Here is a 219,669-nt window from a genome sequence, read left to right as displayed (position 1 = left end):
CGCGCCGAGGCACCCAAGGGCAACTCCCGCGGTCGGGCGCGCGAGCGCCAGGCGAAGCGGTCGTACGGACACCAGACCGGTGCCGGCTCCCGGAAGGGCAAGGCCGGCGCACGGCAGAACAAGAAACAGGACTGGGAATCCAGGATTCGCGCACAGCGCAATCATCTGCGCGAACTCCGCGACGAGGGCGACCTCGACCGCTCCACCTACCGCGACCTCTACGACAAGGCCGGTGGCGGCGAGTTCGACTCCGTCGCGGACCTGCAGCGCTACATCGACGACAACTACGGTGAACAATAATGGCGACAGGACCACGATACACGGTGCCGATGCGGCGTCGCCGCGAGGCCCGGACAGATTACCATCAGCGGTTGCGCCTGTTGAAATCCGGCAAGCCACGCCTTGTCGCTCGAAAGAGCAACAAGCAAGTCAGGGCGCAGCTGGTCTCGACTGGGCCGGAGGGCGACCGGACGCTGGCGGCCGCGGAATCCACTGACCTCGCGGAGTACGGTTGGGAAGCGCCGACGGGCAACATGCCCGCCGCGTACCTGACCGGACTGCTCGCGGGCCTGCGGGCCATCGAGGCCGGCGTGGAGGAAGCGGTACTGGACATCGGACTGAACTCCCCGACGCCGGGGAGCAAAGTCTTCGCAATACAGGAAGGCGCAATCGACGCCGGGCTCGAAATCCCGCACAACGACTCGGTGCTGGCGGAGTGGCCGCGCACGCGCGGCGAGCACATCGCCGAGTACGCCGAGGGGCTCGACGACGGGCTCTACAGCGGCGATTTCGACGCCACGGACCTTCCCGCGCACTTCGACGACATGCGGGAGACACTACTTGAAGGTGACATCGAACTATGAGTGCTGACAACGGATGGGAACCGCAGACGCGGCTCGGCAAGAAGGTCGCCGACGGCGACATCGAGACGATGCAGGAGGCGCTGAACGCCGGGCTGCCGCTGAAGGAACCCGAACTGGTAGACCAGCTCGTCCCCGACCTGGAGGACGAAGTGCTGGACATCAACATGGTCCAGCGCATGACCGACTCCGGCCGGCGGGTGAAGTTCCGCTGCGTCGTCGTCGTCGGCAACCGCGACGGCCTCGTCGGCTACGCCGAGGGCCGCGACGACCAGGTCGGCGGTGCGATTCAGAAGGCAATCGAGATCGGCAAGCTCAATCTCATCGACGTCTCGCGCGGCTGCGGGTCGTGGGAGTGTGGCTGTGGCCGTCCGCACACGGTCGCGCTGCGCACCACGGGCAAGGCCGGCAGCGTCGAGGTTGAGCTCCAGCCCGCCCCCCGCGGGCTGGGCCTGGCGGGCGGGGAGACCGTCCGCAAGGTGCTCGAACTCGCCGGTATCGAGGACATCTGGACCCGCTCGTCGGGCAACACGCGCACGACGGTCAACTTCGCGAAGGCTACCTTCAACGCGCTTCGCAACACGGCCGAGGCGCGCGTCCCCCAGCGGACCTTCGAGAAGCGAGAGGTGATCGAGTGATGCGCGCGCTCGTCCAGATTCGCGGCAACGTCAACATGAACGGGGACATCGAGGACACGCTGGCGATGCTCAACGTCGAGCGCGTCAACCACGCGACGCTGGTCCCCGAGACTGACACCTACAACGGCATGGTCACGAAGGTAAACGACTACGTCGCCCACGGCCAGCCGAGCCAGGAGACCGTCGAACTCCTGCTCGAATCCCGCGGCGAACCTGCCGAGGGAGACGCCGACGTCGACGACGAGTGGGTCGCAGAGAACACGGAGTACGACGACGTCGCGTCGCTGGCGGCGGCGCTTGTCGACGAGGAGACGACGCTGCAGGCGCAGGGTCTCTCCCCGACGCTGCGCCTTCACCCGCCGCGTGGCGGCCACGACGGTATCAAGCAGCCGGCCCGCGCCGGCGGCCAGCTGGGCAAGCACACCACCGAGCAGATCGACGACCTCCTGGAGGCGATGCGATAATGACGAACAAGAAAAAGCGACAGCGTGGCTCGCGCACGCACGGCGGCGGCTCCCACAAGAACCGCCGCGGTGCCGGCCACCGCGGTGGCCGCGGGAACGCGGGCCGCGACAAACACGAGTTCCACAACTACGAGCCGCTGGGCAAGCACGGCTTCACCCGTCCCGACAAGGTCAAGGACGACGTCGTCACCGTCGACGTGCAGAAACTCGACGAGGACGCCGCGCTCCTGGCCGCGGAGGGCGTCGCCGAGGAGACCGACGGCGGCTACGCCGTCGACGCCCGCGACGTCGCCGAGGACGGCTACGACGCCGACGCGGTGAAGGTGCTGGGCACCGGACAGGTGCGCAACGAGCTGTCGGTGACCGCAGACGCTTTCTCGGGCAGTGCCCGCGGGAAGCTGGAGGAGGCGGGCGGCTCCGCCACCCTCTCCGAGCGCGCCGAGGAAATCGACGAAGCTACGGACGACGAGACAGACGAGGAATAGTATGAGCTGGAAGGACACCGCCGAACCGGTACTCACCCGGATGCCGGCAGTCCGTCGGCCGGAGGGGCACGTCCCCTTCAAGCGGAAGCTGACGTGGACTGCGGGTATTCTGGTGCTGTACTTCTTCCTGACGAACGTGTTCCTGTTCGGCCTCGAAGGCCAGGGAACCGAGGTTTTCGGACAGTTCCGGTCGATTCTCGCCGGCGGGCAGGGAACCATCCTGCAGCTGGGTATCGGTCCCATCGTCACGGCGAGCATCGTCCTCCAGCTCCTCGGCGGTGCTGACCTGCTCGGACTCGACACGCAGAACAACCCCCGCGACCAGGTGCTCTACCAGGGGCTGCAGAAGTTCCTGGTCATCGTGATGATCGTGCTGACCGGGCTCCCGATGGTCTTCGCCGGGAACTTCCTGCCCGCGAGCGACGCGGTCGCGCAGTCGCTGGGCATCGGCGAGGTCGGTGTCCAGTGGCTGATGTTCGCGCAGATATTCGTCGGTGGCGTCCTCATCCTGTTCATGGACGAGGTCGTCAGTAAGTGGGGTGTCGGCTCCGGTATCGGCCTGTTCATCATCGCCGGGGTCTCACAGCGACTGCTCGGCGGCGTTCTGACGGTGCCGGGCCTGACGGGGCCCACCGACGGGACCGCCGGCATCATCCCGACCTGGATCGGTATCGTCACCGGGTCGGTCCAGATTCCCCCGATACTGACGCCGGCCGGTATCGAACAGCTCCTCTTTGGGAGCGGCTTCATCATCCCGGTTCTCACGACGCTGGCCATCTTCGGGGTGGTCGTCTACGCGGAGAGCGTCCGCGTCGAGATTCCGCTGTCGAACGCCCGTGTCAAGGGCGCTCGCGGTCGCTTCCCGGTGAAGCTCATCTACGCCAGCGTCCTGCCGATGATTCTCGTCCGGGCGCTGCAGGCCAACGTTCAGTTCCTCGGCCGTATCCTGCACGCACAGATCGGTGCCGAGGCGATGCCCGACTGGCTGGGCGTCTACGGCTCGTCCGGGAACCCGACCGGCGGGCTGTTCTACTTCCTCGCTCCCATACAGACGCCGATCTACCAGATTACCGACCCGCTGTGGAAACTCTCCATCCGTGCGGGGGTGGACCTCTTCATCATGATAGTCGGCGGGGCTATCTTCGCCATCTTCTGGGTCGAGACGACGGACATGGGTCCGAACGCGACCGCCCAGCAGATTCACAACTCCGGGATGCAGATTCCCGGCTTCCGACAGAACGTCCGCTCCATCGAGCGGGTGCTAGAGCAGTACATCCCCCAGGTGACCGTCATCGGCGGCGCGCTCGTCGGGCTGCTCGCGGTCATGGCAAACATGCTGGGCACCATCGGCGGCGTCTCCGGCACTGGCCTGCTCCTGACGGTGTCTATCACCTACAAGATCTACGAGGAGATCGCCGAGGAGCAGCTGATGGAGATGCATCCGATGATGCGCCAGATGTTCGGCTAGCACCCTTTTCCCGCTCGAGACCGCTGTCTTGACTCCACAAACGTGGACGGTGTCGACCCGAGGAGTACCGGGCGCTGGCCAGGATACGTACCCGTCACGGGTGGCTCGGAACGCACCGTCGTGGTGTCATCCGAAGGCACTCGCTAGTCGCGGAAGACTCCACAGAAAGTCATAGCTTTCCCCTGGTCCACGGCGCAGCTTGCTCATCTCTCGCAGGAGAGACACTCAAATCGAGAGCATCCACTCGACCCAGCCGGCGTATGGACACATCGAAAACAGATATCCTAACCGACAATTCTTAGTTCCTGTTTGTTCCAATCCAGACCATGAGCGACGAGACGGGCTCGTCACACGTCTCACACTGGGAACGGTGGACCGACGCGCAGGGCCCCTTTTATCGGTCGTGTGCGGTGCTTCACTTCGATAGCCTCACCGAACGGCGGGATGGGGACGAGAACGGGACAGAGACACCGGCAATCGAAGTCACGACCGGGATTGTTCGCCTCCTGTTGCGGAATCTGCCGACACTGGTACTCGCTGTTCTCGCGGTGTACATCCCGACCTCGTTGCTCAGCACTGTCGCCGCTGGTCGGATGTCGCTTCCCAGTCCGGGACTGACGTTCGAGACGATTCTACTGGGCATCGCGGGCGTCGGCCTCGGCAGTCTGTGGCTCTACCTGCTGTATCGGATTGTCTCGGCATCGCTTGATGGGACCTCCGTCTACCGAAGTATCGTGTTCTTCGCAACTGCCGTCCCGCTCGCGGGTGGCACGGCGTATGCGCTGTACGTCGCACGAACTGGGGGTTCACCCGCACTCACGGTGCAAGCCGGGTTCTTCCTGTTCATCCTCGTCGCTGGCCACCTCACCTACGACGGCCTCGTCCTTCGAACAGAGAATCTGTTCACGAGGTTAGCGTCGGACGGGATAGTCGAGGACGGCGAGTACGACGAATTCCACGACGACCTCCAGAGCACGCTCGGTGATACGCTATCGATTGGACCGGTATCGATGCCACGCTCGGCCGCGTTCGCACTCGCAGTCTCACTCGTCCCACTGGCACTGCCGATCGTCGTGCTCCCGTGGAATCTGTGGGCAAAACTCGGATTTATTCCGTACTCGGTGCTCACACTGCTGATCGTGGCTCTGGTCTACGACGTGTTTCTTCTGGTGTACAAGTTCATGCAACTTCTGCGGAGTGACATACTCGTGTATCGACCGTTCCATCCGGACGAACACGGCGGATTTCGCGACCTCGGTCGGTTCGCCTCGCGCGTCAACCTCATCCTCGTCGTTACGGGCGGCTACGTCGCCTACCGCTTTTACACCGAGGGCATCTATTACTACGGAGCGGAGGGGTTCGCGTCTTCCCTGGGCCTTCTCACCTGGGCAATCTCCTATCTGGGTCCGGTGGTCGCCTACCTCTGTTTCGTGGCATTCTGGCTCTACCACTCCTTCTGGCGACTCCACGTAAAGATGGAAGAGGGCCGGAAGAAGCGACTGGAGGAACTCCAGCAACGGGAACGGACCGACATGGAATCCCAGTCCCGAGCATTCTCTGACCACACTGTCGACGCCGCGCCGTGGGAATCACTGCAATCGGCTCCGAACTGGCCGATCAAGCGACAGAGTCTCGTCGGCATTCTCCTCCTGGACGCGACGCCGCTTCTCGTCACCTTCCTACTGTAAGATTCGCTGCGGTGATGCCGATTCCGAGCCACTCGTCGCCTCTGGAGAGGACGGTGCTAGTGCTCGAGTTCAGGGAAGGTGGATGTCGCTACCATCACGTCGACGGTTTCCTCAACGGAAGCGCTGTCAGCATCGGCGTCGTGAAATTCACAGTCTGACTGGCTCGTCCACTGGACATCGGTCGGGGCGAATTCGGAACTGCAGACCCGAATATGTTATTTCGTGGATAGTTCTTCGACACCAAGGTAACGCCAACTATTCTGAAACGGTACGAACCCTCATTGCAGTTGTTTCCTTTGTTCTAAACTGGGATACGTGACGCCAGCGCAGGAGTCAAAATTGGAGGAGTTGAAACCAGGTCTGGAGGCACTCCCTCCAATCGAACGGTCAGTGGAAAACGGTGTGCTCCGTGAGACACGGGCCTTTCGCGGTGTCACTCTCGACCAGGCCCTGACCTACCTCGAGAACCTCGGTGGCGAACGCACTGGGCGGACGGATATCGAGGGAGATGGGTGGAAAGCTCATCTCTCGGCTACGAAGGTTCCAGTTGGCCCCTCGTACCGGCTTACCGAGGTGACGATAACGTGGGTCGGTGACGAAGCGATTCTCGAATCGGTTATTTTCCGGTTTCGGCTCAAGACGTTCCGGGCACCCGGATGATGTTTGACATCCACTCTCTGCACCGACTCCAGGGACGTTTTTATTCTGTTGGCAGTGCTTGCTGGGCGGTGCAGCCGGAAATCGGTCAGGTGCCCCGCCGTGGAACGTCCTGCGAGTGTCCGGTTCAGTGACGGACCTTTTTACTGTGCGACGGCAGTGTCAGCGACCCGGTCTTCGGACGCGTTCGGTTCGCGTCACCGTGGCCTCTCCGTCGAGATAGAGGCGTAGCGACGCCGTGTCGTGGTTGAATTCGACGAGGTACGTATCGGGGTCGGTGTCGACGCGCTCGGAGGTCCACCGGTCGTCGTAGAGGTAGTCGTGAAACTCCCACAGTCCGGTTCCGATGACGTTGATACCGTGCTCCCAGTGGAACGCGACCGACGCAGGGTGGTAGGCCACTGTCAACGGCAACGGCAAACTCAGAAACCGGAGGCACTCCTCGCATTCGCTGACCGTGCCGAAGGCGACCGGAATCGAACCGTGCATGGCGACGTCGTCCGTGCTGAACACGTCCGTCTCCATGCGGCCAGTACAGTCCGGACAGACGCCCTGTCGGACCTTGAGGAAATCCCCGGCCTGGTCCCACGCGATAGCGTCTATGAGCTCGCTCCCCTGGCGTGACCGTACCTGTGCGGGTGTGACACGGTACGAGAGGGCAGGGTGGGAACACTCCGCACACCGAATCACGAAGTACTGGTCCTCGACTGCCGCCCTGAGTGCTGGTTCACCGCAGTGCAGACACCGACCGGCCGTTTCGATACCGCCGACCGCACCCGGCGGACGGTAGTTCTCGGCGAGGATGAACCGAACCATCTGCTCGCCGGCGTGTGTAAACGCGTAGCCGCTCTCGTGTTTCCTGAGAAACGTCCCGGTGAGTTCGCCGAGATGGTACGAGAGTTTCGACGTGTTGTCGACGTCGACCTGCTCGTAGATGTCCGAGAAGGAGAGGTTGGCCACGCCCGTTTCGAGGTTGTCGTGCTGTCCGCGTGCGACCGCACGGAGGATGTCGAGTCGTATGTCGTCGGACAGGAGCCGGAATACCTCCGCTGCTGTCCGGTCGGAACCCATACACAGTGACACACCGCGAGCGTATTGAAAGTAGGGCCGCGAGACGGCGTCGACGACGGGTCGGAACAGTCTCCAGACTCCGGTACCGACACAAGATACTTGTCAACGGGTGCGAATCGCCGGCCATGGACCGTGGAGTCGCGAGTTGGGTGGCTCTCCTGCTGGTCGGCATCTTGCTCATCGTCACTGCGCCGCCCGACCCGCAGTACTCGGTCAGCGTCTACGGACCGACGGACCCCCCAGGGGGTGAGCAGGTCGTCGCCTTCGAGAACCTGTCCGAGGAGGACCGCGACCTGTTCCTGGAGACGTTCGACGACGCGAAGCGCTTTGCGGACCCACCGAACGTACAGGACGTCTACGTCGGCTACGAGGGGGAGACCTACCAGATGGCAGCGGCCGTCCACGAGGGTCCCGTGCTCAGTTTGCTCATGCCGGCCTTTGGCGCTGTCCTGATTCTGGCAGGCGGTCTCGTCGCCGCGTATCGTTACCTGTCCCGGAGCTGACTACGCTTCACAGACCGCGTGGTGTCGGCTCCCGTTGCTGTGGATTCCCCGGCGTTTGCGGCCAGACCTCGTCTATGTCCCCGACGAACCGAACTACGACGACTTGTTTTCTGTGGCGGTGGGTGTGGACGAGGGGCGACCTGGGACTCGTCGGTCGGGACTGTGATACAGACTCGAACGGGGTAGTGGGCCAGGTTTCGACGCTCGAACGGGAGTCTGACGGGCGAGAATCGACTCGCAATCACCAGTACCCGGGAGAGTCGGTAGACCCGGGAGATGCGCGCCTCTCGCACGGCACTCGCGAGCGTGCAGCGTGAGCCAAAGTGACAAGACGACATTTCCTGCACGCTCGTGGCCGTGGATCCCGTACCGGCCTGCAAGACGCAGAGTAACGGGACCACGTTATCATACTAATTGAAGACGTATAGTCCTACTGTCGAAATACCCGTCTCAGCCCGTTGACTCCCCGCGTTGTCCGCGCGGATGGTGCCGCCGAGCCGTCGACCTTGGTCAGACGTGGCGCTGCCCGAAGTCAGTCGGTCGCAGTTGCACTCCGCGTCGCTGCCGGGCTGCAAAAGACCAATCAGGGCGGGGTCCGGCGGGGGGCAAATCGCCGGACGGGGAGGGCAACCGGTTGGCAGGGGGATGACGGGCGGCGGTGTCCGCCCGCACTCGACTATTGAGGCTGGTCGTACAACAATCCCCCCTCGCGGTTGCAGACCTGGCAACCCACGACAAGATACTTATACGGTAATGGAAATTCACGTGGAAGACTCGGAGCTACTGTTCGGTCCCGTTGCAGCACCGCCCGCGCTGGACCACCTAGACGCTTCGTGCGGCGTGTTCCCGCTCCCGACTGGGTACTGCGGCGTGTCGAGACGGTCCAGACCCGGACGACGACGGTGGTTCTCGCGGTGTCGCCTCCCCGGGACACCTGTGGGTCACTCACCTGCTGGCTCGACGCGTTCCTCGCGTTCGTCGAACGGGGGCCGGAGGGCGACGGTGTGACTGGTGTGGCGGGCGTGGGTCTCGGCCCAGCGCCGGGCGGGGCGTTCGGAGAGGAAGCGGTCCCCGGCGGGGCAGGCCCGACACTCCGTGACCCACGGGGTCACGCCGTCGGGGAAGTGGCCGGTGTGGCGGCGATGGTCGAGCGCGAACTGTTCGAGCGCCTGGTTCCCGACCTGTAGCTCGTCGAGTTCGTAGGCGAGGTCCCACGTGCGGCCACATCGCGAGCAGGTGACTGTCGGGGTGTCGTCGATGTCGCCGTCCGTATCCCGCGGTGACTCGTCGTGGTCTGACACACGGACACGTACTCGCTCGGAGCATATCAATCTGGGTCGAACGGGGCGGCGACGTGGGACGGGAGTCGCACTGGAAAGAGGTTTGTGTCGGCGCCGTCCATCGTGGGTATGGTCGAGAACGTCATCTGGCCGGCTTTTCTCGACGCCGACTGCTCGCGCAGCGAGGGCCGGCGCGTCGCAGAGGAACTCGCCGTCCCGGAGCCGACAGTCGACGAGATAGCGAAGGCGGTCCAGCAGGTGGGGTACGACGCGGTCATCGAGCGGGACAAGACCTACCCCCGGGAGTACGACCCGCGCGGGCGCGTCCTCGTGAAGGGTGCCGACGACGCGACCAAGACGGACCTGCTCGGTGCCGTGGCCGCCTACATCGACGCGCTCCGGGCATGAAACGCCTCGGGGAGGCCGTCCGGACGGCACAGGGCGTGCTCGTCGTTCGCAGTCCCGACGAGACGACGCCCGACATCGGGACCGAGGTCGTCGACGAGTCGCTGGCGACAGTCGGGCGGGTAGTCGACGTGTTCGGGCCAGTCGAGCGCCCCTACCTGGCGGTGTCGCTGGCGCAGGACGTCCGCCCGGCCCTGCTCGTCGGCTCGCCGGTCTACACCCGCGAGTGAGCGGGTTCCGGACACGGCAGCCGCCTACGGCGGGTCGAAACTCTCAACAGGCTTTGCGTCGAGGTGAGTGACATGGAACAGCGCCATCGAGCGGTCGCCGCCTGTGGCGGTATCGTCTTCATCTTCCTCGCGGTGCAGGTGGGTGCGCTGGCGCTCGTCGAGCCGTTCAAAGAGCAGGGCCACCAGTTCGTCCAGGACACGAGCGACCCGACCAACAGCCTCCTCTACATCGGGGCCATCCTCGTCGCGACGGCGGTCATGCTGGCTGCGTTTCGCTACGGCGTCGACGGCATCATCCGCTTTTTCATCGTCTTCTCCGGCGCGTACATCGCCTGGTACGTCTTCCAGGTGCTGTTTCCCCCACTGGAGGTCGGTGGCCTCGGCACGGTCAACGTCCTCGCCTACGTCGGCGCACTGCTCATCTTCGTCGGCCTCTACGCCTACCCCGAGTGGTACGTCATCGACGCCACCGGCGTCGTGATGGGCATCGGCGCGGCCGGCCTCTTCGGCATCAACTTCGGCATCCTGCCGGCGCTCGTGCTCCTCACCGTCCTCGCCGTCTACGACGCCATCAGCGTCTACGGCACCGAACACATGCTCGACCTGGCCTCCGGCGTGATGGACCTCCGCGTCCCCGTGGTGCTCGTCGTCCCGCTCTCGCTGTCGTACTCCTTTCTCGACGCCGAGACGCCCGAGGCCGTCGCCGAAGCGGACGAGGGGGAGGAACAAGACGCGGACGCCGCGACGGTCGCGGACGGGGCCGGCGACGCCGACGGTCACGACACGCCCGCAGACGACGCCGATACTGCGGAGCCATCGGCCGACGGCGACGACGAGGCCGGCGAGCGACCCGGACTCGCCGAACGGGACGCGCTCTTTATCGGCCTCGGCGACGCCGTGATTCCGACCGTCCTCGTCGCCAGCGCGGGCTTTTTTGTCAGGGACGCCCCCTCGCTCGCGCTGCCCGGACTGACGATTCCGCTCCCGGCCGGCACGGCGATGGTCGGGACGATTGCCGGACTGGTCGTCCTGCTGTGGATGGTGCTGAAGGGGCGCGCACACGCGGGGCTCCCGCTGTTGAACGGCGGCGCAATCAGCGGCTACCTCCTCGGCGCGCTCGCGAGCGGGATTCCGCTGGTCGAGGCGCTCGGACTGTCCAACTTCCTCTAGCGCCCGGTCAGTGCCTCGCTGGCGGCCGAAATCTTGATTTCCTCTCCCAGGTCGGCCTCGACGGCCCGCTCGTAGAGCATGTACGCCGCGGCGACCGTCTCGATTCCCGTGCCGCCGCTGTCGAACAGCGTGATTTCCTCGTCGCTCGTGCGCCCCGTGGCCGACCCGGCGATTATCTCGCCGAGTTCGGCGTGGACGTGGTCCTCGTCGATCGCGCCCGCCTCGACGGCCTGGATGTACGCGCCGGCGTCCTGCTCGATGCGCGCGCGGAGGTCGGGGACGTACGTCGACCGGGCCACCGTCGTCGCGTCGACCTCCCTACGATTCGGGGCGTACTGGCCCATTGCGGTGACGTGGGTGCCCGGTTCCAGCAGGTCGCCGTCGAAGACGGGTTCGCCCGCAGTCGTCGCCGTGATGACGACGTCCGCCCCCTCGATGGCTGCCGCGGCCGAGTCGACGGCCGTTACAGCGGCGTCGAGGGTCTGGTCCATCTCCCCGGCGAAGGACTCCCGCGACTCCGCTGTCGGCGAGAACACTTCGACGGTGTCGAGGTCGCGAACCGTCGCCGTCGCGCGCAACTGGCCGCGGGCCTGTGACCCGCTGCCGATGAGCGCGAGGTCCGTCGCGTCCGCGCGGGCGAGCGCGTCGACGGCCACCGCGCCGGCGGCTCCGGTTTTGAACGGGTTCATGCTCGCGCCGTCGAGCAGCGCGATGGGCTCGCCGCTCTCGGCGTCGAACAGCGGGAGGAAGAAGTGCGCGTCACGCGCGCCGAACCCGGCGGCGTAGTTGTACCCCCCCATCGCGCCCGTCTCCGGGAGAATGGCGAAGTAGCCCGTCAGAAAGCCCGGCGGGTCGGCACTGTCGAGTCGGGTCCGTGGTTCGGCGGGTGCGCCCTCGCCGCGCTGGCGGTACCCCTCGCGGACGACGTCAACGTAGTCTGCCGGGCCGGCGAGGCCGGCGAGTTCGTCACTCTGCAGGAACAGGACATCGGCTGGCATAGATGCCAGTAGACGGAGTCGGGATATAGGAACTGGGAAAGCGGTCAGTCGGCCGTGCTGGTGTGGCCGGTCTGTCGCTGGGTCGTCGTGGTCGGTTCCGGTTCCTCGGCGACGGGGGCTCTGACGAACAGTGCGTGCGCGACGAGAGGGAGTGCGGCGAGTGCGCCAGCGGGGACAGCCATCGACACGCCGAATCCGACGGCCGAGAGCAGTGCTGCGATTCCACCCATGGTCACTGGAATCAGCCCGAGAATGTAGTCGTAGTAATCCATCATGGTCTATAATAATATGGTGGGTACTGTGGTATAAGTGTTTTTCATAGCCATTGAGTAATATCCAGCGTAGCAATACGAGTACAACGAGAATTTAGCGTGAAACGCTCCCATAACTTATAGAGATTATTGTAGCCAGGAGAGTCGCTCTCCTGTCTATTCTCGGACACCACTGCAGGCGCGTTCGCGACGAGCCCGCCACGAGGGGACGGACACACTCGCGTGAGAGACTCCCATCATCGTTCGCACAACGCGGCTGTTTTCTCTCCTGATAACTGAGGTTAGCAACTCCCGAATACAGGTGCTGCCGGTGTGCACCTTGTTATCAATGCAGATAATTGCAGGGGAGTACTTATTTAGTGGTGTGGAATAACGTGGCATAGAGGACACAGCGGCCGACCAGAGATTCCAATGAGCACGAACGCAACCGACGACGGCGACGCTGAGACTGCCGAAGAACGCGCGCGGTACGCCGAGTTGACCATCGGCGACGAGGAGTTCGTCATCTACGACCGCGAGAACCACCAGGCGTGGCTCCAGTCCGACGCCGCCGTCACAGCCGAACGACACCGGTAGCGCCGACCCACCGCTCCCTTCTTCCTGCCGTCACTCGGGACTGTACGCTGCTGCCAGAAGCACCCGCCACCCGACGAGCAGGACGCCGCCGACCGCAAGCGAGACCAGCATGAACGTCCAGGCGGTGTCGCCGCGGAACAGTTCCGTCGCGCGGAGACCGTGACCCGCCAGCGCGCCCAGCACCCAGGCCGGCAGCGTCGCGGTCAGCGCGGTCCTCGGCGACGAGATTGCCTCCGCGCTGTAGAGGCCGGTGACCGCGGCGGCGAGCAGCCACGCAAGCAGGAACGGGGCGACGCCCTCCGCGATGATGCTGGGATTCGCGAACGGCTGGTACCCGTGACTCTTCTCACCGATGGTGAAGAAGACGGTCAGCGCGGCCGCGTCCCCGACGGCCAGCCACGCGGACAGCGAGGTCAGTTCGACCCGCGACCGCAGGGAGGTGGTGGTGCTCATACCGCGACTTCGGACTCCCGCGACTTGGATTGCTCGCTCTCGACGCGCTTCACCCCGACGACGGTGTACCCGAACCCCCGCTCGACGACGGACGCTCGCAACCCCGTTCTCGCGATATCATCCGCGAGCGCGTCCGGACTGTAGAACGCGGAGTCGAACCCGACCGCGCGTTCGGCCAGGACCAGCCCCCGCCCCCGGAGCGTCGTCGGGTCGAACTCCCTGACGACCAGCACCCCGCCGGGCCGCAGGACGCGCGCGGCCTCTTCCAGGACCCCGTGCTGGTCGCCCATGTGGTGCAACGCGTCGGTCACCAGCACCGCGTCGACGCTCCCGGTCGAAAGCGGCAGTCGCGCGCCGTCGCCCTGCACCGGTTGCAGGTCGTGCCGGCGCGCCTGCCGCAGCATTCCCTGCGCCGGGTCGACGACAAGCCGCCACGCGGCGTCGAGTTCCCGCACCGCCCGCCCCGGCCCGCCGCCGACGTCGACGACCCGCTCCAGCGGCCGCTCGGCCCGGGTTAGCCCCGCGTCGAGTTTCGCCCGGTCCGCCCCGGGCATGAAGAAGTCGTACAGCCGCGCGAACCGGTCGAACGGGGCGACGTCGCCTGCGTGCATGCCCCGAGTTGGTCCCCCGCTGCCTAAACGCCTGCGCAGCACACATACCCCTCCGGCCCCTGGGGGGGACATGGACTTCGCGGTGCTCGGCTGGCCGGCCGACGGCCCGACGCTCCGGCTCGACTACGAGCAGTTCAGCTACGCCGGCAAGTTCGTCATGTCCCGGACCGGCAAGTCCGTCGCCCGCGAGGACGGCGACGTCGTCGGGGCTGTGGCCTTCGACCCCGACCGGACCGACCCCGACACGCTCCGCCTGCGGTACGTCACGGTCCGCCACGACCGCCGCGGGGAGGGAATCGGCCCGCGACTGCTCCGGTTCACCGCCGAGCGCGCGCTCGACCGTGGCTTCGAACGCGTCTGTATCGCCGTCAACAACCCCTTCGCCTACGAGGCCGCCTACCGCGCTGGCTTCGGGTTCACCGGCGAGACGACCGGCCTGGCGGAACTGGTCTGTGCCTTCGGCGCTGACCGCGACCCGGCGACGTACCGGGAGGGACTCGACCGCTACCGCGAGCGGGACCTCTCGGCGGCCGAACGGGCGTTTCTCGACGAGCGGACGGACGCGCCCCCCCCACCGGTCGTCGACGACCCCGCCTAGACCGCGCGGGTCTCGAAGAGCCGTGCCCCGCAGTCGGTACAGGAGACGGCCGCCACCTCGTACGTCGAGCAACAGGACTCCACGGTCTCCGCCCCGAACTCCGGGACGCCGCCGCACTCGGGACAGGTGTCGATGAACAGCCGCATCCCGCTCAGTAGCTGGCTCCGCCCCGGCAGTGACAGTCGGTCCCAGTCCGAGTACCACCGCGCCAGCACGTTCGCCGCGCCCAGGTCCGCGAGGAAGGCCCCGCGGGACTCCCACTTGCCGACGGGCTGGTCGTCGACGAAGGCCCGGAAGGCCGCCCCGTACTCCTCGTAGCTGACCTCCCCCTCCTCGGTGTCCAGCATCCGGAGCAACTGCTCGCGGTCGGCGTCCTCCGCTTCCAGGCGCTGTATCTCCTCGTCCCACTCCTCGCGGAAGCCGTCGGTCAGACAGAGGTCCGTCCCGTCGGCACACTCCTCCAGGGCGCCGATGCTCGTGAGCACCTGCTCGGGGTCGACCTCGGCCTGTCCCGGCTCCGGCATCTCCTCCGGCTCTTTGCCGAACAACTGCAGCAGCCACTCCGGGAAGTACCGCTTGGTCAGGGTCGGCGTCCCCGGCACGAGATAGCCCCGCAGGTATATCGCGGCCAGGCTGAGGCCGAAGACGACCAGGCCCGCGCCGACCCCGGCGGCCGGCGAACTCGCTGTCGCGACTCCCACCCCGACGACGACGCTCACCGCCCCTGCGATGAGCGTGTTCACGACGGTACACGGCATACACCGGTTCTCGCCGACGTACTCGGGTTGTTTGAGCTCCGTCAGAATACCCCCTGTCGTTGTCATGTGAGACGTATTGGACGTACACTCTGTTCAACGTTTCTCCCCGGCGCGCAGAGTCGGGGGATTCAAACGGCGCTCTGTCCTACCGTGTGGCAATGGGAAACGCGGACTTACGTGACCTGGCGGTCATCAGGGACGTCTCCTTCGACGACGTGGCCGGCTCCGTCGTGGCCGTCGACGCGCACAACTGGCTCTACCGGTATCTCACGACGACCGTGAAGTGGACCAGCGACGACGTCTACACCACCGCCGACGGCACGGAGGTCGCCAACCTCGTCGGCGTCGTCCAGGGGCTGCCGAAGTTCTTCGAACACGACCTCACTCCCGTCTTCGTCTTCGACGGCGCGGTCACCGACCTGAAGGACGACGAGGTGCAGTCCCGCCGGCAGCAACGCGAGAAGTACGAGGACCAGCTGGCGGAGGCCCGCGAGCGGGACGACGCAATCGCCGTCGCGCGGCTGGAGTCGCGAACCCAGCGCCTGACGGACACCATCGTCGACACGACCCGGGAACTGCTGGCCCTGCTGGACGTCCCCATCGTCGACGCCCCGGCAGAGGGGGAGGCCCAGGCCGCCAGGATGGCCCGGCGGGGACAGGTCGACTACGTCGGCACGGAGGACTACGACGCCCTCCTCTTCGGCGCGCCGCTGACCCTGCGACAGCTCACGAGTTCCGGCGACCCCGAACTGATGGACTTCGACGCCACGCTGGCCGAACACGACCTGACGTGGGAACAGCTCGTCGACGTCGCCATCCTCTGTGGGACGGACTTCAACGAGGGCATCTCCGGCGTCGGTCCCAAGACCGCCGTCACACTGGTCCGCGAACACGGCGACCTCTGGGGCGTCTTCGAGGCGGAGGGCTACCACGTCGACGACGCGGACCGCATCCGTCAGCTCTTTCTGGACCCGGCGGTCGTCGACTGCGAGTTCGACACGGACCTGAACCCGGACGTCGCGGCGGCCCGCGAGTACGTCACGGAGACGTGGGAGGTCGACCCCGACGAAGTTGCGCGTGGCTTCGAGCGCATCGAGTCCTCACTGGTCCAGACGGGGCTGGACGACTGGGCTTGACGCCACTGCTGGTCGCTGGGGAAAAAACTGAGAAGTTCGCCGACTATCCTTCGACCTGGTCGCGCAGCTCCGCGGCGCGGTCCTGGATGCGCTCGATTTGCTCCTGCGCCTGGTCTTCGGCCTGCTCGCGGAGTTCTTCGAGCTGTTCCTCGGTGTCGTCGAGGAACTCGAGCGTCTGGCTCTCCAGGTCCTCGTGGGCGTCGTAGAGCATGTCCATCTGCTCGCTGAGCGCGTCGAGGTACGCCGCCGACATGTCCTCGTACTCTTCGAGGCCGTTTTCGGCCATCTCCTGGGCGTCGGCCTGGGCATCCTCGACGGCCGCGAACTGCTCGTCCATCGCTTCGCGAATCTGCTCGACCCCGGCTTCGGACCCGGGCACCATCGACTCGATGGTTTCGAGGTAGCTCTCCATCGCGGACCGAGTCACGTCGACGCTGCGCTGCTGGGCCTCACTCTGGCCCTCGATACCGCTCATCATGGCCTGATTGAGGCGTTTCTGGAACTCGATGGACTGCTCCATCGCCCGCTGGCTCTGCTCGAGTGTTCGTCGCTGCAGTTCGAAGACCGTACTGATCGGATTGTCCTGGCTCATGGCTGTGACCTCCGTACACTCCCCTTGTCACTGCCCAATTATATCAATCCCATTGACTTGTATTTCCCACGAGGGAACGTCGTCCGTCGCTCTCAGCGGGGACGAGCGGGGCCAGGGCCGCCCGTCCGAGCCCGGGCGTCAGACTTCTTCGCGGAGCGTCGCGCTCTCGTCGTCGGCGACTTTGAAGGCGTCGACGCGTTCGTAGGTCTCCTCGCCCATCTCGCTGAGCCGCTGTGCGCGGCGGGCCACTTCGTCCATCGCGTCGGCCTGCTCGTCGATGCCGCTGGATATCTGCTGGATGGACGCCGTCATCTCCTCGGTGAGGCCGGCGGCGTCGTCGATGACCGCGCTGACCTCCTCGGCGTTGTCGGCCTGTGACTCGACGGCCGAGGATATCTCGGTCACGCCCTCGCTGGTCTGCTCGATGCGGTCGTGGATGCGCTCCAGCCGGTCGACCACGTCCTCGACGGCCTCCGCGCCGTCCTCCACCTCGTCGTTGGCGTCGCGGATGCTCTCGACCAGGTCGGCCGTCTGGCTCTGCACGCTCTGGATGATGTCGGCGATTTCGTCCGCGGACTCCTGGGACTCCTCGGCGAGGGACTTGACCTCGTTGGCGACGACGGCGAAACCCTCCCCGGCCTCGTCAGCGCGCGCGGCCTCGATGTTGGCGTTGAGCGCGAGCATGTTCGTCTGCTCGGCGATGTCCGCGATGATGTCGATGATGTCGCTGACCTCGTCCATGCTCTCCTCCAGCGAGTCGATGCGCTGTGCGACCGTCGAGGTGGAGTCGGTCGCCTGTCTGATGCGGCCGACCGCGCGGTCGACGTCCTCGACGCCGTTCTCGGCCAGCTGGGCGGCCTCCTCCGACTGGGCGTCTATCTGCTGAACCGAGGCCGTTATCTCCTCGATGGACGCCGAGAGGTCGTCGACGCTGCCGCTCGCGCGCTGGGTCTCCTCGGCCAGGTCGTCGGCCCCGTGTGCCAGTTCCGACGAGGAGGCGTCTATCTGGTCGATAGCCGCCGTGACCTCCTCCGCCGACGCCGACAGCGATGTACCGGTGTCGTCGAGTTCGTCGGCGTTCTCGGTCACCTCCGTGATTATCTCGCGGATGTTGGCGACGGCACGGCCGAGGTTGTCGTTCATCTCCGTGAACTCGTCGTAGACCTCCATCACCTCGTCGTAGTCGGCGTCGGGTTCGGGCACCCGCGGGTCGATGGTCAGGTCTCCCGTCGCCAGCCGGTGGAGTTTGTCCTGCAGGTCGTCGAGTACCTCCTCCTGGTAGGTCTCCATCGCCTGCTTCTTGCGGCGCTGGCGACGGCGCTCGGTCACGTCCTTCTCGACGAGCATCGCGCCGGCGAGCGCGCCGTCGTCGTCGTACAGCAGCGTCACCGTCCGCTCGACGGGCGTCACCGCCCCGCCGACGCGTATCTCCGCTTCCCGTTCCGGGATGTCCTCACCCCGCTCTATCGCCTCGCCCACGATATCGCCGGCTTCGTCGAGGAGCGCGTCCGCCTCGCGCCCGACGGCCTCCGTCTCCGTCGTGTCGTAGAGGTCGAGCGCCTGGCTGTTGGCGTGGGTGACGACCCCGTCGGTGTCCACCACCACCGTCGGCTCCTTCAGGCCGTTCAGGATGCTCCGGACGAGCGCCTGCGCCTCGTCCGACCGCCGGTCCGTCCCGGTGCTGTCCGCCGGTTCCTGGCTACCCTCACCCGAGGCAGCACGTTGGGCAAGTAAGGACCACATACATAGACCTCTCCAAGTGGGCGGCAAAAACGTGTCCCGCCAAATCTCAGCGGTGAGAATCCGGGGAGACCGCACAAGTTCGTGCGTATCGGTGGCTTTTACGCCTCGGCCCGGGAACTCCCGTACGTATGAGCGAGGACTTCCGCACCGAGCAAGACAGCCTCGGCGAGATGCAGGTACCTGCCGACGCCTACTGGGGGGCACAGACACAGCGCGCCATCGAGAACTTCCCGATAAGCGACGTCACGTTCGGCCGCCGCTTCGTGCGCGCGCTCGGCGTCGTCAAGAAGGGGGCCGCACAGGCCAACCGCGACCTCGGCCTGGTCGACGAGGACAAGGCCGAGGTTATCATCGAGGCCGCCGACGAGGTCATCGCCGGCGAGCACGACGACCAGTTCCCGGTCGACGTGTTCCAGACCGGGTCGGGCACGTCCTCTAACATGAACGCCAACGAGGTCATCTCGAACCGCGCGACCGAACTCTACGGCGGCGAGATCGGCACGCGCGAGATCCACCCGAACGACCACGTCAACTACGGCCAGTCCAGCAACGACGTCATCCCGACGGCGATGCACGTCGCCAGCGCCGAGGCCGCCGAGAAGGACCTCCGACCTGCACTGGAGACGCTCGCGGCGTCGCTCGAAGCCAAAGAGGAGGAGTTCGACGACGTCGTCAAGACCGGCCGCACCCACCTCCAGGACGCCACGCCCATCACGCTGGGCCAGGAGTTCTCCGGCTACCGGACGCAGGTCGAGAAGGGCATCGAGCGCCTCGACGCCGTCCGCGCGCACCTGCGAGAACTCGCCCTCGGCGGCACCGCCGTCGGGACCGGCCTCAACACCCATCCCGAGTTCCCCGCGAAGGCCGCGGAGTACATGAGCGAGGAGACGGGCATCGAGTTCCGCGAGGCCGACAACCACTTCGAGGCCCAGGCCGCCCACGACGCGATGAGCGAGGCCCACGGCGCGTTGCGGACGATTGCCGGCAGCCTCAACAAGATTGCCAACGACCTCCGCCTGCTCGCCTCCGGCCCGCGCAACGGCCTGGGCGAAATCGACCAGCCGGAGAACCAGCCCGGCAGTTCCATCATGCCCGGCAAGATCAACCCCGTCGTCGCCGAGGCCGTCAACCAGGTCCACAAGCAGGTCGTCGGCAACGACGCGGCCGTCTCCGCCGGCGCAGCGGAGGGCCAAATCGACCTGAACCTCTACAAGCCGGTGCTGGCGCACAACTTCCTGCAGTCGGCGAAACTGCTGAGCAACGCCAGCGAGGTGTTCGCCGAGAAGTTCGTCGACAAACTGGAGGCCGACCGCGACCACTGCGCCGACCGCGTCGAGCAGTCGATGGCCCTGGCGACGGCGCTGAACCCCGCCATCGGCTACGACAAGGCCAGCAAGGTCGCCAAGAAGGCGATGGCGGAGGGCAAGACCATCCGCGAGGTCGTCGTCGCGGAGGGCTACCTCAGCGAGGACGAGGCCGACGAGGTGCTTGACCCGGCGAAGATGACCGAGCGCGTCATCCTCGGCGACGACTGACGAAACACCTCTCAGCTCCCGTTCAGGTTTCTGACGCGCACGACCGGCGGTTACGTGCCGAATACTGCCGTTTCGCTTCGTCTGGCATCTGTTCCCGCGTTTTCTCGCTGTCGTAGCTCACTGCCGCCCTCGCCGCCTGAGCGACCTATATCCGCCACGAGGGCCTGGTACTGGCAATGGAAACGTCGACAGGGACCGAACAGCCTCGTCCGACCGCGCGGGAGGACGGACCGGCGCTGGTGGACCCGCGCGCCCCGCGGTTCGGCCAGTCGCTGACCGCGCTCGCACTCGTCGCTGCCATCGCATTTCAACTTCCGGTGTTCGTCTACGCCGTCGCCGTCGTCCTGACGGCAGCCGTCGTCTCCGGGTGGCGAATCGACCTCTACGCCACGCTCTGGCGACACGGTGCGATGCGCGTACTCGACCCGCCAGCGGAGCGCGAACCGGCCGCGCCGCATCGCTTCGCTCGCGTTCTGGGCGCGGCGTTCACCGCCGCGGCCACCGTCGCATTCGTCACCGGATTCCCGCTGGCGGGGTACGCGCTGGCCGCCACCGTCGCGGCGCTGGCTGGCCTCGCGGCCTCGACCGGCTTCTGTCTCGGCTGTCGGATGTACCGCCAGGTGCAGTTCGTCCAGCGCCTCGGCATCGTCTGAGCGTCGGCATCGGCGGCGAATCGGTCGAGCGTCAGAACCCGCGACGAATCGGCCGAGCGTCAGAACCCGCGACGAATCGGCCGGGGGACGTGCACGTCGTCCAGCCGGTCCAGCTTCTCGGCGGCGTGCAGCGTGAAGTAGGGGTCCCTGAGGTGCTCCCGACCGACGATTGCGAGGTCCGCGCGGCCGTTGCTGACCACCGCGTCGGCGTGTTCGGGTGTGGTGATGCCGCCGACAGCGCCCACGGCCACGTCCCCCTCCGTCTCCGCGCCGATTCGCTCCGCGTACGGCACCTGGTAGCCCGGTCCCGTCCGCGGGAGTCGCTGGTCGGGGTGGAGCCCGCCCCCGCTCACGTCCACGAGGTCGACGCCCCGCTCGGCCGCGCGGTCGGCGAAGCGGACGGACTGGGCGACGGTCCAGGACTCCCGGTCCGCGAGCCAGTCCGTCGCCGAGATGCGGACGAACAGCGGCTTTTCGGCGGGCCAGACCTCGTCCACCGCATCGATGACCTCCAGCGGGAACCGTGTCCGGTTCTCGAAGCTCCCGCCGTACTCGTCGTCGCGGTCGTTGGTCACCGGCGAGAGGAACTGGTGGAGCAGATAGCCGTGTGCGGCGTGGACCTCGACAATCTCGAAGCCGGCCGCGTCCGCCCGCCGGGCGGCGTCGACGAAGGCATCGACCACGCCCTCCATGTCCTCCTCGGTCATCGCGCGGGTCGCCGGCGGCTCCTCGTCGTAGGGGTAGGGCTCGGCCGACGGGGCGATGGTCTCCCAGCCGCCCGCGCCGGGCTGGAGCGGCTCGGAGCCGTCGGCGGGCCGGGTCTTCGAGGCCTTCCGGCCGGCGTGGGCCAGTTGAATGCCCGGGAGACTGCCCTGGTCGCGGACGAAGGCGGCGATGTCTGCCAGCGCGTCGGCGTGGTCGTCGCTCCAGAGGCCGAGGTCCTGCGGCGAGATGCGGCCGCGGGGCTCGACGGCGGTGGCCTCGGCCATCACGATGCCGGCACCGCCGACGGCGCGGCTGTTGAGATGCTGGACGTGCCAGTCCGTCGCGAGTCCGTCCTCGGCCTCGCAGGCGTACTGACACATTGGGGAAACCATCACGCGGTTCGGTACCGCCGCGTCGGCGAGCGATAGCGACGTGAACAGGTCGGCTGTCATCGGGGGCAGTTTGCCCTACAGCCTGAAGGCTCCGGTGTTCTCGGCGAACCGTCCGGTTGCCGCGCCGTCAGACGTGCTGGTCGAGGAAGTCGACGACCTGCGTGTAGGCCTCGATGCGGTTCTCCAGTTTCGAGAGGCCGTGGCCCTCGTCCTCGAAGATAATCTTCTCGACGGGGACGCCCTGCTCGCGGGCCTGTTCGACTATCTGCTCGGCCTCGCCGACCGGGACGCGCGGGTCGTTCTCGCCGTGAATGACAAAGAGCGGGGCCTGAATCTGCTCGATACTGTTGATTGGGCTGATGGATTCGAGGAACTCGCGGTCCTCTTCCAGGGACCCGTACTCCGCCTCCCGGAGCTTGCGGCGCCACTCGCCGGTGTTCTCCAGGAAGGTCACGAAGTTGGCGATGCCCACGCTGTCGACGCCAGCGGCCCAGCGGTCGGGGTACTCCGTCAGCGCGGCCAGGACCATGAACCCGCCGTAGGACCCGCCCTTGGCGACGATGCGGTCGGGGTCGACGGCGTCGTGGTTCGCCAGCCAGTCCAGCGCCGCCTCGATGTCCCTCACCGAGTCCATCCGGTTCTCCACGTCGTCGAGGTGGGTGTACTCCTTCCCGTAGCCCGTCGACCCGCGGACGTTCGGCTCGAAGACGGCGTAGCCCCGCGAGAGGAAGTACTGGACGAGGCCGCTGAAGGAGGGGCGGCGCTGGCTCTCCGGGCCGCCGTGGATGTCCACGATGACCGGGAGGTTCTCATCGCCGGCCTCCGGCACCGAGAAGAAGGCGGGAATCTCCCGCCCGTCGAAGGTCTCGTAGTGGACGAGGTCGGGTTCGACGAACGTCTCCGGCGGGATGCCGGCCGTCGAGGCGTAGGTCCACCGCTGGACGGCCTCGCCCGCGGCTGTCCCGTCTGCGGCCGCGCGCAAATCCGCCACGTCCGCGACGTAGACGTTCGTGTTGACGTCCCGGCCGGAGGTCGAGAAGGCGATGCGCTCGCCGTCGGGACCGAAACTGACGCCGCCCGCGACGTCGCCGGGCAGTTCGGGAACGGCGAACTCCTCGACGGTCCCGGGACCGGTCACCTCCCCGAGCGCGAGCTCCGTGTACCCCTCGACGTTGCGGGAGTACGCGAGCAGACCGTCCTCCTCGTCGACAGCCACGCCGTCGATGTTCCACCCGTCGCCGTCGCGGACGACCTCGATATCGCCCGCCTCGGCGTCCATGTGGACGAGTTCGAGCGTGTCCGAGCGCTCGTCGGTCACGAGATAGAGGTCGCCCGACGGGCCCCACTGGACGCTGGTGTAGCGGACGCTGCCCTCGTGGGGCGTGAGGTGGGTCAGGTCGCCGCTCTCGATGTCCAGCACGTACACGTCCTGGTCGAAACTGGAGTACGCCTCCGTGACGATGAGTCGGTCGTCGTCGGGGCTCCATCCGCCGACGGAGAGCCAGCCGTCCCCTTCGAGGATCAGTTCGGCGTCGTCGCCGGTGGCCGAGCGGTCCTGAACGTAGACGTCGAAGACGGCCTCGTCGCGGCGGTTGGAGGCGAAGGCGAACTGTTCGCCGTCGTGGCTCCACCCGCCCCAGCGGTGCTTGGCGTCGGGCATCGCCGTCAGGTCGGTCACCGTCCCGTCGGCGTCCAGGCGGTGGAGTTGCAGCCGCTCGTTGCCGCCGTCGTCCATGCCGAAGACGAGTTCGGGCCGCTCGGGCGAGTAGGCGGCGAACGAAACCGGTTCGTCGTAGAAGGTGCGCTGCCGGGGCCAGCCGCCCGGTTCGTCGACCGTCCAGAGCTGCGGGACGCCGGTGGTGTCCAGCAGGAAGGCGAACTCGCCGCCGGGACCCAGCGTCGCCCCGTAGGCGCTCCGGACCGTCAGATAGCGTTCGAGGTCGTACACGGACGCCCGGAGGCGGGCAGCGAACGTAAATCGTTGGGTGGGCGCGAGCACCGGGTGCGGGCCCCGGGGATTTTTGATACCTCCATCCGTCGCCCCGCGTATGCGCGTCGCCCTCGTCGCTATGGAGACGAGTCACCACCGCGACAGCGAGGGCAACGAGCGGTTCCAGCGTCTCGCGGACGGCCTGGCCGACGCCGGACACGAGGTCACCGTCTTCTGCTCGCAGTGGTGGGAGGGCGAAGGCGAGGTGTTCAAGCCCGAGGACATCCGGTACCACGCCGTCACGCTCTCGGACTCCGTCGGGTCGTTCTGCCTCCGTCTCCCCATCCTGCTCGCTCGCTACGGGCCGGACGTCATCCACGCGCGGCCGTCGCCGCCACAGCAGGTCATTGCCGCCTCCGTCGGCGGCACACTGGCACGCTCGCCGCTGGCCGTGGAGTGGTTCGGTGACGAGGGACTCGGCGACTCGCGGATGACCCGCGCCGTCGCGCGGGAGCCACAACTGGTCATCACCCCCTCGGAGATGGTCCGGACGACCGTTCGAGAGTACGGCGCGGACGACGAGAGCACCCGCATCATCCCCGAGAGCATCGACTTCTCGCTCGTGGAGTCCGTCGACCCCGCCGAGGAGGTGGACGTGGTGTACGCCCACCCGCTGGACGAGAGCGCGAACATCGAGAGCCTCTTTCTCGGCCTCGCGGAACTGCGCGACCGGGACTGGAGCGCGACTATCATCGGCGACGGCCCCCAGCGGGAGTCCTACGAGCGCCAGGCGTCGGACCTGCGCATCGACGACCGTGTGAGTTTCGTCGGGGCCTGCGACCGCGAGCGCCGCCTGGAACTGTATCGCGGGGCCCACGCCTTCGTCCAGACCGCCTACCGCGAGTACTTCCCCACCGAATTGCTGTGGGCGCTCGCCTCTGGCTGTGTCGGCCTCGTCGAGTACCAGGCCCAGTCCAGCGCCCACGAACTCATCGAGAACTATCCCCGGAGCTTCCGGGTCACGAACCCCCAGCAACTTGCCGACGCCATCGTCGACGCCGGCGACTACGAACACCTGACAGTCGACGACACCTGGCAGTCCTACGACCACGACGTGGTGCTCGGCCGGTATCTGGACACGTACGAGGAACTGGTGTCCGACTTCGGGTTCCTGTAGTCAGACGACCTGTGGCTGGAAGGTCACGGCGTTCTCGCGGATGGCCGCCAGGTACCGCTCAGTCCAGGTCAGGACGGCGTCGGCGTCGGTGACCGCCAGCGCGTGGAGGTTCCCCTCCCGGTAGCCCGCCAGCGCGACGCTGTCCCCGACGTAGCCGACACCGACCGGCAGGCTGCTCTCCGAGAGCCGGACTGTCAGGCCCGGTTCGTCGAGGAGGTCGGTCAGCGTCCCCACGCTCCCGTTGGTCAGCAGCGTCTTCTGGCTCGTCTCCGTGATGACCTCCGCCTCGGCCGGGCCGTCCCTCCCGGAGTCCGGGAGCTGTCGCTCGACTATCTCGCGGTAGGCCGGGTTCCAGTGCGGTGCCAGCAGCGTGAACCCGCTGGCCCCGTCGAGGTGTCCGACGAACGCGTTGAGCGGGGCGGAGGGGGTCTGCTCGTCGGCGACGACGACGTCGGCGTCCGACAGGTCCTCGATATCGAACCCGAACAGGTCGAAGGGGACGCAGTCGACGAAGTCGGCCAGCCCGTCCAGCGACTGCACGGTCCCGAGCAACCCGTCGAGGGCATCGAGTACCATCTCGCCGACCGGGGTGGCGTAGTACGACCGGTCGAGGGTCACGCCGACCCAGCCCCTGTCTTCGAGTTTGTTGAGGTTCCGCTGGACCGTCGAGTGGGGCACGTCGAGCCGCTCGACGAGCGTCCGCGCGTCGGCCTGCCTGTCCTGCAGTTCCGAGAGGAGTTGCACGCGCACCTGGGACCCTGCCAGAAACTGCAGCGTCTCCATCGCGTCACTGTGCTGCTTTGCTTGCTCTCCCATGTTGTTACCCTCCCGTTCCCCGAGTAGCTCCCTAAAGTACACCACTAATTATGCCAATTGCTGGTTTCTTCCACGTTCTCGGCGGAAAACTAGAGTCTTAGAACGCTGGAAGATATCCCTACGAATGCCGATATTACTTAAAGGGGCCGGGTGGCGACCGGTGGAACGGTGTTTCTGCGGCCCCATCGGCCAGACAGCGAACTGACACTAGACAGTTAGCCTCGATTCGCGGTTCGTTTCGGAAGTGACGGCAGGGTGGTGCCGTCGGGCGGACCGGGTTGAAGCGCTGGTCCCCGGCTACTGGTCCCGGCCGGGGACGACCGCAAGGGTAGACGGAGCCACTCCAGCGGACCGGAACATGGCATACTGTGAATCTGCCGGGTTGCCCAGTCGGGTGGTGGGTACCGAACTCCGCAGGTCTGCGTAGTGACTGTTCTGTGGGTGAGCCGTTCATCGCCCGTCCGACTGCGAGCCGTCGGAAAGCGGGCAGGAACGGCTACTCCGGGGTCGATATTGAGCGTAACGGGTAGCAATCTCTCGCTCGCTGGGACCGTTTCACCCCCTGGAACCGTCTCGCTCACTCCGCGTCGAATTTCGCGGGGTTGTCCGCAGCGCGAACCACGTCGACGGCTGCGGCGTTCGCCGCCACGTCGTGGACGCGGACGATGTCGGCCCCGTGTTCGGCCGCTACGGCCGTCGCGGCGACGGTCGGCTCCAGTCGCTCCCCCGCGTCGCGGTCGACCAGGCCGAACATCGACTTGTGGGAGTGACCGACCAGGACCGGACAGCCCAGGCCCTGGAACTCCTCCAGCCGACCCAGCAGTTCGAAGCTCTCCGCCGCCGACTTGCCGAACCCGAGCCCTGGGTCGACGATTATCTGCGAGCGGTCGAGGCCGGCCTTCTCCGCGAGCAGGACACGCTCGGTGAGTGCCTCGACCACGTCCTCGACGACGTCGTCGTAGTGGACCTCCCGCTCGGGGTCGACCGGCGTGTCGATAGAGTGCATCACGACGACCGGGACGCCGTACTCGGCGGCGACGAGGCGCATCTCGGGGTCGGCCAGTCCCGACACGTCGTTGAGGATGTCCGCGCCGGCGTCCAGCGCCGCCCGCGCCACCTCGGCCTTGCGGGTGTCGATGGAGATCGCAACGTCGAGGTCCGCAAGTCGCTCGACGACCGGGACGACGCGCGCTTTCTCCTCCTCGACTGGCACTGGCTCCGCCCCCGGCCGCGTGGACTCGCCGCCGACGTCGACGATGTCCGCGCCCGCCGCGACCATCTCCTCCGCGCGCTCGACGGCGTCCGCCTCGGCCTCGTACTCGCCGCCGTCGTGGAAGCTGTCGGGCGTGACGTTCAGGATGCCCATGATTGCGGTACCGTCCTCCCAGGGGTAGCCGTGGGTCTCCGGCCGGACGCCGATGCCGAGAGTCTCCTGCAGTTCGCGGCCGAAGGACGCGAGGCCGTAGGGTTGCCCCGAGAGTTTGTCTACGAGTCGCTTGAACTGCGCCAGCGTCGCCATCATCACGACGTCGAGGTTCTCCAGGTCCTGGTCGTTCAGCCCGGAGATGGCACACTCCCCGCCCAGCGACAGCAGTTCTTCCTTGAGGTACTGGGCCTGTCGTGGCTGGACGCGGGTCTTCACGACGCGGTGGACGCCCTTGCCGCGCATCCGCCAGGCACCCGCCTCCGTGACGTGTGCGCCCTCGATGACGGCGCGGGATTCGGGGATGGAGTCGACGCGTTTCGGGACGGCGGTGCGCGCCCACCGTGTGCGGGCCTCGCCGACGGTGTACAGCGACCCGGTGACGAGCACGAAGTCGTCCTCGCCGGCGGCGTCGAGCGCGATGTCGAGCGCCCCGGCCACGTCCGAGCGCGTCTCGACGTCCGCGTCGGTCTCGGTCTCGAACGCGCGCGCGACGACCGTCTCGTCCTCGGCCCTGTCGTTGTCAGGTTCGCAGGCGACGACGTGGGCGGCCTCGGACAGGGCTGCCGCGATGCCGCGGTGGTCCTTGTCCGCCATCGACCCCACGACGACGTGCAGGTCGTCGTAGTCGAACTCGCCGAGCGTCTCCGCGAGGCGTTCACAGCCCCGCGGGTTGTGCGCGCCGTCGAGAACGACCCGCGGATTCTCGGCCATGCACTCGAACCGGCCCGGCCAGTGGGCGTTGCGCAGGCCCCGCGCCAGCGTCTCCGCGTCCACGTCCGCGACCTGCCGGGCGAGAACCGCCGCGATGCCGGCGTTGGTCGCCTGGTGCGCGCCGAGCAGGGGCAGTCGCGTCGCGAGGTCCACACCGTCGCCGGTGATGGTGACCGCGCCCTCCAGCCCCTCGCGGCCGTCGTAGGAGACGGTCACGTCGCCGCCGTCGCCGACGGTCACCGTCTCGCCCACCTCGTCGGCGATGACAGACCGGGCTTCGCCCGTCGCGCCGACGACCAGCGGGTGGTCGGCCGGGCCGATGCCGGCCTTGTCGCGGGCAATCTCCTCGACGGTGTCGCCGAGGACGTCGGTGTGTTCCAGGGCGACGCTGGTGATAGCGCCGGCCACCGGGTCCACGACGCTGGTGGCGTCGTAGCGGCCGCCGATGCCGACTTCGAGGACGGCCACGTCGACGTCCTGTCTGCCGAACTCCCAGAGCGCGAGCACGGTCAGTGTCTCGAAGAAGGTGGGAGCCTCGCCGTCGGCGGCGCGGTCGGTGACGTAGCCGCGGATGTCCGAGACGAACTCGCAGAGGCCGTCCTCGGAGAGTTTGCGGCCGTCGACTGTGACGCGCTCACGGACGTCGTCAAGATGCGGGGAGGTGTAGAGGCCGACCGACAGTCCCGCCTCGCGGAGCGTCGACTCGACCATCCGGGCGGTCGACCCCTTGCCGTTGGTGCCGGCGACCTGGATGCAGTCCAGGTCCTCGTGGGGGTTCCCGAGATGCTCCAGGAGGGCCGCCGTCGCGTCGGTCCCCGGGCGGGGCGCGAACCGGCGCAGGTCGAAGAGGAAGTTTGCCGCCTCGTGGAACTTCATGCCTGTTGGAATCGGGTCGCCGTGCTTTATACCATCGGTTGGTGGTGACCGCCCGTGTCGCCGTCACAGCGTCCGCTGCTCGACCTCGGGGTCGATGCCCGCCGCCGCGAGGTCCTCGCGGATGCGCTCGCGCAGCGGGGTCGGCACTGTCGCCCGCCCCACGGGGACCGCCGTCTCGCTGTGGTCCTCCGGCGGGACTTTCCAGTAGACGACGCAGTCGCTGGGCAGGTAGTACTCGATGCTGTAGCGGTCGGACGCCCCGCTGTAGTGGACGCGGGCGGCCGACCCCTCTGTCCCCCAGCCCTCCTGCTCGCCGAGGGCCGACAGTTCGGTTTCGGTGTGGTCGCCCATGGTCGCACCCTGTCGCTGCGCGTTCCTACCGGTTTCGGTCCAGCGCGGGACGCTACCGGACGCGGACGCTCCCGACCATTCCGCTTCCCTCGTGGGGGATGCAGTAGTACTCGTAGGTCCCCGACCGCTCGAAGGTGTGACTGTACCGTTCGCCGGCCGCGACCAGCCCGCCCTGCATATCGTTTCGCGCCGCCCGCTCGGTGTCGAAGCCGCCGCTGGCGAAGAAGTCGGCACTCGCCGGAATCGCGTCGGCGGACGCCGTCACGGTGTGGCCCACGTCGCTCTCGTTGACCCACTCGACGGTGGCCCCGGCGTCGACCGTGACCCGCTCGGGGTCGAACGAGAGGTCGTCCGTCATCCGGACCGTCGTCGGTCCACTGTCGCCCTGACAACCGGCGACTGCGCCCGCGAGTGCGACACCGGCCACGCGCAGGAACGCCCGGCGTGTCCCTCCCGTCATCGTCACAGCGCCACGAACAGGTCGGTCACGTACATGACGGCGAGACCGGCGAGGAAGGCGAGCATGTTCGTCGCGCTCGCCAGCCTGCCGTTGCCCTCGCGGACCAGCCCCGCGATTTCCCAGGAGACCTGGAGAATCGCGCCGACGCCGATTGCCAGGAACACGGCCCCGAGCGTCGGCGAGTACGCCAGGCTGCCGATCCACCCGCCGAGGATGACAGGGGCACCGGCGAGGACGCCGAGTGCCGCGAAGTGCCCGAGTGCGGGCCGCTCACCGCGTGCGACCGGCGCGACGACGGCGGGGCCCTCGGTCACGTTGTGCAGCATGAATCCGACGACGAGGAACGCGCCCAGCGAGACGCGCCCGAGGGCGAATGAACTCCCGATCGCCAGCCCCTCTGCGAGGTTGTGCAGGCCGATGCCGAGCGCGACGAGGTAGGCTATCCAGAGCCCGCTGCTTGCACGACTGTCCCCGCTCGCTGCTCGTCCCTGCCGCCACGCGCTCACCGACTGGACGAGCAGCAGCGACCCCAGCACGCCGAGGACGACGAGCGCAGTGCCCTCGAAGGCACTCGGGACCTGCTCGGCGAGTTCCAGCGCCTCGAACCCGGCGTCGACGGCGAGGAAGCCCAGCACCCCCACGGCGAACAGGAGGATGGCGTGCAGCCAGCGGTCGCTCATCGACCTGATGGCGGGGAACCACAGCATCCCGAGCGCGACGGGGATGACGCCCACGAACAGGCCGACCAGCGCGAGCGTCCAGAGCAGGTCGAGCGTCAGCCCGGGCGTCTCGCTCGGCGCGACGATGGCGTGGTGGAAGGTTGCCCCGTCGGAGAGGACGAGCACGGCTTCCAGGTCCCAGCCGGGGTTCCAGTGGTAGGGCAGGACGACGCGGGCGCTCTCCATCGGGGCGAGCGTCCGGTCACCGCCGGCTCCCCGCACCTCGAAGTTCCAGTACGCCTCGTCGACGAGCACCTGCGAAATCGTAACCGAGTCCGGCCCGTTGTTCGTGGCGTGTAACACCACTGTCTCGTCGTCCGGTATCGTCGTGTGAGTAATCGACACGTCCGGGAGCGGCTGGCCGCCGGTCTCCGGCAGCGGCGAGCCGACGACGAAGACGCCGAGGACGACCGCGAGCAGGACCAGCGGGAGCAGGAGACTCACCCACCGGGGGAGTCCGAACGGACGCGCGTCCGTCTCCCGGACGACGCCGCCGTCGGTCTCCGATTCGTCGCTCACTCAGACCACCTCGAAGAAGCTCATCCAGCCGAGTTCGGCGAACTCGGACTGGTGGGCGTGGAACATGTACAGCCCAGGCTGGTGGTCCGAGTAGTCCAGTTCGACGATGCCGCGCTGTGCCTGGCACTGCATCACCGTGTCGATGGTCTGATGGGTCGGCGTCAGCGTCGTGCCGTGGTCGTAGTAGTCGAAGAACTGCGAGTGGGTGTGGAAGGAGTTGACGAGGTCGAACTCCGTCGCGTTGACGAGGTACACGCGCTGTCGGCGGGTCTTGTCGATCTGGATTGGCCGCTTCGTCTCGCCTGGCTTCCAGTTGCCCTTCCCGTCCGTCTCCCCGACACCGTAGGCGAACGCGCGCGTGTTCGCGGCGTACACCTCGTTGCCGCCGTCGAAGTTGGTGTCGAAGGAGTTCATCACCATCACCATCTCGTCGACGGCGTCGTTCTCGTCGTACTCGTGGTTGCGCGTCTTCGCCTCGGCGACCATGTCCTCGACCAGCGCGTCGGTAATCTGGCTCGGGTGGTCGTTCGTGTAGTCCGCGGGATTCTCCCGGACGCGTTCGGGGTCCGGGTCGACGATTATCGCGCCGTACAGGCCCCGGTGGAGGTGTTCCTTCAGCGGCAGCGAGTGACAGTGATAGAAGTGAACGCCCGCAGGCTGTGCTATCCACTCGTAGGTGAAGGGGTCCTCCCCCGCGTCGATGACGCCCGGCCCGTTCTGTGGAATCCCGTCCATCGCGGGGTTGACGTTCTTGACGTGGGGGTGAATCGTGTGCCCGTGCCGGCCGAAGTTCTCGAATCTCACCCGGATGAGGTCGCCCTCGACGGCGCGGATGGTCGGGCCCGGAACCTGCCCGTTGTAGGCCCACGCCGAGAACTCCACGCCCGGCGCGATGGTGATTGGGACGTCGACCGCGGTGAACTCGAACTCGCGGACAGTGCGGCCGTCCTCCTCGTAGACGTCCTGCGGGACGGCGTCCTGTCCGTTTCTGCCGGTGTTGAACGCCCGCAGGAACTCGTGTGGGTCGAAGTCCCGGTCGCGATACTCGTCGACGGCCCCGAAGTTCCCGTGGTGGTCCTCGTCGTCCTCGTGTCCCGCGGAGGCGCTGCCCCGCGTACTGCCCAGGCCGAGCGCCGCGCTCCCGGCCACGCCCAGACTGCCCAGCACCGTCCGGCGGCTGACGCTCTGTTCGCCCACCAGCCTGTCGGTGAGCCGTTCTTCCAGCCGAGCCGTGACCGCGCCGGCCCGCTCGTAGCCTAGCGACGGCATCGTCGCTCGCTCCCGTTCGTATGGTGTGTCATGGGCTGGCAAATGTTGGGCTCACGTAAAAGTTTGACGAGTCTAAAAATCAGATGTGGGTATTGAAATACAGTGGTGTCCGACACGCCGCTCTGATGGCGTCGTGCTATCTCGGTCCCCCGTTCCCGCCCGGGAATGTCTCGAAAAGAGTCCGCTCAGGGCGTCGATACGGTGATGTCGCCGTTCCGTCCCGTCGCGGAGACGTTTCGCACCAGCGAGTCGGGACCGAAGACGACCACGGAGGTCCGGTCGGTCGGCGCAGCGAGCGTCGCCGAGCGGTCGCTGTCGTTCAGCGCCCAGACGCCGCCCGTCTCGGTGCCACGCTGGGCCAGCGACTCGCGGTAGGCTGTCTGGAACTCCGTCTGGTTGGCGGCGTCGTCCCAGCGGAGCACCCAGGCGTAGGCCGTCTCGCCTTCACCGTCGGCCGGCCGGAGGAAGTGGAGGCTGTCGTTGCCCCACCCGGCCGCCGCCGTCGCCGCTCGCTGTTCACCGACGGCGCTCTCCAGGGCCGTGCGGACGAACGCCTCGCCCATCCGGTCCCGTCCCGCGGCGACCCGCGCCTCGCCAGTCTCGACGGTCACCGCCAGCGGTGCCGGGGGTTCCACGTCGGGCGCGAGTTGGTGGAGGACCTGCTCGCTCGTCTGGGGCGGGTCCGCGTAGACCGCATCCAGGTCGGCCGGCGACTCCGCCCGCCAGTCCATGTACGCGTCGCCGTTGACGTACTTGCCGTTCTCGTACTTCGCGATGTGGCCGTCCGGGAGCGCGGCCTGGACGCCCGTGTACATCTCGGAGTTGGTCGCGCTCGTGTTGGCGTACGCGGCGAGGTAGGCGTTCGTCGTGACGACGGCACCGCCCTCGACGACCGACCGGAGGACGTAGCGTTTGTCGGTCAGCGAGATGCCGCCGATGTTCTTCGAGAGCCGTTCCTGGCGCCCGGTCCGGAGTTGCAGGTAGTGGGTGAACTCGTGGGCGACCAGCAGGAGTTCGTCCACCGTCGAGGCGTTCGCGCCGACGTACAGCACGATGGAACCGAAGCCGGTGACGTAGCCGTTCTTCTGGCGCGTGACGGACTCGGTGACGTTGACCGACCCCGAGGTCATCCCCGCCAGCCGGTAGAAGTCCCGATTCCGCTCGACGGCGACGCCACTGGACTGGTTCTCGAAGCCAGCGATGCTGTTGAACACCTGGACGACGCGCGGGCGCTCGACGTCCGTCCCCTGGAGGGACTGCACGCGGTCGAACACCCGGTTCGGGTCGACCGACAGCGAGCCGTTGGTGACGTTGATGGCCCGTCTCTGCGACTCGGCCGAGCCGTTCGTTCCCGTCTCGCCGGGGTCGTCCGTGGGCGTCGACTGCTCCGGCGTCGGTGGTGACTCGCCCGGTGTCGCCGTCGCCTGGGGCGACTGCGCTATCGGCGCGCCACAGCCCGCCAGGACGACGGCGAGTGCGAGCAGTCCCGCGACGGCGGCCGAGCGCTCGCCGTGCATCGTCAGGCAGCCAGACCGGTCGTCTGGTTCACTTCGACGGCGCCGCTGGCGGCGTCGGGGAGCGTGATGTCGACGTCAGTGTAGTGGAACCGCTCGTCGTAGGTGCTGACCGTCGTGAGTTGCTGTCCCTGCGCCGTTATCTGCTGTCGGATGTCGCCCGCGGCGCGCAGCACCTGGTTCGACTCGGTGCCGACCCAGATGGTGGTGTTCACGCTCTGGAGCGTCACCGAGGTACCGTTGAAGCCGTAGAAGTCCGACAGCGCCTCCTCGTCGACGTCGAGTTCGAGGCGGTAGGCCCGCTCGCCGTCGACGGTCTGTGCGCCGACCAGGTCGACGGAGGAGTTCTCCAGCATCACGCGGTGCGCGCCGAGTTCGTCGTTCCGGTTGAACTGCTCCTCGATGCCACTGGAGACGTCGACCTGTATCCACTCGGAGTTGTACTGCTGGACGAACTGCTGCCCGCGCTGGTAGAGGGTCCCGTCCACGATGTACGTGTTCGTCGTCAGCGTCTGGACACCGGCGTCGATAGTCTGCTCCGACATGAGGCGCTGGTTCGCCCGGTCGACGCTGGTGTTCAGTTCCAGGGAGACGTTCTGCTGGCTGTTCGGCGCCTGCACAGTCTGGGTGAGCGACCCCGTGAACCGGTAGCTCTCGACGCTGTTCATCGCGTCGACGGCCGGTCCGACAACCTCCGCGGCGCTCACGTCGACCGACTCCGCGGTCGCCGTCCCGGTCCCGCCGTCGCCGCCGTCAGCGCCGTCGGCCGGCGTCTCCGTCGCTGTCGCCGTCGGCGTGGCCGTCGCGTCGTCCCCACCGCCGAGGCCGGCACACCCGGACAGCGCGACGAGTGCGACGAGGAATACTGTCAGCACGTGTCGGCGCTCGATTCGACTTCCGAGTCGTCGGAGGCCCTTCATACACTCCACCCTGTGGACTGCCGATACATATACTACCCAGACTCGTCACCGGGTCTGCAACCGAGACAAAGATTGAAGTAGACGGTGTTGGGGTGGCCCCTCGTCACTCGGGTAGCCCGACGTTGCCGACACTAATCGTGCCGGAACCACCGAACCGCTCGCTACACTCCCGCTTCGAGCTTCCGCCACTAATCGTGGCGGAAACACCGGCTCCCGGTGAACACCATCGCCATGTCGTGCTCGTCGGCGGCCTCGACGACCATGTCGTCGTTCTTCGACCCGCCGGGCTGGATGACCGCCTCGATGCCGGCCTCAGCGGCCTTCTCGATGCCGTCCGGGAACGGGAAGAAGGCGTCCGAGGCCATGACCGCGCCCTCGGCGTCCTTGCCCTCGGCGTGTTCCTCGGCCTTCATCCCGGCGAGGTGGACGGCGTCGACGCGGGAGACCTGCCCCATGCCGATGCCGACCGTCTCCGTGCCCTTCGCGAACAGGATAGCGTTGGACTTGACGTGTTTGATGGTCTGCCAGGCAAAGAGCATCGACTCGATTTGCTCGTCGGTGGGTTCGCGCTCCGTGACGACTTCGAGGTCCTCAGCGGTGACGGTCTGGAGGTCCCGCTCCTGGACGAGGCGGCCGCCGACCAGCGGCTTCTCGGTGAGCGGGTCCGTCCTGTCTCCCAGTTCTCCAACATTGAGTACGCGCAGGTTCTCCTTCTCGAAGAGGACGTCCAGCGCCTCGTCGGTGTAGCCCGGCGCGACGACGACTTCCTTGAACGAGTCGATAATCTGCTCTGCGGTCTCGGCGTCGCACTCGCGGTTGAGCGCGACGATGCCGCCGAAGGCACTCATCGGGTCGGTCGACAGCGCGCGGTCGTAGGCCTCCGCGATGGAGTCGGCCGTCGCACAGCCCGCGGGGTTGGTGTGCTTGATGACCGCCGCGGCCGGTTCGTCGAACTCCTTGATGAGGTTCAAGGCGCCGTCGGCGTCGTTGTAGTTGTTGTAGGACAGCCCCTTCGCGCCCTCGTTGAGCTGTGGCGCGTGGACGACGCTGGCCTCGTCGACGGTGTAGTCGGCGTAGAGCGCGGCGTCCTGGTGGGGGTTCTCGCCGTAGCGCAGGTCGGCGGTCCGGTCGTGGCTGGCGACCCGGCGTGCCGGGAAGTCGCCGCCCGTATCGCCCTCGACGTGGACGACGTTCGCGCCCTCGTCGACGGTCACCCGGTCCTCGGCGAACCACTGGATTGCGCGCGGGTAGGCCTTGAACTCGCCCTGATAGAGCACGCGGTCCTGGAGGTCTTCCTCGGTGTCGCCCTCGTAGACCGGAATCGGCTCCTGCGTGACGATGGGGCCGCCGTCGACCTGCGCCTCGACGACGTTGCCATCCTCGTCGGTCGCGTCGGTGACGACGTGGACCGTACACCCCGTGACCGAGACGCCGGCGTCGAGCGCGTCGTTCCAGGCGTCCATGCCGGGGAACGCGGGCAGGATCGCGGGGTGGACGTTCAGCGTCGTCGGCATCTCGTCGAGGAAGGTGTCGGAGAGGATGCGCATGTAGCCGTCGAGCGCGACGAGGTCGAAGTCGTAGTCGGCGAGCGCGTCGACCACGCGGCGCTCGTGTTCCCTCCGGGACTCGTCGTCGCCCTGGACGACGGTCTCCGTCGGGATACCGCGCTTCTGTGCCTTCTCGACGACCGGTGCGTCCTCGGAGTTCGTGAGGATGACGGCGAACTCGGCACCGCCCGGTGCCCGGTCGGCGACGTTCAGCAGGTTGCGGCCCCGGTTCGAGGCCATGCCGGCGACGTTCATGTGCGAGTACCGGCCCGGCGGGCGCAAAGGCGTTGCGAATCGCCGGTCCTATCCGCCACCGACCGGCATCCGCAGCGCGTAGAGAATCGCCGCGAGACCGACCAGCGTGGCGATGTCCCGGACGAAGATGAGTCCCACGAGCAGCGGCTCGACGTCGGCGAGCAGCAGCGTCGGGACGAGCAGGACGAAGGGCAGTCCGACCGTCAGGATGAACCCGACCGCGATGTAGAACATCGGGCGGCTCTGGTTCCTGCGGTACCCCCGGTAGGCCTGGTAGGCGATGAGCAGGCCGACCAGCGCCGTGACCAGGTTGATGCTCTGGGAGACCAGGCGTGCCCACGACGGGACGTCCGGCGGGGAGAGTTGGAGCGGTAGCATCGTTACATTCCCTCGATGAGGTCGGTGAACCGGTCGGCGGCGTCGCGTTCCCGGGTCACCTCCAGTGTCAGTTCGCCGTTTCTGAGTTCGATGGTGACCCGTTCCAGCCGCGGAGTGAACACCTTGTGGTGGTGGCCCCCGGTCGGGTCCGGTCGGGTCTGTTCCTCGATGAGGTCACAGTCCCGCAGTTCCTCCAGCCGGCGGTAGATGGTGGGTTCCGAGACGCCGCATCGTTCGCTCAGTGTGTTCGCGTCCATCGGTTCGACACTCGTTGCTGTGAGGATTGTCCTGACCGTCGCGTCCTCGAGGAGTCCGGCGATGTCCTCGATGTCGCAATCCTCACTCACGATGACGGTTGTTCCGGTGGCGGTAATAAAATGGTACCGCAGCTTCAGCGGGTGAAACCCGCATCGGGGCCAAGCTTGTTACGCCCCCGCTCGAACAGTCGCTATGACCGACGACCAGCGCGACCCCGTCGAGGACGCGCTCGGGGACCGCTACGACCTCTACGACGTCGCGACGTGGGACGTCAGGTCCCGCCTCGACGTGTTCGCCGTCCGGCTGACGGCCGCGCTCCGCACCGCCCGGACCTGGCTGCTCGTCGTCACCGCTGGCGTCCTCTTTCTCGCACAGCTCGCCATCGGTGGCCTGCTCGTCGTCGAACAGCCCATCCTCGGCGGTCTCGCGCTCGTCTCCATCGTCCCGGCGCTGGCACTGACTGGCTACTTCTGGTACGGTGATCCGACGAGACGGGAGCCGGTCGAACTGCTCGCTATCACCTTCCTCCTCAGTCTGCTCTTTGCCAGTTTCGCGGCTATCGTCAACAGCCTGTTCGCCCCGGCCTTCGAACTCTTCGGCATCGTCGGGCTCGCGCTCTTTTTCTTCGTCGTCGTTGCGCCGGTCGAGGAGACGGTCAAGTGGCTGGCCGTGCGCGTCCACGCCTACAAGACCGACTCGTTCGACACCGTGGTCGACGGCGTTGTCTACGGGGCCGTCGCCGGCCTCGGCTTCGCCGCCATCGAGAACCTGGTTTACATCCTCAACATCTACCTCACGACGGCCGAGGCTGGCATCGCTACCCCGCTCGCCCCTGCGGTAGACGTGGCCTACCTCCGCGCGTTCGTCGGGCCGGGCCACGTCATCTACTCGGCGTTCGCCGGCTACTACCTCGGCCTCGCCAAGTTCAACCCCGAGAACCGCGGCCCCATCGTCGTCAAGGGGCTGGTCATCGCTGCCTTCATCCACGCTACCTACAACTCGCTGGTGACCGTCCTCCCGCTCACGCAGATGGGTTTCGTCGCCTTCGTCGTCGTCTACGACGGCCTCTGGCTGCTCGTCCTCTACCGGAAGATAGCCAGGTATCGCTCGCTCTACGAGGAGGCCCGGACCAGCGGTCCCGGCCGGACAGGCGGCCCCGAGACCGCACCGCCACGGTCCGAGTTCGAATCCGAGACCGACGACGGGCGGGAGGCCGAACGCGACGAAGCGCCGCCGGAGCGGCCCCGGCGGGACTGGGAGTCGGGGCCGTCCGTCGAGGAGCGGACCGGGGAGGAGGGCCGCGAGGGGAGGTGAGACCGGGAAAGCGGCAGCCTTTTTCTGGAGAGTCGAGGAGGTACTGGCATGACCGACCGCGCCGCCGTCCAGGCCGTCTCGCCGCTCGACGGCCGCTACGCACGCTACACCGAACCGCTGGTCCCCTACGCCAGCGAGCAGGCGCTCATGCGGGCCCGCGTCCGCGTCGAGGTGGAGTACCTGCTCGCGCTCGCGGACCTCGACGCCACGCCGCTGTCGATAGACGCCGACCAGCGCGCCCACCTGCGTTCGCTGTACGAGGTCTTCGACGCAGACGACGCCGACGTCGTCAAACAGCTCGAAACGGAGGGATACGCCGGGTACTCGGCCACCAACCACGACGTGAAGGCCGTCGAGTACTTCGTCCGCGAGGGCCTGCCGGCGGACCTCGACGCCGCCCAGTGGATTCACTTCGGGCTGACCAGCGAGGACGTGAACAACCTCGCACACCGCCTGCTCGTCAAGCCCGCCGTCGAGGAGGTGCTGGTCCCCGAACTCCGCGAGGTCCGGGACACCCTCGCCGGGATGGCCCGCGAGTACCGCGACCTGCCGATGCTCGCCCGCACCCACGGCCAGCCAGCGACGCCGACCACCTTCGGCAAGGAGATGGCCGTCTACGCCTCCCGCCTCGGTCGCTCGCTCGCACGCATCGACGCGGCCGCTGCCGACCTCTCGGGCAAACTCGCCGGCGCGAGCGGGACCTACGCCGCCCACCACGCCGCCTACCCCGACGTGGACTGGCCGGCCTTTTCGGAGTCGTTCGTCACCGGCCTCGGTCTGGAGCACGAACCGCTGACGACGCAGGTCAACCCCTGCGACGACCTGGCCGCGGTCTTCGACGCCGTCCGCGGCGCGAACAACGTCCTGCTGGACCTGGACCTCGACACCTGGCTGTACGTCTCCGACCGCTACCTCGGCCAGGAGGCCGTCGAGGGCGAGACCGGGTCGTCGACGATGCCCCACAAGGTCAACCCGATAGACTTCGAGAACAGCGAGGGCAACCTCTCGAAGGCCAACTCCGATCTGGTCTTCCTCGGCGACTACGTCACCACGTCACGCCTCCAGCGGGACCTCTCGGACTCGACGGTCAAGCGCAACGTCGGGGCCGCCTTCTCCCACTGTCTCATCGGCTACAGCAAGTGCCAGAACGGCCTCGCGAAGGTCGTCCCCAACGAACACGTCATGCGGGAGGAACTGGAGAAGACGCCCGAAATCATCGGCGAGGCCGTCCAGACCATCCTCCGCCGGGAGGGCCACACCGACGCCTACGAGCGGGTCAAGGCACTCACCCGCGGCCGCGACGTGACCATCGAGGACTTCCACGACCTCTTCGCGGACCTCGACGTGCCCGCCGACGTGCGCGAGGAACTCCAGGCGCTGACGCCCGCCGGCTACACCGGCGTCGCCGACGAACTGGTTGACGGACTCTCGGAGTGACAGCATGGACCTCGCCCGCCTCGAAGCCCTCTGTCTCCTCTACGTGGGGTCGCTGTTCTCGGCCTGTGGCGTCCTGCTCTCCTGGTCGACGGGGACCCTGACCTGGCTGATAATCTTCAGCACCGGCCCGGTTTTCGTCGTCATCGCCATCTACTGGCTGTACAATCCGAACGTCCGTTCGACGACTCCGACGGAGTTCGGCCTTCGCCAGTACACGATTCTCGCACTGGCAGCTATCGCCACGGTCGTCGTGGCCGGATTGTTGTTCCTGGAGTTCGCCTGACCGCTCCCCAGCCCCGCTCAGTCGGCCGTCAGCCCGGCAGCGACCGACCGAATCACGAGGTCCCGGGTCTCGCCGTACAGGTCTTCGCCGATGTCCTCCTGGTGGAGCGTCAGGAACGACACCGACCGAATTGCGCTGGCGACGAGTCGCGGACTCGGCCCCGTGACTTCGCCGGCCTCGTACCACGCCTCGACGTACGGCAGCATGTACCCCAGCGACTCCTCGCGGTCCCGTGCCAGTTCCTCCTCGGTGTGGTAGTCCCTGAGCATCTCCATCTCGTCGGGTTCGACCAGCAGCCGGCGCACCAGCGGATTCGTCTCTATCTCGTCCATCAGCGCCGTCAGGAACTCGACGATTGCGGTCTCGGGGTCGTCCTCCTCCTCCAGCGGCGCGATGAGGCGGGGCAGCATCTCCTCGCCCTCCCGTTCCAGAATCTCGACGTAGAGGTCGGTCTTGGAGTCGAAGAACTGGTAGAAGGTGCCGTTGGCGATGCCGACTGGTTCCGTCAGCTCTCCGATGGTGGTCTTCTTGAGCCCGTAGCGGGCGAACAGCTCCCGTCCCTCGGCGACGAGCCGTTCGCGGATGCGCTCGCGCTCGGCCTCGCTGAATCCGCCGCTCATCGTCGCCCCCTCATGCGATATCCTTCCGCTGGAACAGCGTTCGGCCGACGAGCACGAGCGCGAGCGCTGCCACGAGCAACACGACCGCGCCGGTCACGTCCCACTGGGACTCCACGAGGACTGCGGCGGGGTCGTAGTACCGCGTCGGCGAGAGCGCGCCCAGCGCCGCGAAGTCGGTGTTCGTGACGACGGAGTCGACGAGGAACAGCCCGAAGACGACCCCCATCGCTGCCCGCTGTGCGAGGCTCGTCCGGTCGAAGATGACGGAGGCGACGAGGCCGATGGCGCCCGTCGTCAGCAGGTACGGCACCGACAGCAGGTGCACCATCACGAGGTCGGCCACCGAGATGGTCTCGCCGATGGCGAGGACGCCGAAGTAGACGAACACCGGCAGGACGACGTTCGCGATTGCGATGGGAACGAGCACGGCGGAGAACTTCTCCAGGACGACCTTCGACCGCGTGACCGGCAGGGCGAGCAGCATGTCCATCCGCCCGTCTTCCACGTCGTCGGCGATGAGCCCCGCGGCGCTGTAGGCCAGATAGAGCCCGAGTAACAGCACCCAGCCGAAGGCGTACAGTTCGGCGGCGAGGAAGCCCTCGATGGTACTCAGCGACTGGATCCCGAAGGCGGCCCGCAGCGCAGGTGGCATGCCCTGGATGTAGGCGTCGAGGTCGATGCTCGACGAGATGCTGGGGAACAGGTAGATGTAGAGACCCGTCAGAATCGCCAGTCCGGCGGTCAGCGCGGCCGACCCCCTGACGCGGCGACGGCCGTAGTAGCGGCTGAACTCGAACATCAGGCCGCACCTCCGGGGACGGCGGTATCGTCTCCGCCGCCGTAGAACTGCATGAACACCTGTTCGAGGGGCGCCTCCTCGACGTCCAGTTCGAGGACGTGATAGCCGTCGGCGAAGTCGACGAGCGAGTCGAAATCGCCGGTGTACGTGAACGTGAGTTCGGTCACCGTCTCCGCGTCGACCCCCCCGCCGGCAGCAATCGCCGTCTCCGCGTAGGACTCGTCGACCGCCTGCACGGACACGTCGTGAGCGCCGTCGAGGTCGATGTCAGCCTCCGCGAGGTCGGCAGCGACCCGCAAGCGAACGAACTTCCCGCTGCGGTGCAGGAGGTCCTCGACGCTCTCGACGGTCACCATCTCCCCGTCGCGGATGATGCCGACCCGGTCGCAGACGCGGCGGACCTCGCTCAGGACGTGCGAGGACAGAAAGATGGTCGTCCCCGCGCGCTTCTCGACGTGGACGAACTCGTTGAACCGCTGTTGCATCAGCGGGTCCAGCCCCGCCGTCGGCTCGTCCATGACCACCAGGTCCGGGTCGTGCATGAACGCCTGGACGAGGCCGAGCTTCTGCTTCTGGCCGGTCGAGTAGCTGCGGACGGCGCGGTCGAGCGGGACCTCGAAGAGGTCGAGCAGTTCCGCCCGCCGCGAGTCGCCCTTTATCGACGCGTGGAGGTCCAGAATCTCGGCTCCGGTTGCCGTCTCGTCGAAGCCGGGATTCGACGGGAGGTACCCGACGCGCTCTCTCGCTGCGACCATCGCGTCCTCGTCGTGGATGTCCGCGCCGAGCAACGTCGCGGTTCCGTCTGTCGCCGTCTGGAAGCCCATCAGCGTCCGGATGGTCGTCGTCTTCCCGGCCCCGTTCGGCCCGAGGTAGCCGAACACCTCACCCTCCGCGACCTCGAAGGACACCGCGTCGTTCGCGAGCACCCCGTCGTAGTTCTTGCTCAGGTCCGTGACGGTAATCGCGCTCATAATTGGTCCTTCGCTGTGGGAATATATGAATATATCGTTCAGATATTTTTGAAGGCCTGAATACGTATTATAGGGGCTATGGGGTGTTTTAGCGGCCGAAGCGGCTGCGACCTCAGCCCAGCAAGTCGGAGACGGCCTCCGACACCACGTCCGCGGCCCGGTGGACGTCCCGCCGGTCGACGTACTCCCGTTCCGCGTGGGCGACCGGCCCCTCGTCGTCTGCCAGGACGCCGGGGCCGAAGACGACCGTCGGGGCGTCGGCCGCGAAGTAGGAGGCCTCCGTCGCAGCGCCGAATGGTCGGATTTCGCCGCCACTGGCGGACTGGAGCGCGTGCACGACTGGCGCGTCCGCGTCCGTCTCGAACGCCTCGGGGTACGGCATGTCAGGACGCAGCAGCGACACGGAGAGGTCCATCCCGCGGGGCAGCAGGCTGTAGAGGTGCTCCTCCAGTTCGACGACGAACTCGTCGACGGACTCCGGCGGCACGGAGCGCCGGTCGAAGGTGACGGTACACTCGCCGGGAACCTGATTGGTCGCCTCGCCGCCCTCGATGAGGGTCGGGGTCAGCGTCGGCCACCCCAGCAGGTCGTGCTCGCCGGGGCCGTACTGGTCGTCGTAGGTCTCCATGCCCTGGACGACGACCGTCGCGGCACGGATGGCGTTTTTCCCGCTCGCGGGGTCGGCGGCGTGGGCGCTCTCGCCGCGAATCGTCACCGCCCCCTCGAACTGGCCGCGGGCGGCCGTACACACGTCGAGGCCGGTCGGTTCGCCGACGATAACGCTGTCAGCGTCCAGCGTCTCCCCAAGGTGTGCGCCCCCGGTCTGTGTCGTCTCCTCGTTCGGCGAGATGGCGAGCGTCAGGCGGCCGTTCTGGACGTCAGCGTCGAAGAACGCGGCGAGGAAGGTGGCGAGCGGTCCTTTCGCGTCGCAGGCTCCCCGGCCGCGTACGACGTCCCCGTCGCGCTCGTAGCCGACGTGGGGCGGCACGGTGTCGATGTGGGTGTTCAGGACGACGTGCGGGTCGCCGCTGCCGCGGGTGGCGAGGACGTTGCCGAGGTCGTCAACGGTGGGGTCAGTCCCCTCTCGCTCCAGCGTCTCGACGAGGAGGTCCCGCATCGCGTCTACGTCCTCGTGGGACGGGGTCTCGATTGCCGCGCGGTGGAAGTCGTCGACGTCGTAGCTCATTGGATACGTTCGAGGAAGCCTGCAGGTGTTACGATTTCGGTGTCCCGGTATTTTCCAAGGGCCAGCAGGTGCTCGTCACCGGAAACCACGTAATCGGCCTGTGCTGCTGTCGCACAGGCGAGAAACGCGTTGTCGTCCGGGTCGCGCTCGATAACGTTCGGTTCGGCGTCGGGGTCCACTCGCTCGGCCTCCCTGGTGAGAACCGAGAGATACTGGCCTCGCTCCTCGTCGGTGAATGGTAACCGAGTGTACTGCATGACGCGTCCCAACTCCGCTAACGTTTGCTCCGACACTACGATTCGACAGTCCGATCGACACGCTCGGAGCACTGCCTCCAGGGGTGTGCCACCGAAGCCGAACGCGGAAATGAAGACGTTGGTGTCGCAGACTACTCGGACCGGGCCCATGCAATTGCGTCCTCGACGTCGTCTTCGGTGATGCTCTCATTTTCGAACCGACGCTGTGTCCGCTCCGCCAGCGAGCGCAACGCTGTCTCGGTATCCTCATTCCGTTCCTCGTCGCTGTCTTCCAGAGCGACGGCGAGGGACATCAGCGCCAGCGCCTTCGATTCTCCGCTGGCGGAGACGCCCGAGTCGGTGTCGACGGCAGTGTAACTGCCATCTTCTTCGGTTATCTCGACCGTTGCGGCCATACCGTCACGTAGTTCGGATTCGTGTATAAGGATTCGCCCGGTCAGTCTTGCTCCAGGCGCGTCACGTCGTCCAGCGTCTCGCGCCGCCGGACGACCCGTTCCTCGTCGCCTGCGATAGCGACTTCCGCCGGCCGGGGCTGGGAGTGGAACTGGTTGGCGAGTTCGTAGCCGTACGCGCCAGCGTTGCCGATTGCCAGCAGGTCCCCGCGCTCGGGTCGAGCGACCGGCCGGTCCGTGCAGAACACGTCGGCGCTCGTACAGCATGGTCCGCCGACCGAGACCGGTTCGGCCTCGCGGTCTGGCGCTGAGACGTTCCGAATCGGGTGGTAGGAGTCGAACATCGCCGGACGGATGAGCGTCGCCAGCGAGGCGTCGACGCCCACGACGGTCGTCGCCGGCGTCTCCTTGACCGTGTTCACGTCGGTCAGGATGAGTTCCGCGTCGGCGACGACGTAGCGCCCGGGTTCGAGCTTTATCTGCGCGTTCAGGTCGCCGACGGCGTCGCGGACCTTCTCGCCGACGACAGCCATGTCCAGGGGTTCCTCGTCCTCGCGGTAGGGGACGCCGAAGCCGCCGCCGAAGTCCACGAACTCTAGATCGCCGACCTGGTCTTCGACGGTACGGCCCATGTCCGCCACCTTCGCGATGGCGCGGCAGTGGTCGTCTAAGTCGTCGTGGAGGACGCCGCTGCCGGCGTGGGCGTGGATGCCGACGAGGTCGAACCGCTCGGCGACGTCCGCGGCCACCGCCGGTACCTGGTCGTAGGGGATGCCGAACTTCGCGTCCTTGCCGGTGGCGACCTTCTCGTGGTGGCCGGTGCCGATGCCGGGGTTGACGCGGATGGCGACGCGGCCGTCGTAGCCGCGTTCTTCGAGGCGGTCGAAGGTGTCCGTCGCGCCGCCGGTGATGGTGAGTCCCGGGTGGTCGGCCGCCAGGTCGGTCGCGTAGTCCAGGTCCGCCGCGGGCGGGTTGACTGCGGTGTACTGTAGCGTGTCCGGGTCCGCACCGGCCTCGATGGCCCGCTGGAGTTCGCCCCGGGCGGCACACTCGATGTCCGCGCCGGCGTCCAGCAGCGCCGAGAGGACCGCACGGCCGGTGTGGGCCTTCGCTGCGTACATGACGTGCGCGTCCGGGAAGGCCCCGGCGAAGCGGCGGTAGTTCGCCTGCACGCGGTTGAGGTCGACGACGTACAGCGGCGTCCCGTGCTCGGCGGCGAGGCGTTCCAGCCGCTCGTGGTCCCAGTCCGCGAGGCGACGTATCGGCGGCGACGTGGCCTGACTCATCGACTCACTCCCGCAGCGCGTCCTCGCGCTCGGTCCCCTCCAGGGTCTCCTGTTCGATGTCCGTCGCGACGACGGCGGGCTTGTACGCGCCGCCGTCGAACATGTCGTGGTCGCTGATGGAGGACTCGACGAACCGCGAGAAGGCCCGGCGCTCCGGCGGGAGGTGACCGTAGACGACCTCCTCCTCGACGAGGTCGTAGACCGGGATGCGCGGCGTCAGCAGCGTGTTCTCGCCGACGACGCTGTTCTCGCCGACGACGAAGCCGCTGGTGACGCGACAGCCCGCGCCCAGGGACGCGCCGTCCTCGACGATGACCGGCGCGTTCTCGACCGGTTCGAGGACGCCGCCGATGAGCGTGTTCGCGCCGAGTTTCACGTTCTCGCCGATTTGGGCACACGAGCCGACCGTGTCACAGGAGTCCACCAGCGTCCCATCGCCGACGTGCGCCCCGATGTTGACGAAGGAGGGGCTCATCATGATGACGTCCTCGCCCAGGTAGGCCCCGCGGCGGACGGTGGTGCCGTCCGGCGTGTTGCGGGACCCGCGGTCGCCGAGGTCGCTGGTGTCCAGCAGCGGCAGCACGTCGTTGTAGGTGACGCCGCCGTACTCGTACTGGGAAATCTCGTGCAGGCCGAAGTTGAGCAGGACGCCCTGCTTGACCCACTCGTTTGCCTGCCACTCGCCGTTCCCAGCCGACGGCTGGGACCCCGCTGCGCTTTGTGCAGCGGTGTCGCGCTTCTCGGCGGCGCGGACCTCGCCGGCCTCCAGGGCTTCGAGGAACTCCGCGAGCACGGTCAGGTCCTCGTCGGTGGCGTCGGCCGCCGTCAGTCCGTCGTCGTACCGCTCCCACAGATGTTCGATGTCGGATTGCAGACTCATGACTCGTCGATTACGTCTCCGAAGCTATACCAACCGGGGTTTTGCTCCGCCAGCCAGACCGCCGCGTCGATGGCCCCAGCGGCGAACACGCCGCGGTCCTCGGCGCGGTGGCTGAGAGAGAGCACCTCGTCGTTGTCGGCGAGGATGACCTCGTGCTCGCCGCGGATGTCGCCCGCGCGCCGGACGAGCATCCCGACCTCTCCCTCCTCGCGGGGCTGGATGCCCTCGCGGCCGGCAACTGTCTCGAAGTCGCGGTGCTCGGCGATTTCTTCGAGGATTGTCTTCGCGGTGCCGCTCGGTGCGTCCCGCTTCTGGTTGTGGTGGGTCTCCATGACCTCCACGTCGTAGCCCTCCAGGGCTTCCAGCGCGGGCCCGAGCGCGCGGAGCAGCGCCTGGATGCCCCGCGAGAAGTTCGTCGCCTTGAGCAGCGGCGTCGCCTCGCTGGCCTCCTGTAGGACCGATAGCTGGTCCTCGTCGACGCCCGTCGTCCCGACGACGAGGGCGACGCCGGCCTCGGCGCAGGCTCCCGCGAGGTCCACGGTCGAGTCCGGCACCGTGAAGTCGACGACGGCGTCGGGGTCGTGCTCGGCCAGCGCGTCAGCGGTTTCCGCGGGCTCGTAGACGGGTACGGGCGCATCCGCGTCGGCGTCGACGTCGATGCCGAAGGCGACCGATACGTCGTCGCGCTCGCCGGCGGCCTCGACGACCGCCTGCCCCATCCGCCCGGCAGCGCCGTTGACGCCCAGCGTCGTCATCGTGCCTCCGCGGCCTCGAAGGGGGTCTCGTAGTCGGCCAGCACCGATTCGAGGTCCCCGTAGGTCTCCTCAGTGGCCTCGGTCAGCGGCGGCCGGACGTTGCCGTTGCCGTGGCCGCGAATCTCCAGGGCGGCCTTGACCGGGATGGGGTTGGTCTCCCAGAACAGCGCGCGAAAGAGTGGGCCGAGGTCGTGGTGGCGTGCGCGCGCCTCCGGGTAGTCCTCGTCGAGCGCGGCGTGGACCATCGCGCCCATGCGCTCGGGTTCGACGTTGGCGGCGACGCTGATACAGCCGGTGCCGCCCACCGAGAGGATGGGCAGTGTCTCGCCGTCGTTGCCCGAGAGCACGTCGAACTCCTGGTCGCGGGTCTTCTCGACGATTTCGCTGACCTGGTTCAGGTCGCCGCCGGCGGCCTTGTACCCCTGGATGTTCTCGTGCTCGGCCAGCGTCGCCACGGTGTCGGCCTCGATGTTCTGGCCGGTCCGGGAGGGGACGTTGTAGACGATTTGCGGCACGTCCACCTCGTCGGCGATGGTCTCGTAGTGCTCGACGAAGCCCTGCTGTTCGGGCTTGTTGTAGTACGGCGAAATCAGGAGAAGCGCGTCCGCGCCGGCGTCGGCGGCCCGCTGGGACAGCGAGAGCGCCTCCGCGGTGTTGTTCGAGCCGCTGCCGGCGATGACCGGGACGTCCACGGCGTCGATGACGGCGTCGATGACCTCGACGTGCTCGTCGTGGCTCACCGTGGCCGATTCGCCGGTTGAGCCCATCGGGACCAGGCCGTCGACGCCCGCGGCCTCCAGTCGCTGTGCGTCCGCGCGGAGTGTCTCGAAGTCGATGCTACCGTCGTCGTGAAACGGCGTGCACATCGCGGGGTACACGCCGCCGAAGGTGTCGAAGTCTGTCATTGGTCGTTGTCTGCTGTGTTGTCGGGGTGTCGCTTGTGTGGTTCGGTTCAGCGGTCGCTTGCCGGTCGGCCACCACGACCCGCGACGGGGACGCCACTCCCGCCGCGAGTCTCTCTCAGCGTTTGCGTTTCGCAGAAGGAGACACGCCACGCTCGGCGTCTGCACCCGCACTGCCGTCGAGCGTGGCCCGCGTCATACCGGAAGAAGTGCCATCCTGGAACTTATGTGTTGTGCCTGCCGGACCGGCTCTCTAACGGGAGCGATTGTGCAACTACCTGGCATAGAGCGCGTGGTTTTTTATACTCCATCTCGTAACTGTCCCTGATGGTACGACACATTGGTCTCAAATTCCGGATGGTCGTCATGGGCAGCATCCTGTTTGCCTTCTACGCGGCCATCGCCGGACTCGTCATCTTCAACTACGGTGCGAACACCACCGTACTCGCCCTCCTGTTGCTGGGTACGGTCGGCTTCGTCGGCTTCCAGTACAAGTTCGGCAAGTGGGCTGCACTCAGGAGCGTCGGCGCGGAAGACATGCCCAACGAGGGGCGCTACAGGGAGATTCACCAGCAAGTCGAGCAGTTGAGCCGGGACATGGGCATCGACAAGCCCCGCCTGATGGTCGCCGACATGGGCGTCCCCAACGCCTTCGCCGTCGGCCGGAAGGGTGCCGGCGTCGTCGTCGTCTCGACGGAGATTATCGACCTGCTGGAGCGCGAGGAACTCGAAGGCGTCCTGGCGCACGAACTCGCCCACATCAGCAACCGCGACGTCGTGATGATGCTCATCGGGCAGTCCATCGCCGCGATGGTCGGTATCGTCGTCCAGTTCGCGGTGCTGTTCGGCGGCGAGCGCAACATCGCGTCGTACTTCTTCGCGATGATTGCCGGGTCCATCGCCCAGATGCTCGTCTCCATCTTCGTGCTGGCCATCTCCCGGTACCGCGAGTACGTCGCCGACAGCGACGCCGCGCAGTACACGAACAACCCCGACGCGATGGCCCGCGCGCTGGAGAAGATAAGCGAGGGCGCGAAACAGCGCCAGCAGATGCAACAGCAGGCCCGCCAGCAGCAGCGTCGCGGCCGCGGCCCCGGACAGCAACAGCAGCGCCAGCAGCAGGGCACCCCCGACGAAGTCGCCGCGCTGTGCATCTTCGAGGGTGACCGCGGCGTCCTGCAGACCATCTTCGCCACCCACCCGCCCGTCGAGAAGCGTATCAGCAAGCTCCGCTCGATGTAACGACGGCCCCAGGCAGCAAGCCCTTTTGCGCTGGGTCGGCGAGAGAACGTAATGACGGAGATTCACCCGAACCAGCGGGTCGCCGTTCTCGCTGACTCGCAGAACCTCTACCACACGGCACAGAGCCTCTACACGCGAAATATCGACTACGCCAGCCTGCTCGAATCGGCGGTGGACGGCCGGAAGCTCACGCGGGCGCTCGCCTACGTGGTCAAGGCCGACGCGCCGGAGGAGGAGAGTTTCTTCGACGCGCTCGTCGACATCGGCTTCGAGACGCAGATAAAGGAGATAAAGACCTTCCAGGACGGCTCGAAGAAGGCCGACTGGGACGTCGGGATGAGCCTGGACGCCGTCTCGCTCGCGCCCCACGTCGACACCGTCGCGCTCTGTACCGGCGACGGCGACTTCGCTCGCCTGTGTCGGTATCTGGAACACGAGGGCGTCCGCGTGGAGGTCTACTCCTTCAGGGAGTCGACTGCGGACGAACTCGTCGAGGCGGCCCACGACTTCACGAACCTCAGCGACGATACCGACCAGTTCTTGCTCTAGACCGGCCGCCCTTCTTTACTGGAGGTGCCGACGAGGAGCACGCCGAGAGCCATCACCAGCGCCGCCACACTCCCGATGATGCCGGGGATAATCGGCTCGCCCGCCATGCTGACGTAGATGATGAGCGCGGAGGTGACCACCGAGAGGACCGCACCGATGCCTATCTTCAGTGTCGAATTCATGTAGCTCTACGTCGGTGTCTCTCCCTTATTAACTCTCCTGAACTCCCTCGATGATTGATATTCTCTCACACGCTGTGGGCCGGAACGGAGCGACTTAGTGCTGCGGGCTGGTACGGAGGAGCGATGGACGACATCGCGGTGCTCCGTCGGGTCGGTGACTACCAGTTCGGGCGCGGGGCCGGGCGCGCGCTGTTCCCGTCCGCGGACGACCTGACCGTGACACAGACCAGTTCCGGCCGCCCCCGGCAGGTCCGGGGACCGGCGGGTCGGCTGGTCACCTACGGGACCGACGGCCGCCTGCGACTGGGCGTGGCCGGTGGCGAGCGCCTCCAGCGGGCGCTGGACGCACCGGCCTACCGGGTCGTGGTGGGCGACGAGAGCGAACCCTACGTGCTGGAGGGGCGCAACGTCTTCGCGAAGTTCGTCGCGACGGCGGGCGCGGACATCCGGCCCCGCGACGAAGTGCTGGTCGAACACGAGGACGGCCGCCTGCTGGCGGTCGGCCGCGCGGAACTACCCGGGCCGGGGATGGTAGAGTTCGAGACGGGGATGGCCGTCGACGTGCGCGACACGGCCGCGGAGTGAGTCGTCGGCCCGGCGGCCGAGAACGCGCAACGCAGACCTTTTTATCACCAGGGGCGAACCGAAGGGTATGTTTGGAGGAGGCGGCGGGGGTCTCGACCCCAGCAAGATGAAGCAGATGATGAAACAGATGGGCATCGACATCGAGGAAATCGATGCCGAGGAGGTCGTCATCAGGACGGCCGACGAGGAACTGGTCTTCACCGACGCGGAGGTACAGCTCATGAACGCGCAGGGCCAGCAGACCTACCAGGTCGTCGGCTCGCCCGAGACCCGCGACCGCGGCGAGGGCAGCGCCAGCGCCGTCGAGGCGGGCGAGGACGACGCCGACGAGGGCATCCCGCAGGACGACGTGGAACTCGTCGCGATGCGGACGGGCGTCCCCGAGGACGAGGCCCGCGAGGCGCTGGAGGCGACAGACGGCGACCTCGCTGCAGCCGTCGAACGGCTGGAGTAGCGTGTCCTACCTGTTCGTTCACGAGGACCGCGAGTACCTGCTGGCACCGGGCGAGCGCCTGGAGACCGACCTCGGCATTCTGGAGGTCCCCGACGACGTCGAACCCGGCCAGACCGTCCAGACCCATCTCGGCACGACGTTCGTCGTGCGTGACCTCCGCGGGCCGGACCTCTTTCACCACCTCGAACGCACCGGAGCGCCGATGATGCCCCGCGACGTGGGGCTCATCGTCGGTCACACCGGCCTCTGCGCCGGCGACCGCGTGCTCGACGCCGGGACGGGCACGGGCGTGCTCGCCGCCTATCTCGGCCGCATCGGGGCGGACGTGACGACCTACGAGCGCGACCCGGAGTTCGCCGACGTGGCCCGGGAGAACATGGACCTGGCGGGCGTCGCGGACGCCGTCGACGTACGCACCGGCGACGTGACCGACCACCTCGTCGGCGGCGACCGGTTCGACGTGCTGACGCTGGACACCGAGGACGCGGCGACGGTCGTCGAACACGTCCCGAACCTGCTGGTCTCCGGGGGCTACGTCGCCGTCTACTCGCCGTTCGTCGAGCAGACCCGCGCAGTGGTCGAGACGGCGGGGAACCTGGGGCTCGACGAGATAGAGACGCTGGAGACCATCCAGCGGACGATGGACTTCGACGACCGCGGCTCCCGGCCGTCGACGGCCGGCGTCGGTCACACCGGCTACCTGACGTTCGCGCGGAAGCCCTAGTTCTCCGTCACTGGACGTCCCGCAGCAGGTCCAGCAGCTCCGTCTGCGCCTCGCTGGGCGTCCGCGTCAGTTGCTCGCTGGTCCCGTCGACGCCGAGCGCGTCGGCGAGCGGAACGCCCGGGTAGCCGCCGGTGACGACGAAGAAGTCCGTGCCGTCGTTCCAGACGCCGACCCAGCCAGTCACCGGGATGCCCCCATCGACGACCGGGTCCATCCCGTCGAAGCGGGTCAGCCGCGCCCGGTTGCCCGACCGCACGCGCACCCGCTCGGTCCGGGCCCGCTCGATGTCCGTGACGCCGCGGTCCTCCAGACGCCGCCGGAACTTCTTGCGGGCCTCCGACTGCATCGTCGGCAGAATCATCGACGGCAGCGTTCCCGGCGGTAGCATCGGGTCGAAGCCCAGGTGCGTGGCGGCGAAGAAGCGCCACTTGTGGTCGAGTTCGCCGTCCGTGGCCTCCGTGACGGCCTCTCTGGTCTGTTCGTCCTCGTACTGCCGCGTCGCCCCGACGACCCGCGCAGCCGGGAGCTGGAACACCGTCTCGACGGACTCGGCGGCCAGTTCCCAGCCACGCAGTTTCTCGCCCGGCACCGTCGGGTAGTCGGGGTCACCGGGCATCTAGTGGTCGTCCTCGCGCCACTTGTGGTCGCACTCGGTACAGGTGAAAAAGCGCGTCTCGGACTCGTCGGCGGCGCGAATCTGCTTCATCTCGTAGTAGGCCTTCTCGTTGCCACACTCCGGGCAGCGCGCGTTCGTCGTCGGCCCCATAGCCTCGTCGCCGGCCTCGCTCATGTCGACGACTTCCGACTCCTCCTGGCCCTGCGTCGTCACCATCGCCTCCTCCTTCGCCCCGTCGCGGAGTTTCTCGTGGCCGCAGCTCCCGCAGACCCAGTGGTCGCCTTCTGTCTTCATCATCGAACCGCACTCGTCGCAAAATTCCATGTCAGGTGAGTATCCGCCTCAGCAATTTAACTCCCCGGGTTCAGCTGTTGGCGTCCCACTGCGGGCACGCGTCCATGTCCTCCATCACCTCGTCGTGGAGGCCACAGTAGGGCGCGATTTCGCCGTCGGCGCGGACGTACTCGAAGTGCGCGCAGTTCCCGCAGTACCGGTCCGGCCGCCCGCGCTCCTGGACGGCCTCCCTGACGTCCGCGTTCGCGGCCGCCGGGTCCTGCGCTCCACCGGCATCGGCGGCGTCGACGGCCCCCGCGCCGTCGCCCGCCGGGGTCGGTGACGGCGTCGGGTTCGGCGTCTGCTGGACCCCCATCTCGTCGACGTCGGGTTCCGCGACGAGCGTGTCGGCCTCGCCGTCGTTGGTCTGTGTCTCGACGTTCCCGTCGGGGTCGTTCCCGAACAGGCCGATGCCGCCCATCCCGGGGATGGCGCTATCGGTGCTGACGACCTTGATAGTGCCCTCGTCGGTGAGTTCCAGCCGGGCGGTGCCGCCGGGGTCGTTGCGCGTCTTGAACGTCGCGATGCCGACGAACAGACACCAGAACGTCACGAGCGTCCCCAGCGAGTACAGAAGCGTCGTCGCGACGGCCATCGCCGGGTCCGTCGACACCCAGTTGTATGGGTAGGCGTACCCGAACAGGGCGACGCCGAGAATCGCCAGGCTCGCGCCGATCGCCGCCCCCGCTCGCGTCCCCCGGCCGGCCGGCAGCACGGTCAGGATGCCGACGAACACCGCGGGCACGCCCAGGCCGGCGAGGACGCCCGCCAGCTCGCGGGCCTCGAACACCGAGAGGCCGACACTGCCGGCGAGGTCGGTTGTGGCGATGGGGATGGCACCGACGACCATCGCCGCGCCCGCGAGGAAGAGCCCGGCCCCCGCCAGCCGCTGGCGCGGGTCCGCCACGACGCCCACGCCCCCGTCGTACACGTCAGTGAGGCTAGTCATGTGGTTTGATATCACCGACAGCTACAAAACTCCCCGTCAGACGCGCGTCACACGGCGGGTCCGGAACGACGTCGCGCCCCGGGACGGGCGAACAGCGGCGGTGGAGCCGCGAGCACAGGGATTCGTAAACACTAATCCATGGGGCGGGGAAGGGGGCGTATGGCCGAAGACGACGACAGCGAGGACGAACCTGCCGTCTCGCTCGGCGAGGGCGACGCCGTCGAGGGCGCGCCGCTCGCGCGGGTCGCCGAGCGACTCATGTGGGGCATCGAAAAGAGCGAAGTCGACGCCCGCGAGGGCGAGACCACCATCCGGACGCCCGACGGGCCGCGGGAACTCTCCGACGTCCTGGCGGAGGTCGACGAACCGTACTTCTCGACGCGCCAGGAGTTCACCAGCGCCGTCGAGGACGTCATCGGAACCGGTCCGGTTCCGACCGAGTGAGGCACACCTCCGTCGGACTTTTGTCCGTTCCGGTCGTCCACTCCGTTGATGACACTTCCTATCGACCCGACTCTGCTCGGTCCCGAGGACATCGGAGAGGAGCAGACCGTCCTCGCGATGGACCACGAGGAGGCAATCGAGTTCGTCCGCGAGGCGTGCGAGGACGCCGGCTTCGGCGTGCCCGTCGAGTTCTCGCCCTCGGAGATGCTCAACGAGAAAATCGGCGCGGACCGCGACCCCTACTACGTACTGGGTGCCTGCAACCCCGAAGTCGCTGACCGGGCGCTCGACGCCTCGGACAACAAGCTCGGGGGTCTGATGGCCTGCAACGTCGTTCTCTGGGAGGAGGAACCGGGTCGCCAGCGGGTCTACCACGTCTCCATCATGCGCATCGCGCGGCTGGTCGGGATGGCCCCCGACGACGACACCTGGGCCGACATCGTCGCCGACACCGGCGAGTACGTCGAGGACCTGTTCTCGACGCTGCGGGCGTCGGAACACGCCGTCGCCTGAGACGCCTGGCCGCCGCTCTCGTCGGCACGTCGGGTCGTCGGAGCGCGTGCGCACGTCCCCGCGACTGTGTGGCCGAGAGCGTCAGGCCTCCGTGAGCATGTCGCGGACGTCGGCGCGGCGGATGTCCATCCCGTGGGCGTCCCGCGCGTGTTGCTGGACGAACTCGATGAGTTCGCTCTCGTTCTCCGACCGTACCATGAAATCGCAGTCCATGCCGGCGTCCCGGCAGCGAACCTCCAGCGCCATGTGTGTCACTCCGGGCCTCGGTTGCGCAGTCCGGGCTGTAGTTATTGAGTGGCTTGTCGGGAGTTGGCTCGCGTTACGCCGGGAAACGACACCTTTCTCTGGCGTCAGTCGTCGCCGTGGACTGCCTCGTGGAAGGCCGTCGCCTGCTCGACGGTCATCGTGCGCCACTCGTCGCCCTCGTCGAGGCGGACCTGCACCATCCCCTCGGGGATGTCGGCGTCGACGCGCCGTGCGTGCTCGGTGACGAGGTGGTCGGCGTATTGCGCCTGTGCGGCCGACTCCGAGGGCGCAATCGATTCCCAGCCGCAGCCGTCGCGTGTACAGCGGACCATTAATCGCGTCTTACCGCGGCGGAGGGAGAGCGGGCTAATAAGCGTTCCGTCCGGTGGTTTCGCCGACACTTCTTTCAGAAGTCAGTCAGTTGCGACTGGATGCCGGCGACCATCTTCGACTTCCGGCGCAGGGCCGACAGCGAGACCGGCAGCGCAGACTCCAGTTGCCGAATCGCACCGTGGAACGTCTCCGCCGTCGCGTAGTCGCCCTCGAAGGCGTGGCGGACGCCCTCGCGAATCTGCCAGACGCCGACCGGTGCCCAGTAAGACTCGCTTGCGTGACGGATGACCAGACAGGTCGCCTGTCGGTCGACGTCTTCGAGGTGTTCGAGCACGGCCAGCCGCGAGGCGTAGTACGCCCCGGACGTCTCGTCGACGTAGCCCGTCCGGCCCTCGTAGCCCTCGTCGTCGGCGGCCATGTAGTACTCGCCGTCGGGTTCAGGGTTCCAGATGCTGCCCGGCGCTTTCAGTTCGACGAGTTCGAACTCCCAGTTGCCGGGCGCGAGAATCACCCAGTAGTCGTTGCCGACGTAGTCGTTGTACCAGACCTGTACCTCGTTGACGGTCGAGGCGTTGCGAATGCTCCCCCGGAGGTACTGCCCGACGGTGTCGTCGACGGCGGTGATGGACCACCGCGTCGGGACGAGCCGACGGTTCCGCCCGCGGCCGAGCGCGCCCGCCGAGAGGATGGTGTTGATGTCGTAGACGTCGAACCCGCGGCGGTAGAGGTAGGTCATCGCGCCCTGGGCCTGCCAGTCGTCGTCTTCGAGCGTCTTCTCGACGGCTTTCGGGACGTGCGGGTTCTCGGCGAGGTCGGCCTCCCTGGCGCGTGCGCGCGGTCCGGTCGGCGTCGAGATGTCGTCCAGCGAGAGGTCCAGTTCCGGCTTCGCATCGAGTCCCAGTTCCACGTCGACGGGGTGGTCGGCGATCGCGACTTCGCGCTGGACGCCGACAAAGCCGTCCCAGACGTCCTCCACGTTGACTTCCGCCGAGCGCGTCGAGTTGAGCAACCCCGTCCGGCGCTGGAGCACGTCGTCTATCTCGTAGCCCTGCCGGTACCACTCGCCGCTGGTCGCGAAGTCCGTCGCGTCTGCCTCGGCGTCCATCGGCGAGAGCAGCCCCGTCGAGACGTCGGGGTAGTTCGACCGGCCGACGAATATCTCCGGGGCCGTCGAGCCGAACAGGGAGTCGCCCTGCACGACGGACTCGAACTGCCGTTCCACGTCGTCGAGGTAGTCGGTGATCGCGTAGGACTTCTCCTCGGCCAGGCGACGTCGCTCGGCAGCCTCGTCGCGCTCGAACCCCTCGACGAACTCGTCCAGCCGCATTCGTCCGACAGTGGGTGCCTCCGGCGTATGAATCTGACCCTCAGCCGTTGCGAGGAGACCACCGCCGTGTTCACACGGACGACCCCCGGTCCCGTGGCTGTCCGTGACGTTCGACGGGGAGCGGACTGTCCTCCCCCCCCTCGGAGACGAGAAGGTGCGTCTGACTGGCGGTGGGGTCCCTAGCTGTGGATTCCCATCGCCTCTATCTGTTCCTGGTACCGGTTGCGGATGGTGACTTCGGTCACCTGGGCGACGTCTGCGACTTCGCGTTGCGTCTTCTTCTCGTTGCAGAGCAGCGACGCGGCGTAGATTGCGGCGGCCGCGTAGCCGGTGGGCGATTTGCCCGAAAGAAGGCCCTTCTCTGCGGTCGTCTCGATTATCTCGTTCGCTTTGGTCTGTACCTCTTCGGAGAGTTCGAGTTCTGAACAGAACCGCGGGACGTACTTTTTGGGGTCGACGGGCTCCATCTCCAGACCGAGTTCCTGCGAGATGTAGCGATAGGTGCGTCCGATTTCTTTGCGCTCGACGCGTGAGACGTCAGAAATCTCCTCCAGGCTTCGCGGAATCCCCTCCTTCCGACAGGCGGCGTAGAGTGCGCTCGTCGCGACCCCCTCGATGGAGCGGCCGCGGATGAGGTCCTCCTTCAGCGCCCGGCGATAGATGACGGATGCGACCTCCCGGACCGACCGCGGGACCCCCAGTGCGGAGGCCATGCGGTCGATTTCCGAGAGGGCGAACTGGAGATTTCGTTCGCCGGCGTCTTTGGTTCGGATGCGCTCCTGCCACTTCCGCAGTCGGTGCATCTGGCTTCGCTTCTTCGAGGAGATAGACCGGCCGTAGGCGTCCTTATCCTTCCAGTCGATAGTGGTCGTCAACCCCTTGTCGTGCATCGTCTGGGTCGTCGGTGCGCCGACCCGCGACTTCTCCTGTCGTTCCTGGTGGTTGAACGCCCGCCACTCCGGCCCGGGGTCGATGTTCCCTTCCTCGACGACGAGACCGCAGTCGTCACAGATGAGCTCACCCCGGTCAGAACTCTTTATGAGGTCCTCAGACCCACACTCCGGACAGTCCCGTACACCCTCGTCCTCTTCTTGTTCAGTTTCAGACTCGCGCTCGCGCTCCCGCTGGCGGCTGGACCGTGTCATCGCACTTTTATAGTAGTATTGGCGATATACTTAAACCCTTGGTCAAAACTCTTTCGGTATCTGTCCCCTTCCAGACAACGGAATGGTCGGAAACCGATAGACAGCGGCGCTTTGGTATCGGATGGCACAGCATTTTCGAGTGCAAACTGTAATGCCTGTCCAACGGTGAGGTAAATCCGAATGCCGGTCATCGAGTGCGACGTGGCTGCGGCCCGGGACCGACTCGAAGCTGCCGGGGTCGAGGTACGGCCAGGCAACACCGACCACGAACGGTGGCGCGCCGACTACGCCGACGCGATCGCGGTCGCGTACGACGACAAGGTGGTGGTCCAGGGCAGCCAGCCCGGCCGCCTGGAAGGGCTGTTGCGCGATGCCGGCGGACGCGCGCACGTCTACTTCGACGGCGCGGCCCGCGGCAACCCCGGACCCGCCGCTATCGGGTGGGTCATCGTCACCAGCGACGGCATCGTCGCGGAGGGGGGCGAGCGCATCGGCGCGACGACGAACAACCGCGCCGAGTACGAGGCGCTGGCGCGCGCGCTGGAGGTCGCCGCCGACTACGGCTTCGACCGGGTCGACGTCCGCGGCGACTCGGAACTCATCGTCAAGCAGGTTCGCGGCGAGTACGACACCAACAATCCGGAGCTGCGCGAGCGCCGCGTGCGGGTGCGGGAACTGCTCGCGCAGTTCGACGAGTGGTCGCTGTCGCACGTACCGCGAGAGATAAACGAGCGCGCCGACGAACTTGCCAACGAGGCACTCGAAGATGGCTGAGAACACCGACCAGGACGGAGCACCCGACAGCGAGGACGGCGACGGTGACGCGGAACTCCCCGCCGACATCGTCGACGAGGCGGAGCGGCTGACCCGCCTGGCTCACCAGGCGGTCGACGAAGCCGAGGCGGCGACGTACCGCCGGGCGCGCACGGACCTGCTGGACGACACCGACTTCGCCGCGCGGGTTCGCGAGGACGACCGCGACACGCTGGTGCTGTACCCCGAGGAGTGGGTCGTCGACGGGACGGTCCACCCCGACCGGGTCGACGACGTCGACCGCGGCATCGAGCGGCCGCTGGAGGGACCGGGTGCCAGCAACGACTGGCAGACCGTCGAGGACCACAACCGGACCGTCGCCGAGCAGGTGGCCGAGGAGGAGGGGGCGGTCCACGGACAGAACGCCCACGCGCTGGCCGATTTCGCCAGCAACCACTACGCGAAGCCCATCGACCGGCTGACCCGGGAGGAGCGAGAGGAGTTCCTCTCGGAGTACTTCGTCCGGAACGCGTTTCCGAGCGACGACCAGAAAGCGGTCGTCGACGTGTCAGTGCAGCACGCCGTCGATGTCGCCGACGACGAGTCTACCGGTGCTGGGCGATGAGGGCTTCGATGTCCTCGGCCCGGCTCTCCTCGGTGACTATCTTGTCGAACATCCAGCCGAGCTGGTCGAGGACGGCCTCGTAGCCGTCGTCGGTCAGCGCGTACTGGTTCGTCCGCTTGTCGAGTTCGCTCTTCTCGACCAGTCCCATCTCGACGAGGTCGTCGAGGTTCGGGTAGAGTCGGCCGTGGTTGACCTCGGAGTCGTAGTACGTCTCGAGCTCTCGCTTGATGGCGAGCCCGTAGCGGGGCTCCTCGGCGAGAATCGTGAGGATGTTCTGCTGGAACGCGGTGAGCTCTTTCGCTATGCCTGGACTTTCGGCTACCGTCTGTGCCTCTGACATGCTTATTCAGATGTCACCTGTCTATTTAACACTTGGTAAATCGGAAGCGGGTTGTCACGAACGAACCGCAGGACGCGAGAGCGATAGCCGCAGCTTTCTAGAGGAGTCGAACATTCAGACCCGCCAATCGGTTACCCCGCTTTCGGGGACCGTGCCTCTGTCTGTATCTCGGGCTACAGAATGAGACCGAAAGTAGTTTTTGGTAGGTACGCGGAGACCCGATTGATGGTGAATCTCTGGGAAGACCTCGAGACGGGCCCGAACCCGCCCGAGGAGATCTACGCTGTCGTTGAGTGCCTCAAGGGCGAGCGCAACAAGTACGAGTACGACAAGGACATCCCCGGCGTGATGCTGGACCGCGTGCTCCACAGCAACGTCCACTACCCCTCCGACTACGGGTTCATCCCGCAGTCGTACTACGACGACGAGGACCCCTTCGACGTGCTCGTCCTCGTCGAGGACCAGACGTTCCCCGGCTGCGTCATCGAGGCCCGCCCGGTCGCGCTGATGAAGATGGACGACGACGGCGAACAGGACGACAAGGTCATCGCCGTCCCCGTCGAGGACCCCCGGTACGACCACATCGAGGACCTGGAGGACATTCCCCAGCAGACGCTGGACGAGATAGACGAGTTCTTCGCGACCTACAAGAACCTCGAAGAGGGCAAGGAAGTCGAGACGCTGGGCTGGGAGGACAAGCAGGCCGCCAAAGACGCTATCGAGCACGCCCAGGACCTATACGAGGAACATTTCGGCTGAGTTTACGCCAGCACTTCTCCCCGATTCTCAGTTTTACGCACGAGCGACAGCCTCAAATACGTGAACTGGGGTAAATTCGGCCGAATTCACCCGTACTAACTGCCATTTATACGACAGTGCGGCCCCTGGTATCGAGCGAAGGCGGTGAGGACGATGCACGACACCAACGAAACCCACGACCCTCCATCGGACACCGAGCGGCCCCGCTATCGCACAGTCGAGTTCGCCGACGGCCTCGTCATCTACGACCGTACGGCCACACGGCGCTGGATTCACGCCGACGTGACCGTCTCCCTGGACGAGATGCGCTGACCCGTATGCCCGTCGGTAATCCCGGCAAGACGTGCCATGAATTATGAGCATGGGTAATTACTTGGGGGTCCAGCCCGTCGTTCGACGTACGATGGCTACCAGACAGTCGACCGTCGGCGTCGACCACCCGACCGTCGTGCCGGCGAACTTCGACCCCGAATCGACGACGTGCCCGGAGTGTGGCCGCCCGCTCTCGGAGCACTGATTGCCGATTTCTCGGAGAACCCGCTCCATCGGGCCGCTCGGCCCCGTTCCCGGCGTCGAAAAGAAGCTTCTTGTGCGATACCGCAGTAACCCGGTGTATGGGTCTGTTCGACCGCTTGCGTGGCGATGGCAATCCCCGTGTCGCCTTCTTCGGCATCGACGGGGTCCCGTACAGCCTCGTCGCAGACAATCCCGACGAGTTCGATAACCTCGCGGCGATTGCCGACGAAGGCAGTGCCGGAGCTATCGACAGTATCGTTCCCCCGGAGTCAAGCGCCTGCTGGCCGTCGCTGACGACCGGCGTCAACCCCGGTCAGACCGGCGTCTACGGCTTCCAGGACCGCGAGACCGACTCCTACGACACCTACGTCCCGATGGGTCGTGACGTCCAGGCGACCCGCATCTGGGACCGCGTCCAGAGCGCCCAGCGCCAGGCGACGGTGATGAACGTCCCCGTCACGTTCCCGCCCCAGGAGAACGTCCAGCGGATGGTCTCGGGCTTTCTCTCCCCCGGCGTCGACCGGGCCGCCGAACCGGCGGAACTGCGCTCGTTCCTCGAAGCCAACGACTACAAGATAGACGTCAACGCCAAACTGGGCCACGACGAGGACAAGTCCGCGTTCATCGAGGACGCCCACGAGACGCTGGACGCCCGCTTCGAGGCGTTCAAACACTACGTCGAGGAGGACGACTGGGACCTCTTCTTCGGCGTCTTCATGACCACCGACCGGGTGAACCATTTCCTGTTCCGGGACTACGAGCACGACGGCGAGTACAAGGAGGAGTTCCTGGAGTTCTACAGCAAGGTCGACGACTACCTCGGCCGCCTCCGGGAGATGCTCCCCGACGACGTGACCATGCTCGTCGCCTCGGACCACGGGTTCACCACGCTCGAACACGAGGTCCACTTAAACGAATGGCTCCGTCAGGAGGGCTGGCTCTCCTACGAGGACGACGACCACTCCGAACTCGACGACATCAGCGACGAGACCCGCGCGTACTCGCTCATCCCCGGCCGGTTCTACCTCAATCTGGAGGGTCGCGAACCCCGCGGGAGCGTGCCGGAAGACGACTACGAGGCCGTCCGCGCGGAACTCAAGGAGAAACTGGAGGCCCTCGAAGGGCCGGACGGCACGCCGGTCGCAGCGAGCGTCGAGACCAAGGAGGGTGCCTTCCGGGGTGCCCACGACGCCATCGCACCGGACCTGACCGTCGTTCCCAACCACGGCTTCGACCTCAAGGCCGGGTTCAAGGGCAGCGAGGAGGTGTTCGGCACCGGGCCGCGCAACGGCATGCACAGCTTCGACAACGCCTGTCTGTTCGTCGACGACCCGGACGTGCGCATCGAGGACTCGGACCTCTACGACATCGCGCCGACCATCCTCGACCTGCTCGAACTGGAGTACGACCGCGCCGAGTTCGACGGCGGGAGCCTCCTGACCCGGTCGTAACGGTCTCAGAAGAGGTCGTCCAGGTCCTCGTTCTCGAACACCGCTTTCGCGTCACCCTGCGGCGCGTTGTCCTGCGCCTCGCGCGCTCGCTCCATGAACTCCTCGACGCGTCGCGAGCGCTCGACCCCGCCAAGCAGGACGAGCGCACCGAGTCGCTCGCTGGCGAGCGGGAAGTCCCCGCCGCGGACCTGTAGCGACCCCGTCTCCTCCTCGACCCACTTCCGGGCGCGCTCGACGCCCTTCCGCGAGATGCGGTCCGGGTCGCCGGCGATGACCAGGAGGGCTGCCTGCGCCTCGACGGCGTCCGGCAGGCTCATCTTCGTCAGGAGGGCGTTGCGCGTCAGGCTGGTGATGGTGTTGATGTTCTCGCCGGCGTCCTCGCTGGCTTCCGCGGTGGCGTAGCCCATACACGCCATGCCGCCCTCGCGGAGGGTGTTGATTATCTCCGAGGAGTCCACGACGCTCTCTCCGACGCCTTCGACGGCCTCGCCGGAGGCGAGCAGGAGGCCGACGCGGCGGGCGATCTGTTCGTTTATCTTCTCGAATCCTTCCTCGACGCTCTCGCCGCTCTCGCGCCAGGCGTCGTTGTCGATGAGGAGGGCGGAGTCGGACTCGCGGACGACGGTCTTGAGCGACCGGCCGGCGTTGGCCTGGTAGATAGAGCCCTCGTCGCGGCCGGGGAGGATGCCGAGCGTGTAGATCGGGACGTCGTAGACGCGATTGAGTTCGTTCGCGAGCGCTGGCGCACCGCCGCTGCCGGTCCCGCCACCGAGGCCCGCGACGATGAAGACGGCCTCGACGTCGGTCGTGATTCGCTGGCCGAGTTCGTCCATCACCTCCGTGGACTCGTCCTGCATAATCTCCGCGCCGAGTTCGTTGTCGCCGCCGACGCCGTGGCCCTTCACGCGGTCCTGGCCGACGAGCATCGTGTCTATCTCCAACTCCTGGAGGTCCGTCCGCGCGGTGTTGACGGCGAACGCGCCCTGCACCGCGCCGAAACCCATCTCGTAGTCGAACTCGGCCAGGGCCTGGGTCACCTTCCCACCGGCCTGGCCGACACCTATCAGGACGACTTTCATATTGCATACCTGGGCGACCCGGTTAATGAACGTTAGGCACGTCGTGGGTTGCCGGCGGTCCCCACATTCAAGTACGGAAGCGCGACCACGCCGGTTCATGGACGAGAGCTTCGAGGAACGGCTCGCAGCCGTCGAGCGCGCGCTGACCGACACCGACGGGGACCGTCCCGACCTCGCGACCGCCGCGGAGGTCGCAGAGCGAGTCGACGACCTGGAAACCGACCTGGCGGCGCTGACCGACCGCGTCGCCGAACTGGAAGCGGCCACCCAGGCGCTCCGTGGCTACGTCGGCAACGTCCGCTCGGTCAACGAGGAAGTCGAGCAGCGCGCCGACCTGGCACTCTCGAAGGCCGAGGCTGCCAGCAGAGCCGTGGCGGACTCGTCGGGCGACCACCGGCGGCAGTCCCGGCAGGCCGACGGCGACGGATCTGGACCGGCGACTGGTGCGGGTCAATCACAGGGTGCGACGACTGCGGACGCCCCCACTCCCGACTCACCGGCGTCGGCCGCGGCTCGCGGGGACTTTGCACCGTCTGCGCCGCGCGAGGAGCTGACCGACGGGAGGTCGTTTCTCGACGACGACGTCGAACGGGACCCCGCGTCACTCGCCGACGAGGGTGACACCGCGGGCACGTCCGGGACAGCACCGTCGGAGACTGGGGCGGACGACGAGGCTGGCGTGCTCGCTCGCATCCGGGCGCTCGTCTGATGCTGCGGACCGTCCTCGCCGTCGCGCTCGCGACCGCGCTGCTCGCAACGGCGCTCCCGGTCGTCGACTCGGCGCGCACGACCCACGCCGAGCGGACCGTCGAGAACGAACTTCGGCACCTCGACAGCGCCGCGACGAGGCTCGCGGACGCCAGCGACCCGGTGCCGAGAGACGCACCAGGGGCGCGCCGCGAGCACGCGGTCGTACTTCCGCAGGCGTCGTGGGGAACCGCCCCCCTCGCTGCGCTCCGGGTCCCCCCGCCCGGCAGCGACGAGGCAATCTCCTACCGCGTCACCGGCGGCAACTGGACGACGTTTCACACCCGTTCGCCCGTCCCGGTCGTCGGGCCGCCCGGGGGTCTTACCCTCCGTGACGGGGGTCGCCACCGACTCGTGTTGACCTTTCAGCGCCGCGCAGGCCGTGCGGTCGTGGTGGTCCGCCGCCCGGACGTTTAAATCGGAGTACCGGACCACCCCAGTCCATGGAGACGTTACGGGACAGACTGCCCGACGTGCTCTCGGCCGACTCGGACGCGGATGCACCGTGTGGCTGTACCACCTCTTTCGACGGCGACGCGCTCGTCGTCGAGGCAGCGGACTGCGACGGCGGCGGCCGCCTCCACGCCGACGCCGACTGTCGCGAGACGGTCGTCCGGGCGCTGACTGCCCGGGACGTGGAGGTCGTCCGCGTCCGGCAGAGGGGTGTCGAGCGGGTCTACGAGGCCGACGCTGCGTCGCTGCTCGTCGCCGCCGGGCGCTTTGCCGAGTCGGTCCGTCGGCGGGACCGACGACTGGCCGAGCGGGCGATGCGCGACCCGCTCGGCGCGGCTCGCGAGGCGACCGGCCGCGCGGATGCCACGTCGGACGTCGCCGCGGAGACCGGGCTGGCGGAGCTGGCCGTCCGCGTCGAGGACTACGAGACGGGTCTGGCACCGCTGGTCGGGCTGACGGTCAGCGACTGGCGCGTCGAGGCCGCTCCCCCGGCGACCGCCGAACTGACCGCCGTTCGCGACCTCGACACCGGCGGGACAGCGCGCATCTACGACACCGGGTCCGGCGGCCGGTACCACCTCACGCCGCTCGACAGCGACCTCGACGCGGCAGCCGCGGGGACGCTGGCGACTGCCTACCGGCGACTCGCGGAGGGGGCCGTCGAGGGCGGCGAGCGAGCGCCCCCGCGAGCGGTCCGCCAGGTCGTCGCGGAGCGCGACCCGGAAGCGACCGCCGCGGGAACCGAGAGTCCGCCGGTCGAACGCCTCGGTCGCGTCCTCCACCGACACACCCGCGGCCACGGACTGCTGGCGGAACTGTTCGCCGACCCCGACGTCTCGGACGTCTTCGTCACGGCCCCTGCGGACCGGAACCCGCTTCGCGTCCGCGCGGGTGATCGGACGCTTCCGACGAACGTGCGCCTCACCGAGCGCGGCGTCGAGGCCTTCGCCGCCCGGTACCGACGGGAGAGCGGGCGGGGCTTCTCGCGTGCGGACCCGACGCTCGACGCCGCGACGACCGTCGGCGACCGACAGGTCCGGGTCGCCGGCGTCACCGACCCAGTCAGCGAGGGTGCCGCCTTCGCCTTCCGCGCCCACGACCGCGACGTCTGGACGCTCCCCGCGCTCGTCGGCAACGGGACCCTGACACCGGCGGCGGCCGGGCTGCTGTCGCTGGCCGTCGAGCGGGGCGCGGCTGTGCTCGTCGCCGGCCCGAGAGGGGCCGGGAAGACGACGCTGCTGACCGCACTGTTGCCCGAGCTACCACCCGACGTCCGCACCGTGGTCATCGAGGACGCCCCGGAACTCCCCGTCGGACGGCTCCAGGACAGCGGCCGGGACGTCCAGGCGCTCCGGACGACCGAGGAGAGTGGAGTCCTCTCGCCCACCGAGGCCGTCCGGACGGCGCTGCGACTCGGTGACGGCGCGCTCGTCGTCGGGGAAGTCCGCGGGACCGAGGCGCAGTCGCTCTACGAAGCCATGCGCGTCGGCGCGAACAACGAGGCCGTTCTCGGCACTATCCACGGCGAGGATGCAGACGCCGTCTACGACCGCGTCGTCGACGACCTTGGCGTGCCACCCTCGTCCTTTGCCGTCACGGACGTCGTGGTTTCGCTTGAACAGTGCGCCGACGGCACCAGACGGGTGCGAGCTATCGAGGAGGTTATCGACGGCGAGAGCGGGTCGTTCGTGCCATTGTTCCAGCGGACCGACGAGACCCTCGCATCGACGGACAGACTCGCCCGCGGGAACGCGCAGCTACTGGAGACGCTTCGGCGTCCCGGGGAGACCTACGCCGACCTGCTGTCACGACTGGAGCACCGCGAGGAGGAACTGGCCGAGCAGGCACGCGCGGGGCGGACAGACCTCGAGAGCGTGACGGCGGCGGTGACGGAACGGACGGCATGAGTCCGGTCGCCAGACTCGCACGGCTGTACCCGTGGTCTGTCGACCCCGACGAGGACCTGCGCCGGGCCGTCGCCTTCCTGGGGTGGGAGCGGTCGGCGGCCGGAGTTCTCCGGGCGAGTTACGGCGCTGGACTGGTCGGAGCGGCACTGACGCTTCTCCTCTCGGCGGTGGCCCCGACGCGGCTTCGGCTCCTCTCTTTGCTCCTGTCGAGCACCGTCACGCTGGTCGTGATGTCGTCGTTCACGCTGGTCCCGAGACTGCTCGCGACCGCGCGTCGGGTCCGTGCGCTGGGTGACGCTCCCGCACTCGTCGGGCGTGCTGTACTCAGCATGCGGCTGTCTCCGTCCCCCGAGCGCGCCGCTGTCTTCGCCGCCAGGGCCAGTGACACGCCGCTGGCCGACAGTCTCGGGCGTCACGTTCGACAGGTTCGCGGGACCCACGCCTCCGCACTGGAACGGTTCGGCGACGAGTGGGCGGAGTGGTTCCCTGCGCTCGCACGCTCGCTCGCGCTGGTCGGCACGGCCGCGGAACTCCCGGCCGAGGAGCGAGACCGGAGTCTCGACCGGGCGCTCTCTGTCGTTCTCGACGGGACGCGCGACCAGTTGCGGTCGTTCGGCGAGCAGATTCGGGGACCGCTGACCGCGCTGTACGCTTTCGGCATCCTCCTGCCGACAGCGCTGGTCGCGCTGCTGCCGGCCGCCCACGCTGCCGGTGTCGGCGTCACGCCCCTCTCGGTCGCAGTCGTCTACGACCTGTTGTTGCCCGCGGTGCTGGTGACGGCGGCCGCCTGGCTTCTCGCGCGCCGTCCGGCGACGTTTCCGCCGCCAGCCGTGCGACGGAGCCACCCCGACGTTCCCGACGTTCCCGACCGTCGTCTGACCGCAGTCCTCACCGGTCTTGCCGCCGGCGTCGCTGGCTGGTACGGCACGGCACTCGCGCTGCCGAAGTGGGCACCCCCGATAGCTGCGGTGGGTCTCGGAACCGGGACGGCGCTGCTGGCGCAGTATCGCCCCTACCTGGCCGTCCACGAGCGCGTCGCCGCCGTCGAGGAGGGACTCACCGACGCGCTCGCGCTGGTCGGCCGCCGGGTCTCGAACGGCCGGTCGGTCGAGTCTGCCGTCGCAGCGACTGCGGAGGACGTCACCGGACCCATCGGACGCGTCTTCGAGACGGCGGCGCGACAGCAGCGCCAGTTGCAAGTCGGCGTCGAACGCGCGTTCGTTGGCGAGTACGGGGCACTGGAGCACGTCCCGAGTCGGCGACTCCGCGACAGCGTGGCGTTTCTGGGGCTGGCCGCCAGCCACGGGGCACCGGCGGGGCCGGCGATACGCTCGCTCGCCACCCACGTCGACGAACTGCAGCGCGTCGAGCGCTCGGCCCGCAGTACCCTCCGGTCGGTCTGTGGCACTCTCCAGAGCACGGGAACGGTGTTCGGGCCGCTCGTCGCCGGCGCGACGGTCGCGCTCGCGGACGGGATGGCCGGCGGTGGCTCCGGGGGCCTCCCCGGCGGCGGCAGCGAACTCCCCTGGCTCGGACTCGCAGTCGGGTGGTACGTTCTCGTCCTGGCCGCCGTCCTGCCGACCCTCTCGACTGGACTGGTTCGGGGACTGGACCGCGCGCTCGTGGCCGTCCGCGTCGGGCGTGCGCTCGCCGTCGGAACGGTCGTCTACCTCGGCAGCTATCTGGTCGTCGGCGGCATCGCCTGAACTTTATCACCCAGCGGGCGACCAGCGCCCCCCGTGTTCGACGCGCCACTAGACACCTGGTACGTGTGGCTCGGACTCGGCCTGGTGAGCGTCGCTGTCGCGGGGACCGCCCTCTCCCTGCCGACCGCTGCGCCGCCGAGTCCCGGGCCGGTCGCAGACGCCATCGACGAGGTCGCATCGAGCCCCGGCAGTGCCCGCGCGAGGGTCACGCTCTCTGCGTCCCGCATCCGTCTCGCCCCTCGGGAACTCGCTCTCCGAAGCGATGGCGGTACTGCGCGCGCACGGTTCGCCTTCGGTCCGGTCACGCCCGTCGATAGCGGGCCGCTGGCTCGCGTCCTCCACGGGCGACCACCGGCCAGCGCCTTCCCGTCGAAAACAGCCTTCCGGGACGCGCTCCGGGCGGCCCGACGTGAGTCTCCCCGCTGGCGGCCGGCACCGGACGGACTGACCGCACGGCGCGTTCGCTGGGGGGATGTCGATGCGACGCTCGTCGGGTAGGGGACAGGTCGAGCCGCTGGCCGCCCTGGCGGCCGTCCTGGCCGTCTCGGCGGGCCTGGTCATCTACGCTGATACGCTGGAAGAAGCCGTCACTCCGGCTCCCGAGCGGGAGACGCCGGAGGTGATCCTCGACGGCGTCGAACGGACGCTGGAGGAGGCGGGCGTCGTCGACCCGGCGCGGCTGGAGTCCGCGATGGCAGCGCTCCCCTCCGGCTGGCACGGCAACCTCACACTGCGGGCCGGCGGGAAACAGTGGTCACGAGGCCCGACACCGCCGTCGGATGCCGACCGGGCGACGGCGCGGGTCAGCGTCAGGATAGCTCCGGCGAAGGTGCGCCCCGGCCAGCTACGGGTGGTCGTCTGGCGATGAGAGCAATCAGTACCGTCCTCGACGTGGCCGTCTTCCTCCTGCTGGTCTCGGCCGCCGTCGGAACCGTGGTCTACGCTCCCACTCCGGTTGCGTCCGGCCCCGCTGTCGAGCAGACCGCTGAGGTCCTCGCGACGACCACCGCGACTGTCGAGTACGACCTCCGGCAGGAACAACGGCGGGCTCACGGCACCCTGGCGACGCTGCTCGCGAAGGCGGCGCTCGCCAACACTACCGTCAGTGACGTTCCCGTGACGACTGTTTCGGGTACCTTCGGCAGCGCCGTCCGACGCCGCGTTCGCGCGACGGTCCGGGCACCGAACAGGACACAGGTGACGGCCGTCTGGCGACCGTACAGGGGTGCGCCCGTGGAGGGTCGCGTTGCAGTCGGGAGCCCACCCCCGTCCGCGGTCGACGTCTCCGTCGCAACGCTACAGGTCCCATCGCCGGTGGTGTCGACGGCGGCGAGGTCCGCCGGACCCGCCGGCGGATATCGGGACCTCGCAGGACGGGTCGCTCGCAGGGTGACGGAGACGCTCCTTCCGTCGACGTCACACGGCGCAGCGCTCGGACAGTCCGGTCCACGGGCGGCCGCGGCTGCCAGCAGGTACCGTTCGATGGCGGACGCGCTCGGACTGGACGCGACGCCGTTTTCCCGGGGAGACGTCGCGGGTGCACACAGTTCCATCGCGGGCGCGCTGACGCGGCGACTCGCGACGGATATGCGCACCCGATTCGAGAGCCCCGCCGGTGCCCGGGACGCGCTCCGGACCGGAACGGTGACAATCGCGGTGAGGCGGTGGGAGCCGTGACCGGGGCCCGGATTCCCTTCGCGCTCGTCGGTGTCGTGCTCCTGCTCGGGAGCGCCACCTTCGCCGGGTCGCTGACGGGGCAGCCGGCCACCGGACCCGCTGTCGGAGACGCCCTCGACACGACCGCGGCCGAGACACAGAGTGCTGTCCGCGACGCTGTCACTGCGGCGGCACGGGCAGCAGCGACCGACCCGATAACGGACCCAGCCGGGACGCGCTTCGGCGCGGTCCTGAACACGACGTCGACGTTCCGTGACTCACTGCGGATTCGGGTCTACCTCGCAGTTCGCGACCGCCTCCAGCGTCTCGACGGTGACGAGGGCATCGACGTCACTGCGAGGCTCCCGCCGACGCCGACCCCGGCCGCGCTGCGCGACGCCAAACGCCGGGTCTCCATCTCGCGGGCCGGTCCTCGCAACACCGCACTCAGAGCGACCGTGTCGAACGTGACCCTCACCGCGACCCGGGACGGCCGCGTCGTGGGCACCCGGACGCTCTCGCCGACGGTGACGGTTCCAGTCCCGACGCTCGTCCTCCACGACAGGGTCGACACCTTCGAGCGCCGACTCGATGCCGGTCCCGGCGACCCGGGACTGGGGGCCAGACTGACGGGCCGGCTCTATCCGCTGGTGTGGGCCCGTGGCTACGCCCAGTACGGCGGTACACCCATCGAGAACGTCCTCGCCAACCGACACGTCGGGCTGTTCACGAACGGCGCACTCCTCGCCATGCAGCGCGATTTCTTCGGCCGGAGCGACCGCGTCGGGCAGTCCGTCCTCGGCTGGGCGACTGCGAACACGGCGCTCACCGACGCGATAGACGGCGGGTCCTCCCCCGTCGCAGACCGGCTTTCCCAGGCACACGACGACCTGCAGGGCGATCGACTTCCGTCGGTCGCCGTCGAGCGCGCCCAGTCACGGACGTCGGGTGCGTCGCCACAGGAGGCTGTCACTATCGGAGTCAACGAAACCGCTGACAGGGCCTTTCTCGACACCGTCGCGGGCCTGAACCGAACTCTCAGACAGCCCTACACCGTCGCCGTCCAGCGCCGCTCTCGTGTCCTCTCCAGCGAGACCGTCTCGCTCCGGCAGCCTCGCTCTCCCGGTTCGAACTGGACACTCGTCGGACGCGACGTGACGAACCGGACGGCGGTCGACCCGCTGGAGAGGGACAGCGGGACGGTCGACGGTCCCTGGCACCTCCTCGCGTCTCACTCGCGGTGGGTGAACGTGACGACAACGGTGACGCGACGCTGGCGGACTCCGGACGGACACCGACAGACCGTCGAACGACGGCGCCGGTCGACTGCCGTGGGCATCACGCTGGTCGGCCGGCACGACACGGGCGAGACGCCGGTTCGACCGTTCGGGTCCGTCCACGAACGTGGCGGTCCGCTCGACGGCTCGAACCTCGCCGACGTCCGGTCAGAGGCCCGGCAGGTACTGCTTCCCGGTGGCGCAGACGCGGTTGCGCGCCGTGTCGCGGGGAAGGGTGGGGGGACGGCCTCGGCGACGGTCGTCGGTGACCGACCGGCGACGCTCTCCCGGTGGGTGTACCACGACATCGTGACAGTGCGCGAGCGGGTCCGCAACCTCTCGGTTACGGTCTCTAGAGGCGAACTCGCGACGCTGCAGGCCAATCCCGCCGAACGACTGCTGAAACGGCTGGCAGACCGGCGAGCGGCCTTGCTCGACGTCCCCGACGCCTACGACGGCGTGGCGAGCCGCGCCCGCGTCGCCGCCCGCCGCGCGTACCTGGACCGGGTGCGACGCCGTCTGGAAGTGCGGGCGGCGGGCCACGCCGTCCGACGCTCCCGGGTCGCGGACCAGCTATCCGAGAGTGACGGGGTTTCGCTCGAGACGCTCCAGTCTGGGTACGAGTCACGTGACGGAGCGGCCACAGCGTCGCTCGGGGCGGACGGTGTGCAGATGCGCGTGACCACGTCACCCTCCTATCTGACGCTCGGTGAACTCTCCGGGACGTCGGTCGCAGGCATTCCCGAGGGGACCGCCGAACACCCGCTGGTCGCCCGCAACCGGAACCTGTTCGCCGTTCCGTACGGCGACGCTGCCGACGCCGTGACCGAGGTCCTGTTCGGACCGGACCGCACCCGTCTCCGCACCGCGGCGCAGGTGCTCGACTCGGCGCGCGTGGCGGGGCTGGACGTCGACGAGACGGCCCTCCGTCAGGACGTCGCGGCCGCCAACGACCACCTCCGTTCCGTGGCCGCGGAGACGCTGGAAACGGTCGTGCCGACCCGGCAAACCGAACCGACGGAGGTGCTCGACACGGCGCTCGGCCGCTGGGACGGGCCTGCGACACGGGCGATGGCGCTGTCGAACGGGTCGGCCGCCGCCGCGATAGCGACGGTGGCGACCGAGCGGTGGAAGCTCTCCGCGCGGACGAGCGACAGACTCGCACTCGTGCTGGACCGCGACCTCACCGCGGCTCTGGAGACGAAGGCGGCCCGGCCGCCACAGTCCCCCGTCGAGAAGCACGCCGGGACGCTCCGTCGCCTCGGGCGGTCCAGGGCGAACAAAGCCGTCGGCGACGCCGTGAAACAGGGTGTGAAACGCGGTGCGGAGGCAGTGACCGGCAAGACGCTGAGCCGGCTTCCCGCGGGGCTCCCTCTCGCCCCCGTGCCCCCGGCCTGGTACCTCACGGTCAACTACTGGGAGGTCGAAGTGGCCGGCGAGTACGCCCGGTTCGTCGTGAGTGCGCCGCGGGGAACCCCCGACGAGCCCGGTGCCACGCTCAGGTACGTCAGGGACGGCACGCCGGTCGCGCTGGACGTCGACGACGACGGCGCTGCCGAGCGGCTGGGGGCGGGCACACGTGTCAGTTTCCGGACGCATACGAGCGTCGCGGTCGCAGTCCCTCCGGGCTCCCGCGGAGTCGGGGACGTGGACGGACAGATGACCGAGACGTCGCCGGGGTGGCCGACGCCGGGGCGGGCAGGGTGATCGACAGAGTCCGGTGGCCCTGGCGCGGTTACTTGCCGCGACGCCCCTGCGACCGCCGAAGTGAACTGATTTGTACGCGCCCCGACTAGTAGGCGTATGCTCAGAGGCGAGTTCGAGTCGGCGGGTGAACAGGACGCCGACGCGCTGCGCGCTGCGTACGACGACGTGCTCGTGGCGACGATAGACGCTGTCGGCAGGGAGACAGTCGCCGACCGTTCGGGAGTGGACGCGGAGACGCTCGACGCGCTCGTCGCCGGGGAGTCACCGGACCTCTCGCTCACGGAGGCCGCCGCCATCCTCGCGACGGACGAGGACCGTCCGGACGCGGACACCGTCGCGGTGGAGGCGCGTGACATCCTCCTGATGGGGATGACGACTGCCGTCCTCGACGTCGAGGCGCTCGCGTCGGAGGTCAACGACGCGCTCGAACCGAAGGAGATACAGCAGAAGATAGAGGGCCGGTATCCGATGACGCTCGACGAGTACGCGCGCCTCCACTCGACCATCGAGGCGCGCAAGCGGTGACGATGCGGGTCGCAATCCTCGGCTGTGGCTACGTCGGCCTCGAACTGGGGCGACAACTCGCTCCGGACCACGAGGTGGTCGGCGTTCGACGGTCCGACGCGGGGCTGGCGGCCATCGAGGCGGCGGGCTTCGACGCCGTTCGCGCGGACCTGACGGACCCGTCGACGCTGGCGGCGGTTCCCGACGTCGACGCCGTCGTCTTCGCGGCCAGTTCCGGCGGTCGCGGGGCCGACGCCGCCCGCGAGGTCTACGTCACGGGCCAGGAGGCGGCTATCGACCACTTCTGTGGCCGCGACGACGCGCCCGAGCGGTACTGCTACACGTCGAGCACCGGCGTCTACGGCGACCACGGCGGCGACTGGGTGGACGAGGCGACGCCGCTGGACCCACAGACCGACAAGACCAAAGTGCTCGCGACGGCCGAACGGGTCGCACTCGAGCGTCCGGCGGAACACGGCATCGACGGCACCGTGGCGCGCTTCGCCGGGCTGTACGGCCCCGACCGCTATCGCCTGGAGCGGTACGTCGAGGGACCGGTGACGGAGGGGTACCTGAACATGGTCCACCGGGACGACGCGGCGGGTGCGGTCCGTCACCTGCTCGTCGGCGACCACGCCCGCGGCGAGACGGTGCTCGTGGTCGACGACCAACCGGTCTCGAAGTGGGCGTTCGCCGACTGGCTGGCCGAGCAATGCGGCGTCGAGGCCCCGCCGAAGCGAACGGTCGAGCAGCGACTGGCGGACGACGACCTCTCGGCGGCAGCCAGACGGCGACTCCGGACGAGCAAGCGGTGTTCGAACGACAAACTCCGGTCGCTGGGCTACGACTTTGCCTTCCCGACCTACCGCGAGGGGTACGCCGCGGCCATCGCGGACTATCTGGACAGAACCGACGGCTGAGCGGTGTTTCCGTCCGGTTGTTTTCTTCAGAACCGGAGGGGAACGTATTTTTGTCTCGGCGTCGAGCGGTAGGGTGTAATGTACTGTGCCGACGCTGGCGCCGTGCCACTACAGCTCGATGGCGTCACGTCGTACGTCGGCGACAACCCGCTCGTCGCAGCCGCGATTGCGGTGGCCGTCGTCGTCCTTCTCGTGGTCCTCTTCTTCGGGTTCCGCCGGTTCACCCAGACGGGTGGCCAGCGCTTCGCCCGCCTGCTCGGCCGCCACGACAGGGTGGCCGTCCTCATGCACCCCAACCCCGACCCGGACGCGATGTCGGCCGCCCTCGCCGTGGGGGCCATCGCCGACTACACCGACACCGAGGCCTCGCTCCACTACCCCGGCCAGATTCGACACCAGGAGAACCGCGCCTTCGAGACCGTGCTCGACCTGGATTTCGACCGGGTGGAGTCCTCCGCCGACCTCCCGGACGTCCCGGTCGTCCTCGTCGACCACAACGAGCCCCGCGGATTCTCGGGAGCCGAGGGCGTCGACCCCTTCGCCGTCGTCGACCACCATCCGGGCGGCGGCGAGGGGTCGGCCTTCACCGACGTCCGGACGGACAACGGCGCCTGCGCCAGCATCTTCGCGGAGTACTTCGAGGAGATGGGACTGAAGCCTATCGACCCGGAGGAACTGGCGACGGTCGAGGACACCGAGGACGTCATCGACCCCCGCGTCGCGACGGGGCTGCTCTACGGCATCCAGTCCGACACGAAGTCGCTGACGAAGGGCTGTTCCTCGGCGGAGTTCGAGGCCTCCGCCTTCCTCTACCCCGGCGTCGACGAGGACAGGCTCGACCGCATCGCCAATCCCGAGGTCGACGCGGAGGTTCTGGACATCAAGGCGACGGCCATCACCAGCCGCGACGTCCGCAACGCCTTCGCGGTCAGCGACGTGGGCACCGTCTCCAACGTCGACGCGATTCCGCAGGCGGCCGACGAACTCCTCCGGCTGGAAGGGGTCACAGCCGTCGTCGTCTTCGGGGACAAGGACGGGACGATACACCTCTCCGGACGCTCGCGCGACGACCGGGTCCACATGGGCAAGTCGCTCCGGGCCGTCGTCGAGGACGTCCCGATGGCCGGCGCTGGCGGTCACGCCCGGATGGGCGGCGGCCAGCTCTCCATCGAACACATGGAGGGTATCGGCCCCAGCCAGGGGCTGTCGCGCGAGGAGTTCACCGACCGGCTGTTCGAGACGCTGGCCGGCGACCGCTGACCCGCGTGCGGCGCTGTTTTCCGTCGGCGAGTCCAACCGGGAGTATGGCAACCCGCGCGGCGACCTGGGACTACAGAGACCGCTTCACCGACGACTTCGCCCGCACCTACTTCCGGGCCTTCGGCGACTGCGTCGTCTCCAGCATCGGAGTGGGAACCTACCTCGGTGACCCGACGGACGCGGCCGACGACGACTACCGCGACGCCATCGTCGCGGCCGTCGAATCCGGCGTCAACGTCGTCGACACGGCCATCAACTACCGGTGCCAGCGCAGCGAGCGCGTCGTCGGGCGGGCGCTCGCCGACGCCGACGTCGACCGCGAGGCCGTCCTCGTCGCGACGAAAGGCGGCTTCGTCCCCTTCGACGGCGAGCGCCCGGAGGACCCGGGCCGGTACATCCGCGAGGAGTTCGTCGACACCGGACTCGTGGCTCCCGCCGACCTGATGCGGGGCCAGCACTGCATCGCCCCGGCGTACATCGACGACCAGCTCGACCGCTCGCTGTCGAACCTGGACCTCGACACCATCGACCTCTACTACGTCCACAACCCCGAGACGCAACTGGCCGAGCGGAGCGTCGACGAGGTATACGACACGCTGGAGGCGACCTTCGAGCGCCTGGAGGAGCGCGCGGCGGCGGGCGACATCCGCCACTACGGCGTGGCGACGTGGGAGGCCTTCCGCGTCCGGCAGGACGACGACCAGTACCTCGCGCTCGGCGAAGTCGTCGAGCGTGCGCGGGCGGCGGCCGACGCGGCGGGCAACGCGGCGACGCACCTCCGGGCGATACAGCTCCCCTTCAACGTCTTCATGGCCGACGCGTTCACCGTCGCGTCACACGACACGCCGGACGGTGCAAAGAGCGCGCTGTGGTTCGCCAACGACGCGGGACTGGACGTCTTCACGAGCGCCAGCATCATGCAGGGGCGGCTCGCGAGCGAGATGCCGGAGGGCGTCGCCGCGGAACTGGAGGGCGAGACTCGGGCCCAGCGTGCCATCAACTTCGCGCGGAGCGCTCCCGGCGTCACCTCGTCGCTCGTTGGGATGGGCTCGCCGACTCACGTCGCGGAGAACGTCGCGGCGGGGACCTACGAACCGCTGGGTGCGGGGGCGTTCGACGCGGTCTTCGAGTGAGTTACCCGACCTGTTTCCACTCGGACCCACACTCCGGGCAGACGCGCAGCTTGCCGACGACGTCCGGGTCGTTCTGCGTCGCGAGCTCCTCGCCGCAGGCGGCACACGCCAGCCGCTCGTAGGTGTCCTTCTCGAGGTCCCCCGACCTGAGTCCCTTTCTGACTGAGTCCATACGAAGCGATATGACACCAACTGGCAAAAGCTCCCCGGCGGGGACCGCCGGGTTTTTCGCCGTTCGAGCCAACTGGTAGTCGATGGAGTACGTCCAGGAGCGTGTCACGACGCTGCACGACTTCCACGGTGCCGACCCGCCGGCACCGACCGAGCGGGCGACAGTCATCGTTCCGATGACCGAACGCGACCACGCCAGCCTGGCCGCCGAGCGCGTCCTGACCGAACTGGAGCGTGTCGACCCCCGCCGGGTCATCGTCGCCCTCCGGGCCGCCGAGGACGAGGTCGGCGCAGTCGTCTCGTGGGTCGACGGGTTCGACCTGACGGCGGAGGTGCTCTGGTGTTCCGCGCCCCGCGTCGAGACGCACCTCCGCGAGCGGGGACTCGACGGCGAGAGCGGGAAAGGGCGCGACGTCTGGCTCGCGCTCGGCGTGGCGGCCGACTCCGAGTACGTCGTCTGTCACGACGCCGACGCGAAGACCTACACCGCCGCCCACGTCAACCGGCTGCTCTTTCCGCTCGCGAACGGCCACGAGTTCTCGAAGGGGTACTACGCCCGCGTCGAGAACGGCCGCCTCTACGGCCGCCTGTTCAGACTGTTCTACGCGCCGCTGGTCCGTGCACTCGCCAGCGCCCACGACGCGCCGGTCGTCCAGTACTTCGACGCGTTCCGGTACGGCCTCGCGGGGGAGTTCGCCGCGACCGGCGACCTCGTCGAGCGCCTGCGCGTCCAGCGGGGCTGGGGTCTGGAGGTCGGGACCCTCGGCGACGCCTTCCAGCACGCCGGCTTCGAGGGGTCGGCCCAGGTCGACCTCGGCCTCCACGAGCACGACCACCGCTCGGTCGGCGGCCCTTCGGGGCTGGGCGACATGTGCCGGGAGGTCGGCGCAGCACTGTTCCAGTCGCTTTCGGACGCCGGCGTCTCGCCGGACTACGGGACGCTGCCGGACCGGTACCGCGAGCACGCCAACCGGCTCGTCGAGCAGTACGCGACCGACGCCGCGTTCAACGGGCTGGAGTACGACGAAGCGGCCGAGCGCGAGCAGGTCGACACCTACGCCGCGGCGGTCAGGGAACCGGCGACCGACCGCAGACTCCCGGCCTGGCGGGAGACGTCGCTGGAGGCCGAGGCCGTCCGCTCGCTCTCCGCGGCGGCCATCGCGGACGCCACCTGACGGGTCCGAACAGCCGGCACGCTAAAGGCGGCGGCGTTCGCGCATCCTCCATGGACCTGACCGCAGACGAACTCGCCGGCGTGGCGGACCTGTTCGGCGGGCTGACACGTGCAGAACTCGGTCGGGGACTGGCCGAACTCGCCTTCAAGAGCGGCGAGGACGTCGACCCGGCGGTCTTCGCCGACGATATCGACGCGGCACTCGCCAGCTATCACCTGGTCGCTGTCGACCCGGACGGGACCGGTGCGGACGTGACGGACCCGTTGCTGGTCCCCGGTCCAGTCGCGTTCCCGGAACTGCCGCCGGGGGCGACCGACCTGCCACACATCATGGACGTGGCCGAGCGTCCCGTCGACAGCGAGGCCGCGGCAGAGGCGGCACAGCGGCGCTTCCAGCGGGAGGCGGCGACGGCCGTCGACGAGGACGACGTGGCCCGCATCGCGTCGCTGCTGGACGTGAGCTACGAACTGGAGGCGTGGGGGTCGGTCGACCTCTCGACGGCGCGCGAACGGCTGGACGACGCGACGGAGTGACAGACAGCGCCGGTCCGCTGCCAGTATCCGACAGTATAACAACCTGCGGCCCATCGTTCAGTGTATGAATCTGGAGGGGATACGGAACTACGAGCCGGCCGTCGTCTCCGACCAGGAGCGGGAGGCCGCCGTCATCGCGCCGGTCGTCGAGCGACCCGGGGACCCCTCTGTGCTGTTCACGAAACGCGCCGACCACCTCCCGGACCACCCCGGGCAGATGAGCTTTCCCGGCGGCGGGCGGGAACCCGAGGACGCCGACCTCAGGGACACGGCGCTGCGCGAGGCCGACGAGGAAATCGGCTTACAGCGTCCGGAGGTCGACTTCGTCGGCCGCCTCGACGACATCAGGACGATAACGGAGTACTCCGTCCGCCCCTTCGTCGCGACCGTTCCGGACCGTCAGTACGAGCCGTCTGACGAGGAGGTCGCCGAGATAGCCGTCCTGTCCCTCGCCGACCTCTGTGACCTCGACAACTACGAGAGCGAGCGCCGGGACCACCCCTACTACGGCGACATCCGCCTGCACTTCTTCTACGTCGACGGCTACACCGTCTGGGGTGCGACGGCGCGGATGCTCGTACAGTTTCTGGAACTCGCCACCGACTGGGTGATGCCGCCGGAGGTCGACCGCGTCGTCGACCCCGACGCGGACTTCCCGGTGTAGTCAGGTCCGGTCGGAGTCCAGGTCGAACTGGTGGTCGAGCGGGTCCTGCAACTCGCCGGTTATCTCCTCGAATGCGTCGGTGGCTGTCACCAGCCCCACTGTCCGGCCCCCGTCGACGACCAGCGCAAGTTCCTGGTTCTCCGACTGGAACTGGTCGATGAGGTCGCTGACGACCGTGTCGGGGCTGACTTCCATCGGCGGCTGCGCGACGCTGTCCACGTCTATCGGGTTCTCCCCGTTTCGGAGCCGGCGCAACAGCAAGGGCGCGTAGACGACGCCATCGAAGGAGTCGTGGTCGCCGTCGACCAGCGGGAACCGCGTGTGGGGGGACTGGCTGATGGTGTCGAGGTTCGTCTCCCAGTCGTCGGTCGAGGAGAGCGCGACGATCTCGTCGCGGCCGACCATTATCTCGTCGACGGTCGTGTCGCCGATTTCGAGGGCGTTCATCACCTCCTCGCGGCGCTCCTCGGGGAGGCCGGCGTTGCTGAGCGTCTCGCCCATCGTCCGCCGGAGTTCACCGCGAGAGCCCGGGTCGGGTTCGTCGCCCTCCGCTTCTGCCTCCGCCCACGAGCGGGTTATCTCGACGCCGAACGCCCCGAGCAGCCCCTTGGCGACGCGGTCGGCCAGGATGATGACCGGGGACATGAGCTTCGTCCACCAGTACAGCAGCGGGCCGCCGTAGCGGGCGACGAACTTCGTGCGCTCGATGCCGAGGTAGGTCGGTGCCTGCTCCCCGACGACGACGTGCAGGAGGTTGATGATGCCCAGCGCGACGACGACCGAGAGCGCGGCGTGCTCGACGCCCGACGGGACGGCACCGACGGCCTGCAGCACGGGGTTCAGGACTGCTGCGACGGCGGGTTCGGCGACGACGCCCAGCCCGACGCTGGAGACCGTGATGCCGAGCTGACAGCCGGAGAGGTATATCTCCAGGCGCTCGGTCATCTCCCAGGCGCGTTCGAGGCCCCCGGTCTGGAACTCCGACCGGGGGAACTGGCGGACGCGGGTCAGGGCGAACTCCGTCGTCACGAAGAAGCCGTTGGCGAGCAGGAGGACGACACCGCCGAGCAGTCGAAGCGCCGTCGTGACTTCACTCATACCGGCCCCGTTTCAGCGGCCGGGCTCTAAAGGTGTCGTCACGCGGAGACCGGGCCCGCAAGCGACAGGACTTTGCGCGCCGGCGCCACAGTGTGGACAACACAGATGACCGCACTCACCGGCGCGACGCTGGCCGAGGCCGGCATCGACGCCGTCGCACTCAAACCGGCCGAGATGGAGGTCGCCCGCGGCACCGAACTCTCCGTCTCGACGCTGACGGTCGACTACGAGGGTCGCGAGCACGTGCCCGACCCGGAGACGCTGCGGGAGATGGCTGCCGACCACGAGGTCCGGGTGACCGCGCCGGTGCGCGCGGACGGGTACGACCCACGGGGTGACGACTCGCTGCTCCGTGCGGTCCCGGACACCGTCGGGCTGGTCGTCGTCGCCGGGAACCCGGCCTATCTGGACTCCCGCGAGACGACGCGTGCAATCGCCCCCCGGCTCGGCGAGGTCGTCAGTCGCGCCGCGGACCCGTGGGTCGGGACCGAGCGCGTCGAGCGCCTCGCGCTGGCCGCCGGCGGCACCCAGTACGAACTGCTCACGGGGGCGACCGAACACGATATCCGGGGGCTGCGTGCGGCAGGCTTCTCGGGCGACGTCGCCGTCTACGCGCCGACGGTCCTCACGGGCAACGAGGACGCCGTGCTCGACGCAATCGGGGCCTACGCCGCCCGGCGGTCTGCCGTCCGGTCGGCACTCCCTACCGGCGCAGCCACGGACAGCACCGCGACCGGTGAAGCACGGGAGATTCTGCTCGACGGCTGCCGGGAGTTCGCGCTGTACGGGAGCGTCGACGAGGTAGCCGCCCGCGTCCAGGCCCTCCGCGAGGCCGGCGTCGACCGCGTCGTCGGCTACCCCGCTCGCGGCCTGGACCCCTTTCTCGACTGATGGCCGGCGACGGCCCCGCGTCCGTCGCAGTCGTCGGCGGTGGCGCGGTCGGACTGACGGCCGCTGTTGAACTGGCCGCCCGCGGGGCTTCGGTGACGCTGTACGAACGCGACGACCTCGGCAGCGGCGCGACCGGCCGCGCAGCGGGGCTCTGCTACGACGCCTACGCCGACCGGGTCGATGCCCGCGTGGCCGCCCGCTCGCTCGCCGCGTTCCGGGACCTGGACCTCCTGATAGAGCGTCCCTACGTCTGGGTCGCGCGGGAGGGCGACGACCACGTCGCCGCGGCGATACGCGAGCAGGTGGCGGCGATGCGCGAGCGCGGCAGGGACGTGGAACTGCTCGCGCCGACGGGGATTGCCGACCGCTTTCCCGCTCTCCGGACCGACCACCTCCAGGTGGGCGCTGTCGCACACAACGCCGGGTACGTCGACACCGACGCGTACGTCGCGGCGATGGCCGAACGCGCCGGGGAATCGGGGGTCGCCGTGGAGACGCACACCGAGGTTGACCTCGCGGACACGCGGACTGTCAGGACACCCGATGGCACGTCCCGCTACGACGCCGTGCTCCTGGCGGCCGGCGCGCACACCGACCGGCTGGCCGCTTCGGCGGACTGCTCGCTCGCGCTCGGCCGGTACCGTGCGCAGGCGCTGGTGACCGAGGCCGTCGACGTCTCGCCGCCGCTGTTGTACGACGCCTCGGAACGCTTCTACGCCAGACCCGAGGGGGACGGCCTGCTCGTCGGCGACGGGGCACACGCCTACGCTGGCGACCCCGACGCGGCCGACCGGAGAGCCGACGACTCCTTCGTCGCGGACTCCCTGGCGCGCGTCGAGACGGCCTTCGGCGTGTCGCCCGCGGCGGTGCGGTCCTGGGCTGGTCTGTGCACCGCGACGCCGGACCGCGACCCGCTGGTCGGGGCTGCCGCGCCCGGGCTGTTCGTCGCAACCGGCTGGCACGGCCACGGCTTCATGCGCGCGCCGGCGCTCGGTCGGACTGTCGCAGAACAGATACTCGGCGGGGAGGGCATCGACCACTTCGACCCCTGCCGGTTCGACGGCGACGAGCGGGTGGACCTCCCCGCCGGAATCGTCGATTAGGCGTCGGTTTCGTCGTCGGCCTCGGCTCCGCTCCCGGCTTCGTCTTCGTCTTCAGCGGCCACTTCGTCTTCCTCCTCGACTGCGACGTCGTCGCTCGCGGTTTCCTCCTTGGGAATCCGTATCTGGAGCGTGCCGTTGCGTTTCAGCGTCGCCGTGGCCGCGTCCGGGTCGACGACGGCGTCGTCCGGGAGCGTCGCGTGTCCGTCCAGCGAGAGCCCGCGGCCGGGGAACCGCATCTCGAAGCCCTCGTGGAAGTCACGGAAGCGGTCCGCACGAACCTCCACCGTGTCGTCCTCGTAGCGGACCTGCACGTCGGCGCCCTCGACGCCGGGCATGTCGAACACGACCAGATAGGCGTCGTCGCTCTCCAGTACGTCCGCCGGTAGCGGTCGCTGTTCCTGCGTCCGTCCGACCGCCCGGCCGACGGACTCGACGACGGTATCGCCGATGGCCTCGCCGAGTTCCCGAATCATAGTTCGACTGCTGCGAGGCTGTCGACGCCACCGCAGTACGGACAGGTGAAGTCCGACGCCCCGACGCCGTCGGGCATGTCGTACGTGTAGTGCAGCTCGAACATGTCGAGTTCGCAGGCGTCGTCCGTGCAGACGACTTCCAGGGTCTCCGGCATGGGTAACGATTGGTGCCCAGGTCTAATCAATGCCCCGACTCGACGCCTGTCGGTGTCCTGCGCGGCGTTCTCCGCCAGGTGGGCGTCCTACGTGACCACGCCCGGTTCGGTTCTCAGCGACCGCCTCTCCCCGGTGGCTCGTCCGGCGGTCCCCGCCCGGGCACGTCTTCCGGCGGCCCCCTTCCAGGGACCCCCTCCGGCGGTCCGGGCTCCTCGTCTCCCCCCGGCCACTGGACGATGCCGTCTTCTTCCTCATCGTCGTCGTCATCGTCATCTTCGTCTTCTTCCTCGTCCTCGTCGTCTTCCTCGTCTTCGTAGTCTTCCTCTCGCTCTCTCTCTACTTCCTCCTCGTCGTCATCGTCGTCGTCATCGTCATCGTCGTCCTCGAACGGGGGGAAGAACTCTATCTCGTCGGACCCGCGGACCGGGGTTCCGTCCTCGGTCTCCGCCCGGAACTCCAGTTCTTCCGTGTCCTTCTCCAGGCCGAGCGCCTGCACCTCGAAGAAGGCCAGCAGGTCCTCGCGCCCGTCCGCGTTCAAATCGACCGTGGCGAGGCGTGTCGGACTCGCGCCGGCGGGACCGAACGCGATGGTCGACGTGTCGACAGTCCGGGCGTCGAACTCGTCGGTCGAGTAGACCGCGACCGGTATCGACACGCGGCTCTCCGGGTTGACGATGGCCTTCTGGAGCGCAGGCCGGACGTTCACTTCCACCTCGTACTCGTCGGGTTTCTCCGGCTCGTCGGGCTCGTCGGGCTTCTCTGGTGTCTCGTCCGGCGTCTCACCCGTGCCGCCCGAGCCGTCCTCACAGGAGCCAGTCCGGAGCCGTATCGGTTCGGACAGCGACAGCGTCAGGCGGTCGGGGTCCGAGGCGTCGCCGGAGAGCAGTTCCCACGTCTCGACTGTCCCGTCGTAGTACTGCCCGAACAGGGCTGCGTCCTCGTTGAACTGCATGTCGACGGTCACGTCGAACTCGCCGGCCAGACCGCGGAGCGCGCCGCCGTCGGTCCGGTCGCCGGTCCAGGTCCAGTCGACCTCCCGTCGACCCTCGTCGCGTCGCCACCTGTCGTAACTGGTCTCGCTCTCGTATCTGTCGTCCTCGACGACCCAGTCGACGGGTTCGGGGAGGCCCGTGATTGTCACGGACGCGGACCCACCGTCACCTCCCTTCTCGTAGGTCCCGTGGACGAAGACCAGGCTCAGCCCCTCGCTCCCGTGGTAGAGGAAGACGAGGCTGCTGTTGGGACGCTGGTAGTCGGTGGTTCCGGCAGAGCTGAATCCTGTCGACTGTCCGTAGTCGTAGAAGGACTCGACTGTCTGTGACCCGTCGCCGAGCGGTTCGATGGTGCGGCAGGTGTCACCCTGCTCTATGACGAACGTGCGCTCGCTCTCACCCTCGGCGGCGACGGCGGACGCGCCGAGGGCGAGCGCGCCGGCACCGAGGGTTCGCAACACGTCGCGGCGTCGAAACTGGAAGGGCTGGTCTGGGGTCATCGTCCCCTCCTCCCCCTCGTATCCACATTGTTATGGGTAACTTATCGGGGAGGGGCCATCCGCACGGTTTTACCCGTCGAGGTCCAATCGCTGTCAACATGACCGACCCGGCGACACTCGACGTGACCATCGTCGACGGCTACGTCGACGAGCCCGCCCACTTCGGCGTGCCCCCCTACGTCTCGACGTATCCGCGGTACGTCGCCGGCGCGCTGGTGGACGCCGGCGTCCCCCGCGAACAGATTGCCTACCACACTATCGACGCCCTACGGGACGACAGAGGGCGCTGGCGCGACGTCGACGAGGCCGACCTGATGGTCTACGTCGGCGGCATGACCGTCCCCGGCAAGTACGTCGGCGGCACGCCCGCCGAACCCGACGAGGTGCGCGAACTCGCATGGACCGCCAGCGGGACGACGCTGATGGGCGGACCCGTCCGCTTCGGCGTCGGCGACGCCAACGAGGGCGCAATCGAGACCCAGCGCGACGACCTGGACTACGACTTCGTGGCGAAAGGCGACGTCGAAGCGGCCGTCTACGACCTCGTCCACGGCGGGATGGAGGGCTTCGGGAACCGGATGCGCGACAACGACGAGATAACCCGGTGGGCCCGAAAGGGCGCGTTCGTCATCGAGCAGCACCCGAACCACCCCGACTACCTCATCTGCGAGATGGAGACGTCCCGCGGGTGTCCCTACCGCTGCTCGTTCTGCACGGAACCCCTGTACGGAGCCGACCCGAGTTTCCGCACGCCCGAGTCCGTGGTCGGCGAGGTGGACGCGCTCTCGAACCACGGCGCGCGACACTTCCGATTGGGCCGGCAGGCCGACATCCTCGCCTACGGCGGCGACGGTGAAGCGCCGAACCCCGACGCGCTGCGGGACCTCTATAGCGGCATCCGCGAGGTGGCTCCCGACCTGGAGACGCTGCACCTCGACAACATGAACCCCATCACCATCGTGAAGTGGCCGGAGAAGTCCCGGGAGGGCATCCGCATCATCGCGGAGCACAACACGCCCGGTGACACCGCCGCCTTCGGCCTGGAGTCCGCGGACCCGCTGGTCCAGGAGGAGAACAATCTCAACGTCTCCGCCGAGGAGTGTCTGCGTGCGGTCCGCATCGTAAACGAGGAGGCCGGGTGGCGGCCGGGAGGTTCGGGTGAATCCCGAACCTCCGGTGGCGCGAGCGGTGGAAACCGCGAGCGCGGCGGAGACCGCGAAACTGCGCCGAATTTCGGCGCGGACGCCCCGAAGCGACTCCCGAAACTGCTCCCCGGCATCAACCTCGTCCACGGATTGAAAGGCGAGCGGGCGGAGACGTTCGACCACAACCGGCAGTTCCTCCAGCGGGTGTACGACGAGGGACTGATGCTCCGCCGGGTCAACATCCGGCAGGTGATGGCCTTCGAGGGGACGGAGATGGCCGAGACGGGCGCACAGCTCGCGCACGACCACAAGAAGCAGTTCAAGCGGTACAAGCGGGAGGTCCGCGAGGAGATAGACAACCCGATGCTCCAGCGTCTCGCGCCGCCTGGCACCGTCCTGGAGGACGTCCACTTGGAGTACCACCAGGACGGCAAGACCTTCGGCCGGCAACTGGGCACCTACCCGCTGCTGGTCGGCGTCCCCGGCGAGCGCGAACTCGGCGCGACCATCGACGTGGCGGTGACCGACCACGGGTACCGCTCGGTGACGGGCGTGCCCCACCCGCTGGACGTCAACAGCGCGTCGCTTTCGGAACTCGCCGCGATTCCGGGGCTCGGCAAGCAACGCGCCGGCAACATCGTGGTCGACCGGCCACTGGAGTCCGTGCCGGACGTCGACGGATTGGCCGACTTCGTGACCGTCGAGTCCCCGTCCGGGGCCGACTAGTTCCAGTTCCAGAAGGTACTTACTCGGCGATGGCGCAGTCAGGCACAATGAGCCGCGCCGTCGAGGTGAGCGTCGTCCTCCCCGCCTACAACGAGCAGGCGACGCTCGCGGAGACGGTGACAATCACGCTGGACACCCTCGCAGAGTTTCTTCCCGAGGGTGCCTACGAGGTCATCGTCGCCGAGGACGGCTGCGAGGACCGCACGCCCGAGATCGCCGACGAACTCGCCGCCGAACACGAGGCCGTCCGTCACATCCACTCCGACGACCGCCTGGGCCGCGGCGGTGCCCTGGAGTACGCCTTCCGCGAAGCCGAGGGCGAGACGCTGGTGTACTTCGACACGGACCTCGCGACGGACATGGCCCACCTGGAGGAACTGGTCGAGAGCGTCCGCACCGAGGGCTACGACGTGGCGACGGGCTCGCGGTGGATGCCCGGCAACGAGGCCGACCGGCCGGCGAAGCGCGGCATTCCGAGCCTGGGCTACAACAAACTCGTCCGCCTGTTCCTCCGGTCGGACCTGCAGGACCACCAGTGCGGGTTCAAGGCCTTCGACCGCGACGCGCTCGTGACCCTGCTGGCGGACGTCGAGGACGAACACTGGTTCTGGGACACGGAACTGCTCGTGCGTGCCCAGCGGGCGGGCTTTCGCGTCCGGGAGTTCCCCGTGAACTGGACGCCCAGGGGCGACTCGAAGGTCGACATCGTCCGGGACGTCTTCGGCATGGGGAGCCAGATACTCCGGACGTGGTGGCAGCTATCGGTCAGCCCGCGCATCACCCGGAAGGTGAGTCTCGGGGCGGGGACGCTGCTGGTCGTCGTCGCGCTGGCGCTGATGACGCTGTATCTCGACCCGTCGTCGGTGCTCGACGCCATCGCGGGCGCGGACCCCGCTATCGTCGTCCTCTCCGCACTCGTCTACCTCCTGTCCTGGCCGTTGCGCGGCGTCCGCTATCGGAACATCCTCTCGCGGCTGGACCACGCGAGCGACGGCTGGTTCCTGACGGGTGCCATCTTCATCAGCCAGACCGGCAACCTCGTGTTTCCGGCGCGCGCGGGCGACGCCGTCCGCGCCTACGTCGTCAAGGCCCGACGCGGCATCCCCTATCCGACGGGCTTCGCGTCGCTGGCAATCGAGCGCGTGTTCGACCTGCTCGCTATCACCGTCCTGGCGGGCAGCGTCCTGATCGGTCTCGTCGCCACCGGCGGCACCGACGACCTCGCGGCGGCCATCGCGGCCGACATCGGGACCGTCACGATCGGCGGCAGCGCAGTCGACCCGGCAGCGGCCGCACGGACCGCACTCCAGGTCGCGGCGGGCGTCGGCGCGGCGGCCATCCTCGCCGTCGCCGTCATCGTCGTCAACGCCCGGCGGGAGGGTAACCTCGTCCGCAGGGGCGTCGGGGCGCTCAGTTCCGACTCCTACGCCGACTACGTCGCCGGCGTCATCGAGCAGTTCGTCGGTGACATCCAGACGGTGGTCGGCGACCGCAACAGTTTCCTCGGCGTCGGCGGCGGGAGCCTCCTCATCTGGACGCTCGACGTCGCCACGGCGCTGGTCGTCTTCGCCGCGTTCGGCGTCGACGTCACGCTCTCGCTGGTGGCCGTGGCCTTCTTCGCGGTGAGCGTCGGCAACCTGGCGAAGGTGTTGCCGCTCTCGCCCGGCGGCATCGGCCTCTACGAGGGGGCTTTCACGCTCATCGTGGTCGGGCTGACGGCCGCGCCGGAACTGACGGCGACGACGGCCCTCGCCATCTCCATCGTCGACCACGCCGTCAAGAACGTGGTGACCATCGTCGGCGGCGTCGTCTCGATGGCCTGGCTCAACGTCTCGCTGACGACTGCGGTCGAGCGGACCAGCGACGTCGAAGCCGAGGCAGACCCCCAGGACTGACTGTCGTGTCCGAGACTGTGACAGAACCACATATATGAATCCTTCAGCATTAATCACGGATATTGCCGCCTCACGCCGTGTGACGGTCTCTCGCGATTCAGATTACAAAAAACTTAAATAGGTTTCGAACTAACGCGTAGTCACTACTCAATTCCCGGGAATTTTCAGGATTCTCCTGCCCGGCGAGCACCCGCCTTCACAATGAGCGATTCAAACACACGAACACGAACGCGAGCGAGCGAACAGACGGAGGAACAGTCGGAAGGTCTGGCCTGTCCCGAGTGCGGCGGCGCCGTCATCGCAGACGACGAGCACGGCGAGACGGTCTGTCAGTCCTGTGGGCTGGTCGTCGAGGAAGACTCCGTAGACCGCGGCCCGGAGTGGCGCGCTTTCGACTCCAAGGAGAAAGACGAGAAGTCCCGCGTCGGTGCGCCGACGACGAACATGATGCACGACAAGGGGCTGTCGACCAACATCGACTGGCGCGACAAGGACGCCTACGGCAACGCCCTCGGTGCCAAGCAGCGAAAGAAGATGCAGCGCCTGCGCAAGTGGAACGAGCGCTTCCGTACCCGCGACTCCAAGGAGCGCAACCTCAAGCAGGCCCTCGGTGAAATCGACCGCATGGCCTCCGCGCTCGGCCTCCCGGAGAACGTCCGCGAGACAGCCAGCGTCATCTACCGCCGCGCGCTCGACGAGGACCTGCTGCCCGGCCGGTCCATCGAGGGCGTCTCGACGGCGTCGGTCTACGCGGCCGCCCGCCAGGCCGGCGTCCCGCGCTCGCTCGACGAGATTACGGACGTCTCCCGCGTCGAGAAGAGCGAAATCGCACGGACCTACCGCTACGTCGTCCGCGAACTCGGTCTCGAAGTCCAGCCCGCCGACCCCGAGAGCTACGTCCCCCGATTCGCCTCCTCTCTCGACCTCTCGGAGGAGTCCGAGCGCCGCGCCCGCCAGCTCCTCCAGAACGCCAAGGAGAAGGGCGTCCACTCCGGCAAGTCCCCGGTCGGCCTCGCGGCAGCCGCCGTCTACGCCGCGGCACTCCTGACCAACGAGAAGACGACCCAGGCCGCAGTCAGCGAGGTGGCCGACATCTCCGAGGTCACCATCCGCAACCGCTACCACGAACTGCTCGAAGCCGAGCAGGACCTCCCGGTCGCGTAACCCGGCTCGCTTCTCTCCGCCGGCGAATCCCGACAGATACCTTTTAGTCCCGACTGTCGAACGTGGGCGCATGGACTTCGACTCCTTCGTCCTCGCGGCGTCGACGGCCGACCTCGCCGAGGAACCGGCCGCGCGGGAACACGCCGACGCCGTGGAGTTCCGCATGGACCTCGCCAGCGACCCGCTGGCGTCGCTGCGGGGATACGCGGGCGCGCTCCCGGTGCTCGCGACGAACCGCGTCGAGTGGGAGGGCGGCGAGACGCCGGACACGCCGGAGCGACTCGCTGCGCTCGAGAAGGCGCTCGAAACGCCCCTGGTGGAGGCCATCGACGTCGAGCTCCGGGCGATCCGGGAGGGGAACGCGGGCCGCGTCGTCGAGCACGCCCGCCACCAGGGCGTGGCCGTGGTCGTCTCCGTCCACGACTTCGAGGGGACGCCCACCCCCGAACGGATGCGGGACCTGCTCGCGGCGGCCTGCGACCACGGCGACGTGGGAAAACTGGCCGTGACGGCCGAGTCCCCGGACGACGTGCTCGATTTGCTCACTGTCACGCGGGCGGCGACCCGCAGCGGGGACAGGGTGGCGACGATGGCGATGGGCGAACCGGGTCGTCACAGCCGCGCCGTCGCGCCGCTGTACGGCTCGCGAATCGGGTACGCCCCGGTCGACCCCGCGGCGGCGACGGCACCCGGACAGTACGACCTCGCGACGCTCGCGGACCTCGTCGAACGGCTCCAGTCGGGGTGAGGGCGTCTCCCGGAACATTAAACACCCTGTGAGCGCGGACCGTTAACGTGTGAGTGACACCACACCGCGCGGACGGACGGGTCGGAAGCGACCCTGGTTGGCGGCCCTGCTGGCGGTTCTGTACCCCGGTCTGGGCCACATCTACCTGCGCAAGTGGGGGCGCGCGCTGTTGTGGTTCGTGGTCATCATTACGGCCAGCACGTTCCTCATCCCGCCGGACGCCGTTCCCTCGACGCTGTCGCTTGACGCGCTCGTCGACGCCGGGCAGGCGGTCCCGCTACCGGTCAGCCTCGCCATCCTGACGCTGACGTTCCTGAGCATGGCCGACGCGTACTGGCTCGCCCGGCGGACGGCGGAGGATGTCCAGACGGGGACACAGGGACCGGCCACGACGACCACCGACTCGGAGACACAGACCTGCCCGAACTGCGGGAAGGAACTCGACGACGACCTCGACTTCTGTCACTGGTGTACGACGGAACTGCAGACGAGCGCGGAGGACTAGCCGGTCACTTCTCGATGATGCTCTCCTCGACGGCCTCGCCGAAGTGGCGAGCGGTGTCCTCGTAGTAGACGAGAATCTCGTCGCCGGCTTCCAGGTCGGTGACGGCCTTGCGGCCCCCGGCGCGGGTGTTGACCTTGATAGTCTCCGCGTTCTGCAGCAGCGTCTCGATGCGGTCGGTCTCGCCGTCCTCGGCCGTGACTTCGGCCTCGATGCGGAACATCGGCCGTTTCTCTATCTTCGCCCGGCCGACGATAGCCTCGCGGGTGTTGCCCGCGGTGTCGACGACCTGGACCTCGGTGCCGCTGCCGACCTCCGAGAGGTACTTCGTCTCGCCGCCTGGCGTGCGGACGTAGGCGTGGACAGCGCCAGCGTTGACGCGGAACGGGCGAGAGGCGACGTAGGGCGACTCGGCGGTTTCGGCGTGGACGAAGAAGAGGCCGCGGGACATCGAGCCGACGAGCATGCCCTCGTCGTGGTCCATCATCTTGCTGGTGTCGATGCAGACGCGGTCCGCCGAGCCGGTCTGCTCGACGTCGGTGACCTCGGCGTAGGTCAGTTCGAGTTGCTCGCGGGCCATGTCGTCGCGGACCTCGACGGTCTCGCGTATCTCGTCGGGGCTGTCCGTGTCGAGCAGGACGGCGTCCGCGCCGAGTTCGAGCGTCTCGTAGGCGGTGCGGGCCTCCTCGGCGGTCTGGACGCCGGCGACGAGCGTGGTCTCCTCGCCGATGCGGGCGATGAGGTTCTCCAGCGGGATTATCTGCCAGTCCTCGCCGATGACGATTGTGTAGTCGGACTCGGCAGCGACGGCCTCGGCGAAGGCCTCGTAGTCCTCATCGCGGATGCGGACGTACCCGCCCTTCTCTCCGTTGGTGTCGCCGCGGAGCGCCGACAGGTCCGCGGAGCCGGAGAAGTCGCTGGGCAGGGAGACGGTGCCGTCGCCCTCGCCGTGTTTGCCGACGATGGTCGCGTCGGCCTCGGTTCCCTCGTCTTCGGCTTCGAGGACGTGGACGTCGTCGCCGGCGAAGGCGGCGACGTTGACCTCGCCGAGTTCGCGGACGCGCTCGACGTCGTCCTCGTCGACGAGCACCCAGTCGACCCCCGCCTCCAGCCCGGCGGTGATGCGACGCTTCCGGTCCTCCCAGTCGCCAACCTCGTCGTCTGCTTTCAGCCAGACGGAGCGTGTCATGTGGGTACGCTCGTAGTGGGGTGGCTTGAACGTGGCGGATGTCTCCGGTCGGCGGCGTACGGCCGGAGCGCTACAGGTGGCCGTCGATGGCCTCGGCGACGACGGGGTCGGTGCTCCGGTAGTCGTTCCCCAGCGCGTAGCTGTCCAGGTCGGCACGCAGTGTCGACGGGAGTTCGACGGTGACCAGCACGTGTTCCTCGTCGGTGGTCGAGTCCATATCCGAGTCCATTCGCCTCACCGACATAAGCGTGGTGTCGATGTCCGACGGCTGGCTGACGCCGGGAGGATTATTCGCCAGCCGACACTACTGGAAAGTGTGACACAGATACCCCCGGACGCCCGCGACCTGGTGGACCGTCCGACGTTCGCTCACTTCGCGACGATGCTGCCCAACGGGATGCCCCACGTGACGCCGACGTGGGTCGACGCCGACGACGACTACGAGCACGTCCTGGTCAACACCGCCCGGACGCGCCGGAAAGAGCGCAACGTCCGCAAGAACCCCCACGTGGGGATGTCCATCATCGACCCCGACGACCCCTACCGGTACCTCTCGCTGTGGGGGTCGGTCGTCGAACTGACCGAGGACGGTGCGCGCGAGCACATCGACGAACTGGCCGGCCAGTACATGGGCGTCGACCGGTACCCGAACTACGACAGCGACCCCGGCGAGCGGGTCATCGTCCGCATCCGCCCCGAGCACGTCACGACCAACGGGTGAGGCGGTCGGGGCGGTCCCGTCCGTGACTCAAACGGCTATTTGCGCCTACAATACGGTCATTATAGTCTACGGTGTAGGGACTGGTAGTTGCCAGGCTATCCATGAGTACGATTTTCCCGCTACGCGAGAAGGTGAGCCTCGACGACGGACGCGAGCCGCGGCTGGTCGACCTCGACGACGACGTCGCAGACGAGGTGTTCAAGGCGCTGTCGTCGGGCACCACGCGCAGAATCTTCGCCAGCCTGCACGACACGCCACAGACGGCCTCCGACCTCGCGGACGTGACCGACACGTCCGTCCAGAACACGCAGTACCACCTGCAGAAACTGGTCGAGGCGGACCTCGTGGAGGTCGTCGACACGTGGTACTCCGAGCGCGGGACCGAGATGAAGGTGTACGCGCCGACCGACGAGTCGCTGGTCCTCTACGCGGGCAACGACAAGCAGGGATCGCTGCGCGCGCTGCTCAAGCGCGTGGTCGGTCTCGTCGCCCTGCTCCTGCCGGCCTCCGCCGCCGTCGCCTGGCTCGCCCGCCAGTTCGACGGCCAGCCCGGTGGTGGAACGGAGGTCGTCCCCCGGGACTCCGGTGCGGTCCCGGCCCCGGGGACGGAGACCGACGCCGGCGGCGCGGGTATCTACTCCGCCGATGGCGGCGAGGCCGTCACCAACACGTCTGCGAACCCGATGGACACCGCCGACGCCGCCGTCGACGCGGCAGCAAGCCTGGACCCTGCCGTCGCCGCCGGCGCGGCCTTTTTCCTCGGCGGCGCGTTCGTCCTGACCCTCGTCTGGCTCCGCTACTGGCGGTCCTGACACGCCCGGCCCCGCACGCCGACAGAGAATCACTTTCGCTGTTGATAACTTCCAGCAATCTGTTCGTGTAGGATAGTTCCTGTTTGATATTGTGACAATGTGATTTTTGTTACTGATAATGAAGGAATACGGTTATAATAGTGTGGATGATAAAACCAGATAACATGACAGCACCCATTGTCACGATCGCCGGGGCGAAGGGAGGGGTGGGCAAGACGACGACGAGTATCAATCTCGCGTCGGCCATCGCCGGTCCGGAGCGGACAGTGGCCGTCGTCGAGATGGACCTGGCAATGGCGAACTTCGTCGACTTCCTCTCGATTCCCTCCGGTGCTGCCGACCCGACGCTGCACGACGTCCTCGCGGGCGATGCGGAGCCCTTCGACGCCGTCTATCCCTTCGGCGACCACGTCGCGGCGGTCCCGAGCGGGACCACGCTCGACGGGTACGCCAGGGCAGACATGGACGAGTTCCCTCGCGTGCTCAAGCGGTACGCGCTCAAGTTCGACGTCGTCGTCGTCGACACGGGCGCGGGGCTGAGCAGGCTCGTCGTCGACCCCATCGGTCTCGCAGACGGGGCGGTCGTCGTCTCCACGCCCCGCGTCGCGGCGGTCCGGGACGCCGACAAGACCGTCAAGCTCTCCAAACGCGTCGGCACACCCGTCTTCGGGCTGGTCCTGACGCAGTCCGGCACCGGCGCGTCCCCCGGGCCGGAGCGCATCTCCGAGTTCCTGGGCGTCGACCTGCTCGGCCACGTCCCGGACGACGAGGCGGTGCCCAACTCGCAGGACCAGGGCGTCCCGGTCGTGACCCGGTCGCCGGAGAGCCCCGCGGGCTCAACCTACCGCGACATCGCCGACAACGTCCTCTTCGCGCTCTCGACCCACAGCGACGGCAGTCCGATCGACGAGGACTTCGAAGCGCCCGACCGGGTGACGGACGAGGGGGCCGCTGCGCCGGCCGTCGACGGTGGCTCCGCCACCCAGTTGGCCGACGAGGAACCCGCCGACGCCGGCGACGACTACGCTCCAGACGACGCGGAGACCGAAGACGACGGGTCCGAGATGGCACCTCCAGAGGAGAGCGACGAAGCGACCGACGAGGGTGTCGCCCGGGCAGCGGAGGCTGCCGAGGGCGAGACCGATTCGCCGTCCGTCGAGGCCGACGAGTCGGAGACGGACGATGAGACGGAAACCGAGTCCGAATACCGCCACTCCGTGGCACAACCGGGAGACACGAACCCGGCTGACAGCACGGACTCCGCCGACAGCACGGACCAGGAAGGCGGCGGCGACGACACCAGCGGCGACGTGAAGGAGACGGCGGAGACCGACGGCACCGAGTCGGTGACGGCTGACGACCAGGCGGACGAGACGGTCGACGACGAACAGGACGACACCGGAAACGACGAACGGGAGGAGGCTGGCGACGACGAACTGGACGACACCGGAAACGACGAACAGGACGAGGCCGTCGACGAGCCTTCGGTCCCAGCGGACGCGGAAACCGACGCGCCTGGACTGGACGACCCAGACGAGGAGGGGGATGCCACGGCCGAGGCTGCGGACACGGAGACTGCCGGCGGGGAGCCGGACTCACGGGGCGACTCGACCTCCGAGGACGCCGTGTCGGACCACACAGACGCTGTTTCCCGGCCCGGGCCAGGGAGAGACGGACCCGAGCGACCGGGTCACGAGTCGGCGGGGGAACCTGCCGAGACGGGCGACCGCACCAACGGCGCGCAGGCGCCGGCAACCGACGCCGCAGAGGAATCCGCCGACGAGCAACCGGCGGAGACGGGGCCAGCGACGGAGAGCGACCCCGTCGGCGAACCCACCGACGAGCAACCGGGAGATGACACGCCGGCAGCGGGTGGCGACGCCACGGACGAATCTGCCGACGAGGGACCGGCGGAGGAGGAGTCGGAGACGGAGACAGACGGATTCGTCGGGCGGTTGCGGGCGTTTCTCTCCTGACGCGACCGGCGAACTCAGACGCCGGCCGGCAGTCCGGCGGCCTCGACGGCCTCCTGGGCGGTCGCGTCCTCGTGGATGACGGCCGCGACGGCCGACGTTATCTTCTCCGGGTAGTCGTGCTGGAAGATGGACCGGCCCATCGAGACGCCCGCCGCGCCGGCGTCCATCGCGCCGCGGACCATCGCCAGCGTCTCCTCGTCGGTGCCCTTCGACCCGCCGGCGATGACCACCGGCAGGCGCGTCGATTCGACGACGTGCTCGAAGGTGTCGGGCGTGCCTGAGTAGGCAGTCTTGATGACGTCGGCACCCAGTTCCTCGCCGAGTCGGACGGCGTGGCCGAGGTCCTCCGCGAACTCCGCGGGGTCGTCCTCGCGGACGTCGTGCCCGCGGGCGTAGGTCATCGCCAGCACAGGCATCCCGTAGTCGGCGGCCGTGCTCGTGAGTTCGCCGAGCTGTGAAATCTGGTCGGGTTCGTGCTCGCTGCCGACGTTGATGTGGAAGGAGACGGCGTCGGCACCGGCGCGGACGGCGTCGGTGACCGTGCCGGTCACGCGCTTGTCGTTCTCGTCGGGACCGATGGAGGTAGAGCCGTTGAGGTGGACGATGTAGCCCGCGCCGTTCTTGTTGTCGTGGACGCGGGAGGCGATGCCCTTCTGGGTCAGAACGGCGTCGGCACCGCCGCGGGTCACCGCGTCGATGGTCGACTCGATGTCCTTGAGGCCTTTTACCGCGCCCAGTGTGATACCGTGGTCCATCGGGACGATGAGGTACCGTCCCCCTGTCCCGATGCGCTGGAGTCGTGCTGCAGTCCCTGCGCTCATTGTGCGACAGTGTGGCAAGTACGATTATGTGCGTTCCGGTTGCGGCCAGTCCTCGGCCCCGACGAGTCGGGCGTCTCGGTGGCTGCCATCGTCACTCCACCCGTGCCTCCTCGCCGGCACCGCGGAGCGCGCCCTGCTTGAGTTCGCGGGCCTTCGCCTCCAGACGGTCCGCCACCGCTCCGGTCGGCTCGTCGTTCTCGTGGCCCGCCGCCACGATGTCGACCAGCGCCGACCCGACGATGATGCCGTCTGCACCCGCGGAGACGATGCGTTCGGCGTGCTCGCCGGTCTTGATGCCGAAGCCGACGGCCTTCGGGACGTCCCAGTCAGTCAGGCGCGCCAGCGACTCGTCGGTCTGGTCGCTCACGTCGTCGCGCGCGCCGGTCGTTCCGAGCCGCGCCTGGACGTAGACGTACCCCGACACCTGCTCGCGCATCCGCTCCAGCCGTTCGCCCTTCGTCGTCGGTGCGACGATGAACACCAGGTCCAGGCCGAACTCGTCGCAGGCCTCCCGCAGCGGCCCCGACTCCTCGGCCGGCAGGTCCGGCACGACGAACCCCTCGATGCCGACCTCGGCTGATTTCTCGACGAACGGGCGTGGCCCTTCCTCGTCGCCGTACTGGTAGATGAGGTTGTAGTAGGTCATACAGACCAGCGGCACGTCCACGTCCAGTTCCTCGACGAACTCGAAGAAGCGACTCGGCGTCATCCCGCCCTCCAGCGACCGCACGACGGCCTCCTGTATCGTTGGTCCCTCGGCGATGGGCTCCGAGAAGGGCAGGCCGAGTTCGATGACGTCGGCACCGCCGCGGGCCAGCGCCTCGACGTACTCGATTGACGACTCGTAGTCCGGGTCGCCGGCGGCGAGATAGGGGACGAAGGCGGGGCCGTCGGCGAAGGCGTCGGCGAGGCTCACAGCGCACCACCGCCGACCTCGCGGAAGACGCTCATGTCGGGCGCAATCGAGAGGTCCCGCTCCATCGTCTCCTCGATGACCGTCTCCAGGTCCTTGTCGCCCCGGCCCGAGACGTTTACGACGACGACGTCGCCGAGTTCGCTATAATTCTTTTCGAGGTACCCGAAGGCGTGAGCCGTCTCCAGCGCCGGGATAACACCCTCGTCCTGGGAGAGGCGGTGAAATGCCTCCAGCGCCGCGTCGTCGTCGACGTTGACGGCCTCGACGCGGCCGGTGTCGACGAGGTGAGCCAGTTCCGGCCCGACGCCGGCGTAGTCGAGTCCGGCGGAGATGCTGTGGGACTCCATAATCTGTCCGTCGGCGTCCTGGAGAATCTTCGTCCGCGCGCCGTGGAGGACGCCCTCGTCGCCGGTCGACAGCGAGGCGGAGTTGGGCGCGACGCCGCTCTCCTCGTCGACCGACAGCGAGGAGCCGCCGGCCTCGACGGCGTACAGCCCGACGTCCTCGTCGTCGACGAAGTGGGCGAACGTCCCCATCGTGTTCGACCCACCGCCGGCGCAGGCCAGCACCGCGTCGGGCAGGCGGCCGGCCTTCTCCTGAATCTGCTCGCGGGCTTCCTCGGAGATGACCGCCTGGAAGTCCCGGACCATCGCCGGGAACGGGGCCGGGCCGACGACGCTCCCGATGACGTAGTGGGTGTCCTCGACGGTCGTCGCCCAGTCGCGCATCGTCTCGCTGATGGCCTCCTTCAGCGTGCCCCGGCCGGCGGTGACGGGGGTGACCTCCGCGCCGTTGGTCCGCATCCGGAAGACGTTGGGCCGCTGGCGGGCGATGTCGGTCTTCCCCATGTATATCTCGCAGGGCATGTCGAGGTGGGCGGCGGCCATCGCCGTCGCGGTGCCGTGCTGGCCGGCCCCCGTCTCGGCGATGATTCGCTCCTTCCCCATGTACTTCGCCAGCAGCACCTGGCCGAGCGCGTTGTTGAGCTTGTGCGCGCCGCCGTGAAGCAGGTCCTCCCGTTTGAGGTAGACCTCCCGGTCGTACCGCGCCGAGAGCTGGTCAGCGCGCTGGAGTGGGAGCGGTCGGCCGCCGAAGTCCCGCAGTCGGTCGCGGAACTCGTCCATGAATCCGTCCTCGTTGTCGAGGACGTACCGCTCGTAGGCGTCCGTCAGTTCCTCGATGGCCGGCATCAGCGCCTCCGGCACGTACTGTCCGCCGTAGTCTCCGAACTTGCTGTCTGCGCTCATTGTGTCTCCGTTCGTGTCAGTCGGCGGGTGTTCGCCGCCACGTCTCCGTCCATGATGGCCGAGCCGACGAGCAACGCGTCGGCCCCGGCCGCCCGCATCCGGGCGACGTCGTCCGTCGTCCCTATGCCGCTTTCCGCTATCAGCGTGACGTTCTCGGGCACCGCCTCGGCCACCCGCTCGAAGGTGCCGAGGTCGACCTCCAGTTTCGCCAGGTCACGGTTGTTGATGCCGATGATGTCCGCGCCGGCCGCCACTGCTTTCTCGACTTCTTCGACCGTGTGTGTCTCCACGAGCACCTGGAATCCCCGGTCACGGGCCGCCGCGAGCAGTCCGGGGAGGTCGTCGACGAAGCGGGCGATGAGCAGGACGACGTCGGCCGCGACGGTATCGAGTTGCCCCTCGCGCAGCACGAAGTCCTTCCGCAGGACGGGCACGTCGACCGCCTCCCGGACCCGCGCCAGCGTCTCCGGACTGCCGCCGAAGTGCTCCGGCTCGGTCAGCACGGACAGCGCCGCCGCGCCGCCGTCGACCATCTGTCGCGCCAGGTCGACCGGGTCGTCCGTCCGCTCCCCGTCTGTCGTCGGGCTCGTCGGCTTGACCTCCGCGACTAGCGGGACGCGGCCGTCCGCCTCCGCGCGCTCGATGGCGCGCGGCAGCGACCGTGGGTCGACAGACACTCGCTCACCGCCGCCCTCGCGCTCGCGGGCCGTCGCCAGTATCGACTGTATCGCCGGCGCGAACTCACTACTGTCCATTAATAGCCACTAGTGAACAGAAGTGTACATAAGACTTGCGTCACGCGGCGTCACCATCCGCCGCACGCACCGGTTCCGTACGGATATATACTCTCTATAGAAATACAACGTCTGGAGTGAAATATCAGGAAAATCAATCGGAACACAATATTTTAAGTGGATAGAACCAGACAATAGAAATAGAGTTCGGACTACAAGCTCTCAGATGAACACTTCACCCATCCCCTGCCAGGTCCCGACCGGAGGCACAGACAGATGAGTTCCCGACGACCTTCGAACGTGGTCTCCGCGGTCATCGAGCGGTTCTCGGCCGACGAGCCGAGCGCGTTCCGCTGTGAGTACTGCGGGCTGGCCCACGACCGGGACAGACCGAACTGCCCGGCCTGTGGCGGTCCGCTGACCGCCGAGTGACCGACGCCAATTTTCAAGCCCCCCCGGTCCCAGTGTCCTGTATGGACGAGGTTGCCGGCATCTACGCCCGCGAATCGACGTTTCTGGACAGGTACGTCCAGGTCGGCATCGCACAGGACCGGGTCATCTCGGTTTCGTTTCCGACCGTGGCCGACGAGGAGGCGGTCTCCGACCACGAACTGCTCGACCGTATCGAGGCCTATCTCGAAGGGGACGCGGACGACTTCGCCGACGTGCAGGTCGCGCTGACGGTCCCGACAGACCGCCGTGAGGTCCTCGACGTCGTCCGCGATATCCCCTACGGCGAGGAGATGACTGTGGAGCAGGTGACGCGTGCGACGCCGGGGTTAGACCCCGAGGAGGAGAGCGACCAGACCCTCGTCCGCGAGGCTCTCGACGAGAACCCCGCGCCGCTTCTCATTCCCGACCATCGGGTCCGCGACGGCCCCAGCGCCGCACCGCCGGCCGTCGAGCAGAAACTCCGCGCCGTCGAGGGCCTCTAGACGAACAATCGGTCCGTGCCCAGTCCCTCGTGGACGACGAACTCCAGGGCGTTCACGAGGTAGTGTGCGATGACGACCACCAGCAGACTCCCCGAGAGGATGTACCCGCCGGCGAGGACGAACCCGAGCCCGCCGGTCACGACGATGCCTGCCCGTCCCTGTGCGCCGTGGCCGAACGCGAACATCGCCGACGAGAAGATGGCGAGTGCCCACGGCGAGATGTCGAAGCCCGCCGCGGGGACGCCGATGAGCGCGGCCCGGAAGATGAGTTCCTCGACGACGGCGATGAGCGGCAGGATGACTCCCAGCAGGAGCACCCAGCCGCCTGCGGTGTCCGGCGTGAGCATCTCGCGCAGGGACTCGTCGTAGGCCGCACCGACGGCGTCTGCCACTGCGGCGGTCGCCTCGTTGGCCAGCCACAGCGCGACGCCGAAGGCCACCCCGATGGCGACGGCGAGAAGGCCGGTCTGCATCGGCTCGGCGGCGATGCCGAGTGCCGCCGCAGGAATCTCGTAGTACCACGCGCCGACGGCGATAGCTGCGCCGAACAGTCCCTGTGTGAACGCGACGTTCGCCAGCAGCGCGCCCGTCGTGAACTCTCCCTGCTCGGGCGGTTCGACGGGGTCGGCCTCCCACGGTTCCGTCCCCTCGTCTGCCTCGTCGCCGTTCGGCGCGGGTGCCGACTCGACCCCGTCGGCTCGCTCGATGGCCGTGACCGCTTCCGATGCCGCACCACCGTCTGTCGCGGACGACCCCTCGTCTGGTCGGTCTGTGACGGCCGTCGTCTGGCCAGCGGTCTCGTCACCTGCCGGTAACTCGGGTGGTGACTCGGTGACGACGCCCTGTGAGAGTCGTGCGAGACCGAGCAGTAGAAACAGAACGCCGATGGTGAGCCCGGTGAAGGGAACCCACCCGGGCACGCCTTACTGCGGGCTCGGGCTGCCCGAACCCCGGCCGACCTCGTGTTCGAGGGCCTGTCCGGTGATGGACTTGAGGCGGTTGACCAGCGAGTCCTTCTCGGTCTCGCCGGCCAGCGCCACGTCGAGCACCTCGGAGATGTGCTGGACCGGGATTATCTCGATCATCTCCTCGTACTCCTCCTCGATCATCACGTCCTGCTCGTTCGCGGCGGGGATGATGACCTTGTCGAGGCCCGCCTTCGCGGCGGCCTCTATCTTGTGCGTGACGCCGCCGACCGGCAGCACGTCGCCGCGCACCGACAGCGAGCCGGTCATCGCGATGTTCTGCGTGACCGGCATGCCCTCCAGCGCGGAGATGACGGCCGTGGCGACGGTGATGGATGCGGAGTCGCCGTCGACGCCGCCCTCACCGGCCTGGACGAACTGGATGTGGACGTCCTTCTCGGAGATGTCCTCGTCGCTGAACTTCTTGATGATGGCGGAGACGTTCTGGACGGCCTCCTCGGCCATCTCCTTCAGTTGCCCGGTGGCGATGACCTCGCCGGGACCCTGACTCGGCGTCACCTCGGCCATGACGGGGAGGACGATACCGCTGTCCTCGCCCATGACCGCCAGCCCGTTGACGCGGCCGACCACGTCGCCGTCGCTGACGGTGAGCTCGTAGTCCTTCCGGCGCTCGATGTAGTTGTCCGCGAGCTGTTGCTCGATGGACCGGGAGCGCCGCTTGGCCTGGAGCACGTCGTCGCGCTCGGTGTAGTCCTTCTCCTCGGAGCGAGCGATGTCGCCCGCGACGCGGACCAGTCCGCCGAGGTCACGGAGCTTCAGCGTCAGGTGCTCCTTGCGGCCGGAGCGGCGCTGGGCTTCGAGGATGAGTTCCTCGATGGCGTCCTCCGTGAAGTGCGGCAGGCGGCCGTCCTTCTCGACTTCCTGGGCCACGAAGCGCGCGTACTTCCGGCGCATCTCCGGGTTGTCCTCGATGGTGTCGTCCATGTACACCTCGTACCCGTAGCCCTTGATGCGCGAGCGGAGCGCGGGGTGCATGTTCTCCATGGCGTCGAGGTTCCCGGCCGCGACCATGACGAAGTCACAGGGGACGGGCTCGGTCTGGACCATCGCGCCCGAGGAGCGCTCGGACTGGCCCGTGATGGAGAACTCGCCCTCCTGGATGGCCGTCATCAGCTTCTGCTGGCTGCGGATGTCGAGCGTGTTGATCTCGTCGATGAACAGCACGCCCTTGTTGGCCTTGTGGATGGCCCCGGCCTCGACGCGGTCGTGGCTCGGGGTCTCCATGCCGCCGGACTGGAACGGGTCGTGGCGGACGTCGCCGAGCAGCGCACCGGCGTGGGCACCGGTCGCGTCCTCGAACGGCGCGGTCTGCTGGTCGGCGTTGCTGACCAGCAGGTTCGGAATCATCGCGTCGTTACCACGGCTCCCGTAGCGGAATGCGAGATAGATGACACCGGCTGCCAGGATGCCCAGCAGAATCTGCTGGACGATGAGCAGCGAGTAGCCGATGACGATGGCGATGATGATCCACATCAGGAAGGTCCGCATCTGGTTGCGCTTGCGGGCTTCCTCCTTGTGGGCCTCGACTATCTGCTCACCCTTGCCCGCTGGGACCGTCCGGACCTTCGGCTCGTTGCCGTCGTCGGGATTGTGGTAGACGAGAACGTCCTGCAGTTCCTCTTTGGGGAGGAGCTGGCTCATGGCCTTGGCAAGCATCGACTTGCCAGTCCCGGGCGACCCGATCATCATCACGTGGCGGCGCTGCTTGGCCGCTTTCTTCACGATATCGCGGGCAGTGTCCTGCCCGATGACCTGGTCGACGAGCCGGTCGGGAACCTCGATGTCCGCCGACGACTCGATCTTGAGCCCGCCGAGCAGGTCCTCTTCGGCTGCCTCCTCGTCGACCTCGACCCCGGCATCGACCGAGACGTCGCTCCCGAGATCCGGGTTCTCGCCGTTCCCGGTCGGCTCGCCGGGGGGCGCATCGCGCTCCTCGACGGGGTCCTCGGAGTCAACGTCCGGGTCGATGCCCGGGGTTTCCTCTTGTTCTCTATTGTTGCTCATATAAACGTTGCTGACACCAGTATGGAGGGACTGTCGACTGATATACTTTCTCCCCTCGCCCAGGATTGCCTTCGCACGTAACCGGGAGACGACGGCGGGTTACTTCCCACATACTCCCCCGATACCCGGACCCGTTTGGTTTTTCAAACCGGCCCTCCACTGGAAGACAAATGGAGACCACACGGGGATTTCTCGTCGGCCGCTTCCAGCCGTTCCACAGCGGCCACCGCCAGCTCGTCGCCGACATCGCCGGGGAGGTGGACGAACTCGTCATCGGCATCGGCAGCGCCGACGCCTCCCACACCGTTCACAACCCCTTCACTGCGGGCGAGCGGCTGGTCATGATTTCGAAGGTCCTGACCGACGTCGACCTCCAGACCTACGTCGTCCCGCTGGAGGACATCGACCGCAACGCCGTCTGGGTCAGCCACGTCGAGAGCATGTGTCCGCCCTTCGACGTCGTGTACTCGAACAACCCGCTGGTCATCCGGCTGTTCAACGAGGCGGACTACGAGGTCCGGGACTCGGCGATGATCGACCGCGACCGCCTGCGCGGGACGCTCATCCGCGAGGACATCGTCGACGGCGAATCCTGGACCGACCGCGTGCCGCCGGCCGTCGTCGAGACCATCGAAGAAATCGACGGCGTCGCCCGACTCCGGCGCATCGCCGACAGCGACGCACACGAGGACTGACCCGCCAGGCCCCCATCCCCACCCCCACATTCTACAAGGACGCGCGACGCAGTATCTCCCGATGATAACGCTCAGTTCCGACTTCGGCTGTGCCTACCCGGCGGCGATGAAGGGCGTTCTCCTCTCGCGGACCGACGCCCGGCTGGTCGATGTCGACCACGAGTTCCCCCGGCAGGACGTCCGTGCGACGGCCTTCTGGCTCCGCGAAGTCCTGCCGTTCTTCCCGCCGGCGGTCCACCTGGTCGTCGTCGACCCCGGCGTGGGCACGGACCGGAGCGCACTGGTCGTCCGCGCCGGCGACCACGCCCTCGTCGGACCCGACAACGGCGTCCTCCTGCCCGCCGCGCGCCGCATCGCGGCCGACACCCCGATTCGGACCTTCGAGGTCGACTACGACCAGGCTGACCCGACCACCGCCGACCCGACGGCCGTCACCTGGCCGCCACGCCCGTCCAGTTCGACGTTCCACGGCCGGGACCTCTTCGCGCCCGCCGCCGCCCGCGTCCACGAACTCGGCGTCGACGGCTTCGAGGCCGACGAGGCGTTCTCGCCGACCGACGACGTGGTCGACCTCCGGCTCCCCGACCCGGACATCGACGACAGCGGGGCACTGGGCGAGGCCCTCGCCGTCGACAGCTTCGGCAACGTCATCACGAACATCCCAGGGACCGTGCTGGCCGACCACCTCGGGGACCACGTGAAGGTGAACGGCGTCTGGGCCTCGACCCGGCAGGCCTACGACGACGTCGACCCCGGCCACCGGGTGGTCACGGTCGGCAGTCACGGCAACGTCGAACTCGCCGTCAACCAGGGCCGCGGCGACGAGACGTTCGGCGTCCGCGCCGGCGGCCGTGTCCGGGTGACCTGGTAACGCCGCCCGCTCACTCCGCGGCCTCGCGTATCCGCTCCAGCACTTCCCGCCGGTCCCCGCCCGGCTGTGCCTCGACTGTCACGTCCGTCGCTCCGCCGACGCGCTCGACGACCGTCGCCAGGTCCTCCAGCGGGTAGATGCCCCCCGCCATCGCGAAGGAGTCGGGGGTCGGCCAGATGGCAGCCCACACCCGGACGGAGAGTTCCGGCGTTCGTCCGGGTATCTCCAGTGCCCCACCGGACAGCGGATAGCCCGCGTCGTACTGGAAGGCCTTCGCCGTGCGTCGCCCGCGCAGGCGCAGGTCCTTCGAGCCGGTCTGCTGGACGTGTAACAGCCCGTCCTCGCCCAGGCTCTTGCGGAACTCCCGGCTCGCGTACTTCGCGGCGATGCCCAGGACCTTCTCGGTGGTCTCGTCACCCGGCGGCGCCCGGCTGAACGACAGCGCCGTGGTGAATATCGCCCTGGGGGTCTGTTCGATGCCGTCGGGCATCAGCGGGCGGAACTGCTCCAGAAAGGCGGGGTTCTCGTAGACGGCGTTGACGGACCTGACAGTGACGATGGGGCTGTCGAAGGCCGTCTCGGCCCACTCCTGGACCCGCTCCCACGGTTCTGTCTCGACGTGCGGGGGCTCTGACACAGCCGAGCGTACGTACTGCGTGGAAGTGAACGTGCCGAAAAATTGGCGGTTGTCGGACGGCTGGAAGCCGATTTGCTCGGCGCTTTCTCACCGCTGAGTACTGCCTCGGGATAACCCCTCGGCCGGTTACTCGGCGCTTTGCATCAGCGCAGACTGCGTGGCTCGGTACAGACCTCGCCAGTCACTCGGCGCTTTCTCACCGCTGAGTACTGTCTCGGGATGAACCCTCGACCGATTACTCAGCGCTGATGACGTCGTCGATGCGGACGATCATCGTCGCGGCCTCGGTGGCGGACTCGACGGCCTCGCTCTTGACGGCGGCGGGGTCGAGGACGCCGTAGTCGACGGGGTCGGCGATGACGCCCGTCTGGCCCTCGCTGATGACGCCCGCGCGGCCGGTCTCCTCGTGCTCGGAGCGGAGGTCGACCAGCGCGTCGATGGGGTCCAGACCGGTGTTCTCGGCTAGCGTGCGCGGGAGCACGTCGACGGCGTCCGCGAAGGCCTCGACGGCCAGCTGCTTGCGGCCCTCGATGCCGGCGGAGGTCTCGCGGATGTGGTCGGCGATGGCGATCTCCGTCGCGCCGGCGCCGGGGACGACGCCGCCCTCGTCGAGCGCGGCGGTCACGACGTCGAGCGCGTCACGGAGCGCGCGCTCCAGTTCGTCGACGACGTGGTCGGTGCCGCCACGGGCGAAGATGGTGACGGCTTCGGCGGCCGCGCCGCCCTCCACGAAGACGAGTTCGTCGTCGCCGAACTTCTCGACGCGGATGGTCCCGGCTTCGCCGAGGTCGTCGGCTTCGAGCGTGTCGACCGAGCCCACGCGGTTCGCGCCGGTGGCCGAGCAGATGGACTGGACGTCGTCGCTGTCCAGACCCTCGAAGGCGAGGATGCCCTTCTCGGCGAGGTAGGAACCGACGCGGTCCTCGACGTCACCGTCGACGAACAGGACGTCGGCACCGACTGCCTCGATAGCATCGGCGTAGCCGCGGAGTTCGCTCTCCTCGGCCTCGATGGCGGCGTTGAGCTGGTCGACGTTGGAGACGCTGTACTCGGCGTCGACGTTGCTCTCGCGGACTTCGAGGTCGGCGTCGACGACGGCGATGGTCGCGTCCTCGACGCGGCGGGGCATCTCGTCGTGGACGGGTTCCTCGTCGACGATGACGCCCTCGATGAGCTCGGTCGCGCTGGAGGACGCGCCGGCCTGGGCGTGGATGGTGATGTTGTTGCGGTCGACGCCCTTCTCTCGGTCGCCGTCGACGTGGCTGATGGCGTCGACGACGGTGCGGGCGAGGGTCTCCGCGGCGACGTCGCCGGTGCCCTTGCCGGTCATGCTCGACTCGGCGACCTCGACGAGCTGGTCGTCGCTGACGTCGCCACCGAGCGTGACCTCGTCGATGGCCTCCTGAGCGAGCGCAGCGGCCTCGTAGTACCCCTCGACGATGGTGGTCGGGTGCACGTCGTCGTCGAGCAGGTCCTCGGCCTGCGAGAGCAGTTCGCCGGCCAGGACGGCTGCCGTCGTCGTGCCGTCGCCGACTTCCTCCTCCTGGGTGTCGGCGACCTCGCTGAGCATCTGCGCGGCCGGGTGCTCGATGTCCATCTCCTCGAGGATGGTCGCGCCGTCGTTCGTGATGACGACGTCGCCGTCGTCGGAGACGAGCATCTTGTCCATGCCGCGCGGGCCCAGTGTGGTCCGTACGGCCTCGCTGACGGCCTTCCCGGCCGTGATGTTCGATGACTGTGCGTCCTCACCGCTCGTGCGACTCGAGTCCTCGTCGAGAATGAAAAGGGGCTGTCCGCCCATGCGTCGCTGTCCAGATGACATCTTTGAATTCCTCGCTTAAGACGTCGTTAGCGGTTCTATATAAAAGTTACTGTCTCCGGCGGACCGTCCGGCAGCCGTTTCGCGCCACCTCACCTCGGTCCGCACCCGGGACGGCCCGACGCGGGGCGATAGCCCGACACGCCGACGACGGACAGGACGTTTTATTACCCGAAGTCAGAAAGAACAGACAGATGCTGGAACTGGAACACGGGTTCAGGGTCGTCGACACCCACATCGAGATGGAACCCGACGCGGACCGCCGTGCGGACGCCGCCGGGGACCCCGAACAGGTCGAGCGCGAACTCCACCAGGCCGGCATCGTCCGCGCGCTCGTGTTCCCCGGTTCCCGAGAAGGGTCGTACCTCAAGGCCAACAACGCCGTCGCGCGGATGAGCGTCGGCCGCCCGTTCGTGGCGATGGCCCGTATCAACGGCGCCCGCGACCCCGGCACCGGCGCTGGCTCCCGGCTGCGAAACATCACCGCCTCCCGCAAGGACCACCACACCTCCCCCGACGACGTGGAGCAGTACGCCTACGACGACCGCTTCGCGGGGTTCAAGCTCCATCCGGTCCGCGACGGACTACCCGACGAGGCGGTGCTGGAAGCGCTGGAAGCGGCCGGACTCCCGGTCCTGACCTACGCCGGCCACGGCTTTCCGCCCGAGTCGCTGTCGGAGACGCTCCTGCGATACGACGTGCCGCTCGTCGTCTCCCACTTCGGCGGCCATCCCCTCGACACCGGGATGATGCACGCGGCCATCGACCTGCTCGACAGCCACGACGGCTGTTACCTGGACACGTCCTACGTGCGGCTGCGCGAGCCGCTGGAACGGGCCGTTCGCGAACACCCCGACCGGGTCCTCTTCGGGAGCGGCGCGCCGGGGGCGCACCCGAACGTCGGCATCATGGAGATTCTCACCCTCGACGTCCCGGAGGACGCGATGCGGAAGGTGTTCTCGAAGAACGCGTCGCGGGTCGTCGACGAACTGGCTCCTTAGGACCGCCAGTCGTAGACCGTCACCGGCCGGTTCGTGCTCGACGAGCGGCCGTTGGGGTTCCGCCGGGGCGTGCGGTCCAGCCGCCGGTTTATCAGGCCGTCTTTCGTCCCCCCGGCGAGATTGACGACCACGTCGCGGCCGGTTCCGAGCCACTCCGACGGCCGCGCCTCGCCCCCGAGGACGGCCCGCAACTCTGCGACGGCGTCTGACCCGGCGTGGCCGACAAGCCGTCGGGCGATAGTGGGTCGCAGGCCGTAGTTCTTGACGAGGCGGTACGCCAGCGACCGGTACTTCCAGCCCCAGTCGGTCTCTGGCTCGCCGCCGTCGGTCCCGACGTCGCGGCGGACGGACATCTCGTCGTCCCACGAGACGCCGTAGTCGCGGCCGGCCAGCCGGTGGGCGAAGTCCCGGGCCCCGCCGATGTCGAGGTACTCGTCGAAGCCGTCGAGTTCGTCCAGCGGCTCCCGGCGGAAGGCGACGTTGCCCTCGTTGAAGTAGGTCACCGACCGGCCCTTGATTTCCCGCGACTCCTTCTCCTCCGTCTCGATGCCGGCGGCGAGTTGCGTGTGGGTCGGCCCGGTCACGGCTGCCGCCTCGGATAATCCCTCCACGACCGCGTCGTACCACGTCTCGGTCACTGACAGGGTGTGGTTGACGAGCGCGATGGTGTCCCGGCTGGCGTGGTTGATGCCGGCGTTGCGCGCGGCGTTGATGGTCCGGTCGGCCATCTCGACGAGGACGTCCACGTCGTCGCGGTCCCGGACCATTCCCGTTGTCCCGTCCGCGGAGGGGCCGTTGACGACGATGACCTCCGCGTCGGGGACGAACTCGGCAATCGCGTCCAGCGAGCCCGCGAGTTCGTCGCGGGCGTTCAGGGTCGGCACGACTACCGAGATGTCCATACCTGTGGGTAGCACCCCCGAGACCTAAAAATGTCGCGGGGTCGCACCCGCCGTCAGACGCGAGCGTCCCAGTACGAGACGGAGGCGAGCACGTCCCCGATGCCGGTCGCGCCGAGTCTGCGGTCGAGCGTGCGAAACGTCGAGGCGATGCTGTTGGGCACCTTGCGGTAGAAGCCGTAGGGGAGAATCCAGTCGTGTTCGACCCCGGCCAGTTCCAGGCCGGCCCCGGTGAGCAGGTCCGCGACCTCCCCGCTGGAGTACAGCCGCGACCCCATCGGCAGCGCCCAGTTGTACAGCGACCGCGTCGAGAACCGGTTGAACGTGTCGAAGAATATCTGCTCGCGTGACACACGCCGCATCTCGGCGAGGTACTCCGCCGGCGTGTCCGCGAGGTGGAAAAAGCGCATCGCGAAGACGGTGTCGAAGTGGTCGTCCGGGAACGGGAGCCGCGCGGCGTCCCCGCGCAGCAACTCCAGCGAGTCGTCGACGCCGACCTGTCGCGCCTTCTCTCGGCCCTGCTGGAGCATCGGAGCGGAGATGTCCAGCCCGACGATGTCGGCCCCGCGGTCCGCCAGCATCGCGGTGAACCGGCCGGTCCCGCAGGCTATCTCCAGAATCTTCCGGTCCGCGACCGGACCGATAGCGTCCAACACGGCGGCTTTCTCCCGTTCGTCGATGAGTTGTCCGCCGCGGGAGAACCGCTTGTCCTCGTAGGCCTCCGCCACGTCGTCGGCCTGATACCACTCCTGTCCTTTCACGCTACCTCACTCTCGCCCCCCCGGAATTAAAATGCTATTGGAACCGTACCGCCTGCCGGTCGCTCCCGCCCCCCGACGACGTTGACTGGTTCAGGCCCCCATCTCCCGTGGTCGGCAAAAATTGTCAGGTGAGTTTGTATTAGGACTCTAATGCTGAATTAACATTCGATATTCTTTTGCGGCATCTATAGCAAACATTTACAAGTTCTGGCGCAGGAAGCGGACGTATGAGTACAAAAATCGGTGAAACCTCTGAAACCCTCTCGGCCGACGAGTTCGAAGACCGCCTGCGTGAGCTTCCGCCGAGTGCGAAACTCGTGGCGAAGGTACTGGAGATAGACGAGCCGCTGTCCCAGAGCCAGCTCGCCGAGGAGTCGCTGCTGCCCGACCGGACCGTCCGCTACGCGCTGAACCGCCTGGAGGAGGAGAACCTCGTCATCTCCCGGTACAGTTTTCACGACGCCCGCAAACAGGTGTACTCACTCGTAGAGTGAGTGTCCACCGCGTTCCCGTTCCGGTGAGGACCCGCGCGCCCACTGGCAAGACCGCCGCCTACGTCGTCGGTGACGGGGACGCACTGCTCGTCGACCCCGCCGACTGGACGGACGACCTCGCCGCCGCCGCGGCCGCCAGGGACGTCGGGCACGTCGCCGTCACCCACCACCACCCGGACCACGTCGGTGGACTCGCTGACGCAGTCGCCGACCTCGACCTCACGGTGTGGGCTCGCGCCGGCCGCACGGACGACTTCGCCGCCGCCACCGGCGTCGACCCGGACCGCTCTTTCGCCGCTGGCGACACGATTCCCGCCGGTAGCGGCGTCTCCGTCCTCGACACGCCAGGGCACGCCCCGGAGCACGTCGCGTTCGCCGCCCCGGACGGCCTCGTCAGCGGCGACCTCGCGGTCGCGGAGGGGTCGGTCGTCGTCGGCGCGCCCGAGGGCGACATGCGCGCCTACGTCTCGTCGCTGCGCCGGCTCCACGCCCGCGACCCGGACCGGCTCTACCCCGGCCACGGCCCCGTCGTCGAGGACCCGCGCGCGACCTGCCGGCGACTCGTCGACCACCGCATTGCCCGCGAGCGGAAGGTCGAAGCGGCCGTCGCCGAGGGTGCCACGACGCCGGACGGGATTCTCGACGCCGCATACGACAAGGACGTCTCCGCCGTGCGCGACCTCGCCCGCGCCACGGTCGTGGCCCACCTGGAGAAACTGGCTGTCGAGGGCCGCGTCCGCTGGGACGGCGCGACCGCCGGCCCGCCGTAGCGCCGACGGCCTTTTCCCGACGCCCGCGTAGTCTCCCCCGTGGAGAGTCTGGAAACTGAACTCGCCCGCGCACGGGACCTGTCGGTTGCGGACATCGCCGACGCCATCGAGTCCATCGGCTTCGAGTGCACCCGCTGTGGAGCCTGCTGCAAGGCCGCCGAGGGCTGTGGCGACGACGGCGACGCCTCGGAGAGCGGTGACACGGAACCCCACACGGCGACGGTCTTCCCCGACGAGATACGCCGGCTCCAGTCGGCCGGCGACTACGACTTCCGTGACGTGGCGCGGCCGATGCCCTACGGTCTCACTGAGGGCGAGGACGGCCCGGAGGGGGAAACCTTCGAGTGGGCGCTCCAGACCGACGACTGCGGCGACTGCGCCTTCTACGAGGAGACGGCCGACGAGGACGGAACGGTGAGCGGTGCGTGCACGGTCCACGACGACCGGCCGCTAGTCTGTCGTACCTACCCGTTCAGCGTCGCGCTCGGCGGAACGAGCCAGCCGATGGGCGAGGCCGTCGACCGCGAGGGGATGGTCCGCGCCCACGAGTGTGAGGGGCTCGGCAGGGACATCTCGCCCGACGAGGCCGCGGACCTGGCGGCGGCGCTGAAAGAGCGGGCCGTCCGGGAACTGGAGGAAGCCATCGCCGTCAGGGACGCCTACGAGCCCGCGTCCGTCGATTCCGGTGAAGTCGTCGTCCACGACTCGGAGGGCGCGAAGCGACCGGACGGCACCCCGCTGTAGGCCGCTCGGAGCGAGTACGTGCAGTATCGTTCGGACGACAACTACTTTGAGGGTGGCCTGCGTGGGTGCCGACGGAGGTCTAACTACCTTGGAAATCTCGAATAAGCTGCTGTGTCTGTTCAGTGCGAACGTCGAATCCGCAGGTGACCGCTACGTCATCGAGGTACCGAAGCGCGAACTCGAAACCGGCTCGATTGCGGACGGGGAAACCTACCGCGTGGCTCTCATCTCGACCGAGGCCGACGGCGAGACGAGCCAGGAGGACGACGACAGCACCGCACCGGGTGAGCCACAGCCGCCGGTCGAGGCCGGCGAGATTCGCTACGTGGAAATCGAGGACATCGGGAAACAGGGCGACGGCATCGCTCGCGTGGAGCGGGGCTACGTCATCATCGTCCCCGACGCCGAAATCGGCGAACGGGTCAAGGTCGAAATCACCGAGGTCAAGTCGAACTTCGCCGTCGGCGAGATCATCGAGGAAGACATCTGACCGTTCGCGCCCGTACCACTCCCGGCCCGATTTTGGGTCCCGGTCGCGTCACAGTCCCCGCAGAGAGCGGCGAAACCGCACGACATCGCGGCGTTAACCGACCGTACCAAACCGGCTAAGGGTGGGCCTACCGTCCGACCTGGTATGAGCGCGACTGTCGCCGCCAGCGCGGACTCGCCGAACCTCACAGAGAAACAGCGCCGCATCCTCGAGTACCTCCGCTCGAACGCCGACACCCAGACCTACTTCAAGTCACGCCTCATCGGGGACGCCCTCGACATGTCGGCAAAAGAAGTCGGCACCAACATGACGGCGCTGCAGGACTCCGACGTCGGCATCGACGTCGAGAAGTGGGGCTACTCCTCGTCGACCACCTGGATGGTCACGTCCTGAGACGGTCACTCGGGGTCGTAGGCGACCAGGTCGTCCGCCCGTGCCGCCACCCGCGCGGCCTCGGGCCCGAACGAATCCGCGTACTGCACAAGCAACATGAGGAGCGTCTCCGGCCGCTCGATGGCGTAGCCGTCCTCCCGCGAGAGCAGGCCGGCCTCGGCCATGTCGGCGGCGTGTTTGCTTATCGTCGGTCGGGACACGTCCAGCGCCTCGGCTATCGTCACCGCCGACGCGCCCGGATTCTCCAGCAGCGTCACGACCATCCCGCGCGGGGTCTGCTTCCGGAGGTACCCCAGCGCCACCTGCTCGAATTCGCTGAACCGGTTCGCCGGGAAGTACCGGCGGTAGTCGCCGTCCTTGCGGCTCTCGACTGCGCCCTCGTTTTCGAGCCGTCGGAGGTGGTGTTGGGTCTCGCCGGTCCCGAGTTGCAGGTCGTCGCGGACCTTCGAGAAGTGTGCGCCGGGCGTCGCGGTCAGGTAGCCCGCGATGGCGTCAGGGGCGTCGCTGCTGCTCGCGCTCGCCAGTCCGACGAGCGGACTCGCCGCTCCGAGTGCGGCGAATCGTCGCAGCGTTGCACGCTTTGACTCGTCGACGTCCCCCGACCGGTCCCCGGCCATAGAACCTGTTTGGCGGGACACCGGCAAAACATCTTCGCTCCGTGATACCTGTTACCAGAAACGTGCGAAGTCGTTAGTTGTTGCTCTCGTCGCCCGATTCGGTGGGGTTGAAGTCCGTCCCGCCGTCGCCCATCTCCGAGTCCATCTCCTCGATGACCTCGTCGGGGTCCTTGATGTCGGCGGTGGCCTCGCCGGACTTGACGGCCTGGGCCTCCTGTTCCATCTGCTCGACGTCGATGACGCTCTCCTCGTCGTCGAGTTCGCCCAGGATCTCCTCGATGTCGTCGAGACCCAGCATCTCGCGGGTCTCCGCGTCGAACTCCAGCCCTTCGAGGACCTCGCCGTTCTCCTTGGCGTCGCTGCCGGTCAGGTGCTTGCCGTAGCGACCCACCAGCGACGTGAGTTCCTGGGGCAGGACGAAGGTGGTCGACTCGCCCTGGCCGATGCTGGCCAGCGTCTCCATCCCCTTGTCGATGACAGCGCGTTCGCCCATCGACTCGGCGGACTTCGCGCGCAGGACGGTCGAGATGGCGTCACCCTGCGCTTCCAGAATCTGGCTCTGCTTTTCACCCTGGGCGCGGATGATGTTGGACTGCTTGTCACCCTGCGCTTCCTCGATGGAACTGCGGCGTTCACCCTGCGCCTCCAGAATCATGGCGCGGCGGCGACGCTCCGCGGACGTCTGTTGCTCCATGGCCTGCTGGACGTCCTTCGAGGGGTTGACCTCGCGGACCTCGACGCTCTCGACGCGAATCCCCCACTCGTCCGTGGGTTCGTCGAGTTCGGTCCGTATCTTCGCGTTGATCTGCTGGCGCTTGTTCAGCGTGTCGTCCAGTTCCATGTCGCCCAGCACGGCCCGCAGCGTGGTCTGGGCGAGGTTCGAGACGGCGCGCTTGTAGTCGTCGACCTGGAGGAAGGCCTTCTCTGCGTCCATCACCTTGATGTAGACCACGGCGTCGGCGGTCACCGGGGAGTTGTCCCGGGTGATTGCCTCCTGGCGGGGCACGTCCAGGGTCTGCGTCCGCATGTCGAACGGGTACGTCCGTGTGACGAAGGGGACGATGAAGTTCAGGCCCGGTTCGAGCAGGCCCTGGTAGCTACCGAATCGCGTGTAGGCGTGTTTCTCGTATGCGTCGACGATGACGACGCTCTTGTAGGCCGTTACGATGGCTATCAGCAGGAGGATTCCTGCGACGAGCGGGAACGCATCGAGCGTCTGTAGCGGTACTGCGGGGAGCATGGTACTCGACCTTGGTGTCGGCCGGGCAAAAGTGTTTGTCTGATGACCGTCGGGGTTCAGGCACTCGATTCCGACTCTGTCTCGCGCTCCGACTCCGTCTCCTCGCGGGACCGCGCCAGTTCGCGGTCTATCTCGTCGGTCGCGGACCCGAACGACTCGACGGTGAGGACGTTCCCCCCACCGGGGTCGACGACCATTACCTCCTCGCCGACCGGAATCTCGCCGTCGACGCTTCTCGCCCGGTAGTAGGGGTTGAAGCCGCCGTCTTCGAGTTTCACCTCGCCGTCCTGGGGGGTGACGCGCTCGGTGACGCGGCCGACCTGGCCCCGCAGCGAGGCGGAGTCGCTGGTCCGGTCTTTCCCCTCGCCGCCGTACAGGTCCAGTTGCCGGTACCCGTACAGCGTCACGGCGGCGCTGACCAAGACAACGGCCGTCATGACGAGCAGCGTCACGACCGTGCCGAGGCTCGCGGGGATGAGTAGCCCGACCAGTCCGGCCGCGAACAGGGCGACGCCGACGACGAAGAAGTGGGCGCCGGGGATGAACGCCTCCGCGATGATGAGCCCAGCACCGACTAGCAGGAGCAGATAGGGGAGACTCAGGCCGATTATTTCCACGGCTGCCATACACCCTGATTGGTGTGCAGGCCGGATAACACTTCGGGAGGCCAAACCTCACCGTTTCCGTCCGCCGGTTTCCGGTTCAGACCAGGTCCGCGTACTCCTCCCTGGCGAGGGCGAACAGGTCGTCGACGATGTCGGGGTCCACGGTCCAGAAGCTGTCGTACAGCGCCGGTTCGTGTTCCTCCGAGACCAGCGCGGCCTTGCGCTCGTCGTTCCCGTTCCCGTCGTACAGCAGGAACCAGTGGTCGCGGAACTGCTCGCCGGCGTCCTCGACGACCTCGAACGGGGGCGACTCGATGTCGGTGTCGGGATAGCCGTAGACCCTGACGTCGACGCCGGCCTCGGCGAGGCGTTCGTAGACCGAGCGGGTCCGCTCGGATTCCTCGATGACCGACAGTTCCTGGAACCCGGCGAGCAACTGGCCGCCGGCCTCTCGCAGCGCCAGCCGTTCGAAGTGCCGCGAGATGCCGACCATCCGCTGTCTGGTCGTCTCCGGCGAGACGGTTATCCGCTCGCTCGGGAGAATCGGCAGTCCCGGCAGGTCCTCGACCTCGCCACCGGCGAGGAGGCTCTCGAAGTCGACCTCCGAGGGCCACCGCTCGTCGACCGACACCGCGCCGTACACCTCGTCGCCGTGGTGGAACACGCCGAGGTTCGCCGGCTCACCGCGGCCCGTCGTGTCGGTTCGGACCGCGACGCCGGAGCCCGCCAGCTCCGCCCCGATGGTCTCCAGTCGCTCCTCCGTCCCGTCGTGGTTGTAGACCGTCAGCGTCACCGACTCGGCGCGGAGGCGGTCCAGTAGCGCCTTCATGGTTCGACACCTCCCGGTCCATCGTAGCGGTGCCAGCCGTCGGGGGCTTCCTCCCGGCCCTCGATGCGGACCTCTGTCGTCGATTCCGACCGCCGGACCTCGACGACGGCGTCGAACAGGCCGACCAGCGCCCGGTTCTCGCTCCTCTCGATACCGTCGGTGTCCAGCGTCGCGACGACGGCCCCGCCGACCTTCTCGATGCGCTGGACGAGCGCGTGCAGGAACCGGTAGACCGGCTCGATTTCGGCGTACATCAGCATCGTCGCCACGTTGTCGACGAGCAGCCGCGACCCGCGCCGCCTCGACTCGGGGATGTTCTCCAGCGCCCCCGAGACGGCCATCGCGATGCCGGTGAGGTCGCTCGGCGACTCGACGCTGCGGGTCCACTCGTCCGTCGACCCGCTGTCGACCGGCAGACAGTCCACGACGAGCACTCTGTCCGTCTCGTTGCCGCCAGCCTCGCGAAAGGCACTCCGCAACTGCCCGGCCGTGTCGGCCGTCGTGACGGCAATCGGCTGCCCACCGCCCGAACTCGCCGTCGATAGAAGTTCCACACCAATCTCTTGCTTTCCGACCATGGCCGGTCCCTGGACGAGTACGCTCGCCGCGTCCGGACCGGGCGGAAACACGTCGCGAAGCGCGACACCCTCCTCCGCTCGGCGCTCTTCCGCCCGTGAGTTGGCCGACATCTCAGTTCACGTGTGGCAGTCGGGGACTACCGATTAAAGTCCTTTGGCACCGCCGGCCGCGGTTCAGACCTGTCGTTCGACGACGAACCGGGTGAACGCCCGGAGGTGGTCGGCAGCCTCGGGGTCCAGGTCGAGGCCGTCGAGGTGGTCGCGGGCGCTCGACGCGAGGTCGTGGGCCGTCTCGCGCGCGAACTCGATGCTGCCGGTCGACTGCATGATGTCTATCGCCTTCAGAATCTCCTCGTCGGTGTTGTCGTCCGCCCAGAGCAGTTCCTCCAGACGGGCTACCCGCTCCGGCGGGGCGTTCTCGGCGGCGTGGATGACCATCAGCGTCTTCTTGCCCTCGCGGATGTCGTTGCCGAACTCCTTGCCGAAGTCGCCGGACTGGTCGAGCGTGTGCTCGACGTCGAGGATGTCGTCGCCGATCTGGAACGCGATGGACATGTCCTCGGCGTAGCGGGCGATTTGCTCCTCGACCGCCTCGGACTGGCCGGTGACGATGGCCGCCAGCCGGGTGACGATGCGGGCGAGACAGCCGGTCTTGCACGCGCACATCTCGAAGTACTGCTGTTCGTCCACGACGACCTCCTTCTGGTTGTGCCAGCGGATGTCCATGCCCTGCCCGAGGTGGGTCCGGTTGAGTTCGTGGGTGAGCATCTCGTAGGCCGCCAGCTTTCGCTCCGCCGAGAGGTCCGCGCTGTTGCGCGCGATGACCTTCAGCGGGACGAAGTACATCGCGTTGCCGGCGTTGAGGGCGATGTCGGTGCCGTGGCCGTGGTGGAGGGCGGGGTCGCCGCGGCGCTTCCGGGCCTCGTCTTCCACGTCGTCGACGATGATGGTGCCGTTATGGAGGATTTCGGGGACACAGGCGTAGGAGAGGTACTCCTCGGGGTCGTCGCCGAAGGCCTCGACGGCGACGAGAAAGAGGACCGCCCGCCAGCGCTTGCCGCCCCGGTCCAGCAGTTCCCAGATGGGGTCGGCGAGCGCCGCCTGCATCGCTTCGGGGTGATACCGGTAGCTCGGGTCCCCGAAGAAGTCCGACAGGTATGGCTCGTCGATGTGTCGCGGGAGCAACTCCTTGATGGCGTCGTCCACCACCGGCCGCCACTCCGCGAGTACGTCCTGCATGCGGGAAGGTGCGATGGGGTGGCTCAAAAAACCCCCTGTGCGGGTGCGGGCCGCGCGTACGCCCGTCCGGACGCCGCCGGGCGCTCGGGGACTGCGCCCACCCCTTCAGACGCGCCGCGTCCACTCAGACCCGGTCGCGGAGTGTCTCGCTCCGCGACAGGAACTGCGTGCGAATCGTCTCGATGGAGTCGGAGCGGAGTTCGTAGGCCAGGTCGGGTGGCTCACCCGCCCAGGACCCGTCTTCGAGGACGTTCCCCGCCTCGTAGGCCAGGAGGCGGTCGTCGGCCGTCATCACGCGCTCCCACTCTGTCTCGTCGGGCGGGTCGACGTCCAGCGCCCGCCAGATGGCGTCCAGTACCTCGGCCTCGACGCGCTCGAAGACGTCGTACCTGGCCTTGAGCGGGCGCGGGACGTCGCCGACGTACGCCTCGGCGGCGTCGTGGAACAGTCCGAGCAACTGGAGCCGGGGTTCGTCCTCGGGGAGTTCCCGGCTCACGTGCAGCGAGTGATGGGCGACGCTGTAGAAGTGCTGACAGTGTCCCCCGAAGCGGCAGGTGTGTGCCAGCCCGGCGGCGATGTCGTCGAGGTCTACCGCCTCGGCCACCGGATCGAAGACGTCGAACTGCCGGCCGGTGTACGTCTCGACGACGCCGACGTCGGTCCAGGGGTCTCCCATTCGGACCCAGGTCGCGGTCCCACCGTTACCAATCCACCGAAGTTCGCGCGGGCGGCGTCCCCGAAGCCATTAGGCCACGCCGGTCGGAGTGGGCGCATGCACTGGATTGGCGAGACGTTCACGAGCGACGCCGGCTGGTCCCACCTGGAACGGCTGGTCGACATCGCGCCGCGGATGGCCGGCAGCGACGGCGAGCGTGCGGCCGCCGAGGCCACGCGGGACGCGCTGTCCGAAGCCGGAGCCCGCGACGCCCGCCTGGCGGAGTTCGACATCCACGGCTGGACGCGAGGGACGAGTTCCATCGACGCCGACGGGACCGAACAGGACTGCATCGCGCTGCCCCGCAGTCCCAGCGGGTCCGTCGAGGGGCCGCTGGTCGACCTCGGCTACGGACTGCCCGAGGACTTCGAGGCGGCCGACCTCGACGGGGCGGTGGTCCTCTGTCGCAGCGACGTCCCCGAGTGGTTCGACCGCTTCATGCACCGCCGCGAGAAGTACTACCGCGCGGTACAGGCCGGCGCGGCCGCCTTCGTCTTCAGCAATCACGTCCCCGGCTGTCTCCCGCCCACGGGCAGTGTCGGCACCGAGGCGTCGCCGGTCGGCGAGATACCGGCCGTCGGCGTCTCGCGGGAGGTCGGCGCGCGACTCGCTCGCCGGTTCGAGGGCGAGCCAGTCACCGTCAGCGTCGACGCCGAGAACGACGACGCGACCAGCCAGAACGTCCACGCGGAACTCGGGCCCGAGACGGACGAGCGCGTCCTGCTGACGAGCCACGTCGACGGCCACGACATCAGCGAGGGGGCGATGGACAACGGGGCCGGGACCGCGATGGTCGTCGAGGTCGCACGGGCACTGGCCGCACGCGAGCGCGACCCCGACGCGCCCGACCTGGGGACGCGCGTCGAGTTCGTCACGTTCGGGGCCGAGGAGGTCGGACTGCTCGGCTCGGGCCACCTCGCGGGGGCGGTCGACCCGGACTCCGTTCGTACCGTCGTCAACCTCGACGGCGTCTGTCGCGGCCGGACGCTCGAAGTGACGGCACACGGGAGCGACACGCTGGTCGACGCGGCCCGGACGGTCGCCGCGGACCTGGACCATCCCATGGACGTGCGCCCGGACCACGTCCCCCACAGCGACCACTGGCCCTTCGTCGCCCGCGGCGTCCCCGGCTACATGGTCGCCGGGTCGGCCGACGAGAGCGGCCGCGGCTGGGGGCACACCCACGCCGACACCCTCGACAAACTCGAAGCGCGCACGCTCAGGGAGGGCGCGATACTGGTGGCGGAACTCGTCGCGGAGGTGGCCGGCCGGTCCGTCCCGCGGCTGGACACGGAGGAGGTGGCCGCGACGCTGGAGCGGACCCACGAGGACGAGGCGATGCGCGTCACCGGCGACTGGCCGTTCGATCAGTAGGCCGGACGGCGGATGTCGCCGCGGTGCGGAGGGTTTTTTGCCTGCCTCGTCACAGTCCCGGTATGGCAGACGAGGCGGACGGGACGATGCGTGTCGGCGTGGTCGGCGACGACGCGAGCGACGCGGCCGCCGCCCTGACCGCCGCCGGTGCGCAGCCGGTCGTCGACGACCCGGCGACGGTCCTGGACGCCGCCCCCGACGCCGTCGTCGCCGTCGGCGAGGCCGGACTCCTCGCGCTCGTTCGACGCCGGCCCTCGGTCCCGGTCCTGCCGGTCGACGGCGGTGCCGGCGTCCGGTCGGTCCCCGCTGGACGGCTCGACGCGGCGGCCGGGCGACTCGTCGACGGCGACTGGACGACCGAGCGTCACCCGCTGTTGTCGGTTGACGCGGACGCCGGCGGGGGCTCACTGGCACTCTACGATGCGATGGCCGTCACGTCCGAACCGGCACACATCTCCGAGTTCACTGTCACCGCCGGCGACGAGCGGGTGGCCCGCTTTCGCGCGGACGGCCTCGTCGTCGCGACGCCGGCCGGCACGCGAGGCTACGCACGCGCGGCCGGTGCGCCGGTGATTCCACCGTCGGCTGGCGTCCTCGCTATCGTCCCGGTCGCTCCGTTCGCGACGACGCTCGACCACTGGGTGGTCCCGGAGTCGACTGTCTCCGTGACAGTCGAACGCGACGACGCGAGCGTGGACGTCCTCGCGGACGACCGCTCCGTCGGCGTCGCCACCGTCGACGACCCGGTCACCGTCGACACCGACGGTACTGTCGAGTGCGTCCGTCTGCAGGAGGGACAGTCCCCGTTTGCGGGTCCGGGGCGGGAATTGGAAAAACTCTAATGCCAGAAGGACGGACTCGGGAGTATGCCACAGGTCAATATCTTCGGCCCGATCGATGCCGCGCTCGGCGTGGAACTCGGCATCGGTGACGTCCTGGTCGTCGAGGCGCTCATTCTGGGACTCATCCTGGTGAACTTCATCACGCGGCGTCTCGCACACGGTCGACACGTGAGCCAATCAGAGGAGAGTGCGGAAGCGGTGACCCGCTTCCTGCCCCACGAACTCCTCAACATCGTGCTCCTGCTCGCCTCCTTCTACTACATGACGGTCGACTACCACCCGGGGATGGTCATGAGCGCGCTGGTCGTCGGGCTGGTCATCACCGACTTCTTCGAGTTCGAGGCGCGCAAGGCCGAGGCCCGCCGCGGCGTCCCGCTGGACCGCCCGAAGGGCTCGCTGGCCGCGTCGGTTCTCGTGCTCGCCTACGCCGGCTACCAGGCGCTGTTCTTCCTCCTCGCCGGGCCGGTCAGCACGGTCATCTGAGGCCGGCACCGCCCTTTTTACTCTCCGGTCACGTCGCGGTACTGACGATTTTTATCACGTCGCCCTCTTCGAGTTCGTGGTCCTCCGCGACGCGTCGCTGCTCGCGCGCGTCGACCGCGTGGAGGTACCCCTCGCCGATGTCCGAGTGGACGGCGTAGGCGAGGTCACGCGGCGTCGACCCGTTCGGAAGCAGATGCGCGTCGGGGAGCATCCGCCCCTGTCCGTCGGTCCACCTGGTCTCGTTCTCGACCGGGTACGCGGTAATCTGGTCGAGGACGTCGTAGACGACCGTGTTCAGGGACTCCTGAACGCCGGTCCCGTCCCACTCGGTCATCACGTCGCGGATGCGCTCCAGGCCCTCGGCCTGCGAGTCGCTGACGTCACCGACGATGTCGAAGTCGGGGTCGCCAGGGTCGTAGTCGACCACGCCCGCCTCGACGGCCCGCCGGAGCGCCAGTTCGCCGTCCGCCGTCGCCGGGATGACCACCTCGGCGGCCTCGCGCAACCGCTCGATGTTCTCCTCTGGGGCGATGTCGGCCTTGTTGGCGACGACGATGATGGGCTTGGTCTCGGTGCGAATCTCCGCCGCGAGTCGCTGGCGGTCCTCGTCGGTCCACTCGCGGGGGTCGCCAGGGTACTCGACCCGGCGGAGGACCCGCGCGACGTCCAGTTCCGTCGCCCCGATGCCGGTCAGCATCTCCGTCAGCGACTCGTCGATGTCGAAGTCGGGCGAGCGGGACTGGCGCTCGATGGACTCCCAGTTGCGGTCGACGATGCCGGCCAGCCAGCGGTCCATCTCCGTCTCGATGAAGTCGATGTCCTCCACCGGGTCGTGGCTCCCCACGTCGACGGGCTGTCCCTCCTCGTCGGTGCCGCCGGAGGCGTCGACCACGTGCAGGATGGCGTCGGCGTTGGTGAGTTCGTCGAGGAACTGGTTGCCGAGCCCGCGCCCCTCGTGAGCGCCGGGGACGAGACCGGCCACGTCGAGCAGTTCCACCGCGACGTAGCGTTTCCCGTCGTGGCAGGTGTCGTTGCCACAGCGCTCGTCGCGGTCGAGGCACGGACAGCGCGTCCGGGCGTAGCTGACGCCGCGGTTGGCGTCGATGGTGGTGAAAGGGTAGTTCCCGACCTCGACGTCGGCCATCGTCGCCGCGGTGTAGAAGGTCGACTTGCCGGCGTTGGGCTTGCCGGCCAGCGCGATAGAGAGCATGCCCCTCTCTACCGCGGTCCCCGGCAAGCGTCTTTTGCTTGCCGCCAGTCATATGGTCGCAGCGCCCCCGGTGTGGACTGTAGATGCCCGCGGGCGAGCGCGACGGCGGCGACCCCGAACCCGACCGGAGCAGCGGCCGGACCGTCCTCGGCCGTCGACCCACGCGGCGGCGGGTCCTTCGAACCCTTCTCCTCCTCGCCCTGGCCGTCGGGCTGACGCTCGCCCCCTACGCTCTCGTCTCCGCAGCGTCCCTCCCTGGCAGTTCCGCCGGGCCCGACCGAATCGCCGAGCCAGCCTGCACGAACCCCACCGCCGCCACAGCCGACGGGCCGGTGCTGAACGCGACAGTCGAGCGCGTGGCCGGGACACAGCGGGTCCGCGTGACCTACGACGCCGGGGCGCTGGCCGCGGCCGGCGAGACGTTCAGCGTGAGCACCGCCGGCGCGCGGACGACCGTCCTCGACGCCACCGGGTTCCGCGCCGATGGCCACACCTACACCTGGACTGGCGACCCGGCCCCCTCGATAACCTACCGGTACGCCGTCACGAACGGCTCCGGCGGCGTCCTCGACGCCTCCGCGCAGTTCGCGGCCGGGGAGGACTGGGCGCTCGCCCCAATTCCGGCCGTCTCCCACGCCCCGGTCGAGTACAGCGTCCGCCCGGACGGGCTGGTGCCCCGCGACGAGTTCCGCGGCGGTATCGCCTACGTCGGGTCGCTCTCGGCCGTCGAGCGGGCCGTCGGCTGCCAGGAGGTCACCATCCACTACCCGGGCGACGTCCAGCGCGGGACGGCGACGGCCATCGGCGAGGCCATCGCGGTAACGAGCGAGGCTTACCCGCTCGGACACCGCTCGGAGGCAGTCACGGTGCTCGTGACGCCGCTGCACACCGGCGTCGGCGGCTACACCGTCGGTGACTTCATGACGGTGAACCCGTCGGGGACCGCCTCCCCGGCGACTATCGCCACCCACGAGTACGTCCACACCCGCCAGCGAAACAGCTACGCGCCGCGCCTGCGCTGGCTGACGGAGGCGGTCCCCTCCTACTACATGTACCGGCTACAGGCCGAGACCGGTCGCATCTCCACGGCCGAGTACGTGGTTCAGCTGTACGCCTTCGACGACCGCGCGGAGTGGAACCGCCAGTTCTCGGCGACGACGACGCCGAACCACTACTACCGCGGCGCGGTCACGCTGGCGGCGCTGGACCAGCGCATCCGCGAGGCGACCGGCGGCGAGCGGACGCTGCTCGACGTCATCCGGCGGCTGAACGCCATCGACGGGACCGTGACCCTCCCGGCGTTCGAGGAGACCGTCTCGGCCGTCGCCGGCGAGTCGCTGTCGGGGTGGGTAGACCGCCACGTCGTCGCCGGCGAACCAGTGACGCTGACCGCGCCTGCGGCCGATTTCCTCCCGGCGCAGGGGTGGGTGGTGCTCGGGACCTACGACCTGCTGCTGTCGACGTTCCCGCCGGTAGCGCTCGTCTTCGTCCTGATGTGGTACACCGTGCTGGGCGCGGTGACAGCCGTCATCGGTCGGCTCCGCCGGTGAGAATCAGTCCGCCCGCTCGGCCGCCTGCTCGTCGTCCGACGTCGCCGACTCGTCGGTCTCTCCCCCGTCCGCGTCGCTTTCGCCGGTCGAGTCCGTGTCCGTGTCGACGGAGTCGACGACCGAGTCGTCGAGGACCGGTTCGTTGACCATCGTGGTCTCGTCGCGGGCGCGAATCGCGCCCTCGATGTCGGCCTGCTGGTGGATCTCCACGTGGTCGCCGGAGACGTCGCCGCGGATGTCGGCGTTCGGCCCGATGCGGACCGTTCCACCGCGCGTAGTCACGTTCCCGGTCACCTGCGTCCCGGCACCGACCGTGACCCCCTCCTTCGCGCGGAGGCTGCCGAATATCTCGGTGTCGCGGCCGACGACCAGCGACTCCGCGCGGATGTTGCCGTGGAGCCGACAGCCGTTGCCGATGCGGGCCGGGGTGGAGACGCGCCATGCGTCGTCGCTGACGCGGGCCCCCCGCGGGACGAGCGCGGGTTCGTGCTCCCGGTCGTCCTCGTCCATCATCTCCGAGAGCATCTCCTCGGCGGCCTCCTCCTCGCCGATGCGCAACAACTGCGAGAGGTAGACGAACAGGAAGACGATGGTCGGCATCGGGTTCCGGATGACGATCCAGCCGTTGGCCTCGAAGCCGTCCTCGATGTCGACGTCGTCGCCGATGTCGAGGTCCCCGGCGACCTTCAGTTCGCCGTCGACCTGGACGCGCTCCCCGAGATAGGCGTTCTCGCCGACGAGGACGTTCCCGCCGACGCGACACCACATGTCCAGCCGACAGTCGCCCTCCGCCTCGATGTGGCCCCCGAAGCGGACGCGTTCGCCCGCCATGACGTTGTTGCCGCGGACCCCGAACTCCACCGTACTCTGCCCGCCCACGATGACGTCACCCTCCGTCACCAGGTCGTGTTCCTCGACGTGCGTCTCGTCGGGGATGACGAGTTCGTCGAGGGGATCTGAGCGAAACGACGGCACACTGTAACAAGGGAATTCGACGGTCTTAAAGCCCGAGGCTCCGTCTGACGGGCGTCTGACGCACGCACGACGGGGTGCCGGCTGTGCCCTGTCTCGGCCGGCGTCGGCTCAGCAACAGACGCTCGTCCGGCGGGTTTCGTCGTCCTCGTCTGCGCTGGGGCCGTCGGTCCGGGCCACCTGTTCGGGGCCGCCGACGATGCGGGCCGGGTTGCCCGCTACCGTCATCCCGGGCGGCACGTCGTCGGTGACGACGGCACCGGCACCGACCGTCGCGTCCTCGCCGACCGTGATGTCGCCGACGAGCGTGCTGTTCGCGCCGAGCGTGGCCCCGTCCTCGACCGTCGGGTGGCGCTCGACCGGACGGGGGTCGTTCCCCCCGAGCGTGACGCCGTGGAACATGTGGACGTCGTCCCCGACGTCGGCCGTCTCGCCGATGACCGTCCCCATCCCGTGGTCGACGAACACGCGCCGGCCGATGTCGCCCGCCGGGTGTATCTCGACGCCCGTCAGGAAGCGGGTCGCGTGCGAGAGCGTCCGGGCCGTGAACTGGTGGCCGCGTTCCCAGAGCGCGTGTTCGACGCGGTGGAGCCACACGGCGTGGAGGCCGGGATAGGTCAGCGTGGCCCAGGTACTGCGGGCGGCGGGGTCTTTCTCTCGTGCTGTGCGGACGTCCTCGCGGACGTGCTGGAGTACTGTTCTGACCGTGTCTGTGAGTGTGTCGAGCATGACTACGTTGCGCTGGGGTGTTCGTGGGACAATCCGGACGGGGGGCCAGCCGACTGGGAGCCGTCTGGCGACAGAACGAGTCAACAGCGACACGCGGGGAACGCGGACAGCAGCGGCTGGCGGACGGGCTGTGGCGCCGTGCCGACGCGTCCCAGTGCCATAGTACCCCTTGTGCGGTCGCGAGAATAAATCCTGCGGGGCGTCAATAGTCCTTCTCGCCGGCCTCGACGGTCGTCTCCAGCCAGTTCTCCGCCGGCGGGAGCGGGCAGGAGAAGGTCTCGCTGAACGCACAGAACGGGGAGTACGCCAGGTTGAAGTCGATGGTCACCTCGTCGCCGTCCGCCAGCGCGCGGTCGGGTTCCAGTTCCATGTACCGGCCGCCCTCGTAGGTCTGCTGGCCCGTCGTCTTGTCCCGGAACGGGACGAAGACGCCGTCGGAGTCGTCGTGTTCCTGACGGTAGCCCTGGAGAGTGTACTCCTCGCCGTCGACGTCGAACTCGAAGGCGACGACGCGGCGGTACTGGACGGTCCGGCCGTCGCTCGTCTCCATCTCCACCAGGTCTGGGTCGTCGTAGACGGCGACCCTCGCCTCGACGCGGTAGGTCGGGTCCGGGTCGAAGTAGTCCAGTCCGTCGAAGTCGTCGCGGTCGTCCGGCGGAATCGGCGACTGCCGGTGCTCGGCGAGAAAGCGGTCCTTCTCCGCGCGGTTCGCCCGAAGCTGGTCGGCCCAGCCCTCCGTCTCGTCGGTCATATCCCTGTTTCAGCGCCCGACCGCTTGAGTCCAGCGCCTTCGCCCGTCACCGATACGAACCCGCGTGGGCGGCGCGCTTTTGACGGTCCGGTCCCAGGCCCCGGTATGGAGCAGGAACTGGAGGCCGCGACGCGCGCCGAGGCCGTCGTGGACGCGCTCGGACTGCTGTACCACAACGACCTCGACCCCGACGACTTCATGCTGTTCCCGGAGGGCGACGGCGCGACCATCGAGACGGACGGCGACGCCGCCTACTGGGAGACGACCTTCGGCAACCGCGACGGCTTCGAGTGTCTCGTCCGCACCATCCTGAGCCAGAACACCTCCGACTCGGCCAGCCAACCCGCTCACGAGTCCCTGATGGACCGCTACGGCGACGGGGGCGACCTCGCGGCGGCTCTCGCTGACGCCGACCACGCGGAACTCGCCGAGACCATCAGGTCCGCCGGACTCTACAACCAGAAGGCGGAGAAGATAATCGGCGCCGCGGCGTGGGTCCTCGACGACTACGGCTCCGCCGACGACTTCGACGCGTTCGTCCGCGACGGCGACCCGGCGGCGGTCAGGGAGACGCTGCTCGGTATCGACGGCGTGGGGCCGAAGACCGCCGACTGTGTCCTGCTCTTTGCCGGCGGTCGCCCCGGCGTCTTCCCCGTCGACACGCACGTCCACCGTATCGCGCGCCGGATGGGCCTTGCTCCCGCCGACGCCGACCACGAGGCCGTCCGCGAGGCCCTGGAGCGGGACGTCCCGCCGGAGAAGTGCGGCTTCGGACACACGGCGATGATACAGTTCGGCCGGGACTACTGCACTGCCCGGAAGCCGGCCTGTCTGGACGACCCCGAGGCCTGCCCGCTGGCGGGCCTGTGCGACCAGGTCGGCGTCTTTCCCGATTCCGGCGAAGTCGTGGACCCGGCAGAAGCAACGGCAGAGTAGCTCAGGCCCGCCGCCAGAGCACGACCCCGGCCGCGGTGACGAGTGCGAACGCCACCAGCGCGAGGTTGGGTACTGTCAGCCCCAGCGGCTCCAGCCGATACTGGATGGCGGCACAGCCACCGCCGAACCCGCAGGACCCGTCGCTGGTCGCCTGGAGCCAGGAGTGGTACGTGGACACCGCGAGCCCCACGCCCGACAGCGGAAGCACCGTCCGGTAGACGCGGGGACGCGTCTCGTAGGCGGCGACGCCCAGCACGACGACGAGCGGGTACATCAGGATGCGCTGGTACCAGCAGAGGTCACAGGGGTACAGCCCCCACACCTCGCTCAGGAACAGGCTGCCGGCCGTCGCGACGAGGGCGACGACGGCCGCGCCGGCGAGCAGCCACCTGTCGCGGGGGCCAGCGGGGCGGGACACGGTCGAGTTTGGCGGCTCCGTCCCCATTAAGCGTTCCGAGGCCCAGCGGTGGTGTCTCGGGCCGACCTGAAACAACACGTGCTCGGACGACCTGGCGCCGACAGTTTGGACGGCCAAACCCGTTCGGAGCGATTTACTCGTTTTTAGCTATCTGATATAAAAATAATACCAAAATTATCGGAATTTAAATACTTGTATGACGTTTGCTCGAACACGTGAGTCGTACAAAAAATGGCGGCGGTACAGGGCAGGGGGAGTCGGGCTCCCCCCGAGACACCCGCGCTGAGCGGTGGCGCCGGGGTGGGAGCGGACCACGGAGACAAGCGAACACACAGACATGGCGTCTAAACCTCAGAACTGGTCGAACGTAGGGAACCGAACGGGCTCAGCGAACAGCGGCGTACTCAGGTGGCTCCACACCTACAGCGCGTGGCTGTGGCGACCGCTGGTCTACAGCTCCGCGTATCTCGCCCTCGTCGCCACAGCGGAGGTACTCCTGGTTGGTACCCTGCTCTCGCTCCCGCTCAGTCCCGCACCGGTGGTGGGTGGACTGGTGACCTTCGCCATCTACGCGAACGACCGGCTCGTCGACGTGGACACCGACGCCGCGTCGAACCCGAGACGCGCTGCCTTCGTCCGTCGCCACGGCCGGACGATGTACACACTCGCCGCTGTCGCCTACGGTTTCGCCGTCGCCATCTCGGCACTGGGTGGACCGGTGGCGTTCGCGCTCGCGGTGTTCCCGGGCGCGGTCTGGGTTCTGTACGCCGTCGACTGGGTGCCCACCGGTCGCCTCCACTTCGCGCGGCTGAAGGAGATTCTGGTCGTCAACTCGGCGCTGGTCGCCGCGGCGTGGTCGCTGCCGGTCGTCTTCGTTCCGCTCGCCTTCGGCGACGCTCCCGTCACGACCACCGTCGGGGTGGTGCTGGTGTACCTGTTCCTGGCGACGTTCGTGAACACGGAGATAGCGAACGTCGGCGACGTCGAGAGCGACAGACAGAGCGACGTCGCGACGATGCCCGTCGTCTTCGGTATCAAACGGACCCGGTGGGCGCTCTACGGGGTGACGCTGCTCGCCGGGGCCGTGGTCACGGCGGCGGCTGCCGGTGACTACCTGACGACGACGGCGACGGTGGCGCTCTCGGTCGGCCTCCTCGCGCTGCTCGCCGTGGTCTCACGCCTCGGCCGCGCGGACGACGACCAGCGCCTCGCCATCGCTGCCGAGTGCACTCGCCTGCCCGCGTTCGCAATCCTCGTTCTTCCCCCGCTGGTGGGCTAAGCGTCCCGCCGCGGGACACCGGACGACCTACGATTCGGTGTGGTCGTCCTCGTACATGTTCCAGGACACAGTCGACACCGTCTCGACCGGTTCAGCCTGTGGGTCGCCGTCAAGCCCGAGCGAGGCGGCCGTCGTCGACGGCGCCCCGGTGCGTGAGAGCGTCGGGACGTCGACGGTGACACGCAGTCCGCTGGGCTCGGCGTCCTCGAAGGTGACGTCGCCCCCGGCCGCCTCGGTGCCCCAGACGATGACCGCGAGTCCGAACCCGGAGCCGTGTTTCAGCGGCGTCTCGGTGCCCTCCTCGATGAGTGCCAGTTCCTCCTCGTCGATTCCCGGTCCGTTGTCCCGCACTACAACCTCGACGCGGCCGCCCCGGTGCGCTACCTCGACCCACACCGTCGGGTCCTCGCTCGTGTTGTGTTCGGCTGCGTTCGCGATGAGGTTCGAGAACACGTCGTCGAGGATGCTGTCGACGTAGATGTCCCGGGACAGCAGTTCGCATTCGACGGTGACGTCGGGATGTCGCTGCCTGACCTTCCCGATGGAGTTGCGGAGGATGTTGTTCAGGCGGACGGGCTGTGTCTCCTTGCGGCCCTGCTCGAAGATGTCGAGCACCGTCCGTATCTCCTCGCTTATCTCCTCTATCTCCATGGCGTTCTCCTGGACCGTCTGTGCCTTGCTCTCGCTGTTGTGGTCCGCGAGGTACTCGGCGTTGCCGACGATGACCTGCGTGTTCGTCCGGATGTTGTGCCGGAAGACCCGATTGAGAACTTCGAGGCGCTGCTGCTGTCGGAGGTGGTCGGTGATGTCGTGGAGGGTCACGATCTGCCCGGTCATCCGGCCGTGCGTGTCCGTGAGCTGACTCACGGAGACGTCGTAGCCCCGTGACCCCTTGCCGCTCTCGGGCCGGAAGACGGTCTGGCCCGACTCGGACTGCCCGCCGAGTTCCGCGTACAGCTGTGGCGTGACCTGCTCGACCGGACGACCCAGGATGTCCTCCGGGTCGGCGTCCAGGGCCGCCGCAGCCTGGTGGTTCATCGTGACGATGTGGCCGTGCCGGTCGAGGACGATGGCACCCTCCTGCATCCGGTCGAAGACCGACCGGCGGGCGGGTCGAATCGGTGCCGGACTCGTCCCGAACAGCTGAAAGCGCGTCAGTGCACCGAGATACGCGATGCCACAGAGCGAGAAGGCGACGGGCGTCGGGTCGACGTGGGCGGTCGGGAGCGCGTCGAGCAGGAACAGGGCGTTGGTCACCCAGGGGATGAGCGACCCGACGAGAATCGCCAGGCTCTGTCCCCGGAAGCTGTTGATTTCGCTCGTCACGAACTGGAGTATCGGAATCACGCCCAGGAGTCCGACGAGGTAGGTGTACCCGGCCAGCACCCAGAACCAGATTCCTGGCGACCGGCTCAGCATCGCCGTCCCCTCGCGCTCGACGAGCGTCGAGCCGACGTAGAAGAGGTTGTGGTAGTCGTTGGTCACGCCCAGCAGCGCGCTGACCACCGGCACCAGCGACACGAGAGCGATGTACTTCGGCTGGACGTACTGGCTGTACCCGGTGTAGTCGAGCGAGAACAGCAGCCACGCGACGGGCAGGAATGCGATGCCGAGCCAGGAGACGTCGACCCAGAATATCTTCGCCGCGAGGCCCGTCGCGTCCATCTGGAAGAACAGCGTCGCCGACCACCAGACCTGACAGGCCAGCAACACGGCCAGCGGGACCGCTCCTGGCTCCGGGCGCTCCCGCCAGGCGAGCAACCCGCCGGAGACGCCTATCCCGATGGTCGCCACGAGCGCCATCTTCATGGCGGTCAGCGCGGAGAGTCCCCCCAGAATCATGGTCGTCCCTCCGGGGTTACACCACGTCTTCCAGGTGGGTTCGTATCTCGGCGGCGTCCATCCCTTCGAGTCGGTCCAGCCCGTGCTGGACGACCAGCGGATAGAAGTGCCTGTTCTTCTCGAACTCCTCCTCGAACTCGAACTCGTACTCCGCCTTCAACACGTTGTACAGCCGCCGCAGTTCCTTCGTCTGGGACTCCGGGAGGTACATGTACGTCCCTATCTGCTCCTCCTTGACCGACACCGTCTCGTGGCCTCCGTCGTCGGCCTCGGCGCCGCCGTCTGTTTGCGACGGTTCGGGCGGGTTGGACGGCTGGGCAGACGCCGCCGCCTCAAACTCCGCCTCGCGCGTCTGCTCGCGTTCGATGCGCTCGGTCGACTGCTTGCGCCGCTGTCGGAGTCGTTCGGAGCGGTTGTCCGTCATGGCTTGGCCTCCCGGCGGAGGAACTGCCTGTCGAGGTTCTTCCCGATGTCCTCGAAGACGGGTATCTGGTCGGAGTCGGGTTCCTCGACGAACAGGGACGCGCCGTTCGTGAGTGCGCGCTGGAGCGACGCCCGCTCGCGGACCTTCCAGACTGGCGTGTCGTCGAAGGCGTCCTCTATCCAGGTTATCATCTCCTGGGCCTGTCGCTTCCGGACGTCGATGCGGTTGACGACGACGCCACACTCCCGTATCTGGATGCCGTAGTCCTTGTTGAGGGCGTCGATGTGGTCGAAGAGGAGTTCGAAGGCCCGCTTGCTCGTCGTCTCCGCGAGCGCCGGGATGAGGGTGTTCTGGGCGGCGTAGAGGGCGTTGTCCATGAGGTTACCGAGGAAGGGTGGGCAGTCGATGATGACGTAGTCGTAGTCGTCCTCGACGTATTCGAGGGTGAGAGCCAGCTGTTGGCCGGAGCGACGCGAGAGCGTCAGCTCCGGTTCGACGGCAGTCATGTCGATGTTCGAGGGCAAGAGGTCCATCTCCTGGTGTTCGAGCACGAGTTCGGAGATGCGGTCGCGCTGGTTCGGGTCGCTCAGCACGTCGAACAGCGACGGGGGGTCCTTGTCGTAGACCGACCGCATACCCAGGTTCTCCGTCGCGTTCCCCTGCGGGTCCAGGTCGACAAAGAGAACGTCGTGCCCCCGCTGATTGAGTGCGCCAGCCACATTGATGGCGACGGCAGTCTTGCCCACACCACCCTTCTGGTTGCTGACTGCCAGTTTAGCTGGTTCTGGCATACAAACCAAACAAACTACGAACAGATATTTATTACCACGTCAGACATCCGTCCGACGAACTTCAGTGTTTCGAGCCAAACCGCAACTTCTGCTGGCTATCGACCGGTGTCGCCTCGCGGGGAGTCCCCCTTTCAGAGGTCTCCGGCCGTCGGGCCGGTCGGGTCCTCTGCCGAGAGTCCGCCCTGGGTCAGGAGGCGGATGCTCGCGGCGGCGGCCACGACGTGCATCACCATCAACACGAGGACGCCCGGCACCGTCGCCGTCTCGTCGGCGAACAGCAGGGCGACGTCGGGGACGAACGAGAGGACGAGCACCACCACGGCGACTCGCACGAAGGTCCGGTCGACGGCCCCGCCGCGACGGGCGAGCAGCCAGTAGACGACCGTCGCGCCGGCGACGCCCACGACGGTCAGGAAGACGACCGGCGGGTACGACAGCGCCCGCAGGTCGGGGGCGATGCCGGTGGCCTGTGCCGCCGCCACCAGGACGGAGTTGACGACGACGGCGAGCAGCGCCGCAGCGCCGCCGCGAAGCGTCAGCGTCAGCCCGTCAGTGCTGGACATGCGCCACCTCCGTCGCCGGTTCCCCGGTCGCTGGCGTGAACGCCGCCCGGTAGTCCGCGACGTACTCGGCGAGCGGTCGCGGGTCCCGGCCGAGTATCCAGGACACGTCGTCGCTGACCCGGCCGGCCAGGCCGAGCCGGGCGGTGGTGTAGATGCCCAGCATCACGAGGACGAACCCCGGCTGCTCGCCCGCGTCGAGTTTCCGGCGGCCGAAGGCCAGCGCACCCGGCTGCCGGTAGGAGATATCGCGGCCGAGGACGTCGGAGAAGACGGCCGCGACCTCGTGGTAGTCCAGCGCTTCCGGCCCGGTCAGGTCGTAGGCACGGTTGACGTGGCCGTGCTCGGTCAGCGCCTCGGCGGCCACCGCGGCCACGTCGCGGGCGTCGACGAAACTCGTCGTGCCGTCTCCCGCGGGGACGAACAGTTCGTCGCGCTCCCGGATGTCCGCGGCGTGGACCTCGTCGAAGTTCTGCATGAAGAACGACGCGCGGAGGAAGGTGTAGGTGCAGTCGGCGTCGGCGACGTGGCGCTCGATGCGCCGGTGGGGCAACAGCGGGTTCCGCTCCGCGCCCAGCACCGACAGGACGACGACGTGGTGGACGCCGCTGCGGATGGCCGCGTCGATAGCGGAGTTGACGGTGCTTCCGACCCGGGTGATGTCGGGTGGCCTGACCACGAACAGGGTGTCTCCACCCTCGAACGCCCGGCCCCACGTCTCCGGTTTCGTGAAGTCGAACGCCACGGCGTGCTCGTCGTCGGCCGGCGGGTCACGGCTCAGCGCCCGGACGGTGCACTCCCGCTGGCCCAACTCCTCGACGACGAACTCGCCGACGGTTCCGGTCGCGCCGGTAACAAGGACTGTCGGCTCTGGGGACGCGTTCATACGCAACTATACGCTCGCCACGGAGATATAGGGTCCCGTCCGGGGGGTGGAAGTCGCTACCGGGTGTGGTAGCTAGACGAAGCGGAACGTTTCGAGGTTCTTCGGCGCGAAGGTCCGCATGTTGAACTCGTGGTAGAGCGCGGAGGAGAGGTCCTGCGTGGATGACTCGTCGCCGTGGACACAGAGGACCTTCTCGGGGCGGGGGTTCATCGTCCGGACGAAATTCTCCAGGCCCTGCCGGTCGGCGTGGCCGGAGAAGCCGTCGACGACTTCGACGTCCATCTTCAGCTTCAGGGTGTCGCCGCGGCCGCGGCCGTTGCCGTTGCCGATGGGAATCTCGTCCCAGCCGTTCTGGATGCGGCGACCGAGCGTCCCCTGGGCCTGGTAGCCGACGAAGGTCAGCGTCGAGTCGGGTTCGCCGCCGATGTGTTCGAGCCACGAGAGGATGGGGCCGCCCTCCATCATCCCTGACGTCGAGAGGATGATGCAGGGGCCGCCGTCGGCGACGTCCTGGCGCTCCTCCTCGCCGCCGTCGATGTGGTTGAACTGGTCGGCCAGGAAGGGGTTCTCGTCCTCGTGGAAGATGCGGTCACGGACCTCGTCGCGGAGGTACTCGGGATACGTCGAGTGGATGGCCGTCGCCTCCCATATCATCCCGTCGAGGTGGACCGGCACCTCGGGAATCTCGCCGTTGCGCATCGCCTCCTCCAGGACGAGCATTATCTCCTGGGACCGGCCGACTGCGAAGGCGGGCACGAGCACCTTCCCGCCGCGGTCGAGGGTGTTGTTGATGACGTGTTTGAGCTTTCGCTCGGAGTCTTCCTGGTCGGTCTGGTAGTCGTTGCGACCGCCGTAGGTCGACTCCAGCACGAGCGTCTCGACGCGCGGGAAGTCGTTGACCGCGCCGTTGAACAGGCGGGTGTCCTCGTAGTGGATGTCTCCGGAGAAGGCGACGTTGTAGAGCCCGTCGCCGATGTGGAAGTGGGTGACCGCCGAGCCGAGGATGTGGCCCGCGTTGTGCATGGTGAGTTTGATGTCCGGCGCGATGTCGGTCACGTCGCCGTACTCCAGCGGGATGGTGTGCTTGATCGCCTCGCGGACCATCTCGGAGTCGTACGGCGGGGCGCGCCCTTCCTTCGCGGCCACGTCGAGGTAGTCCAGCTGGAGCAGTCCCATCAGGTCACGCGTCGGCTCCGTCGTGTAGATGGGGCCGTCGTAGCCGTACTTGTACAGCAGCGGAATCAGCGCGGAGTGGTCGAGGTGGGCGTGGGTCAACACGACGGCGTCGAGGTTGCTCGCGCCCGCCCCCAGCGCTTCGGGCACCTGGAGGTAGGGGACCTCGTCCTCGGCGCCCGGCTTGTCGCCGCAGTCGATGAGGATGCGCGTCTCGGGCGTCGAGAGGATGAAGGCCGCCCGCCCGACCTCCCGGCAACAGCCGAGCGTCGAGATGCGGACGTACTCGTCGTCGGACATCTCCTCGCGGTGTATCTGCCGGCCGATGCGTTCGAGGATGTCCCGGCGCTCGTCGCGCTCCTGTTTCAGGAAGTTGCGGACGTTCTTGACCGTCGCTGACTCGATCGGCGGGGTGCGGACGACCTCCGGCGTCCAGCCGACCTCCTGGGTAATTTCCCGGAGTGTCGAGCCGTGGCGGCCGATGACCATGCCGGGCTTCTGGGCCTCGATGACGACTTCGCCGGTGTCGGGGTGGAAGTCCAGGTCCGTCACGCCCGCCTCCTCGGGGATGACCCGCATGATGTCGTCGCGCGCATCGTCCGGCCGCGCCAGGACGGAGGGGTCCGGGCGGACGGTGATGCGCTTGCGCAGTTGCGAGGCGAGTTGCCGGATGAGGTCGCCGTTCTGGGCGAACCGCTTGGGGTTGCGCGTGTAGACAACAAGCTCCGGCCCCTCGTAGGTCACCTCCGTGATGGTGATGTCGCTGGGGACCTCGTTCGTAATCTTTTCTCTCATCTCCTCTAACCGCTTGTCTACCGTACTCATAGCTGAAGAATGTGAATCGTCTGCCGTCTCGGTCGGCGCGCACCCTGCTGGTGCGGCACCTGACCAGGTTCGCAGTCTACAGTCGGATAAGTCATTGTTAGTGTTGAACGACCCCGAGTTCGGGGCGTAACTCCGGACAACAGGTAGCGCCCGGAAAACCGACCTCTAATCCATCGTAGACCACGGCGATTATAAAAGCCTTCGCAAACGTGTCATCCCACCGCTGCTCGCCAGTTCCGGGACTGTCCTTCGCCCGGTCTGCGGGCTGGCTCGCCGGCACCAAGAATCAAGCCGCCACGGGTCCCAGAAGCGGTATGCAACTCACACCGGCGACCGTCCGCGACCAGTGGGAGTGGGTCCGGGACCGCGAGGACGTGGTGGTCCCGCTCGTCAACGGCGTCCGCGCCGACCTCGGCGAGGCCTTCGACACCGAGGTGGACCCGATAACCGGCGCGCAGTACGTCGCGGCCGTCGACGAGGTGTTCGCCGACGGCGACCTCGCGGTCAACGTGGCGGCGCTGGTCGCGCTCCTGCGGTCGCTCGACGTCGAGGGTGACTACCCGGGCTTCGTCGTCGACGAACTCCTCGGCCGCGAACTCGCGGCGATGCTCGCCGGCCAGCAACCGCTCCGGTTGCTCGGGGAGGCCACCTTCCACTACGCAGACGTCCACACCCACGGCGACGCGGACGCGGCGGCCGGTGCGGACGACCTCGACGCGGCGCTGGCTGCGGGGGTCCAGACCCGGTTGCCGGGCTGGGACTGGACGGAGGGGGACAGTCCGTTCGCGGTCGAGTGAGCCACCGCCGTCGCTGACGTGCCCGCTCGGCGGAAAGACAGCGCGTTTATACTCGGCGTCGGTCACGTGTGTGTATGAGCGACAGCGAGCAGGAACTCGGCATCACCGAGTCCAAGGAGCACGCGACGGGCGAGTGGTACGCCGAACTCGTCCAGAAGGCCGGCCTCGCCGACTACGCCCCCATGGGCGGGTTCATCGTCACCCGCCCCCGCGGGTACGCCATCTGGGAGCGCATCCAGAACCACCTCGACGGCTGGTTCAAGGACACCGGCGTCCAGAACGCCTACTTCCCGCTGTTCATCCCCGAGAGCTTCCTGGAACGCGAGAAGGACATCGTCGAAGGGTTCGACCCCGAGGTCGCCTGGGTCACCCACGGCGGCTACGAGGAACTCGAAGAGCGCCTGGCCGTCCGACCGACTAGCGAGTCCATCATCGCGCCCTTCATGGCCCAGTGGACGCGCTCGCACCGTGACCTCCCGCTGCGCCTGAACCAGTGGTGCTCTGTCGTCCGCTGGGAGGCCACCGAGACCAAGCCGTTCTTCCGCACCAAGGAGTTCCTCTGGCAGGAGGGTCACACCGCCCACCACGACGAGGAAGACGCCTTCGAGGAGACGATGACGCGGCTCGACCAGTACGCCCGGCTCTACGAGGAGGTCATGGCGATGCCCCCGCTGAAGGGCCGGAAGCCGCCCCACGACAAGTTCCCCGGTGCGCACACGACGACCACCGTCGAGACGCTGATGCCCGACGGCAAGTCCGTCCAGGCCGCCACCTCGCACTACCTGGGCACCTCCTTCGCGGAGGCCTTTGACATCACCTACGTCGACGAGAACGAGGACGAGCAGGTGGCCCACACCACGTCCTGGGGCCTGTCCTGGCGGGCGATGGGCGCGCTCATCATGACCCACTCCGACGACCAGGGACTCGTGCTGCCGCCCGCGCTCGCGCCCAAGCAGGTCGTCATCGTCCCCATCTGGCAGGAGGAGAACAAGGAGGAGGTCGTCGGGTACGCCGAGGAGGTCGCCGAGGACCTGGACGCGGCGGGCGTGCGGGTCCACCTCGACGACCGGGAGAACCGCAATCCCGGCTTCAAGTACAACGAGTGGGAACTCAAGGGCGTCCCGCTGCGCATCGAAATCGGCCCCCACGAGGTCGAGGACGGGGAGGTCACGCTGGTCCACCGTCCCGACGGCGAGAGCGAGACGGCCGACCGCGCGGGCATCGCCGAGACGGCTCGGGAGCACCTCGACACCGTCTACGCGAAACTCTACGCCAGCGCCGAGGAGACGCTGGAGGGCGAGATTCGGGAGGCCGAGAGCCGCGAGGAGATTCTCGGGACCATCGGCCAGCACGGCGGCTACGTCAAGTGTGGCTGGTGTGGCGACGAGGACTGTGAGGACCCCATCAAGGAGGCCATCGCCGCGGAAATCGTGATGGTGCCCCTGGACCGCGACGAGGAGCCGATTCACGACGAGTGCGCAATCTGCGGCGACGAGGCCGAGGAGACGGCCTACTTCGCGAAGAGCTACTGACCGGACCGCGCTCACTCCGCTCGCGCGATTCTCTTTCTAAAGGCGCGCCGCCCCGCCCGATTCACCGAGCGGCGACGGCAGGCGGAGGTCGCTGAACTGTTCGAGTTGCTGGACGTCCTTGATGAGTTTGACCTCCTCGGTGACCGGGACGCCGACGCAGGTCAGCCGTGCGTTCATCACGTTGACCTGCTCGTCGCTGAGGACGTTGTTGCCGGGCATCGCGATGTCGCCCTCCTTGACCAGCACCGCGCAGTTGGCACACGCACCGGCCCGGCAGGCGTAGGGCCACTCGAACCCGCGGTTCTCGGCGGCCTCCAGAATCGTCTCGCCGGGCTTGACGACGATGCGCCCGTACTGGTCGGGGTCGAGGTCCGCCTTCGAGGCCTTCTCGAAGAGGTCGTTGTCGGTCACGGACCACCCCTCCGCGGCCAGGACGCCGTAGTCGAGGTAGTAGACCTGCGACTCGGTCTGGCGGAAGACCGGCACGTTCCGCTGCTGGTTGTACCGTGCGATGACGTCGATGGCCTCCTCGGCCGGTTCGGACTCCAGTTCCGTGAACCAGTCCCGAATCGTCTCCGCGGACAGGCCGTACTGGTCGGCGAGTGCGTCGATGTCTACCCCCTCTTTCTCCGCAATCGCCGTCACCAGCGGTCCGGTCGCCAGTTCGCCGAACCACTCGCGGATGTCCCCCGCCTCCATGTCGTACCAGTCGGCCAGGTCGTCTATCTCGACGCCCTGCTTGTGCGCGATCGCCAGCATCAGCCACCGGGCCGACTCCTTCCCCTCGACGTGGTCCAGCCAGTCGTGCAGGTCCCCCGTGTCGACGCCTTCGAGACTGTTCATAGGTACCAATTCTCTAGCAGCGTGCTAAACGCCGCAGGAAGTTCCCAGAACGTGGGGATTGTCCTACACAATTATTATTCATGTTTACGACCCCGCCTCGTCGGCCGGGTGAGAGTCGTCGCCGGTGCACGCCAGCGCGTGCGGCCTCTACGGCGGGATTCACCCCCGGGAGAGCGGCCTCAACACCGGGATTCTCCTCGGTAAAGCCGAGTGTGGCCGGGCGACTCAGTCGGGATTGACAGGCGGCGGTTCCGTGGCCGTACGTGCGCGTGTGGATATTGACATTACCGTCCTAATATTCCATTATTTGCGTTTAAGACACTCCGATGCTTTCAGGGGTAGCCTCATATGGTTCCAGTCCATGTCACGCGGTACATGGTTACGCGACAGGACACGGACTCTGCGAGCGAAGCCGGGCTCGCAGACCCGACGGACGAACGCTCGAACTGTGGTGTAGGAGTGGTGATGAACCTCGACGGCGGTCAAAAGAACCAGGTCGTCGAGGACGGCCTCGACCTGGTCGCCTGCATGGAACATCGCGGGACGACAGGCGCAGAGGAGAACACCGGCGACGGCGCGGGCATCATGCTGCAGATTCCCCACGAGTTCTTCGCCGACGAGGTCGACGCCGACCTGCCGGACCCCGGCGAGTACGCCGTCGGCTCGCTCTTTCTCCCGCAGGACGACGAGGCGAAGGCCGACCTGAAGGCACTCGTCGAGGAGGAACTGGCCGCGGAGGGCCTGGAGGTCATCGCGTGGCGGTCGGTCCCCACCGATAACTCCTCGCTCGGACAGACTGCACTGGACTCCGAACCCGACGTCCAGCAGGTCTTCGTCACCTCGACGGAGGACAAGACCGGCAAGGACTTCGACCGGCAACTCTACGTCGGCCGCCGCGTCGTCGAGAACCGCGTCGAGGACGAACAGCCCCCGGGCAGCGAGCGCTTCTACATCGTCTCGCTGGACAAGGACACGGTCGTCTACAAGGGTCTCCTGCTCGCCGAACAGGTCCCCGAGTACTACCCCGAACTGCGCGACGACCGGATGGTCTCGACGTTCGTCCTCGTCCACGCCCGCTTCTCGACGAACACGCTCGGCGCGTGGCACCTCGCCCACCCCTACCGCAACATCATCCACAACGGCGAGTTCAACACCATCCAGGGCAACATCAACTGGATGCGGGCCCGCGAGACGGACATCGCTCACGAGGCCTTCGGTGACGACATAGACAAAATCAAACCCATCATCGACGACCCCGAGCAGTCCGACACCGCCAGCGTCGACAACGCGCTCGAACTGCTCATTCAGGGCGGCCGCGACCTGCCCCACGCGCTCCGGACGCTCATCCCTGAGGCCTGGCGCAAGGAGGAGAACCACGTCGACGGCGACCGCAAGGACTTCTACGATTACCACGCCTCCCTCGTCGAGCCGTGGGACGGCCCGGCACTCGTCGCGGCGACGGACGGCGAGCGCGTCGGTGCGGTGCTCGACCGCAACGGACTGCGCCCCTGCCGGTACGACATCCTGAAGGACAACACGCTGGTGATGTCCTCGGAGGCCGGCGCGGTCGACTACGACGAGAGCGAAATCGAGGAGCGCGGCCGCCTCCAGCCCGGTCAGTGTTTCCTCGCCGACCCCGAAGAGGGACGCGTCGTCCCCGACGAGGAGGTGTTCGAGGACCTCATCGACGACAAGTACGGCGAGTGGGTCGACCAGGAGCAGGTCGGCATGGGCGACATCTCCTCGGACGACGACAACCGGCCACAGGCACCCGTCGACCACCTGCGCTCGCATCAGGCGATGTACGGGTACACCTTCGACGAGGTGGACCACCTGCTCGAACCGATGGCCGAGAAGGGCAAGGACCCCGTCGGCTCGATGGGCGACGACACGCCCCTGTCGGTGCTCTCGCAGTTCAACCGCCCGCTGTTTACCTACTTCAAACAACTGTTCGCACAGGTCACGAACCCGCCGCTGGACTACATCCGCGAGGAACTGGTGACGTCGCTGGAGTCGCGGCTGGGCCACCAGCGCAACCTGCTGGACGAGACGCCGGAGCACGCCCGGCAACTCGTGCTCGACTCGCCAATCCTGACGGACCAGGAGATGGCCGACATCAAGTCGATGACCGAGAACGGGATGTCGGCGGCGACGGTGGACATCACCTACGACCCCGACGAGGAGGACCTGGAGTCGGCCGTCGAGTCGGTCCGGGAGGAAACGGACCGGGCGGCGAAAGAGCACGACATCCTCGTCCTCTCCGACCGCAGCGCCGGGCCCGGCGAGGTCCCGATTCCGAGCCTGCTCGCGGTCGGCGGCGTCCACCACCACCTCGTCCGCAACGGCCTGCGCAACCACGTCGGCCTCGTCCTGGAGTCCGGTGACCCGCGCGCTGTCCACCACTTCGCGACGCTCATCGGCTACGGCGCGGGCGCGATCAACCCCTACCTCGCCTACCAGACCATCGAGGACCTCGTGACCGGGCCGGACGGCGCGAACCTGGAAACCGCCATCGACGCGTACATCAACGCCGTCGAGGACGGCCTGCTGAAGACGATGTCCAAGATGGGCATCTCGACCGTCGAGAGCTACCAGGGCGCACAGATTTTCGAGGCCGTCGGCCTCTCCTCGGACTTCGTCGCAGAGTACTTCGAGGGGACGGAGAACCGCACGCAGGGTATCGGCATCGCGGAGATAGAGGACGACCTGGAGAAGCGCCACACGGTCGCCTGGGCCGAGGAGGAGCCACAGATGGAGCGCGTCGGCGAGTACGAGAACCGCTCCGGTGGCATCTACCACTCCTGGAACCCCAACACGGTCGGGAAACTCCAGCAGGCGGTCCGCATGGGCGACTACGAGCAGTACCAGGAGTTCGCCGAACTCGTCAACGACCAGAACGAGAACCTCCACACGCTCCGGGGACTTCTGGAGTTCGACGCCGACGACCGCGACTCCATCCCCATCGAGGACGTCGAATCCATCGAGGACATCGTGCCGCGCTTCGAGACGGCCGCGATGAGTCTCGGCTCGCTGTCGCCGGAGATGCACGAGAACAACGCCATCGCGATGAACCGCCTCGGCGCACACGCCAACACCGGCGAGGGCGGCGAACCGCCAGAGCGGTTCAACACCGAGAAAGAGTGCAAGACCAAGCAAGTCGCCTCCGGCCGCTTCGGCGTCACCTCGACGTACCTCTCCGAGGCCGAGGAACTGCAGATCAAGATGGCTCAGGGTTCCAAGCCAGGCGAGGGCGGCCACCTGCCCGGCAAGAAGGTCAACGAGATGATCGCCCACGTCCGCTACGCGACGCCGGGCGTCGGTCTCATCTCGCCGCCGCCGCTGCACGACATCTACTCCATCGAGGACCTGAAACAGCTCATCCACGACCTGAAGGCCTCGAACCCGGAGGCCGACATCAACGTCAAACTCGTCGCCGAGGCCGGCATCGGCACCGTCGCCGCCGGCGTCGCCAAGGCCAACGCCGACAAGGTCCACATCTCGGGTGACTCCGGCGGGACCGGCGCGTCGCCGAAGACCAGCATCAAGAACGCCGGCCTGCCCTGGGAACTGGGCGTCTCCGAGGCCAACCAGATGCTCCGCGCGACGGGCCTGCGCGACCGCATCAAGGTGACGACCGACGGCGGCCTGAAGACCGGCAAAGACGTGGCCGTCGCCGCGCTGCTCGGCGCCGAGGGCTACGCCTTCGGGACCGCCTCGATGGTCACCTCGGGCTGTGTGATGGCCCGCCAGTGCCACGAGAACACCTGTCCGGTCGGCGTCGCGACGCAAAACGAGAAACTGCGCGACCGCTTCCCCGGTCAGCCGGAGCACGTCATCAACTACATGACGTTCATCGCGCAGGAACTGCGCGAGATAATGGCCGAACTCGGCTTCGAGACGGTCGACGAGATGATCGGCCGCGTGGACGCGCTGCGCCAGCGCGACGACGTCGAGCAGGAGAAGGCGAAGAAACTCGACCTCTCGGCGGTCCTGGCCGACCCGAAGGCCCCGGAGGGCGTCGACCGCTACAAGACCCAGCCACAGACCCACGACGTGGACGAGCAACTCGACTGGGACCTCCTGGAGCAGGCGGAGGCGGCCGTCGAGAACGGCGACCCCGTCACGCTCGACGTGGACATCGACAACGTCGACCGCGCGGTCGGCGCGACGCTGTCCAGCCGCATCTCGCGGAAGTACGGCGTCGAGGGGCTGCCCGACGACACCCTGACCATCCGCTTCGACGGCACTGCTGGCCAGTCCTTCGGTGCCTTCCTGCAGGACGGCGTGACCATGGACCTCGTCGGCAGCGCCAACGACTACGTCGGCAAGGGACTCTCGGGCGGGAAACTCCTCATCCGGACGCCGGAGGAGGCCACCTACGAGGCCAGCGAGAACATCCTCATCGGCAACGTCGCCCTCTACGGCGCGACCCAGGGCGAGGCCTACATCAACGGGATGGCCGGCGAACGCTTCGGCGTTCGCAACTCCGGCGTCAAGGGCGTCGTCGAGGGCGTCGGCGACCACGGCTGCGAGTACATGACAGGCGGCTCCATCGTCGTGCTCGGCGACACGGGCAAGAACTTCGCGGCCGGGATGTCCGGCGGCGTCGCCTACGTCTACGACCCCGACGACACCTTCGAGGACCGCGCCAACACGGGCATGGTCACGCTCATGGGCAGCCTCGAACAGAAGGACCGCGACATGATTACGCGCCTCGTGGAGAACCACGCCGCCTACACCGGTTCCGACCGCGCCCGGGAACTGCTGGACGAGTGGGACGACGAACTGGAGAACTTCACGAAGGTGATGCCCGACGCGTACGCGGAGGTCATCGAGGAACGCGAGCGCGACGACGTGCGCAACGAACTCCCGCCGGCCGCCGACGCCGTCGCCACGGCCGGTGACGCGGTCCGCTCGCGCGCCGACGACTGACGCCGCGTCGCTTCTCTGCTTTTATCCGACTCCCGTCCGAGGTGGGTGCATGGACGCACTCGTCATCGGCGGCACGCGATTCATCGGCCGCTTCACGGTCGAGGAACTGCTGGACCACGGCTACGAGGTGGCGATTTTCAACCGCGGGAGCCACGACAACCCCTTCGCGGACGAGTCGGCCGTCGAGCAGGTCACCGGCGACCGGACGGTCACCTCCGACCTCGAAGCCGCCCGGGAACTCGTCGACCCCGACGTCGTCATCGACTGCGTGGCCTACGAACCGCGGGAGGTCCGCGCAGCGACGGAGGTGTTCGCGGACGTCGACGCCTACGTCTACGTCTCCTCCGGCGCGGCCTACGGTGCCGAGGAGATTCCAAAGCGGGAGGGCGAGACGGCGCTGGAACCCTGCACGGACGAGCAGGCGACCGACGACAGCCACGAGACCTACGGCGCACGGAAGGCGGAGGGCGACCGTGCCGTCTTCGCGGCGGCCGACCGCGGGGTCAATGCGATGAGCGTCCGGCCGACAATCGTGTACGGCCCCCACGACTACACCGGCCGGTTCGACTACTGGGTCGACCGCGTGGTCGAGCACGACCGCGTGCTGGTGCCGGGCGACGGCGACGCGCTGTGGCACCTCGCCTCCGTCGAGAACGTCGCGCGGGCGCTGCGGACCGTCGCCGAGGCGGGGACCCCCGGCCGGGCCTACAACGTCGGCGACCGGCGACTGCTCACGCTTTCGGAGTTCGTCGAACTGGTCGCCGACGCCGCGGGGGCCGACGTCGAACTCGTCACCGCGGGGCCGCGGGAACTGGCCGGCGACGTCGACCCCGACGCCGTCCCCTTCTACCGCCGGTATCCACACGTCCTCGACACCGAGCGCCTGGCCGCGCTGGGCTGGGACCCGGTCGCCCCGGAGACCGCCATTGAGCGGACGGTCGACGCTGCGCTCGCGGCGGGGCCGAGTCCCGCCGACGGGACGCCTGACCCGGCGGCCGAGCAAGACGTCATGGACCGCCTCGGCGAGTAGCCAGTCCTGCACACCCCGCGCACACGCCCGGAGGTTTGATTCGTCCACCCAACGAACCCGCACGCCGTGCAGAGAGTGACCCTGGCGACGACGGCGCTCGCGATGACGGCTACTCCCGAGCAGTCTCCCGGGGTCGCGAGCCAGTTGGAACTTGGCACCTCGCTATTCTGGGTCGCTGTCGTCGCCGTCGTGCTGTACGCACTGTACCGGCGGTTCGGGTAAGTCGAACATATTGTGTCTCCGGACACCGCTCCCGAGCGTCTGCAGGTTCCAGCGGCCGGGGACCCTCAGCTACTAAATGCGTCGGCGGAATAGGGGGCGGTATGTTCGACAAGTCGACGTGGATTCGCCTGCCGCGGAACGTGCTGGTGGGCCACGGGGTCATCGAGCAGACGGCCGCGGCCGTCGACGACCTCCACCTCCGGGGACGGCCGCTGCTCGTGACCAGCCCGACCCCGCGACAGATTGCGGGCGACCGTCTCGCCGCGCAGTTCGAGGAGCGCGGCGACGACCCGGCCACGGTCACCATCGAGGAGGCCAGTTTCGAGTCCGTCCAGCAGGTCATCGACGCGGCACGGGAGGTCGACGCGGGCTACCTCGTCGGCGTCGGCGGCGGGAAGGCCATCGACATCGCGAAGATGGCCTCGGAGGACCGCGGCGTCGGCTTCGTCTCGGTGCCCACGGCGGCGAGTCACGACGGCATCGTCTCCGGCCGGGGCTCCATCGCCGAGGGCGACACCCGTCACAGCGTGGCCGCGGAGCCGCCGCTGGCCGTCGTCGCCGACACCGAGATTCTCGCGGAGGCCCCCTGGCGGCTGACAACGGCGGGCTGTGCCGACATCATCTCGAACTACACGGCCGTCCGCGACTGGGAACTGGCGAAGCGGCTGAAGAACGTCGAGTACTCCGAGTACGGCGGCGCGCTCTCGCGGATGACCGCCGAGATGCTCGTCCAGAACGCCGGCTCCATCAAACGGGGGCTGGAGGAGTCGGCGTGGGTGGTCGTGAAGGCGCTGGTCTCCTCCGGCGTCGCGATGTCCATCGCCGGCACCTCCCGGCCCGCAAGCGGCGCGGAACACCTCTTCTCGCACAAGCTCGACCAGCTCGTCCCCGACGCGGCCTTGCACGGCCACCAGGTCGGCGTCGGCTCCATCATGGTCGAGTACCTCCACAGCGGCGAGCACGGCGAGTGGGTCGACGTCCGCGACGCGCTGGCGACCATCGGCGCGCCGACGACGGCGGCGGAACTCGGCATCGACGAGGAGACGGTCATCGAGGCGCTGACGACGGCCCACGAGATACGCGACCGCTACACGATTCTCGGCGACGGCATGAGCGAGGAGGCGGCACGCGAGGCCGCGAGCGTCACCGGCGTCATCTGACCGCTAGGCCAGCAGCGCCGCTATCTCGTTGCGCTCGCGCTCCCAGTGGGCGCCGCCGTCGACCTCGCCCGATTCGTACTGTCCTTCGAACACGACGACGAGGTGATAGAGCGTCTCCGCGTCGGGGTCGTCCTCGTCGCGCACGCCGGCGATGGTCGCGCTCTCGATGCCCTCGACGGTGAACTCGACGCCGGTGTCCTCCCGGACCGCCTCGCGGAGTTGCTGTTCGATGGAGCGGTCGAGGTCGACCGTTCGTCCGGGGAGTTCCATCGTCCCCGACGTCTCGACGTGGAGGACGCGCTCGTCCTCGTCGTGGACCTCGACGTAGGCGTCGACGAGTTGGGAATCGCGGTCCTCGCCGACCCGCTCGAATTGCTCGTGGGGCAGCGTGACGGTCGTCTGATTCACCGGAAAGGCACCGTAGAGCTGTTCGAGCCCGGAGAGGTGGTCCTCGACCACGTCTCTGGTTCCTGCCACCCGTCCCATACGCGAACCAGGGACCACCTGGTCATAAAGCCCCGAGAAAGTTGTCGCCAGCTGGAAGCTATCGCGAGCGGGTCAAGCACACCGTACTCGGCCGACGGCACGGCGAGCAGTCAGTGTTGTGTCGATAGTGCGTTTTTTGCCCCTCCGCCGACCACTGACTTCCAATGACCGACTACGACTACGAGGACCTGGGGCTCGTCGCCGGGCTGGAGATACACCAGCAACTCGACACGGAGACGAAGCTGTTCTGCCAGTGCCCGACGACGATTCGCGAGCCGGCGGCGAGCGACCGGTCGTTCACCCGCTATCTGCACCCGACCAAGAGCGAACTGGGGGAGATAGACGCCGCCGCCCTCGAGGAGAGCATGGTCGACCGCGAGTTCGAGTACCTCGCCTACGACACGACCTGCCTCGTCGAGGAGGACGACGAACCCCCCCACCGCGTCGACCGCGAGGCGATGGAAGTGGCGCTGGAGATAGCCCAGCTGATGGACATGACTGTCGTCGACCAGACTCACGTCATGCGGAAAATCGTCGTCGACGGGTCGAACACGTCGGGCTTCCAGCGGACGATGCTGGTCGCCAACGACGGCGAAATCGACACCAGCGAGGGCGCAGTCGGCATCGAGGACATGATGCTCGAGGAGGAGAGCGCCCAGCGCGTCGAGGAGACCGACGCCGGCGTCCGCTTCAGCCTCGACCGCCTGGGCATCCCGCTGGTGGAAATCGGCACCAAGCCCGACATCCGCTCGCCCGAGCAGGCCCGCGAGGCCGCCGAGCGCATCGGGATGTTGCTGCGCTCGACCGGGCAGGTCAAACGCGGACTGGGGACCATCCGCCAGGACGTCAACGTCTCTATCGCCGATGGTGCCCGCGTCGAGATCAAGGGCGTCCAGAGCCTCGACGACATCGACGACATCGTCCGCAACGAGGTCGGCCGCCAGGTCGAACTGCTGGCCATCGCCGAGGAACTCGCCGAACGCGGGGGCGCGGTCGGCGACCCCGTCGACGTCAGCGACGTGTTCGCGGACACGGACAGCGGCGTCATCGGCGGCGCGCTCTCCGCCGGCGGGACGGCGATGGCTGTCCGCCTCGCGGGCTTCGACGGCCTCGTCGGGCGGGAGATTCAGCCCGACCGCCGACTCGGGACGGAACTGGCCGACCACGCCAAGCGCCACGGCGCGGGCGGCATCTTCCACACCGACGAACTGCCGGCCTACGGCGTGACCGAAGCGGAGGTCGAGGACCTGCGGGCGGCAGTCGGCGCGGAGCCCCAGGACGCCGTCGCGCTGGTCGCGGACGACCCGGAGACGGCCGACCTCGCCATCGAGGCGGTCGTCGAGCGCGCCGAGGACGCACTGGCAGGTGTGCCGGAGGAGACCCGCGACGCCAACGAGGACGGCACGACGCGCTACCTGCGCCCGCTACCCGGCGCAGCCCGGATGTACCCCGAGACGGACGTGCCGCCGGTCGACCCCGACCCGTCGGAGGTGGAGACGCCGGAACTGCTGACAGAGAAGGTCGAGCGCTACCAGTCCGAGTTCGGCCTCGACGCAGGTCTCGCCGACCAGGTCGCCTACGGCCGCCGGATGCCGCTGTTCGAGCGCGCCGTCGAGATGGGTGTCGACCCCACGCTGGCCGCCGGGACCGTCGAGTCGACGGTCACGGAACTCCGCCGTGACGACGTGCCCGTCGAGAACCTGACCGACGACCACTTCGTGGGACTGTTCGCGCTGCTTGCCGACGGTGACCTCGCCAAGGAGGGCGTCCCGGACCTGCTGACGGCGCTCGCGGAGAATCCTGGCCTCTCCGCCGACGAAGCCGCGGAGCAGGAGGACCTCGGCAGCGCCGGCGAGGACGCGGTCCGCGAGGCCGTCTCCGAAGTCGTCGAGCGCAACGCCGACCAGGTCGAACAGGAGGGGATGGGAGCCTTCTCCGCGCTCATGGGCGAGTGCATGGGCGCGCTCCGCGGGAAGGCCGACGGCGACGTGGTCAGCGACGTCCTCCGCGAGGAGATACAGAAGCGAGCTTGACGGCCCCGCTCAGATCGGATTCGAGGGCATTGGGGTTATCGTGATGAGGAACCCGCGGCCGCAGTCGCAGGTCACCCGCCCGTCCGTTTGCTCTACCGGGACCCAGTCCCCGCACTCGTCACACCGTAGCTTGGCACGCTGTTGCATACTTCCACTTCCGTACCACCTACCATGGTTATTGACCGATTAAAACGCCGATTGGCCGGGGTAAGCATCTCGTACCGTGCGAGTTCACTGCCGGTCGCGTTCACTGGTCGTCGTCGCGCATCCGGTCGGCCGCTCGCCGGAACAGACCTCGCATCGTGCGGACCTCCCGGCCGGTCGGGTCGGCGCGTCCGAGCAGCCGTCGCCACATCCGCCCGGTCTTGGCGCGCTTCTCCCCGGGATGGCCGAGCGCCACGAGGAAGTCCGCGAACTGGTCGTGCAACCCCTCGACTGCGGCGGGGTCGGCGCTGTGGTCCTCGCCCGGCAGTTGCGTCTCCGACACGGTCAGGTCCCGGCATTCGTACAGCACGACGGTGGCCGCCTGGCCGAGGTTCAGCACCGGGTAGTCCGCGCTCGCGGGAATCGCGCAGATGCGGTCGAGCCTGGCGAGTTCGTCGTTGGTCAGCCCCGACGACTCCCGGCCGAAGACGAGGCAGACGTCCGCGTCGACGCCCTGGAGACTGTCGGCCAGGTCCGCTGGCGTCTCGAAGGGGTAGCGGACGTGTTTCGTCGCGTCCTCGTTGGTCGTCGCGGTGCAGCCGACGGTGTGGTAGTTCTCGACGACGTGGTCGAGGGTGACCTCGCGGGCGTCCGGCAGGACGTCCTCGCGGGCCTGGCCGGCGAAGCCGTAGGCCTCGCCGTCGGGGTCCAGTTCCGGCGGGTCGACGAGCAGGAGGTCAGAGAGCCCGAAGTTCTTCATCGCGCGGGCGATGGTGCCGACGTTGCCCGGCGTCTCCGCGTCGACGACGGCGACCGCGACGCTCATACGTCGAGGTCGTCCAGGTCGAGGTCCAGCGCGTCCCGTTCGGCCTTCTCCATCGCCGCGACCTGCTCCTCGACCTCCGGGATGCCGTCGCGGTCGGCCGGGTCGGCGGGCACCTCGGGCAGTTCGTCGGGTGCCTCGTCGACGTACTCCAGGCCGGCGTAGCCCTCGGGGGCGCGGCCGCCGTCGGCGAACCACTCGTGGAACTCCTCCTGTAGCTGGCCAGTGCCGGCGTACTCCTCGCCGCCCGCCTCGCGGAACCAGTAGAGGAAGTCGGGCTCGTGCTCCGAACAGAGGATGACCTCCGCCAGCGGTTCCCCGTAGACGATTTCCGCGGCGTTCGTCTTCTCCAGGTTGTCCTCGCCGTGGATGAGCCAGCAGGCGCTGCAGGGCTCGCCCAGGACGGCCGACAGCCGGACGAGGCGGTTGCGCGTGTCCTCGTCCATCTCGTTCAGCGGTCGGATGTTGCCCGCATCGTCGAACACCTCGTCCTCGTCGAAGCGCCAGCCGCGGATGCCGATAGAGATTTTCCCCATGGCCGCCGGTAGGAGACAACCGGATAAAAACCACCTGAACGCGGGTTCCCGGACCGCCGCGAACGCCGCGCTTTTTGTCACTGCGCCCAACACAGGGGTATGCGAACAGTCGACGCCGCCGGCCTGTCCATCGGTGACGACCACCCGCCCCGAATCATGGGCGTCCTCAACGTCAGCAGCGAGTCCCCCTACAAACCCTCCGTGTTCGACGACGCCGCCGCGGCCGCCCGCTACGTCGACGAGGACCTCATCGACGAGGGGGCCGACATCGTCGACGTCGGCCTGGAATCGGCCAACAAGAAGTTCGAGGTGCTCTCCGCCCAGCAGGAACTCGACCGGCTGGACACCGCCGTCGACGCCATCGAATCCGTCTCCGGGGACGCGGTCTTCTCCATCGAGACCCGCTATCACGAGGTCGCAGAGGCGGCCCTCGACCGCGGGTTCGACATGGTCAACGACATCTGCGGCTTCGCCGACCCGCAGATGCCCGCCGTCTGCGCCGAGTACGACGTCGCCGTCGGCAAGATGGCGAGTCCGCCGGACCTCGAACGTCCCGGCGCGGTCGAGACGGTAGACGACATCTACGACGCGCTGTTCCAGAACGGGCTGACCGAGAAGACGCTCGTCGACCCCGCGTTCGGCGGGTGGAGCGAAGACAAGACGCTCGAAGACGACCGGGAGACGTTCAACCGTCTCCGGGAGTTCCGGGCCATCGGCCAGCCCATCCTCGTCTCGATAAACCGCAAGAACTTCCTCCGCGACATCGCCGGCCGCGAGACGGAGGGGGCGCTACCGGTCTCGCTGGCGGCCACGTCGATGGCGGTCGAGCGGGGCGCACACGTCGTCCGCACCCACGACGTGCGGGAGACCCGCGACGCTGCCCTCGTGGGCAAGGAGTTCGCACGGCCGCGCGTCAGAGACGACGGCGTGGAAGAACTCGACGTGACGACCGTCGTAGAGGCCCAGCGGCACTTCGCCGGCGGCCCCTCCGACGCCGAGGTAGCGGTCGACCCCGAAGCGGGCGTAGCGCGGCTGTTCGCGCTGGACCTCTCGCCCGAGGCCCGGAAGTCGCTGCGCGGTGCCGTCGCCGAGACGGGGGCCGTCGTCGCTGCGGCCGGGACGCGGATGGTCCTCGGCGGGTCGGTCGCGGACCTGCGCGCGGTGGCCGAGAGGGTGACCGGTCCGCCCGAACTCGTCGACGCGCTCGCCCGGGTACGAGAGGGGTGCAGGTAAGAAAACTTATGCCGGATGCGGATGAATCGCCGGGTGAAGGCCGAAAGGGCACCTGGGCAGGGGTAGTTCAGTGTGCCATTTCGGCTCAACCCGGTTTATCTGGTGACCGAGCCCCCGAGCCACTGCTGGCGGTCCCGATTGGAGGTAAGCACGACCTAGCACCTGCCGAGACGGGTGGCCGTCGATGAACTTTGCCGAGTGGGAGCCGGTCTACGAGGACATTCTGGCCGACTTCGGGTTCGAGCGGGCCGCCGACGAGCGAGCACGCGACCTGCTGGCCGAACTGCTCGCCGACGAGCGCACGCTGGCCCTCGACGGGCTGGATGCCGACGGTGAGACCGTCGCCGTCGCCGGGGCGGGGCCGAACCTGGAGGCCGAGACCGCTATGGCGGCCGAGGCGGACGCCGTGTTCGCGGCGTCGACCGCGGCGGACCGACTGCTCTCCGCCGGGGTCACGGTCGACTGCATGGTGACCGACCTGGACAAGAATCCCGGGACTGTCCGGTCTCTCACGGAACGTGGCGTCCCGGTCGCAGTCCACGCACACGGCGACAACGTCCCCGCCGTCCGCGAGCACGTGCCGACCTTCGACGCTGACTGGGTGTTGCCGACGACGCAGGCGGCACCGGTCGGGCCGGTCGTCAACCCGGGCGGGTTCACCGACGGGGACCGCGCGGCCTTCCTCGCGGACCACCTGGGGGCTGAGCGGCTCGTCTTCCCCGGCTGGGACTTCGACGACCCGTCGGTCGACGCGTCGAAAGGCCGGAAGCTCCGGTGGGCCGAGCGCCTCCTGGCGTGGCTGGAACGACGGCGCGGGGAGCACTTCCCGGTCCTGGACGGCCGGAGGTCGGACGTCGACCCGGTCTGACCGGCCGGGTGGCGACCGGGCCGTCGACCGCGCACTCGTCGCCGGGCGTCAGGTCTTACCTTTCGCGCCTCGCAGGTCGGGTATGGGCTATCACGTCGTCGACCCGGCGGCGCTTGCACCGACCGAGGACTACCCCTGCGACCGACGGTCGATTACGGAGGCCGCGGACCTCGCGAACCTGGCCAGCGCCGTCTACACCATCGCCCCCGGCGAACAGCTCCCGCGGACGTACCACTACCACGAGCAACGCGAGGAACTGTTCTACGTCGTCGACGGCACACTCTCGGTCGAGACGCCGGACGGCGAGTATGCCGTTCCTACCGGCTCCGTGTTCGTCGCCGAACCCGACAGTCCACACCGGCCGTACAATCCGGCGTCCGCGGACGCCGACGTCCGCGTCCTGGGTATCGGCGCGCCGCGGTACGACATCGGCCGCCCCTACGACCCCGACTCTGGCGCGGTGCCGGATTCGGACTCGTAGCTCACGGGTCGGGACAGTCCACGGTGGTGTTCTCACCTGGGGTTGGCTGCCGGAAACTGCCCAAACGACCAGTTCTCCGGCTAACTGTGGTTCTGACAGTCACTTTCTCGCCGGTGTGTACCAGGACAGACGTGTCGTCAGACGGGACCTATTTCGCCGTACACGCTGCATAGTCGACGGTTTGGCAGACACCGACCCCGACGTATCTCTTCATTTCGTGACAGGTGGTAACATCCACCAACAGAGACGTCGGGAACCCGCGCCAGACGGCCAACGCAACCCCTGTTTTCGGGTACTTTCGGACTAGTGGCGTCCAGGTATCGCGGTCCATGTGTCCGGGAGAACAGACGGTCACGGGAGTTCAGATTGCCCAACGTATCAGCTCGCAGTCTATTTTATAATCTACCTATACTCGCGGGTATGGGGTTGCTTCGGGGGGTGAACGATTCTCGCCCCTTATGCGGACACGCGATATGGATTCACCCGAACGACGCTGTACATTCGTACAATACGTTCGTCCAATACATGTCCGACGAGACAATCGCAACGACGTCGTGGTGGGAGAGCTATCGAACAGACGTAGCCGCGGGACAGCCACACCGCATCGAGGTCTTCTTTCGCTCCCTGGCACCGAGTCAGGGGGCACACGACAAGCGTCGTCGCATCGTCAGCCAACTCGACGAGGCCAGCAGCACGTCCTCGCTCGACAGCTACGACCTCCACGTCGTCGGCGACGGGATGTGTCTCTGCGAGGACTGCGCTGAGACCCGTCTCGCACGGCACATGCACGACACGCTGGCGACGCTGCGAGAGGGCGGTAGCGACGAGATCGAACCGCTGGCGTTCTCGACGCGGACCGTCGACTCACAGATGACCGGTGAGCACTACACCCTCCTCGTGCCCCCGGAGGTGAGCCTCGCCGTCTACGTCGACAGTTCGCTCCGTGGCGTCTTCCCCGCGGCCGTCGAGGAAGTCACCGTGAGCGTCACCGACTTCCTGGACGCGTTCACGACCCTGGAGAACGCACCCGCGACCGTTCAGGCCGAGGCGTAATCCGGCCCTATCCGAAAACCGCCCTTACTTCCGCCGCCCTCCCCGCCCGTCCGGGCAACCTCTCTATAACAAAGGACGACTCGTGACTTATCGGGCGGTATGCCAACGTCTGGTTCCCCGCCGTCGGCTGACCAGCACCCTCACGAGTCCCCGTCCAGTTCCCCCGCTCCGGAGGGATACTGATGTGTGGCATCACGGGATGTGTCGGCACCGGCGAGGCCGTCAGCTGTCTCCTCGATGGCCTCTCGAACCTGGAGTACCGCGGCTACGACTCCGCAGGGCTCGCCGTCCTCGACGGCGACGGGCTCTCCGTCTGCAAGCGCGAGGGCGAAGTGTCCGAACTGGAGGCCGCCGTCGACGGCGAGTTCGCCGGCGGCAGTCTGGGCGTCGGACACACCCGCTGGAGTACCCACGGCCCGCCGACGGACGCCAACGCCCACCCGCACACCGGCTGTGACGGGCGGGTCGCCGTCGTCCACAACGGCATCATCGACAACCACGAGCGCCTCCGCGAGCGCCTGCAGCGCCGCGGCCACGAGTTCCGGAGCGACACCGACACAGAGGTCGTTCCCCACCTCGTCGAGGAGTTCCTCGCCGGGGGTGCCGACGCGGGGACTGCCTTCCGGCGTGCCGTCGACGAACTCAGCGGGAGCTACGCAATCGTGATGGTCGTCGATGGCGTCGAGCGGCTGTTCGCCACCCGCTCTGGCTCGCCCCTCGTGCTCGGCGTCGACGACGACGCCTGCTACCTCGCCAGTGACGTGCCGGCCTTCCTCGAACACACGGACCGCGTGGTCTACCTCGAAGACGGCGACGTGCTCTCCGTGGAGGCAGGCGAGTACACCATCACCGACGGCGACGGGTACCACGTCGACCGCCCCGTCAGGACGGTCGACTGGACTCCCGAGGACGCACAGAAGGAGGGGTACGACCACTACATGCTCAAGGAGATACACGAGCAGCCGATGGCGCTTCGGCGCGCGCTCCGCGGGCGCATCGACGCGGGGATCGAGGTCCCGGCGTGGCTGCTCGACCACCCGGACGGCGTCCCCGTACGGTTCGTCGCCTGCGGGACGTCCTATCACGCGGCGCTGTACGCCGTGGAACTGCTCCAGAAGCGGGGAATCTCGGCCCAGGCCTCGCTCGCCAGCGAGTTCGCGACCAGTCCGCCACCGCTCGTGGACGGTTCTGTGGTCGTCGGCGTCACCCAGAGCGGCGAGACAGCGGACACTCTCGGTGCGCTCCGGCGGGCCAGCGAGGCCGGCGCGCGCACGCTCGCGGTCACGAACGTGGTCGGCTCGACCGCGGCCCGTGAGTGCGACGACGCCATCTTCATCAGAGCGGGTCCCGAAATCGGCGTCGCCGCGACCAAGACGTTCTCCTCGCAGGTCGTGACGCTCGCGCTGCTGGCCGAACGACTCGCCGACGCCGACACCGGTATCCTCCAGGCGCTGTCGACGGTGCCCGACGCGCTCCAGTACGTCCTCGACCACACGACGGCCCCGCAGGTAGCCCGGACGTACGCGGACGCCAGCGCCTACTTCTTCGTCGGCCGTGGCGTCGCCCATTCGGTCTCCCTCGAAGGCGCGCTGAAGCTCAAGGAAATCTCCTACGAACACGCCGAGGGGTTCCCGGCGGGCGAACTGAAACACGGACCGCTGGCGCTCGTGACACCCGAGACGCCGGTCTTCGCCATCGAGACGGGCGACCACAGCGACCGGATGCGTGGCACTGTCGAGGAAGTCCAGGCCCGGGGTGCCCCGGTCGTCGCCGTCACGCACCCGGAGAGCGCCGTCGCCGCTGCTGCCGAGACGGTCCTCCCGATTCCCGAGACCCACCCGGAACTCGCCGGGTTGCTCGCGAACGCGCAGCTACAGTTGCTCTCCTATCACACAGCTAGATTGCTCGACAGGCCGGTCGACAAGCCGCGGAACCTCGCCAAGAGCGTTACCGTCGAGTGAGCGTTCCGGACACGTCCGTCAGCACCGGCCACCGAGGTCGACGATGGCGTCCTCGTCGGCGACCACGAAGGCGTCGTCGTGGATCAACTCCTCGTCCTCCGGGAGGAACATCAACTGTTCGGAGCCGTCCAGCGTTCGGAACTGTTCCCACGCGGCCAGGTCGTAGCCGAGGTCGTGCCGGAGGTCCGGGTCCGACGCCAGTTCCTCCCACTCCTCGCGGGAGTACGCTACGGTCCGGTCCGGACTGGTCGTCCGTCCGACTGCGCTCTCGTCAGTCCTCGCCCTATTCTTCCCTCGGTCCGGATTACTGTCCTCTGACATTCCTGATTTCCTCGTTAGTGGCGGCGAGCCGTACAGCGCCTCCAGTTCGGGGTAGTTACAACCTACCCGTATAATACATCTGTCCAGCTTGTCGTGAGTACGTGCAGAATACGTGCCGGATACGTATCAGATACGCCCCGATGTCGGGCGGTTCACGGACCAGCCAGAAGTGTAATGCATGTGTCTCGCGGTCGGCCGCTGCGCCCGCGTTCATCCGTGCTTACGCTCGTCGCCGCCGTTGGCTGGTATGCTACGACGTGTCTAGGAACGGGTTACTTACCGTCCACGAGCGTCGCCAGTCCGTCGGCCAGCGTCGTCCGCGGCCGGAAGTCGAGGTCGCGGGTGGCCGCCGTCAGGTCGGCCACACTCCGGTCGATGTCACCCGGTCGCCCGTCGGCGTGGACGAGTTCGGAGTCAGCACCGACGACGTCCACGACGGTCCGGGCCAGGCCCTCGACAGTGGTCTCCTCGCCCGTGCCCACGTTGAACGCCCGGCCGACGTGGGACGTCTCCGCCGCCCGGAGGTTCGCGCGGACCACGTCGTCGACGTGGACGAAATCTCGCGTCTGCGTGCCGTCACCGTGGATTGGCAGCGGCTCGTCCGCCCTGGCCCGGTCGAGGAAGGTACTGACGACGCCGCTGTAGCCGCTGTCGGGCTGCCCCGGGCCGTAGACGTTGAAGTACCGCAGGGCGACCGTCGGCAGGTCGTAGAGGTCGGCGAACAGCCGCGTGTAGTGGTCGACGGCGACCTTGTCGACGCCGTACGGCGACGTCGGGGACAGCGCTGCGTCCTCGGGGACTGGAACGGTCTCGGGGTGGCCGTAGACCGCTGCCGAGGAGGCGACGACGGCGCGTGCGTCCGCCCGCCGAGCGGCGTCGAGCACCCGCACCGTCCCCGCGACGTTCCGTGACTCGCTCTCGGCCGGGCGCTCGGTGGAGTCGTCGACGCTCACGAGCCCCGCCTGGTGGAAGACCACGTCCACGCCGTCCATCGCCGCTCTGACAGTCCCGGCGTCGCGGACGTCGCCGGCAACGACCGTCGCCTCCTCCGGCACACGCTCGCGCTCGCCGGTCGAGAAGTCGTCCAGCACCCGGACCTCGTTGTCGCCGACGAGCGCGTCGGCGAGTGCGCCCCCGACGAACCCGCCGCCGCCGGTCACGAGTACCCGCTGCCCGGACGGCCACGGACCGTCGCTGTCGGTCACCTGGCTCCCCCCCGTCTCGCTGGCTCCACGTGTCGCATACAGGCCCGCGACGGGAGCCTCCGGTATTGTTATGCTCGCGTTATGACGCCGCTGTGGGCGTCCGTCCGGGAGAGGGCTGTCGCGCCCCGGCAACCAATAGATTCAATGAGTCGACCCCGGTAGCTCCCCCCGTGAACGGAAACGACCGGTCCATCGTCGGGCTCGTCATGGCCGCACACGCGATGGTCCACACCTACGAGCTCTCGATTCCGGTCCTCATTCCGATCTGGCTCTCCGAGTTCGACGTCATCAACCTGGGAGTCACCCAGCTCACCGTGACGGAGGCCAGCCTCGGCGCGCTCGTCACCGTCGGGTACGCGCTGTTCGGGCTGGGCGCGCTCCCCAGCGGCGTCCTGGTCGACAAACTCGACGCGCGCGTGCTCATCACCGGCTGTCTCGTCGGCATGGGGTTGTCCTTTCTCGTGCTCGCGGTCGCTCCGTCCCCGGTCGGCATCGGCCTCGCGCTGGTCGTCTGGGGCATCTCCGCCAGCGTCTACCACCCGTCGGGCCTGTCGCTCATCAGCCGCGGCGTGACCCAGCGCGGCAGCGCCTTCGCCTACCACGGCATGGCCGGCAACTTCGGCATCGCCGTCGGGCCGCTGGTCACCATCCTGCTGCTGGTCGTCCTCGACTGGCGGGTGGTGGTCGGTCTGCTCGCCATCCCGGCAGCCGTCGCCGCGTTCTACGCCATCCGCGTCGACATCGACGAGCGGGCGGCGGTGGCCGAGACTGACGGCGGCGGGGGCGACAGCCGCGCCGGCAGCGGCGTCTCCTCGCTCGGCGAGTTTCTCTCCAGTTCGAAGACGCTCTTCGCCAGCGCGTTCGTCCTCGTCTTTCTGGTCACCTTCTGCTCCGGCCTCTACTATCGCGGCGTCCTGACCTTCCTGCCGGAACTCCTGCGGGACGTGCCCTCGCTGTCGCCGGTGACCTTCGGCGGCCGCGAGTTCGCCCCCGGCGACTACATCTACGTCGGCCTGCTGATGGTCGGCATCCTCGGGCAGTACACCGCCGGCAAACTCACCGACCGCTACCGCCCCGAGTGGGGCATCCTCGCCGGCTTCGGCGCGCTCGCCGTCGTCGCCTTGCTCTTCCTCCCGGCGGCGGCCGTGGGTCTGCCCGCGCTGCTGGTCGTCTCCGCCCTCCTGGGCTTTTTCCTGTTCTCGGTCCAGCCGTTCTACCAGGCCAGCGTCGCCGAGTTCACGCCCGCGGGCAAGCGCGGCCTCTCCTACGGCTACACGTACCTCGGCGTCTTCGGCGTCGGCGCTATCGGTGCCGTCCTCGCCGGGACGCTGCTGACCTACTTCTCCGCGGACCAGCTGTTCCTGGTACTGGCCGGCCTCGGTGCGGTGGCCGCTACACTCGGCGGCGTCCTCGTGTTCTGGGTCCCGTCCCGGGCCGGGTCGTAAGCACTCGATAACTATATCGCTCTCCCGCCAGGCTCCAGCAAACTGTCGTGTGCCGAGTACCGAGTTCGACGGTGCCGTGGACCACCCCCAGCAGCGGCCGCCACGGCTGGACAGCGGGGGGACGGAACTGATGTGGCCCTGGGAGCACGCCGCCGTGGGCTACCTGCTGTTCTCGCTGGTCGTCCACGGCCTGTACCGGCGGTCGCCGGCGGGCGCGGGCGCGCTCCTCTTGCTTTTCGCGACTCAGCTCCCCGACCTGGTCGACAAACCCCTCTCCTGGGGGCTGGACCTGTTCCCAGCGGGCTTTTCGGTCGCTCACTCCGTGTTCGTCGCGGTCCCGGTCGGTATCGCTGGCGCGTGGCTACTGGCCCGGAGCGGCCGCCGCGACGCCGCTGTCGCCCTGGTCGTCGGCTACTGGTCGCACCTCGTCGGCGACGTCGTCTCGCCGCTGCGGGCCGGCGACCCCCTCGCCGTCGACCGACTGCTCTGGCCGGTCGTCCGCCAGGAGCCCTACGGCGAGGACCTGGGCCTCGGCCGCGGGCTGGTCTACATCCGCGAGTACGTCGCCGACGTCACCTCGCAGGGCCCGACACCGGCGCTGGCGCTGTCGGCGCTCGCGCTTCTCCTGGCAGTGGCGCTGTGGGTCGCCGACGGACTGCCGGGCGTCCGCTGGCTGCACCGGGCGGCCGTCGGCCAGCAGGGCCGGAAGTAGCCCGGCCCCCCTCGGAAGTCCGCTCCTACTCGCGGCAGTTCCGGGGAATGTGCTGAATTACTAACCTGCTCTCTGCCGCTTACCTCGGATAGCATGAGCACGTTTGCAGGCAGCGCCCCGGGAGGGGGCAGCGAGAGTCCGGGGGTGACCCGACCTGGCCGGGTGTGCGACAATGTATAGGGACCACAGCGTCGCCGTCGTGGTCCCGGCGTACAACGAGGAGGGATACGTCGGCAGCGTCATCGACGCCATCCCGGGCTACGTCGACCGGGCGTACGTGGTCGACGACGGCTCCACCGACGACACCTGGGCGGAGATTCGACGCCACGCCGCCGCCCGGAACGCGGAAGTCGACAGCGCCTTCGGCGACCTCGTCGTCCCCGTCAGACACGACGAGAACCGGGGCGTCGGCGGTGCCATCAAGACCGGCTACCGGCGCGCCCGGGCGGAGGGCATCGACGTGACGGCGGTCCTCGGCGGGGACGACCAGATGGACCCCGCCGTCCTCCCGCGGTACCTGGACCCCATCGTCGAGGACGAGGCCGACTACACGAAAGGGACCCGCTTCGCCGACGCCGCCGACTGGCGGGCGATGCCGCGGTTCCGGTTCGTCGGCAACGTCGTCCTCTCGTATCTCACGAAGATAGCCAGCGGCTACTGGGGGTCGATGGACTCCCAGAACGGCTACAGCGCCATCTCCCTGCGGGCGCTCGAAGCTATCGACCTCGACGGCCTCTACGAGTACTACGGCTACTGCAACGACCTGCTCGTCCGCCTCAACACCGCCGAGATGCGGGTCGCGGACGTCCCCCACTCGGCCGAGTTTACCTACGAGGACGGCTGGAAGAGCCACATCGAACTCCGGGCGTACGTCCCCCGGGTGTCGGTTATGCTCCTGCGGGGGTTTCTCCGCCGACTGACCAGGAAGTACCTGCTCCACGACTACCACCCGCTGGCCCCGCTGTACCTCCTCGGCGGCGCGCTCTCTGCCGTTTCGAGCGTCGGCCTGTTCGGGGCGGTCCTCGGCCGGACCCGCGACGGGCCGGCGGCCTGGCTGCTCGGACTCGCCGCCGGACTCGGGACGCTCCTCTGGGCGACGCTGCTGGACCGGGAGGACAACCGTGACCTCGAACGCCACCTCGAACGGCCCGAGCGGTCGACGGGTCGAACGGAGGCGACCGCGCGCGAGCCGTCGGTCCGAGGTGACGGGGAGACGCCCGACGGGGAGCCCGTCGACGGGTCGCCGGAGGCCTGAGACGATGGCTGGGACCGTTCGGCCGGACCTCGTCGCCGACGGCTCGGCGGGGGTGGGACGCCGATGACGCTCTCGGCGGTCTGTTTCGACCTCGACGACACGCTGTACCCCTACGACGAGTACGCACGCGCGGGGTTGCGGGCGGCGGCCGACCGGCTGGCCGACGTGACTGGCCACCGTCTCCACAACGAACTGGCGGACCTCTACTTCGAGGAGGGAATCACCCCGGGCATCTTCGACCGACTGCTCGACCGTCACGACGAGATTCCCGACCGGCACACGACGGAGATGGTCCGGGCCTACCACGACGTCGACGTCGGGCTGTCACCCTACCGGGACACCACCGCCGTCCTCGAACTCCTCCGGGACCGGCACGCGCTCGGCCTCCTCGCCGATGGCCGCAACGTGGACCGGAAGCTCCGCATGCTCGGCCTCGCGGAGTACTTCGAGACGGTCGTCGCCACGGCACGACTCGACGCCGCAAAGACCGACCGGGACCCCTTCGAGCGGTTGCTCTCCGGGCTGTCGGTCCCGCCCGACGGGACCATCTACGTTGGCGACGACCCGCGCACCGACTTCGAGGTGCCGAACCGCCTCGGAATGGGCACCGTGCGGGTCCGGCGCGGCCGGTTCAGCCACCTCGACGCGCCCGCCGACCGCGCCGAGGCGAACGTCGAAATCGCGCGCCTGGAGGAACTGCCGCCGCTCATCGACGAGTCGACGACGACCGGCTAGTCCCCGCGTAACAACGACGCCCCGCGGCGTCTCCCCTCACAGATGCCAGCCGACTTCACCTACGAGATGTACGGGACCCTCCTGGACGCGTGTCGGGAGAGCGACTACGCGTTTCTCACCGTCCGGGAGTACCTCGCGGCCGACGCGCTCCCCGAGCGGTTCGTCGTCCTCCGGCACGACGTCGACCGCAAGCCCGACAACGCACTCGATTTCGCACGCATCGAGGCCGAGCGCGACGTCGCGAGCACCTACTACGTCCGGACCGTCCCGGACACCTTCGACCCGGAGGTCATCTGCGAAATCGACCGGCTGGGCCACGAAATCGGCTACCACTACGAGGACCTCGACCGCGCCGACGGCGACGTGACCGCGGCGCGGCGCTCCTTCGGCGCACACCTCGCGAAGCTCCGCAGCCTCGTCGACGTCGACACGGTTTGCATGCACGGCAACCCGCTGACCCCGCACGACAACCGCGAGATGTGGAACAGCGGTGACGGCCTCGCGGCCCACGACCTCGCCGGGGAGGCCTACCTCTCGATGGACTTCACCGACGTCCACTACTACTCCGACACCGGTCGCACCTGGCGCGACGGCCCGCTGAAGATAAAGGACCACACCGTCGGCGGCGACGCCAAGACGACCCAGGTGGACACGACTCCCGACCTCGTCGACCTCATCACCTCCCGGTCCGACGGTCGCTTCTGTCTTTTGACTCACCCGGACCGCTGGACGGCGACGCTGCCCGAGCGGGTCTTCGAGACAACTTTCGACGCGGCGAAGAACACCGCGAAATACGGCCTCCAGGCGCTCCGGTCCCTCCCGGTCGGTCCCTAGCGCGGGTGGGTTGCGGGGACGACCTGCGCGGCCAGGCGGTCGAGCGCGGCGGCGATGGTGCCGTAGATCGAATCGAAGGTCTCGCGGTCACCGCCGGCGGGGTCCCGTATCTCCATCGGCTCGCGGACCGGCGAGAACGCCGAGAGGAAGAAGACCGCGTCCGCCGACGGGTGCGACGACTGCAGCAGGTGGTAGTTGTGGTAGTCCATCACCAGGACGCAGTCGCTGTCGGCGACCATCGACTCTGTCGCGCACACCGACGTGTGGTCCGAGAGGTCGACCCCGTAGCGCCGCGCCGCCTCGACGGCCAGCGGGGGACTCGGACGTCCCTCGCGCTCGCCGAGTCCGGCGGACTCGACGGCGAGGTCCGCGGCGGGCGTCTCCGACAGCGCACTTCGCAGATACCGCTCGGCCATCGGGCTCCGGCAGATGTTCCCCCAGCAGAGGACGAGCAGCCTGTCCGCCTCCCCGACGCTCTCGGCCGCCCGCTGCTCGTCGAGCGCCGGGTGGGTCGGACGCCGGCGGAAGTACCGCGCCCAGTACCGCTGCGCCAGGACCCGCCTGGTCTGCTTGTAGACGGCCCCTGGCACCCGCGCCAGTTTGGTCGACCGCGGGACCGCGGCCATCTCAGATGTCCCTCCTGACCAGCGTTATCAGGGCCTCGACGGTGTGAGGAAGCGGGTCGTCAGCGCGGAGGTTCGACGTCGTCTCCGGGGAGATGAGGTCGCGGGCGACTGCCGGTGCCGACCGCGGCCGCCGCCAGGCGTGTGTCAGGTCGCCCGAGAGCGGCCAGTGGACGCGCTGGGGCGTGAACTCCAGGTCCGACCTGTCGACGCGACCGGTCTCGGCGTAGGAAAGCAGCGCACGCGGGAGGTTGAGTCCCGACGCGATGGCGAGGTCCAGCGACCCCCAGAACTTCGGGTTCATCTCGACCACCGCGGGCGTCCCGTCCGCCGCCTCCTTGAACTCGACCATCGCCACACCGGTCCAGTCGAGCGCGGAGAGCAGGCGTTCGCTGTACTCCCGAAGTTCGTCGTCGTCTTCGGAGACCGCGCAGGCGCTCGCACCGCCTTCGGGCGGGTACTCGCGGATACGCCGGTGGGCGTAGCCGGCGACGAGCTCGCCGTCGACGCAGAGTCCGAAATAGCCCCGGCCGTCGCCCGGCAGCGCCTCCTGCACGAGCGGTGCTGACTCGTGGCTGTCGGCGTAGTCCCGGTACGCCGCCCGGATTTCGTCCGTCGAGTCCACCCGGCGGACGAACCGTTCTTCGGTCTCGACGCCGGTCTTGAGCACCGCCGGGAAGCCGACCACGTCCGCGGCGCGGTCGACGCCGTCCTCGCTCGTCAGCCTGACAGTCTTCGGGACCGGCACGTCCTCCCTGTCCGCGAGGCGGTACGTCTCGGCCTTCCTGACGGCGGTCCGCATCGCCTCCCGGCCGGGGAGGATGTCCCCGACGGGGAAGTCCAGTTCGTCGCGGTGTTCGGAGACGAACTCGAAAGTCTCGCCGCCGACCGGGAGCAGGTAGTCGTACCTGCCGTCGGTCGCGAGGTCGTTGAACGCGGCGACGAGTGCATCCGGGCGGCGGTCGCGGAGCCAGTGACGGTCGTCGGCGTACCGCGAGAGCCCGGCGGGGGAGACGGGGAACCGCGAGGAGACACCCAGCCGTTCCGGGGCGTCCCCGAGGGCGCGCACGACAGCCAGTGCCTTGTTCGTCGCCCCGTCGGTAACGAGCACGTTCATCGGTGAGGGGACGAACTCCCGGGTGTTGGTAATTGAGTGGTTTCCGACAGGGGCGCGCGGGTCGCCGGTCGCCGCCGCCGGGCCTCCCTGGAGTATGTCCGGCATAACAATACCGGGAGGCGGCAAACTGCCGGCAGTTTGCTGTCTATGACCCGAGGACGTTCGAGGGACCCGGTGAAGGTAGCGTTCGACATCCAGCACCCGGCGCAGGTTCACCTGTTCAAACACGCCATCCGGGACCTGGAGGCGGCGGGCCACGAGACCCTGGTTCTCTCCCGCGACAAGGAGGTCACCCACGCGCTGCTGGACGCCTACGACATCGACCACGTGTCGCTGTCGCGCCGCCGCGGCGGCCTCCCGGCGGCCATCCTCGAACTCGCGGTCCGCGAGATACGGACGGCGCTGTCCGCCCGTCGGTTCGACCCCGACGTGTTCGTCAGCAGGGTGAGTCCGCCGGCGGTCCACGCCGCGGCCCTCGTGGGTGCGGCCAGCGTCGTCGTGACGGACACCGACATCGAGGACACGCTCCTCGGCCGTGCCTACCACGCCCTCACGCTCCCGCTGGCGGACGTCATCTGTCGCCCGCCGGACCTCGGACTCACTGCCGCCCGGGAGAAGCAGTACGTGCTCGCGTTTCAGGAACTGGCGTACCTCCACCCGGCGCGGTTCTCGCCGAGCACGGAGGCGCTGGCGGCACACGGTGTCGCCGTCGACGAGCCCTACTTCGTGATGCGGCTGGCGGGCTGGGACGCCTACCACGACGTCGGCCGCCGCGGCATCGACCAGGTGACGATGCGGGAACTGGCCTCGTACCTCTCCGCCCACGGGACGCTCTACGTCTCCGCGGAGGGGGAGGTCCCCGACATCGACGGGATGCACCCGTTGCCGACGCCGCCCCACCTCATCCACGACTTGCTCTACCACGCGGACCTCTACGTCGGCGACTCGGGGACGATGTCGACCGAGGCGGCGATGCTCGGGACGCCCGCGGTGCGGACGAACTCGACCGCCGGCGAGTCGGACGAGCACACCTTCGTCGCGCTCGAACGGGAGTACGGACTGCTGTACTCCTACAGGGACGGCCGCGACGCGGTCAGGAAGGTCAGGGAACTCGTCGAGAACGGCGACACGGCGGCGGAGTGGCAGACTCGGCGGGACCGCCTTCTGGGGGAGGCGACGGACGTGACCGGCGAACTGGTGCGCCTCGTCCGCGACGCGGCCAGACCGACGCCGGGGTAGTCGGTGCGTACCCCCGACCCGCCGGGATAGTCACTCGCTGGCAGCGGATTCGGCAGTCGGCGGACGGGCACGCAGCTCGTTTGGCAACCTATACTAATGTCTGTCGGATGCCTGCCCCCGGGTATGCGGTCCGAAAGCCATGGATAGGAGAACGTATCTGAAAGCACTGGGGGCAGCAGGGGTCGCCGGCCTGGCGGGCTGTGCGACCTTCGACCCCGACGGCGACGAGACGCCGGAACCCGGACCCGGGCCGAAGCCGACGGAGACCGAGACGGCGACCGCGACTGCGACGCCGACGGAGACGCCGCGGACGCCGACGGAGCAGATTCCGCACACCGGCCGGTTCGACACCGTCGTCGACCTGGCCGAGGCGGGCGCGGACACCGAAGCGAACGAGTCGGTCGTCGACGTCCTGGAGGACAACCTCACCGACGACACGCTGGTGTACCTGCCGCCCGGCCGCTACCTCGTCGACCGGACCATGCGCGCCAAGTCCTTCGTCAACCTGGGCATCGTCGGCAAGGAGGCCACGATAGTCCCCGAACCGGGGTTCGGGAGCGTCTTCTTCGACCTCGGCCGGCCGGGGCAGGCCTCGGACCTGCTCTTCGAGGACGTCACCTTCGACTTCCGGGAGCCCGGCGTCGGGTCGCGGCCGGTGAGCGCGCTGGTCGACGACGGTCTCGTCGTGCGGAACCTCTTCGTGACGGGTCGTCAGGACACTGGACAGGGGATGCTCCGGGTCGACGTGACCGACGCCGACGGGACGGGGCTGGTCGAGAACCTCCAGATACCCGACGGGGCGGTGTTCGAGACGAGCTCCAACGGCGTCCTCGTCGGGGACAACCACACCGGGACGATACGCTTCGAGAACTGCCGCGTCGAGGGCTTCCCCGACAACGGCCTCTACGCCGACCCGCAACACGGCTCCGTCGAGGTCGTCGGCGGCTACTACGCCAACTCCAACATCGCGAACGTCCGCATCGGCAACGACAGCGTCGTCCGCGACGTGCACGTCCGCTGTGACGCCGCGCCCGACCAGTTCAGCAACATGCGCGGCATCCGCATCACCCACGGTGACGGGGCGGTCGTCGAGGACTGCACCGTCGAGATGCGGCGAGTCGCCGGGAGCGACGGCGGCATCACCTTCGGCAAGGGCTGTGAATCTGCCACGGTCAAGGACACCCGCATCAGGGTCGACGCCGACAACGTCAACGCGGTCCAGATCAAGCACCCGGAGGGGGTGGCCGGCGACGAGCGCATCGAACTCGACTCGCTCAAAATAACCGGTGGGGCCGCCAGCAGCAGCGCGGTCGAGGTCCACCAGCGGCGGGACTGCACGTTCAAGAACCTCACCATCAAGCAGTCGGGCGACGACCGCGACGGGTTCCTCATCGACAGGTCGACGGCCGCCATCCGTGACTGCTGGGTCGAGGTGACGGGCCAACCCATCGTCACGATGGGCGACTCAACCGCGCACGTCGTCGACTCCTACCCGCCGAACCTGAACTCCTGACTGGCGCGCTCGCGACGAACTCGCCGTTTTCGACCCGCTAAGGAACTCCTTACCGTAGTTTGTCGCTCTCTACCGCCCGGTCGGAGGTGCCTACCAGGGACGGCCTGTCGGGCGCGGGACCATCGCCACCGTGGTAGGAAGGCACTAGCACGGTATAATCAATTCCTTCGATGTCATGTGTAACGCTCACCATCCGGCAGTCACCCGAGTGGTGTCTGACGCCCAAAGACGACCAACCAACATATTTTCACGATGCAGTAAGCAAAAATTGTTATTTTAGTAGTCTCCGGTTACCCGGACATGGTGGACCGCCACCCCCAGGAAGACGGCAGTAACGGGCAGCTTAATCGGCGGCAGTACCTGCAGATGGTCACCGGTGCAGTTGGTGCCGCAGCGATGACGGGCGCGGGCGTCGCGGCCGTCACATCCGACCCCAACACAAGTTCGGTGGTGAACCTCGGTGACAAGGGGCTCCAGAACGGGGACGTCATCGACGGCTATCTCGACGACTACTACACGGACGGCGTCGAGGTACGCATCCCCGAGGGCGAGTACGACTGGAACGGCGACGGCTTCGGCAACGCCTCCTCCGACGCCGCAATCGTCGGCCAGGGCGAGGTCATCCTCAACAACACGGCGGGCGACTTCACGCCGCTTATCTCGGTCGACAGCGGGACGGTCGCCATCAAGAACCTGACGCTGCGCGGGGCCGCCGGCCCCGACAAGTCCCGGTTCCGCCTGGAGGCATCCTCCGGCGGAAGCGTCCTCATCGACAACTTCAACCTCCCCGACGGGTCCCAGGAGGGCGCGGAGTCGAAGGCGTTCTACGTCCCGCGCGAGCACGCTGGCGTCGTCGAGATACGCAACTGTTACATCAGTGGCTTCTCCGACAACGGCATCTACGCGAGTTCCCCGGCCTACGAGGGCGACGGCCAGGTCATCGTCGAGAACACGGTCGCGCACAACGTCAACATCTCCGGCATCCGCGTCGGCTCCTCGGACAGCATCGTCAGGAACTGTCTCGTCATCAACGACGCCGAGGCCACCGCCGCGGCCGACGGCGCGGTGAACCAGCGCGGCATCCGCGTCCGCGAACCCGGCGACAACATCACCATCGAGGGCTGTGAGGTAATCCACTCCTACGAGGGCGCGGGCGCACCCATCGAGATTCACGACGGTGCCGAGGGCGGGTCCGGACAGATCGTCGACACGACGGTCAAAAACGACGCCGGCGACGCCGCGATCAACGAGAAGGGCAGCGGCGCGGCGGACTGGACCGCCACCAACGTCAACATCACCGGCTCCGGGAACCTGGAGTACCCCTCGCAGTTCGAGGGCGTCTGCGTCGGCGACGGCTGTGCGACTCCCTCCGGCGACGACCCGCAGAACTCCGGCAGCGGCGATTCGACGACCGACGGCTCGACGTCTGATGGGTCGACCTCGGACGGCTCCACGAGCGACGGGTCCGGCGACTCCAGCGGCGGCACGACGCTCGACCACAACCTGGTCATCCAGACCTACGACGGGACCGGTATCAACTACGAGTTCACCGCGACCGGCGAGATAGCGCAGGTCGACGTCGAGGACAACGACGCCATCGTCCAGAACAACGACGGCACGTACACGGCGACGGGTGAGACCGGGAACGGCTTCACCGACGAGTTCGACTTCACGGGCGACCTGGTCGCCTGGAGCGCGACGAAACACCCCAGCACGAGCAGCGGCGAGTACGAGCTGCGACTCGACGGGAGTTCGCTCGACCCCGCCAGCATCGGCGACGACTCGTCCTCGGACGGCTCGACGAGCGACGGGAGCGGGTCCGACGGTTCCTCCTCGGACGGGTCTACTGGCGACTCGGCGGGCGACACCCTCGACAACAAGCTCCTCATCGACGGGACGGACTCCGACGCCGCGTCGGTGTACTCCTTCACCGTCTCCGGGTCGGTCGAGGCCAGCGCCGACCTGAGTTCGGCCCCCGAGGACGGCAACCGCTGGGACGAGCTGCAGGACAACATCGACGGTAGCACGGTCACCGGCGTCGTCGGGAAGGGCCTCGACGGCTACCGCTACTCCGGTGCGCTGGTGGGTCTCGAAGTCGACGGCGAAGTCAACATCACGAACGAAGCCAGCAACTGAGCCGGCGGTCGGTCCGCTCTCGCCGTCTCCGAGACCATTCACGGTGCGGTCTTTTTCCGAAGTCACTGCCTGCTAGGAAACCGAACGGCCATAGAGAACGCCTATCGGTAGCAAGGTGACGATAACAATACAGGCTCCATCCAAATAGGTGGGTAAGCTTGTCAGACGGCGGCCTCAGACAGCCTCGGCGGCGTTTACGGGTGAGTACGCGTGTCTTTGTCGGGGCAGCCCGCGCTCGCCCGTCGTGGCCCCGGACTGGCAGCCTCTACCAATCCATGACCAGAGAGAACGGTGCCACCGGAGAACAGTCACTCGACGCCGGCGTCATCGGGGTCGGTTCCATGGGCGCACATCACGCACGGGTTTACAGCGAACTGCCGAACGTGACCCTCGCGGCGGTGGCAGACGTCGACCGCGAGCAGGCGGGCGCCGTCGCCAGCAGGTACGGCACGCGGTCGCTCACTACCGACGACCTCGTCGACAGGGTCGACGTCGCCACGATAGCCGTCCCGACAGCGAACCACTACGACGTCGCGCGAGAGTGCATCGACCGCGGCGTGGACGTCCTCGTCGAGAAGCCACTCGTCGACGACGTCGAGCGCGGACACCGGCTCGCCCGCCGGGCGCGCGAGGCCGGCGTCACGCTCCAGGTGGGTCACATCGAGCGGTTCAACCCGGCCGTGCGCGCGCTCGAAGACATTCTTCCCGACCTCGACGTCGTGGCCGTCGACGTCCAGCGTCTCGGCCCGCCACTCGACAGGGACGTCTCCGACAGCGTCGTCTACGACCTGATGGTCCACGACATCGACCTTCTGTTTCACCTGCTGGACAGCGACATCGACTCGCTGACCGCCACGGCCGCGAACGACCAGCACGTCTCGGCGCAGTTGAGTTTCGCGGACGGCAGCATCGGCGAACTGACCGCGAGCAGGCTGACACAGCAGAAGGTCCGCACGCTCGCCGTCACCGCCATGGAGTGTCGGGTGACGGCCGACTTCATCAACCAGTCCGTCGAGATACACCGGCAGTCGCTCCCCGAGTACGTCGAACAGAACGGCGACGTCCGCTACCGCCACGAGAGCGTCGTCGAGCGCCCCGTCGTCGACACCGGGAACCCGCTGAAGCGCGAACTCCAGTCGTTCCTCGACGCCGTCCGCGACGGCACGACCCCAGCCGTCACTGCCGAGGACGGCCTCCGCGTCATCGAGGTGGCCGACCGCATCGAGTCCGAGGCGCTCGGGCTTCCCAGGGAGGTCTCCCAGTGACCAGCCAGTCGACCGGTCGCCCCGGACACCTCTACGGCTCCGAAGCCGACGCGGAGACCCAGCGGCGGGCCTTCCGCGACGGGTCTGTCCCGGTCGCCGTCTACGGACTCGGGAAGATGGGACTCCCCCTGGCCGCGGTCTACGCCGACGTCACCGGCAACGCCGTCGGCGTCGATGTCGACGAGTCGGTCGTCCGGACCGTCAACGAGGGGGGGTGCCACGTCCCCCGCGAACCCGGCCTCCCGGAACTCGTCGCCGACGTCGTCGACGGCGGCGCGCTCGCGGCGACCACGGACGGCGACAGCGCGGCCGAGCGGGCGGCAATCCACGTCGCGATGGTCCCGACGCTGCTGACAGACGCGCGCGAGCCGGACCTCTCGATGCTGTCGGCGGTCGCAGAGACCGTCGCGACGGGGCTGTCACCGGGCGACCTCGTCGTCGTGGAGTCGACCGTCCCGCCGGGCACCTGCCGGGACCTCGTCGTCCCGACGCTGGAAGCGGGCAGCGACCTCTCGCTCGGCGAGTTCGGCGTCGCCTGCTGCCCGGAGCGCACGCTCAGCGGACGCGCGCTCGCTGACATCCGCGGGACCCATCCCAAGGTCGTCGGCGGCGTCGACGCCGAGAGCACCCGCGCGGCCGAACTCGTCTACGGCGAGATCACGGACAACGACGTCCTCACGGTCTCGGACGCCGCAACGGCAGCCGCCGTCAAGGTCTTCGAGGGGGTCTACCGCGACGTCAACATCGCGCTCGCGAACCAGCTCGCCCTGTACGCGCGGGCCCTCGACGTCGACACGAACGAGGCCATCGAGATTGCCAATACCCAGCCGTTCTGTGACATCCACGACCCCGGCCCCGGGGTCGGCGGCCACTGCATCCCCGTCTATCCCTACTTCCTCGCGCGGCAGTTCGACGTCGACGCGCCGCTGCTGGAGACCGCGCGGGAACTGAACGACCGGATGGCCAGCCACACGGTCGAGAAACTCGACGCTATCCTCGACAGCGAGGGGGTCCCGACCCGGGACGCGACGGTCCTCCTGCTCGGGGTGACCTACCGGGCCAACGCCGCCGAACTCCGCAACGCGCCGTCGGTCCCGATAGCCCGACAGCTCCAGGACCGCGGCGCGACGGTCCTGGCGGTGGACCCGCTGGTCGACGACTGGGACGCCTTCGGCGACGTCGAGGCGCTGTCGCTGGCGGCCGCTCGGGAGCGACCGGTCGACGCGGTGGCGCTTTTGACCCCTCACGACGAGTTCCTGGAACTCGACTGGGGGGCCGTGGACGCGCCGGTACTGGACGGTCGAAGCGCGCTGGATGCGGAGACGATACCGGCCCCGGTCTACACTATCGGCGGCCGCTGGCCGACGGGGTGACGCCGATGGTCGGCCCACCAATCTCCGCCCCGGCTGTCTGCGCGGGTAAGCCGACCATAACAAACTGCCGGGTCGGTCAACCAGCGGGCGTGCATTCGAATCGCCGGGTCGAGAGTGCGACGGCCGCCGACGGAGGGATGACGCGTGTCGGTCCTCGATGAGCACTCCTTCGCGCTCTGTCTGACCCACGACGTCGACAGGCCGTACAAGACCTACCAGTCGCTGTACTACGCGGTCCGGGACCGGCGACCGGGACACCTGCTGGACCTGCTGCCCTGGCGCGAGCCGTTCTGGACCTTTGAGGACATCATGCGCATGGAGGAGGACCTCGGCGTCCGCTCGGCCTTTTACTTCCTCAACGAGCAACACCTGTTTCACGACCGCCCGCCCCGCGAGTGGGTCCGGCCGGAGAACTGGATGCTGTACCTGGGCCGGTACAGCCTGGACGACCCCGACATCCGCGCCCTCGTCCGCCGGCTCGACGACGGCGGCTGGGAGGTGGGTCTCCACGGCTCCTACGGCTCCTACCGGGACCGGGGCCGGCTTGCCTTCGAGCGCGAGCGCCTGGAGAGCGTCCTCGGTGGGCGCGTCCTCGGCGGCCGCCAGCACCACCTCAACCTCGACCGACCCCAGACCTGGCGCTACCAGGCCGACGTCGGCCTCCGGTACGACACCTCCCTCGGGTCGAGCGACGGGTACGGGTTCCAGCACGGCTACGACCCCATCCGCCCGTTCGACGACGAGTTCGTCGTCTTCCCGCTGACGCTGATGGAGGCCGCGCTGCCGGCGGTCCGCTCCGCCCCCGAGCGGGCCTGGGACGAGTGCGAGCGGTTGCTGGCCGACGCCCGCGACAACGGGGCCGTGATGACCGTCCTGTGGCACCCCTGCTACTTCAGCGACCGGGACTTCCCGAACTACGGCGGGCTCTACCGCCGTCTCGTCGAGCGGGCCCTCGACATGGGCGCGTGGGTCGGGCCACCGGGGGACCTCTATCGGGACCTCGACCACGCGACAGCGGCGGACCGGGAACCGGCGTCGACGGCGGCAGCGCCGCCGGACGCGAGGAGTGACGAGGAGAGATTCGGCGCGCAAGCCACGGGGCAGGACTGACCATGGACATCCACCGCATCGACACGACGGAGTGGGACAGCGCACTGCCAGCCAGCGGCTTCGACGTGTTCCACGTCCCGGCCGCACTGGAGGTACTCGACAGGCACACGGCGGGCGAACTCCGGCTGCTCGCCGGGTACAAGGGCGACCGCCCGGTCGGACTGTTTCCGCTGGTCGTCCAGGACCGGGGGCTGGGGAAGGCGGTGCTCTCGCCGCCGCCGTCGATGGGCGTGCCGCGGCTCGGCCCCCTTATCATGCCGGCCAGCCCGAAGCGACGCAAGCGCGAGCGACTGAACCGCCGCTTTACCAGTGCCGCAATCGAGCGCGTCGGTGCCGACGCCTCGCGCTCGCTGCTCCGTGTGGTCTGCCCGACGGCCTACACGGACCCGCGACCGTTCACCTGGGAGGGGCTGGACGTGGAGACGGTGTTCACCTACTCGCTGGACACCGCGGGCCTGACGAGCGACGACCTCCTCTCGTCGTTCAGCAAGAGCCTCCGGCGGGAGATTCGGGACGGGCTGGACCTGGGCGTCGAGGTGCGCCGGGACGGGACCGAGTGGGCCGAGCGCGTCCACGAACAGACCGCCGCGCGGTACCGCGAGCAGGACCGCTCGTACCCGCTGGCGTGGGACTACGTCAGCGACCTGACCGACGCGCTCGCCGCCGAGGACCGCTGTCGCGTCTACACCGCACACAGTCCGACGGGCGAGTTCCTCAGCGGCATCACCGTCCTCTACTCCAACGACGCCGCCTACTTCTGGCAGGGGGGTGCCCGTGCCACGCACGACAACGTCAGCATCAACAGCCTGCTGCACTGGCACATCATCGAGGACGTCGTGGCGGACCCGCCGCGGGAGTCGGTCACCCGCTACGACCTCATGGGCGCGAACACCGAACGGCTCTGCCGGTACAAGAGCAAGTTCGGGGCGGACCTCGTCCCCTACTACGTCGTCGAGTCCAGCGGGGCGTCGATGGCGCTCGCGAAGAAGGCCTACCAGCTGGTCGGGCGGTGACGCCGGTGCGCGTTCTCAACCTCGTCACGAACGAGGAGTCCCGGTTCTTCAAACAGCAGGTGGAGACGCTGGAATCCCGTGGCATCGAGTCCAGGACCGTCTCGGTCCCGGGAACCCGTGTCCGGACCGACGACGAGTCCAGTTCACGGTCCGTGCTGGATTACCTCCGGTTCTACCCGCCCGTGCTCACGTCGTCGTTCGGCGACTACGACCTGCTGCACGCGAACTACGGGCTGACCGCGCCGGCGGCGCTGGCACAGCCGAACCTGCCGGTCGTGCTCTCGCTGTGGGGGTCGGACCTCATGGGCGAGTACGGCTGGCTCAGCAAGTGGTGCGCGAAGTTCGCCGACGCCGTCGTCGTGATGAGCCCGGAGATGGCGGCCGAACTCGACTGCGACACCTACGTGGTGCCCCACGGCGTCGACCTGGAGCGGTTCGCCCCGGAACCACAGCGCGACGCCCGCGAGCGCGTCGGCTGGCGCCACGACGCCCACCACGTCCTCTTCCCGTACCCGGAGACCCGGGAGGTCAAGAACTATCCGCGCGCCGAGCGCGTCGTCGAGGCCGTCCGCGAGCAGTTCTCCGGGCGTCTCGAACTCCACACCCTCTTCGGCGTCCCGCACCGCGGGATGCCGGCCTACTACAACGCCGCTGACGCCCTCCTGCTGACCTCGCGACGCGAGGGGTCGCCGAACTCCGTGAAGGAGGCGCTGGCCTGTAACCTCCCGGTCGTCTCCACGGACGTCGGCGACGTCGGGGAACGGCTGGCCGGAGTGGACCTCTCGACGGTCGCGCGGACCGACGAGGCCCTCGTAGACGGGTTGCTGCGGGTCCTGCGGGCCGGGCGGCGCTCGAACGGCCGCCAGCGCGCCCGCGAGGTCAGCCTCGAACGGATGGGCGAGCAACTGGAGGGCATCTACCGGCGAGTCGTCGAGGACGGGTCGGCGGACGTCTCGCAACCGGTCACCGTCGGCCGGTAAGGCCCGGCTACCGCAGGTTCACCGCTCAATAACAAAACGGTCACCGCGGCCAGTGTCGGCACACTCACTCTCCGGGACACCATGGCCTCACACTACACTGCGACTCGCGGCCGGCTGGACCGGCGCTGGAAGCTGTTGCTCGTCGTCGGCTTCCTCGGGCTCGCGGGCGGCGTCCGCACCGCACTGGACGCGCCGGCGGCGGGCTACGAACTCTCTCTCTACCGCGCGACGCCGCTCCTGTTCTGGGGTGGCGTCGCCGTGGCCTTCCTCGCCGCCCTCGTCGTCGGCCTCTCCAGCGACTCCGGCCGGGGCCGGCTGACTGCCGCCGTTCTCGGGGGGAGCGCCGGCATCGCCGTGGTCGCGCTCCCCGTCGTCCGCGGCTATCACTTCTACGGTCAGGGGGACGCGCTGACCCACCTCGGCTTCGCCCGCTCGCTCGTCGGCGGGACCCTCCAGCCCCAGGACCTCCTCTACCCCGGCGTCCACCTGTTCTCCGTCGCGCTCAACGCGGTGACGGGGCTGGCACTCACCAGGTCGCTGTTGCTGACTGTCGTGGTCTTCTTCGGCCTCTTCTTCCTGTTCGTCCCGCTGTGCGTCCGGGAGATGACCGACGCCCCCGGGGCGCTCGTGGTGGGGCTGTTCGCCGCCCTCCTCCTCCTGCCGATCAACGCCGTCGGCACGCACGTCGTCGCACACCCCTCCTCGGAGGCGATTCTGTTCGCGCCGTTCCTGCTCTTCATCGCGCTGGTCGGGGTCCGGCTGCCCACCCGTGGCCGCCTCCGACCGAGCAGACTCGGACTCGCCTTCGCCGTCGTCGCGCCGACGATGCTGTTCGTCCACTCTCAGGAGACGCTGAGCCTGCTGGTGCTCTTCGGCGCGATTCTTGGGGTCCAGATTGTCTTCCGGCTGTTCAGTTCGACGCATCCGATCGCCCAGCACCGGCCACTGCTGTTCGAGACGCTCTTTCTCGGTGCGCTGTGGACTGCCTGGGCGGGCGGCCGGCCGCGCGTGACCAGTCGTCTCGAAGCCGCCTACGACTTCGTCGTCGGCGGCAGCGCGACCAGCGCGGGCGGCACTGTCGCCGGTCGCTCGGCCTCGCTGACCGACATCGGTGCCAGTCTCGGGGGGCTGTTCCTCAAACTCTTCCTCGCCGCGGCGGTGTTCTCCGCCGTCGCCGGCATCGTCATGCTCGGCAGTCCGCTCGGGCGCTTCGACGACGTCTTCCCGGACCACAACGCCCTGAACAAGTACCTCACGGCCGCGTTCGTCCCGCTGGCGGCCATCACGGCCGTCGTCTTCGTCGGCGACTTCGGCGACCACTACTTCCGGTTCGTCGGCTTCCTGATGCTCCCGGTGACGCTCGTCGGCGCGGCCGCGCTCGCCAGCGGCGTCCCCGCACTTCGCTCGCGGCTCACGACCACCGGCCGCCGCCGACTCCTGGCGGTCCTGTTCGCTCTCTTGCTCCCGCTCGCGGTCTTCTCGCTGCATCCCTCGCCGTGGATATTCCAGGACAACCCGCAGGTCACCGACAGCGAGATGACGGGCTACGAGGTCGCGATCGAACACCAGGTACCGGACGCCACGTTCGCCGGCCCCCGGGGCGGCGGTGACCGGTTCGCCGACGCCATCTACGGCCCGGAGTCGTCGACCGCGCTTGCGTTCCCGGGCGAGGCGATTCCGTTCACCGCGTGGACCAACCTGACCGGCGCGTACGACGACGGGACCTACGTCCCGCTCCGGCCGCCCGACCAGCCCCGCGAACTCTCGCTGTATCGCGGCTTCCGGTACGGCAGCGACGGCTTCCGTGCCCTCCAGACGACGCCCGGCATCCATCGCGTCCAGAGCACCGGCGGCTTCGAACTGTACTACATCGGCGATGAGTGACGAGGAGTCGGCGCGGGACGCGGGTATCGTCGGCCGGGCGTCGGCGGCGCTCGGCGGCAACACCGTCTACCTCGTCGCCAACGGGCTGTTGATACTGCTCCTGACGCGGGAACTCCTCTCGCCGACCGATTTCGGAACGCTGTACTTCGCCATCTCCGTGCTCACCGTCGGGAGCATCTTCGCGATTCTCGGCATCCCGAAGTCCGCCGCCCGGTACGTCAACGAGTACACGGAGCAGGACCCGGCCCAGGTCCCGCACATCCTCCGCCGGACGATGCTCGCGATGGGTCTGCTGGTGGGACTGGTCGGTCTCGTGCTGTTCCTCGGACACGAGCGGATTGCCGCCCTGCTGGACTCGCCGGAGGTCGCTCCCTTCCTGCTCCTCGGCCCGCTCTACGTCGCCGGATACGCGCTGCACAGCCTCTTGCTGTCGCTGTTCCAGGGGTTCAACCGCATCAGGTGGAGCGCCAGCCTGAACGCGCTTTCGGGTATCGGTCGGCTGGTGTTCGTCGTCGCGCTCGTGCTCGCCGGGTTCGAGGCCGTCGGGGCGTTCGTCGGCTACGTCGCCGGCTTCGGCCTCGCCGCCGTCGTCGGCCTCGTTCTGCTGTATCGCCACCACTACGCCGACTACGAGGAAGCCCCGGAGATGGAGTCCGGGCTGACTCGCCGCCTCGTGGAGTACAGCCTCCCGCTGACGCTGACGAAGGGCGCGGGTGTCCTCGACAAGCGCGTCGACATCATCCTCGTCGGCGCGCTCCTGAACCCGGTGGCGGTGGGCTACTACGTCGTCGCCAAGCAGGTCTCGGAGATAACGTCGGTCCCGGCGAGTTCGCTTGGCTACACCGTCTCACCCGAACTCGGCACCCGGTCGGCGATGGACCGGACCGACCGGGCAGCCAGGCTCTACGAGCGGGCGCTGCGGTACGTCATGCTGTTCTACCTGCCGGCCTGCGTCGGCCTGGTCCTCGTCGCGGATCCGGCCATCCCGCTGATTTTCGGCCGGGACTACGCCGGGGCCGTCCCCGTCGTCCAGGTGATGAGCGGGTTCGTGCTCGTCAACAGCGTCAACAAGATAACCAGCGACGGCCTCGACTACCTCGGCCGGGCGCGCGAGCGGGCGCTGATGAAATCCGGGACCGCCGGCGCGAATTTCCTGCTCAACCTGCTGCTCATCCCCGTCTTCGGCGTCGTGGGTGCCGCCGTCGCCACTGTCGCCACTTACACCGTCTACACGCTCGGGAACGTCTACTACATCCACCGCGCCTTTTCGCTGCGCCTCGGCGCGCTTGCCCGCGTCGGGGCTGGCGTAACTCTCATCACGGCCGCGATGGGTGTCGCCGTCGTCCTCGCGCTCCCGTACATCTCCGGGCCGTTCACGCTCGCCGGCGTCATCCTGCTGGGTGGCGGCGTCTGGGCCGTGCTCTCGCTGGCGAGCGGCCTCGTCGACGTCGAACAGGTCTCGGCGCTGCTGTGACTCCCGAGACCCGCGGGCGCTCCTCTAGTCGTCCTCGGCGACCGCTCCGGTGGCGTGCTGGTCGTCCTCCGCCTCCGCGCTCTCTGCTGTGTCGCGCTCGCCCGTTGCCTCCCGCCGCTCGGCGTCCTCGCGGACCAGTTCCATCAGCCGCACGGTCCAGGTGACCTCATCCAGCGAGACGGTGGGCTCCTCGTCGGCGAGCAGCGCGCGGGCCTCCTCGTCGAACTGTCGGTAGTGCGCGTTCCACTTCAGTTCCGTCTCCAGGTCGTCACCGAAGCGGCGCTTTGCCATGCCGGCGGCGTTGCGCAGCGACCCGCCCACTCGCCCGAGGACGTGGTCGACGTTGCTCATCGCCCGTGCCACCGGCGACGCGCCGTAGTCGCGGTCCAGCGTGATGGTCGTCTGCGAGAGCAGGTCGACCGCCAGCGACCGCTCCTCGCCGTGGACGAGCAGGACCCGCTGGGGGACGCCCCCGGCGAGCAGTTTCACCGAACAGAGTACCTCCTCGTCGGTCGCCCACTGGAGCTGGAGCCCGTCGTAGGTGAATCCCCCGTCGTACTCCCCCGCGAGAGCGGTCGTCGCGTGGACGGCATCCTCGTCGCGGGGGTACCCGCCCAGCGCGAGCGCGAGGTATATCTGGTGGGGGATGCCCTCCTCGAACTCGCCGCCGGGGAGGTCGAAGGCCCAGGAGCCGCGGTTCTGGTCGTCGGGCAAGGTCTTGCCGGCGGCGACCACGTCGACCCCGCGAATCCGGCCGAGTTCGCCGGACTCGATCCGTTCCCGGGCGTCGACCGTCACCACGTCGAAGAGGTGGTTCCGGACGACGGTCACCGTCACGTCGTGTTCGTCGGCGGCGGCGGCGATCTCCTTCATCTCCTCGACGGCGAGCGTCGCCGGCTTCTCTATCTGGACGTCGACGCCGGCCTCGATTGCCTGGAGTGCCAGGTCGCGGTGGGTCTGGACCGGCGTACACAGGTGTATCCAGTCAAGCGACTCCCCCTCCAGTAGCTCCGCCATGTCGAAGTACGCCTTGATGCCGTACTTCTTGGCCTGTTCGCGCGCTCGCTGTTCGTCGATGTCACAAACGGCGACGAGTTCGACGAGCGGATTCTGTGCGAGTCCCGAGAGGTGGCGGTCCGAGACGACGCCGCCACCGACGACCGCAGCGCTGAGCGTCATCGTCCCGACGCTCGCCGGCTCGACTCTTTGTTATGGAGCGGTTTCCCGAGCCGAGTCCCACTACTTCTCGGGTTCCTCTGCTCGCGACGACCCGCGGCGCTTTTCGGACTCGCCCATCGCGTACAGCAGTGCCCAGACAAGCAACGCCGAGCCGGCCCAGAGCGCGAACAGGACCGCGACGACCAGCGCCGTCATCCCGGTGTCACTGTCACCCAGAGGTAGAGGTGTTCGTCGGCCGAGCGGCTGTCGACCTGTGCCGGTGCGTCGCCGGTGTAGAGGTAGAACGCGATTCTGAGCCGGTCGCCTGACAGCGACGGCGTGACCGAGACCGCTTCCTCCCACGTCTCGCCCGCCTGGGCGACGCCGGTCCGCCGGTCGAGTTCGGCCCGCTCGGTCACGGTGTCCGTCGTCGTGTTCACCCGCTGGAGTTCCGAGACGACGGCGTACTCGGTGCGCTCGCCTTCGTGGTTCTCGACCGACAGCAGGAACTCCTGTGGCGCGCCCTGCGTGAGGTTCGTCGAGTAGTTGCCGGCCACCGGGTCGTCCGACCCGTTCGCCGAGAGGACGGCGAAACTGGAAAACGAGGCAGAGTGTGCCGGTACCACCAGCGCGTACCCGAGCGTCGAGACACCGACCAGCACGGCCAGGACGAGCGCGACGTTCAAGACGCCGTCCAGCGCGGAGTCCTGCCGAGCGACGCCCCGCCAGGCGCTCGCCGCCCACTCCCGGAACGGGAGGCCGAACCGCCGTTCGGCGGGGAGTTGCAGCCGCCGCCACACGGCGCCGGTCAGTCCGAGGAGCGAGACCACTGTGAGGCTGCCAGCGACCGACAGCGTCGACAGCGGGAGGCCGACGGCACCCAGCACGAAGCCGACCAGCACCGACACCGAGACGCTGATGCCCACAGCGAGCGCGAGGCGGGTGCCGAGGCCGGGAGCCAGCCTGGCGTCGCGGCCCGGCCGTCCCGGAAAGAGCACCGAGACGACGGCGTACCCCGGGAGCAACAGGACCAGCGGGAGGCCGAGTGCCGCCCGGATGGCCCCACCGGTGGTCACCATCCCGACCACCGCGACGACGGTGAGGAGGATGCCCAGGAGCAGGTCCCCGCAGGGTGCGATGAGCGGGCGCAGCGCCGCCAGGAGCAGCGACTCGTCGAAGTCGTAACTCATCCGTCCGTGCTCGCGCGGCCGCCCTCAGCCAGTGTAAGCTGTCCCATCGTCGGTTGAGACGGATATCCCACTGATTGTAATTCAGGGCCTACCGGCCACGGCGGCGGAACCGTCGGAGTCTACGTCCGGATGGTCCCGGAGGTCTGCCTGGAGCTGTCCGGCGAGCCACGGCCGCCTCGCGACGGCCGTCCTGAGTCGCTGCCACTCCCGGTGGCGGACGACCACCCAGGCCGGCACCGTCTCGACGTCGAGGAGTTTCGCAATCGCCAGCCGGTCGCGCCCGTCCAGAAACAGGAAGTCGCCGTCGCGGCCGATGCAGACCGCCAGTTCGTCGTTGACGAGACGCACCCTGTGAGGGCGGGGCGGGCTGTCGCCGTCGACCGGGTCCGGTATCTCCGATGTCGCGAGTTCCCGCTGGGAGCGAAACCCGTGGGACGCGATGGCGTCGTAGAGCCGGTCGAGGTCGCGACAGCGCTCCCGGAACTCGCCGGCGGTCCGGCAGCCCCACATCGTCGTGCCCGCCTCGATGTGGTCGACGACGGTCTCGTAGAACGGCGTCGCCGCCCAGTCTACGCCGTCCCGGAAGTGCGCGCGGAAGGAGCGATACAGCTCCGAGTCCTCGAAGCGCTCGCACGAGCGGTCCCAGTCGCCGCCGAGGACCGCCCCCGCGTACTTGAACTTCGACTCGGGGAAGACGTCGTCCGAGCGGGCCTGCCGCGGGAGGGCGCTGGACTCGACCATGAACTCGATTCGCGCGGGGTCGATCTCGACCACGCGGAACGGCTCGACGGTGGCCTGACGACCCACGCGTGTCGCGAGGACGCCGTTTGCGACCTCCGGGTAGAGCCTGACGTACTGGCTCCACAGCGCCATCGCCAGCCGTCGCGTGGCCGGGTGGGTACCGGCGAGCGAGCCGCCGACCGCCCGGAGACGCGTCTCGACGCTCGACAGGACGCTCTCGCCGGTCGGGAGGGACACCATCGGCTTGCCGAACCACACGCCGCGGTATAGTTATCAACCGGTTACGGCAGGGTCAGTCGGAGCAGGACCGCCCGCTCGGTCCGGTGCGTCCGCACTGCACACCGTCGGTACGCGCTGACTACTAATGACGATGTACTGCGAACCGGTGGGCATGACAGAGACTCGGGGTGGAACCGATACTGTCGTGATTCCGACGGGGTACGACCCCGGCAGTTACTCGGCGGTGCGCTCGCTGGCTCGCCGCGGCGTCCGCACAATCGTCGCGTCCCACTACGACGACGTGCCGGCCGCAGCCTCACGCTACTGCGACGAGGCGGTCGACGTCCCCGACCCCGACGACGACCTCGTGGCATACCGCGACGCGTTGCTCTCGCTCGCTCGCCGGCCCTCGGTCCGGACAATCCTCCCGTTGCGGCCGTTCGACCCGTACGTCTTCGCGCGGGACGCGGCCAGCTTCGACCGGCACGTCTCGCTCGTGACTCCCCCCGCAGACACGCTCGATACCGTCTTCGACCGGGTGCAACTGTTCGAGGCGGCGGCAGACGCCGGCGTGCCGATACCCGAGACCAGACGACTCGCCGATGGGGCGGACTGGCCGACCCCGCGCATCGTCAAGTCGCGGTACAACCTGCTCACGTCGACGTACTGCCCGGAGCGTGCGCCCGAGGACGCGGAGACTGTCAAGTCCGTCGAGCACGTCCCGTCCAGCGAGACGATCGACGTCGAGGCGGTCCGCGACCGGATGGGCCACGACCCAATCGTCCAGGAGTTCGTCGCCTCGTCCGGACAGTACGTCTTCGGCGCGCTGTACGACCACGGCGAGCCACTGGCGACGTTCCAGCACCGCCAGCTCCGGGGGGACTCCTACACCGGTGGCGGCGGCGTCTACCGGGAGTCAATCGACGACCCCGAACTGGAGGCCGTCGGACGCGCGCTGCTGGACCACCTCGACTGGCACGGTCTCGCCTGCATCGAGTACATGAAAGACGAGACGACCGGCGAGTACAAGCTGGCGGAGATAAATCCCCGGCTCTGGCAGTCGCTCCCCTGTGCGGTCCGCGCCGGCGCTGACTTCCCGTGGTACTACTGGCAGGCCGCGACCGGCCGCGCCGACGACATCGACCCGGAATACCAGGTCGGTGTCCGGACCCACCTGCTGCACGGGGAACTGGGCTACCTCCAGAGCATCCGCGCCGACGGGTCACCCTTCTACGAGACGCCGTCGCTGTCCCGCGCCACCGTCGACGTCGCCCGCTCGTGTCTGACGGACCCGCACTTCGACACGCTCCGCCTGGACGACCCCCGCCCGTTCCTCCGCGGTGTTCGTCACGTCATCTCGAAGTGAACGCGGTCGTCACCGGAAGCGCAGGTACAGCCACTTCAGGACGTCCGCCATCCGCGAGCTCCGCTCCAGGCTGTAGTGCGTGCGGACTTCGGGGTTGAACTTCGCCTTGTAGCCACAGAGCCGGGGGTTGTTCGCCCCGACGAGGTCGACGCGTTCAAGGCCGCGGTCGGCCGCCTGCCGTATCGCCTCCCAGTCGAGCAGGTCCGAGGCGGGGACGTCGCTGTCGAGGTCGGCGACCCGTTGCCAGGTGTACAGGGTCGCGTCGTCTTCGAGCGTGAGCAGGCCGCCGACGAACTCGCCGCCGCTTGTCAGCGTGTACGGCCGGACGGTGCCGTCCGGCAGCCTGCGGTGGAGGTCACCCGCGTACGCCGGCGGGACGTTGTAGGGGACGTCCTGTTCGTCGTGGCGCTCCCGGACGTGGCGGATGATGCGCTCTGCGTCCCCGGCGTCGCCCTCCTCGATGTCGAACTGGAGGTCCTCGCGTGCGCGCCTGACGTTGCTGCGGACGTCACTGCTGAAGGACATGAACAGGTCGTCGGTGTCTCGCCCGACGTCGACGACGTAGGTGAACCGCGGCGTCGCGTCGAAGCCGTTCCAGATGAACGGGCGCGGGTCCGGGTAGTCGACGCCGGTCCGGACGTGTGTGTAGTCGGGGTCGCCGTTCTCGCCGACCGTCTCCATCACTGCCTCGACGAATCGCCGGTGGCGACGCTCGGCCTTGCGCTGTTTCGCGCCGTGGCCGTCGTTGGCGACGGGGCCGAGGTAGTTCACTTCGAGTTCGGGCGGCGGCGAGAAGACGGTCCGGACTGGTCCCCTCGACCCCTCGAACAGCGGGAACAGCCCGACGGGTTCCTGGCCCTTGTAGCCGACGTAGGGGACCAGTTCGCGCCCGGAGTGGTCGGCGGTGACCGCGAGCGCGCCGTAGCGGTGGAACGGCGTCGCCCCGTCGAGGCGCTCGACGATGTCGTTCCACTCACTCTCGTCGGCGACGTCGACGTCGATGCTCATCGTTCCAGGTACCCCATCTCCGCCAGTCGTTGCTCGACGTCCGGGCGCGATTCCTCGACTGCGCGACTCTCGTAGGCCTCGTAGGTGGCGGTGTCGTGGTCCGTCACGACCGGCAGCGGGTCGCCGTCCATCCGGTCCGAGACGGGCACGCCGAGCGTCGCCAGCACCGTGGGGGCGACGTCGAAGATGTGCGCGCCGGTGAGGTCGGCTTCGGTGTCCACGTCGCCCGCGACGGCGACGATGCCGTCCAGTTTGTGGTTCCAGGGTTCCGACGGCGGACCGAACTGCTCGGCCCGGACCGACGCGGAGATGTACTGGTCGAACGCCGCGGGGACGACGACGATATCGGGCGCATCCTCGACGTAGGGGCCGTGGTAGAGCTCTTCGCGCCGGAGTACGTCGCTGAAGACGGGCGTGTCGTCGGGCGTCTCCACGGCCGACAGGGCCGCGATTAGCTCGTCCCGGTTCGCCTCGTACTCCGCTTCGGACACGACGCCGTCGGGTTCGCGTCCTGCAACGTTGAGACGGACGCCGAGTTCGACCCGGTCACGGAGGTACGCCGTGGACGCGGCGAAGTCCACGCGCTCGGTCCCCGCCCGGATGGCGTCGACGGGCGCGATGCTGACCACCAGGTCCTCGATGCCGAGGCGACGGACGACGGTCGCGATGCGCTGGCTGGTGACGCCCGCCCGCGCGGCGGCCCGTGTCAGCCGTGCGAACAGGGCGCTCCCGCCGCCGGTCTCCTCGTCGCCGCGGAGCCGGTTCCGCGCGATGCTGTCCCAGGACGGCATGCCGCCTTCGCCGGCCACCGTCTCGACGGCCCCGTGGTCACGCAGGAACGAGTTCACCCGGAACTCGTGGCCGCCGTAGGGCCCGATGCCGTGGTCGCTCGCGAGCACGACGACGTCGGGGTCGCAGGCGGCCAGGGTCCGTCCAACCTCGCGGTCGACCGCGCGGAACACGCCGTCGACGATGGCGTCCTCCTCCGGGTGTTCGTGGAAGACGGTGTCGGTCTGCTGGAACTGCAGGAAGCCGAAGGCGGGTTCGAACCGGTCGACCAGGTACCGGAAGGCCGCGCCGCGCATCTCCGTGAGTTGCCGGTAGCCCTCGACGGCCGCCTCCCCGGTCGCGTCGCTCGTGGCGTCGTCGTAGAGCCGGTACTCGCCGAGTTCGGCGCGCAGGTCGTCGAGCAGGCCCGGCGGGTGGCACTCGGGGTCCTCCGGCGCGGTGTAGCCGGGGACGAGCGCGCCGTCGAACTCGCGCGGCGGGTGCGTGACGGGGACGTTGACGACGACGCTCGTCATTCCGGCCCGGTCGACGAGTTCCCAGAGCGCGAACTCGCCGACGTCCGTCGCGTTCACGACGTCCCAGTCGTAGCCGTCGAACCGGAGGAAGGAGTAGACGCCGTGTTTTCCGGGATTGACGCCGGTGTACAGCGAGGGCCAGGCGCTCGGCGTCCAGGGCGGTATCTGGGACTCCAGCGGGGCCGCAGTCCCCTCGTCCAGTATCTCGCGGAGGGTCGGTACCACACCGTCCCCGCGGGCGTCGAGCACGTCACGGCACACGCCGTCGAGGCCGACGAGGAGTGTCCGGAGGCTGTCCGTCGACGGCGCGGATTCCGTATCGGGGTGTGTCTCTGTTTTCATCGGGGTTCGGATGTCCGTCGGTCAGAAACCGTCCGTCAGCGAGCCGAGCGCGGTGACGATGGCGTCGACGTCACGCCGCGAGAGCCGCGGATGGACAGGCAGCGACAGGACCGTCTCTGCCGCGCGTTCGGCGACCGGTGCCTCGGGGTCGAACTCGTCGTAGGCTGGTTCTTTGTGGACCGCTTTCGGGTAGTAGACCGCCGTGTCGACGCCGAACTCGGCGAGGCGGTCGGCCAGCTCGTCGCGCCGGTCCGAGCGGACCGTGTACTGGTGGTAGGCGTGGCGGACGCCCGACCGCTCGGTCGGCGCCTCGATGTCCGCCTCCTCGATAGCCTCGGTGAGTCGCCGGGCGTTCTCGCGGCGCTTCTCGACGAACTCCGGCAGGCGGCGCAACTGCACCCGGCCGATGGCGGCCGCGAGGTCCGGCAGCCGGAGGTTGTGTCCAACGCGCACGTGCCCGGAGTGGCCGTCCCGGCCGTGGTCGACGAACTGGCCGGCACGCTCGTGGACGTCGTCACGGTCGGTGACGACCATCCCGCCCTCGCCGGTCGTCATGTTCTTCGTGGGATAGAAGGAGAAACACCCCACGTCCCCGACGGACCCGACCGGGCGTCCCTCGTGGCGCGCGCCGTGTGCCTGAGCGCAGTCCTCGACGAGCGCGGCGTCGTACTCGTCGGCGATGGCGGCGAGTTCCGAGAGCGGGGCCGGGTGTCCGTAGAGGTGGACCGCCAGGATGGCATCCACGTCGCCGTCGGCGGCGCGAATCCGCGCCCGGACCGCTTCGGGGTCGATGTTGTACGTCTCGGGGTCGGTGTCGGCGAACACCGGCTCGGCACCGACCAGGCGGACGGCGTTGGCCGTCGCGATGAAGGTAAATGGCGTCGTGACCACGGTATCGCCCGGGCCGATGCCGAGCCCTTCGAGGGCGGCGTGCAGCGCCGCCGTCCCGTTGGCCGTGGCGAGGCCGTGCTCGCAGTCGCAGTAGTCGGCGAACTCCGACTCGAAGGCGGCCACCTCGTCGCCGTGGGCCAGCTGGCCGGAGTCGAGGACGCGCTCGACGGCGGCCTTCTCCTCGTCGCCGACCCAGGGGTCCGCTATCGCGACCGACGGCTGCTGTTCGAAGGTCGTCATGCGATGTGGTTCCCTCCGTCGAGTTCGGCCGGCAGCGGCCGGTGGGTCGCGGGCGCGCCCACGGCGAGTGTCTCCGGCGGGACGTCCTCGGTGACCACGGCACCGGCGGCGACGAAGGAGCCCTCGCCGACTGTCAGGCCCGGCAGCACCGTCGCGTTCGCACCGATGGAGACGTGGTCTTCGAGTCTGGTCCCCCGGATGTCGCTCTCTGACCGTATCGGGTAGACGTCGTTCGTGACGACGGCGTGGGGACCGAGGAAGACGTTGTCCCCGACGGTCGTCTCCGGCGGGAGGTACGCGCCAGTCTGGAGGCTGACGTGCGAGCCGATGGAGACCTGGCCGTCGATGACGACCCGGGACCCCGCCAGGACGTCGTCGCCGATGTCCGTGTGCGACCGGACCAGCACGTCGTGGCCGGTTCTGAAGTCGTCGCCGATGCGGACGCCGGGATAGACGACCGTCCCGGAGCGGATTGTCGCGTTGTTGCCGATGACGGTTTCGCCCCCGCCATGGGATTCGACGTCGCCGACGGTCGCGTCCGTCGCGATGAAACAGTCAGTTCCCGTAGTGATGCTCGTCATGATTGTGACCGGGACGACACGGAGCGTGTCGCTTGTCACTACTGGCGGTGAGTCACCCTTTGTTATGGGCGGCTTGCACGGTCGCTCCGCGTTCGCTGAGCCTGGGAACAAAGTGACACCGGGGGAATCCCCGGTGACTGTCGACAGCGGGCGCCGGTGGTGTGCACCGGCGAAAGTCCCGGCGGGGAGTCGATAGCACAGTTGGGGTGGGTGACAGGGTGCAGACTGTGTGGGGTGGGTGATTCCTCGCGACCGGGGTGCCGCTGTCACTGGAAGGGAGGGCCGCCAACGGAAAAAGCGTTTCAGCGGCTTAGTCACACGTTAGAGACGGTCGGACGCCGCGTCGTCTTCATGTAGTTACACATGGGAATCCTCGCAGAGCCGCTCCTGGGCCAGCGCCAGGCGGAGGTACGGCCGGACCAGCGGCGTCCGCGCCGTCGGCGAGACGACCTGGCGCTCCACGTCGTAGTCGACCAGCCCCGCGTCCCCGAGTTTCGGCAGGTGTGCGTGGGTCAACTCCGTCGCCACGCGCGTGCGGAACGTGCTGTCGCTCGTGCCGCGGTCGGTGGCGGCGACGACGTGGTCGACGAGTTCGCCACAGGTCGCGTCCCCCTCGCACTGGAGGAGATACGTCAGGACGTACCGCCGTCCGGGATTCGAGAGCACCGAGAACAGCTCGTCCGCGGGCAGGTGCTCGACCTCGTCGAGGGCCGACTCGGTGCCGGTCGCGAGCGTCCGCACTGCCTCTGTCATCGCTTCCTCCGTGTCGAACGCGCCGACGGCCGCCTGCGGTTCCTCAGCCATCGTCGGGTCCGTTCGGCCCGGCCTGGCGGGAGCCGCCCGCCTCGTCTCCCGCCAGGAGTGCCCGCGAGGACGGGCCGGCTGGTGGTTCGCTGGAGAGACGCCGCGTCCCCGTCGGTGTGTATCGATTTGGCGTCAGTCCCGACGCCAGTCGCCGTGGCCGCCGCTGTCCGGCGGCGGCGGTCCGTGCTGCCGTAGTCACGACAGCCGGGTTCGTGGGGGGCAGGCATTGTTATTCGTCGTGTACAGCGTCGTAGGCAGGTCCGAATACCGCCCGCACTCGTTCGGTTGTCGGCGCGGCCAGCTACGTGCTCGACATAAATCGCTGAAACTGCTCTAAATGGAAGCTTACTGCATGAAATCCTGTCTTAATCCGTAAAATAGGCTGAAACGACGGAACGACTATTGCGTACCCGAGTGATGAGGAAGTTGGGAGTGGACGCGACTATCGGGACGCAGATGGCCCGGGGTCGTGTCCGGAGAGCGGGACTCGCGCCGGCACTCACCCACACACCAAACATGAACAACGATTGGGACGACATCAGTTTCGTCATCAGCTCACGGTACCGCATCGTCGCCCTGCGCCGGCTCGCAGTCGGCCCTGCAACGCCCTCACAGATCGCGTCGGACGCGGACGTCGGCATCGCCCACGTCTCGCGTGCGCTCCAGGGACTGCGCGAGCACTCGCTGGTGGACCTGCTCGTCTCCGACGACAGGAAGAAGGGGCGGGTGTACGGACTCACGGAACGCGGACGGGAGGTATGGGATACTATCGAGGCAGAGAATCTCGTCTGAGCCGTCGCGTTACCCGTCGTCCGTCCACAGCGACCGCCCGCGGCTCGTCAGCTGTATCTCGCCGTTCTCCTCGGAGTAGGTGACCAGCCCCGCATCGACCAGCCTGCGCAGGTGGTCGTGGTACAGCGAGGTGTACAGCCGCTGTGTCCTGACGGGGACGGCTTCCCGCCCGGGCTCTGACTCGGCCAGCGACCGCGCAATCCGCGCCAGCCTGTCGGTTCCACCCTGGCTGACGACCTCCTGCAACAGCTGGCGGTCCCGGGGGCGGAGGACGATGTCTTGTTTCCCCTGCCGGCCTCTCGTCATAGCAGTGCCAACGGCTCCAATTCGTTATTGTTATACACCAGTTACCGCCCTCCCTAGGCCGGAAAAACCGCTATCGGCGTAATTCCGAGCGACGACTGTCGCCGCCAGTCTGGGATAGCCTACGTCGACCGTTTACGAACGTACGACGTTGCTACTCCGTCGCCGCCGGGCATAGGAGATAAATTACTATGCCGCTTTCAGGGAACAGTTGGGTGTGATGCCGGAACACCTGTCCGAAAGCGAACTGGAGCGGATGGCAGAGTTCGCACAGACACCTGTCTACGAGAGAGAGCCCGAGCAACTGCTACCGAAGTCCACCCTGGACGACTGACCCCGCGGCGAACGCGCGGATCTTCTACGGCCATATCATAGCTGTCCCGTCCGATGCCGAGCGGAGCGGACGGCAGCCGTCTGCGTGTTCGCGTCCGATGCAGAGCGGACGCGACCGGGGTCGACGTCACTGGCCTGTCGCCCCGGCGGGCCGTCGCGCTGTTTCCCCGTTTCAGCGAGTGATTCGCGGACGTAATCAGTCTATAACAAAGCCCGACTCGCTTGAGCAAGCACCCGATGGCAACCCACGACCACACCCGCGAGTCGGCCTCGCACGCGACGAACCAGTGCAACAACTGCAACACCTACGTGACACAGCAGTTCGCCCGCGTCTTCGGCGACAACGACAACACCGTCCACGCGTGCATCGAGTGCTCGACGCTCCACGCGTTGCGGGAGGGCGAGGGCGGGGCGAGGAACTGACTACCGCTTGCGCTGGAGCTCCGGAGGGGTCTCGGCCTTCCGCTGGCGGTATTCTACGTACTGCAGGACAGAGGCGACGAGAAACCCGACCACGACGACGAGCGCGGCGACGGAGTCGGCGACGACACCGAAGACGCTGACGTCGAACACGGTGAGCAGGAGAAGGAGACTGCCGGCGGCCGCGATTGCGAGGTAGATACGTTGCCAGGGCGTGTCTGTCTCGGATTTCTGGAGATACTCGTCGATAGCGCTCGCGCCCGGCGCGAGCGTGACCGTCCCGTCGTCCTGGTCGTAGTCGACGATGCCTGCGTCGTCGAGCTTCGGGATGTGCGTCTGATACAGGGAGACGTAGACGCGCTTTCGCTCCTGATCGGTGAGCGAGTCCGGGTCGGTCTCGTTCTCCCACGCGGCGACCTGCTCGGCGAGTGCTGTCAGTTCGATCGGCTCGTCCACTTGACGGAGGTAGTAGAGGACGTACCGACGTCTCGGGCTGCTCAGGATGTCGTAGACGAGGTCTTGTGAGAGTGACCGTTCGCTTGATCCCATGAGATTGTTCGGGACTCCGGTAGCTTCCGCGCTGTTCGTGTGTCCGACGATGAAAGAAACCTCACTAGCGTTCCTCTTTGTTACCGTCACGTTACCCGCGAGCGGCGTCCTTGGTGGCAAATCCAGCCCTTGACGCGCACTGGCCGAGGTGTACTGCCGCCGACGGACCGCAGGACGGCGCGGGGATTGTCTCGCATCTCCGGCGCACAGGCGGCTGTGGTTCACCGCTGCTGACCCCGACAGTCGGCTGCTACCGGGTCACAGGCACGGGATAACAAAGGAGGTAGTAGACGATTTCTGTTCCCGTGCACAGCGCGCAGAACACCACAGGGCAGGGCGGGCCCGGAATAATGCAATCCCATTCACCACGACAGAGAGCGCTTTCTCGGCGGCGTGGTGGGGCCGGAGACGGGGCCGACGTCGACCTCGCCGGTACCTCGAGAACCCGGCCAAACTGTTCGTCTCCCTGTCATCACGACGAACGATTCGGTTGCATTCGGCCCGTTCGGACGCTCTCGGGGACGTTTCAAAATTGAAATTAATCGGAGGAACAATTATTAAATACCAAAGTAACAAAAATTGTGTCGCTGGAGAGCCTTCCCGTTCCAGACAGCGTGAGAGGGGGTTTCGAATGAAGTCAGCAAAAATCAGCGGCGAGAGGAGAGTAACGCGGCGGCTCGCTTTGACCGTTTCCGACGCGGTCGGGTTGAGCCAGTACCAAGATGGACCGCAATCACCGGAGTCCGGTCCCGCCGGTGACGAAACAAGTCGCGAGGGGTCTCCCCCGAGCGACACGGACGCGGGCGGCGACGATCAGCCGGGCGACGGCGAACCGGAGACGGTCGAGCGGCAGCTGCCACTCGACCAGGTCTTCGAGATACTGAAGAACAGTCGCCGTCGCGAGACGCTCCACTACCTGAACGAAAACGGCGGCGAGGCGTCACTGAGCGAACTCGCCGAGCACATCGCGGCCCTGGAGAACGACACCACGGTCGCGGCGATATCGTCGAGCCAGCGCAAGCGCGTCTACGTCGGGCTGTACCAGTGCCACCTGCCGAAGATGGACGACATGGACATCATCGACTTCGACCAGAACAGGGGTACTGTCGTGCGCGCGGCGAACGCCGACCAGCTCGAACCGTACCTCGACCAGTCGACGCAGCCACCGTGGCCCCGGATGTACGGCGGCATCACCGCCGCCGGCACCGGACTCTTCGCCGTCAGCGTGGTCGGTAACGCGCCGTTCGGCCTCACGCCGACCGTCGTCCTCGCGGCACTGCTGGTCGCCATCGGCATCTGTTCGCTCGCACAGACTCGCTACCGCTCAGCAGAAGAGTAGTCTCGCCTCACCGCATTCTGTCGAGGCGGACGTACGACCCTTCCCGGGCCGTAACCCACGTCTCCATCCTGTCGATACCCGCAGATTCACGCGGGAAGATCGTACACTGGTCGGGCTTGTCCTCGTACTCCTCGACGACAGCCCGGTAGGTCCACGCTGCCGGTTCCTGCTCCCCCTCCGAATCCTGGTTCTGACTCATCTCGGCGCGTCCCTTCGGACGGACCTCATTTGGGTATATACTCACTACTGCCGGGGTCCCGTCGCCTCTCACGTCTGGAAACGTGGTAAGCCCGGCCTATGCCGCTCGGCAGTGTCCGTCTCGCGTCTCGGCACCGGCGCTACCGCTGGCACCCTGGCGGCTACTGCGGGACGACGATTACCTGTCCGTCGGCACGGACGGTCACGCGCGTCCCGGAGAAGAGAAATTCGAACTGCAGGTCGGCGCCCCTGGCCGCCTCCGCTTCGAGGAGTCTGTCGAGCGCGTCGGGGTCGAGCGACTCGTAGAGCGGGTCGATATCCTGGACCTCCCTGTCGGTCGCGGTACACACTGCCTCGACCACCGCTGTCGACGGCGGCGTGGTCTCCCAGTCGAACTCGTCCGTGTACGGCGTGTCGTTCTCTGATGTCATGTCGGAACAGGCTATCCCAGCACGCGCCGGCGGACGACCACCGGTGCGACGTCGACTCCCCCGGGCTGGATAGATGAGGTTGCACACACGAATGTATAGGCCTTCTGGGTGCTTGCACTCCCCGGGCAGCCGCGGCGCGTTACCGCTCCGCGCCCGGGTCCAGTTCGCCGGCGAGCAATCGCCGGAGGACGACCACCAGGCCGTTGTCGAGCCCGCTCCCGAGCGTCGCGTGCTCGTCGACGACCCCTCCGGAGTCGTCCGCCGTGCTGACGAGCATCCTGTCGCCGTCGACGAGCAGGAGTCGCCTGAGAATAGCCCCCTCACTCTCCGGGGCGACGAACCACTGTAAATCGACCACCGAGACGTCGATGCCGGGGAGGTCGTCCTCCAGCGCCCGCCGGTGGGAGTCGGACACCGTCCCCACGACCACGCTGACCCCCCGCTGTGTGGCCGCCTGGAGCGCGTCGGTCACCTCGCCCGAGACGGCGTCGCTGGTCCCGACCAGGAGTCTGAGTTCCTCGCTCGCGTCGCCGATGAACTGTTGCAGGCGCTTCCTGATGCTGGTCGCGCCCGAGAGCGTCCACACCTCGTTCGTGCCGGTCCCGCGCTCCGCCGTCTGCACCGGCTCGACCCGTTCCAGGTGCTCTCTCAGACTCGCCATCCGGGACTCGTACTCCGACTGGAGGGTCCGGATGGCCGTGTCGACGTCGACCGCGCGAAACACCTGCGGGTTCGAGTGCCGGACCTCGACGAGCCCCTTCGATTCCAGGACCCGCGTCGCGTCGTACACCCGGGTCCGGGGGACCTCCGAGACGTCGCTGACTTCCTTCGCCGTCCCGTCGGCGAGCCGCGAAAGCGCCACGTAACACTTCGCCTCGTACTCCTTCAGCCCCAGTTCCTGCAGTATCTCGACAGCCTCGTCTACCTCCGGTGACTCTGACATGGGTCCCAACCTGACCGATACAAAAACCTGTGAAAAAATAAAAATTATCATGTGAAATCACATACGGGCATCCCGTCGTGTCGATGTAACTCAGTTCGTCACACAACATGTAAGCCGGTCTGGGTGGTAGTTCTTGCCGGCGCGTGACGGAAGCGGGTCCCAACTGTCTCTCGTCGCGCGCCGTCTCCCGAAACGCCGGTTGCAGTCGGCGGCAGTCCGGTTCAGGCCCCGTCTCCTTCGACGAGCGAGAGTTGCTCCTGGTACCGGTTCCTGATTGTCACTTCGGTCACCTGTGCGACGTCCGCGATCTCCTTCTGGGTCCGTTTGACGTTACAGTCCAGCGACGCGATGTAGATGGCCGCCCCGGCCAGTCCGGTCGGCGACTTCCCCGAGAGCAGCCCCGCCTCCGCCGCCTCGTCGAGCACGGCGGCCGCCCGCTGCTGGACCGACTCCTCCAGGTCGAGTTCCGAACAGAAACGCGGGAGGTACCGCCGCGGGTCGACCGGCCGCATCTCCAGGTCGAGTTTGTCCGCGAGGTACCGGTAGGTCCGGCCGATTTCGACGCGCTCGACGCGCGAGACGTCCGCCACCTCGTCGAGACTCCGCGGGATGTTCTCCTTCCGACAGGCCGCGTACAGCGCGCTCGTCGCCACGCCTTCTATCGACCGCCCCTGGACGAGGTCCCTGTCGAGCGCCTGCCGGTAGACCATCGACGCCACCTCCCTGACCGGTCTGGGCACGCCGAGTGCGCTGGCCATCCGGTTTATCTCCGCCAGTGCGAGCTGGAGGTTCCGCTCGCCGGCGTCTTTGGTCCGGATGCGCTCCTGCCACGTCCGCATCCGCCTGAGCTGGGTGCGCTTGCGCTCCGAGATTGCCTGTCCCTGCGCGTCGGTGTTCTTCCAGTCGATTTTCGTCGTCAGTCCCCTGTCGTGCATCGTCCGCGTGAGCGGCGCGCCCACCCGTGACTTCTCCTGACTCTCCGAGTGCGTGTAGGCGGACCACTCCGGGCCCGTGTCGATTTGCTGTGTCCTGACGACGCAGCCACACTCCTCGCAGACGACCTCTCCGTGGACGTCGTCCGCGACGAGTGCCTCGCTCTCGCACTCCGGACACGTCTCCAGTCGCCCCCCTTCGGTCGTCTGATCTGTCTCGGTTTCGGTCTCCCGGTAAATGAACTCTCCATTCATAGCTGGCCTTGGCGGATGCAGATGGGCTACACCGCGTGATAGCGTGCCATCTGCTATCGCGTGGCGACGTATAGTTATAGAGCGATTATCTACCGGCGACAGGCGCGCCGTCTGCGAAACGTAACACCTACTCCACTTGATCGAAATCTCGTTGATATAAAAGTCTCCGTTGTCGTTCCTACCTCCTCGATAGACCGCTACGACGATTTTTTCGGGTGTGCCGATGCAGTTCGCTCACAGACGTCCGACGACATCGAAGTAGTCACTATCATCGACAGCAACGAGACGGTCCACAAACGCGTAATCGAAGATTATCCGGATTGAGATGTCGTAGTAATCTACGCGAACCACGACGACGCTGGACCGCTGAGCAGTACGACCAGGTATTATGTCCAGGCGAGACATCGCTGCGCTCAACGATGACGGCCAGGCTTCGGCGGCAGGCGGGGTCGAAAAGCTGGTCGCTGCCTACGAAAGTCACGATGCATTGGCAGGTTGTGGCCGAACCGAACCCGACTAGGTCAGGATGCTGCACCCTACATACCGGCGGAGTTCTACTTCCTCCTCGGTGCGATGCATCATGGATCCATGTTTCACTACGGCGAGAGTTCAGCGAAAGGGTAATTTACCCTCCCGGTTCGATGGTCGACCACGAGATTTGCCAATTCCAAAACGAGCCGCGGTAGCTTCTGCGAGGTTCCTTTTGGCAGGACCACTCGAAACAAGCCGTGGAGTCGTTGTGGGAGTAGGTCAGACCACCTCTGGCAGCTTCTCTTTGCGTTTATTGCGAGCAGTCTGGTGAACTTGGACTCCCGCTGACGAAGAACAAATCAGCACAGCTCGTCATACCCGGTTTCTGTGTAACAGGTCTCGGGTACTTGTACGGCCTGCTTTGATGGTACTAATGTCTCACCAACGAGTTGATTACCATGGCGTCCGCCAGTCAGTCGTATGGCCGAGAGACATGTGAGCGTCGCTGAACCGATTCTGGGCGACGAGGAATACGAGAACGTTGAGCAGGTCCTCGATTCCGGCCGTTTCCTCCAGGGTCCCATGGTTGAGGAGTTCGAGGACAAGTGGGCCGACTTCGTGGGGACCGACCACGCTGTCGCTGTCAGCAATGGGACGACTGCCATCCAGCTCGCATTGAACGCCATCGGGCTCGAACCCGGCGACGAAGTAATTGTGCCTTCTATGACATTCGGATCGACTGCTACTGCCGTCGTTCACCAGGCAGGCGTTCCGGTTTTCGCAGATATTGATCGCGAACTGTATACGCTGGACCACACCGACCTCGAACGGTGTCTAACCGACCGCACCGTTGCAGTCATGCCGGTCCACCTGTACGGGCACCCTGCCGAGATGGACGAGATATGCGCCTTTGCCGACGAACACGACCTGTATATCATCGAAGACGCTGCACAGGCCCACGGTGCGAGGTATCGTGAGGAGACTGTGGGCTCTCTCGGCGACGCTGGATGTTTCTCGTTCTATGCGACGAAGAACATCACCACCGGTGAGGGTGGTATCGTTACGACGGATGATGACGAAATTGCAGAACAAATCCGGTTGCTCAGGAGCCACGGAATGTCCGGTCGAGACCAACACATTACCCTCGGATACAATTACCGCATGTCGGATATCAACGGGGCCATCGGAACTGCACAGGTTGACCGACTTGCGGGGTTCAACCAACGTCGCCGCGAAATCTCAGAACGTCTTCTGAGTGAAATCGCCGATCTCGACTGGTTAGAACCCGCCACGGTTCGGGACTACGTCGACCACGCATATTTTTGGGCACCAATCGAGATCAAGACGGATGTCGCTGGGATGAGTGGGAAAGAAGTGTGGCGCGAGCTGAACGAGCGAGGCGTTGAGACTCGCCACCGCTATGTCGACCCCTTGTACGATCAGCCCGTGTTCGAAAACCATCGGGGTTTCAATTCGGAGTTCCCGTGGAGCGTCAACGACAACAATCACGACTACGATCTTTCGTTGCCTAACGTAGAGGCCGTGGCCGGGAACACCATTGGCCTGCCAAACCATCCAAATCTGGAGGAGGCGGACATCGAATACGTCATCAAGACGATTCGAGATTTTGATCCCGAGTAAGATTGCAGCTGTTCTGACGCCGGCTCTGCTTCCAGGGTGAGACCCAGTCGCTTACTATCTTCACTCGCCTGCATACCCGATTTGTGACTGAATGCCGACATTAATTAACGAGGCTAACCTGATCGGATGTCATAGGAGATAATCGATTTCCTCTGCTTCATCTTTCTAATCCGTGACATCAACCAATGAGATTGCTATTCAACACGGCAGATTGTAGATTCCCTTACTGTACTGATTTGATTACAGAAGGTTTATGCGCGCACTGGGATTGTGCACGGCTAATGAGTAACTGGCGCGAACAGTTCGAAGACGGGAGTGGTGCCCACGCCTTCACAGCCTGGCTGGGCCAGTACTACCACTACCTGACGCTCGTCTTTCTCGTCGCCTTTGCGTTCTGGAATCGCGCGCGTAAATGGGGTAACTTCGTCATCGACGGCGAGGTGCTCTTTCGGTCGAACGACCCGTGGTATCACTACCGCTCGACGAAGTACGTCGTCGAGCACTTCCCGGAGACGATGCCGTTCGACGCCTGGACCTACTTCTCGTTCGGGACGTCACAGTCACAGTTCGGCACCATCTTCGACCAGATACTCGCTACCATCGCCCTGATCGTCGGCCTCGGGAACCCCAGCGACCACACGGTCCGTCTGGTCGTCCTATTCGGGCCCGCGCTCTTCGGGACGGCCATCATCGTCCCCGCGTACTTCATCGGCCGCCGCCTCGGCGGTCGCTTCGCGGGTGTCATCGCAGCGGGCGTCATCGCGCTCGCTCCAGACGGACTGCTCGCCCGAAGCGTGGTCGGCTTCTCGGACCACCAGGTCGCCGAAGCGCTGTTCCAGGGTATCGCTGTTCTCGGCGTCCTCGTCGCCCTCTACGTGGCACAGCGCGAACGGCCGGTGTACGAGCTCGTCGCAGATCGGGAGTTCGAGGCCATCAGGCGGCCGCTGGGCTGGTCGATACTCGCCGGAGTCGGCATCGGCGCGTACCTCTGGGTGTGGCCACCTGGTGTTCTCCTTCTCGGTATCCTTGGAGTGTTCTTCGTCATCCACCTAAGCATCCAGGCGGTCAAGGGCGAGAGTCCCGAGCACACCGCGCTCGTAGGATTCGTTTCCCTGACGACGGCGGGACTCCTGCAACTGTCGACTGTCAACACGCTCGAAATCAGCGCGACGTCGCGCTCGCTCCTCCAGCCTGGGCTGGCCTTCGCCGTCGCTGCCGGCTGCCTGTTCATGGCGTGGTTCTTCCGGCAGTGGGAGGCGAGAGACCTCAGCCGATACGGCTATCCCGGCGCAATCGCTCTTATCCTGGTCGCTAGCGCTGCTTTTACCGCCCTCGTTCTACCGGACATCTTCTCGTACTTCGTCAACCAGGTCCTGCGTGTCGTCGGCTTTCAGACGTCACCCACGGCAGGGACGGTCGGCGAGGCCCAGCCACTCGAGAATCCACAGGCGCTGTTCTCGTGGTACCGACTGGCGATTTTCACGGCCATCGCCGGGGTCGGAATCGTTCTCTACCGGCAGTACACGCGGGACCATCCCGCGGCTGGTGAGCTACTGGTCGCTATCCTCTTCGTCTTCATGCTCGCGGCGACGTTCACGCAGTCGCGGTTCTCATACTACCTCGCCATCCCGGTGGCGGCGCTGACCGCACTGACGGTCGGCACCGTGATGCAGTACGTGGGCCGCGTTGACGACTTCCTCCAGGTCGAGGCGTACCAGGTCATGGTCGTCTTCGCGGTGTTGCTGGTCACTATCGCCCCGCTTGCGTGGGGCGGACCGGCGATGATCGCGGCCGACAACCGTGCGCAGCCGGGGGGCGTCGTGGGCTGGAACGACGGCCTGGACTTCCTCTCGGACAACACGCCGGTCGAGGGCCAGTACGCGAATCCTGACGGCGAACCGATGGAGCTCTACGGCGTCTTCGACAGGACTGACGACTACAACTACAGCGCCGGGGACTACGGCGTCATGTCCTGGTGGGACTACGGTCACTGGATTACGGCCCAGGGCGAGCGCATCCCGAACGCCAACCCGTTCCAGCAAGGGGCGGGCGACGCGGCGCTGTACCTCACGTCCCAGAACGAGACCGCGGCGAACGACGTGCTCGCGGACATCGACGAGGAGGACGCCAAGACCCGCTACGTCATGATCGACTGGAAGATGGCCGAGACGGAGACGGGCGTCAACGGGAAGTTCTTCGCGCCGGCACGGTTCAACCCCGACACGATACGGTCTGACTTCTACAGTCGCGTCGCGAGTGTCGCCGAGAACGGCGGGCTGCAGACTCGCGGCATCTGGCAGAAACAGCCGTACTACAACTCGACGCTGACGCGCCTGTACCGCTATCACGGCAGTGCGATGGAGCCCGCACCCGTGGTGACTGACTGGCAGGGCGCGGAACGCCAGCTCTCGTCGGTCAGCACGTTCGTCGAACCGCCACAGGACGGCCAGATAGTGAAGTTCTTCGACAACGTGAGCGCGGCGCGGCAGTACGTCGAGGAGGACGGCACGGCACAGCTCGGCGGTATCGGCCCGTATCCGTCCGAACGGGTCCCGGCGATGGAGCACTACCGCCTCGTCCACATGAGTCAGTTCTCGGGGATGCAGGGGCGTCTCAGCCAGGTCCTCACCAGGGACGTGCTGGGGACGGGGCTGGTCCAGCAGTTCGCGCAGGGCAACACCTCGGGGTCGCAGGCCTTCGCAAGCGCCGCGAACTTCCTGTACCCGAACACGCCGTCGTGGGTGAAGACTTTCGAGAAGGTCCCCGGCGCGACCATCGAAGGCACGGGGCCAGCGAACACGACGCTCACGCTGCAGGTCGACATGAGCCCGCAGACCGGCGGCGTGATGACGCTCCCGCAGGGCCGGACGAACGTTCCCGGCCTCGCGAACGGGAACTTCACCTACACCCAGCAGGTTCAGACCGGCGCTGACGGCGAGTTCACGGCGACGGTTCCCTACTCGACGACCGGGTACGACGAACTCGGGCCCGAGGAGGGGTACACGAACACGACGGTGCGGGCGACCGGTCCCTACCGGATTACCGGTCCGACCAGCGTCAACGGGACGGAGATTCTCCAGTACCGTGATACGGTGAACGTCACCGAAGCACAGGTCCTGGGTGTCGACGACGACCCCGTGACGGCGACTGTCGAGGAGCAGGTCGTCGGTAACTTCGATTCCGGGGGCTCGTCCGACGGCGGCTCTGCGGGCGACTCGACGGACGACGGCCAGTCGTCGAGCGATGGCTCCGGGAACGACACGTCGAACTCGCTGGGCACCGACGTCGCCCTCGACCCGTCCTCCAGACTCGTCAGTCCATAACCGTGTCGGCAGATACGTCTGACCAGTCGTCGACCGAAACAGGCGGGGAGCATCCGCCGGAGACCCAGCGGTCCCGCGGGACTCCGCGCGCGTGGCTCGGCGTCTACCTGAAGGGGGCCGCGATGGGAGCGGCCGACACCGTGCCCGGCGTCTCCGGCGGGACGATTGCGCTCATCACCGGCGTCTACGAGCGGTTCGTCACGGCGCTGACCCGCCTCGACCCACGGGTGCTCCGTCGCGTCCCGGCGCTGGGGCGGGCCGAGCAACGCGGCGCGTTCCTGGCCGACCTGCGGCGGATGGACGTGCTCTTTCTCGTCGTGCTCGGCCTGGGCGTGCTCACGTCTATCGTGACGCTGTCGCGGGTCGTTCACGCCGCGCTAGGAGCGTTCCGTGCGCAGACGTTCGCCTTCTTCTTCGGCCTCATCGCCGCGTCGGCGGTCGTTCTCTACCGCGAACTCAGAGTGGACACCCCGGGACGTGTCGTCGCGGCCGTGGCCGGCGTCGCAATCGCGCTGGACGTCAGCGGGGCGGCGGCGAGTGGCGTAGTCGGCAACAGCCTGCCGGTCGTCTTCGGTGCCGGTGCCATCGCCATCACGGCCATGGTTCTCCCCGGCATCTCCGGGTCGTTCATTCTGATCCTGCTCGGGCAGTACGAGTTCCTGACGGGCGTGCTCACGGACTTCGTGGACCAGCTGCTGGGCGTCGTCACCGGGGGCGGGACCGACGGACTCCTCGGGAACGCGGCGGTCGTCACGGTCTTCTGTTCGGGTGCACTGATCGGCCTGTTGAGCGTGGCACACCTCATCCGGTGGGCGCTGGACCACTACCGGGCGGCGACGCTGACGTTTCTCGTCAGCCTGATGGTCGGCTCGCTGCGGCTACCGGTCATCGAGGTCCGCGAGGGAATCGCGGCGTGGACGCCGACGGCGGCGCTGTCAGTGCTGGTCGCCGTTACCGTCGGCGCTGCGGCGGTGTTGCTGCTCGATTACTACACGGCCGACCTCTCCGAAGTCGCGGGTTAGTCCCGGACGCTGTCCGCGCGCCAGTCGGCGAAGGCGGACAGGACGTCGTCCTCCTCGAACACCTCGATGCAGGGGACGTCGTAGGGGTGGTTCTCCACGACGGACTCGACCAGCGTCTCTGTCTGCTCCGCCGTGGTCTTCGCCAGCAGGATGACCTCCTCGTCGTCGACTACCTCGCCCTCCCACCGGTAGACCGACCGGCAGGGGACGCGGTTGACGCAGGCCGCGAGGCGGTCCTCGACGAGCGATTCCGCGAGTGCTGCCGCGGCGTCTTCGGGGGCGGTGATGTAGACCGTCGGCATAGGGGGACAGTCGCGGCCGTGGGTGATGACGGTATCGGCTGCGAGAGAGAGGCGGACGGGAGAAGCGTTCAGGCGTCGTCGCGTAACGGGTTGTACGACCCGTTGATGTCCCACTCGTGGAGACAGTGGGGCGTGCCCGTCTGTTCGCGGCCGTCCGCTTCGGCGACGACCCACTTCCCCTGTGACTCGTCCCACACGTCCATGCGACCACAGCGCTCACAGGCCCGTTTCGACGGGGGTACGACTTCTGCCATGTGCTGTCGTTCCACGTCGAGACTCTTGAACCTCGCGGCACGCGACAACAGCCGTTGCGGCGTCTGCGGTCACTCGGCCGCTGCGTGTCGGTCGTCGCTCCAGCCACGGGCCAGGGCACCGTCGATTGCAGTTCCAGCGTGAGAGGCGAGCAACTCCAGCAACTGGACGTCCTCCTCGGCGACGGTCGTCTCCGGTGCCAGGGCGACGAGGACAAAGGACCGCTCGTCCGTTCCCGTCAACTCCAGCGAGACCACGGCGTTCGCCCGCGCCGCCACCGCCTCCGGGAGGTCGTCGCCGGTGACCACGGTGGCGCGCTCGCCGCCGCGAGCACGCCGGCCGAGCGACTCCAGAGACGCGCGCTCGACGTTCAGCGTGGTGTCGTCGACGACCGACGCGCCGTCGTCGTCGAGTGCGAGGACGGCCACCTCCGAGACGCCGAGCAGCGCCTGTATCCCCTGGATGCACAGCGCGCTCACCTCGTCGACGTCGCTGCACTCGTTCAGTGCGCGACCGTAGTTGTTCACGTCGGCGGCCTTGTTGCCGAAGGCCTCGACGCGGTCGCGCTCGGCTTCGAGGTCTCGGCGGCGCTTTCGCCCGCGCGCGTCGTAGAGGCCGACCACGACCCCGACGACGCTGCCGACCGTGAGGTGGTCCATCGCGACGACGGCGGCCCGGTCGAGGGTGCCGAGGAAGACCCGCTGGCCGAACAGGAGCAGTGCCGCCAGCGAGGCGAACAGGACCGCACCGCCGACGCCCCAGGACAGAATCCGGGCCGCGTCCGGGTCGAGGTGGGGCTGGCGCGCGAGCCAGTACCCCGCGTAGGTCAGCGTCAGCGCCATCAGGACGAACGGGACGGCCTCGAAGGCGAAGACGATGCCGCGCGTGGACTGTTGCAGACCCTGCACCGTCTGGACGCCAGCGAGGAAGACCCCGGCGAGTGCGATGCCAGCCCCGTAGACGTGTCGCCGCTGCATGATTCTCTATCGCCACCTCGCCGGCGCGTCCCTTGAAACTACCTTCCTGGTCCTCCGTGGCGTTCATACCTGCCGGGCGGCAATCGCCTGTATGAAACGACCGATCGAGGACCACGCTTCGCGGTTCGACGAGAAGGCCGCGACATACGACGGCGACAAGAGCGAGGAGTACAACGCCGCGGTCTCGCTGGTCGTCGAGCACGCCGCTCCCGGTCGGGACGAGACCGTCCTCGACGTGGGGACCGGCACCGGTGCGATTGCGCTCGCGCTCGCCGAGGAGGCAGGTACCGTCGTCGGCCGTGACATCAGCGAGGGGATGCTCGCCGAGGCCCGCGCGAAAGCCGACGAGCGCGGACTCGACAACGTCTCCTTCGGGGAGGGGCGGTTCCGCGAACCGAACGTGCCCGAGGCGACGGACGTGGACGTGGTGACGTCGAACTTCGCGATGCACCACCTCGCCGACGACGAGAAACGGGCGGCCATCGCGACGCTTGCAGCACTGGACCCCCGCCGCATCGTCCTGGGCGACGTGATGTTCTTCGGGCACCCGGACCCGGACGAACCGTTCTACAGCCCCGAAGTGGACGACCCGGCGACGGTCGGGGTACTCGCCGACGCGTTCACCGACGAGGGATACGCGCTGACTGCCGTCGAGATGATACACGAACAGGTCGGCGTCCTCGTCGCCGACCGCATCGAGGGCGACGGATGAAACACCTCCCGAAGCACCTCCGGCCGCGCTGGCGGTACCTCGCGGTCGACATCGAGACGTGGCCCGATGTCGACATCGACCGCGGGACCTTCCAGCGCCACCTCTGGTACGCCGCACAGAACCTCGTCGGCGACGCGGGCAGCGCCGCGGTGGACCTCTCGGTGCTCTCGTTTTCCTTCGCGGACGGCCACGGTGAGGCACTCGTCCGGGTTCGCCGTGACGAGGTCGAGCGCGGCCGGGCGGTCGTCGCCAGCCTCGCACGCATCGACGGCAGCGACGTGGGCCTCCGCGTGCGGGGGGTCAGCGGGACCGTGCGGGCCTGTGAAGAAAAGTATATGGGTCGGGGACCGATAGGAACGGACCAGAGACACGTCGTGTTCCGTGGCACCGAGCGGACGGCGGTCACCGCCGCCGACCGGGCCGACATCCGCCTCGACGACGGGTTCACGGGCGCGACGACGCTCGATCTCCAGTAACTATGCAGGGACAAAATCAACAGCAGGCCTACGACCGCGGGATTACCATCTTCTCGCCGGACGGTCGCCTCTACCAGGTCGAGTACGCCCGTGAGGCGGTCAAGCGGGGGACAGCGAGCATCGGCGTTCGAACGAACAACGGCGTCGTCCTGGCCGTGGACAAGCGCATCCGCTCCCCGCTGATGGAGCGTGACAGCGTCGAGAAGATTCACAAGGCCGACGATCACATCGGCATCGCCTCGGCCGGCCACGTCGCCGACGCGCGGCAGCTCATCGACTTCGCCCGCCAGCGCGCCCAGGTGAACCAGCTCCGCTACGGCGAGCCAATCGGCGTCGAGACGCTGACCAAGGAAGTCACCGACTACATCCAGCAGTACACGCAGGTCGGCGGCGCGCGCCCGTTCGGTGTCGCGCTCATCATCGCCGGCATCGCCAACGGCGAGCCCAAACTGTACGAGACGGACCCCTCGGGGACGCCCTACGAGTGGAAGGCACTCGCCGTGGGCGCGGACCGCAACGACATCCGACAGTATCTTGAGGATAACTACGCCGACGACATCGACCTCGACGGCGGCGTCCGCCTGGCGCTGGAGGCGCTCGCCTCGGTCAACGACGACGAACTCTCGCCGGAGGGCATCGGCGTCGCGACCATCGACACGGAGACCGAGCGGTTCCACGAACTCACCGACGAGGAGAAGACCGACTACCTCACCGAGTTCGAACTGCTGGCCGACGAGTCCGACGAGGAGTAACGGACCCGTCCGGTGACGTCTTTCTCCGTCGCTCCGTCCGCGAGCGGCGCGACTGTCGCGTCGGGAAACACCTTTTTATCGGGGGACAGTAGCAGAGGGTATGATATCGCTTGACGAGGCGGTGACGGCGCGCCTCGAATCCCACGGCGAGCGGTTCGAGGTACTGGTGGACCCGGACGCCGCGCTGGCAATCAAACGCGGGGAGTTCGACGGCGACCTGGAGGAGGTCATCGCCGCCGAGGACGTCTTCGAGAACGCCTCGCGCGGCGACCGGCCCGCCGAGACGGCGCTGGAGGACGTCTTCGGAACGACAGACCCCATGGAGATAATCCCCGAGGTCATCAAGAAAGGCGAGATTCAGATAACGGCCGAACAGCGCCGCGAGATGCAGGAACAGAAGCACAGGCAGCTCATCAACCGCATCACGCGCAACGCGGTCAACCCCCAGATGGACGACGCTCCCCATCCGCCCGAGCGCATCGAGTCCGCGCTGGAGGAGACCGACTTCAAAATCGACCCGATGGAGCCCGTCGAGAACCAGGTCGACGACGCGCTGGAGGCGCTCCGGCCGGTCATTCCCATCCGCTTCGACACGGTGAAAGTAGCGGTCCACCTGCCCGCCGACTACGCGGGGAGCGGGCAGGCGAAGGTCCGGGAGTTCGGCGACCTCGACCGCGAGGAGTGGCAGCCCGACGGCTCGTGGATCGGCGTGGTCGAGTTCCCGGCCGGGATGCAAAACGACTTCTACGACCTCGTCAACGAGGTGTCGAGCGGGAACGCCGAGACGGAGATAATCGCCGACGAGGACGACCTCAACACGCGATAGAGAATCAGTCTCAGGCCCGCTTGAAGCCGAGCGCGAAGCCGCCGGCGAAACTGGCCCCGATACCGGCCGTGGAGATGAACGTCTCGACGAGCGTCTGCGTCGCCTGGACGCCCTGGTCGGCGGCCGCCTGGGAGGCGTTCGTCAGCGCGTCCCAGTTGACCGAGAGGACGCCCCGCGATTCGAGGAACTTGAAGAGCACGAGTTCCAGCCCGATGATGATAGCGATGACCTTCGCCACCTTCTTGGCGGCGAAGCCGATGACGGCACCAATCAGGGCGCTACCTCCCATTTGCATGCCGAGTCCTTGGATGTCCAGAGCCATGTACGGCTCCTGACACCGAGTGTATAAACCCTTTGTGCCCGCCGGCGCGGGGGCGAGCCCGGATTTAAATATCGTGCCACCGTATCTCGGTGCAAGTGACGGCAACTGAACCGAGTACGGAACGGGCAGTCATCGCAAAGCGGGTCGACAGCGGCCACCCGGACACGGCCGAAATCCGGGACCTCGCGCGGGCGGCCGGCTACGAGGTCGTCGGCGAAATCACGCAAACCCGGACGGAGGACCCCGCGTATCACTTCGGTGAGGGGAAAGCCGAGACGCTCGCACACCGGGTCGTCGAGACGGACGCCACGGCCATCGTCTGCGACAACCAGCTCGGTCCCTACCAGACCTTCAACATCGGGAACAAGCTCCCCGAGGGCGTCCGCATCGTGGACCGCTTCCGGCTGATTCTGGAGATTTTCGGCCAGCGCGCCCAGACCCGGAAGGCACAGCTCCAGGTGGAACTGGCGGAACTGCGCTACGAACTGCCCCGTGCAGAGGCCAAGGCCAGCCTGGCGAAACGCGACGAGCGCCCCGGGTTCATGGGGCTGGGCGAGTACGACGAGAGCCGCGAGCGCGACATCAAGGCCCGCATCGCCCGCATCCGCGACGAACTCGAACAGATAGAGCAGACCGAGGAACACCGCCGCGAGCAGCGCCGCGAGTCGGGGTTCGACCTCGTGGCGATGGCCGGCTACACCAACGCCGGGAAGTCGACGCTCCTGCGGCGGCTGGCGGCCGACCTCGACGTCGACGAGAACGAGGACCTGCACCGTGACCTCGAAACGACAGCCGAGTCCGAGGACCGCCTGTTCACGACGCTGGGGACGACCACGCGGAAGGCGGACATGGACCGCCGGGACGTGCTCGTGACGGACACGGTCGGGTTCATCTCCGACCTGCCCCACTGGCTCGTCGAGTCGTTCAAGTCGACGCTGGACGCCGTCTACCGGGCCGACCTCGTCCTCCTCGTCGTGGACGTCGGCGAGTCCGTGGAGGCAATTCGCGAGAAGCTCGTCACGTCCCACGACACGCTCTACGAGCGCAACGAGGCTCCTATCGTCACCGTCCTGAACAAGATAGATACCGTCGACGAGGCGGAACTGGAACGCAAGCGCGACGCCCTGTCAGCGCTGGCCCCGAACCCGGTGGCCGTCAGCGCACGCACCGGCGAGAACGTCGACAGCCTCCGCGAGCGCATCCACGCCGAACTTCCCGAGTTCCAGGACGAGCGCCTCGTGCTCCCGATGACCGACGACACCATGAGCGTCGTCTCGTGGATTCACGACAACGCGAACGTCGAGACGGTCGACTACGGCGACCAGGTGGTCATCGAGTTCGAGGCCCGCCCTGCGGTGGTCGAACAGGCCCGCTCGAAGGCCAGCGAACTGGTCGAGGCGGGTGCCTCCGCCTGACTACTCCTCGGCGCGCATCGCTGCCGGCACCTCGTCGACGAGGTCCGTCGCGACCAGACCGGGACCGTCCTCCTCGTAGACGATGTCGCCGGCACGGCCGTTGACGAACGCGCCCATCGCCGCCGCGTGCATCGGCTCCTGCGTGGCCGCGAGCGCACCCGTGACGCCCGCGAGGACGTCCCCGGTGCCGCCGACGGTCATCCCCGGGTTCCCGGTCCTGCTGACTCGCGTCGTCCGGCCGTCGGAGACGATGTCGGCCGCGCCCTTCACGAGCAGCGTGTGCCCGACGTCAGCGGCGAAGGCTTCCACCAGGTCGCGTCGCTCCCGCCAGTCGGCCGCCGTCTCGCCGCCCATCGCAACCAGTTCGCCCTGGTGCGGGGTGCAGATGAGTTCTGCGTCCGTGTCCACGTCCGGGACCACCTGGAGCGCGTCGGCGTCGACGACGGCGGTGCCGCGGAAACTCTCCAGCAGGCCGGCCACTGCTTCGAGCGTGGATTCGTGGTCGCCGAGGCCGGGCCCGAGGACCATCGCGTCGTGTTCCGCCGCGAGTTCCCGCAATGGGCCGACGTGTTCGGGTTCGAGGCGGCGGCCGTCGACGGGCCGCACGATGAGGTTCTCGCTGTAGCCCTGTATCTCGTGGGCGACGGCCGTCGGACAGGCGACCCGGACCAGGTCCGCGCCCGCGCGAAGCGCCGCGTAGCCGGCCAGCGCCGGCGCGCCCGTGTAGGGACCCCCGCCGACGACCAGCACCTCGCCGTGGTCGCCCTTGTGACTCTCCGGGTCTCTGGTGAGCCGTAGCAGGTCGCCGCGCTCGACGAACGACTGGGCCGCGTCGGGGATGCCGATTTCCGCGATGGTCACGGGCGCGTCGATGTCACCGAGGCCGGGCTTCGTGTCGTGGAACGTGACGACGTGGTCGGCCTCGACCGCGTTCTCGGCCAGGTCGCCCGTCTCCGCGTCCAGGCCGGAGGGCACGTCGACGGAGAGGACCGTCGCGTCGGCGTCGTTCATCACCGCCGCGGCCGTCGCCGCGGGTTCCCGGAGCGCGCCGCTGATGCCCGTCCCCAGCATGGCATCGACGACGATGTCGGGGTCGCCGAGTTCGACGTCGGTCGAGTCCCGAACCTCCGTCGCGTCGTAGGCGCAGCGCTGGAGGGATTCCCAGTTCTCCCGCGCGATGTCCGTCGTGATGGTCTCCCCGCGGCCCAGCAGGCGGACACTGAGGTCGAACTCGTCGAGAAAGCGCGCGGCGACGAGCGCGTCCCCGCCGTTGTTGCCCCGGCCGGCGACGACGGTGACGCTGTCACCCCCGTCGGCGAGCTGTCGGACCGCCCGCGCGACGGCGTTGCCGCTCGACTCCATCAACTGCTTGCGCGGCACGCCGAGGGCGGCGGCGTTGGCGTCCACGACGGCCATCTCCGAACCCGTAATCATGTCCGAGCGTACGAGCGGCGGGGGCAAAACTGTGGGGCCCGCGGCGATTCAGACCACGGCGACGATGACCGCCGTCAGCACGAAGTTCCCGAAGGCGGCGACCAGCAGCCCCTTCCAGCCGAGTTCGAGCAACTGGTCGATTCGGAGCCGCGGCAGCGAGACCCGCGCCCACTGGGTGAACAGGAACACGGCCCATATCTTGACGAACATCCAGACCGGGCCCGGGAGGACGGGTCCGGCGGGGCCACCCAGGAAGAGCGTCGCCACGATGGCACCGCCGAGGAAGATGTGCAGGAACTCGGCCAGGTACAGCAACACGAAGTACACCGACGAGTACTCCGTCATGTGCCCCGCGACGATTTCCTGCGGCGCCTCCGGGATGTCGAACGGGTTCCGGCCGACCTCCGCGAGGTTCGCAATCACGAACAGGACGAACGCGAACGGGTTGACGAACGCGTACCACGAGGGGACGACGAGCGGCCCGAGCGCGAACAGCGTCTCCTGCTGTGCAGCCACGATTTCGCTCATCCGGAGGGTCCCGGCGAAGATGACGACCGAGGCACCGGTCAGCACCAGTGGTATCTCGTATGCGAGGGTCTGGGCCACCGCACGCAACCCGCCTATGAACGAGAACTTGTTGTTCGACGCGTAGCCCGCCATCACCAGCCCGAGCGACGCCAGCGAGGCGACGGCGAAGGCAAAGGCCAGGCCGGAGGCCGGGTCCGCGAGCTGGAAGTCGATACCGAACATCGTGCCGAAGGGGACGACCGCGAAGCCGATGAGCGCGGACGCGGCCATGACCAGCGGGGCGAGGTCGAACGCCGGTCGGTCCACCCGCTCGGGGACGACGAGTTCCTTCGATAGCATTCGCAGCGAGTCCGCGACGATGATGAGCAAGCCCGCGGGGCCGTGTCTGCTCGGACCGACCTTGTCGCCGAACCCCGAGTAGATGCGCCGTTTCGCCCACGGGCCGGCGATGGCCGCGTTGACGAGGATGACCGCGACGACGAGCGCGCCACCAGCCAGCCCGCCGACGAAACTCCCGAGGGACCCGTCGGGGGCGAATCCGAACGCCTCCGCGAGCGCGTCCACCAGCGGCGTCGCCAGCACCGGTGCCGTCACGGCGACCCACTCCCGGTGACGGTCCGTCTCCTGGCGCGCGACGCTACTGCGGTGACTGTCCGGGACCCACTCATACGGAACAGTCCACGCCGTGGCCCCGAGCATCTGCTGCCCCGTTCCCACGGCCCCTTTATATTGGGGGTAGTCGCTGGCGCTCAGTAGCGGATTCTGAAACCCTCGACTCCCTCCGGTTCCGCGTAGGTCACGTCCACGTCGTCGACGCGGGCCGCGTCGCTGCCCTCGTGGCAGAACTCGACGAGTCGCTCGACGTCGGCCTCCGGCCCCTCGAAGACTGCCTCGACGCGGCCGTCGTCCAGATTGCGCACCCAGCCGTCGACGCCGTGGCGCTCTGCGGTCTCGCGAGTGGTTGCACGGAAGTAGACGCCCTGGACGTTCCCGCTGACGAAGACGTGCGCACGCGTTCGCGCTGCCATGTGCGTCATTACTGGTGCCGCTGTGAAAACCCTAGGCTCGGCCTGTCCGGCCCCTGGTCGCTCGCGGCGGCGGTCAATCTGCCCCGTGTTTCGGGACGTGTCGACAGCTTACACATACCAGGACGCGCTCCTCCCGGTGCAGACTGCCGGTACACTTCGGGCAGTTGTAGCGCGGCATCTGCCGGGTGTTCGTTCCTGCTGGCTCGCCGGGAGTGGACGGATTTGGCGTCATCAGTGACTACGTGGGTACGACAGAACTTAAACCCCTGTACGACAATCGACGAACTCTCGCGGACTTTCGCAGACGCCGCTGTGTAACGGGCCGGTCAGTTGCCCACCGGCGCGCCACAGCGGCATCTCGTTCCGAGTTCGGACGTGGTGTCGCGACGCTTCGCGGGCGACGACCTCGTCGTGTTCGATGCCGGCCTCTACACCGTTTTCCAGGCACCGCGGATGTCGTCCGCGGACATCTGGGTGTCGTGCGTCTCCTGTGCGTGTTCCTGTACGAACTTGATGAGCTGTGACTCGTCCTCGGAGCGAACCATGAAGTCACAGTCGTATCCCGCATCTCGACAGGCGATCTCTTTTGCCATCAGTTCAGACCTCCAAGACGGGAGACGTGTGGCTGCTATTTCGTTATACGGCGGTAACCCTGCGGCCCGGATTTCCCGCTCCGGGAAAGACTGCCTTATTTCGATGTCTGCCCGGCCGCTCCGAACGCGGGTACTCCCGGACTACTCAAGTTACCTCTGCGTACTCGGTCGCTCGTGGCACTCCCGACGCGTCCTCTCTCGCGGACTCGGCGGCCGCTCACCGCTCGGTGTGACCCGGTGACCCCCACTCCTCGGGAAGGAACCCCTCGGCCCACATGAAGTAGACGACGCCGCCGAGGGCGAGTGCCCACGGCACGAGGGTTCTCGGCGGTGCCAGGCTGCCCGCCGCGACACCCATCGCTGTCACGAGAATAGCCGTACACTTGTGGAGCGTCAACTGGAGGGTGGCTGTGTCTGGCATACCCACAGTGTTGTGTTCCTATAGCTATTAAGTTATCCACATTGTCACGTATACTGGACAGCTGATTAGCTGTGGCTCTCGCGTCTGGCTTCCTCGTTCAATCGTGGATGGCCCTGTCCGCGAGGGGAGTGTCTCGCTGCTGGTCCTCCCGGTGGTGCCATCGGAGCGTGGGCAGGCCAGGAAATAGACTGCCAGTAGAGCGACGCCGACCGAGCCACTCTGGTCGCGGAGAGGTACTGGAATCGGACTCCGAATAGGTAACCGCCCAGAGCACGGGGACGGTACCAGCACACGAACTGCCACCGCCGAGGGCTTGCGCAACGTGTTCTGGGAAGCCTGCTTACCGGTTGTACGTGCCCGGGAAAAAGAATCGACGAAGTCGCCGGGAGTAGGGAGAGAGCCAGAAGCCAAGCACAAAGAGAACTACACCGAGCGTGGCCAGTGGAACCCATAGGTACAGTGGTGCGCCAGCCATGAACCCACCTCCCCGAGTGGCTTCGAGTAGGTACCAGCGCTCGTGATACTCGATGACGTTCACAGAGTCGGTATCTCCGGCGTAGTGGAACTGCGCTGACTCCTGTCGAGCTGTGTACGTACCCTCTTCGACGGCGCGTTCGAAGATACGCTGGCTCGTCGGTGAGAGCGTCTCGAATTTGAACTGGAATTGCTGGTGGTACGCCGTCGCTTCCTCCTCACTGAGTTCAGTGATAGTATACTGATGTGTGTCGATATCAGCACTAACGCTATACGCGGCCGTGCCTCCACCAGCGAACAGAAGTGCGCCCACGACGAGCAACAGGAGTCCCAGGCGACTCTTCGAGACACCTGGTAACATACTCTCACTCCGGATACCGGTCGGTCTGTCCGGCTGAGTGCCGTGGCCGGGGAGAGTGGGCGTGCGAATCGCTCATGGATTCCCTGGGCGCTCCTCACGGTCCAGACAACCACCACGACCGTAGACGCCGCGCTCGCTCTCTGCACTTCCAAGGACTGAGTCGGTGCAATACGGCCAGAGCGAGGCAACGAAAATCTCGTCTTCGTGACGAAGATAGATACCCGAGGGGGAGTTATCTTCCCGTTCGTACCACGGCAACGGGGTAAGCGCATCTGCAGTGGCCTCAAACTCGGATTGGTCCAACCGTAGGTCGGCAGTTCCATTTGCACTTGCCCGATTGAGTGCGGTCTGGATCGGTTCGACAGAACGAATCCGCTCGTCGGTTGCTGGCGTAACTGTTGCCCCAGACGGCTTCTGGGCTTCCAGTATTTCTAGCAATCCTCCATTCGTTCCGGGTTCAGCGACGCACCCAGATAACGGCAGGAGAGCGCAAGCGGAGGCAGCGAGGACCGAGCGACGCTTCATACGTCGATGCACTAACTGTTTCCCAATATACATTTCGAACGAGTGTTCGCAAGGTGAGCGCTCTGTCCCTCTCACTTCGAACAGTACGAAGCGGGTTCGACGACACGCTGCACGAGACGAACCGCATGGCAGCGGTGTCCTATCCAGGCTACTCACCACTCGGAAGCCCTGTGTGCTGGCTGCCGCGGATATGTTCACCAGCCTGTTTCGCCGTGAACGGGCGTGACCTGGACCTGAATCAGTCGTCTGCCGCAGGGAGAGCGGCGCTGAGATCCTCGGGGATCACGCCGAGTCCCAGGAGCAATCCGAGTGCGTCCCAGGTCGACCAACTCTCGACGATCTTCCCGTCCTCGAACCGGTGCGTAAGATGCCCCGGGGTCGCCCCAGCAGTTCCAGATTCGGTCTCCGAGGGTGGAATCCCCATGAATTCACCTTCGTGAGTCCCATCGGCGGTGAATCCCATGGAGACCATGTCGTCTTCGGCAATCATGAACTCGACTGTCATCTCGAAGTCGGGAAATCCTGTTCTGACGTCCTGAATGAATGCCTTCAATGCTTCACGGTCGGCGTCGCCGCCACCGAGAAGGTACCAGTGGCCGACGTAGTTCTCGCTGTACAGCTCGTCGATCAGGTCGGTGTTGCCCTCGTTCCAGCATTCGTCTACGAATCGCTGTTGAAGCTCTTTGTTATCAGATTTCGACATCGTTCGGCCTCCGTTTCAGTGTATGTTAACAATTAACAAAATTCCCAGCTGAACTTCCCATCCCGTGAGAGAGAACGCAAGTTATATCGAGTATCTGGTTAAAAGTACGAATAATTAGCACACTTTTGGTACATATACCTCTCCATTCGGTACCAAAAATTGATAAATTGTGGAGGGGCTGTAACTCTGCGTGTTACCTCGGTCCGCCTGATTTCTCGTCGACGCCGGATTCGTTCACGTTCCCGGCAGGACGTCACCGAGAGAGGCACCGACAGCCATCACGATAGCCGTCACTGTGACCTGCCCCGCGGCAGTCAACGGTGTGGTCCACTCGACCCGTCCCCAGATCGTCATCAACACGATAGCCATTACGCCAGCGATCACCGGGATGCCTATCAGTCGGAGGGGAACCACGCCCAACACGAGATCTTCTTCGACTTTCTCGAATTCGACTGCGTGCAGGATTTCGTAGACCAGGACAAACCCGAACAGGAGTGTTGCGGAGAAGTACAGTGCGTTTCCCGCGATGAACCGACCGATGTCGAGCGTTCCGTCCTCGACGACCATTGGTATCCCGAACAGGAAGCTTCCGATGATGGCTTCGCCGACGTCACGTGAATCGAACGAATCATTGAGTCGCCCGAGGAGACGAGACGGACGGGTGCGCCGGAGGACTCGCATCGTTTCGCGTACCTGTTCTAACTCCTCTGGGGAATCGACGATCTCTTCGAGTTCCTCCAGTTCGTCGTAGACGTCTTCGACGTCGAACTCCTCGTCGGACGCTCTTGCGGGTGGGGAGCCCCGCGAACTGCGGCTCATACTGCAAATACAGCAGTGCTTCTACTAAAACAGGGATTGCCTCTCTGAAGCTCGTGGAGGCGTCGGCACGCGCAACACACACTTGGTCGCTCAACGACGAGAAGCCGGGGCCGTCGTGTATTCGGTATGCTCCCTGTCTCTTGCACAGGCCTGTTGCTTCTCGTGAACGACGCACCGAGTGCCGAGCACAAGAGAATCGAGAAGCCCGACAGCCCGCCGCCCAGTAGGGTAGCGTCACGTCGGCCGAAGAGGTTGGATATTCACCACGACAAACTCTCCGTGTACGTACAAAGTCACTGGTCGTGGGTAACTGGCATTCATACCGCAGGCTTCGCACAGACCCGTCCTATTAGCTGATTTTACAATCCAGATATCATATTTATGTATCTGCGGATTCTGGGCTGGAGTATGTCGTCTGAACGTGCTGGGGATGAGCGTGACCACCCGTTTGACGAAGAGTCCATCATCTACGCCAGCGAAGCGCTGGCGCCCACAGACGAGATTCATCGGGCGCTGAGCGTTCTCGACCGAGAGATGGACTGGGTTCGTCGCGATGTCGAGAGACTCGCCCGCAGTGGCCTCGAAGATCACGAATTAGTCGTGACAACCGAGGGGGTCGAAATATACCGAACCACTGAGAGCAAGTGGCGGGAAATCGAGGAGAGTCTCAGAGAGTCTACAGCTGTCGACGAGAGGCTTTCGAACCGAACTCTCGAAGCCGTGCAGCGCGTCCACAAGCGGTTCGCTGATTCCACAGTGGGCGGATTCAGTGACGGGAAAGCGCTGGTCCTGTCCGAAGAAGAGTAATTCGAGACGCGAGCGTCCCCGCCTCGCTCAGCTACCGTCGGCTGACACGCTGGTGGTGGCCCGCGAGCCATTGACGTCCGTCACGACTGCACCCGAGAACGATTCGGGGCCGCCCCTGGGTCTCGGCGCCGACTCGCTGCCACCATCACGGTTATCAACTGCTACTGCGCACTCTCCAGTGCGGTGGGCTGACTTCCCTCTCCCCTTTGTCTCTCGTTTGGCCAGAATACACCACCCTCGGTCAGGCCCCTCGCCTGGTCGTTAGCTGCCACCTCCCGGAGCGCTTTGTCGCCCTCGCCGATGGGGTCCGTCCGTGGAATCGAGGACTGCCGCTCGGACTCGAAAGCGAAGTCTAGGCGGCTTCGCCACGGGTCGACTAGAGACTGGCGCTCGTGGGTCCGCAACTCGTCTAGGTCGACGCTCGGTGAGGGAGGGTACGACCACGGCCAGCAAGTCCTCACCCACCAGTCTCCCGGGGTATCCCTGTCACCGTCGCACTCCCGCGACAGCAGCGCCCTTCAGTGGCGATTCAGCTATTCGTTCGTCTGTGATGGAAGATGTACGTCTGCGTGTAGCCGGCGTACTCGCCCCCGAGTCGGTCCCGTATCGCGCGGGACGTCTCGGCGTAGGTGCCGCGGTCGCAGTCCGAATAGTACTCCTCGATGGTCGTGCGGATCCAGGTGTCCAGCGGGACGGCCTCCAGATAGCCGAGGGAAAACAGCGACACGCAGTCGGCGACTTTCTCGCCGACCCCGACGAATCTGGTCAGGTACTCGCGTGCGTCCTCGTAGGGCAGGCCCCGCGCGTCGTCGGGGTCGGCCTCACCGCTGGCGACCATCTCCGCGGTTCGCTCGACGTAGGGCGCACGGTAGCCCAGCTTCAGGTCGCGGAGTTGCTCCTCGGTCGCGGCGGCGAGCTGGTCGGGCGTCGGGAACGCGTGGTAGGTCTCGCCGTCGAAGTCGACGGGGGTGCCAAACGCCTCCCGGAGGGACTGTTGCATGCCGTGAATCCGCGAGACGCGCATCTGCGCCGAGCAGATGAACGCGACGGTGGTCGGGAAGGCCGGGTCCCGGACGATACGCATCCCCCAGTACTCGTCGTAGGCGTCCTGTACGAGGTCGTCGTCGGGTGCGCTCGCGCGGATTGCCGGCAGGTCGTCGGCGAGCCCCAGGCGCTCCCGGAGCACCGGGTCGGCGTCGACGGTCGATTCCCATTCGAGGCGGCCGTCGGCCTGGCGGACGCGGACGACCGCCGGCTCGCCCGTCGCACGGGTCGTCGTCAGGTACCAGCCGTCGTCGCCGTGTGTCCCCGCGCCGTAGTCGTTACCGTCCTCCCGCCACCAGAGGTAGGATTGTCCGCTCTCCAGTGTCGCCTGGAGGTCGACGCCACCCGCCAGCGACGAGACCGGAATTGAGCCCCGTTCCATCACGTCTAGGCAGGTGGGGTTCTGACTTCGACGTTTCGAGTCGGCCCGGCGGGCCAACCTTGATAGTGATGCCTAGACAATGACTGGATATGAACTGCAGAGTTGTCGTCGAGGCTGCGGTCCCAGTATACGACGTCGAGACACCCGACGAGGCGGTTCGCATCGCCATCTCGAAGACCGGTGAGATGCTCAACCCCGACCTCAACTACGTCGAAATCAACATGGGGGAACGGTCCTGCCCGCACTGTGGCGAGGAACTGGAACCGGCCTTCATCGCCGCCGACGAGAGCCTCGTGGCGCTCGAACTGGAGATGACCGTGTTCAACGTCGAGCGCGAGGAACACGCCGCCCGCATCGCCCGCAAGGAGATCGGGCAGCGGCTGGAGAACATCCCGCTCGACGTCCTGGAAATCGAGGTCATCGAGGAGGACGAAGACGACGAGGAGGACGTGGAGGAGGACACCGACGAGGGGGGCGCGGACGACGACGCGCCGGCAGACGACGACGAGCGCGCGCCCACACCGGAGTCCAGTGACGAGGACGAGGTCCTGCCAGAGTTCGAGGACCTTATCGACGAGTAAGCTGGGACCTGTCTCGACGTCAGTTCAGCAGTCCGTCGCGTCTTCCGGGTGGGGGACCCGAGCCGCTTTCCGGGGAGGAACGTCAGTAGTTCTCTCGGAGTTACCACTCCAGGGCAGTGTGGTCTGCGAGGCCCGATGTGAGCCGCGAGAAAGTCGTCAGTCGGCGGCAGCAGAGACGCGTTCGGTTTCCTCGCTGGTCATCTCGGAAGTGATACCGTTCGCGATAGCAAACACGGCAGCCTTGTGGTCTGTCTTCGATTTGTGAATCGATGTCGGCTGGACGCCGAGTTTCGCGTACTCGTCGTGCTCGACGGTGTTGCCAGTTTCTTCCTCGTAGTGGTTCTGTACCTGTGCAAGCAGGCCGTGAAGGTGAATGAGCTCCTGCTTCTTCATGGTCACCTCCACCTAACAACTGGAGGGTTATAGTAGTACTCTGAGCCCCGTTAACATGGTTCTCCCAATACTGCGCCCTCAGCGGCTGTACCGCCGCTGTGTCTCTGACGCCCGTCACAGACCGTAAGTATATAATGCGAACTGTCGAAGTTATATAGCCGTCTAGCTATTTGCATAGCTTACGTACGTAAAGTAAATGCACGTTATCCATTTCCAACAGCTATTGCGCGCACTCAGTCCCGGATGCGGACGATGGGTGACTTCAGCACGCGCTGATTCGGGATGACGTACTCCTCGCCGTCGGCCTCGATGTGGGTGACGAACATGTCTACCTCCTGGACGATGCCGCGCTTTTCGTCTATCTCGACCTCGTCCCCGATGGCGTACGGTTCGACCAGCAGCAGGTAGATGCCGGCCGCGCTGGCCGCGAGCAGGTCCTTGAACGCCAGTCCGGAGAGGAAGACCAGCCCGAAGGCGTAGGCGGCCAGCAGGATGAGCAACGCGCTCGTGGCGACGCCGATCTGTGCGAGCGCCAGCAGTGCCGCGATGTAGAAGATGCTGTACTTGACGATTTCGGGGATGAGTTCGGCCTCGGGCAACTTGATGCTGCGCAGCCGGTCGCTGACCAGCAGCGCGGCCTTGTCGCCGGCGACCAGCCCGAGGACGATCGCGATCGCCGCGATGAACAGCCGGGGGAGGTAGCCGGTGAGTCGCGACCAGAACAGGCGGCCGTCCAGAAGCTGTGCGATGTTGAGCGCGATGATGACCGCTGCGACGTACACGAAGAGCCCGGTGAGCACCGCCAGGATGTTCACCGTCGAGGTTCCGAGGCTCTGTGCCGTGCGCTCGAACGGCGTCCCCTCGACGGAATCGTCGACGTCGGCACCGCGCAACAGCCCTCTGACACCCCGCCAGACCCAGTACGCCACCACGATGCCGAGGACGAGCACCAGGATGGAGACGATGAAGGCGCTCTCCCGGGAGAACACCTGCCGGACGAGCTCTGCCCAGTCGAACTGCATCAGTACTCCTCCGGGTCGAGTTCCAGCACCAGTTCACCACCCTTGAACGCCCGCACCATCCCGTCGGACTCCGAGAGCACGATTGCCACGGCGTTCGTGTCCCGCGTGATTGCGCCCGCGGCCATGTGGCGCGCCCCGAGCCCCTTCGGGATGTCGACGCCCTCGGCGGACGGTTCGAGATAGCGATAGGCGGAGACGATTTTCCCCGAGTCCGAGATGACGAAGGCACCGTCGAGCCGCGAGAACTCCTTGAGCATCACGTTCACGATGGGATCGCCGACGTGGACGTGGGACTTCTCGAAGGGGTTGTACGACAGCGGCCGGGACTTGTTCATCACCTTGCCGGCGTCGCCGACGACGAACAGCGCGCCGACCTGCTTGCCCTTCTGGCCTTTCTTCCCCAGTTCGATACACACCTCGAAGACGTCCCGCACGACAGCCGGTTCCGCCCGGGAGTTGACGAAGAGGTCGTAGACGCCCGTTCGGCTGAACTGGTCTGCCTTGACCCTGATGATGCTGTCCACCTCGTCGCCGAACGCCTCGGTCACGCAGACGACGGTTTCGTCCTCGTTGAGCAGCCCCTGGTTCAGCGCCCCCTCCAGGCCGAATCTGATGCGCCCGGTGAGGTCCGTAAACTCCAGGGGCAACTCGACGAACCGCTCCGCGTCGACGGTGTTCTCCGGCGCGACGACCACCACGGGCACGTCGCCGCCCTCGAACCGCTCCAGCGCCGACGCGCTCGGAGAGAACAACAACACGGCATCGACGTCGGCAACGACGTCGTCGAACAGCTCGTCTAGCGCGGTCATTGTCGTATCAACTCATACGACAGGAAAAAGCCTTGTGGCGTGTCTTCCGGGCGTGTTGGGCGTGTCACACGACCGAATGTCCTGCGCCAGGGACGTCGCCGGTGACGGCTGGACCCGGCATGTCGCCCCGGCGGGTCTCCGCTGGCCGCTGGCGACTTCTCGCATTGCAGGAGCGGACTCGTCATTCCTCCTCCCCTCCCTCGACGAGTCGCCCGTAGACCGCCCGGATTCGCTCGCGAACGGTCGCCATCGACAGGCCAGCCCGCTGTGCCAGCGCGAGCGCGCCGCCCATCCCGACGCCCTCTTTGGCCTCGCCCCTGGCGTAGGCCGCCATCGCCGGATGGTCGACCCCCTCGAACCCCGGGTCGCTCACCGTGACGTCGACCGCCAGGTCCCCGGCCAGGTCGTCGAATCCCGGCGTCGCGTCGGCAACGAACGACGTCGTCGCGACCGGGAGACGACGCTCCACGCCGGCGTGTCGGAGCAGCGCCACGACGGCGAGCATCTGGGCCCCGCCTCCGAAGGTCACCGCCGTTCCGGACGCGAGAGCACCGCGGGCGAAGCCCGCCGCCGTCGCCAGCACCGGGTCGCCCATCCGCCGGACCGCCCGCTTCGGGTCCCCCTCGGCACCCCCGCGGGACACCCCGCTCGACGCCAACCCCTCCGAGACGACCTCGCGCTTCCTCGCGAGCGGGTTCTCCGGGAGCGACGACGAGACCACCTCGCGCTCGCCCAGCGCCGCGAGCACGCCCAGCGCCGTCGTCGTCCCGCCCGGGACCGTTTCCGCGAGGACCACCGCGTCGGCGGGGATGGCACGGCCGAACTGCCGCGCCGCCTCGTAGGCCCCCGGCGCGGTGGGAACCGGGTCCGCGTCCCTGATGTCGCCGCCGGGCCGGGCCCCGACGGTGGTCGTCGGCGCTGCCGTCGGCTCCGCCAGCCCACCGTCGACCACTGTCACCTCGAAGCCCAGTTCCTCACGGACCGCCCGGGTCATCACCGCGGGCGTCGGACACCCGGTCGGGCTCACCGGCACCACCGGTGACCGAACCGGCGCGCCGTAGGTGAGTATCTCCGCGTCGGCACTCGGCGTGTGTGCCATCGCCTCCGGGTCCGCTCCCGCCGCGCTGATACCGTCGATTCTCGCTGTCTCGGTCGTCCCGGCGAACAGTACGAGCCTCGTCACCGTCTCCCCCCGCCGACTGCCTGTGTGTCCTCGTTCATTGCCTTGGAGTTCGCACAGTCCC

At 67.6% G+C, this 219,669-nt stretch carries 233 protein-coding genes (1 of these 233 running past the window's edge); 115 read left to right on the top strand and 118 right to left on the bottom strand.

Annotated elements, in window-relative coordinates; genetic code table 11:
* From WDJ57_RS04115 to WDJ57_RS04080, 8 genes are all read left to right on the top strand, one after another.
* Window positions 1-300: the 3' portion of a 50S ribosomal protein L19e gene (locus tag WDJ57_RS04115; protein WP_338904175.1), read on the top strand. It extends 150 nt beyond the left edge of the window; 300 of the gene's 450 nt are visible here — the last part of the coding sequence; its start codon lies beyond the left edge, outside the window; the stop codon is at window positions 298-300.
* Entirely contained in the window at window positions 300-863 is a 564-nt protein-coding gene (locus WDJ57_RS04110) for a 50S ribosomal protein L18 (RefSeq protein WP_338904173.1), read from the top strand. The genes WDJ57_RS04115 and WDJ57_RS04110 overlap by 1 nt, the downstream gene beginning before the upstream one ends.
* The gene (locus tag WDJ57_RS04105) at window positions 860-1,498 is read left to right on the top strand and encodes a 30S ribosomal protein S5 (protein WP_338904171.1); all 639 of its coding nucleotides are present in this window, start codon (window positions 860-862) and stop codon (window positions 1,496-1,498) included. The genes WDJ57_RS04110 and WDJ57_RS04105 overlap by 4 nt, the downstream gene beginning before the upstream one ends.
* Window positions 1,498-1,962 (top strand): 50S ribosomal protein L30, encoded by a 465-nt coding sequence (gene rpmD, locus WDJ57_RS04100; protein ID WP_338904169.1) that lies wholly within the window; start codon window positions 1,498-1,500, stop codon window positions 1,960-1,962. The genes WDJ57_RS04105 and rpmD overlap by 1 nt, the downstream gene beginning before the upstream one ends.
* Window positions 1,962-2,447, top strand: coding sequence for an uL15m family ribosomal protein (locus WDJ57_RS04095; protein WP_338904167.1), 486 nt, complete (start codon window positions 1,962-1,964; stop codon window positions 2,445-2,447). The genes rpmD and WDJ57_RS04095 overlap by 1 nt, the downstream gene beginning before the upstream one ends.
* Window position 2,448: 1 nt before the next feature.
* Window positions 2,449-3,915: a preprotein translocase subunit SecY gene (gene secY / locus WDJ57_RS04090; RefSeq protein WP_338904165.1), complete on the top strand. Its 1,467-nt coding sequence runs from the start codon at window positions 2,449-2,451 to the stop codon at window positions 3,913-3,915.
* Between the two features lie 326 nt (window positions 3,916-4,241).
* Complete coding sequence (locus tag WDJ57_RS04085) at window positions 4,242-5,603, top strand: hypothetical protein (protein WP_338904163.1); 1,362 nt, start codon at window positions 4,242-4,244, stop codon at window positions 5,601-5,603.
* A gap of 315 nt (window positions 5,604-5,918) precedes the next feature.
* Window positions 5,919-6,263 (top strand): hypothetical protein, encoded by a 345-nt coding sequence (locus WDJ57_RS04080; RefSeq protein WP_338904161.1) that lies wholly within the window; start codon window positions 5,919-5,921, stop codon window positions 6,261-6,263.
* Between the two features lie 159 nt (window positions 6,264-6,422).
* Here WDJ57_RS04080 and WDJ57_RS04075 read toward each other — a convergent pair whose 3' ends face one another.
* Window positions 6,423-7,331, bottom strand: a complete 909-nt coding sequence (locus WDJ57_RS04075) for an ArsR/SmtB family transcription factor (protein WP_338904160.1) — start codon at window positions 7,329-7,331, stop codon at window positions 6,423-6,425.
* Between the two features lie 125 nt (window positions 7,332-7,456).
* Between WDJ57_RS04075 and WDJ57_RS04070 the strand changes: the two genes are divergently transcribed.
* Window positions 7,457-7,834, top strand: coding sequence for a hypothetical protein (locus tag WDJ57_RS04070; protein ID WP_338904159.1), 378 nt, complete (start codon window positions 7,457-7,459; stop codon window positions 7,832-7,834).
* A gap of 941 nt (window positions 7,835-8,775) precedes the next feature.
* Here the strand turns inward: WDJ57_RS04070 and WDJ57_RS04065 are convergent.
* Window positions 8,776-9,135 carry a hypothetical protein gene (locus WDJ57_RS04065; RefSeq protein WP_338904157.1) on the bottom strand — a complete coding sequence of 120 codons (360 nt, stop codon included), beginning with the start codon at window positions 9,133-9,135 and terminating at the stop codon, window positions 8,776-8,778.
* A gap of 108 nt (window positions 9,136-9,243) precedes the next feature.
* On the opposite strand from WDJ57_RS04065, the gene srp19 reads away from it, so the two are divergent.
* The 3 genes from srp19 (at window position 9,244) to WDJ57_RS04050 (ending at window position 10,919) form a co-directional block, all read left to right on the top strand.
* Complete coding sequence (gene srp19, locus WDJ57_RS04060) at window positions 9,244-9,522, top strand: signal recognition particle subunit SRP19 (RefSeq protein ID WP_338904155.1); 279 nt, start codon at window positions 9,244-9,246, stop codon at window positions 9,520-9,522.
* Entirely contained in the window at window positions 9,519-9,749 is a 231-nt protein-coding gene (locus tag WDJ57_RS04055; RefSeq protein ID WP_338904153.1) for an H/ACA ribonucleoprotein complex subunit GAR1, read from the top strand. The genes srp19 and WDJ57_RS04055 overlap by 4 nt, the downstream gene beginning before the upstream one ends.
* 72 nt (window positions 9,750-9,821) lie before the next feature.
* The gene (locus WDJ57_RS04050) at window positions 9,822-10,919 is read left to right on the top strand and encodes a presenilin family intramembrane aspartyl protease PSH (protein WP_338904152.1); all 1,098 of its coding nucleotides are present in this window, start codon (window positions 9,822-9,824) and stop codon (window positions 10,917-10,919) included.
* Here WDJ57_RS04050 and WDJ57_RS04045 read toward each other — a convergent pair.
* Together WDJ57_RS04045 and WDJ57_RS04040 are read right to left on the bottom strand one after the other, a co-directional pair.
* On the bottom strand, window positions 10,916-11,917 hold the full coding sequence (locus WDJ57_RS04045) for an ornithine cyclodeaminase family protein (protein WP_338904150.1): 1,002 nt from the start codon (window positions 11,915-11,917) through the stop codon (window positions 10,916-10,918). The genes WDJ57_RS04050 and WDJ57_RS04045 overlap by 4 nt on opposite strands.
* Before the next feature lie 44 nt (window positions 11,918-11,961).
* Window positions 11,962-12,192 (bottom strand): hypothetical protein, encoded by a 231-nt coding sequence (locus tag WDJ57_RS04040; RefSeq protein ID WP_338904148.1) that lies wholly within the window; start codon window positions 12,190-12,192, stop codon window positions 11,962-11,964.
* A gap of 408 nt (window positions 12,193-12,600) precedes the next feature.
* Here WDJ57_RS04040 and WDJ57_RS04035 point away from each other — a divergent pair, with 408 nt between their 5' ends.
* On the top strand, window positions 12,601-12,765 hold the full coding sequence (locus tag WDJ57_RS04035) for a DUF7331 family protein (protein WP_338904146.1): 165 nt from the start codon (window positions 12,601-12,603) through the stop codon (window positions 12,763-12,765).
* 30 nt (window positions 12,766-12,795) lie between these two features.
* Here WDJ57_RS04035 and WDJ57_RS04030 read toward each other — a convergent pair whose 3' ends face one another.
* Together WDJ57_RS04030 and WDJ57_RS04025 are read right to left on the bottom strand one after the other, a co-directional pair.
* Window positions 12,796-13,218, bottom strand: a complete 423-nt coding sequence (locus WDJ57_RS04030; protein WP_338904144.1) for a DUF3054 domain-containing protein — start codon at window positions 13,216-13,218, stop codon at window positions 12,796-12,798.
* Entirely contained in the window at window positions 13,215-13,829 is a 615-nt protein-coding gene (locus WDJ57_RS04025) for a class I SAM-dependent methyltransferase (protein ID WP_338904143.1), read from the bottom strand. The genes WDJ57_RS04030 and WDJ57_RS04025 overlap by 4 nt, the downstream gene beginning before the upstream one ends.
* A 70-nt stretch (window positions 13,830-13,899) precedes the next feature.
* Here WDJ57_RS04025 and WDJ57_RS04020 point away from each other — a divergent pair, with 70 nt between their 5' ends.
* On the top strand, window positions 13,900-14,427 hold the full coding sequence (locus WDJ57_RS04020; protein WP_338904142.1) for a GNAT family N-acetyltransferase: 528 nt from the start codon (window positions 13,900-13,902) through the stop codon (window positions 14,425-14,427).
* Here WDJ57_RS04020 and WDJ57_RS04015 read toward each other — a convergent pair.
* A complete protein-coding gene (locus WDJ57_RS04015; protein WP_338904140.1) occupies window positions 14,424-15,251 on the bottom strand; it encodes a hypothetical protein in 828 nt (275 codons plus the stop codon). The genes WDJ57_RS04020 and WDJ57_RS04015 overlap by 4 nt on opposite strands.
* Window positions 15,252-15,343: 92 nt before the next feature.
* Between WDJ57_RS04015 and fen the strand changes: the two genes are divergently transcribed.
* A complete protein-coding gene (fen, locus tag WDJ57_RS04010; protein WP_338904138.1) occupies window positions 15,344-16,321 on the top strand; it encodes a flap endonuclease-1 in 978 nt (325 codons plus the stop codon).
* Window positions 16,322-16,364: 43 nt separating this feature from the next.
* Here the strand turns inward: fen and WDJ57_RS04005 are convergent, their stop codons facing one another.
* Both WDJ57_RS04005 and WDJ57_RS04000 read right to left on the bottom strand, forming a co-directional pair.
* Window positions 16,365-16,913, bottom strand: coding sequence for a hypothetical protein (locus WDJ57_RS04005; RefSeq protein WP_338904136.1), 549 nt, complete (start codon window positions 16,911-16,913; stop codon window positions 16,365-16,367).
* Window positions 16,914-17,051: 138 nt separating this feature from the next.
* Window positions 17,052-18,656, bottom strand: a complete 1,605-nt coding sequence (locus WDJ57_RS04000; RefSeq protein ID WP_338904134.1) for a methyl-accepting chemotaxis protein — start codon at window positions 18,654-18,656, stop codon at window positions 17,052-17,054.
* A 128-nt stretch (window positions 18,657-18,784) separates the two neighbouring features.
* On the opposite strand from WDJ57_RS04000, the gene WDJ57_RS03995 reads away from it, so the two are divergent.
* Window positions 18,785-20,191, top strand: coding sequence for a class II fumarate hydratase (locus WDJ57_RS03995; protein WP_338904133.1), 1,407 nt, complete (start codon window positions 18,785-18,787; stop codon window positions 20,189-20,191).
* 176 nt (window positions 20,192-20,367) lie between these two features.
* The gene (locus WDJ57_RS03990) at window positions 20,368-20,844 is read left to right on the top strand and encodes a DUF4395 domain-containing protein (RefSeq protein WP_338904131.1); all 477 of its coding nucleotides are present in this window, start codon (window positions 20,368-20,370) and stop codon (window positions 20,842-20,844) included.
* Between the two features lie 59 nt (window positions 20,845-20,903).
* On the opposite strand, the gene WDJ57_RS03985 is transcribed toward WDJ57_RS03990, so the two are convergent.
* Together WDJ57_RS03985 and WDJ57_RS03980 are read right to left on the bottom strand one after the other, a co-directional pair.
* A complete protein-coding gene (locus WDJ57_RS03985; RefSeq protein WP_338904129.1) occupies window positions 20,904-22,001 on the bottom strand; it encodes an NADH:flavin oxidoreductase/NADH oxidase in 1,098 nt (365 codons plus the stop codon).
* Window positions 22,002-22,068: 67 nt separating this feature from the next.
* Window positions 22,069-23,889 (bottom strand): S9 family peptidase, encoded by a 1,821-nt coding sequence (locus WDJ57_RS03980; protein ID WP_338904127.1) that lies wholly within the window; start codon window positions 23,887-23,889, stop codon window positions 22,069-22,071.
* 100 nt (window positions 23,890-23,989) lie between these two features.
* Here WDJ57_RS03980 and WDJ57_RS03975 point away from each other — a divergent pair, with 100 nt between their 5' ends.
* Window positions 23,990-25,048, top strand: coding sequence for a glycosyltransferase (locus WDJ57_RS03975; RefSeq protein WP_338904125.1), 1,059 nt, complete (start codon window positions 23,990-23,992; stop codon window positions 25,046-25,048).
* Here the strand turns inward: WDJ57_RS03975 and WDJ57_RS03970 are convergent, their stop codons facing one another.
* The 11 genes from WDJ57_RS03970 to WDJ57_RS03920 form a co-directional block, all read right to left on the bottom strand.
* Complete coding sequence (locus WDJ57_RS03970) at window positions 25,049-25,864, bottom strand: helix-turn-helix transcriptional regulator (RefSeq protein ID WP_338904123.1); 816 nt, start codon at window positions 25,862-25,864, stop codon at window positions 25,049-25,051.
* Window positions 25,865-26,441: 577 nt separating this feature from the next.
* Window positions 26,442-28,877 carry a dihydropteroate synthase gene (gene folP, locus WDJ57_RS03965; protein WP_338904122.1) on the bottom strand — a complete coding sequence of 812 codons (2,436 nt, stop codon included), beginning with the start codon at window positions 28,875-28,877 and terminating at the stop codon, window positions 26,442-26,444.
* Between the two features lie 63 nt (window positions 28,878-28,940).
* Window positions 28,941-29,228: a DUF7538 family protein gene (locus WDJ57_RS03960; protein WP_338904120.1), complete on the bottom strand. Its 288-nt coding sequence runs from the start codon at window positions 29,226-29,228 to the stop codon at window positions 28,941-28,943.
* Between the two features lie 52 nt (window positions 29,229-29,280).
* Entirely contained in the window at window positions 29,281-29,586 is a 306-nt protein-coding gene (locus tag WDJ57_RS03955) for a cupredoxin domain-containing protein (protein WP_417750484.1), read from the bottom strand.
* 104 nt (window positions 29,587-29,690) lie between these two features.
* A complete protein-coding gene (locus tag WDJ57_RS03950) occupies window positions 29,691-30,926 on the bottom strand; it encodes a ZIP family metal transporter (RefSeq protein ID WP_338904117.1) in 1,236 nt (411 codons plus the stop codon).
* Window positions 30,927-32,195, bottom strand: a complete 1,269-nt coding sequence (locus WDJ57_RS03945) for a multicopper oxidase domain-containing protein (RefSeq protein ID WP_338904115.1) — start codon at window positions 32,193-32,195, stop codon at window positions 30,927-30,929. It lies immediately after the preceding gene.
* Window positions 32,196-32,380: 185 nt separating this feature from the next.
* The gene (locus tag WDJ57_RS03940) at window positions 32,381-33,712 is read right to left on the bottom strand and encodes a hypothetical protein (protein WP_338904113.1); all 1,332 of its coding nucleotides are present in this window, start codon (window positions 33,710-33,712) and stop codon (window positions 32,381-32,383) included.
* Window positions 33,713-33,714: 2 nt separating this feature from the next.
* Window positions 33,715-34,629, bottom strand: a complete 915-nt coding sequence (locus tag WDJ57_RS03935; protein ID WP_338904111.1) for a DUF7537 family lipoprotein — start codon at window positions 34,627-34,629, stop codon at window positions 33,715-33,717.
* 188 nt (window positions 34,630-34,817) lie between these two features.
* A complete protein-coding gene (gene purH, locus WDJ57_RS03930) occupies window positions 34,818-36,431 on the bottom strand; it encodes a bifunctional phosphoribosylaminoimidazolecarboxamide formyltransferase/IMP cyclohydrolase (protein ID WP_338904110.1) in 1,614 nt (537 codons plus the stop codon).
* A gap of 48 nt (window positions 36,432-36,479) precedes the next feature.
* A complete protein-coding gene (locus WDJ57_RS03925; protein ID WP_338904109.1) occupies window positions 36,480-36,809 on the bottom strand; it encodes a DUF7521 family protein in 330 nt (109 codons plus the stop codon).
* Between the two features lie 2 nt (window positions 36,810-36,811).
* Window positions 36,812-37,156: a winged helix-turn-helix domain-containing protein gene (locus tag WDJ57_RS03920; protein ID WP_338904107.1), complete on the bottom strand. Its 345-nt coding sequence runs from the start codon at window positions 37,154-37,156 to the stop codon at window positions 36,812-36,814.
* 103 nt (window positions 37,157-37,259) lie between these two features.
* Between WDJ57_RS03920 and WDJ57_RS03915 the strand changes: the two genes are divergently transcribed.
* The 3 genes from WDJ57_RS03915 to WDJ57_RS03905 are packed head-to-tail and all read left to right on the top strand — an operon-like array spanning window position 37,260 to window position 40,101.
* Window positions 37,260-38,381, top strand: coding sequence for a PrsW family intramembrane metalloprotease (locus WDJ57_RS03915; RefSeq protein ID WP_338904106.1), 1,122 nt, complete (start codon window positions 37,260-37,262; stop codon window positions 38,379-38,381).
* A gap of 48 nt (window positions 38,382-38,429) precedes the next feature.
* Entirely contained in the window at window positions 38,430-39,818 is a 1,389-nt protein-coding gene (gene purB, locus WDJ57_RS03910) for an adenylosuccinate lyase (RefSeq protein WP_338904104.1), read from the top strand.
* A gap of 4 nt (window positions 39,819-39,822) precedes the next feature.
* On the top strand, window positions 39,823-40,101 hold the full coding sequence (locus tag WDJ57_RS03905) for a hypothetical protein (protein ID WP_338904102.1): 279 nt from the start codon (window positions 39,823-39,825) through the stop codon (window positions 40,099-40,101).
* A gap of 17 nt (window positions 40,102-40,118) precedes the next feature.
* Here the strand turns inward: WDJ57_RS03905 and WDJ57_RS03900 are convergent, their stop codons facing one another.
* The 10 genes from WDJ57_RS03900 to dapA form a co-directional block, all read right to left on the bottom strand.
* Window positions 40,119-40,721, bottom strand: coding sequence for a TetR/AcrR family transcriptional regulator (locus tag WDJ57_RS03900; RefSeq protein WP_338904100.1), 603 nt, complete (start codon window positions 40,719-40,721; stop codon window positions 40,119-40,121).
* A gap of 10 nt (window positions 40,722-40,731) precedes the next feature.
* A complete protein-coding gene (locus WDJ57_RS03895) occupies window positions 40,732-41,520 on the bottom strand; it encodes an ABC transporter permease subunit (RefSeq protein WP_338904098.1) in 789 nt (262 codons plus the stop codon).
* The gene (locus tag WDJ57_RS03890) at window positions 41,520-42,491 is read right to left on the bottom strand and encodes an ABC transporter ATP-binding protein (RefSeq protein ID WP_338904096.1); all 972 of its coding nucleotides are present in this window, start codon (window positions 42,489-42,491) and stop codon (window positions 41,520-41,522) included. Before WDJ57_RS03890 ends, WDJ57_RS03895 begins: the two co-directional genes overlap by 1 nt.
* Before the next feature lie 112 nt (window positions 42,492-42,603).
* Window positions 42,604-43,677: a M20 family metallopeptidase gene (locus WDJ57_RS03885; protein ID WP_338904094.1), complete on the bottom strand. Its 1,074-nt coding sequence runs from the start codon at window positions 43,675-43,677 to the stop codon at window positions 42,604-42,606.
* Window positions 43,674-44,084, bottom strand: a complete 411-nt coding sequence (locus WDJ57_RS03880) for a putative toxin-antitoxin system toxin component, PIN family (protein ID WP_338904092.1) — start codon at window positions 44,082-44,084, stop codon at window positions 43,674-43,676. Before WDJ57_RS03880 ends, WDJ57_RS03885 begins: the two co-directional genes overlap by 4 nt.
* The gene (locus WDJ57_RS03875) at window positions 44,066-44,329 is read right to left on the bottom strand and encodes a type II toxin-antitoxin system HicB family antitoxin (RefSeq protein WP_338904090.1); all 264 of its coding nucleotides are present in this window, start codon (window positions 44,327-44,329) and stop codon (window positions 44,066-44,068) included. The genes WDJ57_RS03880 and WDJ57_RS03875 overlap by 19 nt, the downstream gene beginning before the upstream one ends.
* 41 nt (window positions 44,330-44,370) lie before the next feature.
* The gene (gene lysA / locus WDJ57_RS03870) at window positions 44,371-45,612 is read right to left on the bottom strand and encodes a diaminopimelate decarboxylase (protein WP_338904088.1); all 1,242 of its coding nucleotides are present in this window, start codon (window positions 45,610-45,612) and stop codon (window positions 44,371-44,373) included.
* 4 nt (window positions 45,613-45,616) lie between these two features.
* Window positions 45,617-46,492, bottom strand: a complete 876-nt coding sequence (locus WDJ57_RS03865) for a 2,3,4,5-tetrahydropyridine-2,6-dicarboxylate N-succinyltransferase (protein ID WP_338904086.1) — start codon at window positions 46,490-46,492, stop codon at window positions 45,617-45,619.
* Window positions 46,489-47,247, bottom strand: a complete 759-nt coding sequence (dapB, locus tag WDJ57_RS03860; protein WP_338904084.1) for a 4-hydroxy-tetrahydrodipicolinate reductase — start codon at window positions 47,245-47,247, stop codon at window positions 46,489-46,491. The genes WDJ57_RS03865 and dapB overlap by 4 nt, the downstream gene beginning before the upstream one ends.
* Window positions 47,244-48,152: a 4-hydroxy-tetrahydrodipicolinate synthase gene (dapA, locus tag WDJ57_RS03855; RefSeq protein WP_338904082.1), complete on the bottom strand. Its 909-nt coding sequence runs from the start codon at window positions 48,150-48,152 to the stop codon at window positions 47,244-47,246. The genes dapB and dapA overlap by 4 nt, the downstream gene beginning before the upstream one ends.
* A gap of 324 nt (window positions 48,153-48,476) precedes the next feature.
* Between dapA and WDJ57_RS03850 the strand changes: the two genes are divergently transcribed.
* Window positions 48,477-49,391: a M48 family metallopeptidase gene (locus WDJ57_RS03850; protein WP_338904080.1), complete on the top strand. Its 915-nt coding sequence runs from the start codon at window positions 48,477-48,479 to the stop codon at window positions 49,389-49,391.
* A gap of 51 nt (window positions 49,392-49,442) precedes the next feature.
* Window positions 49,443-49,940 carry an NYN domain-containing protein gene (locus WDJ57_RS03845; RefSeq protein WP_338904079.1) on the top strand — a complete coding sequence of 166 codons (498 nt, stop codon included), beginning with the start codon at window positions 49,443-49,445 and terminating at the stop codon, window positions 49,938-49,940.
* Here the strand turns inward: WDJ57_RS03845 and WDJ57_RS03840 are convergent.
* Window positions 49,937-50,122 (bottom strand): hypothetical protein, encoded by a 186-nt coding sequence (locus WDJ57_RS03840; RefSeq protein ID WP_338904077.1) that lies wholly within the window; start codon window positions 50,120-50,122, stop codon window positions 49,937-49,939. The two genes, WDJ57_RS03845 and WDJ57_RS03840, sit on opposite strands and share 4 nt — an antisense overlap.
* A 123-nt stretch (window positions 50,123-50,245) precedes the next feature.
* On the opposite strand from WDJ57_RS03840, the gene WDJ57_RS03835 reads away from it, so the two are divergent.
* From WDJ57_RS03835 to WDJ57_RS03825, 3 genes are all read left to right on the top strand, one after another.
* Window positions 50,246-50,707, top strand: a complete 462-nt coding sequence (locus WDJ57_RS03835; RefSeq protein WP_338904075.1) for a PUA domain-containing protein — start codon at window positions 50,246-50,248, stop codon at window positions 50,705-50,707.
* A gap of 67 nt (window positions 50,708-50,774) precedes the next feature.
* Window positions 50,775-51,161, top strand: a complete 387-nt coding sequence (locus WDJ57_RS03830; protein WP_338904073.1) for a nascent polypeptide-associated complex protein — start codon at window positions 50,775-50,777, stop codon at window positions 51,159-51,161.
* A gap of 1 nt (window position 51,162) precedes the next feature.
* Complete coding sequence (locus WDJ57_RS03825; RefSeq protein WP_338904071.1) at window positions 51,163-51,885, top strand: methyltransferase domain-containing protein; 723 nt, start codon at window positions 51,163-51,165, stop codon at window positions 51,883-51,885.
* A gap of 7 nt (window positions 51,886-51,892) precedes the next feature.
* Here WDJ57_RS03825 and WDJ57_RS03820 read toward each other — a convergent pair whose 3' ends face one another.
* Genes WDJ57_RS03820 through WDJ57_RS03810 form a run of 3 tightly spaced genes read right to left on the bottom strand, consistent with a single transcriptional unit; the run spans window position 51,893 to window position 53,783 of the window.
* On the bottom strand, window positions 51,893-52,501 hold the full coding sequence (locus tag WDJ57_RS03820) for a hypothetical protein (RefSeq protein ID WP_338904069.1): 609 nt from the start codon (window positions 52,499-52,501) through the stop codon (window positions 51,893-51,895).
* Complete coding sequence (locus WDJ57_RS03815) at window positions 52,502-52,825, bottom strand: transcription factor S (RefSeq protein ID WP_338904067.1); 324 nt, start codon at window positions 52,823-52,825, stop codon at window positions 52,502-52,504. It lies immediately after the preceding gene.
* A 40-nt stretch (window positions 52,826-52,865) separates the two neighbouring features.
* The gene (locus WDJ57_RS03810; RefSeq protein ID WP_338904065.1) at window positions 52,866-53,783 is read right to left on the bottom strand and encodes a DUF7139 domain-containing protein; all 918 of its coding nucleotides are present in this window, start codon (window positions 53,781-53,783) and stop codon (window positions 52,866-52,868) included.
* 159 nt (window positions 53,784-53,942) lie between these two features.
* Between WDJ57_RS03810 and WDJ57_RS03805 the strand changes: the two genes are divergently transcribed.
* Both WDJ57_RS03805 and WDJ57_RS03800 read left to right on the top strand, forming a co-directional pair.
* A complete protein-coding gene (locus WDJ57_RS03805; RefSeq protein WP_338904063.1) occupies window positions 53,943-54,227 on the top strand; it encodes a DUF5789 family protein in 285 nt (94 codons plus the stop codon).
* Between the two features lie 48 nt (window positions 54,228-54,275).
* On the top strand, window positions 54,276-54,740 hold the full coding sequence (locus tag WDJ57_RS03800) for a DUF302 domain-containing protein (protein ID WP_338904061.1): 465 nt from the start codon (window positions 54,276-54,278) through the stop codon (window positions 54,738-54,740).
* An 81-nt stretch (window positions 54,741-54,821) separates the two neighbouring features.
* Here the strand turns inward: WDJ57_RS03800 and WDJ57_RS03795 are convergent, their stop codons facing one another.
* The 4 genes from WDJ57_RS03795 to WDJ57_RS03780 all read right to left on the bottom strand — a co-directional run bounded on the left by WDJ57_RS03795 (window position 54,822) and on the right by WDJ57_RS03780 (window position 57,791).
* Window positions 54,822-54,986, bottom strand: a complete 165-nt coding sequence (locus tag WDJ57_RS03795; RefSeq protein WP_338904059.1) for a DUF1059 domain-containing protein — start codon at window positions 54,984-54,986, stop codon at window positions 54,822-54,824.
* Between the two features lie 104 nt (window positions 54,987-55,090).
* Entirely contained in the window at window positions 55,091-55,318 is a 228-nt protein-coding gene (locus tag WDJ57_RS03790; protein WP_338904057.1) for a hypothetical protein, read from the bottom strand.
* 74 nt (window positions 55,319-55,392) lie between these two features.
* The gene (gene nreA / locus WDJ57_RS03785; RefSeq protein ID WP_338904056.1) at window positions 55,393-56,646 is read right to left on the bottom strand and encodes a DNA repair protein NreA; all 1,254 of its coding nucleotides are present in this window, start codon (window positions 56,644-56,646) and stop codon (window positions 55,393-55,395) included.
* 179 nt (window positions 56,647-56,825) lie between these two features.
* Entirely contained in the window at window positions 56,826-57,791 is a 966-nt protein-coding gene (locus WDJ57_RS03780; protein WP_338904055.1) for a transcription initiation factor IIB, read from the bottom strand.
* Between the two features lie 180 nt (window positions 57,792-57,971).
* Here WDJ57_RS03780 and rnhA point away from each other — a divergent pair, with 180 nt between their 5' ends.
* Window positions 57,972-58,565, top strand: a complete 594-nt coding sequence (gene rnhA, locus WDJ57_RS03775) for a ribonuclease HI (protein ID WP_338904054.1) — start codon at window positions 57,972-57,974, stop codon at window positions 58,563-58,565.
* The gene (locus WDJ57_RS03770) at window positions 58,558-59,169 is read left to right on the top strand and encodes a DUF7108 family protein (protein WP_338904052.1); all 612 of its coding nucleotides are present in this window, start codon (window positions 58,558-58,560) and stop codon (window positions 59,167-59,169) included. The genes rnhA and WDJ57_RS03770 overlap by 8 nt, the downstream gene beginning before the upstream one ends.
* On the opposite strand, the gene WDJ57_RS03765 is transcribed toward WDJ57_RS03770, so the two are convergent.
* The gene (locus WDJ57_RS03765) at window positions 59,150-59,509 is read right to left on the bottom strand and encodes a PadR family transcriptional regulator (protein WP_338904051.1); all 360 of its coding nucleotides are present in this window, start codon (window positions 59,507-59,509) and stop codon (window positions 59,150-59,152) included. The genes WDJ57_RS03770 and WDJ57_RS03765 overlap by 20 nt on opposite strands.
* A gap of 225 nt (window positions 59,510-59,734) precedes the next feature.
* Here WDJ57_RS03765 and WDJ57_RS03760 point away from each other — a divergent pair, with 225 nt between their 5' ends.
* From WDJ57_RS03760 to WDJ57_RS03750, 3 genes are all read left to right on the top strand, one after another.
* On the top strand, window positions 59,735-60,268 hold the full coding sequence (locus tag WDJ57_RS03760; RefSeq protein WP_338904050.1) for an inorganic diphosphatase: 534 nt from the start codon (window positions 59,735-59,737) through the stop codon (window positions 60,266-60,268).
* A gap of 153 nt (window positions 60,269-60,421) precedes the next feature.
* On the top strand, window positions 60,422-60,580 hold the full coding sequence (locus tag WDJ57_RS03755) for a DUF7331 family protein (protein WP_338904048.1): 159 nt from the start codon (window positions 60,422-60,424) through the stop codon (window positions 60,578-60,580).
* 302 nt (window positions 60,581-60,882) lie between these two features.
* A complete protein-coding gene (locus tag WDJ57_RS03750) occupies window positions 60,883-62,235 on the top strand; it encodes an alkaline phosphatase family protein (protein ID WP_338904046.1) in 1,353 nt (450 codons plus the stop codon).
* A 5-nt stretch (window positions 62,236-62,240) separates the two neighbouring features.
* Here the strand turns inward: WDJ57_RS03750 and WDJ57_RS03745 are convergent, their stop codons facing one another.
* Entirely contained in the window at window positions 62,241-63,314 is a 1,074-nt protein-coding gene (locus WDJ57_RS03745; RefSeq protein WP_338904044.1) for a tubulin/FtsZ family protein, read from the bottom strand.
* 97 nt (window positions 63,315-63,411) lie between these two features.
* Between WDJ57_RS03745 and WDJ57_RS03740 the strand changes: the two genes are divergently transcribed.
* From WDJ57_RS03740 to WDJ57_RS03685, 12 genes are all read left to right on the top strand, one after another.
* Complete coding sequence (locus tag WDJ57_RS03740) at window positions 63,412-64,023, top strand: DUF7310 family coiled-coil domain-containing protein (RefSeq protein WP_338904043.1); 612 nt, start codon at window positions 63,412-63,414, stop codon at window positions 64,021-64,023.
* Window positions 64,023-64,478 (top strand): DUF7311 family protein, encoded by a 456-nt coding sequence (locus tag WDJ57_RS03735; protein WP_338904042.1) that lies wholly within the window; start codon window positions 64,023-64,025, stop codon window positions 64,476-64,478. The genes WDJ57_RS03740 and WDJ57_RS03735 overlap by 1 nt, the downstream gene beginning before the upstream one ends.
* Before the next feature lie 26 nt (window positions 64,479-64,504).
* The gene (locus WDJ57_RS03730; RefSeq protein WP_338904041.1) at window positions 64,505-66,421 is read left to right on the top strand and encodes a type II/IV secretion system ATPase subunit; all 1,917 of its coding nucleotides are present in this window, start codon (window positions 64,505-64,507) and stop codon (window positions 66,419-66,421) included.
* Window positions 66,418-68,127 carry a type II secretion system F family protein gene (locus WDJ57_RS03725; protein WP_338904040.1) on the top strand — a complete coding sequence of 570 codons (1,710 nt, stop codon included), beginning with the start codon at window positions 66,418-66,420 and terminating at the stop codon, window positions 68,125-68,127. Before WDJ57_RS03730 ends, WDJ57_RS03725 begins: the two co-directional genes overlap by 4 nt.
* A 33-nt stretch (window positions 68,128-68,160) precedes the next feature.
* The gene (locus tag WDJ57_RS03720; RefSeq protein ID WP_338904038.1) at window positions 68,161-68,625 is read left to right on the top strand and encodes a DUF7283 family protein; all 465 of its coding nucleotides are present in this window, start codon (window positions 68,161-68,163) and stop codon (window positions 68,623-68,625) included.
* Complete coding sequence (locus WDJ57_RS03715; protein WP_338904037.1) at window positions 68,606-68,995, top strand: DUF7285 family protein; 390 nt, start codon at window positions 68,606-68,608, stop codon at window positions 68,993-68,995. Before WDJ57_RS03720 ends, WDJ57_RS03715 begins: the two co-directional genes overlap by 20 nt.
* The gene (locus WDJ57_RS03710; RefSeq protein ID WP_338904035.1) at window positions 68,992-69,804 is read left to right on the top strand and encodes a DUF7284 family protein; all 813 of its coding nucleotides are present in this window, start codon (window positions 68,992-68,994) and stop codon (window positions 69,802-69,804) included. The genes WDJ57_RS03715 and WDJ57_RS03710 overlap by 4 nt, the downstream gene beginning before the upstream one ends.
* The gene (locus WDJ57_RS03705; RefSeq protein WP_338904033.1) at window positions 69,792-72,767 is read left to right on the top strand and encodes a DUF7286 family protein; all 2,976 of its coding nucleotides are present in this window, start codon (window positions 69,792-69,794) and stop codon (window positions 72,765-72,767) included. Before WDJ57_RS03710 ends, WDJ57_RS03705 begins: the two co-directional genes overlap by 13 nt.
* Before the next feature lie 96 nt (window positions 72,768-72,863).
* On the top strand, window positions 72,864-73,292 hold the full coding sequence (locus WDJ57_RS03700; RefSeq protein ID WP_338904031.1) for a DUF5791 family protein: 429 nt from the start codon (window positions 72,864-72,866) through the stop codon (window positions 73,290-73,292).
* A gap of 2 nt (window positions 73,293-73,294) precedes the next feature.
* Entirely contained in the window at window positions 73,295-74,191 is an 897-nt protein-coding gene (locus WDJ57_RS03695) for an SDR family oxidoreductase (RefSeq protein WP_338906247.1), read from the top strand.
* 78 nt (window positions 74,192-74,269) lie between these two features.
* The gene (locus tag WDJ57_RS03690; protein ID WP_338904030.1) at window positions 74,270-75,451 is read left to right on the top strand and encodes a DHH family phosphoesterase; all 1,182 of its coding nucleotides are present in this window, start codon (window positions 74,270-74,272) and stop codon (window positions 75,449-75,451) included.
* Window positions 75,452-75,495: 44 nt separating this feature from the next.
* A complete protein-coding gene (locus WDJ57_RS03685; RefSeq protein ID WP_338904029.1) occupies window positions 75,496-76,584 on the top strand; it encodes an aldo/keto reductase in 1,089 nt (362 codons plus the stop codon).
* Between the two features lies 1 nt (window position 76,585).
* Here the strand turns inward: WDJ57_RS03685 and WDJ57_RS03680 are convergent, their stop codons facing one another.
* The gene (locus tag WDJ57_RS03680; RefSeq protein WP_338904027.1) at window positions 76,586-76,756 is read right to left on the bottom strand and encodes an HVO_0758 family zinc finger protein; all 171 of its coding nucleotides are present in this window, start codon (window positions 76,754-76,756) and stop codon (window positions 76,586-76,588) included.
* Window positions 76,757-76,838: 82 nt separating this feature from the next.
* On the opposite strand from WDJ57_RS03680, the gene WDJ57_RS03675 reads away from it, so the two are divergent.
* The 3 genes from WDJ57_RS03675 to WDJ57_RS03665 all read left to right on the top strand — a co-directional run bounded on the left by WDJ57_RS03675 (window position 76,839) and on the right by WDJ57_RS03665 (window position 79,127).
* Complete coding sequence (locus WDJ57_RS03675; protein WP_338904025.1) at window positions 76,839-77,930, top strand: glycosyl transferase family 2; 1,092 nt, start codon at window positions 76,839-76,841, stop codon at window positions 77,928-77,930.
* Window positions 77,931-77,980: 50 nt separating this feature from the next.
* The gene (locus tag WDJ57_RS03670; protein WP_338904023.1) at window positions 77,981-78,463 is read left to right on the top strand and encodes a DUF7109 family protein; all 483 of its coding nucleotides are present in this window, start codon (window positions 77,981-77,983) and stop codon (window positions 78,461-78,463) included.
* A gap of 64 nt (window positions 78,464-78,527) precedes the next feature.
* Window positions 78,528-79,127 carry an NUDIX hydrolase gene (locus WDJ57_RS03665; RefSeq protein ID WP_338904021.1) on the top strand — a complete coding sequence of 200 codons (600 nt, stop codon included), beginning with the start codon at window positions 78,528-78,530 and terminating at the stop codon, window positions 79,125-79,127.
* Here the strand turns inward: WDJ57_RS03665 and WDJ57_RS03660 are convergent, their stop codons facing one another.
* Window positions 79,128-80,225: a hemolysin family protein gene (locus WDJ57_RS03660; RefSeq protein WP_338904019.1), complete on the bottom strand. Its 1,098-nt coding sequence runs from the start codon at window positions 80,223-80,225 to the stop codon at window positions 79,128-79,130. It abuts the gene before it with no gap.
* A gap of 105 nt (window positions 80,226-80,330) precedes the next feature.
* On the opposite strand from WDJ57_RS03660, the gene WDJ57_RS03655 reads away from it, so the two are divergent.
* Together WDJ57_RS03655 and WDJ57_RS03650 are read left to right on the top strand one after the other, a co-directional pair.
* Entirely contained in the window at window positions 80,331-81,116 is a 786-nt protein-coding gene (locus WDJ57_RS03655; RefSeq protein ID WP_338904017.1) for a DUF7388 family protein, read from the top strand.
* Window positions 81,116-82,219, top strand: a complete 1,104-nt coding sequence (locus WDJ57_RS03650; protein WP_338904015.1) for an NAD(P)/FAD-dependent oxidoreductase — start codon at window positions 81,116-81,118, stop codon at window positions 82,217-82,219. The genes WDJ57_RS03655 and WDJ57_RS03650 overlap by 1 nt, the downstream gene beginning before the upstream one ends.
* Here WDJ57_RS03650 and WDJ57_RS03645 read toward each other — a convergent pair.
* From WDJ57_RS03645 to WDJ57_RS03635, 3 genes are all read right to left on the bottom strand, one after another.
* Window positions 82,216-82,692, bottom strand: a complete 477-nt coding sequence (locus tag WDJ57_RS03645; protein WP_338904013.1) for an Hsp20/alpha crystallin family protein — start codon at window positions 82,690-82,692, stop codon at window positions 82,216-82,218. The two genes, WDJ57_RS03650 and WDJ57_RS03645, sit on opposite strands and share 4 nt — an antisense overlap.
* Window positions 82,689-82,847 (bottom strand): DUF7559 family protein, encoded by a 159-nt coding sequence (locus WDJ57_RS03640; RefSeq protein WP_338904011.1) that lies wholly within the window; start codon window positions 82,845-82,847, stop codon window positions 82,689-82,691. The genes WDJ57_RS03645 and WDJ57_RS03640 overlap by 4 nt, the downstream gene beginning before the upstream one ends.
* Before the next feature lie 113 nt (window positions 82,848-82,960).
* Complete coding sequence (locus WDJ57_RS03635) at window positions 82,961-84,340, bottom strand: hypothetical protein (protein ID WP_338904009.1); 1,380 nt, start codon at window positions 84,338-84,340, stop codon at window positions 82,961-82,963.
* Window positions 84,341-84,438: 98 nt separating this feature from the next.
* On the opposite strand from WDJ57_RS03635, the gene WDJ57_RS03630 reads away from it, so the two are divergent.
* From WDJ57_RS03630 to WDJ57_RS03610, 5 genes are all read left to right on the top strand, one after another.
* A complete protein-coding gene (locus tag WDJ57_RS03630) occupies window positions 84,439-86,211 on the top strand; it encodes a radical SAM protein (protein WP_338904007.1) in 1,773 nt (590 codons plus the stop codon).
* A 47-nt stretch (window positions 86,212-86,258) separates the two neighbouring features.
* Window positions 86,259-88,106: a flippase-like domain-containing protein gene (locus tag WDJ57_RS03625; RefSeq protein WP_338904005.1), complete on the top strand. Its 1,848-nt coding sequence runs from the start codon at window positions 86,259-86,261 to the stop codon at window positions 88,104-88,106.
* 201 nt (window positions 88,107-88,307) lie between these two features.
* On the top strand, window positions 88,308-89,270 hold the full coding sequence (locus WDJ57_RS03620) for a transcription initiation factor IIB (RefSeq protein ID WP_338904003.1): 963 nt from the start codon (window positions 88,308-88,310) through the stop codon (window positions 89,268-89,270).
* 70 nt (window positions 89,271-89,340) lie between these two features.
* Window positions 89,341-90,018: a type I 3-dehydroquinate dehydratase gene (locus tag WDJ57_RS03615; RefSeq protein ID WP_338904001.1), complete on the top strand. Its 678-nt coding sequence runs from the start codon at window positions 89,341-89,343 to the stop codon at window positions 90,016-90,018.
* 49 nt (window positions 90,019-90,067) lie between these two features.
* The gene (locus WDJ57_RS03610; protein ID WP_338903999.1) at window positions 90,068-90,523 is read left to right on the top strand and encodes a zinc ribbon domain-containing protein; all 456 of its coding nucleotides are present in this window, start codon (window positions 90,068-90,070) and stop codon (window positions 90,521-90,523) included.
* A gap of 4 nt (window positions 90,524-90,527) precedes the next feature.
* On the opposite strand, the gene WDJ57_RS03605 is transcribed toward WDJ57_RS03610, so the two are convergent.
* Complete coding sequence (locus WDJ57_RS03605; RefSeq protein ID WP_338903997.1) at window positions 90,528-91,709, bottom strand: 3-dehydroquinate synthase II; 1,182 nt, start codon at window positions 91,707-91,709, stop codon at window positions 90,528-90,530.
* A gap of 70 nt (window positions 91,710-91,779) precedes the next feature.
* A complete protein-coding gene (locus WDJ57_RS03600) occupies window positions 91,780-91,926 on the bottom strand; it encodes a hypothetical protein (protein ID WP_338903995.1) in 147 nt (48 codons plus the stop codon).
* A 99-nt stretch (window positions 91,927-92,025) separates the two neighbouring features.
* Between WDJ57_RS03600 and WDJ57_RS03595 the strand changes: the two genes are divergently transcribed.
* From WDJ57_RS03595 to WDJ57_RS03585, 3 genes are all read left to right on the top strand, one after another.
* Window positions 92,026-92,430, top strand: a complete 405-nt coding sequence (locus WDJ57_RS03595) for a PPOX class F420-dependent oxidoreductase (RefSeq protein ID WP_338903993.1) — start codon at window positions 92,026-92,028, stop codon at window positions 92,428-92,430.
* A gap of 101 nt (window positions 92,431-92,531) precedes the next feature.
* Window positions 92,532-93,242, top strand: coding sequence for an ArsR/SmtB family transcription factor (locus tag WDJ57_RS03590; protein ID WP_338903991.1), 711 nt, complete (start codon window positions 92,532-92,534; stop codon window positions 93,240-93,242).
* 164 nt (window positions 93,243-93,406) lie between these two features.
* Window positions 93,407-95,218 (top strand): P-loop NTPase, encoded by a 1,812-nt coding sequence (locus WDJ57_RS03585; protein ID WP_338903990.1) that lies wholly within the window; start codon window positions 93,407-93,409, stop codon window positions 95,216-95,218.
* A 14-nt stretch (window positions 95,219-95,232) separates the two neighbouring features.
* Here the strand turns inward: WDJ57_RS03585 and WDJ57_RS03580 are convergent, their stop codons facing one another.
* The 4 genes from WDJ57_RS03580 to trpC all read right to left on the bottom strand — a co-directional run bounded on the left by WDJ57_RS03580 (window position 95,233) and on the right by trpC (window position 98,957).
* A complete protein-coding gene (locus tag WDJ57_RS03580) occupies window positions 95,233-96,039 on the bottom strand; it encodes a 2-amino-3,7-dideoxy-D-threo-hept-6-ulosonate synthase (RefSeq protein WP_338903989.1) in 807 nt (268 codons plus the stop codon).
* Window positions 96,040-96,130: 91 nt separating this feature from the next.
* Window positions 96,131-96,955, bottom strand: coding sequence for a tryptophan synthase subunit alpha (gene trpA / locus WDJ57_RS03575; protein ID WP_338903987.1), 825 nt, complete (start codon window positions 96,953-96,955; stop codon window positions 96,131-96,133).
* Window positions 96,952-98,202, bottom strand: a complete 1,251-nt coding sequence (trpB, locus tag WDJ57_RS03570; protein ID WP_338903985.1) for a tryptophan synthase subunit beta — start codon at window positions 98,200-98,202, stop codon at window positions 96,952-96,954. Before trpB ends, trpA begins: the two co-directional genes overlap by 4 nt.
* Window positions 98,199-98,957, bottom strand: coding sequence for an indole-3-glycerol phosphate synthase (gene trpC / locus WDJ57_RS03565; RefSeq protein WP_338903983.1), 759 nt, complete (start codon window positions 98,955-98,957; stop codon window positions 98,199-98,201). Before trpC ends, trpB begins: the two co-directional genes overlap by 4 nt.
* Before the next feature lie 255 nt (window positions 98,958-99,212).
* On the opposite strand from trpC, the gene WDJ57_RS03560 reads away from it, so the two are divergent.
* Window positions 99,213-99,368 carry a hypothetical protein gene (locus WDJ57_RS03560; protein ID WP_338903981.1) on the top strand — a complete coding sequence of 52 codons (156 nt, stop codon included), beginning with the start codon at window positions 99,213-99,215 and terminating at the stop codon, window positions 99,366-99,368.
* A 41-nt stretch (window positions 99,369-99,409) separates the two neighbouring features.
* Window positions 99,410-99,871, top strand: coding sequence for an MGMT family protein (locus tag WDJ57_RS03555; protein WP_338903979.1), 462 nt, complete (start codon window positions 99,410-99,412; stop codon window positions 99,869-99,871).
* On the opposite strand, the gene WDJ57_RS03550 is transcribed toward WDJ57_RS03555, so the two are convergent.
* Both WDJ57_RS03550 and lonB read right to left on the bottom strand, forming a co-directional pair.
* On the bottom strand, window positions 99,868-100,791 hold the full coding sequence (locus WDJ57_RS03550; RefSeq protein WP_338903977.1) for a CPBP family intramembrane glutamic endopeptidase: 924 nt from the start codon (window positions 100,789-100,791) through the stop codon (window positions 99,868-99,870). The two genes, WDJ57_RS03555 and WDJ57_RS03550, sit on opposite strands and share 4 nt — an antisense overlap.
* A 3-nt stretch (window positions 100,792-100,794) precedes the next feature.
* A complete protein-coding gene (gene lonB / locus WDJ57_RS03545) occupies window positions 100,795-102,861 on the bottom strand; it encodes an ATP-dependent protease LonB (protein ID WP_338903975.1) in 2,067 nt (688 codons plus the stop codon).
* Window positions 102,862-103,031: 170 nt separating this feature from the next.
* Between lonB and WDJ57_RS03540 the strand changes: the two genes are divergently transcribed.
* Together WDJ57_RS03540 and WDJ57_RS03535 are read left to right on the top strand one after the other, a co-directional pair.
* Window positions 103,032-103,556, top strand: coding sequence for a nicotinamide-nucleotide adenylyltransferase (locus tag WDJ57_RS03540; RefSeq protein ID WP_338903973.1), 525 nt, complete (start codon window positions 103,032-103,034; stop codon window positions 103,554-103,556).
* A gap of 61 nt (window positions 103,557-103,617) precedes the next feature.
* Window positions 103,618-104,427, top strand: a complete 810-nt coding sequence (locus tag WDJ57_RS03535) for an SAM hydrolase/SAM-dependent halogenase family protein (RefSeq protein ID WP_338903971.1) — start codon at window positions 103,618-103,620, stop codon at window positions 104,425-104,427.
* Window positions 104,428-104,437: 10 nt separating this feature from the next.
* On the opposite strand, the gene WDJ57_RS03530 is transcribed toward WDJ57_RS03535, so the two are convergent.
* Together WDJ57_RS03530 and thsA are read right to left on the bottom strand one after the other, a co-directional pair.
* Entirely contained in the window at window positions 104,438-105,064 is a 627-nt protein-coding gene (locus tag WDJ57_RS03530; protein WP_338903969.1) for a hypothetical protein, read from the bottom strand.
* Between the two features lie 235 nt (window positions 105,065-105,299).
* Window positions 105,300-106,865, bottom strand: a complete 1,566-nt coding sequence (thsA, locus tag WDJ57_RS03525; RefSeq protein ID WP_338903968.1) for a thermosome subunit alpha — start codon at window positions 106,863-106,865, stop codon at window positions 105,300-105,302.
* 212 nt (window positions 106,866-107,077) lie between these two features.
* On the opposite strand from thsA, the gene WDJ57_RS03520 reads away from it, so the two are divergent.
* The gene (locus tag WDJ57_RS03520; protein ID WP_338903966.1) at window positions 107,078-107,884 is read left to right on the top strand and encodes an amidohydrolase family protein; all 807 of its coding nucleotides are present in this window, start codon (window positions 107,078-107,080) and stop codon (window positions 107,882-107,884) included.
* Here WDJ57_RS03520 and WDJ57_RS03515 read toward each other — a convergent pair.
* The gene (locus tag WDJ57_RS03515) at window positions 107,881-108,786 is read right to left on the bottom strand and encodes a glycosyltransferase family 2 protein (RefSeq protein WP_338903964.1); all 906 of its coding nucleotides are present in this window, start codon (window positions 108,784-108,786) and stop codon (window positions 107,881-107,883) included. The two genes, WDJ57_RS03520 and WDJ57_RS03515, sit on opposite strands and share 4 nt — an antisense overlap.
* Window positions 108,787-108,839: 53 nt before the next feature.
* Window positions 108,840-109,544, bottom strand: a complete 705-nt coding sequence (locus WDJ57_RS03510; protein ID WP_338903963.1) for a class I SAM-dependent methyltransferase — start codon at window positions 109,542-109,544, stop codon at window positions 108,840-108,842.
* Window positions 109,545-109,771: 227 nt separating this feature from the next.
* On the opposite strand from WDJ57_RS03510, the gene WDJ57_RS03505 reads away from it, so the two are divergent.
* The 5 genes from WDJ57_RS03505 (at window position 109,772) to WDJ57_RS03485 (ending at window position 112,435) form a co-directional block, all read left to right on the top strand.
* Window positions 109,772-110,038, top strand: coding sequence for a MarR family transcriptional regulator (locus WDJ57_RS03505; RefSeq protein ID WP_338903961.1), 267 nt, complete (start codon window positions 109,772-109,774; stop codon window positions 110,036-110,038).
* The gene (locus WDJ57_RS03500; RefSeq protein ID WP_338903960.1) at window positions 110,035-110,808 is read left to right on the top strand and encodes an MBL fold metallo-hydrolase; all 774 of its coding nucleotides are present in this window, start codon (window positions 110,035-110,037) and stop codon (window positions 110,806-110,808) included. The genes WDJ57_RS03505 and WDJ57_RS03500 overlap by 4 nt, the downstream gene beginning before the upstream one ends.
* A gap of 39 nt (window positions 110,809-110,847) precedes the next feature.
* On the top strand, window positions 110,848-111,552 hold the full coding sequence (locus WDJ57_RS03495) for a YkgJ family cysteine cluster protein (RefSeq protein ID WP_338903959.1): 705 nt from the start codon (window positions 110,848-110,850) through the stop codon (window positions 111,550-111,552).
* 88 nt (window positions 111,553-111,640) lie between these two features.
* Window positions 111,641-112,042 carry a TRAM domain-containing protein gene (locus tag WDJ57_RS03490; protein WP_338903958.1) on the top strand — a complete coding sequence of 134 codons (402 nt, stop codon included), beginning with the start codon at window positions 111,641-111,643 and terminating at the stop codon, window positions 112,040-112,042.
* 144 nt (window positions 112,043-112,186) lie between these two features.
* Window positions 112,187-112,435, top strand: a complete 249-nt coding sequence (locus WDJ57_RS03485; protein ID WP_338903957.1) for a DUF7123 family protein — start codon at window positions 112,187-112,189, stop codon at window positions 112,433-112,435.
* A gap of 5 nt (window positions 112,436-112,440) precedes the next feature.
* Here the strand turns inward: WDJ57_RS03485 and WDJ57_RS03480 are convergent, their stop codons facing one another.
* The 7 genes from WDJ57_RS03480 to WDJ57_RS03450 form a co-directional block, all read right to left on the bottom strand.
* The gene (locus tag WDJ57_RS03480) at window positions 112,441-113,052 is read right to left on the bottom strand and encodes a winged helix-turn-helix transcriptional regulator (RefSeq protein ID WP_338903955.1); all 612 of its coding nucleotides are present in this window, start codon (window positions 113,050-113,052) and stop codon (window positions 112,441-112,443) included.
* A 73-nt stretch (window positions 113,053-113,125) separates the two neighbouring features.
* Complete coding sequence (locus WDJ57_RS03475) at window positions 113,126-114,292, bottom strand: SPFH domain-containing protein (protein ID WP_338903953.1); 1,167 nt, start codon at window positions 114,290-114,292, stop codon at window positions 113,126-113,128.
* 56 nt (window positions 114,293-114,348) lie between these two features.
* The gene (locus WDJ57_RS03470) at window positions 114,349-114,918 is read right to left on the bottom strand and encodes an NfeD family protein (RefSeq protein ID WP_338903952.1); all 570 of its coding nucleotides are present in this window, start codon (window positions 114,916-114,918) and stop codon (window positions 114,349-114,351) included.
* A 76-nt stretch (window positions 114,919-114,994) separates the two neighbouring features.
* On the bottom strand, window positions 114,995-115,726 hold the full coding sequence (locus WDJ57_RS03465) for a DICT sensory domain-containing protein (protein WP_338903950.1): 732 nt from the start codon (window positions 115,724-115,726) through the stop codon (window positions 114,995-114,997).
* Window positions 115,723-116,415 (bottom strand): RAD55 family ATPase, encoded by a 693-nt coding sequence (locus WDJ57_RS03460; protein ID WP_338903948.1) that lies wholly within the window; start codon window positions 116,413-116,415, stop codon window positions 115,723-115,725. Before WDJ57_RS03460 ends, WDJ57_RS03465 begins: the two co-directional genes overlap by 4 nt.
* Window positions 116,416-116,478: 63 nt before the next feature.
* Window positions 116,479-117,543 (bottom strand): polyprenyl synthetase family protein, encoded by a 1,065-nt coding sequence (locus WDJ57_RS03455; RefSeq protein WP_338903946.1) that lies wholly within the window; start codon window positions 117,541-117,543, stop codon window positions 116,479-116,481.
* A 124-nt stretch (window positions 117,544-117,667) separates the two neighbouring features.
* Window positions 117,668-118,219, bottom strand: coding sequence for an HD domain-containing protein (locus WDJ57_RS03450; RefSeq protein ID WP_338903944.1), 552 nt, complete (start codon window positions 118,217-118,219; stop codon window positions 117,668-117,670).
* 96 nt (window positions 118,220-118,315) lie between these two features.
* Between WDJ57_RS03450 and WDJ57_RS03445 the strand changes: the two genes are divergently transcribed.
* From WDJ57_RS03445 to WDJ57_RS03435, 3 genes are all read left to right on the top strand, one after another.
* Window positions 118,316-119,632 carry a M28 family peptidase gene (locus tag WDJ57_RS03445; protein ID WP_338903942.1) on the top strand — a complete coding sequence of 439 codons (1,317 nt, stop codon included), beginning with the start codon at window positions 118,316-118,318 and terminating at the stop codon, window positions 119,630-119,632.
* Window positions 119,633-119,694: 62 nt separating this feature from the next.
* A complete protein-coding gene (locus WDJ57_RS03440; RefSeq protein WP_338903940.1) occupies window positions 119,695-120,474 on the top strand; it encodes an ATP-NAD kinase in 780 nt (259 codons plus the stop codon).
* Window positions 120,475-120,498: 24 nt separating this feature from the next.
* On the top strand, window positions 120,499-120,957 hold the full coding sequence (locus WDJ57_RS03435; RefSeq protein ID WP_338903938.1) for a DUF7313 family protein: 459 nt from the start codon (window positions 120,499-120,501) through the stop codon (window positions 120,955-120,957).
* A gap of 28 nt (window positions 120,958-120,985) precedes the next feature.
* Here WDJ57_RS03435 and WDJ57_RS03430 read toward each other — a convergent pair whose 3' ends face one another.
* Window positions 120,986-122,167: a redox-regulated ATPase YchF gene (locus WDJ57_RS03430; protein ID WP_338903936.1), complete on the bottom strand. Its 1,182-nt coding sequence runs from the start codon at window positions 122,165-122,167 to the stop codon at window positions 120,986-120,988.
* Window positions 122,168-122,250: 83 nt separating this feature from the next.
* Between WDJ57_RS03430 and WDJ57_RS03425 the strand changes: the two genes are divergently transcribed.
* The gene (locus WDJ57_RS03425) at window positions 122,251-123,717 is read left to right on the top strand and encodes a hypothetical protein (RefSeq protein WP_338903934.1); all 1,467 of its coding nucleotides are present in this window, start codon (window positions 122,251-122,253) and stop codon (window positions 123,715-123,717) included.
* Window positions 123,718-123,720: 3 nt separating this feature from the next.
* Here the strand turns inward: WDJ57_RS03425 and WDJ57_RS03420 are convergent, their stop codons facing one another.
* The 3 genes from WDJ57_RS03420 to WDJ57_RS03410 all read right to left on the bottom strand — a co-directional run bounded on the left by WDJ57_RS03420 (window position 123,721) and on the right by WDJ57_RS03410 (window position 126,169).
* On the bottom strand, window positions 123,721-124,692 hold the full coding sequence (locus WDJ57_RS03420; protein WP_338903932.1) for a polymer-forming cytoskeletal protein: 972 nt from the start codon (window positions 124,690-124,692) through the stop codon (window positions 123,721-123,723).
* A 108-nt stretch (window positions 124,693-124,800) separates the two neighbouring features.
* Window positions 124,801-125,418, bottom strand: a complete 618-nt coding sequence (cysE, locus tag WDJ57_RS03415; RefSeq protein WP_338903930.1) for a serine O-acetyltransferase — start codon at window positions 125,416-125,418, stop codon at window positions 124,801-124,803.
* A 202-nt stretch (window positions 125,419-125,620) separates the two neighbouring features.
* Window positions 125,621-126,169 (bottom strand): DUF1684 domain-containing protein, encoded by a 549-nt coding sequence (locus tag WDJ57_RS03410; RefSeq protein ID WP_338903928.1) that lies wholly within the window; start codon window positions 126,167-126,169, stop codon window positions 125,621-125,623.
* A gap of 105 nt (window positions 126,170-126,274) precedes the next feature.
* On the opposite strand from WDJ57_RS03410, the gene WDJ57_RS03405 reads away from it, so the two are divergent.
* Window positions 126,275-127,105 (top strand): endonuclease III domain-containing protein, encoded by an 831-nt coding sequence (locus WDJ57_RS03405; RefSeq protein ID WP_380630200.1) that lies wholly within the window; start codon window positions 126,275-126,277, stop codon window positions 127,103-127,105.
* Between the two features lies 1 nt (window position 127,106).
* Here the strand turns inward: WDJ57_RS03405 and WDJ57_RS03400 are convergent, their stop codons facing one another.
* Window positions 127,107-127,523 (bottom strand): disulfide bond formation protein B, encoded by a 417-nt coding sequence (locus WDJ57_RS03400; protein WP_338903926.1) that lies wholly within the window; start codon window positions 127,521-127,523, stop codon window positions 127,107-127,109.
* Window positions 127,524-127,860: 337 nt separating this feature from the next.
* On the opposite strand from WDJ57_RS03400, the gene WDJ57_RS03395 reads away from it, so the two are divergent.
* Window positions 127,861-128,802 carry a UbiA family prenyltransferase gene (locus tag WDJ57_RS03395; protein WP_338903924.1) on the top strand — a complete coding sequence of 314 codons (942 nt, stop codon included), beginning with the start codon at window positions 127,861-127,863 and terminating at the stop codon, window positions 128,800-128,802.
* 27 nt (window positions 128,803-128,829) lie between these two features.
* On the opposite strand, the gene WDJ57_RS03390 is transcribed toward WDJ57_RS03395, so the two are convergent.
* From WDJ57_RS03390 to WDJ57_RS03365, 6 genes are all read right to left on the bottom strand, one after another.
* On the bottom strand, window positions 128,830-130,644 hold the full coding sequence (locus WDJ57_RS03390; RefSeq protein WP_338903922.1) for a histidine kinase N-terminal 7TM domain-containing protein: 1,815 nt from the start codon (window positions 130,642-130,644) through the stop codon (window positions 128,830-128,832).
* 16 nt (window positions 130,645-130,660) lie between these two features.
* Window positions 130,661-131,068, bottom strand: coding sequence for a hypothetical protein (locus WDJ57_RS03385; RefSeq protein WP_338903920.1), 408 nt, complete (start codon window positions 131,066-131,068; stop codon window positions 130,661-130,663).
* Window positions 131,065-131,859 (bottom strand): ParA family protein, encoded by a 795-nt coding sequence (locus WDJ57_RS03380; protein ID WP_338903919.1) that lies wholly within the window; start codon window positions 131,857-131,859, stop codon window positions 131,065-131,067. The genes WDJ57_RS03385 and WDJ57_RS03380 overlap by 4 nt, the downstream gene beginning before the upstream one ends.
* Window positions 131,860-131,990: 131 nt before the next feature.
* Window positions 131,991-132,422, bottom strand: a complete 432-nt coding sequence (locus WDJ57_RS03375) for a DUF6069 family protein (RefSeq protein WP_338903917.1) — start codon at window positions 132,420-132,422, stop codon at window positions 131,991-131,993.
* Window positions 132,409-133,305: an NmrA family NAD(P)-binding protein gene (locus WDJ57_RS03370; RefSeq protein WP_338903915.1), complete on the bottom strand. Its 897-nt coding sequence runs from the start codon at window positions 133,303-133,305 to the stop codon at window positions 132,409-132,411. The genes WDJ57_RS03375 and WDJ57_RS03370 overlap by 14 nt, the downstream gene beginning before the upstream one ends.
* A 72-nt stretch (window positions 133,306-133,377) precedes the next feature.
* Window positions 133,378-135,303 carry a beta-CASP ribonuclease aCPSF1 gene (locus WDJ57_RS03365; RefSeq protein WP_338903914.1) on the bottom strand — a complete coding sequence of 642 codons (1,926 nt, stop codon included), beginning with the start codon at window positions 135,301-135,303 and terminating at the stop codon, window positions 133,378-133,380.
* A 314-nt stretch (window positions 135,304-135,617) separates the two neighbouring features.
* Here WDJ57_RS03365 and WDJ57_RS03360 point away from each other — a divergent pair, with 314 nt between their 5' ends.
* The gene (locus WDJ57_RS03360; protein ID WP_338903913.1) at window positions 135,618-136,100 is read left to right on the top strand and encodes a hypothetical protein; all 483 of its coding nucleotides are present in this window, start codon (window positions 135,618-135,620) and stop codon (window positions 136,098-136,100) included.
* A gap of 74 nt (window positions 136,101-136,174) precedes the next feature.
* On the top strand, window positions 136,175-137,632 hold the full coding sequence (proS, locus tag WDJ57_RS03355) for a proline--tRNA ligase (RefSeq protein WP_338903911.1): 1,458 nt from the start codon (window positions 136,175-136,177) through the stop codon (window positions 137,630-137,632).
* A 36-nt stretch (window positions 137,633-137,668) separates the two neighbouring features.
* On the opposite strand, the gene fer is transcribed toward proS, so the two are convergent.
* Window positions 137,669-138,475 carry a ferredoxin Fer gene (fer, locus tag WDJ57_RS21575; protein ID WP_380630199.1) on the bottom strand — a complete coding sequence of 269 codons (807 nt, stop codon included), beginning with the start codon at window positions 138,473-138,475 and terminating at the stop codon, window positions 137,669-137,671.
* Window positions 138,476-138,850: 375 nt separating this feature from the next.
* On the opposite strand from fer, the gene gltB reads away from it, so the two are divergent.
* From gltB to WDJ57_RS03330, 4 genes are all read left to right on the top strand, one after another.
* On the top strand, window positions 138,851-143,407 hold the full coding sequence (gltB, locus tag WDJ57_RS03345) for a glutamate synthase large subunit (RefSeq protein ID WP_338903909.1): 4,557 nt from the start codon (window positions 138,851-138,853) through the stop codon (window positions 143,405-143,407).
* A gap of 49 nt (window positions 143,408-143,456) precedes the next feature.
* Window positions 143,457-144,437 (top strand): NAD-dependent epimerase/dehydratase family protein, encoded by a 981-nt coding sequence (locus WDJ57_RS03340; RefSeq protein WP_338903907.1) that lies wholly within the window; start codon window positions 143,457-143,459, stop codon window positions 144,435-144,437.
* 66 nt (window positions 144,438-144,503) lie between these two features.
* Window positions 144,504-144,659 (top strand): hypothetical protein, encoded by a 156-nt coding sequence (locus tag WDJ57_RS03335; protein ID WP_338903906.1) that lies wholly within the window; start codon window positions 144,504-144,506, stop codon window positions 144,657-144,659.
* Window positions 144,660-144,760: 101 nt separating this feature from the next.
* The gene (locus WDJ57_RS03330) at window positions 144,761-145,819 is read left to right on the top strand and encodes an NAD(P)-dependent glycerol-1-phosphate dehydrogenase (protein WP_338903904.1); all 1,059 of its coding nucleotides are present in this window, start codon (window positions 144,761-144,763) and stop codon (window positions 145,817-145,819) included.
* Window positions 145,820-145,822: 3 nt separating this feature from the next.
* On the opposite strand, the gene WDJ57_RS03325 is transcribed toward WDJ57_RS03330, so the two are convergent.
* On the bottom strand, window positions 145,823-146,305 hold the full coding sequence (locus tag WDJ57_RS03325; RefSeq protein ID WP_338903902.1) for a hypothetical protein: 483 nt from the start codon (window positions 146,303-146,305) through the stop codon (window positions 145,823-145,825).
* A gap of 164 nt (window positions 146,306-146,469) precedes the next feature.
* Here WDJ57_RS03325 and gatE point away from each other — a divergent pair, with 164 nt between their 5' ends.
* The gene (gatE, locus tag WDJ57_RS03320) at window positions 146,470-148,338 is read left to right on the top strand and encodes a Glu-tRNA(Gln) amidotransferase subunit GatE (RefSeq protein ID WP_338903900.1); all 1,869 of its coding nucleotides are present in this window, start codon (window positions 146,470-146,472) and stop codon (window positions 148,336-148,338) included.
* A 247-nt stretch (window positions 148,339-148,585) separates the two neighbouring features.
* On the opposite strand, the gene WDJ57_RS03315 is transcribed toward gatE, so the two are convergent.
* Entirely contained in the window at window positions 148,586-149,308 is a 723-nt protein-coding gene (locus WDJ57_RS03315) for an RNA methyltransferase (protein ID WP_338903898.1), read from the bottom strand.
* On the bottom strand, window positions 149,305-149,841 hold the full coding sequence (locus tag WDJ57_RS03310) for a hypothetical protein (protein WP_338903896.1): 537 nt from the start codon (window positions 149,839-149,841) through the stop codon (window positions 149,305-149,307). Before WDJ57_RS03310 ends, WDJ57_RS03315 begins: the two co-directional genes overlap by 4 nt.
* A 99-nt stretch (window positions 149,842-149,940) precedes the next feature.
* On the opposite strand from WDJ57_RS03310, the gene folP (WDJ57_RS03305) reads away from it, so the two are divergent.
* The 5 genes from folP (WDJ57_RS03305) (at window position 149,941) to glmS (ending at window position 155,437) form a co-directional block, all read left to right on the top strand.
* Entirely contained in the window at window positions 149,941-151,074 is a 1,134-nt protein-coding gene (gene folP / locus WDJ57_RS03305) for a dihydropteroate synthase (protein ID WP_338903893.1), read from the top strand.
* Between the two features lie 184 nt (window positions 151,075-151,258).
* A complete protein-coding gene (locus WDJ57_RS03300; protein ID WP_338903891.1) occupies window positions 151,259-151,942 on the top strand; it encodes a 6-hydroxymethylpterin diphosphokinase MptE-like protein in 684 nt (227 codons plus the stop codon).
* 82 nt (window positions 151,943-152,024) lie between these two features.
* On the top strand, window positions 152,025-152,423 hold the full coding sequence (locus tag WDJ57_RS03295; protein WP_338903889.1) for a cupin domain-containing protein: 399 nt from the start codon (window positions 152,025-152,027) through the stop codon (window positions 152,421-152,423).
* A gap of 525 nt (window positions 152,424-152,948) precedes the next feature.
* The gene (locus WDJ57_RS03290) at window positions 152,949-153,476 is read left to right on the top strand and encodes an HTH domain-containing protein (protein ID WP_338903887.1); all 528 of its coding nucleotides are present in this window, start codon (window positions 152,949-152,951) and stop codon (window positions 153,474-153,476) included.
* A 182-nt stretch (window positions 153,477-153,658) separates the two neighbouring features.
* The gene (gene glmS, locus WDJ57_RS03285) at window positions 153,659-155,437 is read left to right on the top strand and encodes a glutamine--fructose-6-phosphate transaminase (isomerizing) (protein ID WP_338903886.1); all 1,779 of its coding nucleotides are present in this window, start codon (window positions 153,659-153,661) and stop codon (window positions 155,435-155,437) included.
* Window positions 155,438-155,455: 18 nt separating this feature from the next.
* On the opposite strand, the gene WDJ57_RS03280 is transcribed toward glmS, so the two are convergent.
* The gene (locus WDJ57_RS03280; RefSeq protein WP_338903885.1) at window positions 155,456-155,758 is read right to left on the bottom strand and encodes a hypothetical protein; all 303 of its coding nucleotides are present in this window, start codon (window positions 155,756-155,758) and stop codon (window positions 155,456-155,458) included.
* Window positions 155,759-156,030: 272 nt separating this feature from the next.
* Window positions 156,031-156,963: an NAD-dependent epimerase/dehydratase family protein gene (locus tag WDJ57_RS03275; RefSeq protein ID WP_338903884.1), complete on the bottom strand. Its 933-nt coding sequence runs from the start codon at window positions 156,961-156,963 to the stop codon at window positions 156,031-156,033.
* Window positions 156,964-157,133: 170 nt separating this feature from the next.
* Between WDJ57_RS03275 and WDJ57_RS03270 the strand changes: the two genes are divergently transcribed.
* From WDJ57_RS03270 to WDJ57_RS03250, 5 genes are all read left to right on the top strand, one after another.
* Window positions 157,134-158,408, top strand: coding sequence for an MFS transporter (locus WDJ57_RS03270; RefSeq protein WP_338903883.1), 1,275 nt, complete (start codon window positions 157,134-157,136; stop codon window positions 158,406-158,408).
* Between the two features lie 49 nt (window positions 158,409-158,457).
* A complete protein-coding gene (locus tag WDJ57_RS03265) occupies window positions 158,458-159,120 on the top strand; it encodes a metal-dependent hydrolase (protein ID WP_338903882.1) in 663 nt (220 codons plus the stop codon).
* A 172-nt stretch (window positions 159,121-159,292) separates the two neighbouring features.
* Window positions 159,293-160,375, top strand: a complete 1,083-nt coding sequence (locus WDJ57_RS03260) for a glycosyltransferase family 2 protein (protein ID WP_338903880.1) — start codon at window positions 159,293-159,295, stop codon at window positions 160,373-160,375.
* 63 nt (window positions 160,376-160,438) lie between these two features.
* Window positions 160,439-161,110, top strand: a complete 672-nt coding sequence (locus WDJ57_RS03255; RefSeq protein WP_338903878.1) for an HAD family hydrolase — start codon at window positions 160,439-160,441, stop codon at window positions 161,108-161,110.
* Window positions 161,111-161,152: 42 nt separating this feature from the next.
* Window positions 161,153-161,944, top strand: coding sequence for a hypothetical protein (locus WDJ57_RS03250; RefSeq protein ID WP_338903876.1), 792 nt, complete (start codon window positions 161,153-161,155; stop codon window positions 161,942-161,944).
* Here the strand turns inward: WDJ57_RS03250 and WDJ57_RS03245 are convergent.
* Together WDJ57_RS03245 and WDJ57_RS03240 are read right to left on the bottom strand one after the other, a co-directional pair.
* Window positions 161,941-162,570, bottom strand: coding sequence for a hypothetical protein (locus WDJ57_RS03245; protein WP_338903874.1), 630 nt, complete (start codon window positions 162,568-162,570; stop codon window positions 161,941-161,943). The two genes, WDJ57_RS03250 and WDJ57_RS03245, sit on opposite strands and share 4 nt — an antisense overlap.
* Before the next feature lies 1 nt (window position 162,571).
* Window positions 162,572-163,789 carry an ATP-grasp domain-containing protein gene (locus WDJ57_RS03240; RefSeq protein ID WP_338903872.1) on the bottom strand — a complete coding sequence of 406 codons (1,218 nt, stop codon included), beginning with the start codon at window positions 163,787-163,789 and terminating at the stop codon, window positions 162,572-162,574.
* Window positions 163,790-163,831: 42 nt separating this feature from the next.
* Here WDJ57_RS03240 and WDJ57_RS03235 point away from each other — a divergent pair, with 42 nt between their 5' ends.
* The 10 genes from WDJ57_RS03235 to WDJ57_RS03190 all read left to right on the top strand — a co-directional run bounded on the left by WDJ57_RS03235 (window position 163,832) and on the right by WDJ57_RS03190 (window position 177,671).
* Window positions 163,832-164,923, top strand: coding sequence for a DUF354 domain-containing protein (locus tag WDJ57_RS03235; RefSeq protein ID WP_338903870.1), 1,092 nt, complete (start codon window positions 163,832-163,834; stop codon window positions 164,921-164,923).
* 139 nt (window positions 164,924-165,062) lie between these two features.
* The gene (locus WDJ57_RS03230) at window positions 165,063-166,436 is read left to right on the top strand and encodes a right-handed parallel beta-helix repeat-containing protein (RefSeq protein ID WP_338903869.1); all 1,374 of its coding nucleotides are present in this window, start codon (window positions 165,063-165,065) and stop codon (window positions 166,434-166,436) included.
* Between the two features lie 300 nt (window positions 166,437-166,736).
* A complete protein-coding gene (locus tag WDJ57_RS03225) occupies window positions 166,737-168,572 on the top strand; it encodes a right-handed parallel beta-helix repeat-containing protein (protein ID WP_338903867.1) in 1,836 nt (611 codons plus the stop codon).
* Between the two features lie 275 nt (window positions 168,573-168,847).
* Window positions 168,848-169,837 carry a Gfo/Idh/MocA family oxidoreductase gene (locus WDJ57_RS03220; RefSeq protein ID WP_338903866.1) on the top strand — a complete coding sequence of 330 codons (990 nt, stop codon included), beginning with the start codon at window positions 168,848-168,850 and terminating at the stop codon, window positions 169,835-169,837.
* Entirely contained in the window at window positions 169,834-171,210 is a 1,377-nt protein-coding gene (locus WDJ57_RS03215; protein WP_338903865.1) for a nucleotide sugar dehydrogenase, read from the top strand. The genes WDJ57_RS03220 and WDJ57_RS03215 overlap by 4 nt, the downstream gene beginning before the upstream one ends.
* A gap of 144 nt (window positions 171,211-171,354) precedes the next feature.
* Entirely contained in the window at window positions 171,355-172,320 is a 966-nt protein-coding gene (locus WDJ57_RS03210) for a polysaccharide deacetylase family protein (protein WP_338903864.1), read from the top strand.
* A 2-nt stretch (window positions 172,321-172,322) separates the two neighbouring features.
* The gene (locus WDJ57_RS03205) at window positions 172,323-173,333 is read left to right on the top strand and encodes a lipid II:glycine glycyltransferase FemX (protein ID WP_338903863.1); all 1,011 of its coding nucleotides are present in this window, start codon (window positions 172,323-172,325) and stop codon (window positions 173,331-173,333) included.
* Between the two features lie 5 nt (window positions 173,334-173,338).
* On the top strand, window positions 173,339-174,313 hold the full coding sequence (locus tag WDJ57_RS03200; RefSeq protein ID WP_338903862.1) for a glycosyltransferase family 4 protein: 975 nt from the start codon (window positions 173,339-173,341) through the stop codon (window positions 174,311-174,313).
* An 81-nt stretch (window positions 174,314-174,394) separates the two neighbouring features.
* Window positions 174,395-176,197 carry a hypothetical protein gene (locus WDJ57_RS03195; RefSeq protein ID WP_338903860.1) on the top strand — a complete coding sequence of 601 codons (1,803 nt, stop codon included), beginning with the start codon at window positions 174,395-174,397 and terminating at the stop codon, window positions 176,195-176,197.
* Window positions 176,190-177,671 (top strand): oligosaccharide flippase family protein, encoded by a 1,482-nt coding sequence (locus WDJ57_RS03190; RefSeq protein WP_338903858.1) that lies wholly within the window; start codon window positions 176,190-176,192, stop codon window positions 177,669-177,671. The genes WDJ57_RS03195 and WDJ57_RS03190 overlap by 8 nt, the downstream gene beginning before the upstream one ends.
* 24 nt (window positions 177,672-177,695) lie before the next feature.
* On the opposite strand, the gene WDJ57_RS03185 is transcribed toward WDJ57_RS03190, so the two are convergent.
* From WDJ57_RS03185 to WDJ57_RS03170, 4 genes are all read right to left on the bottom strand, one after another.
* Entirely contained in the window at window positions 177,696-178,850 is a 1,155-nt protein-coding gene (locus WDJ57_RS03185; RefSeq protein WP_338903856.1) for a Gfo/Idh/MocA family protein, read from the bottom strand.
* Window positions 178,851-178,910: 60 nt separating this feature from the next.
* Window positions 178,911-179,045 (bottom strand): hypothetical protein, encoded by a 135-nt coding sequence (locus WDJ57_RS03180; RefSeq protein WP_338903854.1) that lies wholly within the window; start codon window positions 179,043-179,045, stop codon window positions 178,911-178,913.
* A complete protein-coding gene (locus tag WDJ57_RS03175) occupies window positions 179,042-180,019 on the bottom strand; it encodes a DUF1616 domain-containing protein (RefSeq protein WP_338903852.1) in 978 nt (325 codons plus the stop codon). The genes WDJ57_RS03180 and WDJ57_RS03175 overlap by 4 nt, the downstream gene beginning before the upstream one ends.
* Window positions 180,020-180,100: 81 nt before the next feature.
* On the bottom strand, window positions 180,101-181,000 hold the full coding sequence (locus WDJ57_RS03170; protein ID WP_338903850.1) for a hypothetical protein: 900 nt from the start codon (window positions 180,998-181,000) through the stop codon (window positions 180,101-180,103).
* Window positions 181,001-181,151: 151 nt separating this feature from the next.
* On the opposite strand from WDJ57_RS03170, the gene WDJ57_RS03165 reads away from it, so the two are divergent.
* Window positions 181,152-182,345, top strand: coding sequence for a carboxylate--amine ligase (locus WDJ57_RS03165; protein ID WP_338903848.1), 1,194 nt, complete (start codon window positions 181,152-181,154; stop codon window positions 182,343-182,345).
* A 9-nt stretch (window positions 182,346-182,354) separates the two neighbouring features.
* Here the strand turns inward: WDJ57_RS03165 and WDJ57_RS03160 are convergent, their stop codons facing one another.
* The 6 genes from WDJ57_RS03160 to WDJ57_RS03135 all read right to left on the bottom strand — a co-directional run bounded on the left by WDJ57_RS03160 (window position 182,355) and on the right by WDJ57_RS03135 (window position 187,714).
* Window positions 182,355-183,353, bottom strand: coding sequence for a GNAT family N-acetyltransferase (locus WDJ57_RS03160; protein WP_338903847.1), 999 nt, complete (start codon window positions 183,351-183,353; stop codon window positions 182,355-182,357).
* A complete protein-coding gene (locus tag WDJ57_RS03155) occupies window positions 183,350-184,999 on the bottom strand; it encodes an alkaline phosphatase family protein (RefSeq protein WP_338903845.1) in 1,650 nt (549 codons plus the stop codon). Before WDJ57_RS03155 ends, WDJ57_RS03160 begins: the two co-directional genes overlap by 4 nt.
* A 21-nt stretch (window positions 185,000-185,020) precedes the next feature.
* Complete coding sequence (locus tag WDJ57_RS03150) at window positions 185,021-186,130, bottom strand: DegT/DnrJ/EryC1/StrS family aminotransferase (protein ID WP_338903843.1); 1,110 nt, start codon at window positions 186,128-186,130, stop codon at window positions 185,021-185,023.
* On the bottom strand, window positions 186,127-186,711 hold the full coding sequence (locus WDJ57_RS03145) for an acyltransferase (RefSeq protein WP_338903841.1): 585 nt from the start codon (window positions 186,709-186,711) through the stop codon (window positions 186,127-186,129). Before WDJ57_RS03145 ends, WDJ57_RS03150 begins: the two co-directional genes overlap by 4 nt.
* A gap of 357 nt (window positions 186,712-187,068) precedes the next feature.
* A complete protein-coding gene (locus tag WDJ57_RS03140; RefSeq protein WP_338903839.1) occupies window positions 187,069-187,515 on the bottom strand; it encodes a DUF7344 domain-containing protein in 447 nt (148 codons plus the stop codon).
* On the bottom strand, window positions 187,508-187,714 hold the full coding sequence (locus tag WDJ57_RS03135; protein WP_338903838.1) for a hypothetical protein: 207 nt from the start codon (window positions 187,712-187,714) through the stop codon (window positions 187,508-187,510). Before WDJ57_RS03135 ends, WDJ57_RS03140 begins: the two co-directional genes overlap by 8 nt.
* Before the next feature lie 317 nt (window positions 187,715-188,031).
* Here WDJ57_RS03135 and WDJ57_RS03130 point away from each other — a divergent pair, with 317 nt between their 5' ends.
* Entirely contained in the window at window positions 188,032-188,307 is a 276-nt protein-coding gene (locus WDJ57_RS03130) for a winged helix-turn-helix domain-containing protein (RefSeq protein ID WP_338903836.1), read from the top strand.
* A 9-nt stretch (window positions 188,308-188,316) separates the two neighbouring features.
* On the opposite strand, the gene WDJ57_RS03125 is transcribed toward WDJ57_RS03130, so the two are convergent.
* Window positions 188,317-188,613 (bottom strand): DUF7344 domain-containing protein, encoded by a 297-nt coding sequence (locus WDJ57_RS03125; RefSeq protein ID WP_338903834.1) that lies wholly within the window; start codon window positions 188,611-188,613, stop codon window positions 188,317-188,319.
* Window positions 188,614-189,180: 567 nt separating this feature from the next.
* On the opposite strand from WDJ57_RS03125, the gene WDJ57_RS03120 reads away from it, so the two are divergent.
* Entirely contained in the window at window positions 189,181-189,366 is a 186-nt protein-coding gene (locus tag WDJ57_RS03120) for a DUF7563 family protein (protein WP_338903832.1), read from the top strand.
* Here WDJ57_RS03120 and WDJ57_RS03115 read toward each other — a convergent pair whose 3' ends face one another.
* Entirely contained in the window at window positions 189,367-189,912 is a 546-nt protein-coding gene (locus WDJ57_RS03115) for a DUF7344 domain-containing protein (protein WP_338903830.1), read from the bottom strand. It lies immediately after the preceding gene.
* Window positions 189,913-190,543: 631 nt separating this feature from the next.
* Between WDJ57_RS03115 and WDJ57_RS03110 the strand changes: the two genes are divergently transcribed.
* Window positions 190,544-191,251: a DUF7344 domain-containing protein gene (locus WDJ57_RS03110; RefSeq protein ID WP_338903828.1), complete on the top strand. Its 708-nt coding sequence runs from the start codon at window positions 190,544-190,546 to the stop codon at window positions 191,249-191,251.
* A 7-nt stretch (window positions 191,252-191,258) separates the two neighbouring features.
* Here WDJ57_RS03110 and WDJ57_RS03105 read toward each other — a convergent pair whose 3' ends face one another.
* The 4 genes from WDJ57_RS03105 to WDJ57_RS03090 all read right to left on the bottom strand — a co-directional run bounded on the left by WDJ57_RS03105 (window position 191,259) and on the right by WDJ57_RS03090 (window position 194,010).
* Window positions 191,259-191,450, bottom strand: a complete 192-nt coding sequence (locus tag WDJ57_RS03105; RefSeq protein ID WP_338903826.1) for a DUF7511 domain-containing protein — start codon at window positions 191,448-191,450, stop codon at window positions 191,259-191,261.
* Window positions 191,451-191,610: 160 nt separating this feature from the next.
* The gene (locus tag WDJ57_RS03100) at window positions 191,611-191,880 is read right to left on the bottom strand and encodes a HalOD1 output domain-containing protein (RefSeq protein ID WP_338903824.1); all 270 of its coding nucleotides are present in this window, start codon (window positions 191,878-191,880) and stop codon (window positions 191,611-191,613) included.
* A 139-nt stretch (window positions 191,881-192,019) separates the two neighbouring features.
* On the bottom strand, window positions 192,020-192,823 hold the full coding sequence (locus WDJ57_RS03095) for a TrmB family transcriptional regulator (protein ID WP_338903822.1): 804 nt from the start codon (window positions 192,821-192,823) through the stop codon (window positions 192,020-192,022).
* Window positions 192,824-193,044: 221 nt separating this feature from the next.
* On the bottom strand, window positions 193,045-194,010 hold the full coding sequence (locus tag WDJ57_RS03090) for a transcription initiation factor IIB (protein ID WP_338903820.1): 966 nt from the start codon (window positions 194,008-194,010) through the stop codon (window positions 193,045-193,047).
* Between the two features lie 951 nt (window positions 194,011-194,961).
* Between WDJ57_RS03090 and WDJ57_RS03085 the strand changes: the two genes are divergently transcribed.
* From WDJ57_RS03085 to WDJ57_RS03075, 3 genes are all read left to right on the top strand, one after another.
* On the top strand, window positions 194,962-196,122 hold the full coding sequence (locus WDJ57_RS03085) for a DegT/DnrJ/EryC1/StrS family aminotransferase (protein ID WP_338903818.1): 1,161 nt from the start codon (window positions 194,962-194,964) through the stop codon (window positions 196,120-196,122).
* 281 nt (window positions 196,123-196,403) lie between these two features.
* Window positions 196,404-199,445, top strand: coding sequence for an oligosaccharyl transferase, archaeosortase A system-associated (locus WDJ57_RS03080; RefSeq protein WP_338903816.1), 3,042 nt, complete (start codon window positions 196,404-196,406; stop codon window positions 199,443-199,445).
* A gap of 2 nt (window positions 199,446-199,447) precedes the next feature.
* Complete coding sequence (locus WDJ57_RS03075; protein WP_338903814.1) at window positions 199,448-200,467, top strand: DUF368 domain-containing protein; 1,020 nt, start codon at window positions 199,448-199,450, stop codon at window positions 200,465-200,467.
* On the opposite strand, the gene cutA is transcribed toward WDJ57_RS03075, so the two are convergent.
* The 3 genes from cutA to WDJ57_RS03060 all read right to left on the bottom strand — a co-directional run bounded on the left by cutA (window position 200,464) and on the right by WDJ57_RS03060 (window position 201,998).
* The gene (gene cutA, locus WDJ57_RS03070) at window positions 200,464-200,769 is read right to left on the bottom strand and encodes a divalent-cation tolerance protein CutA (protein ID WP_338903812.1); all 306 of its coding nucleotides are present in this window, start codon (window positions 200,767-200,769) and stop codon (window positions 200,464-200,466) included. The two genes, WDJ57_RS03075 and cutA, sit on opposite strands and share 4 nt — an antisense overlap.
* A gap of 68 nt (window positions 200,770-200,837) precedes the next feature.
* Entirely contained in the window at window positions 200,838-201,023 is a 186-nt protein-coding gene (locus tag WDJ57_RS03065; protein ID WP_338903810.1) for an HEWD family protein, read from the bottom strand.
* A 69-nt stretch (window positions 201,024-201,092) separates the two neighbouring features.
* Window positions 201,093-201,998 carry a hypothetical protein gene (locus WDJ57_RS03060; protein WP_338903808.1) on the bottom strand — a complete coding sequence of 302 codons (906 nt, stop codon included), beginning with the start codon at window positions 201,996-201,998 and terminating at the stop codon, window positions 201,093-201,095.
* A gap of 91 nt (window positions 201,999-202,089) precedes the next feature.
* Here WDJ57_RS03060 and WDJ57_RS03055 point away from each other — a divergent pair, with 91 nt between their 5' ends.
* The 4 genes from WDJ57_RS03055 to WDJ57_RS03040 all read left to right on the top strand — a co-directional run bounded on the left by WDJ57_RS03055 (window position 202,090) and on the right by WDJ57_RS03040 (window position 204,764).
* Complete coding sequence (locus WDJ57_RS03055; RefSeq protein ID WP_338903806.1) at window positions 202,090-202,710, top strand: class I SAM-dependent methyltransferase; 621 nt, start codon at window positions 202,090-202,092, stop codon at window positions 202,708-202,710.
* On the top strand, window positions 202,707-203,186 hold the full coding sequence (locus WDJ57_RS03050; RefSeq protein ID WP_338903804.1) for an Rpp14/Pop5 family protein: 480 nt from the start codon (window positions 202,707-202,709) through the stop codon (window positions 203,184-203,186). The genes WDJ57_RS03055 and WDJ57_RS03050 overlap by 4 nt, the downstream gene beginning before the upstream one ends.
* A gap of 2 nt (window positions 203,187-203,188) precedes the next feature.
* Complete coding sequence (psmA, locus tag WDJ57_RS03045) at window positions 203,189-203,938, top strand: archaeal proteasome endopeptidase complex subunit alpha (protein ID WP_338903802.1); 750 nt, start codon at window positions 203,189-203,191, stop codon at window positions 203,936-203,938.
* 100 nt (window positions 203,939-204,038) lie between these two features.
* Window positions 204,039-204,764, top strand: coding sequence for a ribosome assembly factor SBDS (locus tag WDJ57_RS03040; protein ID WP_338903800.1), 726 nt, complete (start codon window positions 204,039-204,041; stop codon window positions 204,762-204,764).
* Between the two features lie 10 nt (window positions 204,765-204,774).
* On the opposite strand, the gene WDJ57_RS03035 is transcribed toward WDJ57_RS03040, so the two are convergent.
* Window positions 204,775-205,086 carry an FUN14 domain-containing protein gene (locus tag WDJ57_RS03035; protein WP_338903798.1) on the bottom strand — a complete coding sequence of 104 codons (312 nt, stop codon included), beginning with the start codon at window positions 205,084-205,086 and terminating at the stop codon, window positions 204,775-204,777.
* A 95-nt stretch (window positions 205,087-205,181) separates the two neighbouring features.
* On the opposite strand from WDJ57_RS03035, the gene hflX reads away from it, so the two are divergent.
* Window positions 205,182-206,501, top strand: coding sequence for a GTPase HflX (hflX, locus tag WDJ57_RS03030; RefSeq protein ID WP_338903796.1), 1,320 nt, complete (start codon window positions 205,182-205,184; stop codon window positions 206,499-206,501).
* Here hflX and WDJ57_RS03025 read toward each other — a convergent pair whose 3' ends face one another.
* The 8 genes from WDJ57_RS03025 to WDJ57_RS02990 form a co-directional block, all read right to left on the bottom strand.
* On the bottom strand, window positions 206,502-207,935 hold the full coding sequence (locus WDJ57_RS03025; RefSeq protein ID WP_338903795.1) for an NAD(P)H-hydrate dehydratase: 1,434 nt from the start codon (window positions 207,933-207,935) through the stop codon (window positions 206,502-206,504).
* A 48-nt stretch (window positions 207,936-207,983) separates the two neighbouring features.
* Window positions 207,984-209,045, bottom strand: coding sequence for a complex I subunit 1/NuoH family protein (locus tag WDJ57_RS03020; protein ID WP_380630218.1), 1,062 nt, complete (start codon window positions 209,043-209,045; stop codon window positions 207,984-207,986).
* A gap of 167 nt (window positions 209,046-209,212) precedes the next feature.
* Window positions 209,213-209,491 carry an acylphosphatase gene (locus tag WDJ57_RS03015; protein WP_338903791.1) on the bottom strand — a complete coding sequence of 93 codons (279 nt, stop codon included), beginning with the start codon at window positions 209,489-209,491 and terminating at the stop codon, window positions 209,213-209,215.
* A gap of 428 nt (window positions 209,492-209,919) precedes the next feature.
* Entirely contained in the window at window positions 209,920-210,084 is a 165-nt protein-coding gene (locus tag WDJ57_RS03010) for a DUF1059 domain-containing protein (RefSeq protein WP_338903790.1), read from the bottom strand.
* 217 nt (window positions 210,085-210,301) lie between these two features.
* Window positions 210,302-210,505, bottom strand: a complete 204-nt coding sequence (locus WDJ57_RS03005; protein ID WP_338903787.1) for a hypothetical protein — start codon at window positions 210,503-210,505, stop codon at window positions 210,302-210,304.
* 340 nt (window positions 210,506-210,845) lie between these two features.
* Window positions 210,846-211,340 carry a hypothetical protein gene (locus WDJ57_RS03000; protein WP_338903784.1) on the bottom strand — a complete coding sequence of 165 codons (495 nt, stop codon included), beginning with the start codon at window positions 211,338-211,340 and terminating at the stop codon, window positions 210,846-210,848.
* Between the two features lie 763 nt (window positions 211,341-212,103).
* Window positions 212,104-212,568, bottom strand: coding sequence for an ester cyclase (locus WDJ57_RS02995; RefSeq protein ID WP_338903782.1), 465 nt, complete (start codon window positions 212,566-212,568; stop codon window positions 212,104-212,106).
* A gap of 234 nt (window positions 212,569-212,802) precedes the next feature.
* Complete coding sequence (locus WDJ57_RS02990; RefSeq protein ID WP_338903780.1) at window positions 212,803-213,387, bottom strand: hypothetical protein; 585 nt, start codon at window positions 213,385-213,387, stop codon at window positions 212,803-212,805.
* Between the two features lie 408 nt (window positions 213,388-213,795).
* Between WDJ57_RS02990 and WDJ57_RS02985 the strand changes: the two genes are divergently transcribed.
* Window positions 213,796-214,194, top strand: coding sequence for a hypothetical protein (locus tag WDJ57_RS02985; RefSeq protein ID WP_338903778.1), 399 nt, complete (start codon window positions 213,796-213,798; stop codon window positions 214,192-214,194).
* A 529-nt stretch (window positions 214,195-214,723) separates the two neighbouring features.
* Here the strand turns inward: WDJ57_RS02985 and WDJ57_RS02980 are convergent.
* Complete coding sequence (locus WDJ57_RS02980; RefSeq protein WP_338903776.1) at window positions 214,724-215,620, bottom strand: DNA-3-methyladenine glycosylase family protein; 897 nt, start codon at window positions 215,618-215,620, stop codon at window positions 214,724-214,726.
* Window positions 215,621-215,709: 89 nt separating this feature from the next.
* Here WDJ57_RS02980 and WDJ57_RS02975 point away from each other — a divergent pair, with 89 nt between their 5' ends.
* Entirely contained in the window at window positions 215,710-216,201 is a 492-nt protein-coding gene (locus tag WDJ57_RS02975; protein WP_338903773.1) for a DUF555 domain-containing protein, read from the top strand.
* Between the two features lie 156 nt (window positions 216,202-216,357).
* On the opposite strand, the gene WDJ57_RS02970 is transcribed toward WDJ57_RS02975, so the two are convergent.
* The 4 genes from WDJ57_RS02970 to WDJ57_RS02955 form a co-directional block, all read right to left on the bottom strand.
* Complete coding sequence (locus WDJ57_RS02970) at window positions 216,358-216,594, bottom strand: UPF0058 family protein (RefSeq protein ID WP_338903770.1); 237 nt, start codon at window positions 216,592-216,594, stop codon at window positions 216,358-216,360.
* Window positions 216,595-216,827: 233 nt separating this feature from the next.
* Window positions 216,828-217,616, bottom strand: a complete 789-nt coding sequence (locus WDJ57_RS02965) for a mechanosensitive ion channel domain-containing protein (RefSeq protein WP_338903768.1) — start codon at window positions 217,614-217,616, stop codon at window positions 216,828-216,830.
* Window positions 217,616-218,425: a diadenylate cyclase DacZ gene (dacZ, locus tag WDJ57_RS02960; RefSeq protein WP_338903765.1), complete on the bottom strand. Its 810-nt coding sequence runs from the start codon at window positions 218,423-218,425 to the stop codon at window positions 217,616-217,618. The genes WDJ57_RS02965 and dacZ overlap by 1 nt, the downstream gene beginning before the upstream one ends.
* Before the next feature lie 181 nt (window positions 218,426-218,606).
* Entirely contained in the window at window positions 218,607-219,608 is a 1,002-nt protein-coding gene (locus WDJ57_RS02955) for a nicotinate-nucleotide--dimethylbenzimidazole phosphoribosyltransferase (RefSeq protein ID WP_338903763.1), read from the bottom strand.
* Window positions 219,609-219,669: the final 61 nt, after the last annotated feature.

Source organism: Salinibaculum sp. SYNS191 (assembly GCF_037338445.1).
GTDB lineage: Archaea > Halobacteriota > Halobacteria > Halobacteriales > Haloarculaceae > Salinibaculum > Salinibaculum marinum.
This window is presented reverse-complemented; position numbering and strand designations above follow the sequence as displayed.

Bases quoted from the DNA above. Each gene is read 5' to 3' on its own strand.
- WDJ57_RS04110 (WP_338904173.1), top strand. From the start codon at position 300: ATGGCGACAGGACCACGATACACGGTGCCGATGCGGCGTCGCCGCGAG.
- WDJ57_RS04105 (WP_338904171.1), top strand. From the start codon at position 860: ATGAGTGCTGACAACGGATGGGAACCGCAGACGCGGCTCGGCAAGAAG.
- rpmD (WP_338904169.1), top strand. From the start codon at position 1,498: ATGCGCGCGCTCGTCCAGATTCGCGGCAACGTCAACATGAACGGGGAC.
- WDJ57_RS04095 (WP_338904167.1), top strand. From the start codon at position 1,962: ATGACGAACAAGAAAAAGCGACAGCGTGGCTCGCGCACGCACGGCGGC.
- secY (WP_338904165.1), top strand. From the start codon at position 2,449: ATGAGCTGGAAGGACACCGCCGAACCGGTACTCACCCGGATGCCGGCA.
- WDJ57_RS04085 (WP_338904163.1), top strand. From the start codon at position 4,242: ATGAGCGACGAGACGGGCTCGTCACACGTCTCACACTGGGAACGGTGG.
- WDJ57_RS04075 (WP_338904160.1), bottom strand. From the start codon at position 7,331: ATGGGTTCCGACCGGACAGCAGCGGAGGTATTCCGGCTCCTGTCCGAC.
- WDJ57_RS04070 (WP_338904159.1), top strand. From the start codon at position 7,457: ATGGACCGTGGAGTCGCGAGTTGGGTGGCTCTCCTGCTGGTCGGCATC.
- srp19 (WP_338904155.1), top strand. From the start codon at position 9,244: ATGGTCGAGAACGTCATCTGGCCGGCTTTTCTCGACGCCGACTGCTCG.
- WDJ57_RS04055 (WP_338904153.1), top strand. From the start codon at position 9,519: ATGAAACGCCTCGGGGAGGCCGTCCGGACGGCACAGGGCGTGCTCGTC.
- WDJ57_RS04050 (WP_338904152.1), top strand. From the start codon at position 9,822: ATGGAACAGCGCCATCGAGCGGTCGCCGCCTGTGGCGGTATCGTCTTC.
- WDJ57_RS04045 (WP_338904150.1), bottom strand. From the start codon at position 11,917: ATGCCAGCCGATGTCCTGTTCCTGCAGAGTGACGAACTCGCCGGCCTC.
- WDJ57_RS04040 (WP_338904148.1), bottom strand. From the start codon at position 12,192: ATGATGGATTACTACGACTACATTCTCGGGCTGATTCCAGTGACCATG.
- WDJ57_RS04035 (WP_338904146.1), top strand. From the start codon at position 12,601: ATGAGCACGAACGCAACCGACGACGGCGACGCTGAGACTGCCGAAGAA.
- WDJ57_RS04030 (WP_338904144.1), bottom strand. From the start codon at position 13,218: ATGAGCACCACCACCTCCCTGCGGTCGCGGGTCGAACTGACCTCGCTG.
- WDJ57_RS04025 (WP_338904143.1), bottom strand. From the start codon at position 13,829: ATGCACGCAGGCGACGTCGCCCCGTTCGACCGGTTCGCGCGGCTGTAC.
- WDJ57_RS04020 (WP_338904142.1), top strand. From the start codon at position 13,900: ATGGACTTCGCGGTGCTCGGCTGGCCGGCCGACGGCCCGACGCTCCGG.
- WDJ57_RS04015 (WP_338904140.1), bottom strand. From the start codon at position 15,251: ATGACAACGACAGGGGGTATTCTGACGGAGCTCAAACAACCCGAGTAC.
- fen (WP_338904138.1), top strand. From the start codon at position 15,344: ATGGGAAACGCGGACTTACGTGACCTGGCGGTCATCAGGGACGTCTCC.
- WDJ57_RS04005 (WP_338904136.1), bottom strand. From the start codon at position 16,913: ATGAGCCAGGACAATCCGATCAGTACGGTCTTCGAACTGCAGCGACGA.
- WDJ57_RS04000 (WP_338904134.1), bottom strand. From the start codon at position 18,656: ATGTGGTCCTTACTTGCCCAACGTGCTGCCTCGGGTGAGGGTAGCCAG.
- WDJ57_RS03995 (WP_338904133.1), top strand. From the start codon at position 18,785: ATGAGCGAGGACTTCCGCACCGAGCAAGACAGCCTCGGCGAGATGCAG.
- WDJ57_RS03990 (WP_338904131.1), top strand. From the start codon at position 20,368: ATGGAAACGTCGACAGGGACCGAACAGCCTCGTCCGACCGCGCGGGAG.
- WDJ57_RS03985 (WP_338904129.1), bottom strand. From the start codon at position 22,001: ATGACAGCCGACCTGTTCACGTCGCTATCGCTCGCCGACGCGGCGGTA.
- WDJ57_RS03975 (WP_338904125.1), top strand. From the start codon at position 23,990: ATGCGCGTCGCCCTCGTCGCTATGGAGACGAGTCACCACCGCGACAGC.
- WDJ57_RS03970 (WP_338904123.1), bottom strand. From the start codon at position 25,864: ATGGGAGAGCAAGCAAAGCAGCACAGTGACGCGATGGAGACGCTGCAG.
- folP (WP_338904122.1), bottom strand. From the start codon at position 28,877: ATGAAGTTCCACGAGGCGGCAAACTTCCTCTTCGACCTGCGCCGGTTC.
- WDJ57_RS03960 (WP_338904120.1), bottom strand. From the start codon at position 29,228: ATGGGCGACCACACCGAAACCGAACTGTCGGCCCTCGGCGAGCAGGAG.
- WDJ57_RS03955 (WP_417750484.1), bottom strand. From the start codon at position 29,586: ATGACGGACGACCTCTCGTTCGACCCCGAGCGGGTCACGGTCGACGCC.
- WDJ57_RS03945 (WP_338904115.1), bottom strand. From the start codon at position 32,195: ATGCCGTCGCTAGGCTACGAGCGGGCCGGCGCGGTCACGGCTCGGCTG.
- WDJ57_RS03940 (WP_338904113.1), bottom strand. From the start codon at position 33,712: ATGCACGGCGAGCGCTCGGCCGCCGTCGCGGGACTGCTCGCACTCGCC.
- WDJ57_RS03935 (WP_338904111.1), bottom strand. From the start codon at position 34,629: ATGAAGGGCCTCCGACGACTCGGAAGTCGAATCGAGCGCCGACACGTG.
- purH (WP_338904110.1), bottom strand. From the start codon at position 36,431: ATGAACGTCGCCGGCATGGCCTCGAACCGGGGCCGCAACCTGCTGAAC.
- WDJ57_RS03925 (WP_338904109.1), bottom strand. From the start codon at position 36,809: ATGCTACCGCTCCAACTCTCCCCGCCGGACGTCCCGTCGTGGGCACGC.
- WDJ57_RS03915 (WP_338904106.1), top strand. From the start codon at position 37,260: ATGACCGACGACCAGCGCGACCCCGTCGAGGACGCGCTCGGGGACCGC.
- purB (WP_338904104.1), top strand. From the start codon at position 38,430: ATGACCGACCGCGCCGCCGTCCAGGCCGTCTCGCCGCTCGACGGCCGC.
- WDJ57_RS03905 (WP_338904102.1), top strand. From the start codon at position 39,823: ATGGACCTCGCCCGCCTCGAAGCCCTCTGTCTCCTCTACGTGGGGTCG.
- WDJ57_RS03900 (WP_338904100.1), bottom strand. From the start codon at position 40,721: ATGAGCGGCGGATTCAGCGAGGCCGAGCGCGAGCGCATCCGCGAACGG.
- WDJ57_RS03895 (WP_338904098.1), bottom strand. From the start codon at position 41,520: ATGTTCGAGTTCAGCCGCTACTACGGCCGTCGCCGCGTCAGGGGGTCG.
- WDJ57_RS03890 (WP_338904096.1), bottom strand. From the start codon at position 42,491: ATGAGCGCGATTACCGTCACGGACCTGAGCAAGAACTACGACGGGGTG.
- WDJ57_RS03885 (WP_338904094.1), bottom strand. From the start codon at position 43,677: ATGAGCTACGACGTCGACGACTTCCACCGCGCGGCAATCGAGACCCCG.
- WDJ57_RS03880 (WP_338904092.1), bottom strand. From the start codon at position 44,084: ATGGGCCCGGTCCGAGTAGTCTGCGACACCAACGTCTTCATTTCCGCG.
- WDJ57_RS03875 (WP_338904090.1), bottom strand. From the start codon at position 44,329: ATGGCCGCAACGGTCGAGATAACCGAAGAAGATGGCAGTTACACTGCC.
- lysA (WP_338904088.1), bottom strand. From the start codon at position 45,612: ATGAGTCAGGCCACGTCGCCGCCGATACGTCGCCTCGCGGACTGGGAC.
- WDJ57_RS03865 (WP_338904086.1), bottom strand. From the start codon at position 46,492: ATGAGTCTGCAATCCGACATCGAACATCTGTGGGAGCGGTACGACGAC.
- dapB (WP_338904084.1), bottom strand. From the start codon at position 47,247: ATGACGACGCTGGGCGTCAACGGCGCTGCCGGGCGGATGGGGCAGGCG.
- dapA (WP_338904082.1), bottom strand. From the start codon at position 48,152: ATGACAGACTTCGACACCTTCGGCGGCGTGTACCCCGCGATGTGCACG.
- WDJ57_RS03850 (WP_338904080.1), top strand. From the start codon at position 48,477: ATGGTACGACACATTGGTCTCAAATTCCGGATGGTCGTCATGGGCAGC.
- WDJ57_RS03845 (WP_338904079.1), top strand. From the start codon at position 49,443: ATGACGGAGATTCACCCGAACCAGCGGGTCGCCGTTCTCGCTGACTCG.
- WDJ57_RS03840 (WP_338904077.1), bottom strand. From the start codon at position 50,122: ATGAATTCGACACTGAAGATAGGCATCGGTGCGGTCCTCTCGGTGGTC.
- WDJ57_RS03835 (WP_338904075.1), top strand. From the start codon at position 50,246: ATGGACGACATCGCGGTGCTCCGTCGGGTCGGTGACTACCAGTTCGGG.
- WDJ57_RS03830 (WP_338904073.1), top strand. From the start codon at position 50,775: ATGTTTGGAGGAGGCGGCGGGGGTCTCGACCCCAGCAAGATGAAGCAG.
- WDJ57_RS03820 (WP_338904069.1), bottom strand. From the start codon at position 52,501: ATGCCCGGTGACCCCGACTACCCGACGGTGCCGGGCGAGAAACTGCGT.
- WDJ57_RS03815 (WP_338904067.1), bottom strand. From the start codon at position 52,825: ATGGAATTTTGCGACGAGTGCGGTTCGATGATGAAGACAGAAGGCGAC.
- WDJ57_RS03810 (WP_338904065.1), bottom strand. From the start codon at position 53,783: ATGACTAGCCTCACTGACGTGTACGACGGGGGCGTGGGCGTCGTGGCG.
- WDJ57_RS03805 (WP_338904063.1), top strand. From the start codon at position 53,943: ATGGCCGAAGACGACGACAGCGAGGACGAACCTGCCGTCTCGCTCGGC.
- WDJ57_RS03800 (WP_338904061.1), top strand. From the start codon at position 54,276: ATGACACTTCCTATCGACCCGACTCTGCTCGGTCCCGAGGACATCGGA.
- WDJ57_RS03795 (WP_338904059.1), bottom strand. From the start codon at position 54,986: ATGGCGCTGGAGGTTCGCTGCCGGGACGCCGGCATGGACTGCGATTTC.
- WDJ57_RS03790 (WP_338904057.1), bottom strand. From the start codon at position 55,318: ATGGTCCGCTGTACACGCGACGGCTGCGGCTGGGAATCGATTGCGCCC.
- nreA (WP_338904056.1), bottom strand. From the start codon at position 56,646: ATGCGGCTGGACGAGTTCGTCGAGGGGTTCGAGCGCGACGAGGCTGCC.
- WDJ57_RS03780 (WP_338904055.1), bottom strand. From the start codon at position 57,791: ATGACACGGTCCAGCCGCCAGCGGGAGCGCGAGCGCGAGTCTGAAACT.
- rnhA (WP_338904054.1), top strand. From the start codon at position 57,972: ATGCCGGTCATCGAGTGCGACGTGGCTGCGGCCCGGGACCGACTCGAA.
- WDJ57_RS03770 (WP_338904052.1), top strand. From the start codon at position 58,558: ATGGCTGAGAACACCGACCAGGACGGAGCACCCGACAGCGAGGACGGC.
- WDJ57_RS03765 (WP_338904051.1), bottom strand. From the start codon at position 59,509: ATGTCAGAGGCACAGACGGTAGCCGAAAGTCCAGGCATAGCGAAAGAG.
- WDJ57_RS03760 (WP_338904050.1), top strand. From the start codon at position 59,735: ATGGTGAATCTCTGGGAAGACCTCGAGACGGGCCCGAACCCGCCCGAG.
- WDJ57_RS03755 (WP_338904048.1), top strand. From the start codon at position 60,422: ATGCACGACACCAACGAAACCCACGACCCTCCATCGGACACCGAGCGG.
- WDJ57_RS03750 (WP_338904046.1), top strand. From the start codon at position 60,883: ATGGGTCTGTTCGACCGCTTGCGTGGCGATGGCAATCCCCGTGTCGCC.
- WDJ57_RS03745 (WP_338904044.1), bottom strand. From the start codon at position 63,314: ATGAAAGTCGTCCTGATAGGTGTCGGCCAGGCCGGTGGGAAGGTGACC.
- WDJ57_RS03740 (WP_338904043.1), top strand. From the start codon at position 63,412: ATGGACGAGAGCTTCGAGGAACGGCTCGCAGCCGTCGAGCGCGCGCTG.
- WDJ57_RS03735 (WP_338904042.1), top strand. From the start codon at position 64,023: ATGCTGCGGACCGTCCTCGCCGTCGCGCTCGCGACCGCGCTGCTCGCA.
- WDJ57_RS03730 (WP_338904041.1), top strand. From the start codon at position 64,505: ATGGAGACGTTACGGGACAGACTGCCCGACGTGCTCTCGGCCGACTCG.
- WDJ57_RS03725 (WP_338904040.1), top strand. From the start codon at position 66,418: ATGAGTCCGGTCGCCAGACTCGCACGGCTGTACCCGTGGTCTGTCGAC.
- WDJ57_RS03715 (WP_338904037.1), top strand. From the start codon at position 68,606: ATGCGACGCTCGTCGGGTAGGGGACAGGTCGAGCCGCTGGCCGCCCTG.
- WDJ57_RS03710 (WP_338904035.1), top strand. From the start codon at position 68,992: ATGAGAGCAATCAGTACCGTCCTCGACGTGGCCGTCTTCCTCCTGCTG.
- WDJ57_RS03700 (WP_338904031.1), top strand. From the start codon at position 72,864: ATGCTCAGAGGCGAGTTCGAGTCGGCGGGTGAACAGGACGCCGACGCG.
- WDJ57_RS03695 (WP_338906247.1), top strand. From the start codon at position 73,295: ATGCGGGTCGCAATCCTCGGCTGTGGCTACGTCGGCCTCGAACTGGGG.
- WDJ57_RS03690 (WP_338904030.1), top strand. From the start codon at position 74,270: ATGTACTGTGCCGACGCTGGCGCCGTGCCACTACAGCTCGATGGCGTC.
- WDJ57_RS03685 (WP_338904029.1), top strand. From the start codon at position 75,496: ATGGCAACCCGCGCGGCGACCTGGGACTACAGAGACCGCTTCACCGAC.
- WDJ57_RS03680 (WP_338904027.1), bottom strand. From the start codon at position 76,756: ATGGACTCAGTCAGAAAGGGACTCAGGTCGGGGGACCTCGAGAAGGAC.
- WDJ57_RS03675 (WP_338904025.1), top strand. From the start codon at position 76,839: ATGGAGTACGTCCAGGAGCGTGTCACGACGCTGCACGACTTCCACGGT.
- WDJ57_RS03670 (WP_338904023.1), top strand. From the start codon at position 77,981: ATGGACCTGACCGCAGACGAACTCGCCGGCGTGGCGGACCTGTTCGGC.
- WDJ57_RS03665 (WP_338904021.1), top strand. From the start codon at position 78,528: ATGAATCTGGAGGGGATACGGAACTACGAGCCGGCCGTCGTCTCCGAC.
- WDJ57_RS03660 (WP_338904019.1), bottom strand. From the start codon at position 80,225: ATGAGTGAAGTCACGACGGCGCTTCGACTGCTCGGCGGTGTCGTCCTC.
- WDJ57_RS03655 (WP_338904017.1), top strand. From the start codon at position 80,331: ATGACCGCACTCACCGGCGCGACGCTGGCCGAGGCCGGCATCGACGCC.
- WDJ57_RS03650 (WP_338904015.1), top strand. From the start codon at position 81,116: ATGGCCGGCGACGGCCCCGCGTCCGTCGCAGTCGTCGGCGGTGGCGCG.
- WDJ57_RS03645 (WP_338904013.1), bottom strand. From the start codon at position 82,692: ATGATTCGGGAACTCGGCGAGGCCATCGGCGATACCGTCGTCGAGTCC.
- WDJ57_RS03640 (WP_338904011.1), bottom strand. From the start codon at position 82,847: ATGCCGGAGACCCTGGAAGTCGTCTGCACGGACGACGCCTGCGAACTC.
- WDJ57_RS03635 (WP_338904009.1), bottom strand. From the start codon at position 84,340: ATGACCCCAGACCAGCCCTTCCAGTTTCGACGCCGCGACGTGTTGCGA.
- WDJ57_RS03630 (WP_338904007.1), top strand. From the start codon at position 84,439: ATGACCGACCCGGCGACACTCGACGTGACCATCGTCGACGGCTACGTC.
- WDJ57_RS03625 (WP_338904005.1), top strand. From the start codon at position 86,259: ATGAGCCGCGCCGTCGAGGTGAGCGTCGTCCTCCCCGCCTACAACGAG.
- WDJ57_RS03620 (WP_338904003.1), top strand. From the start codon at position 88,308: ATGAGCGATTCAAACACACGAACACGAACGCGAGCGAGCGAACAGACG.
- WDJ57_RS03615 (WP_338904001.1), top strand. From the start codon at position 89,341: ATGGACTTCGACTCCTTCGTCCTCGCGGCGTCGACGGCCGACCTCGCC.
- WDJ57_RS03605 (WP_338903997.1), bottom strand. From the start codon at position 91,709: ATGACACGCTCCGTCTGGCTGAAAGCAGACGACGAGGTTGGCGACTGG.
- WDJ57_RS03600 (WP_338903995.1), bottom strand. From the start codon at position 91,926: ATGGACTCGACCACCGACGAGGAACACGTGCTGGTCACCGTCGAACTC.
- WDJ57_RS03590 (WP_338903991.1), top strand. From the start codon at position 92,532: ATGAGTACGATTTTCCCGCTACGCGAGAAGGTGAGCCTCGACGACGGA.
- WDJ57_RS03585 (WP_338903990.1), top strand. From the start codon at position 93,407: ATGACAGCACCCATTGTCACGATCGCCGGGGCGAAGGGAGGGGTGGGC.
- WDJ57_RS03580 (WP_338903989.1), bottom strand. From the start codon at position 96,039: ATGAGCGCAGGGACTGCAGCACGACTCCAGCGCATCGGGACAGGGGGA.
- trpB (WP_338903985.1), bottom strand. From the start codon at position 98,202: ATGAGCGCAGACAGCAAGTTCGGAGACTACGGCGGACAGTACGTGCCG.
- trpC (WP_338903983.1), bottom strand. From the start codon at position 98,957: ATGGACAGTAGTGAGTTCGCGCCGGCGATACAGTCGATACTGGCGACG.
- WDJ57_RS03560 (WP_338903981.1), top strand. From the start codon at position 99,213: ATGAGTTCCCGACGACCTTCGAACGTGGTCTCCGCGGTCATCGAGCGG.
- WDJ57_RS03555 (WP_338903979.1), top strand. From the start codon at position 99,410: ATGGACGAGGTTGCCGGCATCTACGCCCGCGAATCGACGTTTCTGGAC.
- lonB (WP_338903975.1), bottom strand. From the start codon at position 102,861: ATGAGCAACAATAGAGAACAAGAGGAAACCCCGGGCATCGACCCGGAC.
- WDJ57_RS03540 (WP_338903973.1), top strand. From the start codon at position 103,032: ATGGAGACCACACGGGGATTTCTCGTCGGCCGCTTCCAGCCGTTCCAC.
- WDJ57_RS03535 (WP_338903971.1), top strand. From the start codon at position 103,618: ATGATAACGCTCAGTTCCGACTTCGGCTGTGCCTACCCGGCGGCGATG.
- thsA (WP_338903968.1), bottom strand. From the start codon at position 106,865: ATGGGCGGACAGCCCCTTTTCATTCTCGACGAGGACTCGAGTCGCACG.
- WDJ57_RS03520 (WP_338903966.1), top strand. From the start codon at position 107,078: ATGCTGGAACTGGAACACGGGTTCAGGGTCGTCGACACCCACATCGAG.
- WDJ57_RS03515 (WP_338903964.1), bottom strand. From the start codon at position 108,786: ATGGACATCTCGGTAGTCGTGCCGACCCTGAACGCCCGCGACGAACTC.
- WDJ57_RS03505 (WP_338903961.1), top strand. From the start codon at position 109,772: ATGAGTACAAAAATCGGTGAAACCTCTGAAACCCTCTCGGCCGACGAG.
- WDJ57_RS03485 (WP_338903957.1), top strand. From the start codon at position 112,187: ATGAGCGCGACTGTCGCCGCCAGCGCGGACTCGCCGAACCTCACAGAG.
- WDJ57_RS03480 (WP_338903955.1), bottom strand. From the start codon at position 113,052: ATGGCCGGGGACCGGTCGGGGGACGTCGACGAGTCAAAGCGTGCAACG.
- WDJ57_RS03475 (WP_338903953.1), bottom strand. From the start codon at position 114,292: ATGCTCCCCGCAGTACCGCTACAGACGCTCGATGCGTTCCCGCTCGTC.
- WDJ57_RS03470 (WP_338903952.1), bottom strand. From the start codon at position 114,918: ATGGCAGCCGTGGAAATAATCGGCCTGAGTCTCCCCTATCTGCTCCTG.
- WDJ57_RS03465 (WP_338903950.1), bottom strand. From the start codon at position 115,726: ATGAAGGCGCTACTGGACCGCCTCCGCGCCGAGTCGGTGACGCTGACG.
- WDJ57_RS03460 (WP_338903948.1), bottom strand. From the start codon at position 116,415: ATGTCGGCCAACTCACGGGCGGAAGAGCGCCGAGCGGAGGAGGGTGTC.
- WDJ57_RS03455 (WP_338903946.1), bottom strand. From the start codon at position 117,543: ATGCAGGACGTACTCGCGGAGTGGCGGCCGGTGGTGGACGACGCCATC.
- WDJ57_RS03450 (WP_338903944.1), bottom strand. From the start codon at position 118,219: ATGGGAGACCCCTGGACCGACGTCGGCGTCGTCGAGACGTACACCGGC.
- WDJ57_RS03445 (WP_338903942.1), top strand. From the start codon at position 118,316: ATGCACTGGATTGGCGAGACGTTCACGAGCGACGCCGGCTGGTCCCAC.
- WDJ57_RS03440 (WP_338903940.1), top strand. From the start codon at position 119,695: ATGGCAGACGAGGCGGACGGGACGATGCGTGTCGGCGTGGTCGGCGAC.
- WDJ57_RS03435 (WP_338903938.1), top strand. From the start codon at position 120,499: ATGCCACAGGTCAATATCTTCGGCCCGATCGATGCCGCGCTCGGCGTG.
- WDJ57_RS03430 (WP_338903936.1), bottom strand. From the start codon at position 122,167: ATGCTCTCTATCGCGCTGGCCGGCAAGCCCAACGCCGGCAAGTCGACC.
- WDJ57_RS03425 (WP_338903934.1), top strand. From the start codon at position 122,251: ATGCCCGCGGGCGAGCGCGACGGCGGCGACCCCGAACCCGACCGGAGC.
- cysE (WP_338903930.1), bottom strand. From the start codon at position 125,418: ATGCTCGACACACTCACAGACACGGTCAGAACAGTACTCCAGCACGTC.
- WDJ57_RS03410 (WP_338903928.1), bottom strand. From the start codon at position 126,169: ATGACCGACGAGACGGAGGGCTGGGCCGACCAGCTTCGGGCGAACCGC.
- WDJ57_RS03405 (WP_380630200.1), top strand. From the start codon at position 126,275: ATGGAGCAGGAACTGGAGGCCGCGACGCGCGCCGAGGCCGTCGTGGAC.
- WDJ57_RS03395 (WP_338903924.1), top strand. From the start codon at position 127,861: ATGGCGTCTAAACCTCAGAACTGGTCGAACGTAGGGAACCGAACGGGC.
- WDJ57_RS03390 (WP_338903922.1), bottom strand. From the start codon at position 130,644: ATGATTCTGGGGGGACTCTCCGCGCTGACCGCCATGAAGATGGCGCTC.
- WDJ57_RS03385 (WP_338903920.1), bottom strand. From the start codon at position 131,068: ATGACGGACAACCGCTCCGAACGACTCCGACAGCGGCGCAAGCAGTCG.
- WDJ57_RS03380 (WP_338903919.1), bottom strand. From the start codon at position 131,859: ATGCCAGAACCAGCTAAACTGGCAGTCAGCAACCAGAAGGGTGGTGTG.
- WDJ57_RS03375 (WP_338903917.1), bottom strand. From the start codon at position 132,422: ATGTCCAGCACTGACGGGCTGACGCTGACGCTTCGCGGCGGCGCTGCG.
- WDJ57_RS03370 (WP_338903915.1), bottom strand. From the start codon at position 133,305: ATGAACGCGTCCCCAGAGCCGACAGTCCTTGTTACCGGCGCGACCGGA.
- WDJ57_RS03365 (WP_338903914.1), bottom strand. From the start codon at position 135,303: ATGAGTACGGTAGACAAGCGGTTAGAGGAGATGAGAGAAAAGATTACG.
- WDJ57_RS03360 (WP_338903913.1), top strand. From the start codon at position 135,618: ATGCAACTCACACCGGCGACCGTCCGCGACCAGTGGGAGTGGGTCCGG.
- proS (WP_338903911.1), top strand. From the start codon at position 136,175: ATGAGCGACAGCGAGCAGGAACTCGGCATCACCGAGTCCAAGGAGCAC.
- fer (WP_380630199.1), bottom strand. From the start codon at position 138,475: ATGAACAGTCTCGAAGGCGTCGACACGGGGGACCTGCACGACTGGCTG.
- gltB (WP_338903909.1), top strand. From the start codon at position 138,851: ATGGTTACGCGACAGGACACGGACTCTGCGAGCGAAGCCGGGCTCGCA.
- WDJ57_RS03340 (WP_338903907.1), top strand. From the start codon at position 143,457: ATGGACGCACTCGTCATCGGCGGCACGCGATTCATCGGCCGCTTCACG.
- WDJ57_RS03330 (WP_338903904.1), top strand. From the start codon at position 144,761: ATGTTCGACAAGTCGACGTGGATTCGCCTGCCGCGGAACGTGCTGGTG.
- WDJ57_RS03325 (WP_338903902.1), bottom strand. From the start codon at position 146,305: ATGGGACGGGTGGCAGGAACCAGAGACGTGGTCGAGGACCACCTCTCC.
- gatE (WP_338903900.1), top strand. From the start codon at position 146,470: ATGACCGACTACGACTACGAGGACCTGGGGCTCGTCGCCGGGCTGGAG.
- WDJ57_RS03315 (WP_338903898.1), bottom strand. From the start codon at position 149,308: ATGAGCGTCGCGGTCGCCGTCGTCGACGCGGAGACGCCGGGCAACGTC.
- WDJ57_RS03310 (WP_338903896.1), bottom strand. From the start codon at position 149,841: ATGGGGAAAATCTCTATCGGCATCCGCGGCTGGCGCTTCGACGAGGAC.
- folP (WP_338903893.1), top strand. From the start codon at position 149,941: ATGCGAACAGTCGACGCCGCCGGCCTGTCCATCGGTGACGACCACCCG.
- WDJ57_RS03300 (WP_338903891.1), top strand. From the start codon at position 151,259: ATGAACTTTGCCGAGTGGGAGCCGGTCTACGAGGACATTCTGGCCGAC.
- WDJ57_RS03295 (WP_338903889.1), top strand. From the start codon at position 152,025: ATGGGCTATCACGTCGTCGACCCGGCGGCGCTTGCACCGACCGAGGAC.
- WDJ57_RS03290 (WP_338903887.1), top strand. From the start codon at position 152,949: ATGTCCGACGAGACAATCGCAACGACGTCGTGGTGGGAGAGCTATCGA.
- glmS (WP_338903886.1), top strand. From the start codon at position 153,659: ATGTGTGGCATCACGGGATGTGTCGGCACCGGCGAGGCCGTCAGCTGT.
- WDJ57_RS03280 (WP_338903885.1), bottom strand. From the start codon at position 155,758: ATGTCAGAGGACAGTAATCCGGACCGAGGGAAGAATAGGGCGAGGACT.
- WDJ57_RS03260 (WP_338903880.1), top strand. From the start codon at position 159,293: ATGTATAGGGACCACAGCGTCGCCGTCGTGGTCCCGGCGTACAACGAG.
- WDJ57_RS03255 (WP_338903878.1), top strand. From the start codon at position 160,439: ATGACGCTCTCGGCGGTCTGTTTCGACCTCGACGACACGCTGTACCCC.
- WDJ57_RS03250 (WP_338903876.1), top strand. From the start codon at position 161,153: ATGCCAGCCGACTTCACCTACGAGATGTACGGGACCCTCCTGGACGCG.
- WDJ57_RS03245 (WP_338903874.1), bottom strand. From the start codon at position 162,570: ATGGCCGCGGTCCCGCGGTCGACCAAACTGGCGCGGGTGCCAGGGGCC.
- WDJ57_RS03240 (WP_338903872.1), bottom strand. From the start codon at position 163,789: ATGCCGGACATACTCCAGGGAGGCCCGGCGGCGGCGACCGGCGACCCG.
- WDJ57_RS03235 (WP_338903870.1), top strand. From the start codon at position 163,832: ATGACCCGAGGACGTTCGAGGGACCCGGTGAAGGTAGCGTTCGACATC.
- WDJ57_RS03230 (WP_338903869.1), top strand. From the start codon at position 165,063: ATGGATAGGAGAACGTATCTGAAAGCACTGGGGGCAGCAGGGGTCGCC.
- WDJ57_RS03225 (WP_338903867.1), top strand. From the start codon at position 166,737: ATGGTGGACCGCCACCCCCAGGAAGACGGCAGTAACGGGCAGCTTAAT.
- WDJ57_RS03220 (WP_338903866.1), top strand. From the start codon at position 168,848: ATGACCAGAGAGAACGGTGCCACCGGAGAACAGTCACTCGACGCCGGC.
- WDJ57_RS03205 (WP_338903863.1), top strand. From the start codon at position 172,323: ATGGACATCCACCGCATCGACACGACGGAGTGGGACAGCGCACTGCCA.
- WDJ57_RS03195 (WP_338903860.1), top strand. From the start codon at position 174,395: ATGGCCTCACACTACACTGCGACTCGCGGCCGGCTGGACCGGCGCTGG.
- WDJ57_RS03190 (WP_338903858.1), top strand. From the start codon at position 176,190: ATGAGTGACGAGGAGTCGGCGCGGGACGCGGGTATCGTCGGCCGGGCG.
- WDJ57_RS03185 (WP_338903856.1), bottom strand. From the start codon at position 178,850: ATGACGCTCAGCGCTGCGGTCGTCGGTGGCGGCGTCGTCTCGGACCGC.
- WDJ57_RS03180 (WP_338903854.1), bottom strand. From the start codon at position 179,045: ATGACGGCGCTGGTCGTCGCGGTCCTGTTCGCGCTCTGGGCCGGCTCG.
- WDJ57_RS03175 (WP_338903852.1), bottom strand. From the start codon at position 180,019: ATGAGTTACGACTTCGACGAGTCGCTGCTCCTGGCGGCGCTGCGCCCG.
- WDJ57_RS03170 (WP_338903850.1), bottom strand. From the start codon at position 181,000: ATGGTGTCCCTCCCGACCGGCGAGAGCGTCCTGTCGAGCGTCGAGACG.
- WDJ57_RS03165 (WP_338903848.1), top strand. From the start codon at position 181,152: ATGACAGAGACTCGGGGTGGAACCGATACTGTCGTGATTCCGACGGGG.
- WDJ57_RS03160 (WP_338903847.1), bottom strand. From the start codon at position 183,353: ATGAGCATCGACGTCGACGTCGCCGACGAGAGTGAGTGGAACGACATC.
- WDJ57_RS03155 (WP_338903845.1), bottom strand. From the start codon at position 184,999: ATGAAAACAGAGACACACCCCGATACGGAATCCGCGCCGTCGACGGAC.
- WDJ57_RS03150 (WP_338903843.1), bottom strand. From the start codon at position 186,130: ATGACGACCTTCGAACAGCAGCCGTCGGTCGCGATAGCGGACCCCTGG.
- WDJ57_RS03145 (WP_338903841.1), bottom strand. From the start codon at position 186,711: ATGACGAGCATCACTACGGGAACTGACTGTTTCATCGCGACGGACGCG.
- WDJ57_RS03140 (WP_338903839.1), bottom strand. From the start codon at position 187,515: ATGGCTGAGGAACCGCAGGCGGCCGTCGGCGCGTTCGACACGGAGGAA.
- WDJ57_RS03130 (WP_338903836.1), top strand. From the start codon at position 188,032: ATGAACAACGATTGGGACGACATCAGTTTCGTCATCAGCTCACGGTAC.
- WDJ57_RS03125 (WP_338903834.1), bottom strand. From the start codon at position 188,613: ATGACGAGAGGCCGGCAGGGGAAACAAGACATCGTCCTCCGCCCCCGG.
- WDJ57_RS03120 (WP_338903832.1), top strand. From the start codon at position 189,181: ATGGCAACCCACGACCACACCCGCGAGTCGGCCTCGCACGCGACGAAC.
- WDJ57_RS03115 (WP_338903830.1), bottom strand. From the start codon at position 189,912: ATGGGATCAAGCGAACGGTCACTCTCACAAGACCTCGTCTACGACATC.
- WDJ57_RS03110 (WP_338903828.1), top strand. From the start codon at position 190,544: ATGAAGTCAGCAAAAATCAGCGGCGAGAGGAGAGTAACGCGGCGGCTC.
- WDJ57_RS03105 (WP_338903826.1), bottom strand. From the start codon at position 191,450: ATGAGTCAGAACCAGGATTCGGAGGGGGAGCAGGAACCGGCAGCGTGG.
- WDJ57_RS03100 (WP_338903824.1), bottom strand. From the start codon at position 191,880: ATGACATCAGAGAACGACACGCCGTACACGGACGAGTTCGACTGGGAG.
- WDJ57_RS03095 (WP_338903822.1), bottom strand. From the start codon at position 192,823: ATGTCAGAGTCACCGGAGGTAGACGAGGCTGTCGAGATACTGCAGGAA.
- WDJ57_RS03090 (WP_338903820.1), bottom strand. From the start codon at position 194,010: ATGAATGGAGAGTTCATTTACCGGGAGACCGAAACCGAGACAGATCAG.
- WDJ57_RS03085 (WP_338903818.1), top strand. From the start codon at position 194,962: ATGGCCGAGAGACATGTGAGCGTCGCTGAACCGATTCTGGGCGACGAG.
- WDJ57_RS03080 (WP_338903816.1), top strand. From the start codon at position 196,404: ATGAGTAACTGGCGCGAACAGTTCGAAGACGGGAGTGGTGCCCACGCC.
- cutA (WP_338903812.1), bottom strand. From the start codon at position 200,769: ATGCCGACGGTCTACATCACCGCCCCCGAAGACGCCGCGGCAGCACTC.
- WDJ57_RS03065 (WP_338903810.1), bottom strand. From the start codon at position 201,023: ATGGCAGAAGTCGTACCCCCGTCGAAACGGGCCTGTGAGCGCTGTGGT.
- WDJ57_RS03060 (WP_338903808.1), bottom strand. From the start codon at position 201,998: ATGCAGCGGCGACACGTCTACGGGGCTGGCATCGCACTCGCCGGGGTC.
- WDJ57_RS03055 (WP_338903806.1), top strand. From the start codon at position 202,090: ATGAAACGACCGATCGAGGACCACGCTTCGCGGTTCGACGAGAAGGCC.
- WDJ57_RS03050 (WP_338903804.1), top strand. From the start codon at position 202,707: ATGAAACACCTCCCGAAGCACCTCCGGCCGCGCTGGCGGTACCTCGCG.
- psmA (WP_338903802.1), top strand. From the start codon at position 203,189: ATGCAGGGACAAAATCAACAGCAGGCCTACGACCGCGGGATTACCATC.
- WDJ57_RS03040 (WP_338903800.1), top strand. From the start codon at position 204,039: ATGATATCGCTTGACGAGGCGGTGACGGCGCGCCTCGAATCCCACGGC.
- WDJ57_RS03035 (WP_338903798.1), bottom strand. From the start codon at position 205,086: ATGGCTCTGGACATCCAAGGACTCGGCATGCAAATGGGAGGTAGCGCC.
- WDJ57_RS03025 (WP_338903795.1), bottom strand. From the start codon at position 207,935: ATGATTACGGGTTCGGAGATGGCCGTCGTGGACGCCAACGCCGCCGCC.
- WDJ57_RS03015 (WP_338903791.1), bottom strand. From the start codon at position 209,491: ATGGCAGCGCGAACGCGTGCGCACGTCTTCGTCAGCGGGAACGTCCAG.
- WDJ57_RS03010 (WP_338903790.1), bottom strand. From the start codon at position 210,084: ATGGCAAAAGAGATCGCCTGTCGAGATGCGGGATACGACTGTGACTTC.
- WDJ57_RS03005 (WP_338903787.1), bottom strand. From the start codon at position 210,505: ATGCCAGACACAGCCACCCTCCAGTTGACGCTCCACAAGTGTACGGCT.
- WDJ57_RS03000 (WP_338903784.1), bottom strand. From the start codon at position 211,340: ATGTTACCAGGTGTCTCGAAGAGTCGCCTGGGACTCCTGTTGCTCGTC.
- WDJ57_RS02995 (WP_338903782.1), bottom strand. From the start codon at position 212,568: ATGTCGAAATCTGATAACAAAGAGCTTCAACAGCGATTCGTAGACGAA.
- WDJ57_RS02990 (WP_338903780.1), bottom strand. From the start codon at position 213,387: ATGAGCCGCAGTTCGCGGGGCTCCCCACCCGCAAGAGCGTCCGACGAG.
- WDJ57_RS02985 (WP_338903778.1), top strand. From the start codon at position 213,796: ATGTCGTCTGAACGTGCTGGGGATGAGCGTGACCACCCGTTTGACGAA.
- WDJ57_RS02980 (WP_338903776.1), bottom strand. From the start codon at position 215,620: ATGGAACGGGGCTCAATTCCGGTCTCGTCGCTGGCGGGTGGCGTCGAC.
- WDJ57_RS02975 (WP_338903773.1), top strand. From the start codon at position 215,710: ATGAACTGCAGAGTTGTCGTCGAGGCTGCGGTCCCAGTATACGACGTC.
- WDJ57_RS02970 (WP_338903770.1), bottom strand. From the start codon at position 216,594: ATGAAGAAGCAGGAGCTCATTCACCTTCACGGCCTGCTTGCACAGGTA.
- WDJ57_RS02965 (WP_338903768.1), bottom strand. From the start codon at position 217,616: ATGCAGTTCGACTGGGCAGAGCTCGTCCGGCAGGTGTTCTCCCGGGAG.
- dacZ (WP_338903765.1), bottom strand. From the start codon at position 218,425: ATGACCGCGCTAGACGAGCTGTTCGACGACGTCGTTGCCGACGTCGAT.